The organism is Streptomyces boninensis, assembly GCF_048572725.1.
GTDB classification, from domain to species: Bacteria; Actinomycetota; Actinomycetes; order Streptomycetales; family Streptomycetaceae; genus Streptomyces; species Streptomyces boninensis.
In genome coordinates this window covers 4,105,919-4,332,569 of sequence record NZ_CP183837.1, presented here as the reverse complement: position 1 = coordinate 4,332,569, position 226,651 = coordinate 4,105,919, and the positions used below count along the sequence as shown (strand labels likewise).

Here is a 226,651-nt window from a genome sequence, read left to right as displayed (position 1 = left end):
GCGGTGACGGGCGCGCAGCGCTGGTGCGGCTTGCTGCTGGGGCCAGTGCTGCTGGCCGACGGGTGGGGATTCGTATGGAGGAGCGGGCTTACAAGCCGCATCTCACTCTCGCCCGGCAAGGGCGCGACGGGCGGGTTTCGCTGCGGCCGTACGCCGACCTGCTGGGCGGCTTTCGCGGCACGCCCTGGGAGGTCGGCGAGCTTCGCCTCGTGCGCAGCCACCTGCCGCGCGCAGCGCACGAGCAGCCTCGTTACGAGACGGTCGGCGCCTGGCCGCTCAGGCCGCCGCGTTAGGCTCGGGGGCGTGAACGCCAAGACTCGCATGCGCGTCGTGAGCGCTGCTCTCGTGCTGATCTTCGTCATCGTGGCCGTGGCAGCCGCGCTGGGGGCCTGAACCCCAGCTCGGCCGCCACGGCCCGCGAATCCCTGGTCGCAGGGCTACCAGGCAAACGCCTCCGGCGAAGCCCCCGGCCCCGGGAAGATCTCCTCCAGCGACGCCAGCAGCTCCTCCGACAGCTCCACGTCCACCGCCCGCAGCGCGGAGTCGAGCTGTTCCTGCGTGCGCGGGCCCACGATCGGGCCGGTCACGCCGGGGCGCGTGAGCAGCCACGCCAGACCCGCGTCGCCCGGGGCGACCCCGTGCTTCTCCAGCAGGTCCTCGTACGCCTGCACCTTCTCCCGCATCGCGGAGTTCTTCAGCGCATCCGCCGTACGACCGGACGCCGAGCGCGCGCCGCCGCCCTCGCGCTCCTTGCGGATCGCGCCGCCGAGGAGGCCGCCGTGGAGCGGTGACCAGGGGATCACGCCGAGGCCGTACGCCTCCGCCGCCGGGATCACCTCCATCTCCGCGCGCCGCTCGGCGAGGTTGTACAGGCACTGCTCGCTGACCAGGCCGAGCGAGCCGCGGCGCGCGGCCGCCTCGTTCGCCTGGGCGATGTGCCAGCCGGCGTGGTTCGACGAACCCGCGTACAGGATCTTGCCCTGCTGGACGAGGACGTCGATCGCCTGCCAGATCTCGTCCCACGGGGTGCGGCGGTCCACGTGGTGGAACTGGTACAGGTCGATGTAGTCCGTCTGCAGGCGCTTGAGCGACGCCTCGACCGCGCGGCGGATGTTCAGCGCCGACAGGCGGTCCGTGTTCGGCCACGGGGTCGCGCCGTCCGGGGACATGTTCCCGTAGACCTTCGTGGCCAGCACCGTCTTCTCGCGGCGGTCACCGCCCTTCGCGAACCAGGTGCCGAGGATCCGCTCCGTGTTGCCCTTGTTCTCGCCCCAGCCGTAGACATTGGCCGTGTCGAAGAAGTTGACGCCGGCGTCGAGCGCCGAGTCCATGATCGAGTGGCTGGTGGCCTCATCCGTCTGCGGGCCGAAGTTCATCGTGCCGAGGACCAGGCGGCTGACTTTGAGTCCGGTGCGTCCGAGCTGCGTGTACTTCATGACTGCCAGCCAAGTCCTTCGAGCGCGCTCTAGGCAAGAGCGCCAGGGCATGACATGAAAGGCTGGGCCGCATGCGCCTGCTGGTCACCGTCCTCGCCGCCTGCCTCGCCGCCGTGCTGTTCCCGGCCCCGGGGGCGTACGCCGACCCAGGTGGCTCCTTCACCTTCCAGGACAGCCGCATCTCCGAGTCCAGCGGGCTCGCCGCCAGCAGGCAGCACGAGGGCGTTTACTGGACGGTCAATGACAGCGGGGACGGGCCGTATGTCTATGCCGTGGACGGTGCGAGCGGGAAGACCGTCGCCCGGATCGCGATGCGCGGGGTGGGGCAGCCGCGGGACGTCGAGGCGATCTCGATCGGGCCCGGGAATCAGATCTACGTCGGCGACATCGGGGACAACCAGGGTGGTACATGGGACCACGTCTGGATCTATCGCTTCCCCGAGCCCAAGCAGCTGCGCGACGCGACCGTCAATGCCACCCAGTTCGACGTCGTCTACGACGGCGGGGCGCGGGACGCCGAGGCGCTGATGATCCATCCGAAGACCGGGCGCGCCTACATCGCCTCCAAGAAGAAGGACGGCGGCGCCGCCATGTACGAGGGCCCGGCGAAGCTGACCGCCGGGGTCCGTAACACCTTCCGCCGCATCGCCCCCATCAATCTGTGGGTGACCGACGGCGCCTTCTCCCCCGACGGCAAGCACCTCGTGCTGCGCAGCTATTTCGGCGGCCGGATGTACGACTGGACCGACGGCCGGCCGAAGGAGGCGGAGAGCGTCAGCCCGCCGCTGCAGCGGCAGGGCGAGGCGGTCACCTTCACCGCGGACGGCGGCGCCCTGATGTACGGCACGGAGGGCGCCCGCACCGAGGTCACCCGGGCGGACCTGCCGGAGAGCGCGCGGCCGAGCGGGTCGGCCGATGACGGGGGCGGGGGCGCGGGGTCGGAGAGTGAGGACGGGAAGAACCGTAATCTCGCCGTCGGGGTGCTCACCTTCGCCGCGGCGATGGCGCTGGTGCTAGGGCTGAAGCGGATGTTCCGGCGGCGGTAGCCGAGCGGGCTGCGGTTGCGAGCCCAATTGGTGCAAGATTCACTTTTCGGGATGGATGACGCACCCCGCCCCGCCTGGGCTCGCAAGGCCGAGCGCATCAACCTCGTCGTGCTCGCGGCCGCCGCCGTCGCCTTCGCCGTCTGCCTCGTCTTATATCTGCGGGACACCTCCCAGCCGCTCAGGGGCTGGCCGCCGCTCGCCGTGTCCATCGCGGTGCTGCTGACCTGCGCCGTCTTCGCGCTGGTACGGCCCTTCCTGCTCACTGCTCGCCGCACCGTCGCCGCTTCCGCGCTGGTCAGTCTGGTGCTGGCGGGCGGCATCGTGACGACGTGGCTGCAGGTCAGCGGAGACGAGTCGGAGAAGCTGTCCCAGGGGCGAGTGGTCCGTACGACTGCCGAGGCCGACGCCTTGCTGGACAAGGAGCTGGGTGCCGGACAGACCCGGGTGCCGACCGGGATGCTGCTGCAGCAGGTGGACTTCGACGGCCCGTCGCTGGTGAAGGCCAATGGTTACGTGTGGCAACGGCTGCCCAAGGACGTGCCGGAGAAGTCGGAGGGCGTCGTCTTCCCCAACGCGGAGGACTCGCACTCGAGCACCGAGGTCTTCCGCAAACAGCACGCGGACGGCACGCGCACGGTCGGCTGGTACTTCCAGGTCACCCTGCACCAGAAGCCCGACTACCGGCGCTATCCCCTGGACCGGCAGAACGTCGATCTGGAAATGTGGTCGAACCGGTTCACCGAGGACAGCCTGGTGCTGGTCCCGGACTTCTCCTCGTACCCGCCGTGGGCCAATGACGCGATGCTCGGGGTGGACCCCGATCTCGACATCCCGGGCTGGAACCCCACGTTCACCACGTGGAGCTACCTGGACCTCGACTACCGGACCAGCATGGGCGCCTCCACCGGCGACTACCGGGCGTCAGAAGGCCGGCCGAACCTCTACTTCAACGTCGGCATGGCCCGGAAGTGGCACAACCCGCTCCTCGACAGCCTCATCCGGTCCGCGATCGTATCGCTGATGATCTTTCTGTCGCTGTTCATCTATACCCGGGTGGACGACGACCGGCGCTCGCATTTCGGGTTCTCCACCTGGGGCGCCGTGACCTTCGGGGTCTCGATGCTGCTGGTGATCGTGGTGGATCAATCGTCGGTGCGGGAGGTGACCGGCAGCAGGGGGATGGCCTATCTGGAGTACTTCGCCTTCGCGCAGTACGTGGTGATCCTCTGGGTTGCCATCGACGCCGTACTGCTGGGGCGCCGAAGAAGCGCCGGCCTGGAGTGGGGCGACAACCGGCTGGCCAAGCTGCTCTACTGGCCGCTGCTGCTCACGCTGATCTTCGCCGCGACGCTGTGGGTGTTCAGGCCTCGCTGGTAGTGGTGGCGCCGCCCTCCATCAGCGGCGCGAGCCCGTCCAGCAGCACCCGCAGCGCGAACTCCAGCTGCTCCGTCCCCTTGGCGGAGAACGAGTCCGCGTCCAGCGCGAAGACCTCCGGATAGCAGCCGCTGGCCATCGCCGCGTCCAGCGCCGGGGTCTGCGCCTCCCAGAACTCCTCGTCGCTGACGCCCGTACGCGCCTCGGCCTGCGTGGAATTCACGTGCGTACGGACGATGCCGCTGACCACGGCGTCCACCGCGGTGATCGCCAGGACCTTCTGCTTGCCGGACAGCGGGGTGTCCTTCAGGCCGGAGAGCGCGAGTTCGAAACTGGTCATGGAGTTGGGGCCGAGGATCGGGCGGGCCTGGTCGACCTGGAGCAGCCAGGGGTGCGCCAGATAGTGCTCCCAGGTGCCGCGTGCCATGCCCTCGATGACCTCCCGCCACCCGTGCTTCCCGGCCCAGGCCGCCGCCCGCTTCTCCGGGTCGATCTCGCTGACCCGGTCGAGCATCAGGTCGAGCAGCTCGCCCTTGCCGGGGACGTGCCGGTACAGCGACATGGTGCTGACGCCGAGCTCGGTCGCGACCCGGCGCATGGACACCGCCTCGAGTCCTTCCGCGTCCGCGACCTCGATGGCGGTGGCGACGATGCGGGCGAGCGTCAGCCCCGGCTTGGGGCCGCGGGTGCCGCGGTCCTGTACGTCCCAGAGCAGCGCCATCGACTTGTTCAGGTCGCCGCTTCCGCTGTGTTCAGTGGTCATCGCACCGCCCATCCTAGCGCTCCAGGAATAATCTGTGTACACCGTAAGCTTCTTGTGTACGCTGTACACAGATAGCGGAGGAGAGAGCCTTGGATGACGTGGAGACGGCGGTCCTCGCGGAGGGACTGCAGAAGCGCTACGGCGAGAAGCGCGCCCTGGACGGCTTCGACCTGGCCGTCCCGTACGGGACCGTCTACGGCCTGCTCGGCCCGAACGGCGCCGGCAAGACCACGGCGGTGCGGATCCTGTCGACGCTGGTCCGGCTGGACGGCGGCCGCGCCACGGTCGGCGGCTTCGACGTGGCGAGCCGGCCCGGGGACGTACGCCGGAAGATCGGGCTCGCCGGGCAGTACGCGGCGGTGGACGAGATTCTCACCGGGCGGCAGAACCTGGAGATGTTCGGCCGCCTCTTCCACCTCGGCGCCAAGCGGGCGCGGCAGCGGGCGACCGAGCTGCTGGAGCAGTTCGAGCTGACCGAGGCCGCCGACAAGGGCGCGAAGACCTACAGCGGCGGCATGCGGCGGCGGCTCGACCTGGCGTCGTCGATGATCCTGGCGCCGGATGTGCTGTTCATGGACGAGCCGACGACGGGGCTCGACCCGCGCGGTCGCGGCGAGGTGTGGGACGCGGTACGGGGACTGGTCGCGCAGGGGACGACGGTGCTGCTCACGACGCAGTACCTGGACGAGGCCGACAAGCTCGCCGACCGGATTGCGGTCATCGAGCACGGCCGCACGATCGCCGACGATACCCCGGCCGGGCTGAAGGACCGGGTCGGCGGGGACCGTATCGAGGTGGTCGTCGCGGATGCGGAGCAGGTGCCGGACGCGGTGAAGGCGGTGGGCCGGGTCGCGGATGTGGAGCCGGACATCGATCTGGAGGAGCTGCGGGTGCAGGCGCCCGTCAACGACCGGGTGGCCGCGCTGACGGAGGTGGCGCGGACGCTGCAGGAGGACGGGGTCGGGGTCGAGGACATCGCACTGCGGCGGCCGACGCTTGATGACGTATTCCTGCGGCTCACCGGCCGCAAGGCGGAGGAAGCGGAAGAAGAGGGGGTCGCGGCATGAGCGGCACTGCGTACTGGGCGGTCGCGGACACCTGGACCGTCGTGCGGCGGGGGCTGCTGCACTATCGCCGGCAGCCGTCGAACATCGCCTGGCAGCTGGGCTTTCCGGTGGTCTCGGTGCTGCTGTTCGTCTACGTCTTCGGCAGCGGCATGGCCATGGAGGACTACAAGTCGTATGCGATGCCGGGCATGTTCGCGATGACGATGGCCTTCGGATTCATGAACACGGCGATGCTCATGACCATGGACAAGGACAAGGGCATCACGGACCGCTTCCGCTCGATGCCGATGTCGCCAATGGCGGTGGTCGGCGGGCGCGGGGTCTCCGACCTCATCGGGGCGGCCCTCGACCTGGCGGTGATGGCGGCGATCGCGCTGGCGATCGGCTGGCGGTCGAACGGCGGCTTCGCGGCCACCCTCGCCGCCTTCGGCCTGCTGCTCCTGCTGCGCTTCGCGCTGATCTGGGTCGGGGTGGTGCTCGGCCTGCTGGTGCCGAACCAGGAGGCGGCGGGGAATCTGTTCGCGGTGGCCTTCCCGTTCGGCATGGTGTCCAGCGTCTTCACGCCGCCGGAGCTGATGCCGGGCTGGCTCGGCGCCATCGCCCAGTGGAATCCGGTGTCCTCGACGGCCAATGCGGTACGGGATCTGTTCGGCAATCCCGTACCGCAGGACGGACCGTGGATTCAGGAGAACGCGACGATGATGGCGGTGGTCTGGCCCATCGTGATCACGCTCGTGTTCCTGCCGCTGGCGGTGCGGAAATACCAGCGGTTGAGCAAGTGATTACAGCTGGTCGATGACGTAGTCGATGCAGTCCGTCAGCGCCTTCACGTCCTCCGGGGCAATGGCCGGGTACATCGCCACCCGCAGCTGGTTGCGGCCCAGCTTGCGGTACGGCTCGGTGTCCACGATGCCGTTGGCCCGGAGGACCTTGGCGATCGCGGCGGCGTCGATGCCCTCGTAGAAGTCGATGGTGCCGACGACCGCCGAGCGCTGCGCCGGGTCGGCGACGAACGGGGTGGCGTGCTTGGAGTCCTCGGCCCAGCCGTAGAGGTTACGGGCCGAGGTGGCCGTGCGCCGGACCGCGAAGTCCAGGCCGCCCTGGCCGTTCAGCCAGTCCAGCTGCTCGGCGAGCAGGAAGAGGGTGGCCAGCGCGGGGGTGTTGTACGTCTGGTTCTTGCGGGAGTTGTCGATCGCCGTGGGGAGGCTGAAGAACTCCGGGACGTGGCGGCCGGACGCGTGGATGCGCTGGGCGCGCTCGATCGCGGCCGGGGAGAAGATGCCGATCCACAGGCCGCCGTCGGAGGCGAAGGACTTCTGCGGGGCGAAGTAGTAGACGTCCGTGTCGGCGATGTCGACCGGCAGGCCGCCGGCGCCGGAGGTGGCGTCGACCAGGACCAGGGAGCCCTCGTCCGCGCCCGCGACCCGCTTGATCGGGAGGGCGACGCCGGTGGAGGTCTCGTTGTGGGTGAGGGCGTAGACGTCCACGCCTTCCTCGCCGTACGGCACCGGGTGGGTGCCGGGCTGGGACGTGACGACGGTCGGCTCGGCCAGCCAGGGGGCGAGCTTCGCGGCCTTGGCGAACTTCGAGGAGAACTCGCCGAAGGTGAGGTGCTGCGACTTGTTCTCGATCAGGCCGTGGGTGGCGATGTCCCAGAAGGCGGTGGAGCCGCCATTGCCGAGGACGACCTCGTAGCCCTCGGGGAGGGAGAAGAGGTCCTTGACGCCCTCGCGCACCCGGCCGACCAGGTCCTTGACCGGGGCCTGGCGGTGGGAGGTGCCGAGGATCGACGTACCGGTCGCGGCCAGGGCGGTGACCGCCTCCGGCCGCACCTTGGAGGGGCCCGAGCCGAAGCGTCCGTCGGCGGGCTTGATGTCAGCGGGAATCTGGATGTTCGTCTCAGCCACGTGTGCAGCCTACGGCTGCTGGGCTTCGGATCGGGGCTGATGTCCGACGGGTGAGATGGATTGTTCTGCTGGGTGGGTGGTTGCGTTTTTTGGATGTGCCCACCCGCCCGCCCGTTGCTGTCTGAGGCCGGGGTGGGTGGGCGGGTGGGGCGGCAACCTCCTGACGGGCGGTGGCGACTCCCGGGTGCCTACGTTCCCCTAGCGGATAGCGAGCCGTCCCCCATGAAGCGTTCCCCCCACCGCCGCGCGCTGCGTAAGCGCTACGCCCTCCCCACCGCCGCGGCCGGGCTGGCCGCCGCCGCGGCCTTTGTCCTCGTGCCCGGCAGCGCCCAGGCCGCCTATCCGGGGCCCGGTGTCGTCACCGGGGACGTGGTCGTCCACGATCCGTCGATGGTGAAGACGGCCGCGGGGAAGTACCTGCTGTACTCCACGCACGGGCTGGTCGAGGGGCGGTCCTCCAGTGACCGTACGGCCTTCAAGCGGACCGCCGACGCCTTCCCCTCCGCGCCGTCGTGGTGGAAGCAGTACTCGCCGGAGAACGATCCGTGGGCGCCCGACATCAGCAAGGTGGGTAACACGTACTACCTCTACTACTCGCTCTCCACCTTCGGCAGCAACAAGTCCGCGATCGGCTTCGCCTCCTCCAGCACCGGGGAGCCGGGCAGCTGGAAGGATCACGGCCTCGTCGTCTCGTCCAAGACCGGGGACGACTACAACGCCATCGACCCGAGCCTGATGGTCGACGGCGGCAAGTGGTATCTCGCGTACGGGTCCTTCTGGTCCGGGATCCGGCAGGTCGAGCTGGACCCGGCGACGGGCAAGCCGAAGGCGGGGGCGCAGACGCACTCGCTCGCCTCGCGGCCGAAGGCGGGCGGGGCCGTGGAGGGGCCCGCGGTCGTCAAGCACGGCAGCTACTACTACCTCTTTGCCTCGTACGACAAGTGCTGCTCCGGCACCGACTCCACGTACAAGATCAAGGTCGGCCGGGCGAGCAGCCCCAATGGCCCGTACAAGGACAAGAACGGCGTCGACATGCGCCAGGACGGTGGCACGCCCGTGCTGGAGTCGCACGGCGACATCGTCGGGCCGGGCGGCCAGGACGTGATCTCGGACGTGGACGGCGACCTGCTCGTCTACCACTACTACGACCGCAAGGCCAACGGCACCCCGAAGCTCGGCCTCAACCTGATCGACTGGAGCAGCGGCTGGCCGGTGGCGCACTGACCCTCGGACCCCTCACTCGGGGTCGGTCGCGAACAGCTCCAGGTGCCCGCACTTGGTGCAGCGATAGGCCGCCGTCCGCCGCTTCGGCCGGCCCATCACCCTGGCGCCGCCGAAGATGCCCTTCTCCAGGGCCCCGGCGACCCAGCGCGCATAGCCCTTCGCCCCCTGGCCCGCGTCGAGTATGAAGCCGGGCTCCAGACTCGGATTGCCGCACAGCGTGCATCGCATGTCAGTCATCCGCGCGAGTCTAGTTCGGTGCAGAGTGGAGGCATGGGTCGTACGGAACTTGAGGCCGCACTCCGTCGCGAGGTCGCCGGGGAGGTGGGCTTCGGCGCGCAGGAGCGGGCGCTGCTGACCATGGACGCGTCCAACTACCGGCGGGTGCCGCTCGGTTACGTCGCACCGCGGGACGCGGACGACGTGGCCGCGGCGCTCGCCGTCTGCCGCGAGCACGGGGTGCCGGTGGTGCCGCGCGGCGGCGGCACCTCGATCGCCGGGCAGGCGACCGGGGAGGGTGTCGTCCTCGACTTCACCCGGCATATGGACCGGCTGGTCGAGCTCGATCCCGAGGCCCGTACGGCCGTCGTCCAGCCAGGGCTCGTACTCGACCGGCTGCGCGAGCGCGCGGGCGCGCACGGGCTGACCTTCGGGCCCGATCCGTCCACGCACAGCCGGTGCACGCTCGGCGGGATGATCGGGAACAACTCGTGCGGCTCGCACTCCGTGGCCTGGGGGACGACGGCGGACAATGTCCGCGACCTGGACGTCATCACGTATCGCGGGCGGCGGCTGCGGGTCGGGCGCGGGCTCGACACGCTGCCGGGCGTGGACGAGCTGGCCGCCCGCCATCTCGCCCTCTTTCGTACGGGATTCCCCGACCTGCCGCGCCGCATCTCCGGCTACGCGCTCGACGAGCTCCTCCCCGAGAACGGCCCCGACCTCGCCCGCGCCCTCACCGGCAGCGAAGGCACACTCGCCGTGCTGACGCAGGCCACCGTCCGGCTGGTCGAGGCACCGAAGGCGCGGGCGCTGGCCGTGCTCGGGTACGCCGACGAGTCCGCGGCCGCCGAGGCCGCCGCCGGGCTGCTGCCGTACGGGCCGCTCACCGTCGAGGGCATGGCCGCCGACCTGGTCCCGGACGCGGGGGCGCTGCCGCGGGGCGGGGCGTGGCTGTTCGTGGAGACCGGCGGGGAGACGGCGGCGGAGGCCGCCTCCCGCGCCGAGGAGCTGGCCCGGGAGGCGGAGACGGGCCACACCGTGGTCTCGGACCCGGCGGCGCAGCGCGCCCTGTGGCGCATCCGCGAGGACGCCTCCGGCACGGCCACGCGGATGCCGGACGGGAGCGAGGCCTGGCCCGGGTGGGAGGACTGCGCGGTGCCGCCGCCGCGGCTGGGCGCGTATCTGCGGGACTTCCGGGCGCTGTTGGGCGAGCACGGGCTGCGCGGGCTGCCGTACGGGCACTTCGGGGACGGGTGCATTCACGTACGCATCGACTTCGACCTGCTGAGCGAGGAGGGGGTCGCGCGCTTCCGGCGCTTCTCCGAGGAGCTGGCGGATGTCGTGGTCGCGCACGGCGGCTCGCTGTCGGGGGAGCACGGGGACGGGCAGGCGCGGGCGGAGCTGCTGCCGAAGATGTACGGGGCGGAGCTGACCGAGCGGTTCCATGAGTTCAAGGACCTGTGGGATCCGGATGGCGGGCTCAATCCGGGGATTCTGGCGCGGCCGTACCGGCTGGACGAGAACCTGCGCTTCGCGCCGCTGCCGAAGGGCCCGGTGGATGTCGCCTTCGGGTATCCGCACGACGGCGGGGACTTCTCGGCGGCGGTGCGGAGGTGTGTGGGGGTGGCCAAGTGCCGTAATCCCTCCGGCAGCTCTGGTGTGATGTGCCCGTCCTTCCGCGCCACGGGCGAGGAGAAGCACTCCACCCGGGGCCGGGCGCGGCTGCTGCACGAGATGCTCGCGGGCGAGGTGGTCACGGACAGCTGGCGCTCGGAGGAGGTGCGGGACGCGCTCGACCTGTGCCTGTCCTGCAAGGGGTGCAGGTCGGACTGCCCGGTCGGGGTGGACATGGCCACGTACAAGGCGGAGTTCCTGCACCACCACTACGAGGGCCGGCGGCGGCCGATGGCGCACTACTCGATGGGGCGGCTGCCGCAATGGCTGCGGCTGGCGGCGCGATTGCGGGTGGCGCGGCTCGCGAACGGGCTGGCGCGGGTGCGGCCGCTGGCCGCCGTCGCCAAGCGGCTCGGCGGGATCGCGCCGGAGCGGGAGATTCCGCCGGTGGCCGCGGAGCCCTTCACCGGGTGGTGGCGCAAGCGCGAGCGGTCGCAGCTGCGGGCGGCGGCCACGCTCGCACGGGCCGGGACGGTCGAGCCTCCGGCGGGACCGGCCGCGCCGCGCGGCGGGGTGCTGCTGTGGCCGGACACCTTCACCAACTACCTGTCCCCGGAGGCGGGCACCGCCGCGGTGCGGGTGCTGGAGGCGGCAGGCTTCCTGGTGATGCTGCCGCCGGGGCAGGTGTGCTGCGGTCTCACCTACGTCTCCACCGGCCAGCTCGACCAGGCCCGCAAGGTCATGCGCGCCACCCTGGACGCGCTGGAGCCGGTGCTCGACGACCCCGACGTCCCCATCGTGGTGCTGGAACCCCCCTGCGCCGCCGCCCTGAAGACCGACCTCGTCGAGCTGCTGCCCGGCGACCGGCGCGCCGAGCGCGTCGCCGCCCGCGTACGCACCTTCGCGCAGGTCCTGGAGGAGCGGGCGCCCGACTGGCAGCCCCCGCGCATCGACGCCCCGGCCGCCGGGCAGACCCACTGCCACCAGCACGCCGTCCTCGGCGACGGGCCCGAGCGGCGGCTGATGGAGCGGGCGGGGCTGGCTGGGTCGCTGTCGGGCGGCTGCTGCGGGCTGGCCGGGAACTTCGGCTTCGAGCGCGGGCATTACGACGTGTCCGCGGCGTGTGCGGAGGAGCAGGTGCTGCCGGCCGTACGGGGTGCCGCGCCCGGCACGGAGCTGATCGCCGACGGCTATTCGTGCCGTACGCAGATCGAGCAGCTCGGCGGCGGGCGGAAGGCGCGGCATCTGGCGGAGGTGCTGGCGGACGGGCTGGGGGACGCGGGGACGGGAGACGTCAGCCCCGCGCCGTAACGTCCAGGCGGGTGCGGACTCGGTCCACCCGGCCCGGCATCTCCAGCCGCCGCGCCGCGATGATCCGGTCCGCTATCCGCTGCAGTACGGGACTGGCCTCCGGGTCCTGGCCCTGGCTGGGCGGTGCCTGGACGACGTCCGGGAAGGCGGCGAGGACCGGGTCGTCCGCCGTGAGGACGTCGCGGCGCCGGCCGGGCTTGCGGAAGACCGCGTACTCGACGGGCGCCGGGTTGGGCTTCTCCAGCAGCACGGTGGTGTCCTCGGTGCGGCCGAGTGAGGTGATCGCGTCGAGCTCCTGGAGCAGGCCGGTGGTCTTCTCGTTCGCCCAGACCACGATGTGTTCGGCGAGGCGGACGAGGAGGCGGACGGTGTCGAGCCAGGTGTCGTCCGGGAGGTAGAGCCGCTTGTGCAGTTGCGGGGACATGCCGAGCAGCGATGAGCTCTGCTTGCCGATCTCGAGCTCGCCGGCCTTGGTGCTGGCGACGTGCACGACGGGGGTGAATTCGGAGAGCCGGTTCATGAGCGGCAGGCCGTCGCGGAAGCGGAAGATCTGGCCGTACGACTCCTGCTCCCCCTCCGCGGCGAAGAGGTGGGGACGGTCGCTCACCACGGACGATTCCAGCAGGTCGAAGTTGCGGAGGAGGAGGACGAACGGGTCGCCCGAGCAGGCGGACCGGCGGATCAGATTGGCTGTGGCGTGATGGATGCGGGCCGCCAGGTCGAGGTACGCCTCGAAGTCACCGCCCTGCTTTCGCTGCTGCGCCTCCAGGTACGCGGTCCTGAACACCGGCTCGGGGAACGTCACTTCGCCGAGCACGCGCAGCGCGTGCCGGGCGATGGCGAGGCGCTCGCCCAGGTCCGTACCGGCGGCGGGGGTCTCGTCGGCGAAGACGTCGAGGAGGTGGGCGTACTCCTCGGCGGCCGTGTCCTCCTCGCCGATCTCCAGATTGCTGATCGCTTTTTGCAGCATGGCGTCGGACAGGAGGACGCGCTGCCTGGGGTCCTGGCCCGCCCGGCAGCGCCTGATGACCTCGTCGCAGACGGCGATCGCGGCCCGGGTTCTGACGGTGTTGTTCTCGGGGGTCCGCCCGGCGCCGTGGATGGCGCAGAGGATGCCCAGGGCCGCGCAGACCGACAGCTCGGTCTCGATTCCGGCGTCACGGGGAGCGAGGTCGATCAGGCGGCGCAGGAGGACGGTCGCGCGCTCGCCCGCCGGGGCGGGGGCCAGCACCGCGATCCGGTGGCAGAAGCCGGGGTACCAGCCGGCGAGGGTCCGGTAGTGCTCGGGGTCCGCCGTCCGGTGCGCGCTGTCCAGGACATCGCTGAGGAACCATTCGGCGAGCATCAGCGCGTCGTCGTAGCGCTCCAGCGCGCCGCACCGCTCGATGGTGGTGATCACCGTCGCCCCGTCCGCGCCGTTCTGCTCCAGCCAGAGCGTGAGCGCGGTGTCCGCGACGGACCGGCGGGCGGCGCTCTCGCGCAGGTGCTCCCAGTACGCGAGCACACCGTCCACGGCCCGGTCGATCGCCACTTCCGTACCGTCGTGCACCGCCACCACCCCGATCGATTGGTGACGACACGGTACTTGGCGCGCTCATGTCGATACGGTCAGCCGCCGGATGTTCATCGGCTCGCTCACCGCAGCGCGGGCAGCACCTCGGCCGCGATCCGCGCCGCCTGCTCCCGCGCCGGGCCCGGGCCTCCGGGCATCAGATTCAGCGCCGTGAAGCCCAGCTGTCCGTAACCGGCCAGCTCCTCCGCCACCTTGGCCGCGGGCCCCGCCACGGTCCCCGCCCCCGCCTGCGCGGGCGGCCCGTCGAGCCACACCTGCACGTTGTAGGCGCAGGTGATCGCCTCCGGGTCGCGCCCCGCCGCCGCGGCGGCCGTGCGGATGCGGGCGCGCATCGCCGTGACCTCCGCCGGCCCGGCAAAGCCGAGCGAGGGAATCCAGCCGTCGGCGAGCCGCCCGGTGACATCCAGGGCCCGCGGCCCGTACGTGCCCAGCCAGACGGGAATCGGCGCGACCGGCTTCGGCTCGACATCGGCGTCCACGACCGCGTACCGCGGCCCGGCATAGCTGAACGACTTCTCCGCCCACAGCCCGCGCATGATGGCGACGGCATCGGCCATCCCGTCCACCTTCTCCCGCGGCGTCGGCACGCCGAGCCCGAAGGCGCGGAACTCGTGGTCGGAGTAGCCCCCGCCCAGCCCGAGGATCAGCCGCCCCCCGGAGAAGCGCTGCAGCGTCTCGGCCATCTTCGCGACCATCGCGGGCGGCCGGTAGGGCAGCCCGAGCACGCGCGAGGCGATGCGGATACGGGAGGTGGCGGCGGCCATCCAGGTCAGCAGCGTCCAGGTCTCGTAGGTGGGGTCGGTGCCGCAGGGGTGGTCGGAGACGGACACGAAGTCGAAGCCGAGCTCTTCGGCGGCGCGGGCGTCGCCCGCCGGGTCGGAACCGGGTGCGGCGGAGGGGGAGATGCCGAGGCCGACTAGGGAGATGGGCATGAGAGACGCCTCCAGGTTGTTTACGTGTAACCAAAACGCTAGCGGCGAGGTTGGTTACACGTCAACAAAGCCGGCTAGGCTCACGGCCATGACCAACGCCGACCCCCGCTGGCTGACCGACCCGGAGATGCGCGCCTGGATGGGCTACCGCAGGCTCCGCCTGCTCCTCGACGCCCAGATCGCCCGCGACCTGCAGCACGATTCCGGGCTCTCGGCCGCCGACTACGACGTCCTCACGGCCCTCTCCGCCGCCCCCGGCCACCGCCGCCGCCTGACCCAGCTGGCCGACCGCATGCTGTGGGCGAAGAGCCGCCTCTCCCGCCACATCGCCCGCATGGAAACCCGCGGCCTGGTGGCCCGCACCGACGTAGCAGGCGACGCCCGCGGCTCCGCCGTAACCCTCACGGAAACCGGCCTGCACACCCTGGAGCAGGCCGCCCCGGCCCATGTCGCCTCGGTCCGCCGCCACTTCATCGACCTGCTGACCGAGGACGAGCTCCGCGTCTTCGCCGAGATCACCGAGCGGGCGCTGGCGCGGCTTTGAGGTGAAAATTCAAGCACTCTTGCTTGTTTTTGCGATCGCTGGCACGCTGACGTTCAGTCAGCAGCCGCCCGTGGAGGGATCCGGATCGTGGCAGACCCCGGCGTCGTACTCGATGACCTGCGCGCTGAGAGCGCGGAGTTGGACGGGCTCGTGGCTCGGCTCGGGGACGAGGCGTGGGGTGCGCCTACGCCCGCCGAGGGGTGGTCCGTCGCGCATCAGATCGCGCATCTTCTCTGGACCGATGAGCGGTCACTCCTCGCCGCCACCGAGCCGGAGGCCTTCGTGCGGGAGTTCACCGAGGCGGTCGAGGCCAGCGGCGGTGATCTGCAGGGATTTGTGGATCAGGGGGCCGAGGAGTGGGCAGGCGCCGAGCCTGCTGTGCTGCTTGCCAGGTGGCGGGAGGCGCGCGAGGCGCTGCAGCGGGTGCTGCGGGAGCGGCCTGCCGACGCCGGGAAGATTCCCTGGTACGCGACGCCCATGAGCGTCGCCTCCATGGCCACCGCCCGGCTGATGGAGACCTGGGCGCACGGGCAGGATGTCGCCGATGCGCTCGGCGTCGAGCGGAAGCCGACCGAGCGGATCAGGCACGTCGCATGGATCGGCGTGCGGACGCGGGACTTCGCCTTCCTGAGTCACGGAATCCAGCCGCCCGAGGGCGAGTTCCGCATCGAGCTCACCCCGCCCGACGGCGCCGGCGTCTGGGCGTACGGGCCCGAGGACGCCGAGCAGCGCATCAGCGGACCGGCCCTCGACTTCTGCCTCCTCGTCTGCCAGCGCATCCATCGCGACGACACCGCCCTCCGGGCCACCGGCGCCGACGCCGAGCGGTGGCTGGGCATCGCGCAAGCCTTCGCCGGGCCGTCCGGCGGTGGGCGGGAGGCGCGCGGGTGAGCACGCTTCGTATCGGAAATGCCTCCGGCTTCTACGGCGACCGCTTCGACGCCGTCCGCGAGATGCTCACCGGTGGTGAGCTGGACGTCCTCACCGGCGACTATCTCGCCGAGCTCACCATGCTCATCCTCGGCCGCGACCGCCTGAAGGACCCCGCCCTCGGCTACGCCAAGACCTACCTGCGCCAGCTGGAAGACGGCCTCGGCCTCGCGTACGAGCGCGGCGTGAAGCTCGTCGCCAATGCCGGCGGGCTCAATCCGGCCGGGCTGGCCGCGGCGATCCGCGAGCTCGCGCTGCGCCTCGACATCCCCGTGAAGGTCGCCCATGTCGAGGGCGATGACGTGACCGCCACGGGGAGTTGGGGCGAGGGCGTCCTCGCCGCCAATGCCTATCTCGGCGGCCGCGGCATCGCCGACTGCCTGCGGGCCGGCGCGGATGTCGTCGTCACCGGCCGGGTCACCGACGCCGCGCTGGTCACCGGGCCTGCCGCCGCCCACTTCGGCTGGGGCGAGGAGGCGTACGACGAGCTGGCGGGGGCTGTTGTCGCCGGGCACGTACTCGAGTGCGGCACGCAGGCGACCGGCGGCAATTACTCCTTCTTCGGCGAGCACGACGTCGTGCGGCCGGGCTTCCCGATCGCCGAGATCGCGGCGGACGGCAGCGCCGTCATCACCAAGCACGCCGGTACGGGCGGGGCGGTGACGGTCGAGACGGTCACCGCCCAGCTGTTGTACGAGACGGCGGGCCCCCGCTATCCGGGCCCCGACGTCACCGCCCACCTCGACACCGTCCGGCTCAGCGCCGACGGCCCCGACCGGGTCCGGATCGAGGGCGCGCGCGGCGAGGCGCCGCCGCCCGATCTCAAGGTCGGCCTCAGCCGGCTCGGCGGCTTCCGTAACGAGGTCGTCTTCGTCCTCACCGGCCTGGACATCGACGCGAAGGCCGGGCTGGTGCGGGAGCAGCTGGCGCCCGCGCTGCGCGGGCTGAAGGACGTCCGCTGGACGCTCGCCCGTACGGATCATGAGGATGCCGCGGCTGAGGAGGAGGCGAGCGCGCTGCTGCGGCTCGTCGTGCGGGACGCCGATGCCGGTGCCGTCGGGAAGGCGGTCAGCGGGGCGGCGATCGAGCTGGCGCTGGCCAGCTACCCCGGCTTTCACGTCACCGCGCCGCCAGGGAAGGGCGCCCCCTACGGAGTCTTCGAGGCGGCGTACGTGCCGGTGGCCGACGTCGAACACCGGGCCGTGCTGCACACCGGCAAGCAACTGATCGTGCCGCCGCCCACGTACACCCGCCCGCTACAGCAGATCCCGGAGCCCGCCCCGCCCGAGCCGCTGCCCGCCGGGCCGGTGCGCCGCGCCCCCCTCGGCACCGTCGTCGGCGCCCGCAGCGGCGACAAGGGCGGCAGCGCGAACCTCGGCGTGTGGGCCCGTACCGAAGCGGGCTGGCGGTGGCTGGCGCACGCGCTGACCACGGACCGGCTGCGGGAACTGCTCCCGGAGACCGCCGGCCTGCCGGTGACCCGGCACGTACTGCCGAACCTCCGCTCCCTCAACTTCGTCATCGACGGCCTCCTCGGCGAGGGCGTCGCGTCCCAGGCCCGCTTCGACCCGCAGGCGAAGGCGCTCGGGGAGTGGCTGCGGGCCCGTTACCTCGACATACCTGAGGAGTTGCTGCCGTGACCGTGCTGGCGTCCGCGCTCGACCCGACGGACCCCGACTACGCCGCCAACCGCGAGGCCATGCTCGGCAAGCTCGATGAGCTGCAGCAGGAGCATGCGAAGGCGTTGGCGGGAGGTGGCGAGAAATACGTCGACCGGCATCGCAAGCGCGGCAAGCTGCTGGCGCGGGAGCGGATCGAGCTGCTCCTCGATCCCGATACGCCCTTCCTGGAGCTGTCGCCGCTGGCGGCCTGGGGCAGCGACTATCCGGTCGGCGCCTCGATGGTCACCGGCATCGGGGTCGTCGAGGGCGTCGAGTGCCTGATCACCGCCAATGACCCGACCGTACGCGGCGGCGCCTCCAACCCCTGGACCCTGAAGAAGGCCTTCCGCGCCCACGAGATCGGCTCCGCCAACCGGCTCCCCTCCATCCACCTCGTGGAGTCGGGCGGCGCGGACCTGCCGTCGCAGAAAGAGATCTTCATCCCGGGCGGCGCCCTCTTCAAGCACCTCACCCAGTCGAGCGCGGCCGGAATACCGACGATCGCCGTCGTCTTCGGCAACTCGACCGCGGGCGGCGCGTACGTCCCCGGCATGTGCGACCACGTGATCATGGTGAAGGAGCGCGCCAAGGTTTTCCTGGGCGGGCCGCCGCTGGTCAAGATGGCTACGGGTGAGGAGAGCGACGACGAGTCGCTGGGCGGGGCGGAGATGCATGCCCGGACGTCCGGGCTCGCCGACTACTTCGCCGTAGACGAGCCGGACGCGCTGCGGCAGGCGCGGGGTGTGGTGCGGCGGCTCAACTGGCGGAAGGCGTATGCGGATCCGGTCGGGCCGGTGGCCCCGCCGAAATACGACGAGGACGAGCTCCTCGGCATCGTGCCCGGCGATCTGAAGATCCCCTTCGATCCGCGCGAGGTGATCGCGCGGGTGGTGGACGGCTCGGATTTTGATGAGTTCAAGCCGCTGTACGGGGCGTCGCTGGCGACGGGGTGGGCCGAGCTGCACGGCTGGCCGGTCGGGGTGCTGGCGAATGCGCAGGGCGTGCTCTTCAGCGAGGAGTCGCAGAAGGCGGCCCAGTTCATCCAGCTGGCGAATCAGCGGGACATCCCGCTGCTCTTCCTGCACAACACCACCGGCTACATGGTCGGCAAGGAATACGAGCAGGGCGGCATCATCAAGCACGGCGCGATGATGATCAATGCCGTCTCGAATTCGAAGGTGCCGCACCTGAGTGTGCTGATGGGCGCGTCGTACGGGGCCGGGCACTACGGCATGTGCGGCCGGGCGTACGACCCGCGGTTCCTGTTCGCCTGGCCGAGCGCCAAGTCCGCGGTCATGGGACCACAGCAGCTGGCCGGCGTGCTCTCGATCGTCGCGCGGGCGTCGGCACAGGCCAAGGGCCAGCCGTACGACGAGGAGGCGGACGCCGGGCTGCGGGCGATGGTCGAGCAGCAGATCGAGGCGGAGTCGCTGCCGGCCTTCCTGAGCGGCCGGCTGTACGACGACGGCGTCATCGACCCGCGCGACACCAGGACCGTGCTCGGCCTGTGCCTTTCGGTGATCCACAACGCGCCGTACGCGGGTGTGCGCGACGGCTTCGGCGTCTTCAGGATGTGAGACCTCAGTGATTCAGAATCTTCTGGTCGCGAACCGGGGCGAGATCGCCTGCCGCGTCTTCCGCACCTGCCGCGAGCTGGGCATCGCGACGGTGGCGGTGCACTCCGACGCGGATGCGTCGGCGCTGCACGTACGGGAGGCGGACGCGGCGGTGCGGCTGCCGGGGAACGCGCCCGCGGACACGTACCTCCGCGGTGATCTGGTGGTGAAGGCGGCGCTGGCGGCGGGCGCGGATGCCGTGCACCCCGGCTATGGCTTCCTGTCGGAGAACGCGGACTTCGCGCGGGCGGTGAAGGATGCCGGGCTGACGTGGATCGGGCCGCCGCCGGAGGCGATCGAGGCGATGGCCTCGAAGACGCGGGCGAAGGCGCTGCTCGGAATCTCGCCGCTGGATCCGGCGGCGGTGACGGACGCCGATCTGCCGGTGCTGGTGAAGGCGGCGGCGGGGGGCGGCGGGCGCGGGATGCGCGTCGTACGCGAACTGGCATCGCTGCGAGCCGAGATGACGGCCGCCTCCGCCGAGGCCGCCTCCGCGTTCGGTGATGGCGAGGTCTTCGTGGAGCCGTACGTCGAGGACGGGCGGCATGTGGAAGTGCAGATCCTCGCCGACACTCACGACGCGGTGTGGGCGCTGGGCACGCGGGACTGCTCGCTGCAGCGGCGGCACCAGAAGGTGATCGAGGAGGCCCCGGCGCCCGGTCCGCTGCCGGACGGGCTGGAGGAGACGGCGGTACGGGCGGCGCGGGCGGTCGGATATGTCGGGGCGGGGACGGTCGAGTTCCTCGTCGGGCCGGACGGCCGGGCGCAGTTCCTGGAGATGAATACGCGGCTGCAGGTGGAGCATCCGGTGACGGAGCTCGTGTACGGGGTGGATCTGGTGGCGCACCAGATCCGTATCGCGGAGGGGGCATCGCTGGCGGCGGAGCCGCCGGTGGCCGGCGGGCATGCGATTGAGGCGCGGCTGTATGCGGAGGACCCGGGGGGGGATTTCGCGCCGCAGGTGGGGGAGGTGCGGGCGCTATTCATAGCCCGTCCGGCGTTTGAGGACGAGGCGCGAAGCGCCGATACGGGGTCCGGGGCGGAGCCCCGGGAAGGCGGGCGCGGGGCACCCCCCGCAGATTCGGGTAGGGGCGGGCTCGGGGACATCACCCTCCGCCTCGACACCGGCTACGCCGCAGGCGACACCGTCACCCCCCACTACGACCCGCTCCTAGCCAAGTTCATCGTCCACGCCCCCACCCGGCCGGAGGCCCTCCGCAAGCTCGCCCGCGCGCTGGACACAGCCCGCGTCCACGGGCCCGTAACCAACCGCGACCTCCTCACCCGCTCCCTCCGCCACCCGGAATTCGCGGCAGCCCGCATGACCACCGGCTTCTACGACCGCCACCTCGCGGACCTGACCACCCCCACCCCCGGCGGCGACCTCGCCGCCCTCGCGGCGGCCATCGCCGACGCCACCACCCCCAAGGGCCAGGGCGCCTGGCGCAATCTCCCCTCCCAGCCGCAGCTGAAGACGTACAGCGACGCACACGGCACCCGCCACGAGATCCGCTACCACCGCACCCGCACCGGCTACCAGCCAGTCGACTTCCCGGGCGTCACCGTCGTGAAAGCAACCCCCACCCACGTGACCCTCGAGTCCGACGGCGTCCGCCGCACGTACGAGATCACCGCATACGACGACGACACCGTCCACGTGAACAACCACGCCCTCCGCCAGGAGCCCCGCTTCCCGGAGGCGGCATCCCACACCGCCCCCGGCTCGCTCCTCGCCCCCATGCCCGGCACGGTCGTCCGCATCGCCGACGGCCTCGCGCAGGGCGTAAGCGTCACCCAAGGCCAGCCGCTCCTCTGGCTGGAGGCCATGAAGATGGAGCACAAGATCACCGCTCCCGCCTCCGGCACCCTCACCGCGCTCCACGCCGAACCCGGCCGCCAGGTCGAGGTCGGCGCCCTGCTCGCCGTCGTCCAGGAATCGCAGGAGGAAGAGACCCCATGACCAGCCCCACCCTCGAATCCGAGGAGCACAAGGCCCTCCGCGCCGCGGTCTCCGCGCTCGGCAACCGCTACGGCCGCGACTACTTCGCACAGGTCGTACGCGACGGAAAGCACACCGACGAGCTGTGGGCGGAGGCCGGGAAGCTCGGCTATCTCGGGGTGAATCTGCCCGAGGCGTACGGCGGCGGAGGCGGCGGCATCGCCGAGCTCGCCATCGTCCTGGAGGAGCTGGGCGCCGCCGGCAGCCCACTCCTCATGCTCGTCGTCTCGCCCGCCATCTGTGGCACCGTCATCGCCCGCTTCGGCACCGAGGCCCAGAAGCAGCAGTGGCTCCCGGGCCTCGCCGACGGCTCCCTGAAGATGGCCTTCGGGATTACGGAACCGGACGCCGGCTCCAACTCCCACCGCATCACGACCACCGCGCGGCGCGACAAGGAGACGGGCGACTGGCTGCTGACCGGCCGCAAGGTCTTCATCTCCGGCGTCGACATAGCCGACGCCACCCTCATCGTCGGCCGCACCGAGGACGCGAAGACCGGCAAGCTCAAGCCCTGCCTCTTCATCGTCCCCCGCGACACCCCGGGCTTCTCCCGCTCGCAGATCTCCATGGAACTCTTCGCCCCGGAGAAGCAGTTCGAGCTGGTCCTCGACGACGTCCGGCTCCCCGCCGACGCCCTCGTCGGCGACGAGGACGCGGGCCTGCTCCAGCTCTTCGCGGGCCTCAACCCCGAGCGCATCATGACCGCCGCCTTCGCCATCGGCATGGGCCGGCACGCGCTCGGCCGCGCGCTGGACTACGCCCGTACCCGGCAGGTCTGGAAGGGCGGCCCGATCGGCGTCCACCAGGCACTGGCCCACCCCCTCGCGCAGGCGCACATCGAGATCGAGCTGGCCCGCCTCATGACCCAGAAGGCCGCCGCCCTCTACGACCTCGGCGACGACACCGGCGCCGGCGAGGCCGCGAACATGGCGAAGTATGCTGCCGCGGAGGCCGCCGTGAAGGCCGTCGACCAGGCCGTTCACACCCTCGGCGGCAATGGCCTGACCACGGAGTACGGCCTCGCCCAGATGATCCAGGCGGCCCGCGTCGCCCGGATCGCGCCGGTCAGCCGGGAGATGATCCTCAACTACGTCTCCCACCAGTCCCTGGGCCTGCCCAAGTCGTACTGAGGGAAGGGGAGACATGGAACCGCTGGTAAAGAGCAAGACCAAAGACGGCATCACCACCCTCACCCTCGACTCCCCGCACAACCGCAACGCCCTCTCCGCCCAGCTCCTGCGCGAACTGCACGAGGCGCTGTCCGCGGCCGAGCACGACGACGCGGTACGGGCGGTGGTGCTCACTCACGCCGCGGAGACCTTCTGCTCGGGCGCGGACCTGTCGGAGGCCGGCTCCGCGGACGCCATCGAGGGCCCGCGCGCGCTCGCCGCGCTGCTGCGCACGATCGTCGAGCTGCCGAAGCCGGTGATCGCCCGCGTCAGCGGCGCTGCCCGGGCGGGCGGGATCGGCCTCCTCGGCGCCTGCGACATCGTGGTGGCGGGGACGGGCGCGTCCTTCGCCTTCACCGAGGCGCGGCTGGCGCTCGCGCCCGCCGTCATCTCCATCCCGCTGCTGTGCCGCATCGACACCCGCGCCGCGGCCCGCTACTTCCTCACCGGGGAGCATTTCGACGGCGTCGAGGCGGCCCGTATCGGCCTGGTCACCATCTCCGCCATGAGCGCGAAGATGGCCCTCAGCCCGATCCTCGACGGCATCCGCCGCGCCTCCCCGCAGGGGCTGGCGGAGTCGAAGAAGCTGGTGACGGCCGACATTCTGCGCGCCTTCGACCGCGATACGGAGGACCTGGCCGCGCTCTCGGCCCGCCTCTTCACCTCGGCCGAGGCGCGCGAGGGCATGATGGCGTTCCTGGAGAAGCGGGACCCCGCATGGCGGTGACCCGCCCCCGCGGCCGCGCGCCACGTCAGGACCGCAGCCGGGCCACCCGGCAGCGGCTCCTGGAGGCGGCCGTCGACTGCCTCGCGGAACACGGCTGGAGCGGGTCCACCGTGACGGTGGTGGCGGAGCGGGCCGGTGTGTCGCGGGGTGCGGCGCAGCATCACTTTCCCACCAGGGAGGACCTGTTCACGGCCGCCGTGCAGCACGTCGCCGTGCAGCGGTCGGAGGCGCTGCGCGAGCTCGTCGCCGAGCAGGACGGGGCGGACCGGGCGACGGTGGCGCGGGCGCTGGTCGAGCTGTACGCGGGCCCGCTCTTCCGCGCCGCGCTCCAGCTGTGGGTCGCGGCGGCGAACGAGGAGGGCCTCCGCCCCCGCGTCACCGCCCTGGAGGCCCGCGTCGGCCGCGAGGCCCACCGCATGGCGGTGGAACTCCTCGGCGCGGACGAGTCGATCCCCGGCGTCCGCGAAACCATCCAGGGCTTCCTGGACATGGCCCGCGGCCTCGGCCTCGCCAACGTACTGACGGACGACACAGCCCGCCGCGAGCGCGTGGCCGCGCACTGGGCGGAGCTGCTCGACCGGGCCCTGGCGGGCTGAGCCCTCGCGCTAGCGCAGCGGCGCCTGTACCGCGTCGTAGCCCTCGATCTCGCGCGGGCTGCGGGACTTCGGGCCTACGTACCGGGCCGACGGGCGCACCAGGCGGCCCGTGCGCTTCTGCTCCAGGACGTGGGCCGACCAGCCGGCCGTGCGGGCGCAGGTGAACATCGATGTGAACATGTGCGCCGGCACCTCCGCGAAGTCCAGGACGATCGCCGCCCAGAACTCCACATTCGTCGCCAGCACCCGGTCGGGCCGCCGCGCGTGCAGCTCGGCCAGCGCCGCCTTCTCCAGCGCCTCCGCGACTTCGAAGCGCGGCGCGCCCAGCTCCTTCGCCGTCCGCCGCAGCACCCGCGCCCGCGGGTCCTCGGCGCGGTACACCCGGTGCCCGAAGCCCATCAGCCGGTCGCCCTTGTCCAGGGCCTGCTTCACGTACGCGTCCGCGTCGCCGGTCCGCTCGATCTCCTCGATCATCCCGAGTACGCGCGACGGCGCACCACCGTGCAGCGGCCCGGACATCGCGCCGACCGCGCCGCTCAGCGAGGCCGCGACATCGGCGCCGGTCGAGGCGATCACCCGGGCAGTGAAGGTGGAGGCATTCATGCCGTGCTCGGCGGCCGACGTCCAGTACGCGTCCACGGCGGCGACATGCTTCGGGTCCGGCTCGCCCCGCCACCGGATCATGAACCGCTCGACGACCGTCTTCGCCTTGTCGATCTCCTTCTGCGGCACCATCGGCAGCCCCTGCCCGCGCGCCGACTGCGCCACGTACGACAGCGCCATCACAGCCGCCCGCGCCAGGTCCTCGCGGGCCCGCGCCTCATCGATGTCGAGCAGCGGTTTCAGGCCCCATACGGGAGCCAGCATCGCCAGCGCGGACTGCACATCCACCCGGATATCACCGCTGTGCACCGGGATCGGGAACGGCTCGGCCGGCGGCAGGCCCGGCTTGAAGGCGCCGTCGACGAGAAGTCCCCAGACATTCTCGAAGGAGACATGCCCGACAAGGTCCTCGATGTCGACGCCGCGATAGCGGAGCGCGCCGCCTTCCTTGTCGGGCTCGGCGATCTCCGTCTCGAACGCGACTACTCCTTCGAGTCCGGGTACGAAGTCGGACATCAGGCGGCTCCCTCGTGATGGTCTCAGCGATGCTGGAACAACGAATCGGTTCCGCGGCTTGTGAGCTCGCGTTCCGTAACGCCGTTTCCCGGGTTTTGCCCCGCCGCGGGCGGCCTCACCCACCCGCAAGCCCGGCCACGATATCCCGCGACCGGAGGAGGTCTACAGTGCTCCGCTGCCTGATTCTGTCGGGTCACGCACATGCGTGGCACCGTGACATGGTCCACACTGACCGATCCGCGGCCAGGAGGATTACGCCGGTGGTCCGGTGGGCAAACTGTTCGGGCTTCCGGCGGCTTGGCTGACAAGATGAACGCGTGCGACACGATTCCGCTGATGCTGCATATGACCCCGCCGCCATGCGCGCCTCGTACCGATCCGCCGGACTGGCGGAGGAGGAGCTGGCGCCCGGCCCGTACGAGCAATTCGACCGCTGGTTCAAGCAGGCGGCCGAGAGCGGGCTCTACGAGCCGAACGCCATGGTCGTCGCCACCGCGGACGCCGACGGGCGCCCCAGCACGCGCACGGTGCTGCTGAAGCACTACGACGACCGCGGCTTCGTCTTCTACACGAACTACGGCTCCCGGAAAGGGCGGGAACTGGCGGCCAATCCGCGGGTCTCGCTGCTCTTCCCGTGGCATCCGCTCGCCCGGCAGGTGATGGTCTGCGGGACGGCGGAGCGGACCGGGCGGGACGAGACGGCGGCGTATTTCCGGACCCGGCCGCACGGGTCGCAGCTGGGGGCGTGGGCGAGCGAGCAGTCGTCGGTGGTCGGGTCGCGGGCGGAACTCGACCGCCGCTATGCGGACTTGGCGGAACGCTATCCGGAGGGCGAGCAGGTGCCGGCGCCGGCGGAGTGGGGCGGCTTCCGGGTGGTGGCTCAGACGGTGGAATTCTGGCAGGGGCGGGAGAATCGCTTGCACGACCGGCTGCGCTATGTCCTGGCGGACGGCGGGTGGACGGTGGAGCGGCTGTGTCCGTAGGTCCGTAGCGCCACCTGGAACGCAGTCGACCCGCGACTCTGGTCCCCTCTGGAGGGGGCCGGCCGGACGTACCGGCGAGCCGCGGGTCGGGTAACTGCTTGAGATTGGGCCGGCTGGGTGCACCGCTCGCACCCTGGTCCGGCATGGCGCCATAGAGGCGCGACGCGGACCGCTAGCCCGCAGTCACCTCACGCGTCCGGTAATCAATCATCTGCCGAACCACCTCCCTTCTCGTGTGCCCCACAGACTAGGCACGGCCGGATCCGCTCTCAACCGAATAAAGAATTGGGCGAAGTGGGTGTGGGCTGCGTCACGTTCGAGGTTGAATGATCGCAGCAGCCACGGGTCAACCAGGGGGTGCCGGGATGAGCGCTACGCGCGACACTAAGCGGCCGGGTCCGGCCTCAGACGCGCCTGCGCCGCCCCCATCCGGCCGCCCCGACCTGCTGACCGCGCTCCTCGACGGCATGGACGCGGCTCTCTGCGCCTTCGACGCCGACGGCCAGGTCACCCACTGGAACCGCGAGGCGGAGCATCTCCTGGGCTGGACCACGGAGGAGGCCGTCGGCCGCGACGGCTTCGCCGGCTGGGCGGTGCGCGACGAGGACGCAGAGGAGGTCCAGAGCCGGCTGCTGTCGGCGATGGGTGCGCCCGGGCGGCAGGTGCACGAGTTCGCGCTGCTGACGAAGGACGGGCGGCGGGTGCTGGTGCGGACGCAGTCCGCGGGGGTCCGCACGGCGGACGGTGAACCGGCCGGCGTGTACTGCGCGTTCAGCGAGGTGCATGCGCAGATCGACCTGGAGCGGTCGATCGCGCTGAGCGAGGCGCTCTTCGAGGACGCGGCGTGGGGTGTGGTGCTCGTAGACGCCGATCTCCGCCCTGCGGTGGCGAACGGGCAGGCGGCGCGGGCGCTGCGCACCGGGCGGTCCGCGCTGCTCGGGCGGCCGCTCGGGGAGCTGCTTGAGCAGGGCGTCGAGGAGCTCGAGAGCGCGCTGCAGCACGTGATGGCGCAGGGTGCGCCCTCCGCCCCCGCCGACGTGTGGGTGGCGGTGCGCGGCGAGGCCGGCGAGCCGGTACGGCGCCGGTGCTGGCGCAGCGCCTTCGTACGCCTGGCGTCACCGCTGGCGGAGGAGCCGGTGCCGCTGGGCGTGGGCTGGCTCTTCCAGGACATCACGGAGGCAAAGCTCGCCGAGCAGGAAGCCTCGGTGGTGCGCTTCCGCGACCATCAGCTGCACCGGGCGGGGCGGGCGGCGGCGGAGTGCGAGGAGCCGATGGAGGCGGCGACGGTCTATCTGGACTTTGCGCTGGCCGGTTTCGCGGATGATGCGCTGATTGATGTGCGGCGGGGGGATGGGGGGCGGGCGGCCGCCGGGGCAGCGTCTTCTGCGTCTATCTCTGCTTCTGCCGTGGTGCAGCTGGTACGGGTCGCCGCGACGCCGGCGGCGGGCCCCGGGCCGTGCTTGCCGACGGGGCCTTCCGGGTTTCCGGTGCGCTATCCGGCGGGGCACCCCGCGCTGCAGGCCGTTGAGCGGGGCGGATCCGTGCGGTCGAGCTGCGGCGGGGCTGACGCGGAGGTCGCGCAGGGCTGGGCGGCAGCGCGAAAGTGGCCGGAGGGGAGCGTCCATGCGCTGTGCGCCGTCCTGCGGAGCAGGGGGCGGACGCTGGGGGTGGTGACGTTCCTGCGGCGGTCGTCGCGGAAGGCGTTCACGCGGGCTGACGCGCAGTATGCGGAGGATGTTGCGATCCGGGTGGCGTCGGCGTTGGACCTGGCGGAGCTGCTCGGGTAGCGCTGGGGTTGCGCCTGCGGTGCGTAGGGCGAGAGCCGCCTAGCCACCTCTTCGAGTGACTTGGATGACGAGGAGTTCCGGGCGGCGGAGCGGTTTGCCGACCGGCTGGCGAAGGATGCGGGAGACCGATCAGGTCATGCGAGCTCAGAGAGCGCGTAAGACGTGCGAGGCAGAGCATCCGCCGGCGGCGGGGCGGCGGATGGACTTTGCGCAGGCCGTATTTGAGCGTCGGAGCGCGCTCGGTTGGAGTGCTGCCGAGCTTGCCGGGCGGGCCGGGATGGCCGAGGAGGAGATCGAGCGGATCGAGGAGAGCGGCGTCGATCCGACGCTCGAGCTCATCGAGCAACTCGCAGCCGCGCTCGAGTCCGGTGCCCGCATCACGCCCGGTGCTACGCCGGAGTTCGCCTTTGAGGCGCGGGCGGCCTGACGGCTACTCCTGTTTTCTCCGCGGGCAGGTAGGGCAGGGGAGATCGACTCGAGTGGGTCGGGCGGATGCCAACCCATCCGGATTCGGTGCCAACCCACCCGAACCGATGTCAACCCACCACCCAGGTCCCAACGCTCAGTCAGCTCCCGCAGAACTCGGTCTCGACGGCCGCGTCCTCCAGTCGCTGTTCGCCCCAGTCGCCGTTGCGGTTCATGGTCATGACGCGGCGGCCGTCCGCCGAGGCGACCGTCCGGGTCGCGGACCCCGGGATCATGCCGCCGTGGCCCCACACCCAGCAGCCCTCCTTGAGCTTGAAGTGCCGTATGCCGAGGCCGTAGCGGTCCTGCGGACCGCCGTGTCCCTTGTCGCCGTCGACATGGACCGCGTCGAGGAGCTGCCGCTGCTGGGCGGGCGGCAGCAGCTTGCCGGCCAGCAGCTCGGACAGGAAGGTGTTGACGTCTCCGACGGTCGAGATGATCTGGCCGGCGGAGAAGGCGACGGTGGGGCTGAACTCGGTGACGTCGCGTACTTTCGCTTCCGGCGGGTCCTCGAACAGCGTGGAGTAGTGCCGCGCGTGCGGTGCGGGCAGGTGGGGTGAGGTGCCCGGCACGCTCGTGCCGCGCAGGCCGAGCGGCCGGATGATGAGACGCTTGACCGCCTGGGCGTAAGTGTCGCCGGTGGCCTTCTCGATGATCATGCCGGCGAGGATGTAGTTGGTGTCGGAATAGTCCCACCTGCCTGGCCTGCCGGGCCTGCTGCCCTGCTCCGGCTGGAAGTTGGGCGGGTGGGTGAGCGCGATGTTCACCAGTTCCTCCGGAGACCACCTGGTGTAGCGGTTCCGGTCGAACTTGTCCCCCGCGTACTTGGCGCGGAAGCCCTCGTCCATGTTGTAGTCGAAGACGCCGCTGGTGTGGTTGAGCAGGTGCCGCACGGTGATGTTCTCCGGCCGGTAGCCCTTGCCGCGCACCACCCCGGGCAGCCAGTCCGCCACGCTGTCGTCCAGCGAAATCCTGCCCTTGGCTTCGAGCTTGAGCAGCACCGCGGCGGTGAAGATCTTAGTGACGCTGGCGATTCGGAACTTCTCGCCCGTATGCCTCGGCCGCTCGGTGGCCAGGTCACCGACACCGGCCCGGCCGTTCCACACACCGCGCGCGTCCCGTACCCGGGCGATGACGCCGGGGGTGCCCTGCGCGACGATCTCATCCAGCACGGCCTGGGTCTTCGCGTGCGCGGCCTGGGTGTTCGGCGGTAAGGGGGACGGTGCGTGGTGGGGTGGCCCGGCCGATGCGGTGGTGGTGGCGGTGAGCGTGGCCAGGGCGACGACTGCGACGGCAAGGGCGATGCGGGGTCCACGGGAGGCCTGTTGACGGCTCATGAGAACAGCCCACCAAGTGCCCGTACCCGACAGCATCGGGAAGATCCCGGAAAGGGGTCCGGGATACGACCTAGGGGCGCTGCCGGCTCGGGGCCGGGTAAGTGGCTAGGCCGCGTGCAACGCCACCGTGGGCGACACCCGGGCCGCCCGCACCGCCGGATACAACCCCGCGACCGACCCGATCACCAGCGTCGCCCCGAAGCCCTCCGCCATCGCCCACGGCGGCACCACCCACGGGATCCCGGACACCGACGCGTACGCGAAGGTGGCGCCCGCGCCCAGGACGACCCCCGCCAGCCCGCCCAAGCCGCTCAACAGCAGTGACTCCGTCACGAATTGCAGCCGGACCTGCCCCTTCGTCGCCCCCATCGACCGCCGCAGCCCAATCTCATGCCGCCGCTCGAGCACCGAAATGATCATGGTGTTGGCGACCCCGACACCTCCCACCAGCAGCGCCACTCCACCCAGCCCGAGCAGCAGATTCGTGAACGCCCCCTCGGACGCGGCCTTGGCCGCCAGCGCATCAGAAGGATTCGACACCTCGACCTCCTCCGGCGCCTCCGGATTGACGCTCCGCGGCAGCAGCCCGCGCACCGCATCGACGCGATCCTCCGCAGAGCGCTCATAGATCGACGTCGGGCTGCCGTCGAACCCGAGCAACTGCTCGGCCGCATCCCACCCCACCAGCGCCGACCGCTCCAGATCCGTGGCGAGCGGCAGCTCCCCGAGGATCCCGATCACGGTGAAGTACCGTTCGCCGATCCATACTTGCTGCCCCGGTTTCGTAATGCCGAGCCGCTCCGCCGCCGCACTGCCGAGCACCGCCGCCGGGTACTTTCCCGTGGCCTTGTTCAGCCACGTGCCCTTCACGGCCTTGCCCTGAAGCGTCCGCAGCAGGTTCTCCGACGCCGCGTTCACCGTCAGCCCTCCGCTCAGCTCCTCCGGGACGTGCTGGGAGCGGTACACGCTGTGGTCCATGGCGCCGATCGCGCCGACGTTCTCGACCCCGTCGATACGGCCCACCATCTCCGGCGCCGCCCGCGGCAGCTTCGCCTCCTCACCCGTAAGAAAGGACTGGCCGGGCTCGACGACCAGCATGTTCGTCCCCAGCTTGTCGAGCTGCCGGAGCAGATCCGCCTTCGACGACTCCGAGATCCCGACCACCGAGATCATCGTCGCGATGCCGATCGCAATCCCCAGCGCCGACAGCAACACCCGCACCGGCCGCCCCCGCAGCCCCGCCGACCCGACCTGCCATACGTCACGCCCGGCCAGTCGCGCCGGACGCAGCCCCGACCGCCGTCGCGGACTCATACCGCACCCCCCGCCACCGCGGCCGCCGGCGCGGCACGCCGGCGATCCTCCGTGATCAGCCCATCCCGCAGCCGCACCTGTCGCGGCAAGGCGCCGGCGATCTCGCGGTCATGCGTGATGACCGCGATCGTGCTGCCTTGGTCATTGAGCTCGCGGAGCAACGTCAGCACCGCCTCCCCGGACGCGCTGTCCAGCGCGCCCGTCGGCTCGTCCGCCAGCAGCAGGTCCGGCTCGCCGACCACCGCACGGGCGATGGCCACGCGCTGCTTCTGGCCGCCGGACAGCTCGCGCGGACGATGCGTCGTACGGTCGCCGAGCCCCACGCGGTCCAGGGCCTCCACTGCCTGGCGCCTGCGGCGGGAGTGGGAGAGGCCCGAGTAGCGCAGGCCCTCCATGACATTGGCGAGGGCGGTGGCGTCCGGGACCAGGTGGAAGGCCTGGAAGACGAAGCCGATATGGGCCGCGCGCAGCGCCGACAACTCGCGGTCCGACAGCGCCCCGACATCGTGCCCCGCGATACCGACCGTCCCGGCCGTGGGACGGTCCAGCGTGCCCGCGATGTGCAGCAGCGTGGACTTCCCCGAGCCCGACGGCCCGACAATGGCGAGCAGTTCACCGCGCCCCACCGCCAGATCCACCCCGGCCAGCGCGGCCACGCCGCCCGGGTACTCCTTCGTCACGCCGCGCAGATCCATGACCGGGGCGGTCACGCCATTCAGATCGTCGTCCGTCATGTCTTGGGCACCCCGACCTTCATGCCCGCCTTGAGGCCACCGCCGGTGACCTCGACGCGTCCGTTCGCGAAGAGCCCCAGCTCCACCTTTACGTCCCGCGCCTTGCCGCCCTCGACCACCTGCACGGCGAAGCCGCCGGACGGGTCCGCGAGCAGGGACTCCACCGGCACGTGCAGGGCGTTCTTGGCCGACTCGCCCTTCAGATGCACGGTGACCGGGGCCTTGTCGACGCCCTCGACCTTGTCCGCGTCGTCCAGGTCGACCGCGACCTTCACCTTCGGTTCGTCCTCGCCAGAGCCGCCCGGCTCGCCCCCGCCCCCGCCGGACGCCGTCTTACCGACCGAAGTGATCTCACCCGAGGCCCTCGAACCATCCGGCAGATCCACCGAGACCTCATCCCCCGGCTTCGTACCGGCCGCATCCTCGACCTTCAGGTCAAAGGTGACCTGCCGCTCCGCACCGGTCGCCGTCAGCACCGGCCGGCCCGGCGACAGGAGCTCCCCCACCGAAGCCTCCGCCGACTGCAGTCGTACGGCTCCGGGCGCGAAGGCGATCTGCGACGGGCCGACGCGGCCGGTCTGCTTCAGGCCGTGGGCCTTCTGCCAGGCCTTGACGCCCTTGGCCGTACCCGCCGTGAACTCGTCGTCGGCCGTGAGGCCCGAGCCGTGGCCGAGGGCGATCAGGTTCTGCTTCAGCTGGCGGACGTCCTCGCCCTCCGAGCCCTGCTTCAGCTCGCGGTACATGGGGCGGGAGCCGTACAGCAGATGGACCGGGCCGCCGTTGAGCTCGTACAGGCGGCCGTCCCGCTTGATGTCGGTGCCGGTCTTCGGGCGCCAGGTGAGTACGCCCTGGCCACCCGCGTTGATCTTGCGTTCCGAGGAGTAGCCGAGGGTGCCCTTGGCGGTCGACGTACTGGTGAGCGTGGACTGCTCGACGGCGGCGGTGGCCTGCGGCAGGTCGCTCTCCCGGGCCGGGGGCGGCGAATCGTCGCCCGTGAGCGCGCTGGCCGCGACGGCGCCGCCGCCCGCGAGGAGGGCGGCGGTCACCGCGGCGATGAGGGTCTTCTTGCTGCGCATGGCGGCGTCAGCCCTCGTAGACCTTCGCGGAGCACTTCTTGCTGGCGGCCTGGAACTTCGCCTCGTCGCCCTCGGGCATCGGCTGCGCCTTCGTCGAGCCCTTGTCGAACTTGGGGTCCTTGAAGTCCAGCCCCTCGCCGCGCATGCACTTCGCGAAGGCCAGCGCCTTGTCCTTGTCGGCCTGGCTCATCTCCTTGCCGCCGCCGGGGCCGCCCGCGTCCAGGCCGCAGGCCTTCATGGCGGCCGCCATTTCCTTCTGGGAGAGGTCGCCGGCGCCGATGCCCAGCATGTCGCTGTTGTTCTTCGGTTCCTTGATGTCCACGCCCTTTTTGCGCAGGCAGTCGTACTGCTTCGCCTTGTCGGCGGCGGCATCGCGCTTCTTGTCGGCGGCGCTGTCGCCGTTGCTGTCTCCCCCTGAGGAACAGGCGGCAGTGAAGAGGGCCAGGGCTGATATTGCGGCGGCCGCGGACATGCGGATCATGTGCTTCGTCTGCGTCATGCCGCGCAGGCTGGCAGCGGGCGGTGTTTCCTTTCCTTAACGCGGCGCTCTTTACAGCGACGAAAGGCCCCTTTCGGATAGAGAGGGGACATGCGCGTACTGGTCGTGGAGGACGAGGCTTTCCTCGCGGAGATGATCGCCGAGGGGCTGCGCCGCGACGCCCTCGCCGTGGATGTGGCCGCCGACGGGCGGGAGGCGCTGCGCAAGCTGCAGTTCGGGGCGTACGACGTGATGGTCCTGGACCGCGATCTGCCCGGCGTGCACGGCGACGACGTGTGCCGGCGGGTCGTCGGCGAGGGGCTGCTCACGCGGATTCTCATGCTCACCGCCTCCGGGACCGTGCACGATCGCGTCGAGGGGCTCGGGCTCGGCGCCGACGACTATCTGGGGAAGCCCTTCGCGTACGAGGAGCTGCTCGCCCGGGTGATCGCGCTCGGGCGGCGGACCACGCCCGCGCTGCCGCCGGTGCTGCGTCGCGGCGACATCGCCCTGGACACCGCCGCCCGGTCGGCGACCCGGGGCGGGCGGGTGCTGGCGCTGTCGCGCAAGGAGTTCGCGGTGCTGGAGGCGCTGCTGCGCGCCGACGGAGCCGTACTCAGCGCCGAGGACCTGATCGAGCAGGTCTGGCACGAGGACATCAGCTACCGCAGCAATGCGGTGCGGGTCACGGTCAGCAAGCTGCGCACCAAGCTCGGCGACCCGCCCGTGATCGATACGGTGCCGGGGTCCGGCTATCGCATCTCGGCGGTGGCCGCGTGATGCGCCGCCTCGCCCTCGGCCTGTCGCTGGGCAGCGAGCGCGCCCGCCTGACCGCCCTGTACAGCGCGCTGCTGCTGCTCGCCGGGGGCGGGCTGATCGCGCTGGTGTACTTCCTGCTGCGGCAGGGGATCTACGGGACCATCGCGGGCGCGGTGGAGACGGCGCCGCTGGACGACGACCCGGGCTCCCGGCGGGCCTCGCCGTCCCCCGTCGCCTCGGTCCCGGCGGAGCGGGCGGAGCCGCCCACCGAGGGCCTGGCCGTCACCAGGGTCGCCAACACCGTCGGCAGCGCCACCCTCAGCGACCTCCTCACCGTCTCCCTCATCGCCCTCGGCGTCTTCGCCGTCGTCTCGATCCTGCTCGCCTGGTGGATGTCCGGGCGGGTGCTGCGGCCGGTCTCGGTGATCACGGACACCGCCCGGCAGCTGAACGCCGAGAATCTCCACGAGCGGATCGCGCTGACCGCCCCGCCGGGTGAGCTGAAGCAGCTCGCCGACACCTTCGACGGGATGCTCGACCGGATCGAGCGGCTGGTCGGGGCGCAGCAGCGGTTCGCCGCGAATGCCGCGCACGAGCTGCGCACGCCGCTCGCGCTGCAGCGGGCCGCCGCCGAGATCGGGCTCGCGGGGGAGCCGGATGCGGAGCGGGTGGCGCAGATCCGTACGAAGCTGATCGAGATCTCCGACGACAGCGAGCGGATGATCGAGGGGCTGCTGCTGCTTGCGGCCTCCGAGCAGGGGCTGGAGCGGCGCGAGGAGGTGTCGCTCGACGACCTCGCCTCCACGGCGACGCTCGGGGCGGGGCCGGAGGCCGCCGAGGCCGGGGTGGAGCTGGTGCTGACGGCCGGGGAGGCGAAGGTGGAGGGGGACCCGGTGCTCCTTGACCGGCTGGTGCACAACCTGGTCGCGAACGCTGTTCGCTACAACCATCGCGGGGGGACGGTGGAGATTCGTACGGGCGGGACGGAGCTCACCGTCGTGAATACCGGGTCCGTGGTGGATCCGGAGGCGGTGCCGCTGCTCTTCGAGCCGTTCCGGCGGGCCGAGGCGCGGCGCCACCAGCTGGGGGAGGGGGTCGGGCTCGGGCTGTCGATCGTCTCGGCGATCGCGCGGGCTCACGGGGCCGAGGTGGGCGCGGAGGCCAATGACGGCGGGGGGCTCACGGTGCGCGTGGAGTTCCCGCGCGCCCCGTAAATCAAGGGCTTCGCGCATGCAAGACCCGGTTGTCAGTGCGGTGCGTCAGAATAGAGGGCAGGGCCACCGCACGAAGACATCTAGGGGCACGCATGTCCGGACTGATTGACACCACGGAGATGTATCTCCGCACCATCCTCGAGCTGGAGGAGGAGGGCGTCGTCCCCATGCGCGCGCGAATCGCGGAGCGGCTCGACCAGAGCGGTCCCACGGTCAGCCAGACCGTCGCGCGCATGGAGCGGGACGGCCTGGTCACCGTCGCCGGTGACCGCCATCTCGAGCTCACCGACGAGGGCCGCAAGCTGGCCACCCGCGTGATGCGCAAGCACCGCCTGGCCGAGTGTCTCCTGGTCGACGTGATCGGCCTGGAGTGGGAGCAGGTCCATGCCGAGGCCTGCCGCTGGGAGCATGTGATGAGCGAGGCGGTCGAGCGGCGGGTGCTGGAGCTGCTGCGGCATCCGACCGAGTCGCCGTACGGAAATCCCATCCCGGGCCTGGAGGAGCTGGGCGACAAGCAGGAGGTCGACCCGTTCCTGGAGGACGGCATGGTCAGCCTCTCCGACCTGGGCGCCGGCGGAGACGGCAAGACGGTCGTCGTGCGCCGCATCGGCGAGCCCATCCAGGCCGACGCCCAGCTGATGTACACCTTGCGGCGGGCCGGCGTGCAGCCCGGTGCCGTCGTGAGCGTGACGGACTCGGCGGGTGGCGTGCTGATCGGCAGCAGCGGCGAGGCGGCGGAGCTGGACTCCGACGTGGCCTCGCATGTCTTCGTCGCAAAGGGCTGAGAAGGGCGGAGTGGGACGAGACGCGGCAGCGCGCACCAACCGAATCGCGCATCTGTCACAAATACTGTCCGGCGGAAGGGCAGCGGGATACGGCCGCGCGTGCGACGCTGTCGCTGACGCCCGCGGGCGGAGCCCGCTATGGACACGGCCGGCTGTGGCGAACCCTCGCCGGTCACAGGGGAGGGGGCAGATGTGCTGACCCCGCGCATGACCCGCATGACGAAGGCCCCGGCGCCTGGCGTCGCCGGGGCCCCGCCTCCCCTTGCCGACCCGGAGCCCCGAGCTCTCAGGGTCGCCCCCCGCCGCGCGGCGGCCTCCCCAACGGCCCGCCGCACGGTCTCAGTCCTCCCCACGGGGGCGGCCGTCAACCCTTGCCGATGGTCACCCGATCGTGGGGTGTTGCCGGCGAGGACGGCTTACTCGAATGGATTTTCGATAGTGTGAGACCTGCTCAAGGGCTGTATTGATTACAGAAGTGGGGGTGCCGGCTTTTATGGTGCGTCGCATCGATGTGACAGGCGCGGGCGGGGTCAAGCTCGCCGCCTGGGAGTATGCGGATCCGCCCAAGGGCCTGCCCGAGGGCGGGACGGCCGATCGCCATGCGGCGGCGGCGGACCGGCCCAGCGTCCTGTTATTGCACGGCCTGATGGGCCGGGCCTCGCATTGGGCGGCCACCGCCCGCTGGCTCGCCGAGCGGCATCGGGCCATCGCCGTCGACCAGCGCGGCCACGGCCGCAGCGGCAAGCCGGCCGCGGGCCCGTACGACCGGGATGCCTACGTCGCCGACGCCGAGGCCGTCATCGAGCAGCTCGGCCTCGCGCCCGTCACCCTCATCGGCCATTCCATGGGCGCGCTCACCGCCTGGCAGCTCGCCGCCCGCCGGCCCGACCTCGTCCGCGCGCTGGTGATCTGCGATATGCGGGCCTCGGCGCTGGGCGCGCAGTCGCAGCGGGAGTGGGCGGAGTGGTTCACGACCTGGCCGGTGCCCTTTGCCACCCTCGCCGATGTGCGGAAGTGGTTCGGCGAGGACGATCCGTGGCTGGAGCGGCCGCGGCGGGAGCGCGGCGAGTTCTATGCCGAGGTGATGACCGAGAGCGCCGACGGCTGGCGGCCGGTCTTCAGCACCGAGCAGATGCTCCAGGCCCGCGCGACCTGGGTCCACGACGCGCATTGGGAAGAGCTCGCCCAGGTCCAGTGCCCCACGCTGGTGGTGCGCGGCCTCGACGGCGAGCTGGGGCGGGCGGAGGCGCAGGAGATGGTCCGCGTGCTGCCCCAGGGGCGGTATGCGGAGATCCCCGACGCCGGTCATCTTGTGCACTATGACTCGCCGGAGGGGTGGCGGCGGGCGCTGGAGCCGTTCTTGGAGGAGGTCGCCGACTGAGGCGGGGGTCTGGGGGCCGAAGCCCCCAGAGAACCACTTCAGTTCGGTCCCGCCAGCGACAGCGCATAGCGGCCGGCCGCGTCCGTCCACCAGTGGCGCAGCGCGAGGCCTGCCCGCTCCAGCTCGGCCCGTATCCCCTCGCGGCGGAACTTCGCCGACACCTCCGTGCGCAGCTCCTCGCCCCGCTCGAAGGACACCGCCAGGTCCAGGCCGCGGACCTTGACGGTCTGGTCCTCGCGGGCCCGCAGCCGCATCTCGATCCACTCCCGCTCGGCATCCCAGACGGCGACATGGCTGAACGCGTCCGGGTCGAAGGCGGCGTCCAGCTCGCGGTTGAGGACGGTCAGGACGTTCTTGTTGAACTCGGCGGTGACGCCCGCCGCGTCGTCGTACGCGGCGATGTGGATCTCCGGGTCCTTGACGAGATCCGTGCCGAGGAGGAGCGCGTCCTCGGGGCGCAGCGCGGCGGCCACCCGGCGGAAGAAGACGGCGCGGTCGGCGGGCTCCAGATTGCCGATGGTGCCGCCGAGGAAGGCCAGCAGCCGGGGTCCTTCGACGTCGTCGCCGAGGCCCAGGTGCTCCTGGAAGTCGGCTATTTGCGCGTGCACCGCCAGCCGCGGAAAGTCCTCCCGCAGGCTCGCGGCGGCCTGGGTGAGGGCGGACTCGCTGACGTCCACGGGCACGTAACCGGCGAGGGCGCCCGCCCCGGCCAGCGCGTCCAGCAGCAGCCGCGTCTTCTCCGAGGAGCCGGAGCCGAGCTCGACCAGGGTGCGGGCGCGGGTGGCTTCCGCGATGTCGGGCGAGCGGGTCTTGAGGATCTCCCGCTCGGCGCGGGTCGGGTAGTACTCCTTCAGCCGCGTGATCTCCTCGAAGAGCTCGCTGCCCCGGGCGTCGTAAAACCAGCGCGGCGGCAGCGACTTGGGGGCGGAGGTCAGCCCGGCCCGGGCGTCGGCGCGCAGGGCGGCGTCGAAGTACCCGTCCGGGAGCAGGTGGTCGACGGTGAACGGGGCGGCGGTGGTGGTGGCGGGACGGGAGGTCATGCGGCACGGGCCCTTTCGTCTTCGTCGGTGGGTGTGGCTGTGGGGGTCGCGGTGGTGTCGGCGTCGGCCGGGGTGATGGGCGTGGTGTGGACGCCGGTGGCGAGGGTGGCGGTGAGGAGGGTGCGGTCGGGGAGGTCATGCCAGGTGGCGGGGGAATCGTCGGAGGCGGCGGTGGCGCGGTCGGTGACGCGGTCGGGGCCGTCGTCGGGCTCGGAGGCGATACGGATGCCGTCCTCCGGATCGATCCGGTACGAGAGCGTGTCGCCCCAGGTCGTGGCGGCGATGGCGGTGCCGTCGGTGAGCAGCAGGTTCAGCCGGGCGGCGGGCCGTACGGCCGCGACTTGGGCGACGACGTCGGCGAGGGCGGCGCCCAAGGCCGCGGCGGTGGCAGCGCCCAAGGCCGCGGCGGTGGCAGCGCCCGGGACTGCGGGGGCCGCGCCCGGGACTGCGGGGGCAGCGCCCGGGACTGCGGGGGCAGCGCCCGGGACTGCGGGGGCAGCGCCCGGGACTGCGGGGGCAGCGCCAGGCGCCGCTCCGGACGCGCCCGCATCCATCCCGACGCCCAGCCGCGCCTGCACCAGCGCCCACAGCAGCGCGGTGTCCGAGCGGGCCTCAAGGCCGAGCAGCGCGGAGGGCGACAGCCCGCCGCTCTCCCCCAACTCCTCCGGCAGCCGACGCCAGTCCGGCACCGCCCCGTTGTGGCTGAACAGCCAACGGCCCGCCCGGAACGGCGCCGCCGCCGACTCCTCCTGCCCGGTCCCGGCGGTCGCGTCCCGTACCGCCGCGAGCACCGCGCCGGAGCGCAGCGCGCGGGCGAGGTCCGGGACATTGCCGTCCGCCCAGATCGGCACGGCCCGCCGGTAACGGGCGGGCTCCGGCGACCCGCCCGGCTCGTACCAGCCGAAGCCGAAGCCATCCGCATTCACCGTGCCGTGCCGCTGCCGCCGCGGCTCCCAGGACTGCCGGAAGAGGCTGTGCGACGGGTCGAGGATCACCTCGGCGAGCGGCCGCTCCGGGCCCAGCCACGCCAGATGCCGGCACATCAGCCCACCTCCGCGGGCGAGGCATCCCGCGCGGTGCGGAAGCCGGCGAATATCTGCCGCCGGATCGGCCAGTCCCAGTTCCGGAAGGTGCCGCGCACCGCGACCTGATCCGCCCCGAAGGAACCGCCGCGCAGCACCTTGTAGTCGGGCCCGAAGAACACCTCCGAATACTCCCGGTACGGAAAGGCGGCAAAGCCGGGATACGGCGTGAAGTCCGAGGACGTCCACTCCCATACGTCCCCGAGCAGCTGCCGCGCCCCGCTCGGCGCCGCCCCCGCCGGATAAGCCCCGGCCGGGGCGGGCTGGAGGTGCCGCTGCCCGAGGTTGGCGCGGGTCTCGTCCGGGGCGGCGTCGCCCCACGGGTGCCGCAGGCTGCGGCCGGCCGCCGGGTCGTGCCGCGCCGCCTTCTCCCACTCGGACTCGGTCGGCAGCCGCCGCCCGGCCCAGCGGGCGTACGCATCCGCCTCGTACCAGCACACGTGCAGCACCGGCTGATCGGCCGGTATGGGCTCGACGACCCCGAACCGGCGCCGCGCCCACCCGCCTTGACTGCTCTCCCGGCGCCAGAAGAGCGGCGCCTCCAGCCCGGCCTTCTCCTTGTACGCCCAGCCCTCCTGGCTCCACCACCGCGGCTCGCGATAGCCGCCGTCCTCGATGAATTCGAGATACGCGCCGCAGGTCACCGGCACCGTGTCCAGCCAGAAGCCGGGGACATGCACCCGATGCGCCGGGCGCTCATTGTCGAGCGCCCACGGGTCGGCGGAGGTGCCCATGGTGAACTCGCCGCCCGGGACCAGCACTTCCCGCGGGAGCCCGGCCGCGTCAGCGGGCGCGGCCGGTGGCTCGGGTGCATGCAGCACCGGTTCGCCGCGGCGCAGCTGGTGGGTGGCGAGCATGGTCTCGTCGTGCTGCTGCTCGTGCTGCGCGACCATGCCGAAGACGAAGCCGCCGGTCAGCAGGGGCGCCGGGTCCGCCGGGTCGGCGCCGTCGAGGACCTCCAGGGCCTGCTCGCGCACCTGGGCCACGTACCGCCGGGCCGCATCGGGGCCCAGCAGCGGCAGCGCGGGCCGGTCGGCGCGGGGCGTGACGAACGCGTCGTAGATCTGGTCGAGATCGGGCCGCAGCCCGGGCCGGCCGCCGGCTTCCCGTACGAGCCACAGCTCCTCTTGGTTGCCGATGTGGGCGAGGTCCCAGCCCAGCGGGGACATCAGCTTCGAGTGCTGCGCCATCAGCTGCTCGTCGTCGAGGCAGTCGGTCAGCGCCAGCGTGCGGCGCCGGGCCCGCTCCAGGGCGGCGCGGACGAGGCGGAGGTCGGCGGCTGCAACGGTGGTCTGGCTGTTCATCGAGCTGCTCCTTCCGGAACGGGCTGCAGCCGCTTCCCGGCGGCCCAGCGCTCCAGCTGGTCATCGGCGGGACATCGCCCGCGGTCGGGATACGTCTGCCGGAACTCGGCCACGGCGCCGCGCAGTTCGGCGGGTGCGCCGGACCGGTCGAGGGCGTCGCTCACGGCCTCGAAGCAAGCCCGCACCGCCGCTCCCGTACGCCGGTCCGCGGGCCCCGATCTGGCGGCGCGCAGCCAGGCGCCCCACGGGGGCGTGCGGCGGCCGGCGGTCAGCGGCTCGGTGGCCCGCCACGCGGCCGCGGCCGCCTGCGGGTCGTCCATCAAGGTGGCCGCCACGACCAGCGGCACCACCCAGCCGTCGCCAGGCTGCGCGTCGATCATGCGCAACTCCAGCCATCCGCGCGGCCGCACGGGCGGGAAGAGGGTGGTCAGGTGATAGTCGAGATCGTCGAGCTCCGGCGCCCGCTCGCCGTCGACGCCGTCACGCCCCCATTTCCGCAGGGAGAGGCCGGGCGGAGCGCTCCAGGAGGCACCGGGCCCGGGGCGGCGGACGCACATGACGTCGGCGTCCAGGGCATAGCGCGCCCAGACGGCGCGAGGGTCGTCGTGGTGCGCCCCCGGCTGCGGCGCCGGGTCTTCCGGTGCGAGTTCGTCGCCATCCGCACGGGGGCGGAAGCCCCCGGCCGCGCCCGGCGGCAGCGTCCGGCCCGGGTCCATGCGGGACCACACCAGCTGCCGGTTGGACTTCCACCCGTTGGGCCGCTGCGGGCCGCCGCCCGCGCTCGGCGGGAACGGCGAGTTGGCGAAGGCCGCTATGAGTACGGGCCCGAGCCGATGCGCCAGCTCCCACCGGAACCGGAACCCGTCGACCCCTTCCCCCTCATCCCCGGCATCCACGCTGACCTGCACCGCCGCCGTGGCGTTCATCATCGCCCGGCCCCACGGCCCGCCCCGGTCGAAATGGGCCTCCATGGCCGCATATCTGGGGTGCTCCAGCACCCTCCGCGGTGCCCGATGCGCATCGAGCCCGCTCCCCTCCAGCTCGAGCCCCGCCCGCGCCAGCGCCGCGCGCATTAACCCGAGATCCCCCGCCGCCCCCGCCACACAAGCGCCCGGACTTCCGGCCGCCGCCGAGCTCAGCTCCACCTGCCCGCCCGGCTCCAGAGTGATCCGCCCGCCGCCCGGCAGCTCCGCGCCATCACCCCCCAGGGGCTCCAGCGCCCGCGCCAGCCGCTCCGGCGCCACCGCCGCCCCCGGATCCCCGCGCTCCCGGACCAGCCACTCCAGCTCGACCCCGGTCCACCGCGGCGGCCCGGTCTTGAAGCAGATGCCCGACACATGCGAGACAGCCTGCTCTTCCCATACCCCATGCATCGCTGACCCCTCCCTCCACGCCAACGCCTACCCAGTCAGTGTGCAACGCGCCACTGACAACGCGGAGTGGCCGATGGGCGAACTCTTCGGAATAGCGAAGGTGTCAAGGCCGGTCCGTGCTGGTCCAGCTCATTTCCGGAAACTCTCAGAACGGAAATTCGCCGCTGCGACAGCCCGCGTGACCGCAGCGCAGGCACGTACCTCAAGGCCACCCAAGTGACCCCCGTCTCATTCAGTGAAGCCGTCGAACAGTTGTGACGCTCCTGTTCCATAGCGCGGCTTGAGGGGGGTTTGACGCGCTGCTACGGTGCGATGACTTGACAGTCCGCCTTGCGAAGTTCCCGGTGGGCCAAAGTAGGGCGAAATTCACACACCAGTGGTGAGTGAGTCGCCCGCGACTAGAGATAACGGCGAGTTACGGGGTGGTTTGGTGAAGACCAAGGAGCGTTCGGCAGCTGGCGGTAGCAGGGTCCCCGCGCCCGCACCGCACGCCGGTGAGCGTTTGCCCGTTGCCCCGCGCGAACGCAAACCAGCGCTCGCCGCCCTCGCCGTCCTGCTGATCCTCGTCGGCGCCCTCGGCGCCACGGTGCTCGTGCTGCGCGCAGGGGACAAGGTCGCGGCCATCCAGATCACCGAGGACGTCGCCTCCGGGTCCACCATCCCGTCCGGCTCCGTCAAGCAGGTCATGGTCCCCAAGGACACCGAGATCTCGTACGTGCCCTGGGAGCAGCGCACCCTGCTCGGCAAGTACCGGGCCAACGGCGACCTCGTCAAGGGCAGCCTGCTCGTCGGCCAGAACCTGTCCAAGGGCTCCGGCATCGGCGCCGGCGAGGTGCTCGCCACCCTCTCCCTCAAGCCGGGCCAGTACCCGGTGGGGCTGCAGAGCGGCAATTACGTCGCCGTCTACCGCATCGAGGACAACGCCGCGGGCGCGAGCGACGACAAGGGCGCCGGCGCCGGGAGCGGCGCGGCCCTTGGCGACGAGCCCATCGCCCCCAAGGCCAAGGTGCAGGACGTCGAGAAGAGCGACGGCGGCTCCTTCGGCGGCGGCGGCTTCACCGTCACGCTCCGCGTCAAGAAGGAAGAGGCCGCCGCCGTCGCCTCGGCCTCCTTCAGTAACAAGGCCGCCGTGGTGCAGGTGAGCGGTGGCTCCTCCTGACGCCCACCGCACCACCGCAGCACGACGTCCGCGCACCGGACAACGCCGTCCGGCAGGCACGGGCGCCGTCCGGCCGGTGCCGGCCGGCGGACGCCGTCCACCTCGTAGGGACAGGGAAGAAGTAACACCATGGCGCTGATCGCAATCGCCGCGGACAAGGGCTCGCCCGGCGTCACCACGACCGCCGTCGCCCTCTCCGCCGTCTGGCCGCGGCGCACGCTGCTCGCCGAGGCCGACCCGGCCGGCGGCGATCTCATCTACCGCAGCGCCGCCGCCAACGGCGGTCCGCTCGACCCCAACACCGGCATGGTCTCCCTCGCCGCCACCGCGCGCCGCGGGATCGCCGCCGAGCAGCTCTGGGATCACGCCCAGGGCATGGCCGGCGGCCTCGACGTCCTTGTCGGACTGCGCAATTCGGACCAATCGGCCGGTCTCGCCGGGGTCTGGCCGACCCTCGGCCGCGCCTTCTCCGCGCTCGCCGCCTCGCCCTCGGGCGCCGCCGACGTGATCGCCGACTGCGGCCGCATCGCCATAGACTCCGGCGGCGTCGAGCTGCTCTCGCACGCCTCGCTGCTGCTGCTCGTCTCCCGTACGGAGCCGGAGCACCTGGCCCGCGTACGGGACCGGGCCGCCGCCCTCTCCACCCGGCTGCACGGCTCGCAGCGCGGCGCCGCGCAGCTCGGCACGCCGGTCATCGGCGTCGTGCTCATCGCGGAGCCGTCCGGCTCGGCGAAGATGGCGAACCAGGTCAACGAGATGCTCAGCGCCTCCCAGTCCGGCGCCCGCGTCTTCGGCGTGCTCGCCGACGACCAGGCGGGCGCCGAGCAGCTCGCCGGACGGCGGCGCGGGCGCGTCGACAAGTCGATGCTCGTACGCTCGGCGCGGAAGATCGCGTCGGACCTGTACGGGACCTTCGGCGCCTCGCTGCTTGCCCCGGAGACGGCACCGGCCGCGGCGGGACAGTCGCGCGAGCTGCCGCCGCAGGGGCAGCAGCAGGGCGGTCAGGGGCAGTACGGGCAGGCGCAGCAGCAGGGTCAGTACGGACAGCAGCAGCCGCAGCAGGGGCAGTACGCACAGCCCCAGCAGGGCCAGTACGCGCAGCAGCGGCAGCAGCACGCCCAGCCTCAGCACGCCCAGCCTCAGCAGCCTGCCCAGCCCCAGCCCCAGCCCGGGCAGCCTTACGGTCAGCCGCAGCCGGCCCAGCAGCAGCCGCCCGCCCAGCAGCCGCAGCGCCCCCAGCCGCAGCAGCCCCAGCAGCCCCGCCACGCGCAGCCGCCGCGCCCCCAGCAGGCCGTGCAGCAGCCCCAGCGCCCCCAGCCGGCCCGCCCCCAGCAGGCCGAGGCGACCCAGCAAATCCGCCTCCAGCAGGGCCAGAACGGCCAAGCGGCGCAAGCCGGTCAAACCGCACAGTCGGCGCAACAAGCTCAACCGGCCCAACCGTCCCAACCCGGACACCCGGACCCCGCGGCGGCTCCCCAGCCCCGTAACGGCCACTCCGACCCCGACCGGACCCCCGGCCCCGCCCCCCGCCACGGAGCCGCCTGATGACCACCGCAGCCAATGTCGACCACTCCCTGGTCAAGCGCTTCCGCCAGGAGGCCGGCGACCGCATCGCGACGCAGCGGCACCAGGACCAGATCGACAATGTCGCGCCCATGTCCTCCGAGGACGAGCGGCACTTCGCGCGCGCGGTCATCGCCCAGATCCTCGAGTCGTACGCGCGTGACGAGATCAACGCGGGGCGTACCCCCTTCGACGCGGAGACCGAGGAGGGCTACGCGGCCGCCGTGCACGCCGCGCTCTTCGGCGTCGGCCGGCTGCAGCCGCTGCTGGACGACCCCGAGGTCGAGAACATCGACATCAACGGCTTTGACCAGGTCTTCGTCGGATACGCCGACGGCCGCGAGGTCAAGGCCAACCCCGTCGCCGAGTCCGACGAAGAGCTCGTCGAGCTGATCCAGGTGCTCGGCGCGTACTCGGGCCTCTCCTCCCGGCCCTTCGACTCCGCCAACCCGCAGCTCGACCTGCGGCTGCCGGACGGCTCCCGGCTCTCGGCGGTCATGGACGTCACCCGCCGCCCCGCGCTCTCCATCCGCCGCGCGCGCCTCGGCAAGGTCTTCATGTCCGACCTGGTCGGCAATGCCACGCTCACGCCGGAGCTCGGTTCCTTCCTCGCGTGTGCGGTACGGGCCCGTAAGAACGTCATGATCGCGGGCGCGACGAACGCCGGAAAGACGACGCTGCTGCGGGCCCTCGCCAACGAGATCCCGCCCGCCGAGCGCCTCATCACCGTCGAGCGCGCCCTGGAGCTCGGCCTCGACCAGTTCCCCGAACTGCATCCCAACGTGGTGGCGTTCGAGGAGCGGCTGCCCAACTCCGAGGGCCTGGGCGCGATCGAGATGTCCGATCTGGTCCGCCGGTCGCTCCGCATGAACCCCTCCCGCGTCATCGTCGGTGAGGTGCTCGGCGACGAGATCGTCACCATGCTGAACGCGATGTCGCAGGGCAACGACGGCTCGCTGTCCACGATCCACGCCAACAGCTCCAGCGAGGTCTTCAACCGCATCTCGACCTACGCCCTGCAGTCGCGCGAGCGGCTGCCGGTGGAGGCGAGCCAGATGCTCGTCGCCGGCGCCATCGACTTCGTGGTCTTCGTCGAGCGGCGCAACCAGTTCGCGACGGGCGGCCGGCTGCGCCGGTCCGTCACGTCCGTACGCGAGGTGAACGGCGTCGACGGCCGCGTGATGTCGTCCGAGGTCTTCAAGGAGGGGCCGGACGGGATGTGCCGGCCGCACGCGCCGATCGCCTGCCTCGACGAGCTTGTCGTGCACGGCTATCAGCCGACCGGGGACTGGAGGTAGCGGGGACATGGACTCGATCTTCTCCATCACCGCGCTGTACGCGCTGCTGGCCGGGACCGGTGTCGGCGGCGGGCTCGCGCTGCTCATCGTGGCGATCCGCGGGGTGCCCGCGAAGCCCGAGGCCGAGAAGGCGGAGCAGGGCAAACGGGCCGCGGAGGCCGCCAGGTTCGCGAGCAAGCGCGGCTCCATCGCCGCCGCCGCGGGCCTCGTCGTGCTGCTGGTCACGCGCTGGCCGGTGGCCGGCATCGCGGCCGGCATCCTCGTCTTCTTCTGGGACAAGCTGTTCGGCGGCGCCTCCGAGGAGCGTGCCGCGATGAAGCAGGTGGAGGCGCTCGCCTCCTGGACGGAGTCGCTGCGCGACACCATCGCGGGCGCGGTCGGCCTGGAGCAGGCCATCCCGGCCTCCGCGCGGGCCGCGGCCCCGGCGCTGCGCCCGCACCTGGAGACGCTGGTGGACCGGCTGCGGGCCCGTACCACCCTCCCGGACGCGCTGCAGCAGCTCGCGGACGAGATCGATGACGCGTCCGCCGACATCATCGTCGCCGCGCTGATCCTCAACTCCAAGCTGCGCGGCCCCGGTCTGCGCGAGGTGCTCGGCGCGCTGGCCAAGTCGGCGCGCGAGGAGGTCGACATGCGGCAGCGCGTGATGGCCCAGCGGGCCTCGACGCGCCGGTCCGTACAGATCGTCGTCGGCGTCTCCATCGCCTTCGTCCTCGGCCTGGCCGTCTTCAACCGGGACTTCGTCAAGCCGTACGGAACCCCGATCGGCCAGCTCATGCTGCTGGTGGTCTGCGGTCTCTTCGCGGCCGGATTCTGGTGGCTGCGGCGGCTGTCGACCATCGAGACCCCGGACCGCTTCCTCGTCCGGCCGCCGCAGCAGGAGCTGTACCGGCCGCGCGAGGAGATGCCGTCGGAGCCGCAGGCGCAGGTCGTCCGGACGGAGGTGCGGTGATGGAGTTCGAGTTCAACGACACCCTGACCTGGGCGGTCGTCTCCGGCGCCGCCGCGGGACTCGGGATCTACGTGCTCATCCGGGCCCTGATGCCGCGGCGGCACGGCGCCGTGTCACGGGTCGCCCAGATCGACGCGATGCGGGCGCGCGCCGCGGACGTGGTCGGCAGCGCGCGGGCCGGGGCGGCCGAGGCAGGCGGCCGTCTCGACACGGTGCGCGGCCGGGTCGGACAGCGGGTCGCCGAGTTCTACATGCAACAGGGGTGGGAGCAGCGGTCGCTGCGCTCCGACCTCGCGGTGATCGAGCGCAGCTGGGAAGGGTTCCTGGCGACGAAGGTGCTGCTGTCGGCGGTCGGCCTGTTCTTCGGGCCGCTGCTGTACGCGGTCGGCTGGTTCATCGGCTTCGGTACGAGCCCGGTGATCCCGGTGTGGCTGGCGCTGGCGTTCGCCCTGCTCTTCTTCTTCCTGCCGGACCTCGAAGTCCGGCGCGACGCCGGCGACAAGCGCGCCGACCTGCGCCGGGTGGTGGGCGCGTACCTCGACCTGGTGGCCATGAACCTGGCCGGCGGCCGCGGCCTGCCGGAGGCGCTGATGGCGGCCGCGGAGGTCAGCGACGGCTGGGCGCTGCGCCGGATCCGTAACGCACTCGCCGACGCCCGCATCACCGGCACCAGCCAGTGGGCGGCGCTCGGCAAGCTCGGCGAAGAGCTCGACATCGAGGAGCTCAAGGACCTGTCGGCCGCGCTCGGCCTGGTGGCGGACGACGGCGCGAAGGTACGTGAGTCGCTGGCGTCGCGGGCGGAGACGATGCGCCACCGCGAGCTGGCCGAGATCGAGGGAGCGGCGGGTGAGAAATCCCAGTCGATGCTGGTCGCGCAGCTGTTGCTGTGCGCGGGCTTCCTGGTCTTTCTGATCTTCCCGGCCGCGATGCGCGTCATGGATATTTAGCTGGCTCCGCCTGAAAACGAACCCCCACAATTGATTGCTCAGTCGCTCGAGAGGACCAAAACCATGAACCGGAACTTCAGCACCGGTATCCCGGCGGTGGACTTCGTCTTCACCTTTCTGCAGGGCCGCGTCCAGCGCGCCCGCTCCGGAGAACTCGACCGCGGCGCCTCGGCCGTGGAGTGGGTGATCATCTCGGCGGTCGTCGTCGCCATCGTCGGCGTCGTCGCCGGCATCCTGAGCCAGGCCCTGGACAACGGCGCGACCAAGGTCGGCAACTGCGTCGAGAACGCCGACGCTGACGGCGGCTGCTAGGAGCGGGCGGAGGCGCTGCCGCTACGGGGGCGAGAAGCCGAAGAATGAAGAGACATCTGACAAAGCTGGTACGGAGCCGCCTCGACGCATGCCGCGGGGAGCGCGCCGACCGCGGTGTGACGGCGATCGAGTTCGTCTTCCTGACGCCGCTGCTGTTCTTCATGATCTTCGCTACGGTCCAGTTCGGCCTGTACTTCTTCGCCGACCACGTGGCCCAGGCCGCCGCCCAGGCGGGCGCGCGCAAGGCCCGCCAAACGGCAGACGCCAACCCCGGCGGCTGGCAGGGCCTGGCCCGCGACAAGGCCAACACCTACATCCAGCAGCTGGGCCCGCAGCTGCTGGACAACCCGGCGGTGGAGACCCTCCCCGGCAACGGGGAGACGGTGGGCGTCCGGGTACGGGCTGATGTGCCGAGCGTCTTTCCGGGGATGACCTTCTCGGTGGAGTCGGTGTCGCAGGGCCCGGTGGAGCGATTCGTGGAGGACGACGGGGGATGAGTCCGGTGACGCTGGTGAGGTGGATCCGGGACCGGCATAACGTGCTCCGGGACGGGCACAACGCGCCCCGGGACCACGGCATTTCCACGATCGAGGTCGTGATCCTGGCCCCGGTGATGATGATGTTCATCCTGGTGCTGGTCGGCTTCGGCCAGCTGGTCGAGGGCCGCGGCGCGGTCGACGGCGCTGCGCGGGACGCGGCGCGGGCGGGCTCGATCCAGCACGTCCGCGGCACGGCGGTGGCGCAGGCGGAGGAGGCCGCGAAGGCCGATCTGGAGGGCGTGTGCACGGGGCCGGTGCAGGTGACGGCCGGGGGCGACTGGGAGCCCGGCGGGGTCTTCACGATCGAGGTGAGCTGCGAGATCAGGGCGCTGTCGATGATCGGCCTGGACATCCCGACGAGCTTGACCGGCAAGGGCGCTTCGCCGATCGATCCGTATAAGCGGGTGGAGGGATGAGCGGGGTGTCTGCACCGCACTGGCCGTCACTGCCCGGCCGTATCCGATCACGCCTGACGGCGGCCGCCCGCACCCGCACATCCGCGCTGCGCGAGGCCGGCGACCGCGGCTCGGGCGCGGGCGCGGTCATCCTCTTCACCCTCGTCTTCCTCTCCCTGACCGCCTTCGTGGTCGACGGCGGACTGGCCATCTCCCAGCGCGAGCGGGCGGCGGATATCGCGGAGGAGGCGGCCCGTTACGCGGCGCAGGACCTGGATGAGGAGGCGCTGCGCGATGGGGAGTCGGAGTACGAGGCTCCGATCAACTACCAGAACTGCGGCGCGCGGGTGGCGAAATTCGCCGCCGAATCGGGCCTGTCGGGCGGCGACCTGGCGGCCTCGGGTTGCACCGGAGCAACCGCCGAATACGTAGAGGTGGAAATCCAGCTCACGTATTCCCCCATCTTCAGCAGTATCGGTGGCGGCGCAGTCACGGTACACGGCGAGGCCCGTGCGGAGCCGCGGGTGGAGGCGGGGAATCCGTAGACCTATGCGCAAGCGACTGAAACCCCACTAGTCTCCCGACTGCGTCATCGTTAGCACCCGTACCTGTCCCGCACTTTCGTTTCACTCAGGAGTTGAATGTGAGCCGCTCGACCATCCCCGGTGCGATTGCCGCCGTGGCAGCCGCGAGCCTGTTGCTTAGCGCCTGCGGGGGCAGCGATGGCGGCGGCTCGAAGGACGACAAGATCGACGGAGCCGACAGCTCCCCGTCGAAGTCGGCGTCGGCTACGCCCGGCAAGGATGACGGGCGGCCGAAGGTCAGCCTGCCTGCCTACGCGCAGACCAAGTTCGAGGGGCTGTCCACGGGCGACGCGGAGAACGACGAGATCCTCGCAGACACCTCGCGGAGCATCACGGCAACGTACGCCGCGATCCTTGGTGGCGAGACAAGCTCCCCGGCGGTCAGCTACTACAACCGTGGCAAGGCGTTGGCAGGTGCTCACAGCTTCATCAAGGGATGGGTCGACAAGAAGGACAAGTGGGCGGGGGTGATCAGCTATTACGACTGGAAGGTCACCCCGCTGAGCAAGGGAAAAGTGTCGGTCATCTACTGCTCCGACGAAAGCAAGGCGTGGATCACCAAGAATCCGGAGAAGAAGCGCGAGAGTCTGCCGCCCGCCAGTGATGACAGCCTGGTTCTCTACAATGAGCGTGTGGTGAAGGGCGAGCAGGGTGCTTGGGTGGCCGAAGGCCGTTTGGCCAAGCGGGGGGCAAAGGAGTGCCGGCGATGAAGGTGAGCCACAAGCTCGCCGTAGCTGTGGTTGCTATCGCCAGTATCGCTTTGTCGAGCCCTGCCGGCGCAGGTCCACCCGGCGGGGGCGGCCTTGGCGGCAACGGTGACTACGAACAGGACGCCGAGCCCGGCGGCGAAACTGACGGCGACAACGCCATTGCCAAGATCCGCTGGAATATGCGGCAGAACGGCACGGACGATCAGGCCGGAACACCCCCGGCGCCGGTAGGCGACTGGAAGCCGCCGGCGTGCTGGTACGCCCCCAAGTACACGCCGGAGGAGTTCCAGGAGTACGGCCAGCGCTTTATGTACACCGCCAGGCACGACCCCGACGGCCAACAGGTCGCGTCCGATTTCCACGAGAAGTACGTTGCGGGCGAGCCCTACAAGCTCTACAACATGGCGAAGCAGGGCGAGGGCTACTGGTGGGATTCGTTCTATGACGAGGACCAGGTGGACGACCCGTACTCCGCAGGGTGCGACAAGCCCTGGTTCTGGATCGACAAGGGCGATCCGCCCCCGCCGGTGAAGAACGCCCTCAATCCGGAGATCCTTGCCGGCCTGGCCTACGACAAGGTCCGTATCCCCAAGGGCAAGGTCTCCATGTCCCCGCAGGGAAAGCAGACCGTGAATCTGCCGACCTGGATCTGGCTGGACAAGGACACCTTCCACCCGGTCTCCGTCTCCGCAGACGTCGACCTCCTCAACCTGCACGTAACCACCACCGCAAAGCCCGTCAGCATGACGCTCGACCCGGGCACCGACGACGCCCAGGTCCACCCCGCAGGCGGCACGTGCACCTTCAACAAGGACGGCTCCCTCGGCACCCCCTACACCAAGGGCCGCGCCAAGGAGACCCCACCTTGTGGCGTGACGTACAACCGCTCGACGGAGAACACCGGCCCGTACACCCTCAAGGCCACCATCACGTGGGAAATGAGCTGGACGGGTACGGGCAACCCGGACCCGGTCGACCTCCCGGACGCCACCTTCGAGACCACGACGGACGTCGAGGTACGGGAAGTCCAGACGGTCACCCGCTGACGCTGCAGCGCGCCCCGGGAAGGTCAGGCGGCTCTGCCCGAGGCCTCTGATGCGTCTTGCTCTCGGCACTCCCGGCAGCGTCCCGGTTCTCGCGCCCGGAACGGGCTGTCGCAGCCAGGGCATTCCTGTAGCCGGAGCGGTGGGGTGACCGTCGCAGATGGAGGAACGGGTTCGGGCGGCAGGTGCGCCGCGAGGCGGTGGGCGATGATGCGGGCTGGGCGGCTGCGCAGGTGCTGGGGCAGGTCGTCCGTGAGGGCCTGGATGATGGTGCGCGGCTCGGTGTCGCGCTTGAGCCATTCAGTTACGGCGTGGGCGAGAAGCGGGGTTTCCGCTTCGGAGAAGTGCAGCCGTGGATCCCGTTCGCGCAGGCCGGCGAGGATGGCGAGGGAACGGGGATCCGGCGGCTGGGTTGAGATGGCTAGCGGCGCTGGTTGGGCGGGTTTGTGCTGTGCTGGGGCCTGGGGTTGCTCCTCCGCAGCCGCAGCCGCAGCCGCGGGCGGCAGTGCCGGTGCGCGCGTAGCAACCGGTACGCCACTGGGAGCGGCGTTGTCAGGCCGCCCAGGAAGCTCTCGGATCTCCGGAACCGCCGTGTCCTGTACGACCGTTGCCCCAGCCTGGGTATAGGCGAGTGTCCGGGTGACGACGCGGCCGCGATCCGCGCGCTCTAAGCGGCGCTCGATCCAGCCGGCGTCCTGCAACTCACGCAGGGCACGAGCGATACGGATCTCACCTTCGCGAAACTTCTTGCACAGCGCCTTGATGCTGATGGGCGCCCCTTCGGGCAGCGACAGGATGTACGCGCCGATGCCGAGGGTCAGCGCGCTTTCGGTGCGCTGCAGCAGGTCGTTGGACAGGACGGTGAAGTTCTTCGTCAGCGGCACTCGCACGTGGTGCAGGCCGCCCTGCGGGAACTCTGCGGAGGCACCCTTGGGCGCGTTAGACTTGGCATCAGCCATCGGGAAGAGGCTACTTCCTGGAAGGTCAGGCCCTCGCCTGGGATCGCTAGTCCCTGCGGGGGCCGAGTTATTTTCGGGTTGTCGCGGCGAGCATAACCCCACCCGAACCCCACTCCCGCACCAAGTCACCCCATCGGGTGAGCAGTTGGCGACGGAGGACGGGCGGGGGAGTTCTTTCCCAGGATTCTTTAGGAGGCTCGTGAACCACCGGGCAGTGGATACCCCGGCCCCGGTCGCAAGCCACCGCCTCGCGGTTCCCCACGACCCGGCGCGACCTGCACACCACCACCCGCCCAGGTACGCAAGAGGTCCCGAAGCCGTTAGAGGAGCGGCCCGCGGAGGGCGGGCAGCGACGCGCTATTCGGTCAGTCGTTCCTGGCTGAACTCGAGAAGCTCCGCGAGCCCGATACCGCGAGGCTCGCCGGACTGGGTGGTCCAGTCGGCGAGGTGCCAGCCGTCGTACCACATCACGCGCCAGACCCTCCCGTGCCGGTTCTCGAACTCCACGATGCTCTCTCGACCGCCTTCGATGTCCCGAAGCTCCTGGTACAACCGCTCCGGTTCGGCGAAGCCGCGGTCCGACCCCACACTGCGCCCGCGCGTCTTGGTGTTGATGTAGCGCATCTTCAGGAACGGGTGCGGCCCTCGGGCCAAGTTATTCGGACGGATCATGTCGAATCGGGTGTACGCCTCCTCGGGCGACTCTGTCCCGGAGAACTCACAGGAGAAGGCCGGGAAGATGACGCGCACGTGGGGGGTGAGCTCCGGCATCTGGTAGGCGTAGAAGTTGTGCACTTCTGGTGAGGTGGCCGCGACAGTGTCGAAAGCGAAGCCAGGTGGAGGCGTAAACCCACCCATGAAACCGAGGTGCGGGTTCTCGCGGAACATCACGCCCTCGTGCTCCCGCCCGAACCGCAGCACGGCAAGGGCCAGTTCCTCGCCGTACGTATCGCGGGCGCTCATCTGGAGCAGCCGCCGACCGTCAGCAGAAAGCCCCCCTGCGAAGTCAATTCCGGGTGCGGGGGACCAATACCACGCATCCTCAAGCCCGACGAGAGAAGCCGCGTTACGGAACCCGGTCACGGTGTCGCGGAGGCTCAGCATGCCGGACCACCACTCCCAGTGACCCGAGCGTTGGGCCTGTGCACCCACCCGTTCCCAGAGTCCCGCTCGTTGACTGCCTTCTGCGCTGGACGCACCGGCGCCGCACTCCGGCTCACGGGATATGACCCGGCTTCGTGGGATCCACCTCCACCGAAACGATGACGTCCGCATCCACCCGGATCCACACCCAGTAATCCTTGTGGCAGCACTGACACTCCGCGTATCCTTCGTCGGCATAGGTGCCGTTCGGCGGCCGGCCGTTGGGGTTGCGCAAGCCTTTGGTCCCCCACTCTACGCGGCTGCCCAGGGAGTATTCGCGGAAGTCGAGCAACCCGAAAGCGAATTGGATGTCGACCGTGCATTGCTCTCCGCAGCGTGGGCACCTCAGCTCGGCGGTCAGGCTGTTGTACACGCCCAACAGATTACCCTTCGAATCGCGTCCGGTACCTGCATGGTATGGATCACGAAGTTGGACAATCCCTTCTGTGAACCTCTTTCATCCTGTGTCGCAGGGATGAAATGGCCTGGTCAGCGGTGGTCCGTGACGTGGCAGAGCCCCTCGTCGTTCAGGTGGTGATCTCACTCAGCACCGGGCGACCAAAGGGGCTCTGTTGGTTGCGTATCCTGCCACGCTCGACGTCCCGCATGAGCTCGTCGAGCACGTGTCGTGGCTCATCTACGCCCGAAGGCATGAACGCGGCACGCGTTGGCGGAAGTTGGGCTGCTTCAAGCAGGCCCTGCTGGCCCTGGCTCACCTGCGCAAAAACGAGCCGCTCGCCCAGGTGGGCGCCGGGTTCGGGGTCTCGGAGGCGACCGCCTGGCGGTATGTGGACGAGACCATCGAGGTCCTGGCCGCCTGGGCACCGGGCCTGCGCGAAGCCCTGGTCGGCCTCGGCGAGGGCGACTTCGTCATCATCGACGGCACCCTGATCCCTATCGACCGCGTCGCCGCGGACGAGCCGTACTACTCGATGAAACACCGAAAACACGGCATGAACGTGCAGGTCGTCGCGGCCCCGGACGGCACTCCGCTGTGGTTCTCCCGCGCCACCCCGGGACGGACGCATGACCTGACCGCCGCCCGCGCCCACGGGATCATCGAAGCCTGTCTGACCCGGCAGATCCTGATCCTGGCGGATCGCGCCTACCAAGGTGCCGGCGCCACCGTGCGCACCCCGTACAAAAACCACCACGAACAGCCCGAGCACTACCAGCAATTCGACCGCGACCACGCTCGGCTCCGCGCACCCGGCGAGCGCGCCTTCGCCCGGCTCAAGTCCTGGGGGATCTTGCGACGAGCCCGCTGCAGCACCCGCCGCATCGGACCCATCGTCGCCGCCGTCCATACCCTGCTGACCTGCGACTATTCAGGATGAAAGAGGTTCTGTGACAGCCTCGTAGCAATCGCTTTGGCGAAGGCCACCAGTGCGGCGTCGCCACGGGCATGCCCGACTTCATCACCTTCGCGAACATCTCTCGGAATTCTGGAGTCGACGACAGTCTGCGAGCATCTGTGGCATTGAGCGGATCTGATCGCGGCCGGTGGGGGTGAACGGGGCGGCAGCTGGTCGCCCCGTGCCCGTGACGCGGCAAAGCTCCTCGCGGTTACCGGGAGTGCCAACTTCCAACCAGCGCATGGAGCTTCGTGGTCACTTATCGTGCCACCCTCGACGTCCCCTCCGACTTGGTTTCCTGGCACCTGGCGAGCCTGACCCCCCTGGGACCAGGCCATCATGTTCCTGGTCCTCCTCGCCAAGTGTGACACATTCGCCCAGTTCGGCGCCCACTTCGGCGTCGCCACCGACACCGCCTGGCGGTACGTCAACGAAGCCATCGACGCCCTGACCGGGCTGGCCCCCACCCTGGTCACCGAGGACAACGACGATCCGCCCTACAACGCCAAGCACCGCGACCACGGCATGAACCTCCGGGGCATCACCACCGCAGGTGAGCTGGTGTTGTTCGGCGAGGCACGGCCCGGCTCGCCGCCGACCGCCACGACGACATCATCGAGACGGTGACCGACGCCGACGTCGAAACCACCGCTGACTCCGGCTACCAGGGCGCCGGCCGAACGCGCCTTCGCCGAGCTCAAGCGCTGGCGGGTACTGCAGCGAATACGGATCAGCTCGAACCGGATCACCAGGGTCGTCCACGCGACCTTCGTCATCCACCGCGTACAGCGGTCACTCACCCGAGCGTAGATCGGAAATGCTCAGTGCTGCTGGGGCATCGTGCTTCATTGCCAGTAGCCTAATCGCTTCGGACTTCCGAGTAGTTCTCCCGAAGGAATATCGACGACAGATCCACTCCCATCTTCGCGAGCTGTCGGTGTCGGTTCTTGAACGCGCCTGCTCGGTGGACCGAGGCGTTGTCCAGGGCGAGTGCATGTGTACGCCCCCCCCATTACCTTCTTCGTAGTCCTGCAACGGGACTACCGGCCTTCGGAGTTGGCATGACTACCTCCCCTTGTCGAGTGCATGGCCCGGGGGGTGGTGTCACCAGCTCCGAAGGCACTGACAGACCGCTGATTAGGGGCATGACCACCGGCCTTTCCCCAGGTCGGGAGGTTCTTCGTAATGTGGATGTGGCGATCAGTGCCGTGGCGAGGCCGGGTGAACAGCACCGAAGGAACCACGACGTGATCGACACCAGCGACATCGACGTCTTCCTCGGCCTGGACGTCGGCAAAGGCGAACACCACGCCACCGCCGTCACCGCGGCCGGCAAGAAAGCCTTCGACCGACGCCTGCCCAACAGCGAACCCAAACTCCACGAGGTCTTCGCGAAACTGCAGGCCAAACACGGAACCGTGCTGGTCGTCGTCGACCAGCCGGCTTCCATCGGAGCCCTGCCGCTGGCCGTCGCCCGCAACATGGGATGCCCGGTCGCCTATCTGCCGGGCCTGACGATGCGGCGGATCGCCGATCTCTATCCGGGTGAGGCCAAAACCGACGCCCGCGACGCGTTCATCATCGCCGACGCGGCCCGCTCGATGCCTCACACCCTCCGCTCCATCGACCTGGACGACGAGACCGTCGCCGAGCTGGAGATGCTCGTCGGCTTCGACGACGACCTGGTCGCCGAGGCAAACCGGCTCTCCAACCGGCTTCGCGGCCTGTTCACGCAGGTCCACCCGCACCTGGAACGAGTGCTCGGCCCGCGCATGCAGCACCCAGCCGTCCTGGCCCTGCTGGAGAGGTTCGGCTCGCCCGCCCAGATCCGCCAGGCCGGACGCCGCCAGGTCACCAATCTGATGCGTCCCAAAGCCCCGCGGATGGCCATCCGCTTGGCCGGGGACATCTTCACCGCGCTCGACGAACAGACCGTCGTCGTCCCGGGCACCGAAGCAGCCGCACTGATCGTCCCGAGTCTGGCCCGGTCCCTGACCGCCGTGCTCGACCAGCGTCGGCTGCTGGAGAAGCGGCTCGAAGAACTGCTGGAGGCCCACCCTCTTGCCGCCGTCCTGACGTCGATGCCGGGCGTCGGCGTCAGGACCGCGGCCCGCCTCCTCATCGACGTCGGCGACGGCACCAGGTTTCCCTCGGCCGCCCACCTCGCCGCCTATGCGGGACTCGCTCCGACGACCCGCAGTTCCGGCTCCTCCATCCGCGGCGAACAACAATCCAGGAGAGGAAACAAGCAGCTCAAGCGGGCCTTCTTCCTCTCCGCATTCGCCGCCCTGTCCGATCCCGCCTCCCGCACCTACTACGACAAAAAGATCAAGGAGGGCAAGCACCACACCCAGGCCATCCTCTGCCTCGCCCGCCGCCGAGCCGACGTGCTCTTCGCGATGCTCCGCGACGGCACCTTCTACCAACCGTCAACCCCATGACCAGCTCAGGAGTTCAACCCGCCCAATCATTCTCCGCCCGAAGCCGCTGACGAGCCGCCTCAAGCCGCCGGCCATAGTCCGCCGCGAACAACTCAGGAAGCGTCTTGTCCAACGTTCCGGCAATGCGATGGATCGGTGACCACACGGCCGGATCGTCGATGACACGACTCAGGTCCGTCATCTGCAGCTTCTCCAACCAGTCCGACAACACCAATGCCTGATCGCTCGTGAGCTCGATCGTGATCCGGCTCTCGCTCATGCGCCCCCCACCCCCTAGGCACTCACCTTCGACCACACGAACCTACTGACCCTCGCCCCTTGACCGAACACATAGGGGCACCCCCCCCCCACTACCGGCGCCGGTCTACCCGGTCAGCTGGGCACGGCTGAACTCGAGTAGTTCATCGAGGCCGATCGCGCGGAAGCCTCCGGACTGGGAGGTCCGGTCTGCGACGCTAGCCGACCGCTCAGTGAGATTTGGGGAAGTCTGCGATCGGCTCGAAGGTGTGCGCAGTAGCCGGATGGCGGCTGGAGAGGAGATTGGATCGCACTGCCCCGCTCAGTGAGCCCTTTCCAACCTGACGGCGTGGCCTGGCGGTTGGCGGGCTGTACGAACCGGCGAAGCTCCTGGTAGACGGGTTCACGACCAAGATCACCCGTGCCGACCAGGAGCTTCGTGTGCTTGTCTATCCATCGGCGATCGATCTGTCCAGTGCCCACCTGCGCCGCCTCGCGGGGCATCTCACGGTTCGCCGCCGCGAGATCGGCACCCGGTGGCGCCGTGTCACGCCGGGCCGTCAGGCTCTGCTGGTCCTGGCCCATCTGCGGTGCGGCGACACCTATGCCCAGCTCGCCGCCGGGTTCGGCATCGGGATCGCGACGGTCTACCGCTACGTCCGCGAGGCGATAGAGGTCCTGGCCGCGCTGGCTCCCAGCCTGGCCGAGGCGATGCGGACCGCGAGCCGCCTGGCCTTCGTGATCCTCGACGGGACGCTGCTGCCGATCGACCGGATCGCCGCCGACACCCCGTACTACTCCGGCAAACACAAGCGGCACGGCATGAACGTCCAGGTCCTCACCGATCCCTTCGGGCGGCTGCTGTGGGCCTCGCCCGCGCTGCCCGGCTCAACCCATGACCTGACCGCCGCCCGCACCCACGGCATCGTCGACGCGCTCGCCGAAGCCGGCCTCAAGTGCTGGGCCGACAAGGCGTACCAGGGCGCCGGCGGACCCGTCCGGGTGCCGTTTCGTGGCCGTCGCCTCAAGCGGTGGCAGCGTCAGCACAACAGCACACACGCCAAGATCCGCTGCCTCGGCGAGCAGGCCATGGCCACCCTCAAGGGCTGGCGCCTCCTGCGGAAGCTCCGGTGCAGCACGAACCGCATCACCAACTTCGTGAAGGCCATCCTCGTCCTTCACCACGCGTCAGTGTGAGGTTGGAAAAGGCTCAGTGTCGACACGATGAATTCGAGGCAGCCCATGTCATGGTGCTCCCATTCATCTCCTCTGGCCTCGTTCACCATCACGGTCCATTCATCGGGTGACTTCCCCGACCGGGCTAGCCAGTAGACGAACTCGCCGTTATCGGTGGATGCCCAGGGGATGAGGCGGTTATCCGGGTCTGTCAGTTCTTCGGGTTTCGGCTCGCCGGACTTCCAGAGCATCTCCAGGGACTCCGCACGCTCCTCCGCTGCCAGGATAAGGTCGTAGCTGGGCTTTTCGCAGCCAGGAGCAAGGATCCAGAGGTACTCATCGAAGCGTCCGGCTCCGTAACGGTCGATGGTGTGGACGTAGTCGGACGGCAGTTCGTGCCCCAGCGCGGCGAATGCCTCGTCCCAGTTCGGCCGTGAGATCTCTGCGGCCCCGGGTGGTGCCACGCGGACCAGGTCGGACAAATCTGCTGGCATCATCTACTCCTGTTCAGAATGGTGACGATGTTGGTGCCGGAATCGGCGCCCTCCCGGCGCAACTGGGTCACCAACTTGCCGAAGGCACGCGGGTTCAGCCCGGTGAACGGCTCTATCCAGGACGGCGTAGACGCCGTGATCACACCAGCCGCGGGCAAGATCATCTCATTCACGAACTGCGGCGTCCGCACGGAACTGGTCGACGTCCGGGCACGCGATCGGCGGCATTTCGTAGCCTCGGCATCATGAAGCTGGTGCGTAACGTGATCGTGTTCGATGCAGCCGACCTGACCGCCGAAAGCGCCTTCTGGGCCCGGATCTTCTGCGGCCACGTCTTTGAGGATGAGGCATGGCACAGCGTTGTCGACGCCGACGGGGAGTGGCGGGTCGGCGTGCAGCTGGCACCGAACCACGTTCCTCCCGAGTGGCCACACGGGGTCCCTCAGCAAGTGCATCTCGACCTCCACGTCGAAGACCCACGAGCCGCTCACGAACAGGCAATCTCCCTCGGCGCCCGGCTGCTCCAGCCAGCTCATGACCTGGACAGCGACGAAGGCCATCAGGTGTACGCCGACCCAGCCGGACACCCGTTCTGTATCGGCTGGGGACACCCGTCCCAAGAGGCGCTCGCCGCGTTCGTCGCCGACCGGCTCGCGTGAAGCAACCACTCCCTCAGCCAGGCGACGACGGTTCCGGCAACGGCACCCCTGGAGGGCATCTTCTGCGTCGCTGCAGCCACGCGATCAGCGGTTACGGGACAAGTCTAGGCGCCGTGCCACGGAATAGCGTTGACACTCATCCGGCCTCCGCAGGAGCGGCATGGCTGATCAACCCCTGCCCAACACGTCGCTTACCGCTTCGAAGTCACCGTGAGACACTTTCAGGAGGAGGTCAACTACTGTATCCCAACTCCCAAGAGTGACCTGTCGAGGCTCAATGTCGGGATCTTCGACGTTCTCCCACAACACCGTCTTGTCCCCGTAAACACTCAGCGTCCACCCAGACTCATGCCCCAGCGAAACATCCGGGTGCTCCTCATCCGCATTTTGAAGCCGGGACAGGATGTTTCGAATTTGCACCTCGGTCGGCTCGTCGACCGCAGCCCCCATGACATCGTTCATGTAGTAGGACATTTGCCACCTCCTGCTGTTCGGTGGGGCGCCGCACGGTTCCATCCGGCAAGTCCGAATGCACTCATGCGGCCAACACTTCCTCAGGCTGATGTCGGGTGCGGTCTCTTCGGCGAGGTCGAAGGCACCTTCAGAGCGCGTCACCTGGCCTACGGTCTCTTGCATTCGCCATGATTTCTGAGGCATTATTTGTTCCGCCAGGGGTTCGGGAATGCAGGTCCCCAATTGCCCTGCTCGTAAGAGAAGTGCACTCAGTTTCGGATCGTGGTCCTGCCCACTCGCCCGTGATTCTATTCTTGAATGTGCTACTTGATTCCCTGGATGATCTTCTCCAGCGCCCGGTCGCCGTCTTCTGCTAGGAGGAGAACGTCGTCTCTTCCGATATAGACTGCACCGGTTGGCGTCATCCCCAGGTACCAGTTGCGGCGGTCCGTCATTCCGAGTGGGTAAAGTTCGACACCTGCCAGTTCACGAAGCGCATCGTAGATCTCCCGGTCCCACCGGGCCAGAGCGGGGTTGAGGTCGATCTCTGCCCGCCCCATGGTGATGCCAGCACCTCGGTCCGGGATGTACAGCCCTCCGAACTCTGCTAGGAAACGTTGGGCGGCAGGGTGGATCTCGAACTCGTCATGCTCCTGCAGCGCTCGTTCCCACTCTGCCGTGGGGACGTAGCGTCCTGGGTGCCAGCCGGCCTCCCGCAATACCTGATCGGTATCCGCCGACCATCGTTGCCCGGAGCCACTCTGTTGCATCTCCAGGTCACCGCCGTAATTCCGAGCTGGTCAAGTGCATGTTGGCATGAGTCGCGAAGGGGGCTCGACGCAATAGCCCCAAGCTATGGCGAACTCACCTTCCTGCAATCACCTAGAGATACGGAGCGCCGCAAACGCGTCGTCGACCGCCGCTCCGACGGTAGTCACGCTTCCCCTCCGAAAATCTTCTCCACTGCTTCGTCACCGGTCTCGGCGAGGAGGAACGCGTCGTCCATTCCGTAGTAGACGGCCCCAGTTGTTGTCATGCCGAGGTATGCGTTGCGGTTGTTCTTCATGCCGATGGAGTAGGGTTCGGCGCCTGCTCCCTCGCTGAGGTCTTCAAAGATTTCCTGGTCCCACTTGGCCAGTGTGGGGTCGAAGAAAGTCTCTGCAGACACCGGAGCGATGCTGCCTTCGAATACACGCGTCAAGGTTAGCCCGCCGAATTCGGCCAGGAATTGTTGCGCAGCAGGATGGATCGCGAAGTGGCCCTGTTCCCGCAACACATGCTCCCAGTCCGCGGTGGACAATGAACGCCCCGGATGCCAGCCAACTTCCCTTAGACGCCGCTCTGCTTCCGGCGGCCATCGCTGCTCAGGTCCGTTCTGCATATCTAGTTCACCGCCAAAATTCAGAGGTTCTCATCACAGCTGCCGCGTGCGGTGAATTGAGGCAACCGCTAGTCGTGCGCGGAGAGGGCACCGGCCTTGACATGCTTGGGGACCGATACGCATTGCCGTGTGTCATTCTATCGCCTCGATCAGGAGGCAGGTTCAGCTCACTGGAGGACGATCTGGTGCTCGTGTCGTGGGTCGGCGGCGCACGCGAAGACGTTCAACGACCCGTCCCTGCCCACGTGGATCTCCGTTGGATGCTTGTTGTCCGCAGGGTTAGGAGTCTCGCGGTCCTCGACCGGCGTCCAGCTGGACACACCGCCCTCCCATTCGTAGGTGGCGATGGTGAGGAGGAGCTTCATCTGGCTGCCGCACGAGCAAGTAACCTCGCCCGGGCCGCTCACATTCCACTTCGCGAAGCCGCCGACCTTCCAACCTGGTGCGATGGACAGGTCGCTCTCGTAGCTGAGGAACTCCTCGTCGTCCTCCTCAGCCTCTTCCTCAAGTCCCATCTCCCATTCCTCGATGCGCTCTTGTAGGTCGCTGTCGAGTAGTTCGACGTACTCGTACTCCGCGACCTGTTCGGCGGCAATGACGCAGGGCTCGGGGACGTAGCCGTCGAATCCGACGACCTCCGGAAGCGGGGGCGTCGTCAGCACTTCCCCGCACCGCGACGAGTCACGCCACTCCACGTGAACAGAGACAGTCCCCTGCCGGCCATGCCCATCAAAGGGGCACCACAGCACCTGAACGAGATCGGCGCCTGGCGGTGCCTCCAGCCCGGGGATGTCCTTGGTGAAGAACTGAGCGACCGGCAGCATCGGGACCGGCGCCGTCTCGTCGAGATCGGGCACCTGGTGCTCTTCGCGGAGGGTGGCAAGCAGTGCCCGGTCTTCCTCCGTGGGGCTGAAGCCGGCATCACGACTCTCGGCCTCGCGCTGCATTGCCCGCTCACGGTGCACATCGGGTACTCGACGGCCTCGGTTGCGCGGATGCGCTTGGCGGCAGGTGGGCCATGGTTCGTCCGTCGGCCACAACAGCGGCCCGCCGATGGAGCTGTCGTGAATCTTAGGCACTCCAGGCCGGGGATGGAGCCGGGTACTGACGGCGCGGTGCGCTGCCAGCTCGGGGAAGATCTGCTCGATCTCAAGAGGACGGGGTGGGGTGGTCCGAGTCATCGTCATCCTTTCCCCAAAAGGGTTCTATCAGGTGACGGCCGTCCGCACACCTGCAGCGGGATTATCCAGTACATCTGTCAGCTGAAATCCTCGATCACCGAATGCGGATATTTCGAGCTGGATCGGTATGGGGTTGGTTCCTTCGTAAATAGGCTTCACCGAGTATTGGACGTTCTGTCCAGGAATGCCGTTCGCGGTATCGCCCTTTACCGCATTGTAAACCCTGGCTTCGATAGCCTTCATGACTGGGGTGTTGGTCGGGTTCTGGGTGAGGGTCACAAGGTTGTGTCGCGCGAGGGGCCCCTTCCCTGGGCCGCCGAGGCGGTTGGCCAACAGGTGGCCGCGTGCCTCATTGAAGTCAGTGCCGTTGCCTCGCCAGCCCGGTGTCCGGGTCGACCCTGCTTCTGTTCCCTTGTCGAGCATTTCTCTGCGCAAGGACGCCCACACGCCTGTGGGCCTGCCGAGGTCGTCCAACTTACCGAACCGGACACTGCCGTCCCACTTGTACTTGTCCTGCAGGCAGGACTTCGGAACCAGGCCGAGCGGGTCGCTCCAAGTCTGTGGGTTAGTCGTGTAGGCGACGGGGTTGGGCGCCGGTGCGAGACCGAAGGGGTCAGGGGAGGTGTAGCGGGCGGTTTCGGGGTCATAGTGGCGGAGGAAGTTATAGTGCAGGCCGGTCTCGAGGTCGGCGTATTGGCCGGGGAAGCGCAGAGGTGTGTAGGCCGAAGCGTCTCGATTCCAGGCAGTGGTGCCCCACATGGTAGTGCGGGTGCGCCAGGCTACCTCGCCGCTTTCACCGACAAGTTCGGTAGGTGCCCCGACCAGGTCGGTGATGATTGCGAAGAAGCGGCGGTCGACCTCATTCTGGCTCAATTCACCGTTTCGCGAGCGGCATTCGAGCTGGGCCAGGGGATGCTCGTCGTCGTCATACTCCCATGTGGTGACGACGTTGGTGGCCGTGTCGACTTGCTCCGCGAGATTTGTGCCGTCCCAGGTGAAGTAGATGGTCTGCTCAATGGTTTCGCCGTCGGAACCAATGCGGTGTTTGGCGCTGCGTCGGCCCAGCGGGTCGTAGCTGTATCGCCACAGCGTGCCGTCGGGGGTGACGCAGGCCACGAGTTGGTCCTCAGCGTCGTACTCATAGCGCCAGGTGTCGGGTTTGCGGGAGAGCCGCGTTTTCTGCCGCAGTATGGTGCGGCCAGCTCTATCGTGTTCATAGCGGACGGCACCAGCGCTGCGTATTCGGGTTCCGCTGTAGCTGCGCTCACCGCGGGACTCTGGATGCGGTGCCGCATCGGGCCAATGGGCTGCCGTCTGGTTACCGGCCGCGTCATAGGCATAGGACTCGGTCCAGCCGTCAGCCGAGACCTGAAGTGGGCGGCCGACTGAGTCAAGCTCCATACTCCGCTGTTGACCGGTGACCTGATCGACAGTCTCGACCAGATTATCATCGGCCCGATAGCCGTAGCTGCGGGAGTGCAACGTGCGTCCGGGGATATCCAGCTGTTGCCTGACCCGCCGACCACGGGCATCCCAGGTGGTGCTGAGGCTCAGGGGGGCGCTGGACACGCCGAAAGTACGCGTTGTTTCGCGGCCCAGTGCATCGCGGTCGAAGTCGAGGCGATGGCCGCCCAGACTCATGGTCGTGGGGCGGCCAACGGCGTCGATAGCCATTTCGGTATGGACGCCGCTCGGGGTGGTGCGATGGGTGCGCCGTCCTATGGCGTCGAAGCCGAATCGGGTAGTCCGGCCGTCGACGGTTTCGGACAGGACACGGCCTGCGCTGTCGTAGCTCAGCTCCAGGGCGGAGGTAGGCGCAGCGGCCCGGGTCAGGTATCCGGCGGAGTTGTAGGCGTACGTGGTGCGCTTGCCGTCGACATCCTTCGCCAGAATGCGGCCGGCCGGGTCAAGGTCATGCTTGATGAGCTGCCCGAGCGGGGTTGTCCGAGAGACGAAGCGGTCCGCGGCGTCGTAGGAATAGGTGAGGGTGCGGTCGTCGAAGTCCGTTTCGGAGATCAGACGACCTGCTGCGTCATATGTGTAGCGCCACGTCAAACCTTGGGGGTTGGTGACTCGCGTCAGGCGCAGCTCGGTGTCGTGCGCGAAGGTGAAGCGGGCGCCATCGGGCGTGGTGCGGCCTGTGATGGAATCGAAACCACGGGATTCGTAACGGGTGACACCACCGGAGGGGTCCGTGTGTGTGGTGCAGTTGCCTTCCGCATCATAGGACCAGGACTCGTTCGTTCCGTCCGGGTAAGTGCGGCAGCTGAGTTGGCCTTCGGTGGTCCACTCCAGTCGCGTGGTGTTGCCCAACGGATCCGTAACTGTCGACTGGCGGCCCATCGCGTTGTAGTCGTAGCGCGTGACCGCACCCAGCGAGTCTATGACCTCGACTGGCAGACCGGCCTGGTTATAGCGGAATTCGGTGGTCTGACCGAGAGCATCGGTCACCGAGTCGAGCAGCCCGTTGGCCGTATAGGTGAATCGGGCGGTGGCCCCGGTGGGATCGGTTACGGCGGTGCGGTTGCCGTATCCGTCGAACTCTTGGTGCCACGCAGCACCGTCCGTACCGGCAATCACTATCGGCCGACCGGCGTCGTCGTACGCGGAAGCACTCTCCAGACCATCCGGGCCGATGATGGACGTCATCAAGCCAGCTGCGTCGTACTGGACGCGGGTGGTGCTGCCAAGCGCGTCAGTGGTGGCGACGAGACGTCCGTCGTCGTCCCATTCCTGGAAGCGTGTGTGACCGAGTGCGTCAGTCTCTCGGATCAGCCGGTAGGCATCGTTGTACTCGAACGTAGTGGTGTGGCCCAAGGAGTCCGTGTACCGGGTGATCCTCTGGTCTGTGTCATAGCTGATGGAGCAGCCGAGGATGCCGCCAACGCCTTCGCCACGTATGCAACGGTCTTCGTCGTCATAGCTGAACCGGTACCAGGCATCGTTGCGATCGGTCCATGACGTGATACGCGCGTTGTCGTCATAGGCCAGTTGGAACGGCATGCCGGAAGAGTTGTAAATCTCGGATACATTGCCGTCGTCGTTGTAGCTGTAGCGAACAATGTGCGCGCTGTCGGGCAGTTCGTCCGAGCTCAGAAGGCGCAGGCCGATGATGCGGTCGTCGGCGGTATCGACGGCGATGTGGTAGCCGCCGGTGTGCCGCACCGCCATCGGCATGCCGGCGGCGTCGTACTCGAAGGTGATCTCGTTGCCGTTCCGGTCGGTGATCGACTGGGGAAGCAGAATCAGGCGCTCGGGGGCATCGGCGCGGTCGCCTTCCTCGCGACTTGACCCGGGCGTGGCGAATTTGCGGGTGATGCCGGAGCGGGGGTCAAAGATGCTGACAGGGCTGTCGGGTTCTCCGTCCCATTCCAGCGGCCAGCGCGGCCCGGCGAGCGGCGTGACCGGTTGTCCTGCAGCGGGGACGGGATAGGCCAAGACCATTCCGTCCTCGGTGGCGAAGATGGCGCCTTCGCCATCGAGTTCCACGCGCTGGTCAAGAGTGGAGGCCCAGGACTCGCCGAAGTACCGTCCCCAGCGGTAGGTCGACAGGTGAGTGCGCTCGAGAACAAGCGGAAGCTCACCCGGCAGCACCAGGTCGGTGGCCTCCATGAGCATTTCGCCGGAGACCATGTCGATCGGGTCGCCACCCTTGCATCGGCCCGCCGCCGGCTTCGCCTTCTTCAGCAGATCCTTGCCCGAGCGTAGGGCGCCGCGGAGCCCACCAGCGCGTAGGGCTTTGGCTGCGCCTTTGAGGCCTTTGGCGGCGCCGGCGAGGGTGGTGAGGCCTTTGAGGCCGGGGATGCAGTCGAGGGCGGCGAGGCCGACGTCCCAGAGGGTGGCTTGTCCGTTGGCGTATTTGGTGAGGGTGTCGGCGAGGACGATGATGGCGGCGACGACGACGATGGCGGCGAGGATGGGGCCGCCGACGATCATGGCGATGATGCCGACAACGGCGACGATGACTTTGCAGACGGTGACGATGGCGTCCCAGTTGTCGGAGACGAAGTCCAGGCCTTCTTCCCACCAGGAGCGGTTTTGGATGCCGGCGTCGGAGGCGTCCTCGAGTTTGTCCTTGCAGATCCTCGCTGCTTCCTCGCGGATCTCTTTGGCCTCTTGGGCCATGGCCTTGGCGGCGTCGAGGGCGTTTTGTGCGGTGTCGACGGCGCCTTGGGCGTTGTTGCGGGCGGTGGTGGCGTCGTGGGCCTTGCGGGTGGCGGCCCGCACCTGGGCCTCGTCGGGTTTGTCGGCGCCCTTGGCGGTGTCGTATTCCTTGGTCTTGGCGGTGGCGGTCTTCACCCAGTCCTGGGCGGTATCGAGGCGGCCCTGGGCGGCGGTCAGGTCCTGGCGGGCCTCGCGGCCCTTGGCCAGGGCGCGGTTGGACAGGGTCTGGGCGCGTTCGAGTTTCGGCCAGTACGCGGCGATGGCGTCGCCGGCCAGGTCGTAGGAGGTGCGCAGCTTTTTCAGGTTGCCGGGGACGCCGTCGAACTGTTCCTTGAACTTCTTCGCCGACTTCCCCGACCACTTTTGCACCGCGTCCTCGGACGCCATGTTCTTGATCTGGCGCAGTGCGGTGCCGACGTCCTCTGCGAAGTCGTGCAGTTCCCGGGCGAGTTTCTTCACCCGCTCCGGATCCCCCGGCACCGGGTCCTTGTCGAGATCCAGCACATGCCAGTCCGTCGGCCGATGGCCCGCCACGTCAACCCCCCGTTACATCCTCGACGCCCGTCACCCTCAAGCCCAGCGGCAACAGTAGCGGCCATCACCCACACGAGTGAAGGGAGGCGAGACGACGCCATGAATACGGAGCCCGGTTGACCCGCTCCACCTGCGCTGTGAAGATCCCATGCCCATGAGTGCTCTAGAGATGGCAGGGATCCTTGCGAAGGCGGCATTCGGCCCCTCCGCGGCCAAGCGCTATCCCAATCCGCTGACTGCCCACCAGCGTTGGATGGTCGCCCTGCCCGCGATCCTCACGGAGCGCTACCACGGCCCTTCACACACCACGCTGTATCCCCTGAAGCGCATCGATGCCACGGTCCAGCGGCTTCGCCTCGAGGAAAGCTGGGGTGTGACCGATGCGCAGACGCTTCATTCGACGCTGGACTGGCTTGCGACCGAGGGGCATCGCGGCGGCATGGTCCAGGTCCTCGGCCATTCGCCCGTAGCCTGGGACTTCGTCCGGTACGCCGATGTCGTACGGTCGGGGTTCGGCGCGGGCTATGTGGACGAGGGGCAGGCGTGGCACCTGCTCGGCCGGACGATCGCACCCGTATCTCAGGCTTACGAGTCCTGGGCCGACTTCGCCGCTGATTACCTGGCAGGCCGCCGGATATGGATGCAGGGCGTCGACCCGGACTTCGGCAGCGCTCATCAGGATCACACAGAGAAAACGGCCACCCGCCTCCTCGACTGGACGAACAGCGCCAGCCCTTGGCGCCAGGTGCCATGGCAGGCGATCAGGCACCCCGATCACTGGCTTGAGCCGAGGAACTGAAGATTTCTAGGTGAAGCGGAACGTCGACGTGATCGCGTCGAACATGTCGAAGAAGGAATCCGCCAGATCCAGCACCTGGCTGCTCCCCGACACGAGTGCCACCATCGAGTCCTGCTCCGGCACCGGAATGAACGTCTGCGTCAGCACGGCCCGTACCGTCCGCTCATCCCCTGGGATGGAGACGTCCTCGACCCCGTATGTCCGCGCCGCCGTCCCCACCTCCGGGATCTCGACCGTCGTGACCTTCCGCCAGGGGTCGCCCTCGCGGTCGGCCTCCCGTGGGCTGATCTGCTGTGCGATCAGCTGCGGGTTCGTGGGCAGGATCTCGCCATCGGCCGTGCGGGCCCCGATCACCGACACCGTCACCGAGCCGGTGACCGGCGCCTCCCCGCCGAAGGACTCCGCCATGCAGCCGCAGTACAGCGCGCCGGACTGCCAGGCGTCGCGGGCGGCCTTCTGCAGGAAGTCGGTGAAGGCGTCGCGGTGGTCGGCGAGCTCGGGGCGCTGCCTGATGCGTTCGTTTACGAGCTGCCGGATGTTGTCATTGCGGGTGGCGGGCCGGATGTCGAACTCCCACCAGGACTTCGGCACCTTGATGCGGAATCCGTTGCGGTCGATGGTCTGCGCTTCGCTTCTGCTGCTCACCCGTCTGTTCCCCTCCCATGGCCCCAATCCCATGGCTCGTATCCCACGGCCCGATCTTCTCCCCGGGATGGCCCACCTTACGGCCCCGGAGCGATGAAGGTGGTGCGGCTGTCGGTGCCTGCGCCTACCCTGGGTGTTCGCGTGACCGTCTGATGACTCTGCTGCGGGGGAGGTTCCTGGTGGGCGACGAAGAGCGGCTGGCGATTCCGCTCAGCGAACTCGAAGGATTTGGTGGCCGATTGCGGTCCATCAAGACGCGGATGAATCGCACCAAGAAGATGTTTGAGTCTTACGAGGACGATATGGGCGATGGCGGCGTCGTGGACAAAATGAACGACTTCGAGAGCAACTGGGAGGACGGTCGCGAAGACATCGACCAGCAGTTGTCCGGATTGGCGGATATGGCGGACACGGTGTACCGCGAAGCGGAGAAGGTCGACCTGGATCTCAAGAATGAGCTTGAGAAGGGGGCCAAGTAATCCAAGTAGCGGCATCCGCCGGCCTTGGCGAGAACTTTCCCGACGCCATCCGCAGGGATTAAGCTCGCCGGGTTGTCTATGTATGAGTTGGGGGGTGGCTGCTGATGCAGCCGCTGTTGCCTGAGGACCCGGAGGCCATAGGGCCGTATCGCCTCATTGCCCGCCTGGGGGCCGGTGGGATGGGGCGCGTATACCTCGCCCGGTCGGCGGGCGGTCGTACGGTCGCCGTGAAGGTGGTGCGTCCCGAACTCGCCGAGGACGGCGACTTCAGGGAGCGTTTCCGCCGCGAGGTGGAGGCGGCGCGTGCGGTCGCCGGAGAGTTCACGGCGCCGGTCGTGGATGCGGGCACCGATGCCGCGATCCCGTGGCTGGCCACCTCCTACGTCCTCGGCCCTTCGCTCAGCGACGTCATCGAGCAGCACGGCGCACTCCCGCCCGTCACCGTCCAGGCGCTCGGCGCCGGGCTCGCCGAGGCACTGTCCGTGATCCATGGCGTCGGCCTCATTCACCGGGACCTCAAGCCTTCCAACGTGCTCCTGGCCGCCGATGGCCCCCGAGTGATCGACTTCGGCATCGCCCGTGCCGCCGACGGCGACCACCTCACCAGCACCGGTGTCGTGGTCGGCTCGCCCGGGTTCATCCCGCCCGAGCAGGCGACGGGGCAGATGCCCGGCGCGCAGGGGGATGTGTTCTCCCTCGGCGTGGTGCTCGCTTACGCAGCGCTCGGCCGTCAGCCCTTCGGTGAGGGCACGGCGGCGGCGCTGCTCTACCAGGTCGTACACGAGGAGCCCGACCTCGGCGGGGTGGATCCGCAACTGCGCGGTCTGATCACGGCATTGCTGGCGAAGGACCCCGGGCAGCGGCCCCTGCCGGCGGCGATCTCCGCTCACCTGGCACCCCAGGGCCTGCCGAGCCTGCTGGCGTCATGGCTGCCGGGGCCGGTCGCCTCGACCATCGCACGGCATGCGGGGACAATCCTGGACACGGATGCGCCGCTGCGGCAGGGCGGGGCGCCGACCGGAACCGGCGCCGGTGCCGGTCCTGAAGCCACCATGACCACGGGCGGCGGGGCCTATACGCCCACCCAGGTCACGGCTCCCACGCCGGCGGCACCGCCCGCCGCCTCCCCCTCACCCTCCCGCCGCCGATTCCTGCTCATGGGTGCCGGGGCCGGTGTCCTTGCCGTCGGAGGTGGGGCGGCATGGGCCCTGTCCGGCGGTGGCGAGGAGGACAAGCCCGATCCGAAGAGCACGGATCAGGCGCCTGACCCGGCTGCGTTCAAGACGCCACCCGCAGGCACGGCACCGAAAATGCTGTGGCGTACCCCCGTTGGCAAGGTCAGCCCGAATTACTCCGTATCTCCGCAGATGATCGGCGGCCTGCTCGTCGTCATGGGCGAGCGGGTTTCGGCGTACGACCCGGTGACCGGGGACCGGACATGGCTCGCGAAGGACGAAGCCTCGCCGGATGCCCGGCTGGTGGCCAGTGGCGGCCTCATCTTTCTGAAGAGCACGGCGTACGACGGTGACTTCGTCGGCTTGGGCGCGAAAGGCGGCAAGGAGGCCTGGCGCAGCCGACTCGGCGCCAAGTACGCCAACCCCAGCCCCATCGCGGCAGACGACCGGCACGTCTATTTGCTGGCGGACGCGACCGGCTCCGGCGCTCCCCGCACCGGAGTCGCCGCCGTCGACATCAAATCCCGCCGGGTGCTGTGGCACGAGCCGCGGGACAAGGGCACCGGCCTCACCACTCTGGACGCGGTCGCCAACAGCCGCTATCTCGCGTACGCGGATGCCCCCGGCCCGGGCGATATGTACGACCTCACGGTCCGCTCGGCCACGTCGGGCCGCCAGGTGTGGACAAAGAAGGTGGACCGGAACGCCGGAGTGCCGGCCCTCGCCGGCGACACGCTCATCATCGGCGGCGACACGCTGCGCTGCTTCGCGCTGAAGTCCGGCAGAAAGCTCTGGGAAGTCCGCAGCAAGCAGGGAAACCCCTTCAACTCCCCGGTGACCGTGATCGACGGCGTCGTATACGCATCGGTGGCAAAGGAAGGCGTCTGGGCGGTGGACGCCCGCGGCGGCGACGTCCTGTGGCACAGCGACGAGACCGTCCAGAAGGTGACCCCGTCCCGCTTCGTCAAGGCGGGCGGCAATCTCTACGGAGCCACGCACTTCGACAACGGCGGCGTACACGCGCTCGACCCCAAGACGGGCCGCCTGCGCTGGACGTAGAACGACGGCGTACGCGACGACGGGGAGTGGTGGCTCGCGGCGGCGGGGCGGCGGGTCTTCGCTGCGCATACGGACAACGTGTACGGGCTGCCGGCGGTGTGACGGACCGCGGCCTCACCGGATCCAGCGCAGCGACCCGGCAATCGCACGGTAGAGCCGGGACAGTTCCGGCAGCGGTCCGGCCGCGGAGTCGAAGGTGAGGACCAGGCATCCGCCTACGCCATCGGGCATCGGCACGTAGACGTCGAGCCCGTCGGCCGACTCCACCGCCACCGCCGGGCCCGCGTCGAGCTGGACCGGCGCGGCCCGCTCGCCGTGCCGGGTGGCGAGGTCCGCGAGGAGCGCGTCGCGGGCCACCGCTTCCACGGGCGGCGGCAGGACGCTGACGATCAGCGAGGCGGCTACGGGAGCCTCGGGACCGAGGCCGGGCAGCAGATAGAACTCCAGCCCACCGCGCGCCACTCCGGCCTCGGCGGCGGCGCACAGGCTGCGCCACAGTCGCTGCCGTCGCTCGGCGTCGAGCCCGGACGTGTGGTGGTCGGTGAAGGTCTTGAGCTGCGGCCGCCAGCCGTCCCGTACCAGGTCGACGCGGAACCATTCGCGGGGGACGAGCAGCCCGTAGTCGGAGGGCGGGGCGGCGGGCTCAGGCATGCGCGGCAGGCGTGAGGTCCGCCATCCACACGGGTGCGCCGGATTCGTCGAAGACCCGGATGCTGCGGACCGTATCGGCGAATGACCGGGAGAAGGCCTCCCAGCCGGCCTCGGTCGGGGTGGACATCTCCATCATCAGCACGGAGTGGTTGGGCAGCGGCACGTGGACCTGGATGAAGGAGACGCCGATCGGGTCGCTCGCCGCGCCGTCGGTCAGGGCGTCGGGCTGCCTCGCTGCGCGGGAGCCGATATAGGCGACTGCCGGGCCGAAGGGGATGTCGATCTCGCGTATGTCGCCGTTGCCCAGCAGGCGGAGTGAGGCGGCGATGTCGCGCTGCGTGGGCGGGGCGTCATCATCGCCGTCCGGCGGGATCTCGGTGGCGTAGACGGTGGCGGCGGCCGGGGCGCCGTCGGCGTTGACCACGCACATGCCCGCGTAGCGGGCGCCGGCGGCCTCCAGGTCGTCGATGCTGAGTGCGCAGGCGACGGCTATGCGAACGCCCTCGTCGCCCTGGGCGTCCGGAAGCACTTCACGGGCCAGCTTCTCGAGGAGATCGAGCGACTCGTCTTCCGGGAGGCCGACCGGTATGTCGTGGAAGGCCTCGGGCATGACCCAGCGGACGTGAAGGTCCTGGGCGGCGAGGCCGATTGCGTCACTCATAGCTGCGGCCGGCCTCCGGCTTGCCCGGGGCTTCGGGGGCATCGGGATGGAAGGTGCGGGACGTGGCGTACAGGCCGTAATAGGGGTACATCCTGGGAATGTCGGCGCCGCCCTTCCGGGCAACCGCAACGATCTTTCGGTACGCGCGGGCACGGACGCGCGCGTTCACCCGCGTCCTGTCCTTGACTTCGCGCCGCATCGCCCAGACGAGGATGACCAGGCCGAGCACGGCGAGCACCGCGGGACCGGCGATAGCGGCGATCTGAAAGGACTTCGGCTTTTCCGCGGCCACCAGATCCCAGAACGCCCATCCGCCGATGCCCGCCACCGAAATGAGGAGACCGCTCAGGCAGCCCGCCGCATTGGAGCCCGCGTTCTGCTGATCGGCCTGGCGCTGTTCGAGCATCCACAACACGGAAGCGTCGTCGAGGAAGTTGAGCCGCAGCGCCCGGCTCGCCTCTTCGGCCTCCGCTCGTGCCGCGGGGACGGCGGCGATGACGGACGAGGGCACCAGGTCGTGTGACGAGCCCTCCTGGCCGAAGAAGGTATGGCTGGAGGTGGGGGGATTCTCGTTCATGAGGTTCCTCGGAACGGTCTACAGGGCGGATATGAAGGGGCCGGCGGCCGGCACATTGGGGGTGACCGACCGGATGATGTCCCGGGGGAGATTTCTGGGGTCGGGCCAGTCCTTGTTCTTGACGTCCTCGACGGCGTCCCCCACCTTCTCGGGTACGTCCCATCGGTCGCCCATCTTGTACGCGGCGCCCGCGAAGCCGGCTCCCTTGATGTAGCGCGTGATGATCTCGGGGTGGAATCCGGCCGCCGGGATGCGGGCCACCCCCAGCTTGTTGATCAGCTTGGCACCGAGGTTCACACCCTTGGTGGCCATGCCGTTTGTGAACATCCCCCAGGCGCCCTTGCCGGCGGCGGCGAAACGGGCCCCTTTGGCGGCGGCGGTCAGCCCTTTGAGCGCGCCAAAGCCGGGAATGATGCCGAGCACGTCCATGCCGAGCTTCAGCGCGTCGAACTTCGCGCCCCGGGCGAACATGTCGTACGAGTGGCCGGCCAGCGCGGTGGCGCTGGCGACCGCCGCGAGGACCACGAGCGCGCCGGCGAGAGCCCCACCGGTCAGGACCACAGCCGCCACCAGCGCCGCCACGGCCAGCGTGGCTCCGATCGCGGAGAACACATCCGCATGATCGGCGATCCAGTCCATGAAGCCGCCCGGATCCTTCACCTCATCGTGGTGCACGATGTTCTTGATGTGCCGGGATGCCTTCCGCCCGGCGTCATCGCGTATCTCCATCGCTTCCCGCAGCTTCTCGCGCGCGTCGTACATCGCCTGCGTCGCGTTCTGCTGCTTGCTGACCAGCTGGCCGCGCTCCGTCCGCTCCTTCTCCTTGAGCGGCCCCTCCTTGTCCTGGAAGGGCTCCAGCCCACGCGAGGCGGCCTTGTGCTCGGATTCGGCGGTACGGAAGTCCTCCAGCGCCTTGTCGGCCATCTTCTGCGCCCGGCTGAGCTCGCTGGCGTACGCATTGGAGGGGTCGGGGTCGGCGGTGGTGCCCAATGCCTTCGAGGCCTCGTCGTAACGGTCGTAGGCCTTGCGGAGGCGGCCGGCCGTCCCGTCGGCGATCTCGTGGAACTTGCGGCCGGCGTCGCTGTCCCATCCCTCCACCGAGGAGAGCGCCTTGATGTTCCGGGACTGATCGTCGATGGCCTCGGCCATCTTGCGCAGCTTGCGGCCGAGTTCGGCGACGTCCTCCGGGTCTCCGGGCACCGGGTCACCGTCGTGCAGGGGCTCCCAGTTCTGCGGGCGGCGGGGCACTGCTAGCCCTCCTTGGCTGCTTTGCGCAGCGCGTTGGCGAGTTTGGTGTCGACCCGGTCGTAGCCGTCAGCCGCCTTCTCGGTGAACTTGGCCAGCTCCTCCAGCTCGTCGACCAGCTTCCCGCGGGTCTTCTTCCACGTGTCATTGAAGTCATCGAAGGCGTCGCGGAGACCTTCGTATCCGAGGTCGCTCATGTACCCGTCGGCCGGGTTGCCGTGGTCCTTGAACTGGCGGTGGATCCGGTACAGGGCACGGGAGCAGGCCCGTATGACTTTGAGATCAGCCTTGATCCCGTCGCCCATGGTTCCCCTTCAGGCAGGTTGTGGTGCGAGGTTGACGTTGCGCAACCGACGTTAGTTGCAGTCCCACTGGTTCCTCCAGCCCCTCCCGTCGCCTCCACACTGCTCACACACGCCGCTCTCCATGCCGGGTATCCAGCCAGTGCACAGGCGCGTATCCGACGGTGAGCAGGAACTGGCAGGTGAGCTGCACAGTTCCGCGAGGGGGCGGCGGAGGTCAGGAGGGCGTAGCGGGCCAGGGCCCGCTGTCCGTCAGCGTCCGCCCCGCGGTGGCCACTGCACGCCCGCCTCCGCAAGCCGCGCGGCGTGTGTCGTGGCCCGGCGGCGGCTGATGGTGAGGCCGAGCAGGTACAGGGCAAAGAAGACGAGCCAGATGGCGCCGGCGATCAGCGTTCCCGTGGCCGGGAAACCGGCGATCGCGAGGATCACGACCGCCGCGACGAGGAGCAGCACGATGTTCGGCAGCACCCGCCGGTTGTACCGGGCGCAGCCGTCGAGAACCATCTGCGAGTAGAAGAGGCCGACCTCGGCCCGGACCTCCGGAAGGGGGTCGAGGCCGCCGCCCTGCCGCATGCCGGGAAGCGGGCCACCGTGCAGGATCCCTGGATACTCCGCCATCGCCGCCGCCGCCCGCTCAGGTGCGTCCGCGGTACGGCGGAAGGTGAAGTACGGATTGTTGGTGGCGCCGGTGCCTGGGGTGTGGCCCGCGTAGCGGTAGCCGAGCTGATCGGCTACGTACGCGAAGGAGGCGAACTTCCGGCGGGAGAGGGCGTACGGCCGCACCGTGTACTCGGCCATCCCCTGGCGGCCGGCCTCCATGAGCCCGTTCAGCATGCGGCCCAGGTCCACTGCGCGTCCCCCCCTGTCGCCCTTGTCCCCCGTGTCATCCCGGCGCGACACCGGTAGCCCGCTGCGGTCCGTCCTCACTTCTGTAACGGTTCCGCACGCCACCTTCGTCCGCACATGTGATCGGTAGAGTGCAGACATCTGATGGCAGAGCACGATACGGCCGATTCGCGGCGGCTGTCGGGGAGGCGCGAAGTGGGATACGAATCAGGTTTTCCTCACCTTGGCTTCAACCCGGCTCCCGGTGATCTTACGGAGCTCCAGGCGCTGGTGGCCGCGGTCGGCAAGGTGACGGGCGAAGGGCAGTCCGCGCACACGGAAGTGACGAAGATCGGCCAGTCCGACGGCATCTGGGTAGGCAAGGCGGCGAACAAGTTCAGCGAGTCCGTCGTCGAGATCCCGCCCTACCTCAAGAAGGCTCTGGGATCGCTCGACCAGGCGCACCGTGCCCTGTCCTCGTGGCAGACCAGCCTGGCTGACTTCCAGCGCCGGGCGCGACGGCTTGAGGAGGAGGCGGCCCAGGCGGCGAGCAAGGTCAGCAGCGCCCAGGGTGCCGTGGACGGGCTGCCCACCAAGACCACGGACATGTCGGACAAGGAAAAGGACGACCACGAGAAGGACAAGAAGGCGAAGAACGCCGCGCTGACATCGGCCAACGGTGAGCTTGAGGGAGTGCGCAGCCGGGCGCACAGCCTGCACGGCGAGTTCAATACCGAGGCGAACGATGCCGCCCGCCGCATCAAGGAGGCCAGCGATGACGCGCCGCCCAAGCCCAACTGGTTCGAGTCGGCGCTCAACGATCTCGGAAAGATACTTGAGAACGCATTCAAGTCCATAACTGACCCCGAATTTTGGAAAGCTATCGGCGATTTCCTCGCGGACGCGGCGATGGTCATCGGTATCCTCGCAATGCTGGGTGTGCCCGGTCTGGGATGGATCGGTCTCGCGGTGGCGGCGGGCGCGTTGCTGGCGCATACCGGGGCCATGCTGGGGGGTGCGGAGGGGGTTACCTGGCAGACGCTAGCCTGGGATGCCGCCGGGCTCTTCGCCGGCGCCCGTGCCCTGAAGGGCATGCGCCTCGCGGGTAAGGGTAAGGGCGTGCTCGGTGCAGGAAATTACGTCAAATCGCTCGGGCAGGCCAACGTCAAAGCGGGCCGAATGCTGCAGAGCACAAGGGGTTTCAAGGCGCAATTGTCGGCTTTCTCGAAGAACCCGCTCAAATGGAAGCAGAGCTTCAAGAATCTCGGTGCGGGCGCGCGCAATTCACTCGACGCTTTCAAGGAAATGCGCACGGGATACCGGCAGATTGCGCGGGGAGACCGCTTGATCAATCAGGGAAACAACATGATCTCGCGCGGCACCCTGGCCGACAAGCGCTGGACGCGAGGAGGCGTGGCCCTGGCCGGCGGTTCGAACCTCAACTCCGGGCGGTGGCTGAACACCGACTTCAGCGTGGCCGAGGACGCACCCTTCGTCAGCAGCGGCAACAAGATCTGGGACTTCGTGGATCCCGACCGCGACTTCAGCAAGCCGGTCGCCTCTTCGGGCAGCACCTTCAATGGCGGACTGCAGGCACCCGCAAGCGGAGCCACGGCATGACCGCGGACCCGGTGGCGCAGCAGCCCGGCGAGCGACTCGAGGATGTGGCGTACGCGTTCCGCTACAGCCTCCCCGAGGAGTTCCTGGCCATCCCCGACCCGACGAGGGAGGCGGACTGGACGAGTGCGGCGGCTGAGCTCATGCCGGAGGCGAGTGCGGAGGAACACGAGCGCTATGCCCGGCAGATGATCGCCGCTCTCCCGACGCTGTTCGACCTGGAGGAGACGCTGACCGATGTCGCGTTGTGCCTCGGGTACGAGGACGGGGACGACGGTTACCAGATCTCCATGGGACTCCTCGTCGTGGCCGCCCGCCGCAGCGAGCACACCGACCCGCTGATTGCGGCCGAGGGCGTGTATCGGGCCAAGGAGAAGACCTTCTTCGCCGACGACCCCAGGATGGAGACCATCGACTTCGAGCGGGCCAAGGGCCGCCAGGGCACGCGGGACACCCTGCTCGCCGCCAAGCTGCCCTGCGGTCCCGGCGTCATGTCGGCGTCGGTGCGTACGATCAGCAGGACGGACCTGGAGGCGATCGCGGCGGGCGCGGGGGACGACATGGCGGGCAGCCCCGCGATGGTGCCGGAGCAGGTCCCCATGGCCACGCTGCAGTTGATCATCCCGGCGCCGCGTGACTACTTCGTGTACGTGACGATCACGACGCCCACCGTTGCCCTTCTCGACTCGTACACGGGCCGGCTGTCGTACATCGCCAGGACGTTCTCCTTCGACGTGCCGGAGGCCGACGCCGCGGAGTAGGCGGTGCTGGGGCTGGTCGCCGGGGAATGGTCAGCGCGCCCCGGGCCTGTCGATATCGGCCGGAGGCGGCCACTCGATGCCCTCGCGCTCCAGCAGGCGCCGGTACGAGGCGTGCCGCAGCCGCATGAACGCCTTCGAGCAGGCCATCAGGGCGGTCAGCACGAGTGCGATGCCACCGCCGATGAGCAGGCCGGTGGTGTGGAATTCGCCGTTCACCAGGATCATGACGAGGATCACGGCCGGGATGACGAACAGCCAGCCCCGCATCCGCTCCCATCCCAGCACGCCGAAGTAGTCCACCTTGATGCGGGCGTGCAACAGTCGTACCTCCCGCCGGGCATGCGGCTTGGTGATTAGCGGTGCCCGCCAGGGGAACATGCCCGGCAGCCGGCCGCCGCTGTGGGCGCGCGGAAACGCGCGCTCCGTCCGCGCAGTGCGCTCCGCCGCATCGGGCAGGCGATAGAAAACGTGCTGCGGCGGCTGGTGGTCCCGCGGATAGTCGGGGTCGAGACCGCCGTAGCGATACCCGTATTGCTCTGCGATATAGGCCAGCTTGGCGAACAGCCAGATCGATGGCCAGGGGAGCTGAGTGCTGTACCTGCCCTGTTGTTCGCCTTCCGCGAGCAGCTTCCACAGCTGTCGCCTGAGCCTCATAACGCCTCCGGGGTCACCAGCACAATCAACTGGTCAACCCTACTTCTTGCTGGACTTCTCGAGTTCGTCGCGCAGCTTCTGATCCAGCTTGTCGAACTCCTCCGCGGCCTTCTTGGAGAACTTCGAAACGCCCTTGGTCATTTTTGACAGCTGCCCGAACCCGTAGTCCCAGGAGCCCGCGAAGTCGTCGCAGGCGGAACGCAGACCATCGTGTCCGATTTGACCGGCCTCTGCGCGTGCCAGCCCTTTCGAGGCGTTCTTCATCCTGCCGCCGCTGGTCTCAAGCGTCCGAGACATCTCGCTGACCTCGTCGAACGCGAATCTCAGGAAGGACATGCAGGTAAATGTAGCGCCTGGGGCGCGGGGTGGAGAAGGGGCAGCAGCCAAGGGCCCAGGACGGCGCCGAGTCGATAGCGGCCGGCTGCCCTGGGCCCTACAGTGCATGCGATTACTTGCCGAGCTCCTGGTCCAGTTGCTCGAACGAGTCCGCAGCGGTCTCCAGGTACTTGGCCAGACCGTCGAGGCCCTCATTGGTCTTGGACATGCCCTGCTTGAACTCGGTGAAGTCCTCGCCGAACTTCTTCGAGGCCTTGCGGGTGACGAAGCCCTTCTCGAGAAGGCCGTCGATGTAGGTCTTCAGATCGTTGAGCTTGTCTTCGATCTTCTCCTTCTCGCGGTTCATCTTCTTCGCCGCGGCCCGCATGTCCTCATATGTCACATCGAGGTCTTTTGACACGGTTCACTTCCCTCCGTTAAGGCCGCGAGGTCTCCCCCTCCCGGCAACCGGGCTGCACTGACCCCTCCTGGCCCGCGCAGCACATCACACTAGTCACTCAGTTTCACGGCTGTGCATCAGTTCAGCCACACCGGGTGTTACTGCCCCCAGCTGCCCCGGATGCTCGTAATCAGCCTCACCTGCCCCATGTCGCCCCCGGACGATATCGTCACACCGCAGTGAGGTAATCCGAGGAGGATGTCCGTGCGTTTGAACCTGACCGTCGTCGATCCCTACGCGGGCACCAGCACCGACCTCGTTCTCGATGCCGACGCCGAGTCGCGCATCGATGACGTGGCCAGGGAGTTGGCGGGCCGCGCCGGTGGCGGCATGGGTGGCCAGGTGATCTCCCTTCCCGGACAAAACAGTCGAAACGGGCAAGGCGCCCAGGGCGGCAATGCGGGCCCAGCGCTCTATGTGGACGGCTATTACGTCGACCCGGCCCACACCGTCACCACCTCCCCGCTGCGCGACGGCGCCGTGGTGAGCCTGCACGATCCGGCCGGCTCGCTGCCCGGCGAGCTCTCCGGCCTCGCCGAGGTGCGCGTCGCCGGCGGGCCCGGCGCGGGTGCGGTGCACCGGCTCGGCATCGGGCGTTACGACATCGGCAGCGGCGCCGCCTGCCAGCTCCGTATCGACGACCCCGAGCTCCCGGACCGCGCCGCGACCCTGACGGTCAACGCCGACGGCACCTGCAAGGTGGTCGTGCACGGCGGCGAGCAGACCAAGAAGACCGCGCGCATCGACGGCATGCTTCTCGAAAGCGACGAACTGCCCATCGGCGCCCAGCTCGCCATCGGCAACACCCTGATCGAAGTGACGCGCTACACACCCCCGGACGCGGCGCTGAAGTGGTCCGACGACGGTGCCGGTCTCGACTACAACCGCCCGCCGCGGCTGCGTCCGCCGGAGCGGCAGACGAAGTTCCGGCTGCCGCAGCCGCCGAAGGAGTACGAGGCCCGGCCGCTGCCCTGGCTGATGGCGCTGTCGCCGCTGGTGATGGCGATCACGATGGCCATGGTGATGGGGCGCTGGTACTACCTGATCATGGCCATCTTCAGCCCCATCATGCTGATCGGCAACTACTACTGGGACAAGAAGCACGGCCGCAAGTCCCACGCGAAACAGGTCAAGGAGTACAACGAGCACAAGGCCCGGATCGAGCGGGATGCAGAGCAGGCGCTCGTCCTGGAGCGCCTCGACGCCCGCCACAGCCACCCCGACCCCGGCACCGTCCTCGCCGTCGGCACGGGCCCGCGCACCCGTCTGTGGGAGCGCCGCCGCAGCGACGCCGACCACCTGCTGCTGCGTCTCGGCACCGGCCGCCTGCCGTCCGCCGTCGTGCTCGACGACCCCGAGATGGACGAGCACCGCCGCCAGGTCGCCTGGCACATCGCGGACACCCCGGTCGCGCTGAACCTGGCCAAGCTCGGAATCATGGGCATCGCCGGCCCCGGCGACAGCCCGCGCAGCGTCGCCCGCTGGGCGGTGGCTCAGGCAGCCACCCTGCACAGCCCGCTGGACGTGCAGTTCTACGTACTCACCGAAGCCACCGGCGAAGCCAGCTGGCAGTGGGTCCGCTGGCTGCCGCACTCCCGGCCCTCGGGGGCGCACGACACCAACGTCCTCATCGGCAACGACGCCGAGACTGTCGGCGCCCGCGTCGGCGAGCTCACCCAGATCCTCGACGCCCGCCAGCAGGCGGCGAAGGAGAACCGCGGCGTCGAGGGCTTCTCCGACCCCGACATCGTCGTCGTCTGGGACGGCTCGCGGCGGCTGCGCTCCATGCCGGGCGTGGTGCGTCTGCTCCAGGAGGGCCCTGCCGTGTCCATGTACGCGCTGTGCCTGGACGCCGAGGAGCGGTTCCTGCCCGGTGAGTGCAAGGGCATCGTGATCGCGGAGCCCCGTAACTCCGAACATGCCGCGCACGAGATGGACCCGTCCGACACGGGCAAGCCGGACTGGACCCCGCCGGACAGCGACGAGGACACCTCCCGGCGCGGCCGCAAGCGTCGGCAGCGTGAGGCGGCTGCCGCGGCTGCCGCGCAGGCCGCCGCCGCCCCGGCCCCGGCTGCGCGAACGTCCGCCGGAGTGCTGCCGTCGCTCGGCGGCTGGGGTGCCCCGGCCGGCGGCCCGATGGCCGCGCACCAGGTCGTCGACGAGTCCGCGCTACGGCTTCGGGTGCAGCAGGAGGACCAGGCGAAGATCATGGGCGTACGCCCCGACTTCGTCTCGCCCGCCTGGTGCGCCCGCGTCGCCCGCTCCCTGTCTCCGCTGCGCGACATCAGCGGCGAGGCCGAGGACAGCGCCCTGCCCGGCGCCAGCCGGCTGCTCGACGTCATCGACATGGAGCCGCCGACCGCCGGCGCCATCGCCGCCCGCTGGCAGGTCGGCGGCCAGTCCACGGTCGCGGTGATCGGTGAGTCGTACGACGGGCCCTTCGGCATCGACATCCGCAAGGACGGACCGCACGGCCTCATCGCGGGTACCACCGGCTCCGGTAAGTCCGAGCTCCTGCAGACGATCGTCGCCGCACTCGCGGCGGCGAACACGCCGGAGAACATGACGTTCGTCCTCGTCGACTACAAGGGCGGCTCGGCCTTCAAGGACTGTGTCCACCTGCCCCACACCGTCGGCATGGTCACCGACCTCGATGCGCACCTGGTGGAGCGCGCGCTCGAGTCCCTCGGCGCCGAGCTGCACCGCCGCGAGCACATCCTGGCCGCCGCCGACGCCAAGGACATCGAGGACTACCAGGACCTGGTTCGCCGTAACCCGGCGGAGCACCAGCCGGTTCCGCGCCTGCTGCTGGTGATCGACGAGTTCGCGTCCATGGTGCGCGACCTGCCCGACTTCGTTACGGGCCTGGTCAACATCGCGCAGCGAGGCCGTTCGCTGGGCATCCACCTGATGCTGGCGACACAGCGCCCGAGTGGTGTGGTGTCGCCGGAGATCCGCGCGAACACCAACCTGCGGATCGCGCTCCGCGTGACGGACGGCGGCGAATCGAGCGACGTCATCGACTCGCCCGAGGCCGGCAACATCTCCAAGAACACCCCCGGTCGCGCGTATGTCCGCACCGGCGCCTCGTCCCTGATCCCCTTCCAGTCCGGCCGCGTCGGCGGCCGCCGCCCAGGCACCGCGGACCCGGCGACCGCCGCCCCGTGGACCGGCGTCCTCGACTGGGCGGACCTCGGCCGCGCGGCACTGGTCCGCCCGAAGGGCGAGGCGCAGGAGGAAGAGGAGATCACCGACCTGAAGGTTTTCGTCGACGCGGTCCGCGAGGCGAACGGCCGGCTGGGCATCCCGCAGCAGCACAGCCCGTGGCTGCCGGCGCTGGCGGAGCAGGTGCTGCTGGACGAGGTCCAGGCCGAGATCGGCGCGGCGCAGGGCTCGCTGCCCCTCGCCCCGTACGGCATCGAGGACCTGCCCGCCCAGCAGGCCCGCCGCCCCGCGGCGATCGACTTCGCCACCTTCGGTCACCTCCTCATCGCCGGCGCGCCGCGCAGCGGCCGCTCGCAGGTGCTGCGCACGATCGCGGGCTCGCTGGCCCGTACGCACTCGTCGGCCGATGTGCACCTCTACGGCATCGACTGCGGCAACGGCGCGCTGAACGCTCTGACGAAGCTGCCGCACTGCGGCGCGGTGGTGGGCCGCAACCAGACCGAGCGCGCCGTCCGCCTGATCAGCCGCCTGTCGGCGGAGACCACCCGCCGCCAGGAGCTGCTGGCGGAGGACGGCTACGCGGACATCGGCGAGCAGCGTGCAGTTGCCACCGAGGACCAGCGGCTGCCGCACATCGTGGTGCTGCTCGACCGCTGGGAGGGCTGGATGCCCACCCTGGGCGAGATCGACCACGGCGAGCTGACCGATCAGCTGCTCACGCTGATGCGCGAGGGCGCGAGCGTCGGCATCCACATGGTGATCACGGGCGACCGGCAGCTGCTGACGGGCCGCATCAGCTCGCTTACGGAGGACAAGTTCGCCCTGCGGCTCTCGGACCGTACGGACTTCTCGATGATCGGGCTGAACGCCCGCAAGGTCCCGGAGGAGATCCCGGCCGGCCGGGCCTTCCGTAACGAGACAGGCCGGGAGACGCAGTTCGCGCTGCTGAGCGAGGACGCGACGGGCCAGGGCCAGAACGCCGCGCTGGTGGCGATCGGTGAGGCGGCGGCCGCGCGGGACGCGGCGGTGCCGCGGACGCGCCGCCCCTTCCGGGTGGACTCGCTGCCGAGCCGCATCGCCTTCGGCCAGGCGTGGGAGCACCGCGACCCGGAGACCTCGGCGTCTGCGCTGTGGGGCCTGGTCGGCGTCGGCGGCGACGAACTGACCGCCTTCGGCCCGGACTTGGCTCAGGGCGTCCCGGGCTTCGTGGTGGCGGGCCCGGCGAAGTCCGGCCGTTCCACCGTACTGATGAACCTGGCCCGCTCGTATCTCGGCCGCGGCGTCCGCCTGGTGATCGCCGCCCCGCGCATGTCCCCCCTCCGAGACCTGGAGGGCCAGGACGGCGTGCTCCAGGTCTTCACCGGCAGCGACATCGAGGAAGACGAATTGACGGAGGCGGTGGAGTCGTCTTCGCTGACGGAGCCCATCGTCATCCTGATCGACGACGGCGAAATGCTCGAAGACTGCGAAGCAGAAGACGAATTCAAAAAGATCATGCAAACCGGCGCCGAACGCGGCCTCGCCATCGTCATCGCCGGCGACGAGGACGACGTCTGCTCCGGCTTCAGCGGCTGGCAGGTAGACATCAAAAAGTCCAAGCGCGGCATCCTCCTCTCCCCCCAAGACACCTCCGCGGGTGAACTGATCGGCGTCCGCTTGTCCCGCGGCTCGGTGGGTGGTTCGGTAACCCCGGGCAAGGGCCTCCTGCACCTGGGAAGCGGGGAGGCGTTTACTGTGACGGTGCCGGTGGGGTAGTAAGGGCTGCCCCGGCAAGAAGGCAGAACAAAACGTAGCGGCAAGAGGTGACGCATGGGGGACAAGGAGCGGCTTCGGGCCGACTACGAACTGCTTGGGACCTCGAAGTCCAATCTCAATGACATCAAGAAGGTCCTTGAGGGGATGGAGAAGCACCGCGACGACATCGACAATATTTGGGGTGCCGACAGTATCGCGGGTAAAATGAGTGAATTCGTGAACAACTGGGACAATTACCGACGTGAGTTGCTGGAGAATGTGAACGACCTCGGAGGCAGGGTCGAGAGTGCCTTGAAAGGCTTTCAGAAAGTAGATCTCGACCTCAAGAACAAGTCCGAGGGGAAGTGACCTGATGGCAGCCGGAAAGGGCCGCAAGCGCCCCGTTGACTGGCATCCTCTCGCCGAGAAGGACCCCGTCCCAGGGGATCCGGAAGACATCCGGACCGAGGTCGGCAAGATGAAGGACATGGCCAAGAACCTTCGCGACCAGGCCGCCATCCTCAGGAAGGTCGCGAACGGCGAGGCGCTGGAGGGCAAGTACGCGGACAAGATCCGCGAGAAGTCCGACGACCTGGAGAAACACTTCCGCGAGACGGCTGCCCGCTACGAGCGGGTAGTGGGTGACCTCGGCAAGTGGGCAAACGAACTAGAGGACATTCAGGAGGATGCCGACGGGATCCTCAAGGCAGCGAAGAAGGCCGACGAGGAACACACGGCCAAAGAGGCCAAAAAAGGCGTGTCACTGGCCCCCTACTATCATCCGCCCTACGCGCCGGACGATCATTTGGCGTCATACCGCAAGCGCCTGTACGGCGTCGTCTCCCACCGAGACACAAGAGCACAACACTATGCCGACAACATCGGTGATGACATCAGCGATATCATCAAGGACAGTGGGTGGGAGAACTTCAAGGACTGGGTGCATGAGAACGCGGACTGGATCAAAACCGTCGTTGAGGTTCTGAGTTGGGCAGCGACGATCGTCGGGATTCTCGCCCTCATTTTTACGCCGGTCGGTTGGCTGGCTACTGCCATGGCGGTGTTCGCCATTACTGCCACGGCGCTGGTTGGGGTCGGGCACACCATGCTGGCTCTCTCCGGCGACGGGAACTGGACGGATGTCGCCATGGACGTCTTCGCGCTGGCGACGTTTGGGCTCGGCAAAATTGCTATGCAGGGCGTCAAGACCGCGCATGCGTCGCTGAAGCTGGTCAGCAGGGCAGGCCGGTTCGAGCGGTATACGAATCTGCGCAAGCTGATCAACAGAAACATCATGCGCTACGGGGCCGCTTCGGATCGCGGTCAGAAAGCCCTGCGAGCGCAACAATCGCTGCGTCGGCTCGGTTCAGGGGAAGTTCGACCTGTCGCGTCCCGACTGGAGCGCGTTCTTGGCGGTGACGGCGAAGTAGCCAGTGCGAGCAAGTTCGCCAAACGGATGCGGGCAGAGTTCAGCGGGAATGCTGATGTGGTGAGGGCGGCCGACGAGTCACTGAAGAAGGTAGCCAAGTTCCGGGTGAACTATGGGGCGGCGACCGGGGTCGACGCGTTGGACAAGTTCGGAGAAAAGATGGTCGGAGAGCCTTATGGGGACGTCAAGGATGTTCTAACCCGTGAAGTCGGGAGTCGCTGGTGACGACCCGCATATTCATCATTTACAAGGTCAGTGCCGTGGATTCTAGCCGAGAAGGTAGGGAGTGAGGGATTGTGGGCTTCTATTTGGGGAGTAATGTCGACGAAGCCAGGGCCGTGAAGTATCTTTCCGTGTTTGCTGTCGCGCCGATCCTCATCCTCGCCTTTCAGGATCTAGGTAGTAAGTACGGAAATATGGACTGGCTTACGCGCGGTTACGCGGCATGGCCGACTATGATTGCACCACTCGGCATGCTGGTCGTTTTCATTGTGCATCGAGAGCTAATTCGTAGACGAAGGGGTGACCACTTCGCTCAGACCCTTAAGATGTGTGCCATCGGGTACGCTTTGTTTAACCTAATTACCATCGCCTATAGCTGGCTGGCGGCGATCTCTGTTATTGCCTGTGCAGCGATCCTCGTGGCCTGCCAGCGCATGCAGAAACAGAGCTCCGCATGATTGAATCCGAGCTCGAGCAGGAACTAGCGCCTGCTGGCGGTCCAGCTCCGCACGGCTATGAACTCATCCTGCCTCCCGGCTGGGTCCGCATCCCCCTGCGCGCCGGCACAAAGGAGGCGCTCGAGAAGATCCTCTTCTCCCACATGGACCAGGTCCCGGACGGCATCCCCAGGGACGATGCGATGCGCTTCCGGTTGGACGTGCGCCGCCAGATCGAGAAGCAGACCCGTGCGGCCAGGCGCAATGGCGGCCTTGACCTCTATCTCCCGGTGCGCCCGCGTGGCGGGATCTTCCTCATGGCCTCTTTCATTGTCGCTGAGTTGCCGGTCGGTCAGGTCGTGGACCGCCCCGCTCCTCCGGAGGCAGTAATCGCGGAACTGGCCAACGAGGACGTCCCTGAGGGAACAGCGGCGAAGGTCGAAGTGGCTGGGAAATCTGCACTCCGGCGCTCCTATAAGACCGCTTCTATCCCGGATAAGCTGCATTCAGCACCGGAGTCCGTACAGCAAACCGCTCTGCCTGCCCGTCGAGTCGAGTACGTGATCCCTGTAGTTGACGATCCCAGTCGCTGGATCAGTATCAACTTTTCCACGCCTGGGAATGGCGATCTCGAGAGCGAGTTCACCGACGTACTGGTTGAGTTGTTCGACGCCGTGGTCGGAACGTTCAAATGGAGTTATGAATGAGCTGGCTCAACGTCAAGCACGCCATGCGTCTGTCCCCCTGGATCCGAATCCCACTCATGTGGCCCGAACCAGGCCTTGAAGACGTTGCGGAAGCGCAAACACCAGAGGCATGGGCACGCTACTTTGCTGCAGGTATCTGGGAGGATTTCAAGTCGGAGAAGCCGCAACCTGGAGAAGTCGACTTGCTCACCGACATGCTGGTGATGTATGCCAATAGAGCACCTTCCGCCTTTCCGGGTTTTGAGGTCTTTCTGCACATCCAGCACCCGCGGGAGATTCCACTGCCCGCGTACGTCGACTTGGTCGAAATCGAGGAGGGCGAGGACCGGGAGACGGCTCTTCGCGCTCTAACCCACGCGAACGCGGAGTATGCCATCGAGCCCCCCATCGTGGAGGAATTCCAGTCCCCGCACCTGGGATCCGGCTTGCGGGTGCTGCGTTACTACCAGGACCCGGACGAGGGCAGCAACGAGGTACACGTAGGGCTCCGTTATGCCTGGCGCTACGAGAAGGGCACGGAAGCCGCAGATGTCCTGGTAATTCTGGCAGACCCCGACGCCAGCCGAATCCTTCGCGCTCTCGATGACATCGACGAGTTCGCCCGGACGATCCGCATCAGTCCGGACTCGGAGTTGGATGGGTGACGCGCGGATATGTAGTCCGCGGCAGCGTCCAAGGCGGCTGCTTCCTCCTTGTCCGAAGGCATCTGCCAGACGAAGACCGTCTGGCTTGGTCCTCGCGCCGTCGATCTTCTTGCCTTTGGTGCCGACGTCGTCGCTGTCGCCTACGCCGCAGATTCAGATCGTGACTGGGATGTGAAACTGACCCGCCTGTACCTGGCGTTAGGCGGATTCTGGGTCTCCTGCTCCTTCTGGGTGGATTGACTCTGCAGCAACTGCTGTCGCTGAAACGGGTGGTAGTCGGCCTGGGGGTTGTTGCTGCGTGGCTTGGCTTGGCCTGCGATGTTCAGCCCTGTCGGCATATTCGGATGGCCGGCTCGGTATCCGCGTAATCGGGAAGTGCGAATCTGACCGTCGAGTGAACGATTCGCCTACCGGGGAACTGGCTGAAGAGCAGCCTGGTTGGCGTCGCGAGATCCGCGTGGGCGTGGTGCGGGGAGGGGCGTCGCGGCGGGTCCGGGATTCCCTGGCCTGCCTACGCGGCTGGGTCCGAGACGGACCGCCTACCGCTGAGTCCGGAGCGGTTCGGCGGCCCCTCTGCCGCCAGGCTCGCCGCGCTCGGAGGCCGGGTGCCGAGCGAGACCGCCTTCCAGTCCAGCGGCGCGCTCGCCCCCGTTACACTCCTCACACCCCCCTGTGACCTACCCGTACCGCCCCGTCACCTGGCTGACCTCGACCCTCACCGTCCCTTTAGGTAACGTCAGTGGTTGCTTGTTACGGGGTGCGGGGAAAGGGTCTGAGGAAGCGGTATGGCGCGTTCAGCGGCGAACAGGACTCCGGTGCCGGTCAGGATTCGGCGGCGGACTTTTGGGGACTTTGTGCGGGCGTTTTTCGCCTTTGTCGCGCTTGTCCTCCTTGTGGTCGGGGTGCCCGGCGCGCTCGCCTATTTTGTTGGGTGGCCGCTGCCGCATGAAGTGCCCTCCCTCGACCTGCTGACTCAAGACGTGACCAGCGATGTTTTCGTCAATGTGCTGGCTGTCGTCGTCTGGTTTGCGTGGGCGCAGTTCGCTGCCTGTGTGCTTGTTGAGGCGAAGGCTGCCGCTTCCGGGGTCGGTATGCCCGGGCGGGTGCCCGGGGCCGGGGCCAGTCAGGCGCTTGCTCGGCAGCTTGTTGCCGCTGTGCTGCTTCTCACCGCCACTGCCGCCAGCTTCGCGCCCGGGCTCAGCCAGCTCGGGCAGCAGCTCGAGCAGAATCAGCGGCAGCCCGCCGCCACCGCCCAGCAGACGCCCGGTGGGGCCCATGAGGCGCGGCCTGCCGTGGATATCACCACTCCCGATGGCGATCAGTCCGGGCCGCAGGTCAAGGAGCCGGGGCAGAAGGAGCAGGGGCAGCGGGATACGAAGTTCTATCGGATTCAGCCGCCCGAAGGGCGTCATCACGACTCGCTCTGGGAGATTGCCGAGCGGCATCTTGATGATGGCCGTCGGTACAAGGAGATCTACCAGCTCAATAAGGAGCGCATCCAGCCTGATGGCTCCAAGCTCAGTCAGGCCAGCCTCATCCGGCCCGGCTGGATCATGGAGATGCCCGCCGACGCGCACGGCGGTGAGCTCGTCCAGCTGCCCGACGAGAAGGTCGAGGTGCCGGAGCGGATCGTCGAGCAGCTCCAGAAGTACGACGAAAGCAGCCCGAATCACGATGAGCACGCCACCTCCGGCGAAGGGCAGCGCCTCGCGCCGCCCGGGGATGAAAAGACCGGTCCTGCCGTCGACCGCGGCGGCTCCAAGGGCATCGATGCCCAGCAGGTCCCGAACGCCGACCGCGCCGATCGCTCCGAAGCCGAAGCCGAAACAGAAGCCGAAGCGTCCGAGTCCGGCGACAACGCCATCGGCCTCCCCGAAGCCCTCATCGGCGCCCCCCTCCTCGCCGCCGGGCTCCTCGCCCTGCTCGGGAAGCGCCGGCGGCAGGCGCTGCTGCAGACCGTCTTCGGCCGCCGCGGTACGAGCCCCGAGCCCAACGGCTCCGCCGCGCTCGCCCGCGACGCGTTGCTCGTCGGCGCCGACCGGGGCGGCGTGCGCTTCCTCGATCGTGCGCTGCGCGGGCTCTCCAAGTCGCTCAGCGAGGCGTCTCGCCCTCTGCCGGTGATCTACGCCGCGTGGTTCACCGAGCGGCAGCTCTTCCTGCAGCTCGCCGGGGCCGCCGGCGAGCCGCCGGCCCCGTGGCGTACCGACCAGGACGACACCTTCTGGTGCATCGACCGGGCCGACGCCGAGGCGTACGACATCGGCGAGGGCGATGATGCGCCTGCGGCCCCCTACCCCGGCCTCGTCTCGCTCGGCACCCGCGAGGACGCGCGGCTGCTGCTGAATCTCGAGTCCGTGCCCGGCATCGGCTCCCTCAAGGGCACGGAAGAGGACCGCGTCGCCGTGCTCTCCGCCATCGCCGCGGAGCTCGGCACCAGCGGGTGGTCGGACCGCATGACCGTGACGCTGGTGGGCTTCGGCGAGCGGCTCGTGTCGCTCGCGCCGGACCGGATGCGGCACCTCGACGGCATCCCGGCGCTCGTCGAGACCATGGAGACCGAGACCCGGGCCCGTACCGGAGCGCTCGGCGCCGCCGGGCACGACAGCGTGCTCACCGGCCGCGCCGGGCGGGCCGGCGACTCGCAGTGGGCGCCGCACCTGGTGCTGCTCGCTGACGAGCCCAGCAGCGAGGACGCCGAGAAGCTCGCCCAGCTGGCCTCCGGCGCCACCCGGCTCGGCATCGGCTATCTCATCGGTACGGGGCAGGGCGACCTGCGCGGCGCCTCGTGGGAGTTCGAGATCAGTGCGGACGGGACGCTGTCTGCCCCGCTGCTCGGGCTCGAGCTCAAGGCGCAGCAGATTCCGGCGGCCCAGCACGACGCGCTGGTGCAGCTCTTCGCCGGCGTGGACGCGAGCGCCGAGGGGGAGGGCGCCGAGGCCACCCCCGACCCCGGCTTCCTCGTCGACCTCTCCGAGAGCGGGCGGCCCGCCGTGTTCGCGCGGCTCATGGGCACGTACGAGATCAGCGGGCTCCCGGAGCCGGATGCCGAGCGCGGGCCGATCATGTGCGAGGCGCTCGCCGTGCTGCTGCTGCACCGGGAGGGTGTGCACCCACAGGTGCTCGCTGCGGCGCTGTGGCCGCGCGGGGTCACCGAGGACGTACGGGATGCGCTCATCGAGCGGCTCGAGACCTGGCTCGGCAGCGACCCGAGCGGCAGTAAGCGGCTGCGGCGCGACCAGGAAGGGCGGCTGCGCCTCGCCGAGTCGGTGGTCTGCGACTTCGATGTGCTGCGGACGCTGCACCACCAGGCGCTGGAGTCCGGGCGCGCCAACAGCCCGGCGGTCAAGGAGCGGCTGCTCGCCGACGCGCTCGCGCTGGTCGAGGGGCCGATGCTGCCGACGCGGACGCAGGGGCGGTACGGGTGGCTGTCGAACGAGATCGTCGAGGCGCAGCTGCCGCTGCTCACCGCCGACATCGGGATGGCGCTGTCCGAGCTGCGGCGCGAGGGCGGACGCCCGGCCGACGCCGCCGCCGCGGTGCAGGCCGCGCTGGTGACCGCGCCCGCGGACGAGCGGCTGTGGCTGGAACTGCTGCGCGCGGTGCACGCCACCGGCGACGAGGAGCGGCTGCGGGCGACCGCGGCGGAGCTCCTCGACCGGTCCGCCGCGCTGCACGGCGCGCGCGGGCTGCCGTCGCGTACGGAGGCGCTGCTCGACGAGCTGCTGCCGACTTGGCGGGCGGGCGCGCGGGCCGTAGCGAACTAGTCGCGAACCAGCCGCGGCAGCCAGCCGCCACCCGCCACCCCTGCCGCCGGATGCATGACATGTGCTGTGCCGATCGAGGGAACTAACGCGATCTCAGGCAGCACACATCCGGTCATTAAGGAAGATAGTCATACGAAACGGACGAGGTGACGTGCCTCGCCGTCGGATACGACTGTCAAGGGGCAAGCAGTGCTGAAGAGAACAAAGACGACGGCAGCCGTGGCCGCCGGCGCGATCGCGTTCGGCGCCCTCGCCGTCTCGCCCGCCATGGCCGCTTCCAGCGTCGCGCCGCAGGGGATGAAGACCTGGAACGATGAGGCGCGGGGCGTGGTGACCGGCTACAACGGCATCGCCGTGCGTGCCAGGCCGACCATGAACTCGGAGAAGATCGGGCGCTACGGGCGCAGCCACATCGCCAACATCGTCTGCAAGTGCGCCGGCCAGGACGTCGCGGGCAACGGCATCTGGTTCAAGGTCAGGAAGCACGACGACCCGAGCCGGCACGGCTGGATCTCGGCCCGTTACGTGAAGAACGTCGACTACGTGCCCTGGTGCGACGACCACCGCGGGGGCGGGGACGGCACCTGGGGCTACTGATCCGCAAAGCCCCCCACGCGTCGCGGCCGCGCCCTGTCAGGGGCGCGGCCTGGCGTCACCCCTTGCTCACCGCCGTGAGCAATCACCCCTTGCTCACCGCCGTGAGCACCTCCGGCAGCCGCCGCACCATCATCGGCGCCGCCACCCGCAGCCCGGCCTCCGCGATCGCCGCGCCATAGGCCGCGCCCAGCGGCAGCAGCACCCAGCGCCAGGCCGCAGCCGAGCCGTCGGACAGCTGCAGCCAGATCAGCGCGGCCAGCGCGGGCGCGCACAGCACGGCGCCGACGATCAGCCCCACCAGCATGCTGATCCAGGCAAGGCCCGACTGGCCCGGGGCGACGTTCTTGAAGCCGCTGTCCTGCGGGATGGAGTACGGGAAGCGCACCGACGTCACCGCGCCGGTCGCGATCAGGGCGCCGAGCAGCGCGAGGGAGATCCCCAGCGCCTGCGGCAGCTTGCTCCAGCCGGAGAAGAGGGCGGCGGAGAACAGCGCCGCCACGATCACGTACGGCACCGCCACCAGCGCCACCGCGAGGGAGCGGCCGCGCAGTTCGCGGTGCGCGTCGCCGCGGTCGGCGACGGTGGCCGCCACCATCCAGAAGGCCGAGGAGTCCTGGCCGAACTGGTTGTACATCTGGAAGCCGAGCATCCCCGCCGCCGCGCACGCCAGATAGACGCTGCCGCCGCCCTGCGCCAGCACGATCAGCGGGATGAGCAGGCCGACGCCGATCGAGGACGCCCAGGCCGCCTTGGTCTTCGGGTCCCGCCAGGCATAGCGCAGCGAGCGCTGCGCGACCGTGCCCACGCGGCCTGCGGGGAGCAGGCCGCCGCGCTCGCGGTTACGGACAGAGCGCCGCCGCTCCACGGACTGCACCGTCGAGGCGTCCGGCGAAGTCATCAGCCGGGTCAGCGTGCGCTGCCACCACCACAGCAGCGCCGCCAGCGCCGCCGCGGTCAGCGCGAGCCCCACGACGGCCCGTACCGCATCCCCTTCGGAAGCGGCCCGTACCGCGTCGACGGCCGAGGCGGGCGGCAGCCAGCGCAGCACGTCGGCGGCCGGCTCCAGGTCGGCCAGGCCGCGGCCGTCGCCGGCGAGGCGGCGGGCGCCGAGGTTCACCAGCTGCACGCCGATCGCCACCACCAGGCCGCTGAGCAGCGCCAGGTCGCGGCCTTTACGGCTGGTGAGCAGGCGGATGTTGGCGGTGGCCACGGCGCGGGCGAGGGCCACGCAGGTCAGCACCAGCAGCGCCGCGGCGGGGACGGCGACGAGTGCGGCGGCCGGGCCCGTACCAGCGGAGATCACCGAGCCTGCCGCCAGCGTGAGCGTGAAGAGCGGGCCCGTACCGACGAGGGAGGCCGCCAGCAGCGCCACCACCAGCGGGCGGGGGCGCAGCGGCAGCATCGCGAGGCGGGTCGGGTCCAGGGTCTCGTCGCCGCCGGGGAAGAAGAGCGGGAAGAACGCCCAGCCCACCGCCAGCACCGCGGCCAGCAGCACGGCAAGCGCGCCGGCGTGGTCGTGGCCGCGGAGGAGTACGAGGCCGAGCAGCTGCAGCGCGGCGAAGAGGAGCGCCAGGACGGCAGAGGCGATGAAGGCGGCCCGGCGGCCGGTGGACTGGCGGAGGCCGTTGCGGAGCAGGGCCAGCTTCAGGCGGACGAAGAGGGCGGTGAGGGCGGGGGTGCGCAAAGGGGAGGTGTGCAATGCGGAGGTGTGCGGAGCGGAGGTGTCCATAGGGGCGGCGTCCGTCATCGCGCCTGCCCGCCCAGCCAGTCGAGGTCGGCGGCCGCGTCCCGCTCGCCCGCCCCGACCAGCTCCAGGAAGGAGGCCTGCAGGCTCGGTGCCTCCCCCCGCACCTCCGCCAGCGGCCCGTGCGCGCGGATCCGCCCCGCGGCCATCACCGCCACCCAGTCGCACAGCGACTCCACCAGCTCCATCACATGGCTGGAGAAGACGACGGTGGCGCCGGATCCCGTATAGCGCTCCAGGACGCCGCGGATGGTCTGCGCCGAGACCGGGTCGACGCCCTCGAAGGGCTCGTCGAGGAAGAGGACTTCGGGGTTGTGCAGCAGCGCGGCGGCCAGGCCGATCTTCTTGCGCATGCCCGTCGAGTAGTCGATGACCAGCTTGTGCTGTGCCCCGGAGAGGTCGAGTACGTCCAGGAGCTGGGCGGCTCGCTGGTCGACCTCGTCGCCGGGGAGGCCGCGCAGCCGGCCGGTGTAGCCGAGGAGTTCGCGGCCGGTGAGCCGCTCGAAGAGGCGCAGGCCCTCCGGCAGCACGCCGATCCGCGGCTTCACCGCGACCGGGTCGCGCCACACGTCCGCGCCGCCGATCTCCACCCGGCCCTGGTCGGGCCTGAGCAGGCCGGTGACCATCGACAGCGTCGTGGTCTTGCCCGCGCCGTTGGGCCCGACGAGGCCGATGAAACGGCCGGCGGGCAGTTCGAGGTCGATGCCGCCCACCGCGACCTGCTCGCCGAAACGCTTCCACAGCCCCTCGATCCGCACCGCGGTGGCGCCGGGGGCCGGTTCTGACAAAGATGCAGCGTTGAGATCCCGCATCCGGCCACCCTAAGCGGCCGGGCGGGATACGGGTCTCAGGGCCTCAAGGCCTCAGCGCATCCGCCGCTCGCGCCCGCACGCGTACGCCAGTGGGGAGATGACCGCTTCCAGGTCCGGCAGCCAGGAGTTCGCCACCGTGGGCCGGCGGGCCCACTGCACGCTGCCCAGGCCGCCGAGGCGGGTCGGCGGGGCCGGGATATAGGAGCCCTCGCCGTGCACCGCCAGGTCGAGGGCGGACGGGGCGTAACCCTGCTTCCGTACGAGATCGACCATCTTTCCGGCCGCGCCCGGCAGGACGAAGAAGAGCATCCGGCGCTGCGGGGTGGCCGCGACCGGGCCGAGCGGGACGTCGGAGCGCTCCAGGCGGGCCAGCGCCAGGCAGCCGGCGGTCTCGGGGACATCGACGACATCAAAGCTCTTGCCGGTGGGCAGAATCACCGAGGCGAGCGGGTGCTCGCGCCACCACTCGCGCATCTTGTCGGGACGGGGGGTGGGGGCGGACTTCCAGTTGCGGCGCGCCGGGTGGGCGCCCGGCGTGGGGCAGTCGTCGGTGGCGCAGGAGCAGCGCCGGGCGCCGTCCTCCGCAGTCTCCAGCCAGGTGCCGAGGGACACCTGCCAGTGCCACTCCTCTGCGTAGAACAGCGCTGCGGCGGACAGCTCGCCCGCGGGGTCCGCGGGGCGGGACTGACTGGGGACATGGGCGGCGGCGTTGGTGGCGGGGGTGACTCCCAAGGTGTCGTTCACGTCCAGCTCAACTGAGGCCATGAGCAGGGGTTACGGCACCGGCCTCAGCAGCCGCCCGACCTGCGGGGCGCACGGGTGCACCTGAGGGGGCACGGCGTTTCCTGCTCCCGGTCCTGGAAATGGATCAAGAGCGGCGGAACGCAGCACGACCACCCGCTGGACCAGCGCACAGGGGGCAGTACATGGCCGGCCGGCCGATTGTCACGCGTCAGCCCAACGAACGCCTCCAGTCCCTGATACAGGAGGCGGCCTGCTCAAACGCGGGCCTCGCGCGTCGCGTCAACATGTGCGGCGCGGAGCACGGCGTCGACCTCCGGTACGACAAGACCTCCGTCGCCCGCTGGCTCCGCGGCCAGCAGCCGCGCGGGCAGGCCCCGCAGATGATCGCCGAGGCGCTGGGCCGCAAGCTCGGCCGCACCGTCAGCCTCGAAGAGATCGGGATGTCGGACGGCCGGCACCAGTCGTCCGCGGTGGGACTGACGTACGCCCCGACCATCGGCGAGACCCTCGACCAGGTCATCGAGCTGTGGCGCAGCGATGTGGCGCGGCGGGAGTTCCTCACCGATGCCGCGCCGGTGGCCGCGGCGCTGGTGGAGCCCAGCAGGGACTGGCTGATCAGCGGCTTCGGCGGGGCGGGCGGCACCGTCACCGAGATCCCGCAGCGCACCGGGCCGCGGGTCGGGCGGATGGACGCGACGGCGGTCGCGGCGGCCGCGGAGTCGCTGATCCGGCTCGACCACCGCTTCGGCGCCGGGCATCTGCGGCCGGTGGTGGTGCACTACCTCAACAGCGTGGTGGCCGGGCTGCTGGACGGCTCGTACACCGAAGAGGTCGGGCGCGTGCTCATCGAGGCCACCGCCCGGCTGTGCGAGCTGGCCGGGTACATGGCCGCCGACACCGGGCGGCCCGGGCTGGCGCAGCGCTACTACATCCAGGCGCTGCGGCTCGCGGAGGCGGCGGGGGCGCGCGGCTTCGGCGGGTACGTACTCGCCGCCGGGATGAGCCATCTCGCGGGCTCGCTCGGCTCGCCGCGGGAGGCGGTGCAGCTGGCGCGGGCCGCGCAGGAGGGGACGCGGGGGAAGGTGCCGTCGCGGGCGGTGGCGCTGTTCGCGGCCGCGGAGGCGCGGGCGGCGGCGGCGCTCGGGGACGGGCCCGCGTGCCGGGAGGCGGCCGCGCGGGCGCTGTCCGCGATGGAGCGGGCGGCGGGCGGCGGGGCGCGCGCCGGGGGCGGCGATCCGCCGTGGGTGGCGCGCTTCGACCGGGCGTACCTGGCCGGCGAACTGGCGCACTGCCACCTCGACTTGGGGCAGCCCGCGGCGGCGGAGAAGCGGGCCGCGGAGGCGCTTGCGGCGCATCCGGAGAGCCGGGTCAGGCGGCGCGGGTTCACGCTTGCGCTGCTGGCCAGGGCGCAGGCGGAGCAGCGGGACGTGGACCGGGCCTGCCGGACCGGGACGCGGGCGGCGGAGCTGATCGAGCAGGTGCGCTCTGCGCGCGGGGCGCAGTATGTGGCGGACCTCACGCAGGCGCTGCTGCCGTACGGGCAAGAGCCCGCTGTGCAGGAATTCCTCGCCAGGAACGGGGGCACGGGGCCGTCGCCCGCGCCCGCGCGTGGGCTGTAGCGTATGCCGACTGATGCTGTTGTAGGCGATGCGAGGAGTTCCGGTGACGCACAGCGGACAGGGCGGCGAGCCGCGCGTCCACGAGGGCGTGGTGCTGCCGGCCAGCGGTGAGCCCTGGGGCGAGGCCGAGGAGCAGCAGCCGGCCGTGCAGTGGCCTGCGGCGCAGCAGGGGTCGGGGCCGGAGCAGGGATACGAGCAGATGCCGGTGCCGGAGTCGGATGCGGAGGCTACGCAGATGCTGCCGCCGGTCCAGGCGCCGCCGGCGGGGGGCGGGCTCGGGCAGCCGGAGGGCGGGCTCGGGCAGGCGTCCGGCGGGCTCGGGCAGGCGCCGGTCCAGCCGCTGATGGAGCCCGCGCAGCCGCCGGTCGAGCCGGGGCTGCCGCCCGTTGAGCCGGGGCTGCCGCCGCAGAGCCCGCATCCGCATCTGCAGGCGGAGCCGCAGGTCCCGCACCCGCACATGCCGGCGGAGCCGCAGTCGCCGCACCCGCACCTGCAGGCCGAGCCGCCGACGCCGCATCCGCACCTGGCACCGCCGCCGCAGCAGATGCCGCAGCAGCCGATGCCGCCCGCACAGGAGATGCCGCGGCCAACGCAGCAGCCGATGCCCCCACCCCCGGCAGCCCCCGGCCTCCCCCCGCTCCCCCCGGAGCCCGATTCCGAGGCCACGCAGTACATCGCCCCGGTCGCGGGCTCGGAAGAGACCCAGTACATCCCGCCGGTCCCCGGCTCCGAGGCGACCCAGTACATACCGCCGGTCGCGTCGTACGACCCGCCGCCGGCGCCCGCCGCCCCCGAGGCCCGCGGCGCCCACGCCGCCCCCGCGCCCCCCGACGCCTTCGAGGCCCTCTACCGCGACGCGGCCCCCGCCCCCCAGGACACGGGCGCCACCCAGCAGATGCCGCGCATCCCCGGCGGCCAGGCGCCGCAGGGCCCGCCGCCCCCGTACGGCCCGGGCCCCGCGCAGCCCGCCCACCACGGCAACGGCGGCTACGACGACTACGACCCGTACGACTACGACGACGGCCCGGCCCGCTCCGGCATCCCCCGCTGGGCGCTGGTCGCGCTCGTCACCGCCGTCTGCGTGGTGGTCGGGCTCACCGCCGGCTGGCTGCTGAGCAGCGGCGGCGGTGACTCCGAGGCGAACGCAAGCGACAAGAAGAGCTCCGCGCCCGCCGCCGACGACGACGAGCCCGCCAAGAAGGCGGCCGACCCGGCCAAGACGCAGGCCGCCGCGCTCGACAAGCTCCTCGCGGCGAGCAACGACAGCCGCGCCGCGGTGATCCGTTCCGTCGCCAACATCCGCGCCTGCAAGGCCCTCGGCAAGGCCGCCACCGACCTGCGCGCCGCCGCCAAGCAGCGCAACGACCTGGTCACCCGCCTCGCCGAGACCAAGACGGACAAGATCCCGGACAACGTGGCGCTGGTCGCCGCCCTCAACAAGGGCTGGAAGGCCTCCGCCTCGGCCGACAACCACTACGCGCTGTGGGCCGGCCAGATGTCCAAGGGCAAGGCGTGCAAGCACGGCGGGCAGGCGCGCGCGACGAACCAGCTGCGCGCGGGCAACACCGCGAGCGGTCAGGCCACCACCGCGAAACGACAGGCCGCGGACCTGTGGAAGCCGACGGCCGCCAAGTACGGCCTGCCCCCACGAGCACCGGAGCAGCTGTGAGCGGACGGACTTCCGAAAGCCCTTCACGTAACGGCCGTCGCTCGGCCACGATGGGCGGCATGCCCATCCAAGACATGCCGTGGTGGCGCTGGCGCACGCATGTGCGCTCCGCGCTGCACATGCTCTCCGACCCGGCCTTCCACCAGGAGTACTGGGCGGCCGGCGTCCCCGGCTACGGCGACGTGACCGATGCCGTCTACCGCCTGGTCGAGGACACCTGGCTCGACAATTGGTCCGCCGAGAAGTACGTCGGGACCATCTTCCGCGACTCGAACGAGGCGGCGCTGATCGACGTCGCCGTGCTGCGGGTGCTGCGGATCATGCACCAGGTCGGCGCCGACGCCCCGGTCACCGCGTACTTCGAGCACCACGCCTGGCCGGAGGCCGTCCGCGCGGCCCGCGAGGCACACGTCCGCCTCGCCGAGAACGACGGCGAGGATCCGGACACCGCGCCCCGCTCGCTCGAGGTGCTGGCCATCATGACGGGCTCGGCTGCCTGAACGCCCTAAGCTGTCCCGCATGAGCGAGTACGTACTGACCCTGTCCTGCCCCGACAAAAAGGGCATTGTGCACGCCGTCTCGAGCTATCTGTTCATGACGGACTGCAATATCGAGGACAGCCAGCAGTACGGCGACCCGACGACCGGGCTGTTCTTCATGCGGGTGCACTTCTCCGCGGAGAAGGCCACCGTCGAGCAGCTGCGGGCGAGCTTCGCCGCGGTGGCGGAGTCGTGGGCGATGGACTGGCAGCTCCACGAGCAGGGCACGAAGATGCGCATCCTGCTGATGGTCAGCAAGTTCGGCCACTGCCTCAATGACCTGCTCTTCCGCACCCGGATCGGCGCGCTGCCGGTGGAGATCGCCGGGGTGGTGTCCAACCACACCGAGTTCGAGGAGCTGGCCGGCTCGTACGGCATTCCCTTCCACCACATCCCGGTCACGCCCGACACGAAGGCGGAGGCCGAGCAGCAGGTCCTCGATCTGGTGAAGAAGGAAAAGATCGAGCTGGTCGTCCTCGCCCGGTACATGCAGGTGCTCGGCGACGACATGTGCAAGCAGCTGTCCGGCCGGATCATCAACATCCACCACAGCTTCCTGCCGTCCTTCAAGGGCGCGAAGCCGTACCACCAGGCGCACGCGCGCGGGGTGAAGCTGATCGGCGCCACCGCGCACTATGTGACCGCGGACCTCGACGAGGGGCCGATCATCGAGCAGGAGGTCGAGCGGGTCGGCCATGAGGTCACCCCGCAGCAGCTGGTCGCCATCGGGCGCGATGTGGAGTGCCAGGCCCTCGCCCGCGCGGTGAAGTGGCACAGCGAGCATCGGGTGCTGCTGAACGGGTCGCGGACCGTCGTGTTCGCGTAGGCCTCACAGCCGCGACAGCGACGCCGTCGCGTACAGGAAGTCCCGGATCTCCTCCCGCTCCCCGTCATGCCCGGCGGCGGCCTCCTCCGGCGATACGTGCCCGGCCGCCAGCCGGCAGAACTCCAGGCCCTCCAGCGCCACATGCGCCACCGTCTCGTCCGGCGAGGCCGCCGCGGCCGGGGAGTCCAGGGGTATGTACCAGTCGCCGCCGCCCTCTCCCTCGACCTCCAGGTGCAGCGTCCGGCCCGGCTTCCCGGCCGCGACCAGGCGGCGGGGCGGGGCCGCGCGCCCGGTGCGGCGGCGCTCGGCTATGACGCCGGGGAGCAGCCGGGCGGCCAGGTCCATGAGCTGGTGCAGGTGGGCGGGGTCGGGCACGCCGTAGGGATAGTCGATGGCCCTGGCGACGTCCCAGGCGTGCATCCAGCACTCGAAGGCGCGGTCGAGGAAGGCGTCGCGCAGCGGGAGCGAGACCCCGGTGCCGTACGGCACGCCGAGGTCGGCGACGCCGCCGCCGGCGAAGGAGGCGGTGCGGATCAGCGAGTAGTTCTGGTCCCGCCAGACGCCGCGGACCGTGCCGGCGTGGCTGCGGCGCAGCTCGGGGGTGAGCCGCTGCTGCTGGTCGTACGCCGAGCCGGCCTCCTTCCAGAAGGTCTCGGTGCGCTCGGCGGGGCAGGTCAGCACCGGGCGCGCGGGGCCCTCGCCCTCAGGGGGCGTGCCCATGTGCAGCGGGTCGGACAGCCCCAGGGACAGCGCCACCAGGCCGTCGACCGCCATCAGGTGCCCGATGACGCCGGCGACGGAGGTCTCGCGGGCGGCGGGGGCGTCCTCCTCGTACCAGCTGAGCCGGACCGGCGCTCCCCACTCGGCCTCGCCCATGTCGTGCAGCAGCGCGTCGAGCCGGGCGCTCTCGGCGTCGTACGGCTCCGCCCACTGCGGTACGGGGATGCGCGGGCGGCGGCGGTCCAGGGCGGTGGCGAGGACCTTCGAGCGCAGCCCCGGGTCGAGGTCGAGGCTGTCCTGCGGGTGCAGCAGGGCGACGGCCTCGCGCAGCCGCCTGGCCTCGTCGGCGCAGGTGCCGCAGTCGGTCAGATGGTCCTCGACGGCCGCGGACTCCTCGGCGGAGCAAGCGGCGAGCGCCCAGGCCCCGAGCAGGGACTTGAGCAGCTGGTGGTCGTATCCCCCGGGGGATATCTGCTGCCGACCGGTCATGCGGGCCGCCCGTCGGGGGCCGGCGGATGGTAGGCGGTGGACAGCAGCTGCAGGCCGAGGCGGAGGCGGCGGCGGGCCTCGGCCTCGGAGACGTTGAGGTCGGCGGCGGCCCTGCGGTAGTCGTGCCGCTTGAAGTAGGCGAGCTCCAGGGCGGTGCGCAGGCCCGCGGGCATGGCGGTGACGATGTAGTCGGCGCGGGCGGCGGCGGAGACGTCCCGTATGCGGGCCTCGGTGTCCTCGCTGTCCTCGGCCGGGTCGCGGGCGCCCTGCTCGGCGTTGGCCTGGATGGCGGACCAGCGGAGGCGGCGGACGGCGTGCTTGTGGGACATGGTGGCGAGCCAGGAGCGGAGCGGGCCGCGCTTGGGTTCGTACGCGTCCGGGTGCTGCCACAGGTAGGAGAAGACCTCGGTCAGGACGGAGTCCGCGGCCTCCTCGTCGTCGAGCACGCGGAGGGCGAGACCGTAGACGAGCGGCGCGTACTGGTCGTAGAGCTCGCCAAGAGCCGCCGCCTCGCCGCGCGCGAGGCGCTGCTGGGTTTTGCGGTCGTTGGTCATGGCGCCCCCTCCTACTCTCCGAATGTAGTGCGTGATCTCTCAACCTAGGGTTGGAGTTTCAGGTCTTCTTCGGTGGGAAGGCGGCGGAGAGCGGTGGAGGTCCGGGCGGAGGCCCCAGAAAAACGCAGCAGGAGGGTGCTGAAAGCGTGTCATTGCGGGTAGTCGAGGACAATACGGACGCGTGGGTGGTCCTGCGCGTCTCGGGCGAGCTCGATATGGCCACGACCCCGCAGGTGCGGCAGCACGTACACGACGCGGTGGCGGATGGCCGCCGTAGCGTCGTGCTGGACCTGTCGGAGGTCCGCTTCTGCGACTCCAGCGGGGTGGGTGTGCTGATCGCCACCCGGCGGCTGCTGCGGTCGTGCGGGGGCCGGCTGCGGCTGATCCTGCCGGATCAGGGGGCGGCGGACGGATCGCATGTGAACCGGGTGCTGGCGGCGCTGGGCGTGCGGCGGCTCTTCGAGGTGTACGCCGGTGTCGCTGACGCGACGGATGAGACGGCCGCGCCGCTGAGCGCGTAGCGGGCGCGCGGTGCCCGTCGCGTCGGCTATCCGGAGAACTGTTCCCGCAGCTGGTACTTGAGCACCTTGCGGAGCGTCTCATTGCGCGGCAGCGCGTCGACGAGCTCCAGCTGTTCCGGGAGCTTGTGCACCGACAGGCCGCGGCCCCGCAGGTACGACACCGCCTCGGTCAGCGTCAGCGGTATGGCGTCGGCGGGCTGTTCCACGACCGCGCAGACGCGCTCGCCGCGCTCGGGGTCCGGCAGGCCGATCACCGCGCAGTCGCCGACCGCCGGGTGCTCGTACAGGAGCTGCTCGATCTCCTTCGCCGAGATGTTCTCGCCCTTGCGGATGATGATGTCCTTCGCGCGGCCGGTGAGCACCAGGTGGCCCTCGTCCGTGACATGGCCCAGGTCGCCGGTGATGAGGAAGCCGTCCTCGTCGAACGCCGCGGCCGAGGCCTCCTTGTCGAGGTAGCCCTTGCACACCGCCTCACCGCGCAGCCGGACTTCGCCGTCGACGATGCGGACCTCCATGCCGGCGGGCGGGCGGCCCTCGGTGGTGGCGAGGTTCTCCGGGGTGTCGTCCGGGTCGCCCATGGTGATCATGGGGACCTCGGTCATGCCGTAGCCGTGGGTGAGCTGGATGCCCATCTCGCGGACCACCTCGTGGTAGAGCTCGGGCGGCTTGGGGGCGCCGCCGCCGGCGAGGAGGCGGAGGGTGGGGATGAGCTTGCTGTCCGGGGTCTTGCGCTGCTCGTTCAGGAACATCGAGTAGAAGGCCGTCGAGCCGCCGGCGACGGTGGCGCCGTGGCGGCGGTAGCCGTCGAGGGCCGCGGGCATCGCGAAGTGCTCGAAGAGGACGGCGGGGCAGCCGTAGAGCAGCAGCATGACGGTGTAGTCGGGGCCGGCTACGTGCGCGTACGGAAAGGCCATGGAGCCGACGTCGGCGGGCGAGAGGTGCAGGGCGTGCGCGAGGCAGGCGCCGGCGGCGATGAGGCTGCGGTCGGTGTGGAGGACGCCCTTGGGGTTGGAGGTGGTGCCCGACGTCCAGTAGATCCAGCGGACTTCGGTGCCGTCGGAGGGGGGTGCGGGGAGGGTGGCGGGGTCGCCTTCGGGGAGGTTGTCGTAGGCGATGGCTACCCTTGGGCGGGCGTGCGGGGAGGCGTCGGTGGTGAGGTCCGCGGTGACCCGCTCCGCCAGCGCCGCGTAGTCGTATCCGCGCCATTCGCGCCCCGGTATCGCCAGCCACTCCGCGCCGGTCTCGCGCAGCGCGTAACCCACCTCCCGGTCGCGGTACATGGGCATCACCGGGCTCTGCACCGCCCCTAGGCGCGCCAGCGCGAAGGTGAGGACCGCCGTCTCGATGCGGGTGGGCAGCTGCCATACGAAGCGGGTGCCGGCCCGTACGCCCTGCTCGTACAGGCCCGCCGCCGTCCGCTCGGCCGCGTCCCGCAGCTCCCCGAAGGTCCGCGTCCGGTCGTCCTCGGCCTGGATCAGCACCGGGGCGTCCGGGGTGAGGTCCGCGCGACGGGCGAGCAGCGACCACAGCGTGGGCGACTGCTGCAGGCCTTCGGCGAGTTCACGGGCGGCGTTCGGCATGGTCGCTCCTCGGCCGGGTAGCTGACGGGACGTCAGATTACGGCCGAAGCGTAAGGCTGCGCGCCTTGTGGGTCCAGGGGGTGCGGTCTAGCCTCGGACCAGACATCGAATCTGACGGTGCGTCAGAAGCACTGCAGAATGTGATCGAGGAGGGCACTGTGGAGCTGCCGAGGATCATCAGCGTCGACGACCATGTGATCGAGCCCGCGCACCTCTTCGAGCGCTGGCTGCCGAAGAAGTACCAGGACCGGGGCCCGAAGCCGCTCACGGCCGGGATCGGGGAGCTGGCGTACGTCGGCGGGAAATACCAGATCACCATGGATCCGGACGGCCCGCCGACCGACTGGTGGATCTACGAGGACCTGAAGTTCCCGTACAAGCGGAACATCGCCGCCGTCGGCTTCGACCGCGACGACATGACGCTTGAGGGCATCACCCGCGCGGAGATGCGCCCCGGCTGCCACGACCCGGTCGAGCGCCTCAAGGACATGGACATCAACCATGTCGAGGCCTCCCTCTGCTTCCCCACCTTCCCGCGCTTCTGCGGGCAGACCTTCGCCGAAGCCCACGACAAGGAGGTCGCACTCGCCTGCGTGCGCGCGTACAACGACTTCATGGTCGAGGAGTGGTGCGGCGACAGCGGCGGGCGGCTGATCCCGCTGTGCATCATCCCGCTGTGGGATGTGGACCTCGCCGTCGCGGAGATCAAGCGGAATGCGGCGCGGGGGGTGCGGGCGGTCACCTTCTCCGAGATCCCGACGCATCTCGGGCTGCCGTCGATCCACAGCGGGTACTGGGATCCGTTCTTCGCCGCCTGCGAGGAGACCGGTACCGGGGTGCACATGCACATCGGCTCCAGCTCGCAGATGCCCGCCGCCTCGCCGGACGCGCCGCCGGCCGTCCAGGCGACGCTGAGCTTCAACAACGCCATGGCGTCGATGATGGACTTCCTGTTCAGCGGGGTGCTGGTGAAGTTCCCCCGGCTGAAGCTCGCCTATAGCGAGGGGCAGATGGGCTGGATCCCGTACGCCCTGGAGCGCGCCGACGACGTCTGGCGCGAGCACCGCGCCTGGGGCGGCGTGCGCGACCTGGTGCCCGAGCCGCCGTCCACGTACTACTACCGGCAGATCTGGGCCTGCTTCTTCCGCGACAAGCACGGCGTCACGGAGAGCGCCCTGAACGTGGTCGGGCGCGACAACGCCTGCTTCGAGACCGACTACCCGCACGTCGACTCCACCTTCCCGGAGACCAAGCAGGTCGCCCTGGACCACATGAAGGGCATCGACGACGAGACCGTCTACAAGCTGATGCGCGGCAACGCCATCCGCCTCCTGGAGCTGGACTTCGACAAGGACCGCGTCCCGGACAGCGGCCGCTGATGGAGCTCACGGACACGCCGCAGGAGGCGGCGTTCAGAGCCGAGTTGCGGGCGTGGCTCGCCGACGTGCTGCCGAAGCTGCCGCCCAAGCCGGACCCCAATGACTGGCCCGGGCGGCGGGCGTACGACTGCGGCTGGCAGCGGACGCTGTACGACGCCGGCTACGCCGGGCTGCAGTGGCCCGAGGACGCCGGCGGCCGGGGCGCGACGCCGATCGAGCACCTGATCTACCTGGAGGAGACGGAGGCGGCAGGCGCCCCGTACGTCGGCGCCGGCTTCGTCGGGCTGCTGCACGCCGGGCCGACCATCGCCGCGGAGGGCACGGCGGAGCAGCGGCGCCGCTGGCTGCATCCGATCCTGCGCGGCGACGAGGTGTGGTGCCAGGGCTTCAGCGAGCCGGACGCGGGGTCCGATCTGGCCGCCTTGCGGACGAAGGCGGTACGGGACGGGGACGAGTACGTCATCACCGGCTCGAAGATCTGGACCTCGCACGCCGAGGCCGCCGACTGGTGTGAGCTGCTGGTCCGCACCGATCCCGAGGCGCGCAAGCATCGCGGGATCACGTGGCTGGCGATGCCGATGGACGCGCCCGGCGTGACCGTACGGCCGCTGCGGACGCTCGCCGGGTCGACGGAGTTCGCGGAGGTCTTCCTCGACGAGGTGCGGGTGCCGGTCGCGAACCGGGTCGGCGAGGAGAACGACGGCTGGCGGGTCTCCATGGTGACCCTGTCCTTCGAGCGCGGCACCGCCTTCGCGGGCGAGGTCGTGGCCTGCCGCCGTACGCTCCGCGAACTGGCCGCCGCGGCCCGCGCCAACGGCCGCTGGGACGATCCGGTGCTGCGGCGGCGGCTCGGGCGGCTGTCGGGGGAGTTCGGCGCGCTGTGGCGGCTGGTGCAGTGGAATGTGAGCCAGGGCGCCCCCGGGCCCGGCGGCTCGGTCTTCAAGCTGCGGTATTCGCAGGCGCGGCAGGAGCTGTACGAGGCGGCGGCCGCCGTCCTCGGCCCGGAGGCGCTGGACTGGGACCAGCCGTGGGCGCAGGACCGGCTGTCGTCGCTGTCGTACACGATCGCCGCGGGCACCACCCAGATCCAGCTCGGGATCATCGCCGAGCGCATACTCGGGCTGCCGAAGGGGCGGTGAGGGGCGTGGACTTCCGGCTTACGGCCGATCAGCGGGCGCTGCGGGAGGGGACGAGGGAGCTGCTGGCGGGGCGGTTCGGGCGGGAGGGGCTGCGGGGGGCGGTGTCGGCTGCAACGGCGGCTGTGGATAACTCCGGCCTGGATCGTGAGGTGTGGGAGGCTCTCGGTGCAGCGGGCTTCTTCACCCTGCGTGTGCCGGAGGCGGACGGCGGCGTCGGGCTGGGGATGCCGGAGGCGGTGCTGGTGTTCGAGGAGGCGGGGCGGGCGCTGGTGCCCGGGCCGCTGGTGGCGACGCATCTCGCGGCGCCGCTGGTCTCGGAGCCCGGCGCGGTGGTGACCGCGGTGTGGGAACCGGGCGGCCTTGTCGACCACTTGGCGGACGCCGACTACGTGCTCAGCGGCGCCGAGCTGCTCCCGGCCGCCGAGGTGCGCGCGGTGGCGTCGGCCGTACGGTCCGTGGACCCGCTCACGCCGCTGCACCGGGCGGCGGGCGTGCCCGGGCCCCGGCTCGTACCCGAAGCCGCGCTGCTCACCGCCGCGCTGCAGCTCGGCACGGCCGGGTGGGCGGTGGACGCGGCGGTGGCGTATGCGAAGGAGCGGGAGCAGTTCGGGCGGCCGATCGGCTCCTTCCAGGCGGTGCAGCATCTGTGCGCGCAGCTGCTGGTACGGGCCGAGCCGGCGCGGGCCGCCGTGTATGCGGCGGCGGTGACCGGGGATCCCGGCGAGATCGCGGCGGCCAAGCTGCTCGCCGATGAAGCGGCGGTGGCGGGGATGCGGGACTGTCTGCAGGTGTATGGAGGGATGGGATTTACCTGGGAGGCTGATGTGCATCTGCAGCTGAAGCGGGCGTGGCTGCGGGCCGAGCAGTGGCAGCGGGCTGGGGCGACCGAGGAGGCGCTGGCGGCTGCGCTGTAGGTGATTTTGTGTGTTCAAGAGAGCGTTCTGGCGTTCGCTCATTCATCACACAGAGTCGATATCGAGGCGCGCTTGGCACTAGTCGGCCGTCACTCACCGCAGCCGCCGTCGCTCTCCGCTAGGCTCCGTGCCGTGCGAGTGGTCTGCGGCTCGGAACGGGTGGTCACCGGGGATGTCCCCGGCCCCCGGGCTGGGCACGGCCACATGGAGCGTGAGGTTCGGGGCGGGCGCCGCACAGTATGCAACACGCTCGCACTGTGGCGCTGGAATATGCCCGAAGCGCTTGTAGTAGTGACGCTACGTCAATCATGCTGTATCTCACTGGGGTCACGGAGCGTGACTCCCCGTATCAACCGATGCCAGGCGACGCCGGTCCGGGTGGTGTGAGCGGTGCAGGAGCTACAGGTCCAGCTCGTGGTGCGTCCCGACCCTGTGGAGGTGGGGCGCGCCAGGAGATGGGCGCGCGCCCGGCTGGCCTGGGGTGGGCTCGCCGATGACGAGCCGTGCGCGGAGGTGCTGATCCTCATCATCTCCGAGCTGGTCACCAATGCGGTGGTGCACACCGGCCGCGCGGCCGAGCTGCGGCTGCACCTGCCGGAGTTGCCGGGACCTCAGGGGGCCGGGACGGGCACGGTGCGGGTCGAGGTGGTGGACACCAGCGGCCGCGCCCCGCAGCCGCGGCAGCATGCGGCCGGCATGGAGACGCATGGCCGCGGACTCGACCTCGTCGATGGCCTTGCGGACCGGTGGGGCTGGCAGCGGGAGGGCGCGGGCAAGCGGATCTGGTGCGAGGTGGACTGCTCCGGGGAGGCCGCGGGGCCGCCGGTGCTCGCGGGCGCGCATGAACATACGCGCGCCGTGTCGACGGGTACGTGATCCGGAAGCTGCGCGCCGGGCGTAAGCCGGGTGTTGACTGGAGATGCCCGGGTTGATCACTCTTGTCCTCAGCGATTCCGTGGTGAGGGGACGCTGAGGGTCCACGGCGGCACGTTGGCCGTTCGGGCGCTTGGCGAGTGCGGGTCGTGTCGGGTGGCGGCGGCGCGGTGCCGCGCTCGGGGTGAGCATGCGCGCACCGCCACCCGGCCTCCCTGGGTTTACAGAACCGCCACCGGCGCCACCGGTGCGCCCGTGCCGCCCGCGAAGGGCTCCGGGGTGGCGGTGAGGAAGAAGGCATAGCGGCCCTCGTCGGCGCAGGCCTCGGCGAGGCCCTCCAGATTCCAGTTCTGGCCCTGCAGCAGGCCCATCTCGACCAGGTGCAGGGCGTGTACGGGCAGCCAGAGGCTGTCGACCTCGGGCGGCAGCACCTCGAGGCCCAGGGTGTCGGTGGCGACGGCGGCGGCGTCGCGGGCGTGGAAGAACTCCGGGGTGCGCAGGGAGAGGCCGGGCGCCGGCATGTTGCCGTACGCGCCGCGGTCGCCGGCCAGGTAGTGCTGGATCCAGCCCGTACGGACGAGGACGATGTCGCCGGCCTGGACCCGTACGCCCTGCTGCTCCTCGGCCCGCTCGAGGTCCTCGGGGGTGATGGCGTGGCCGTCCGGGAGCCGGTCCGTGCCGTGGGCGCGGGCGATGTCGAGGAGGACGCCGCGGCTGACCAGGGGACCGACGCGGTCGATGCCGCCGTGGGCGGCGCGGGTGTGCGGGGTGATGGAGGCGGCGGGGCGGCCGTTGTAGAGGGTGCCGGAGTGCGAGACGTGGGCGAGGGCGTCCCAGTGGGTGGCGGCCTGCAGGCCCATGGTGACGGCGTCGTCGCTGGTGGCGACCGTGTCTGGGCCGAACATCTCCAGGTTGATGAAGGTCATGGTGTGCAGGGGGTTCACCCGGCCGGGGATGGTGCCGGTCTGCACGCCGTCCTGCTTGAGGGGGAGGGCGAGGGGGACGCGGCGGCCGGTCCGGATGGTGGCGGCGGCGGTGCGTACCACCTCGTCGGTGATGAGGTTGAGGGTGCCGGCCTCGTCGGCTTCTCCCCAGCGGCCCCAGTTGTTCACGCGCTTGGCAATGTCGTGGAACTCCGGTGGCAATGGCATCCGGTTGTCTCCCGTCTTCCCGTCCCGGCTCTGGTCCTCCCGGTGCGTCATCCCTAGAATCTAACGGTCCGTCAGATTCTGGAAAGGGGCCCGGCATGGGGGACTTCCTGAGCGGCAAGGTCATCGCGGTCACCGGCGCGGGGCGGGGGATCGGGCGCGCGGTCGCGCTCGCCTGCGCCGCAGAGGGGGCCAAGGTGGTCGTCGCCGACTACGGGGTCTCGGTGGATGGCAGCGAACCGAGCAGCGAGGTCGCGGATCAAGTGGTCAAGGAGATCGAGGCCTTGGGCGGCGAGGGCGTCGCGGTCGGCGAGGACGTCTCGACGATGGCGGGCGGCCAGCGGGTCGTGGATGCCGCGGTCGAGGGCTTCGGGCGGATCGACGGCGTGGTGTGCGTGGCCGGGATTCTGCGGGAGCGGATGCTCTTCAACATGTCCGAGGAGGAGTGGGACCCGGTCCTCGCCACGCATCTGAAAGGAACCTTTACTGTCTTTCGCGCCGCGTCCGCGGTGATGCGCAAGCAGAAGTCGGGCACCCTGATCGGCTTCACCAGCGGCAACCACCAGGGCAGCGTCTCCCAGCCCAACTACTCGGCCGCCAAGGGCGGCGTGATCTCCCTGACCCGGAGCGCGGCGCTGGGCCTCAACAAGTACGGGGTGACGGCGAACTGCGTCGCCCCTGTGGCCCGTACCCGCATGTCGGCCGGGGTGCCGATGGAGCTGAAGGAGATCGGCGAGCCGGAGGACGTGGCGCCGCTGGTCGTCTACCTGCTGTCGGAGCGGGCCCGGCAGGTCACCGGGCAGGTGTACACCGTGGCCGGGCCGAAGATCGCCGTGTGGGCGCAGCCGCGGGAGCTGCGGGCGGCGTACGCCACCGCCGAAGGCTGGACGCCCGAGTCCATAGCCGACTTCCTGCCCGGGACGGTGGGCACGGACGAGATGCCGATGCTGGCCACGCTGCAGGAGATGGCGCGCGCCGCCGCCTCCGGCGACCGGCCGAACAAGTAGGGCGGGCGGCGCCGTGGACTTCAGCTTCGGACCCGAGGACGACGCCTTCCGGGCGGAAGCACGGGAGTGGCTGGCCGGCGAGCTGCGTGCGGGCACGCCTGACCGGCCGGCGTGGGAGCGCCGGCTGGGCGCGGCCGGGTGGATCGGCCTGGGGTGGAAGGCCGGCGGCTACGGCAACCGGACCGCCACCCTCACCCAGCAGGTCGCCTGGGCCGAGGAATACGCCCACTCGGCCGCCCCCGGCCGCATGGGCCACATCGGCGAGAACCTCCTCGCCCCCACCCTCATCGCCCACGGCACCGACGAGCAGAAGCAGCGCTTCCTGCCGCCAGTGGCCCGGGGCGAGGAGCTGTGGTGCCAGGGGTACAGCGAGCCGGACGCCGGCTCCGACCTGGCGGGGATCCGTACCAGCGCGGCACACGAGGGCGACGGCAGCTGGCGCATCACCGGCCAGAAGATCTGGACCTCCCTCGCCCACGAGGCCGACTGGTGCTTCGTCCTGGCGCGCACGGAGCCCGGCTCCGAGCGCCACCGCGGTCTCTCCTTCCTGCTCGTGCCCATGGACCAGCCCGGCCGGATCGAGGTCCGCCCGATCCGCCAGCTCACCGGCGGGGCCGACTTCAACGAGGTCTTCTTCGACGGCGCGCACGCCGACGCGGGCCACGTCGTCGGCGGCGAGGGCAACGGCTGGCGCGTGGCCATGACCCTCCTCGCCCAGGAGCGCGGCGTCTCGACACTCGCCCAGCAGATCGGCTTCGCCCAGGAGCTCGACGAGGTCATCGCCGCCGCCCGCACCACCGGCGCCGCCGACGACCCGCTGACCCGCGACCGGCTCATACGGGCCTGGGCCGAGCTCAAGGCCATGCGCTGGAACGCGCTGCGCACCCTCGGCGCCCCCGAAGACGCCGCCATCCCCGGCGCCCCCAGCGTCGCCAAGCTGCTGTGGGCCGGCTGGCACCAGCGCCTCGGCGAGCTCGCCATGGCGGTGCGCGGCGCCGACGCCGCGACCGGCCCCGGCGACTGGTCCGCGGACGCACCGTACGAACTCGACCCGGCACAGCGGGCGTTCCTCTTCTCCCGCGCCGACACCATCTACGGCGGCTCGAACGAGGTGCAGCGCGGCATCATCGCCCAGCGCGTCCTCGGCCTGCCGAAGGGAGCCTGACCCCATGCCCAAGGAATACGGCCACTGGATCAACGGCGGCTGGCGGCAGCCCGAACAGGGCCACTACCAGGTCGTCAACCCGGCCACCGAGGACATCGTCGGCCTCGCTCCCGAGGGCACCGCCGCCGAGGTGGGAGCCGCGGCCGAGGCCGCCCGTACCGCCTTCGACGACTGGTCCCGCACCGACCCCCGCGAGCGCGCCCAGGTCCTGGAGCGCATCGCGGACATCATCACGGAACGCACCGCCGCGCTCGTGCCGCTGGTGCAGGCCGAGACCGGCGCGACGATGCGCGTCGCGCAGTCCATGCAGGTGCCCACCGCGGCCGACCGCTTCCGCCGCTACGCCCGCGGCGCGCTGGAGCCCGCCACACTGCCGCTCGCTCCGCACCCCGTCGCCGCCAGCCCGCTCGCGGCGGGCGGGCTGATCGGCGCCGCGGCCGTGCGCCGCCCTCTGGGCGTCGTCGCATGCATCACCTCCTACAACTTCCCGATCGTCAACCTCGCGGGAAAGGTGGCCCCGGCCCTCGCCATGGGCAACACCGTCGTGGCCAAGCCCGCCCCGCAGGACCCGCTCGGCTGCCTGGAGCTGGGCCCGATCATGAAGGAAGCCGGCCTGCCGGACGGCGTCTACAACGTCGTCACGGGCTCATCGGCGGTCACGGGCGAGGCGCTTGTCGCCCATCACGACACCGACATGGTCAGCTTCACCGGATCCACCGCCGTGGGAAAGAAGATCGCCGAATCCGCGGGTCGGCAGATGAAGCGCACCCTGATGGAGCTCGGCGGCAAGGGCGCGGCCATCGTGCTCAAGGACGCCGACGAGAAGGCCTTCAAGTCGGCGGTCATGGCGGTCGGTTCGACCTTCTCCTTCCACAGCGGTCAGATCTGCACGGCGCCGACGCGCATGCTCGTACACCGATCGCAGTACGAGCAGGCCGTCGCCGCACTCACACATTACGCACAGTCACTGACAGTCGGCAGCCCTGTGGATAACTCCACGATCGTCGGCCCGCTCATCTCCGCCGCCCAGCGCGACCGCGTCGAGGCCTACGTCGAAGGCGCCAGGCAGCAGGGCGCCCGCGTCGCCGCCGGCGGCGAACGCCCCGAACTCAAGCCCGGGTTCTACGCCGCCCCCACCGTCCTCGCCGACGTCACCCCCGGCATGACCGTCGCGCAGGAGGAGATCTTCGGCCCGGTGGTCGTCGTCATCCCCTTCGATGACGAGGACGAGGCGGTACGGATCGCCACCGGCACCCCGTACGGCCTCTACGACTACGTCTTCTCCGGCGACGCCGGCCGCGCCTGGACCTTCGCCGCGCGGCTGCGCACCGGCAACGTCGGCATCAACACCGCCCAGCGGCACCCCGAGACGCCCTTCGGAGGCTTCAAGGAATCCGGCGTGGGCCGCGACGGCGGCTCGTTCGGGCTGCACGCCTACAGCGAGCTCCAGTCCGTCGTCTGGCCGTCCTGACCCACGAGACCGAGTCCGAGAGGAAACGAATCCATGCGAGGCGTCATCTTCGACGGCAAGCAGCCGCACATCGTCGACGACCTCGAGGTCCGCGACCCTGGCCCCGGCGAGGTCCTCGTCGGCATCAAGGCGGCCGGCCTCTGCCACAGCGACCTGTCCGTGATCGACGGCACGATCCCCTTCCCGCCGCCGGTCGTCCTCGGCCACGAGGGCGCAGGGGTCGTCGAGGCCGTCGGCGACGGCGTCACCCATGTCGCTCCCGGCGACCACGTGGCCCTGTCCACCATCGCCAATTGCGGCACCTGCGCCGAGTGCCACCGTGGCCGCCCCACCATGTGCCGCCGCTCCTTCGGCAACCTGGAGCAGCCCTTCAGCCGCGGCGGAGAGAAGCTGTGGAACTTCGCCGCCAACTCCGCCTTCGCCGAGCGCACCGTCGTCAAGGCCCCCCAGGCCGTGAAGATCGACGCGAGCATCCCGCTGCCCTCCGCCGCCCTCATCGGCTGCGCCGTCCTCACCGGCGCAGGGGCCGTGCTCAACCGCGCCGACGTCCAGCGCGGCGACACCGTCGTCGTGATCGGTGCGGGCGGCATCGGCCTCAATGTGCTGCAGGGCGCCCGGATCGCCGCCGCGTCCACCGTCGTCGCCGTGGACGCGAACCCGGCGAAGGAGGCGGTGGCCCGGCAGTTCGGCGCCACGCACTTCGTGGACGCCTCCGCGGTCGAGGACACCGCCGCGGCCGTGCGGGAGGTGCTCCCTGCCGGCGCGGACCATGTCTTCGAGTGCGTGGGGATACCCAAGCTCTTCCAGCTCGCCATCGAGCTGCTCGACTGGCATGGGCAGGCGGTGCTGCTCGGGGTGCCGCCGGCGGGTGCGGAGGCGACGTTCCCCGCGGCGTCCCTCTTCCTCGACAAGTCGATTCTGGGCTGCCGTTACGGGTCCTCCAGGCCGCAGCGCGACATCCCGCTCTATGCGGAGCTCTATCGCAGCGGGCGGCTGCTGCTGGACGAGCTGGTCACCGAGACCTATCCCATCGAGGACTTCTCGAAGGCCGCCGAGGCGGCGGAAAGCGGCCGGGTCGCCCGGGCGGTGCTGACTTTCTAGGCCGCCACCCCGGTCCTGAAGGTCCGCCGGTACGCGCTCGGCGACACCCCCAGCGCCGCCTGCAGATGCTGCCGCATCGACGCCGCCGTCCCGAAGCCCGCGTCCCGCGCCACCTGGTCCACCGACAGGTCGGTGTCCTCCAGGAGGTGCCGGGCGTGCTCGACGCGCTGCTGGGTCAGCCACTGCCCGGGGCTCATCCCGACCTCCTCCCGGAAGCGGCGGGTGAAGGTCCGTACGGACATGGCCTCCTGCGCGGCCATGTCGCGCAGCGACAGCGGCTCGTGCAGCCGCGCCAGCGCCCACGCACGCGCGCGCGTGGTGGACGCCACCTGCGGCTCCGGGACCGGGCGGCGGATGAACTGCGCCTGGCCGCCGTCCCGGTGCGGCGGCACGACCGTGCGGCGGGCCACGTCATTGGCGACCGCGGCGCCATGGTCGCGGCGGACCAGGTGCAGGCACAGGTCCGTACCGGAGGCGACGCCGGCCGAGGTGAGGATGCGGCCGTCGTCCACGTACAGCACCTCGGGGTCGAGGCGCACCGCGGGGAACATCCGCTGGAAGGTCTCCGCATAGCGCCAGTGCGTCGTCGCGCGCCGCCCGTCCAGCAGCCCGGCGGCCGCGAGCACGGACGCGCCGGTGCAGATCGACGCGATCCGGGCATCGGGGCGGACGCGGGCCAGGGCGGCCGCAAGGTCGGCCGGCAGGCGTCCGTCCGTGAAGGCCTCGTCGGACTCGTGCGAGGCGGGGATGATCACGGTGTCTGCCTCGGCGAGCGCCTCTGTGCCGTGGTCGACGTTAATGGTGAAGTCCGCGTCCGTACGCACCTGTCCCGGCTGCGTGCTGCAGGTCACCACCTCGTACAGGGGCTCGCCCGTGACCGATCGGGAGCGGCCCAGGATGCGGTGCACGATGCCCAGCTCCATGGGCAGGAGCCCGTGCCGTACGAGGACGGCGACGCGGTGGCGGCCGTCGGGGGTGAAAACAGCCATGGCCCGATCCTTGCACATGTTGGCCTCCGGGTCACTCGATCCATCGAGGGCCAGCGGCGAGGCTCATGTCCATGACGCAGACCGAGCAGTTCAGTCCCCAAGATGCGCCCCTGCGCCAGAAGCGGCCCGCGCGCGTGCACCGCGCCTGGTTTGTCGCCGCCGTCACCTTTGTAACGATCATCGGCGCCGCCGCCTTCGCCTCCCTGCCCGGGCTGCTCATCAACCCGCTGCACGACGAATTCCACTGGTCACGCGGCACCATCGGCCTCGCCGTCTCCGTCAACCTCGCCCTCTATGGGCTCACCGCGCCCTTTGCCGCCGCCCTCATGGACCGCTTCGGCATCCGCCGGGTCGTCGCGCTCGCGCTGACGATGATCGCGGCCGGGGCGCTGTTGTCCGTATGGATGACAGCAAGCTGGCAACTGATGCTCTACTGGGGCATCCTCGTCGGCCTCGGCAGTGGCTCCATGGCGCTCGCCTTCTCCGCGACCGTCACCAATAGGTGGTTCGTCAAGCGGCGCGGCCTCGTCACCGGAGTGCTCACCGCGGCCATGGCGTCAGGGCAGCTGGTCTTTCTGCCCACGCTCTCCTGGATGACCGAGGAGCACGGCTGGCGGCCCGCTTCGGTCACGGTCGCGCTGTCCGCGCTCGCCGTCGTCCCCTTCGTGTGGCTGCTGCTGCGCGACCACCCAGCGGACGTCGGACTCGCGCCCTATGGCGGCGAATTCGTGCCCAAGCCGGCTCCGGTCACCGGCGCCGGACGGCGGGCGATCACCGCCCTCGTACGCGCCGCCAAGACCGGCCCCTTCTGGCTGCTCGCCGGCACCTTCGCCATCTGCGGCGCCTCCACCAACGGGATCATCCGCACCCACTTCGTGCCCTCGGCGCACGACCACGGCATCCCGCCCACTGCCGCCGCGTCGCTGCTGGCCGTCGTCGGCGTCTTCGACATCGTCGGCACGATCTTCTCCGGCTGGCTCACCGACCGCTTCGACTCCCGTCGCCTGCTCGCCGTCTATTACGCGCTGCGCGGCCTGTCGCTGATGTTCCTGCCGATGCTGCTGATCAACAGCGGCGGCGAGGTCCGCCCTCCGATGATCTTCTTCATCGTCTTCTACGGCCTCGACTGGGTCGCCACCGTCCCGCCCACCCTCGCCCTCTGCCGCGAGCACTACGGCGACGACGCGGCGATCGTCTTCGGGTGGGTGCTCGGCGCGCACCAGGTGGGCGCGGGCCTGGTCGCGTACATCGGCGGCGTCGTACGGGACGTCACCGGCTCGTACGACACGGTGTGGCTGGCGTCGGGCGCCCTGTGCGCGCTCGCGGCGCTGATGTCGCTGGTCATCCGGCGTGGGCGGCAGGAGCCGGCGGTGGCGTGAGGTTATCCACAGCTGGGTCGAGTATCTGGCTGCCCAGGTGCAAGATATGCCTGGACAAAGGGGGGCCGCATGGCGCAGGCGATGCAGGCATGGCAGTTGGGGCAGGGGCAGGGGCAGGGGCGGCCGCAGCCGCAGCCGGGAGGCGGCGCCTTCGCGGCGTGGCTGGCCGGGGCGCTGGCGCTCGCCGCCGAGGCGGCCAGTGCGGCGACGGCCGGCTTGCTCTGGAGCCTGCAGGACGAGTTCTTCGTGGCGGGTGGCGCTCCGGCGTTCGTCGGCTATCTGGTGATGCTCGTCGCCGCGGTGATCGCTACGGCCCTCGTCGCCGGCGCCGGATCCATAGCCGTCGTCCTCCCGCTGCACCTGCTCTCCCGCTGGGCGGTGCGGCGCATGGGCAGGGAGGACCGCTGGTGGTGGTGCCTGGCGACGACCGCCGCGGCGGCGGCCGCGGTTGCCCTCGTCGCCGCCCTGACGGCCCTGGTGACCGGCGGCCCGGCCCTCCTGGGCCCGCTGCTCTGGCTCATCCTGGTCGCGGTCCTGGGCCCGGCCACGCTCGTCGCGCGAGCCGCGGCGACCCGCGGCGGCACCGCCTCACGCTGGGGCGTCGTCGGCCTCACCGTCGCCGGTGGCGCGGCGCTGTGGGTGGCCGTGCTCGGCAGCGGGATCGTCGCGTACGCCACGGGCTTGCTCAAGGGGTACGAGGCGCCCCGGCTCGGCGCCGCAGAGCTGGCGGGCACCTGGACGGACGGCGACGGCGGCACCCTGCGCCTGACTGCCGACGGCACCGCGACGGCGCACATCAAGGGCGGCCAAGCCGTCGGCTATGACAAGGAAGAGACCAAGGAGTGCATAGGCACCGGCCGCTGGACCGGGTCCCTCCAGGGCGACGGGATCGACCTGACTATCGTCCCCTGCGACCTGTCAGGCCTGACCTTCGGCGGTACGCACGACAAGCCCACGCTCTACGACTGGATCGGCGACCCGGACTCGGGAAACCGCCAAATCCTCACCCGGCAGGGCTGAAGCCCCCGAAGCCGCCCCGGTGGAAGAGCAGCGGCGGTGCCTCGTCGTCGCGGGCGTCCAGGGCCTCGACCCGGCCGACCACGATCAGGTGGTCGCCGCCCGTATGGACGGCGTGGATGCGGCAGTCCACCCAGGCGGCCGCGCCCGCCAGGCGCGGGGAGCCGGTGACGGAGGTGGCGTCGTAGGAGATCCCGGCGAACTTGTCGCCGCCGCTGACGGCGAAGCCGCTGCAGAGTGCGCCCTGGTCCGCGCTGAGGACGTTCACGCAGAAGGTGCCCGTGCGGGCGATCCGCGGCCATGTGGTGGACGTACGGCCGACCATGAAGACGACCAGGGGCGGTTCGAGGGAGAGCGAGGCCACCGACTGGCAGGCGAAGCCTGCGGGGCCTTCCTCGTCCTCGGTGGTGATGACGGCGACGCCGGTGGCGAAGTGGCCCATGACCCGGCGCATTTCGGCGGCCGGCACCGGCGCGCGCTCATCGTCGCGCACGGCCCGCAGCTCCGGACGAGGAGTGGCTACGACGGCCGAGGCCGTACGCAAGTGGCGTACGGCCTCGGCCGCCATGCCCGCGTGTCCCATCATGGATCCAGTGAATCTGATGGATCGTCAGATTGGAAGGGCTTTTGAGCGGTGGTTACGGCGTCCTCGTGCGGCGACCGGTTACAGCGTCGCCGTGTCGATGACGAAGCGGTAGCGGACGTCGCTGGCGAGCACCCGCTCGTACGCCTCGTTGATCTGCTCCCCGCGGATCGTCTCGATCTCCGCGCCAATGCCGTGCGCGGCGCAGAAGTCGAGCATCTCCTGGGTCTCCGCGATGCCGCCGATCTGCGAGCCTGCGAGGACCTTATTGCCGAGGATCAGGGAGAAGAGGCCGAGCTCGACCGGCTCGGCCGGGGCGCCCACATTCGCCAGGACGCCGCGCGGCTTCAGCAGGCTCAGGTACGCGGCGAAGTCCAGCGGCGCGGAGACGGTGGACACGATCAGGTCGAAGGTGCCCGCCAGCTCCTCGAAGGTCTGCGGGTCCGAGGTGGCGTAGAAGTGGTTCGCGCCAAGACGCAGGCCGTCCTCCTGCTTGCGCAGGGACTGCGACAGCACGGTCACCTCGGCGCCCATGGCGTGCGCGATCTTCACGCCCATGTGGCCGAGGCCGCCCATGCCGACAATGGCGACCTTCTTGCCGGTGCCGGCCTTCCAGTAGGCGAGCGGCGAGTAGAGGGTGATGCCGGCGCACAGCAGCGGCGCCGCCTCGTCCAGGGCGATGCCCTCGGGGATGCGCAGCGCGTAGTTCTCGTCCACGACGACGTGGGTCGAGTAGCCGCCATAGGTGGGCTCGCCGTCCCGGCCGGTGTCGTTGTACGTGGCGGTGCCGTTCTGGCAGAACTGCTCCAGGCCCGCCCGGCAGCTCTCGCACTCGCCGCAGGAGTCCACGAAGCAGCCGACGCCGACGCGGTCGCCGACTGTGTACTTCGTCACACCCGAGCCGACCTGGGTCACCACACCGGCGATCTCGTGGCCCGGGACCATCGGGTAGCTCCCGGGGCCCCACTCGTCGCGGGCCTGGTGGATGTCGGAGTGGCAGATGCCGGCGTACTTGATCTCGATCAGGACGTCATGCTCGCCGACCGGGCGGCGCGGCACGGTGGTGCGCTCCAGCGGGGCCTTCGGGGCCAGGGCGGCGTAAGCGGTGACGGAGGTGACGGGGGTGGCGTCGGTGACGGAGGTGAGGGTCGTATCGGTCATGGAATCGATCCTGCGGGAACATCCGCGCAGGTGGGAGAGCCGCCCTGTGCCTGGGCACGCGGTGACCAGGCAGGCTCGGTCCCGGTCCGGTGATACTGGAATGCATGGGAATGAGGCGAAGCGACACCCTGGGAGAGTTTCTGCGCTCCCGGCGCGCCCGCGTGCAGCCGGCCGAGGCCGGTCTCGGTGAGTACGGCGGCATGCGCCGGGTCCCAGGGCTGCGGCGCGAGGAGCTGGCCATGCTGGCGGGTGTCAGTGTGGATCATTACATCCGGCTTGAGCAGGGCCGTAACGTGCACTTCTCCGAGGCGGTGCTGGACGCGGTCGCCCGGGTCCTGAAGCTGGACGACGCGGAGCGGCAGCACCTGTACAACCTGGCCAGGCCCGCCGAGGGCGAAGGGCCGGGCGGCGGCGACTGCTGCGCGGAGGGCACCGCGCCCGAGCGGCAGACCGTACGGCCGGGGCTGCAGCGGCTGCTCGACGCGGTCGGGGACGTTCCGGCGTACGTGATCGGCCGCCGCCTCGACGTGCTCGCCTGGAACGACGCCGCGGCCGCCGTCTTCACCGACTTCGGCTCGCTCCCGGTGGCCGAGCGCAACTGGGCTCGGATGGTCTTCCTGGACGAGGGCATGCGCGACCTGTACGACGACTGGGGGCGCAAGGCCGCGGACGTGGTCGGCTTCCTGCGCATGGAGGCCGGCGCGCATCCGCACGACCCTGCGGGCTGCCGCCTGGTGGGCGAGCTGGCGCGGCGCAGCCCGGAGTTCGCCGAGCTGTGGGCGGCGCATGACGTACGCGAGAAGACGCACGGCGTGAAGGCCCTGCACCACCCGCTGGTCGGGCCGATCGAGCTGTCCTACGAGACGCTGCGGCTGCCCGACGACCCGGACCAGGCGCTGGTGACGTACACCGCGGAGGCCGGGTCGCCGTCGGCGGACGCGCTGCGGCTGCTGGTGGCGGCCAGCGACCGGGGTACTGCAGTGCGCTAGCGACCGCGGTACTGCGGTTCGCGGCGGTTGACGAAGGCCGCGACGCCCTCCTGGGCGTCCTGGGTGGTCATGTTGATCTCTTGAGCGGCGGCCTCGCTTGCGAAGGCCTGCGGGCGGCCCACGTCGAGAGACTCGTTGACCAGCTGCTTGGTGAGGGCAAGGGCGCGGGTCGGGCCCTGGGCGAGCCGCTCGGCCCACTCGCGGACGGTCTTGCCGAGGTCCTCGGCGGGTACGACGCGGTTGACCAGGCCGAGGCGCTCGGCGTCGGCGGCCGGGAGCGAGTCGCCGAAGAACATCAGCTCCTTCGCCCGCTGCGGGCCGATCAGGCGGGGCAGCAGATACGCGCCGCCGGCGTCGGGGACGAGGCCGCGGCGTACGAACACCTCGATGAACTTGGCCTCTTCCGCGGCGATGACCAGGTCGCAGGCGAAGGCGAGGTGCGCGCCGAGGCCCGCCGCGGTGCCGTTGACGGCGGCGATGACGGGCTTCTCGCAGTCGAGTACGGCGGCGATGAGGCGCTGGGCGCCTTCCCTGATCATGCGCGCTACGTCGCCGGGGACGCGCTCGGCGGGAGCCGCGGGGGCTTTCGCGCCGCTGCGGAGATCGGCGCCGGCGCAGAAACCGCGCCCGGTCCCGGTGAGGACGACCGCCCTCACGTCCGGGTCCGCGGAGGCTTCCGCGAGCCGTCGGATCAGGTATTCGCGCTGAGCGGGCGTGATGGCGTTCATCGCGTCCGGGCGGTTGAGGGTGAGCGCGAGCACGCCGTTGTCAGTGGCGTCGAGTATGAATGAAGCCACGGGATCGACGGGGGAGTTCACATGCTCATTCAATTGCACACCGCCAGTGCGTCGAGGGCGACCGCGCCCTGCCCGCGGGGCAGGACGACCAGGGGATTGATGTCGAGTTCGGCGAGCGAGTCGCCGAGCTCCAGAGCCATGCGCTGCACGCGCAGGACCACTTCGACCAGCGCCTCCGTATCCGCGGGCGGCGCGCCGCGGACGCCGTCGAGGAGGGTGTGGCCGCGGAGCGAGTCGAGCATTCTGCGGGCCTGGGTCTCGCCGAAGGGCGGAATGCCGACGGCCGCGTCATCCAGCACCTCGACGAGTACGCCCCCGAGCCCGACCGTGACCGTCGGCCCGAAGAGCTCGTCGCGGGAGACGCCGACCACCATCTCCACGCCGCGCTCCACCATCTGGCAGACCAGCACGCCATCGAGCGACACGTTCTCGAAGCGCGCGATATCCGTCAGCTCCCGGTAGGCCTCGCGGACCTGGCTGGCCGAGGTGAGGCCGACCTTGACCAGGCCGAGTTCCGACTTGTGCGCCAGCTGCGGCGCCGAGGCCTTCATCACCACGGGATAGCCCACCTGCGCCGCGGCCCGTACGGAAGCGGCCGCGCTGGTGACGAGTTGCTCGCGCGGCACCCGGATGCCGTACGCCCGCAGCAGCTGCTTCGCCGCGTGCTCGCTGAGCTGCTGCCCGGGCTTGAGCAGCGCCCGCGCCTTGCGGGCGGAGGGGGAGGGGGTGCGCGGTGCCTCGTCGAAGGGAGACACATAGCGGGAGGTGAAGCGGTGGTGGTCGCGCCAGGCCCGGACGGCCGTGATGCAGTTGCCGAAGGTACGGAAGGTGGCGAGGCGGGAAGAGCCCAGCAGCGTACGGCGATAGGCGTCCTCGGTGCCGACCGGGGACCCCCAGACCACGCAGATCAGCTTGTCGGTCGTCTCCGCGGCCGCGGCGAGGTCGGCGGCGAGCCGGTCGCTCATCGGCGGGAAGGGGCCGGTGATCGGCACGATCAGGCAGTCCACGGCCGGGTCGGCCAGGATCGCGTCGATGATCTTCCGGCCGCGCTCGTCGCCTACGGGGTGGCCACCGCAGTCGACGGGATTGGAGACATCGAGGTAGTCCGGTATCCACTGATGCAGCTCCGCCTGCTTCTCGGCGGAGAGAGAGGGGAGTTCAAGGCCGGCCGCGGTGGCCAGGTCGGAGAAGTGGGCGCCGGTGCCGCCCGAGATCGAATACACCACGACGCCGGCAGTGCTGGATGAGGAGGTGCCGGAGGCGGTCTGCGGCGGCTTGGCGCGGGCCAGCAGCGCCGAGGTGTCCTGCAGTTCGTCGAGGCCGTCCACGCGGATCACGCCGTACTGCTTCATGGCCGCGTCCATCACGTCATCCGCGCCGGTGAGTTTGCCGGTGTGGGAGGCGACAGAGCGGGCGCCCGCCTCGGTGCGGCCGACCTTGACCGCGACCACGGGCACCTTGCGGCGGGCGGCGGCGTCCGCGGCGAGCAGGAAGCTGCGGCCGTCGCGGAAGCCCTCGGCGTACAGCGCGATGGAGCCGACCTCCGGCTGCCTCGAGAAGTACTCGATGAAGTCGGCGGTTTCCAGGTCGGCCTCGTTGCCGGTGGGCGCCCAGTGGGAGAGGCGGATGCCGAGCTCCTGCAGGGTGAAGACGGGCCTGCCCTGGTGGCCTGACTGGGTGATCAGCGCGATCGCCGGCCCGTCCAGGTCGTCGCGGAAGGCCTCGAAGGCGTTGAGGTTGGTGTTCGGGCCCAGCAGCCGCAGGCCGTGCCGGCCGCCCGGCCCGTCGCCGGAGGCGCCGCGTACGGCATCGGCCAGCCGGGCCTGGGCCGCCGCGCCCTCCTCGCCGGTCTCGGCGAAGCCGGAGGCGAAGGCGACGGCGAACTTCACCTTGGCCGCGGCCAGTTCCTCGACCACCGGCAGCGGGTCGGCCACCAGCAGCACGGCCAGGTCGACCGGCTCCGGCAGGTCGGCGACCGACTTTACGCACGGCAGCCCGAAGACCGTCTCCCGCTTCGGGTGCACGGGGTGCAGCCGCGCGCCGACGCGCTCGGACCAGGCCATGAGCTGCCGGGTGATGCCGGTGTTCGGCCGGCCCTCGGCGTCCGAGGCCCCGATGACGGCCACCGATTCCGGCCGGAAGAAGCGGTCGAGGTCCACCTCGGCTGCCTGCAGCGGCCGCCCGCTGACGTCGCCCTCGATGTCCGCAGCCTCGCCCGGTCTCGGCTGGTCCTCGGCGGCGCAGTAGGCCGCCACCCGGTTGTGGGTGGTGAGGGTGCCATGGGTGGATCCCAGCATCGTCCGCCACTCCTGCCGCTCGACGTCGGTGTCTCGCCAGTAATCTGACGCATAGTCAGATTACTGGCGAGACAACTAGTCAGGAAGTGGGCGTACGCAGCTGTGTTACGGAAACCGCTCCGGACGGAAGTCCGCGAGCAGCTCAGCGCGCGTCCCGCTGAGGATTTCCGCGGCCAGCAGCCGGCCGAGGACAGGACCGAGCGTGATGCCGCTGTGGGAGACGGCCTCGTAGTAGCCCGGCACCGACGGCACCGCCCCCACCGAGGGAAATCCGTCGGCCGGGATGGGCCGGTTGATCACCCGGGCCCCGGTGACGCGGGAGGCGTCATCGAGCCCGGGAAGCACGCGCCGTGCCGACTCGTGCAGCAGACGGGCGAGTTCCGCTGCCGCCTCGCCGGAGTCGATGAGCGCGTCGATCTCGCGGCTGTGCGCTGCCAGCGAGGCGTCGCCGTCGGGACGGATCTCGATGTGCGGGGCGTGCATGGCCCGGTGCACTGGGAGCTCAGCGCAGTCGATCCGGGCGACGATGCCGGGCTCCCGGCACATCGGCAGCCGCCGCCCCACGAGTTCGGCTACGACGGCGGCGCCGGGGCCCGCCGCGTTCACGACGGCGTCGACATCGAGCGAGCTCCCGTCCGCCAAGGCGACCGTCCTGATCCGCCCGTCGGCACCGGCCCCGAGGGCGCGGACCGCGACGCCGGTCCGCAGCTCGGCGCCGCCCGATGCCACGGCCTCATCGACCAGCCGACCGACGAGATGCCGCCCGTGCACCCACGCCTCGTCCGGGTAGAACAGCACAGCAGCGTCGTCAGGCATCGCCAGACCGGGCTCAAGCCGACGGCGCACCTCCGCTCCCGTCCACACCTCGACCCGGTAACCCCACCCGGCCAACAACTCGCCCGTAGCCAAGAACTCCGCCTGCCGCGCCGCCTCATCAGCCCAGCGCAGATGCCCGCCGGGATGCCACCAGGGCTCTCCCCCGATGGCCCCGGCGAGCTCCCGGTGCGCTGCCATACCCGCGACGTTGAGGTCGAAGTACGACCTGGTCACCGTCTTGTTGCTGGCGTTGACCCACGAGAAGGACCAGTTCGTGACGCCCTCGCCCGGCCGGGCGCCCGCCTCGATGAAGACCACGTCCGCGCCGAGCCGGGACAGATTCCAGCCCACGCAGGCGCCGACGATGCCAGCACCGATGACAGCCACCCGGACCCGACTCACAGAACGGCCAGCACCTCCTTCGCGACCCGCTCGCCCGAGCGCACCGCGCCATCCATATACCCGATCCAGTACCCGGACGTCTCCGTCCCCGCCCAGTGAATGCGGCCCACCGGCTTCCGCAGCGCCTCCCCGTACGACGTCAGCACGCCGGGCGGCGCGATGCCCGTCGGGCCACCGCGCGAGTAGCGCTCATTGTCCCAGCGCTGCAGCACGAAGCCGGTCGGCTTGGCCGCCTGGTCGCCGAAGTACGTCACGTAGTCCTTCAGCACCGCCGCCTTCACCACCGACGCCGGCTTCGTGTCGTACTCGCGCATGATGTCGGCCTCGATAAAGCCCATCAGGGCGCCGTACGACGCGTCCGGCGGCGAGTTGTCGAAGGTCGAGCGGACCACGCCCGCGTCGGACAGCACCTGCCCGTTGAGCCCCGCGTCGCGCCAGAAAGGCTTGCCGTACACCGCGATCGCCTTGCCGACGTGACCCATCGGCATCTTGCCGTCCAGCGTGTCGCGGTCCGCGGGCAGCGCGGGTGCGTACCCGAGCCGCCCCGCCAGCGCCGGCGGCAGCGCGACGACGACCTGCTTCGCGGTCACCGCGAAGGAGTTGCCGTAGACGACCGCGCCCTTCGACGTCTGCTTGATGCCGGCGACGGGCCGGCGCAGCAGCACCCGGCTGCCGAGCTTCTGCGCCAGCTTGACCGGCACCAGCTGCGAGCCGCCGACGAAGCGGGTGGCCTGGGCGCCGTTGCCGGTGTCGATGAGGCGGCCGAAGGAGCCGGGGGTGGTCTCGTTGCCTGCCGCGGCGATGTAGAAGAGGACGAAGAGGAAGGACAGTTCGCGCGGCTCGGCGGAGAAGACCGAGGCGGTGGCCACCTCGGTCAGGAAGCGCGCCGAGGGCGTCGTGACCTTGTCCTTCAGCCACTCCTCGAAGGTGATCGCGTCCAGCTGAGCGGCGTCCGGCGCGGTCCAGGGGGCGTCGACCGGGATGGACTTGGCCATCTCGTCCAGCGTCCCGATCATGGTGGCCAGCTCCGTGAGACCGGCCTCATCGATGGGCGGCAGCGGCCCGAGCGGCCCGCCGGTCTCGTACGGGGTGGCGGTGCCGTCCATGTACAGGAGGTTCTTCGCCCCGGCGTTGTACGTCGGGAAGGTCTCGACGCCGAGCGAGTCCGCCAGCGCCTTGATCCGGTCCTGGGTCGGGCCGATGAACTCGCCGCCCGCCTCGGTCACGCCACCGTTCGGCAGCGGCGCGTTGTACACCCGCCCGCCGACCCGGTCGCGGGCCTCCAGCACGACGACGCTCTTGCCCGCCGCGACGAGGTCCCGGGCCGCGGTCAGGCCGGCGAGACCGGCGCCGATCACGGCCACGTCGACGCTGCGGGATTCGACGGCACGGGCGGGGCTGGCGGTGGCCAGGCCGAGCCCGGCGGCAGCGGCGGCGGCACCGCTCAGCACGCCCCGCCGGGAGAATCTTCTGGGTATGTCAGACGTGTCGTTGGGCACGTATCTCCTTAGGTTTTCAGCTCTCAGGCGACGGCCTTCGCCGCCGCCCGCGCGATCTTCTCCGCATCCAGGGCGATCTCGCGGAGCATGCCGCTGATCGGGTTCGTATAGCCGGTGAAATACAGCCCCGGCGCCTGCGGCGGCGTCACCGGCCCATGGACCTGCGGCCGCCCGCGTTCATCGAGTACGTCCAGGTGCCCGACGAGGTCCTCCAGCCCCGTCCGGTAGCCGGTGGCGGCGATCACCGCGTCCGGCTCCAGCTCGGTGCCGTCCATCAGCACCACCCGGCCCTTCTCGAAGCCGTGCACGGCCGGCACCACCAGCACCTGCCGCTGCTGCACGGCCTTGATGAAGCCGACGTCCTGCACCGGAATCGACCCGTCGAGCACCCGCGAGTACAGCCCGCTCGCCGGATACGGCAGCCCGTATTCGCCCAGGTCGGGCACGCTCCACCGGGTCGTCTTCGCCGCCATCCGGTCCACCAGCTTCACCGGCAGCCGCCGCACCAGCACGCCCGTGCGCTGCGCCGGCCACCCCGCCGTCGTCCGCCGCAGGATGTGCGGCAGCGACCGCACCGCGATCCGCACCCGCGACGCCCCGCCCTCGGCGAGGTCGACGGCTATCTCGGTGCCGGTGTTGCCGGTGCCGACGACCAGGACGTCCTTGCCGTGGTACGGGCCGGAGTTGCGGTAGTGCGCGGCGTGCTGCAGCTCGCCGTCGTACGACTCCCGGCCCGGCCAGTCCGGCAGGTGCGGGGTGTGGTTGTACCCGGTCGCGACGATCACGGCCCTGCCGGTGAGTTCGCGCCCGCCGGTGGCGTGCAGCCGCCAGTGGTCGTCGTGCCGCTCGACGCGGTTCACCTCGACCCCGGTGATGATCTCCAGTTGATGGTGCTCGGTGTACGCCTCCAGGTACCGCACCACGTCATCGCGCGCCACCCACCGCCCGTACTTGCGCGGAATCGGCAGGCCAGGCAGACCGGACAGCGCCCTGGTGGTGTGCAGCCGCAGCCGGTCGTAGTGCCCGCGCCAAGAGGCGCCCACGGAAGCGGACTTCTCCAGCACCACGGGCCGTACGCCGCGGGCCTTGAGCGCGGCCGCGGTGGCGAGACCTCCTGGTCCGGCGCCGATGACGTAGGCCGGAGGGACGTGCGTGAGATCACCCGTCATGGACATGCAGGCGAGACTAGAGCAAGGCTCACCTCTTGCGGAGATCAAGCGGAAGGCTGTCCTCAACCCGTTAACTGACGTACCGTCAGACCCCATGGCGAGCACAACGCGATACGACGTTCCGGAGCCCGACGCCTTCACCCGCCCCTGGTGGGACGCCGCCGCCGACGAGCTGCTGCTGCTCCGCCGCTGCCGGGCGGACGCCTGCGGCAGGGCGCACCACTACCCGCGCGAGTTCTGCCCGCACTGCTGGAGCGAGGACGTGACGTGGGAGGAGGCGAGCGGCGCGGCGGAGCTGTACACGTGGTCCGTAGTGCACATGAACGACCTGCCGCCCTTCGGCGAGCGCGTTCCGTATGTCGCGGCCGTCGTGGAACTCGCCGAGGGCCCGCGGATGATGACCGAGGTCGTGGACTGTGCCGAGGCGGACCTGCGGGTCGGGATGCCGCTGCGGCTGGCCTTCCGCAAGGGCGACGAGCAGCGCCCGGTGCCGGTCTTCCGCCCGGCGTGAGCTGAGCCGGCGCGCGCCTCCCGATACGCCAGCTGCCGCATTTGCCCCACCGCATATGACGCATTGACCCCATAAATGCCAACGCGGTTGCATGCATGGAGTCCTCCGGCAGAGGCCGGGGGCCTTCTTCTACGTGGGGGGAACCATGCGGGGGAACACGAATCGCGGTACGGCCAGGCGTGTCCGGACCGCCCTGAGCGTGGCGGCCGCGGCCTGCGCGGTCACGGCAGCGCTGCCCGGAGCGGCCGCGGCCGACAGCGGAGCCGGCGTGGAGAGAATCAGTGTGGGGATCGACGGCGCCCAGGCCGACGGCGACTCCGCCCATGCCTCGATCGCCACCGACGGCAGCCGCATCGCCTTCTCGTCGAAGGCGACGAGCCTCGGCTCCGGCATCGCGAGCACGGACGACAAGGTGTACGTCCGCGACCAGCGGGCGCGGCTGACCCGGCACATGGGCTCCATCGGCGCCTATCTCCAGCCGCCGGTGATCAGCGGCGACGGTCAGTACGCCGCCTTCGCGGGGCTGATCCAGCGGGACACGACGAACTTCCTGTCCCGGGCAGGCATCGGAGACACGATCGGCATCGTGCACTCGGGCCACAGCGCCGACCAGCCGTCGCTGAGCGCGGACGGCAGCTACATCGCCCAGGTCGGCAAGTTCACCCGGCCGCTGGGGGTGAACAGGCAGGTCATCGAGGTCGTCGACTGGCACACCAACACCAAGGAGACCGTCGCCGAGTTCGAGCATCGCCTTGAGGCCCGGCCGTCCATCAGCGGCGACGGGGAGTACGTGGCGTACCAGGACGCCCAGGCGCATGACGTCTGGCTGTGGAACCGGACCGACGGCACCACCTCCGACCCCATCGAGGGCCAGGGCAAGGAGGCGTCTCTCGTCCAGCTCAGCGACGACGGCCGCAAGGTCGTCTACGTCTCGGGCTCCGACACCCATGTCTACGACGTCGCCGCGGACACCGAGCAAGTGGTGCCGAACGTACGGGGACTGGCCATCGACCCCACCGGCCGCTACCTCCTGCACGCCCCGGCCGGCACGACTGGACCCGCGCCGCTCGCGCTGCGCGACCTGCGGTCGGGCACGGACGAGGTCGTGTCGAGCGGGCCCGCCACGGCCGTGGTCGACTCGGTCAGCGCCGGCGGGCGCGATGTGGCATTCGCGTCCGCGGCCGACGACATCGTGCCGGGCGACACCAACGGCAAGGCGGACATCTTCGTCCGGCGCTTCTTCTGATCCCCGGGGCCTGGGGCGGGCTCACCCCCGCCCCAGCACCACCGTCCCCGACGAGCAGAACCACCCACCCGTCCCCGACGCCACCGCCAGCTCCGGCAGCCGCCCGCCGTCCTTGCGCACCTGCCGCTCCCCCGCCTCGCCGCGCAGCTGCCGTACGGCCTCCACCAGCAGGAACAGCCCCCGCATCCCGGGATGACAGGCGGAGAGCCCGCCCCCGTCCGTATTCACCGGCAGCTCGCCGCCGAGCCCGATCCGGCCCTTCTCGACGTACGCCCCGCCCTCGCCCTTCGCGCAGAAGCCGAGGTCTTCGAGCGTCACCAGGGTCATGTACGTAAAGGCGTCATACAGCTCGGCGACGTCGATGTCCGCCGGCCGCACCCCGGCGCGCTCGAAGGCCAGCCGCCCGGAGACGGCCGCGGGGGAGACGGTGAAGTCCTCCCACTCGGACATGGCGGCGTGCGAGGTGTGCTCGCCCGTGCCCAGCACCCAGACCGGTGCCTTCGCCGCGTCCTGCAGATACTCCTCCGCGACCAGCAGCACGGCCGCGCCGCCGTCCGACCGGATGCAGCAGTGCAGCTTCGTGAACGGGTCCGCGATGATCCGCCCGGACAGCACATCGTCGACGGTGACCGGATCGCGGTACATCGCATCGGGGTTGTACGCGGCATTCGCCCGCGCCTGCACCGCTACCTCGGCCAGCTGCTCCAGCGTGGTCCCGTACTCGTGCATGTGGCGGCGGGCCGCCATCGCGTACTTGGCGACGAGGGTGTGCCCGTACGGCACCTCGAACTGCAGCGGGCCGCCCGCCCCGAAGGAGAGATTGGCCGTACGCCGCCCGGCCTTCAGGTCGGCCCGCGCCGTGGATCCGTACACGAGCAGCACCGCGTTCGCATGCCCCGCCGCAATCGCGTCGGCGGCGTGCGCCGCCATGACCTCCCAGGTCGAGCCGCCGACCGCGGTCGAGTCGACCCAGGTCGGCTTCAGGCCCAGATACTCGGCCACCTCCACCGGGGCCAGCGTCCCCGTCCCCGCGGAGGCGACGCCGTCGATGACCGAGCGGTCGAGGCCGGAGTCGGCGAGGGCGCGGCGGGCGGCCTGGGCGTGCAGCTGGAGGGCGGTCTTGTCGTCGACGCGGCCGCAGTCGGACAGGGCGACGCCGGCGACGGCGACGCGGCGTTGGCCGGTGGCAGATATCGCAGCGGACATGGATCTGACGGTATATCAGATTCGGCAAAGTCGCTCTACGATGCGCAGCGTCGGCCACCGCACGGCACCGGAGGGAGCCCGATGGACACCGCGTTCACCGAGGAGCAGGACGGCATCCGCCGCACCCTGCGCGAGCTGCTGCGCAAACAGTCGGCGCCGGACGACGTCAAGGCGGCGGTCCGTACGCCGCTCGGCTACGACACCGAGCTGTGGAACCGGCTGGCGGGCGAGCTCGGCCTGCCGGGGCTTGCGCTGCCCGCCGCGTACGGCGGCATCGGCTGCGGCCCCGTCGAACTCGCCCTTGCCTGCGAAGAGTCGGGCCGTGCCGTCCTCCCGTCACCCCTGGTCCCCACCGCGGTCCTGGCCGCGCCCCTGATCGCCGCGCTGGGTACGGAGCCGCAGCGCGAGCGGCTGCTCGGGTCGGTGGCCACGCGCGGGGTGACCGCCGCGTTCGCCGCGTCCGGGGGGCTGCCGGAGGTGCTGGGGCTGACCGGCGGCGACGGCTCCTGGTCCGGAGGCGGCCGGGCGGGCGGGGTGCAGGCCCGTAAGCACGCGGAGGCCGACGCCGACACCGACACCGATACCGACGGCTGGCGCCTCTACGGCGAATGCGCCCAGGTCCTCGGCGGACACGCGGCCGACCTGCTGCTGGTCGCCGCCCACACCGGCGGCTACGCCGCCACCGGCACCCACCTCTACGCAGTCTGGGCCGACGCCCCCGGACTCCTGCGCCACCGCCGCACCACCCTCGACGAGACCCGCCCCCTCGCCCGCATCGAGCTCCGCGACACCCCCGCCGAACTGCTCGGGGAGCTCGGCGCCGACATCCCCGGCGCACTCGCCGCCACCGGCCTGACCGCCGCGGCCGCGCTCGCCGCCGAGGCGGTCGGAGTGGCGGCCGAGGCTCTCGCCCGTACCGTGGCGTACGTGAAGGAACGGCACCAGTTCGGCAGGCCCATCGGCTCCTTCCAGGCCGTGCAGCACCGGCTCGCCGACCTGCACGTGGAGGTGGAGTCGGCCCGCTCGGCCGCGTACTACGCGGCCTGGGCCGTCACCGACCCCGCCGCCGGGGAGGAGGACCGTACGACCGCCGCCCCCCTCGCCCTCGCCCAGGCCCTGGAGACCCAGCACTCCGTCACCGGCCAGGCGATCCAGCTGCACGGCGGCATCGGCTTCACCTGGGAGCACGAAGCCCACCTCTACTTCAAGCGCGCCGCCGGCGACCTGGCCCTCTTCGGCCCGCCGCACCGCCTGCGCGCGCACGCCGCCAAGACCGCGGGGGTGATCGCATGAAACCCGGCCTGAAGACCATCCAGCGCGTCTCCTCGACCCGCACCTTCGCGCGGATCGCCCCGCACGTCATCCCGGCCCTGGACCGCGGCGTGCACCGGCTCACCCGCGGCAAGGTGATGCTCAGCGCCCAGATGCTCCCCAGCGTCATCCTCACCGCGAAGGGCGCCAAGTCGGGCCTGCCCCGCAGGACTCCGCTGGCCTGCATGCCGGAGGAGAAGGACAGGACCTGGATCCTGATCGGCAGCAACTTCGGCCGTCCAGGGCATCCGGCCTGGACCGGGAACCTGATCGCCCACCCGGAGGCGGAGATCTCCTGGAAGGGCCGGGACATTTCCGTACGCGCGCAGCTCCTCGAAGGCGAGGAGCGGGAGCGCATGTGGCAGGAGGTGCTGCGCTTCTGGCCGCCGTACGCGACGTATCAGGCGCGCGTGGAACGGCAGATCAGGCTCTTCAGGGTCACCGCCGCTGCTACCTCGGCGGCTTCCGCCCCGTAACCCCGAGGTGCACCAGCATCGCCAGATTCGGCTTCAGCTCCGCCTGCTTCACGCCCCAGGTCTGGAAGCCCTTCTGGTGCGCGGCGACCGCCGCCAGCATCGCCACCAGCGAGCCCGCCATGGCCGCGGGGGAGACCGACGCGTCGACCTTGCCCTTGTCCTGGAGGTCCTTGATGGAGTCCGTAAGGGAGTTGGTGACGGCGTTCAGGATCTTCATGCGGATCTTGTAGAAGCGTTTGTCGCCCTCGGCCGCGCCGAGGTCGACGACGCGCAGGATCGCGTCGTTCTTGCGCCAGAAGGACAGGAAGCCCTCGACCAGTTCCTCCGCGGCCTGCGCGCCGGAGCGGCCGGCCCAGGCGCGGCCCGCGACCAGATCGGTCAGCTGCGCGCCCTCCTTGGCCATCTCGTTGGCGAGTTCGAGCACCGCGCCTTCGACGTCCGGGAAGTACTGGTAGAAGGTGGCCGGCGAGGTGCCCGCCTTGCGGGCGACGTCGATGACCTTGACGTCCCGGTACGGCGAGGAACTGAGCATCTCGCCCAGGCACTCCAGCAGTTTGGTGCGGGTCGCCTGGCCGCGACGGCCGGCCACGCGACCGTCGACCGTGCGCACTTGTCCTGTCATGCCGTCAGCTTACCGAGGGGTGATCGGCGCGCGATCTGACTGGGGCAAATGAGCACGCGAACAAAATTGACCATGTGTTCGAATTATTGGCGAGACGGGCCCGGGGGTCCGCGGCTAGCGTGTCCGTATCGCCAGACCCCCCGGCAGGCAACGGCCCCGCCGCCGGGTGCGGGCACGGCTGCCGGGCCCCGGGCGGCGGGGCCCGGCAGCCGGTGCGACCGGTCAACGCGGTGGTCAGTGATCGGTCAGCGATCGTTCAACGTGATCTAAGACACTCCCCTTTATCTCCTCGGGTTCGCAACGAAGGCGATTGCCAGGGAGAATCAGCGGGCGTACCCCCGGGACTGACGGAGTTGCGCGCGCAGTGAGAGGCTGCACGGGGGTCGTTGTAGGCGATCCCTTAACGGGGAGGTGGCAAGGGAAGTGGTCGAGCAGCTGACGCAGCACGACCCGAGACGGATCGGACCCTTCGAGGTGCTCGGCAGGCTGGGCGCCGGCGGCATGGGGCTGGTCTATCTCGCGCGTTCGGCGTCCGGCCGCAGAGTGGCCATCAAGACGGTGCGAACGGAGCTGGCCGAGGATCAGCTCTTCCGCGTCCGGTTCACGCGCGAGGTGGAGGCTGCCCGCGCCGTCAGCGGCTTCTATACCGCCGCGGTGGTAGACGCCGATCCGCGGGCTGCGGTTCCGTGGCTCGCCACGGCGTACGTACCCGCGCCCTCGCTCGAGGAAATAGTGACCGAGTGCGGTCCGCTGCCCGTCCAGGCGGTGCGCTGGCTGGCGGCCGGCGTCGCCGAGGCGCTGCAGTCCATCCACGGGGCCGGCCTGGTGCACCGCGACCTGAAGCCGTCCAATGTCCTCGTCGTCGAGGACGGCCCGCGCGTCATCGACTTCGGCATCGCCTCCGGCGTCTCCAACACCCGCCTGACGATGACCAATGTCGCCGTCGGCACCCCCGCCTACATGTCCCCGGAGCAGGCCCGCGACTCCCGCTCCGTCACCGGCGCGAGTGATGTCTTCTCCCTCGGGTCGACGCTGGTGTTCGCCGGTACGGGTCATGCTCCCTTCCACGGCGCGAACCCCGTCGAGACCGTCTTCATGCTGCTGCGCGAGGGCCCGAACCTGGAGGGCCTGCCGGACGAGCTGCGGCCGCTGATCGAGTCCGTCATGCGGATGAACGCCGAGGAGCGCCCCACCCCCAGCGAAATGCAGGCCGACCTGGCCCCGCATCTCTTCAGCGCGGGCCAGGACGACAGCGGCACCGCCTCGGCCTGGCTGCCCGCGGGCGCCGTCGAGCTGATCGAGGCGCGCCGCGGCGGCGGCCGTACGACCGCGGGCGCCGGCGGCGGCGCGGTGAACGGCGCCCCGGCCGCCAACGGCAGCAAGAGCTCCGTACGCCAGAAGCCGCCGCCCATGCCGTCGTACGAGCCGGGCGAGCCGGTCCCGCCCAGCCTCCCGCCCGAGCCGGAGCCCGCGGTCGCCGAGGCGGCCCCGCCGTCCGGCTCCGCGTCGACGCCGCGCGGCGCGGTGCGGCTGGCGCAGTCGCCGGTGCCGATCGGCCCCGGCCCGCGGGTGGCGGATGTGCGGGCCGCGGCGCAGCGGATGGCCGCGGAGCGGGACGCGGGCAGTAACCAGGTGACCGGCTGGCTGCGGCCGCCGAACGGCGCCGTACCCGGGCAGAAGCCGGGCAAGGCTCGGCCGAAGAGCGCGGCCGCCCCCGCCAAGCCACCGCCCCCGGCGCCGCGGCAGCCGGACTGGCGGCCCTGGCGCTTCCGGATGTCCAACGACGTCTGGGGCACCCCCGCCGTCGTCGGCAATCTGCTGTACGTCACCTCCTTCGAGGTGCACGCCCTCGATGTGGGCAGCGGCAGGCGGCAGTTCAAGACCCGCGAGGTCGCCTGGTCGATGGCGGTCGGCGACGGCCTCATCCACGCCTCCGACGGGCCCAGCCTGTACGCCCTGGACTCCGCGCAGGGGCAGGAGCGCTGGCGGGTGGCCACGGACGGCTGGGTGTACGCGCTGAAGACCGACGCACCCGCCGCCCGTACCGCGGGCCGCTCCGGCACGGTCGTCACCGGCACCCGCGGCGGCGGCGTGCAGGCGCGCGATGCCGCGACGGGCGAGCCGCTGTGGGAGCTGTCCGGCGCGCAGTCCGACTTCGAGACGCAGGAGGCGGGCCCGGTCGTCCACGACGGCACGGTCTACCTGTGGGCGAACGACCGCCTGTCCGCGCTGGACGCCAGGACCGGCGCCGAGCGCTGGTCGTATCCGATCGGCGACGCGGCCGCGTGCGGCGGCGTGCCGGTGCGGCTGACGCCGACCGACGACGGCGTGCTGTACGTCGCGGCGGGCAAGCGGGTGCTGGCCCTGGACGCCGCCTTCGGCGGGGTCCGATGGACCTTCGAGACCCCCGCGGTGCTGCTCAGCCCGCCCGCGTACGCCCCCGGGGCCGCGGTCACGGGCGGCGGGGTCTACCTCGCCGACTACCTGGGCACGGTCTACGCCCTCGACGCGACGGACGGCCGCGAGCGCTGGCGCATCGCCACGGAGGCCCGCCAGTCGATCGAGCCGGTGACGGTCGTCGACGGCTCGGTGCACGTGGGCGCGGGCAGCGCCCTGTACACCCTCGACGCGGTGGCGGGCACCCCGAAGTGGCGCTTCCCGGTCCGCGGCGAGCTGATCGGCGCCCCGGTCGCAGCCGACGGCCGCGTCCACTTCGGCTCCGCCGACCACTGCATCTACGCGGTGGCGGCGGGCGACGGCCGCCTGCTCTGGAAGCTCAAGACGGACGGCGAGATCACAGGCTCGCCCGTGGTCGCGAGCGGCGTGGTGTACGCGTGCAGCAAGGACCGGTGCGTGTACGCCCTGGATGCGGCGGAGGGGACGCGGACGTCGGGCGGTTAGCTCACGCCGCGCGGTCGTCCGGGAAGCGGGGCGGCCTGCCGTCCGCTGTCTGCTCCTGGTCGACGCCCGGCGGCGGGGCCGCCTCGCGGCGGCGCATCGCGTCCGGGAGCGGGTGCACGTTGTCCGGGAGGGGTTCCGGCGCGTACGTGGAGCTCGGTGCGGGAGTGACGATCGTGTCGCCCTTGCGGCGCCTGCCCTTGGCCTTCTTCGGGTTGCCCATGACGGCCATGCCGAGGAACATCGCCACCGCCGCGAACCAGGCGTTCGCGACGCCGAGGTCCATGCCCGTGCCGTCCGCCTGCACCGACAGGCCGTCGCTCACCTGGCCCTGCCGGATCATCCACAGCACCACCGTCGCGAGGACGACAAGGCCCCCGATCGCAATCGCGATCCGCGAGCGGATCAGCACCCCGATCACCGCGAGGATCGCCGCCGCGATCATCGGCAGCATGATCGACTCCATGATCGGCGACCGGTTTCCGCTGATGCCGTCGAAGAGCTGGCCCACGCCGTAATCGCGGCCGGGGCGGCCGTCGTACCAGGGACGGAAGGGGCTCCATACGGCGGCCGCCGCTCCTAGCAGGACGAGCGCGGAACCGATCAGGTATCGCACCTTGGATGCAGCATTCTCGAGCATTGTCTGGCACGCCTTCCCACATCGTTCCAGCGGGCTTCGTCCGTGTTTCGACGTTACGCCGGAAATGTCAAGGCGGCGAGCCGGTGATCTTTAACGCAGGTGAAAGCCCTGGTCACGCCCGGTGAACAGCTTCGCCTGCTCCTCCGCCGACAGGTTCCCCAGCGCGATCAGCGCCGGCGCCTGCGCAAAGGCCTGATCCCGCGCCGCCTGCCGCCCTGCCCACAGCGCCCGCACGGTCCCCTGCACCGCCGCCGGCGGATACGACGCGAGCGTCCGCGCCGCCCGCAGCGCGGCCTCGACCGCCTCGCCCGCCGGCGCCACCTCCGACACCAGCCCCGTCTCGTACGCCCGCCGCGCCGACACCCGCTCCGCCGTCCCCATCAGCGCCAGCCGCGCGGCCTCCCCGTACGGCAGCCGCTGCGCGAGGATCATCGCCTCGTACGCGCTCACCATCCCGTACGTCGTATGCGGATCGAAGAAGCTCGCCTCCTCGTCCGCCACGATGAAGTCGCACTCCCCGAGCAGATAGAAGGCTCCGCCGCAGGCCATCCCGTTCACCGCGCCGATCACCGGCAGCCACAGGTCCTGCGCCTTCGGCCCGATGTCGAGGAGCGGGTCGTCGATGGCGTACGGGGAAAGCGGCTGCGGGGCCTCGACGGACCGGTCGATGCCCGTCGTGAAGGCCCGGTCGCCTGCGCCCGTGAGCACCACCGCGCGCACGTCGTCCCGGCCGCGGAAGTCCTGCCAGGCCGCGCGCAGCGCGTCCGCGGTCGGCAGGTCGATGGCGTTGAGCCGCTCGGGCCTGTCGATCGTGACGACCGCGACGCCGTCGTCGAGCTTCGTCTCGACCGTCGTCATGGCCGCTCCAGCCGCCAGTGCGGCACCGGCAGCCCGTCCGGATGCTCCCGGAAGTCCGCCGTCACCGCGGCGCCGATGCGCGGGCTGGGCGCCGAACCGTTCCCGACCAGATTCCCGACGAGCCGGATCTGCGGGGCCTCGGCCAGCTCCACCAGCACCACGTCGTACGGGGCCAGCGCGGCATACGCGGGCAGCAGCGGCGGGTGCGCGGTCACGTACGACCAGATCCGGCCACGGCCGCTCAGCAGCCGCCACTCGCTGTCGAAGCTCTGGCAGCGCGGGCAGCAGGGGCGCGGCGGGAAGCGCAGCTCGCCGCAGTCCGCGGCGGCGCAGGCCTGGATGCGCAGCTCGCCGCGGGCTGCGTACTCCCAGAAGGGGGCGCCGTCGTCGTCGAGGACGGGTTGCAGTAGCTCGGACACGATCGTCAGCTCCTCAGCAGCAGCGCGGACGTCGGGACGCCCTCGCCCGCCGTGACCAGGCAGGTCGAGGCGTTCGGGACCTGGGCGGTGGAGGCGCCGCGCAGCTGGCGGACGCCCTCGTTGATGAGATTGAAGCCGTGGACGTACGCCTCCGACAGGCCGCCGCCGGAGGTGTTGACCGGCAGCCGGCCGCCGGTCTCCAGCGCGCCGCCCTCGGTGAAAGCGGCGCCCTCGCCCCGCCCGCAGAAGCCGTAGCCCTCCAGGGACAGCGGGATCAGTGGCGTAAAAGCATCGTAGATCTGGGCGACATCGACATCATCGGGGCCGAAGTCGGCGGACTTCCACAGGTGCCGGGCGGCGGTCCAGCTGGGGCCGCTCAGGGGGTCGTCGTTCCAGTAGTTGACCATGCCGTGGTGCTGGGCGGGCAGGCCCTGGGCGGCGGAGTGCACGTAGACCGGCTTCTGCCGGAGGTCCCGGGCCCGTTCCGCCGAGACGATCACGCAGGCCAGCGCCCCGTCCGTCTCCAGGCAGTTGTCGAAGAGGCACAGCGGCTCGCTGATCCAGCGCGAGGACATGTACGACTCGCGGGTCATCGGCCGCTCGTACATGATCGCGGCCGGGTTCTGATTCGCGCGGTTCCGGCAGGCGAGCGCGACGTTGAAGAGGTGGTCGCGGGTGGCGCCGTACTCGTGCATGTACCGCCGCGTGAGCATCGCGATCTCGTCGGCCGGCCTGAGCAGCCCGTACGGCCGGGTCCACTGTGCCGGAGTGGGCAGCTGCACGGCGGTGTTGGTCCACGGCCGCGGCCCGCTGCCGCGCTTGCGGGACCGCCAGGCGACGCCGACCGTCGCCTGCCCGGTGGCGATGGCCGCGGCGAGATGCGCGACCGTGGCGCAGGAACCGCCGCCGCCGTAACCGGTCTTGGCGAAGAAGGTCACGTCCCCGGCGCCGATCGCCTTGGCGACCTCGACCTCGTCGGTGTTCTCCATCGTGTACGAGGCGAAACCGTCGACCTCGGCGGGCTCGATCCCGGCGTCGTCGAGGGCGGCGAGGATGGCGCGACAGGCCAGGGCCTTCTCGGATTCCGGGAGTTGTTTCGCGAACGGCGTCTGCCCTATGCCGGCTATCGCGGTCACGTCCTTGAGGTTGGAAACCCCCATCGCCACCTCCCGGTGTCGCTGTTCTCGCTGCTGACAGCCGGGAAGGCTACCGCTAATCTGACGGATAGTCAGCTACCGGGAGGGGACATGGCAGTGGAGAGCGCACCCGGTCCGGCGTGGGAGACCATCCCCGCGCTCGTACGCCACGCGGCGACCGCGCACGCCGACCGCGAGGCGGTCGTCAGCGGTCGCACCCGCATCAGCTACGCCGACCTCGGCACCCGCATCGACCGCGCCGCGGCCGCCTGCATCGCCTCCGGCGTGCGGCGCGGCGACCGGGTGGCGATCTGGGCGCCGAACACCGTGGAGTGGATCGTCGCCGCCCTCGGCGCGGTGACCGCGGGCGCGGTGCTCGTCCCCATCAACACCCGCTTCAAAGGCAGCGAGGCCGCCTACGTCCTGGAGCGCTCCCGCGCCCGCACGCTCTTCGTCACGGGCACCTTCCTCGGCACGTCGTACGTCTCCTCCCTCCGCCGCGCCGCGGCCGAGGGCCCGGGCGACGGCCCGCTGCCCGGACTGCCGCACCTTCAGGATGTGGTGCTGCTCGCCGACGACGCCCCCGAGGACTTCCGCACCTGGAACGCCTTCCTGGCGGCGGGCTCAGGGACCACCGCGGAGCAAGTCGACTCACGCGCGGCCGAGATCGGCCCCACCGACCCCTCGGACATCATCTACACCTCCGGCACCACCGGTCACCCCAAGGGCGCGGTGATCACCCACGCCCAGACCCTGCGCGGCTACGACACCTGGGCGGAGCTCGCGGGCCTGGAGGAAGGCGACCGCTACCTGATCATCAACCCGTTCTTCCACACCTTCGGCTACAAGGCGGGCGTCATCGCCTGCCTCACCCGCGGCGCCACGATGATCCCGCAGCCGGTCTTCAACGTGGACACCGCACTGGCCAACATCTCCGCGGAACGCATCAGCGTCCTCCCCGGCCCGCCCACCATCCACCAGCAGCTCCTCGACCACCCGGCCCGCGACTCCCACGACCTCTCGGCGCTGCGCCTGGTGGTCACGGGCGCGGCGGTGATCCCGCTGCGGCTGGTGGAGCGGCTGCGCGACGAGCTCAAGATCGGCACGGTGATCACGGCGTACGGCCTGACGGAGGCGTCCGGCATCGCGACGATGTGCCGCCGCGGCGACCCGGCGGAGGTGATCGCGGCGACCAGCGGCCGGGCGATCCCCGGCACGGAGGTGAAGGTGGTCGACGCATCGGGTGCGACGCTGCCGGCTGGCGAGCCGGGCGAGGTCATGGTCCGCGGCTACAACGTCATGCAGGGCTACTTCGAGGCCCCGGAGGAGACCGCGAAGGCCATCACCGAGGACGGCTGGCTGCGCACCGGGGACGTGGGCGTACTGGACGAGGGCGGGAATCTGCGGATCACGGACCGCATCAAGGACATGTTCATAGCCGGCGGCTTCAACGCCTACCCGGCCGAGATCGAGCAGACCCTGGGCCTGCACCCGGCGGTGGCGGACGTGGCCGTGATCGGCATCCCGGACGCGCGGCTGGGCGAGGTCGGCAAGGCTTTCGTCGTACGCCGCCCGGGCACGTCGCTCGACGAGGCCGAGCTGATCGCGTGGTCGCGCCGCGAGATGGCGAATTACAAGGTCCCGCGGCAGGTCACCTTCGTAACGGAACTCCCGCGCAACGCCAGCGGCAAGGTGGTGAAGACTCGCCTGCGGGAATAGTGGGCCAGGCGATCACGCTGCGGTAGGCATAGCTCTGCACACCCGTACGCCCCACTTACGAGGAGCCCTGAGCAATATGGCGCTGCCGCAGTCAGAACGCGAAGCCTTCCTCGCCGAACCTCACATCGGCGCCCTCTCCATCACCCGCTCCGACGCGGACCGGGCGCCGTTGAACGTCCCGGTCTGGTACGTCTACGAGCCCGGCGGCGACCTGTGGATCCTCACGGGCGCCACCTCGGCAAAGGCAAAGGCAGCCGCGGCGGCGGGCCGCGCCTCCCTGATGGCCCAGCGGCTGGAGCCCACGGTCCGCTACGTAACGGCAGAGGGCCCGCTGACCATCGAACCGGGCACGCCCGAGCAACTGCGCGAGGTCACGGAGCGCTACCTGCCGCCGGACGCGGTGGAGGAGTACCTCAAATTCTCGGAGGCCAACCTCGAGGCGAACGTGATCCTCCGCCTCAAGCCGGAGAAGTGGCTGTCGGCGGATATGGGGAGCTTCTAGCGCTCAGGCGTTTGCGTAGGAGAGGACGACCACGCCGTTGCCGCGTTCGGTGACGGAGGCCAGGTGCAGGTCCGTGCGCTTGCCGGGGCGGAACAGCGTCGTCCCGGCGCCCGCCATGACCGGGTTGATGACGAAGTTCAGCTTGTCGACCAGGCCGTTCTCCAGCAGGGTCTGGGCGAGCCGGCTGTAGCCGTAGATCATCAGGTGCCCGTCGCCTTGCTCCTTGAGTTCCCGCACGGCGGGGGCCGGGTCGCCGGAGATGATCGTCGTGTTGTTCCAGTCCGCTGTGGTCAGCGTGGAGGAGAAGACGTACTTGGGCATGTCGTTGATCCGCTCCAGGTAGGGCCCGGAGGGCGACGACCAGGCGGGGGCGAAGTAGTTGTACGTGTTTCTACCCATCAGCATGGCGTCGCTTTCGAGCAGTACGGCGAGCGATTCCTCCGCGGCCTGCTGGTCGAAGTAGTCCCCGACCCAGGACTGCGGGTCGGCGTGGACACCGTCGAGTGAGACCAGGCTGCTCACGATCAGGTTGCGCATATTGCCTCCTGTCATAGTCCTCATCACGTGAAACACCGGCCGGCGCGTCGATTCACCGACGCGGGCGGCGATGAGTCCAGGCGCCCACCGGTGTTGTATTTCCAGAACCCCTATCCCAGGAGTCAGCCACCCGGATGAGATGAAGGGACAGGTCTCACCATGACCGAAGCCACCCTCGCCCTTGCCCAGGCCGGGGACGGTGAGGCCTTCCGCGAACTCATCGATCCCCACCGCCGCGAGCTGGAGGCGCACTGCTACCGGATTCTCGGCTCTGTGCAGGACGCCGAGGACGTACTGCAGGAAGCCCTGCTGGCGGCTTGGCGCTCGATCGGCCGGTTCGACGGCAGGTCGCTGCGGGCGTGGCTGTACCGGATCGCCACCAACCGCTGCCTCAACTACCTGCGCGGCGAGTCCCGCCGCCCGCAACCGGCGCAGGCCGGGGCGGCCGCCGACCCGTGGTGGCTCGAGCCCTACCCCGGTGATCCGGACGACCTGGCCCTCGGCCCCGAAGCCCGTTACGACGCACGGGAGTCGATCGCCCTGTCGTTCGTGGCGGGCCTGCAGCACCTGCCGCCTCAGCAGCGTGCGGTCCTGGTGCTCCGGGACGTACTCGGCTACCCCGCAGCTGAAGCCGCCGAGATCCTCGGCACCACACCGGCCGCCGTCAACAGCGCGCTCATCCGGGCCCGGGCCGGCCTGCCGTCCGACCGCCACCCGCACGATGTGCCGGTCCCCAGGTCACCGGCGGAGGCCGCCGTCGTCGACCGGTTCGTCAGCGCGTTCCAGCGCTTCGACCTGGAGGAACTGGTGGCCCTGCTCACCGACGACGCCAGGCTGACGATGCCGCCCCAGCCCGCCGAGTACCGGGGCCCCGGGCCGATCGCCCGCTTCCTGACGTCTCATCAGCGCCAAGAGCTGAAATTCCTCCCCACCCGGGCCAACGGCCAGCCCGCCCTGGCGCTCTATCTCCCCGACCCCAGCGCACCGCTCTGGCGGGCCAGCGGCCTCACCGTCCTCACTCTCCGAGGAGACCGGATCCACGCACTCACCCGCTTCGGCGACCAGAGCCTCTTCGCCCGCTTCGGCTACCCCCGCACGTTGCCGGCCTGAGTACGCGACGAAGCCCGACCGCGACGGCTCCCCACTCGGACGGAGTAACCGCCGACGCGCGGCATCGTTGGGTAGCGCGACCGGTGGTGTACGCGACGGTGAGGGGGACGTACCGTGAAGACCATGGAGCAAATCGGCATCCAGGAGCTGATCCAGCATGTGAGCCGGTATGTGGAACGGGTGCGGCGCGGCGAGGTCATCGAGATCACAGACGATGGGGCCACGGTCGCCCGGATCACGCCTGTGTCCCATGACGAAACCACGCTGGACGTACTCATCGCTCAGGGGCTCGTGGTACCCCCGAGCGGAAGCTTCGACGAACTGCTGGAGTCGCCAGGGGCGAGCGGGCGGCCGGGCGCACCGCCCACGGATGTCATCCTCAGCGAGCTGCGCGAGGACCGGTCTTGATCTACCTTGACCCGTCGGCGCTGCTCAAGCTGGTCTTCGAGGAAGCGGAATCGCCCGCACTCCGGCAATGGCTCAAGGACCGCATCCACCTAATCCCTATGGGAGACCGTGTCGCCACCAAGGCGCTAGACATCGGGGACCCGCTGCTGCGCAGCCTGGACGCCATCCACCTCGCCTCAGCCGCGATGCTCCTCCCACGCTTGTCCGCCTTCGTCGTCTACGACAAGCGGCTCTGTGCGGCGGCCGAGGCGGAGGGCATGTCTGCCCGCCACCCCGGCGTTTGACGGCTGCTGCCGGTCAGTGCGCGGTCTGCACCGTCCGCGTGTCCCGCCCCGACCTGAGCACCTTGCCCGGGATCGCGCCGGTGACCTCGTCGTCCTTGATGGTGCGGATCCCGTTGACCCACACCCCCGTGATCCCGACCGCCTCCGAGTCCAGCCGCGGGCTGTCGCCCGGGAGGTCGTGGACCAGCTTTGCCTGGCCTGCGTCTATGCGGTTCGGGTCGAAGAGGACCAAGTCCGCGTGGTAGCCCTCCGCGATACGGCCGCGCTCCCGCAGGCCGAAGAGCTGGGCCGGGTCGTCCGTCAGCATCTTCACCGCCTGTTCCAGCGAGACCAGCTTCCGCCCCCGCAGGCAGTCGCCCAGGAAGCGGGTGGTGTACGGCGCTCCGCACATGCGGTCCAGGTGGGCGCCGGCGTCGGAGCCGCCGAGCATGACGTCCTCGTGCTGCCAGGTCTCCCGGCGCAGATCCCAGCTTGCCGGGTCGTTGTCGGTGGGCATTGGCCACAGGACCGTACGCAGGTCGTCGTTGGCGCAGATCTCCACCAGCGTTTCGAAGGCGTCCTGCCCGCGCTCCTCGGCGATGTCCCGGACGACCCGGCCCTGCAGGCCCTCGTTCGCCTGCGAATACGTGTCGCCGATGACGTACCGGCCGAAGTTGGCCAGCCGCCGGAAGACCCCGGCCTCCTTGCTGTTGGCGCGCTTCAGCATCTCCTCCCGTACGGACGCGTCGCGCAGCTTCGCGATTCGCTCCGGGACCGGCAGGCCGAGGATGTCCCCCCAGCCCGGGATCAGGTTCAGGGCGCAGAAAGTGCCCAGCGACATGTTCATCGGCACCAGGATCGGCATCGTCAGCGCGACGATCCTGCCCCCCGCCTTGCGCGCCCGCTCACTCGCCTCCAGCTGCCGCGGCACCCGTTCCGGGACGGCCGCGTCGATCGTGAGGACGTTCCAGTTCAGCGGCCGCCCCGCCGCCGCCGTCATCTCCACGAAGAGGTCGATCTCCTCGTCCGCGAACTGGTCGAGGCAGCCCGCCACGATCGCCTCCAGCTGCGTCCCCTCATGCTCGGAGACGGCCTTCGACAGCGCGATCAGCTCCGCCGGCTTGGCGTGCCGGGAGGCGACCGGCTTGCCGTCGCCGTCGGAGTGGCTGCTCGACTGCGTGGTCGACAGGCCCCACGCGCCCGCGTCCATCGCCTCGTGGAAGAGCCGGAGCATCTCCTCCATCTGCTGCTCCGTCGGCTGGCCGCCGACCGCGTCCGGGCCCATGACATGCCGGCGCAGCGCGCAGTGCCCCGCCATGAAGCCCGCGTTGACCGCGATCCGGCCCTCCAGCGCGTCGAGGTAGTCGCCGAAGCTGTTCCAGTTCCAGGGCGCGCCCTCCTCCAGCGCGACGAGGGACATGCCCTCGACCCTGGACATCATCCGGCGGGTGTAGTCGGCGTCGCCGGGGCGGGCGGGGTTCAGCGGGGCCAGGGTGAAGCCGCAGTTGCCGCCCGCGACCGTCGTCACGCCGTGGTTCATGGACGGGGTCGCGTACGGGTCCCAGAACAGCTGGGCGTCGTAGTGGGTGTGCGGGTCGACGAAGCCGGGGGCCAGGACCTGGCCGCCGGCCTCGATGGTGGTCCGGGCCGGCTCGTCGACCGACCCGATGGCGACGATCCGCCCGTCGCGTATCCCGACGTCCGCGACCCTGGCCTGCGCCCCGGTCCCGTCGACGACGGTGGCTCCCTTGATGAGCTGGTCGAGCATATTGCTGACTCCCTCCTCCTGTGCTCCCTCAGCCCTGGCCCGCCGCCTGGCGGAAGCGGGTGGTCCGGTGCACCGGGTCGGTGTCGATCTTGGGGATGACGTGCTCGCCGACCAGCTTGATGGTGTTGATGGTGTCCTCGTACGGGACGCCGATCGGCAGCCCGAACGACAGCTGGTCCGCGCCCGCCTGCTCCCACCGCTTGCACGCCTTGAGCACCTCGTCCGGATCGCCGCAGATCATCAGCTCCTGCTCGATCAGGTACTCCACCAGCTCCTCGGTGTACTCCGGGATCAACTCCGGCCACTCGGGGATGCCCTCCGGGCGCGGGAAGGTGTCGTGGTAGCGGAAGAGCAGCGACTGCAGGTAGTTCAGGCCGCCGTTCAGGGCTATCTGCACGGCCTTCTCGTGCGTCTCCGCGCAGATCGCGGTGGACGTCACCATGACGTTGTCGTTGACGAAGTCGCCGACCGGCTCGGCGTCCTTGATGGCGCCCTTGTACGACTCCAGCACCCACTCCATGTCGGAGACCTTCTGCACGCTGAAGCCCAGCACGCCGAGGCCCTTCTTGGCCGCCATCGCGTACGAGGGCGGGGACCCGGCCGCGTACCACATGCCGGGGTGCGAGCCGCCGTACGGCTTCGGCAGCACCTTGCGCGGCGGCAGCGACCAGTGCTTGCCCTTGAAGCCCTCGTACTCGTCCTGCAGCCACATCTTGGGGAACTCGGCGATCGTCTCTTCCCAGTGTTCCTTGGTGTGGTTCATGTCCGTGATGCCGGGGAAGAAGCCGAGGATTTCGTGGCTGCCGGCCCCGCGCCCGCTGCCGAACTCGAAGCGGCCCTCGGAGAGGTGGTCGAGCATGGCGACCTTCTCGGCCACCTTCACCGGGTGGTTGACGGGGGCGAGGGGGTTGAAGATCCCGGAGCCCAGGTGGATGCGCTCGGTGGCGTGTGCCAGGTAGCCCAGGAAGACGTCGTTGGCCGACAGGTGCGAGTACTCCTCCAGGAAGTGATGCTCGGAGGCCCAGGCGTACTTGAAGCCCGACTTGTCCGCCTGGATGACGTACTCCGTCTCCTCCATCAGCGCGTGGTGCTCGGCCTCCGGGTCGGCCTTGGCGCGCTTGGCGGGCACGTATCCCTGCACGAAGAGCCCGAATTCCACGGCTGCTCACTCCCTCTCCGAGGTTCTCCGGAGCGTTTCTGACGCTCCGTCAGATTCGTTCTGACTCTCGCACCGTGCCGCGACACGGTCAAGACCTGATGGGCCGTCAGTCCAGGCTGATCCCGGCCAGCCAGCCGCCGTCGATGACGAAGGGCTGCCCGGTGACGTACGCCGAGTCGTCCGAGGAGAGGAAGAGCGCCATCCTGGCCACCTCCTCCGGCTGCCCGACCCGGCCGAGCGGCACGGCCTTGGCGTAGAACTCGTCGAGGCCTTCGGCCTGGTCCGGGTTGGACATGGGGGTGTCCACCGCCCCGGGGCAGATGGCATTCACCCGGATCTGCTTGCGCGCCAGCTCCATCGCGGCGACCCGGGTCATGCCGAGGATCGCGGCCTTGGTGGCGGCGTACGAGGTGAGCCCAGCCATGCCGGCGAGGCCCGCGTACGAGGCGGTGTTGACGATCGTGCCGCGGCCGGTCGCGGCGATGGCGGGGGCGGCGTGCTTCATGCCGAGGAAGACGCCGACCTGATTGACCGCGACCACCTGCTGGTACTCCTCCAGCGGCGTGTTCACCAGCGCGTTGAAGCGCAGGATGCCCGCGTTGTTGACCAGGCCGTCGAGCTTGCCGAAGGCGTCGGTGGCGGCGGCGACGGCCGCGACCCACGCGTCTTCCTTGCTCACGTCCAGGTGGACGTAGCGGGCCCGGTCCGCCCCGAGCTCCTTGGCCACCGCCTGCCCCTCCGCGTCGAGCACGTCCCCCAGGACGACCCGCGCACCCTCCTCCGCGAAGAGCCGCGCCTCCTGCTCGCCCTGGCCGCGGGCGGCACCGGTGATGAGGACGACCCGTCCATCGAGCTTGCCCATGCTGAAAGCCCTCCTAGAGATGCGGCGCTACGTCGGCGGCGAAGGCCGCCATCTGGTCGGTCAGTTCGCTGCGGCTGCGGCAGCGGAAGCGGATCTGGATCTGGTGCACGCCGATGGCCCTGAACTCGCGCAGCGACTCGGCGATCGCCTCCGGCTTGCCGGTGCGGGTGCGGTGGCCGGTGTCCCAGCCCGGCTCGCCCACGTACAGCGCCTCGGTGATCGCGCCGATCTCGATCGGCTCCGTCACCCCGGCCTCGGCGCGCAGCCGCTCGATGCGGGCGATCTGGGCCGGGAGCTTGTCGCGCGGGTCGCCCTGCGGCAGCCAGCCGTCGCCGCGCACGGCCGCGCGGCGGGTGGCCGCCGGGGATGAGCCGCCCACCCAGAGGGGCGGCCGGGGCGTCTGCGCCGGGCGGGGCCGCTGCCCGAGCCCGGAGAAGGAGAAGCGCTCGCCGCTGTGCGCGGGGAATTCGTCCGGCCCGAGCGCCGCCTTCAGCGCGTCCATGGTCTCGTCGAGTACCGCCCCGCGCCGCTCGAAGTCGACGCCCAGCGCCTCGAACTCCTCCTGTACGTGCCCGGCCCCCACCCCCAGGATCAGCCGCCCGCCGGAGAGATGGTCGAGGGTGGCGTACTGCTTCGCGCTCAGCAGTGGATGCCGCAGCCCCGGCACCGACACGTGGGTCAGCAGCCGGACCCGCTCGGTGATGGCCGCGAGGTACGAGAGCGTGGCCACGGGGTCGTACCAGATGGTCGACATCGCGCCGGCGAGGCGCTCCGGGATGGCGACGTGGTCGCAGCTCGCGACGTACGCGAAGCCGGCGCGGTCCGCGGTGCGCACCACCTCGGCGAGGTCCTCGACGGTGGCGGAGGCCTCCCAGGGCTCGGCGTAGATGGTCGACTGTGACTGGATGGGCAGCTGCATGCCGTACGACAAGCGGCCCTCGGGGAGTATGCGCACGGGTGATCCTCCGGCTGGTCCGAGCGATGTCCTAGGCGCGGCGTGCGGGGGCATCGTCCTATCTGACGGTCCATCAGACAAGAGGCGTACGGCCGACCGGCTCAAGACCGCCGCGGAACTCCGCTTGGGCCGCCGCACGTCTTCTGGGCATGACAACTCCCACGGGCAGACACGCAGGACACCGCGGCACCGGCCCCGGCGCCATGACCCCGGACGGCTGCGCGGTCGACGTCTACGAGCGGCTCAAGGCAGGCCGCGAACCGGACGTCGTCACCGCCGCGCTCCAGCCCGGCGCCACCCTCCTCGAACTCGGCTGCGGCGCGGGCCGGGTCACCCAGCCGCTCGCCGAGCGCGGCTTCCGCATCACCGCCGTCGACGAGTCCGCCGAGATGCTGGAGCGCGTACGCACCCGCGCCCCCGCCGCGCGCACGGTGCACGCCGCCGCCGAGGACCTCGCCCTGGACGAGCGCTTCGACGCGGTGATGCTCGCCTCCTTCCTGGTGCACACGGCCGACGACCGGCAGCGCACGGCCCTCCTCGCCGCCTGCCGCCGGCACGTCCGCGCGGACGGCTGCGTGCTCATCGAGCGCGAGGGCCTCGACTGGTACGACCGGCCGCTGCCGAGCGAGCGCCACGACGAGGTGAACGGCTGCGTCACGCGGATGGTGTCGGCGGAGCTGACGGCGGACGGGCGGCGGCGGGTGCGGATCGAGTACGAGTGGCCGGATGCGACCTGGGCGCACGAGTTCGTCAACCGCCCGCTCACCAGGGAGGCCTTCGAGGCGCACCTGGCCGCGGCCGGACTGGCCGTGGACCGCTACCTGACGGACGACGGGGTGTGGGTGCGGGCCGTACCTACTGCTTAGAACCCGCCCACAATCCCTCCGCCGTCAGCCCCAGCAGATCGATCGCATTGCCGCGCACGATCCGCTCGATGACGTCCGGCGCCAGGTGCCCCATCTGCGCCTCCGCCACCTCGCGGGACTTGGGCCAGGTGGAGTCGGAGTGCGGGTAGTCCGTCTCGTAAAGGACATTCGCGACGCCGATCGAGTCCAGGTTCTTCAGGCCGAAGGCGTCGTCGAAGAAGCACCCGAAGATCCGGTTCTTGAAGGTCTCGGAAGGCGGCACCGTCACCTTGTCGGCGACGCCGCCCCAGCCCCGGTTCTCCTCCCAGACGACGTCGGCGCGCTCCAGGATGTACGGGATCCAGCCGATCTGCCCCTCCGCGTACATGATCTTCAGGTCCGGGAAGCGCTCCAGCTTGCCGCTCATCAGCCAGTCGACCATGGAGTAGCAGCAGTTGGCGAAGGTGATGGTGGAGCCGACCGCGGGCGGGGCGTCCGCCGAGGTCGACGGCATCTTGGACGACGACCCGATGTGCATGGCGATGACGGTCCGCGTCTCCTCGCAGGCGCGCAGGAAGGGGTCCCAGTCGTCGGAGTGGATCGACGGCAGCCCGAGGAAGGGCGGGATCTCGGAGAAGCACACGGCGCGCACGCCGCGCGCGGCGTTGCGGCGGACTTCCTGAGCGGCCAGTTCAGGATCCCAGAGCGGGATGATCGGCAGCGGTATCAGCCGCCCCTGCGCGTCCTGGCCGCACCACTCCTCCACCATCCAGTCGTTGTACGCCTTGACGCAGAGCAGCCCGAGCTCGTGGTCCTTGGCCTCGGTGAAGGTCTGCCCGCAGAAGCGCGGGAAGGTGGGGAAGCAGAGGGCGGACTGGACGTGGTTGACGTCCATGTCCGCCAGGCGCTCCTTGATCGAGAAGGAGCCGGGCCGCATCTGCTCGTACGTGATGACCTCGAGCTTGATCTCGTCCCTGTCGTAGCCGACGGCGGTGTCGAGGCGGGTCAGCGGGCGGTGCAGGTCCTCGTACACCCACCAGTCGCCGATCGGGCCGTCATCGCCCGGCTGCCCCATCTTCGGCGCGAACTTGCCGCCGAGGAAGGTCATCTCCTTCAGCGGGGCGCGCACGATACGGGGGCCGACCTCGGCGTATTTGGCCGGGAGGCGGTCCTGCCAGACGTTCGGGGGTTCGACGGTGTGGTCGTCCACGGAGATGATCCGGGGAATGGCGTTCTGTGCTGGAGTCTCCATGGCGACCACCGTAGCGCCGATCTGACGGTCCGTCAGCTACGTGTACCGGGCGGATCCACGGGGAGGCTACGGCCGGTTTCGGTATCGGAACGTCCGTATCCGCAGCTGTCGGATCCCGCTGGCGCAAGGCAGACTTGGCCGGGGATGATGTGCATATGACCACGGGGAGGGGGACGGCCATGAGCGAGGACGCGCTTCGGGGGACGGCGGCGGCAGCCGAGCAGTTGGCAGCGGGAGAGCTGCGGTTCGCGGTGCTCGGGCCGGTCCGCGCGTGGCGGGGACCGGAGCCGCTGGCAATCGGCTCGCCCCAGCAACGCGCCATGCTCGCCGCGCTGCTGCTTCGCGGCGGCCGCACGGCGACCGCACAGGAACTGGTGGACGCCCTGTGGGGCGAGGAGCCACCACCGCGCGCGCTCGCCGCGCTGCGCACGTACGCCTCCCGGCTGCGCAAGGTGCTGGGCGCGGAGGCGCTGGTCAGCGAGGCGGGCGGCTATGCGATGCGCGCGGTCGCCCACCTGGACGCCGACCGCGCCGCCGACCGGGCGGCGGCGGCAGAGGACGCGGTCGCCGTCGGCGATCTGGCGGACGCCCGCGACCTGTACGGCGAGGCGCTCGCCGCCTGGGACGGCGAGCCGCTGGCCGGCCTGCCGGGCCCGTACGCGGACCTGGAGCGCACCCGCCTGGAGGAGTGGCACCTCTCCCTCCAGGAGGCCCGCCTCCAGGTGGATCTCGACTCCGGCCACCACGCCGACGCGGTCTCCGAACTCACCGCCCTGACCGCCGCCCACCCGCTCCGCGAGCGGCTGCGCGAGCTGCTGATGCTGGCGCTGTACCGCAGCGGCCGGCAGGCCGAGGCGCTCGCCGTGTACGCGGATACGCGGCGGCTGCTGGCGGATGAGCTCGGGGTGGACCCGCGGGCGGAGCTGTCGGAGCTGCAGGAGCGGATCCTGCGGGCGGATGAGGGACTGTCGGCGCCGCACGCCCCGGGCGACGAGGCGGCGGAGGTCCCTGCGGTCCGGCCCGCTCAACTCCCTGCGCGTGTCCCGGACTTCACCGGCCGCGCGGATTTCGTCAAGGAGCTCGGCGAGCTGCTGGCCACGGCTGACGGCAACGTCATGGCGGTATCGGCGGTCGCCGGCATCGGCGGCGTCGGAAAGACGACGCTCGCGGTGCACGTGGCGCACGCGGCGCGCGAGCTCTTCCCGGACGGCCAGCTGTACGTGGACCTGCAGGGCTCGGGCACGCCCGCCGAGCCGGAGGCGGTGCTGGGATCCTTCCTGCGCGCGCTGGGCACCAAGGACTCGGACATCCCGAGCGGCGTGGAGGAGCGGTCGGCGCTGTACCGCTCGCTGCTGTCGGGCCGCCGGATCCTCGCCCTGCTCGACAACGCCCGAGACGCGGCACAGATCCGCCCGCTGCTCCCGGGCGCGGAGGGCTGCGCGGCGCTGATCACCAGCCGGCACCGGATGGTCGACCTCCCCGGCGCGCACCTGGTCGACCTGGACGTGATGGCCCCGGACGAGGCGCTGTCGCTGTTCACAAAGATCGTCGGCGAGGAGCGGGTACGGGCCGAGCGCGAAGCGTCGATGGACGTGGTCGCCGCCTGCGGCTTCCTGCCCCTGGCGATCCGTATCGCGGCATCCAGGCTGGCCGCGCGCCGCACGTGGACGGTCTCAGTGCTGGCCTCGAAGCTCTCGGACGAACGCCGCCGCCTGGACGAACTCCAGGCCGGCGACCAGGCGGTCAAGGCCACCTTCGAACTCGGCTACGGCCAGCTGACCCCACCACAGGCCCGCGCCTTCCGGCTGCTGGGCCTGGCCGACGGCCCGGACATCTCCCTCGCGGCCGCCGCCGCGATGCTCGACCGCACGGACGAGGAGACAGAAGACCTGCTGGAGTCCCTGGTGGACGCCTCCCTCCTGGAGTCGGCGGCGCCGGGCCGCTATCGCTTCCACGACCTGGTGCGGCTGTACGCACGGGCGTGCGCGGAGCGGGACGAGTACCCGCCGGAGGAGTGCGGGGCGGCGCTGTCGCGGCTGCTGGACTTTTATCTGGCGACGGCGGCTCGGGTTTATGAGCTGCGGCGGCCCGGCGAGCGGCTGCCGCGGCACCTGGCCCCGACCAAGCAGCCGGGCCTCGACTTCGCCTCGCAAGCGGCGGCGAACGACTGGCTGTTCGCGGAGGCGGGCTGCATGCTCGCGACCGTACGGCAGCAGGCCGTCGGCGACACCCTGCAGCGGGCGGCCGACCTGCTGCTGGTGAACCAGGAGGACCTGGCCGAGTCCGGCGTCTTCGCGCTGCAGTACGCACAGGCCTCGCGGCTCGTACGGGACGCCGCGCAGGCTGCGAACGACCCCCTGGCCGAAGGCCGGGCGCGGCTGAACATCTCGGCGGAACTCAGCATGGCCGGGCGGCTCACCGAGGCGGACGCGGAGGCGCAGCACGCGTATCTGCTGGGGCAGGCCGCGGACGACATCGTGGTGTGCAGCCACGTGCTCAACGACCGGGCCATCATCGCCACCCTGCAGAACCGCCCGGACGACGCGGAGGCGTACCTCAACCTGGCTCTGGAGGCCTTCCGGGGCGGCCGGGACCCGGACGAGGCGAGCGAGGCAAGCGCGCTCTGCAACCTCTCCCGGGTGCACGTCAACACCGGCCGTACCGCCTCCGGCGTGCAGCTGGCCGAGCAGTCGCTCGCCATCCTGCTGCGCCAGGGCGCCGCGGTGCGCCAGGCCAATGCGCGCTACACGCTCGGCATCGCGCTCGCGGCGCAGGGCCGGCTGGACGACGCCGAGTCCGAGTACCGCCAGGCCCTGCGGATCTTCGAGGAGAACCGGCAGCAGTTCTGGGAGGGCATGACGCTCTTCCGGCTCGCCGAACTCCATCTGGACGCCCGCCGCCCGGCGCAGTCCGCCGCGCACGCGGAGCAGGCCCTCGCCCGGCTCCGCGACCTCGGCGGGCCACAGCGGCGGGCGACCACGCTGAGCGTGCTGGGCAAGGCCCTGGAAGCGCTCGGGCAGCATGTACGGGCCCGCGCCTGCTGGACCGAGGCGCTGGCCATCTTCGAGGAGCTGGAGGCCCCGGAGGCGGCAGAGCTGCGCGGTCTGCTCAGCACGGCGGTGGCCGCCTGAGGGCTGCCGAGGACTGCAGCAGACTGCCAACGAACCGTTCATCGAACGTTTATCGCCGCCCGCCAAGCTCTACTTCAGCGACCTGCGCAGCGGGGGGCCGCCGGGTCGCCAGGGCTCACTCAGCAGTATGGTGAGCGGCCCTGATACGCCTGTCCGGCAGTACTCGGGGGAGCTGCCGGGCAGGCCCCAAAGCCCACCAACTCCATGACGTAGTCCCGCTCAAAAGGAGTTCACACCATGACCAGTCCTACGCCCAAGGACGACGGCACCGAAAAGCCGGACGGCCGCTTCACGCCCGTAGCACCCGAGGGCGGCGAGGAAGAGACCGCACCCGAAGAGGGCAAGGCCGAGAAGAAGCCCGCCAAGGGCGAAGGCACGGTCAAGCCGACCGGCCGCTTCACGCCCTGACCCACCACAGACCTTCTCGGCGGGGGAAGACAAAGCCCGACCACGACGGCACAGAGGGGGAGCCGTCGCGGTCGGGCTTCGTCGCGTGCGCCTCGCCGCTCAGCGGCGACCGCGCAGCCACACCGGATTCGTCATCGCCACCATCGCGCCGGGCAGGCCCGACGCCCCGCCGTCCGCGGGCTGTTTGCGCACCTCGGCGCGGACGTAGCCGGAGTAGGACGGCGTCGTACGCCACTCCGCCGTCCCCGCGCCCTCCGCCAGCTCTGTCGCGTACAACTGCCCCTCGTCCGTCATGAAGCGGACCTGGGCGCGCTCCGGGCCGCCGGTCAGCTTCAGGCGGACGGTGACGGTCGCGTCCTCCGCCACCCGCAGCCTGCCGCCGATGCCTGCCTGCTCGCCCTTCGGCCCGTACGCGCCGAACTCCAGCCCCACCCCCGCCGATTCCGCCAGCCAGCTCCGGCCCGCCTTGATACCCGCCAGCAGCGCCTGCCGCGACAGGTCGTCCGCGTGCACGACCGTCTGCGGCAGACCGACGACCTGCGGCTCGCGGTGGGCGTCGCTGTTGCCCATCGCCGGGATCCAGTCGTCGTCGGCGACCAGGAGGTTGTCCCAGGCCGCCACCGCCAGCTCGTCGTCCGCCGTCCACGGGCCGTTCCAGACCTCGATCGCGTCCGCGCCCTCGTAGCCGAACTTCCACTGGCAGCCGACGAAGGGGCAGTTGGGGTGGGCAGGGACCACCAGGCCGCCTGCCCGGTGGATGCGGCGGACATAGCGCTCGTACGCGTCGTCCAGGGCCCGGTAGCGCCAGTCCACGAAGGTCCCGGGGTCGGTGCCGAGCGCCAGGTAGTGGCCGTTGCGCGTCGTGATCTCCTCACCGCACAGGATCAGCAGATCGTCGCCCCACAGCCCATCCCACGCAGCATGCCCCGACGTCGTGTTGTGCTCGGTCGTCGTGATGAAGTCCAGCTTCGCGGCGCGTGCTGCCGCAGCCGCCTCCGCCGGCGTGCGCTTGCCGTCGGAGTGGACGGTGTGCAGGTGGCAGTCGCCGCGGTACCAGGCGCGGCCGCGCCCCTTCGCCCGCTCGGGCGGGAACTTCGGCTTCGGGGTCGTGCCCTGCTCGCCCGTGCGCAGGGTGATGGTGACCTCGTAGTTCAGCCCCTGCGGCGCGACCGTGTACGGGCCGAGCACGACATGCCAGGTCCCGGCCCGCACCGGCCCCGCTAGATAGGCGGGCGTGGCCTCCTCCGTGCTGATCGCGAACTCGGTCCTGAACCCGCCCGACCAGCCCCTGAAGCCCCTCCCGCCAAGCTCGGTCCCGCGCTCGTCGAAGATGCCGATGTCGAGCGCGTTGCCCTGCGTCCCGGCCGGGACCGTGGGCTTGTCGTAGGTATAGGAGACCGCGATCTCCCGGACGCCGGCCGGCACCTCAACGGGCAGATAGACGAAGTCCGCGACCCCGGGCTCCAGCTTCCCGGTGACCTTGCGGGTCTCGTCCCGCCCCTCGGCGGCCTGCGCGAAGCTCACGGGAGCGAGCGTAGCCGCGACCGCCCCGGCCGCCGAGAGCTTGAGTACGTCACGTCGTTGCACGAGTCCCCCTGGGGTGTAAGTGGCTGTGTGGTGTTTGGACTAGCGCAACGGTTGTACGCCGAAGTGACTCCCGGTGGAACGGGGCACGTCGCTCTGGCTGTTTTCGGCACCCGGCGCGACCATGTGCGCCATGCGCATCTCGGTCACCATCTTCCTCACCGACGAGACCGTCGGCCCCGCCCAGCTCGCCCGCGAGCTCGAGCAGCGCGGGTTCTACGGGCTGTACCTCCCCGAGCACACCCACATCCCCGTCAGCCGCGCGACCCCCGCCCCCATGGGCGAGCCGCTGCCGCGCGAATACGGGCGCACCCTCGACCCCTTCATCGCGCTCGGGCAGGCCGCCGCCGTCACCGAGCGGCTGCACGTCGCCACCGGCATCACGCTCATCGCCCAGCACGACCCCATCGATCTCGCGAAGCAGGCCGCCACCCTCGACCACCTCTCCGGCGGCCGCTTCACCCTCGGCCTCGGCTTCGGCTGGAACCGCGAGGAGGCCGCCGACCACGGCGTCGAGTGGGCCACCCGGCGCGAGCTCGGCCGCGACCGGATGGCGGCGATGCGCGCGCTGTGGGCGCCGGAGCCGACGGCGTACGAGGGGAAGTACGCCTCCGTGCAGCCCAGTCACGCCCACCCGAAGCCGCGGCGTGGCGAGCGCGGGCCGCGCACCCTGCTGGGCGGCGCCGCGGGGCCGAAGCTGTTCGCGCACATCGCCGAGTACGGCGACGGCTGGATGCCGATCGGCGGCCGCGGCCTCGCCGCGGCGCTGCCGGAGCTGCGCCGGGTGTGGGCGGACGCGGGCCGCGACCCGGCGGCCCTGGAGACGGTCCCGTACGCCACCCGCCCCACCCCCGGCAAGCTGGAGCACTTCGCCGGGCTCGGCGTGGAGGAGGTCGTCGCCCAGCTGCCCTCCGGCGGGCGGGACGAGGTGCTGCGCGCGCTCGATTCGTACGCGCGGTTCCTCTGAGCCGATGCGCCGATCCGAGGCTGCCTTCCCCCGCCGTCTGGTCGCCGCAGGTAGCTGCCCGTACGGTGGCAATCGGGACAAGTCCCGTGCCGAGCCCCGGGGAGGGCACCGTGTCGGAGCCGCCGGACAACCGCGAGAACCAGCCGCAGGACCCCTACAGCGGAACGAACCCGTACGCCAAGCAGCCCCCACCAGCCCAGCCGGGCCCGCAGGGGCTGCCGCAGTACCCCGGGCCGCAGAGCAGCCCGTACGGCGGCGGGCAGCAGAGCCCGTACGGTGGGCCGCAGCCCATGGCCGGTCCGCCGGGCCCGCCGATGCAGCCGCACAACGACTCCAAGACGCTGAGCGTCATCGCCATCGTGCTCGGCTGCATCTCGCTCTTCTTCTGCCCGCCCCTCTTCGGCGGCGCCGCACTCGTCTGCGCCATCATCGCCAAGGTGCAGAACCGCCCGCTGAGCACGCCCGCCCTGGTCGTCGCCATCGTCGGCCTCGTCGGCGGCATCGGCATCGGCATCCTGCTGTGGTCCGCGGGCTTCACATACGGGAGCTGATCAAAAAGCGCCCACCGCCCTCGGAAGTGTCGGCGCGCGCTCGTACCATCAACAAATGAACGCCTCCACGCCCCCCACCGCCAATGCCATGCGCCGCGCGCTCAAGCGTGCCCGCGATGGAGTCGCGCTGAATGTGGAGGAGGCGGCCGTCCTCCTCCAGGCCCGCGGCGCGGACCTCGACGCCCTCGCGGCCTCCGCCGCCGCGGTCCGGGACGCGGGGCTGCAGGCCGCCGGGCGGCCCGGCGTGATCACATACTCGAAGAGCGTCTTCATCCCGCTCACCAGACTGTGCCGGGACCGCTGTCACTACTGCACCTTCGTCACCGTGCCGGGCAAGCTGCGCCGGGACGGGCACGGGATGTTCATGTCGCCGGACGAGGTCCTCGACATCTGCCGCCGCGGCGCCGAAATGGGCTGCAAGGAGGCCCTGATCACCCTCGGCGACAAGCCGGAGGACCGGTGGCCGGAGGCGCGGGAGTGGCTGGACGCGCATGGTTACGACGACACGATCGCGTACGTCCGCGCCATCTCCATCCGCATCCTGGAGGAGACCGGCCTGCTGCCGCACCTCAACCCCGGGGTGATGTCGTGGACGGACTTCCAGCGGCTCAAGCCCGTGGCGCCGTCGATGGGCCTGATGCTGGAGACCTCCGCCACCCGCCTCTGGTCCGAGCCGGGCGGGCCGCATTACGGGTCCCCGGACAAGGACCCGGCCGTGCGGCTGCGGCACCTGGAGGACGGCGGCCGGTCGTCCGTGCCGCTGACCAGCGGTCTGCTGCTGGGGATCGGCGAGACCGTCGAGGAGCGCGCCGAGTCGTTGTTCGCGCTGCGCCGGATCGAGCGGTCGTACCACGGCATCCAGGAGCTGATCCTGCAGAACTTCCGCGCCAAGCCGGACACCGCGATGCGCGGCATGCCGGACGCGGAGCTGGACGACCTGGTGGCGACGGTCGCCGTGGCGCGGCACATCATGGGCCCGGCGGGCGCGCTGCAGGCGCCGCCGAACCTGGTCGCGGGGGAGTACGAGCGGCTGATCGGCGCCGGCATCGACGACTGGGGCGGGGTCTCGCCGCTCACGCCCGACCACGTCAACCCCGAGAAGCCCTGGCCGCAGATCGACGAGCTGGCCGAGCGCTCCGCCGCGGCGGGCTTCGAGCTGGCCGAGCGGCTGTGCGTGTACCCGGAGTTCATCCAGCGCGGCGAGCCGTGGCTGGACCCGCGGGTGCTGCCGCACGTGACGGCGCTCGCCGACCCGGAGACGGGCCTCGCGCGCCCGGACGCGCCCGTGGTGGGGCGGCCGTGGCAGGAGCCGGACGGCGGCTTCGAGTCCTTCACCGCCCAGGGCCGTACGGACCTGCACCACACCATCGACACCGACGGCCGCACGAGCGACCGGCGCGATGACTTCGACGTGGTGTACGGCGACTGGGACGCGCTGCGCGAGGCGGCGGCGCCCGGGATGGCCGCGGACCGTATCGACGCGGACGTACGGGACGCGCTGAAGCAGGCCGCGGACGACCCGACCCGGCTGACCGACGACCAGGCGCTCGCGCTGCTGCACGCGGACGGCCCCGCTCTCGACGCCCTCTGCCGCATCGCCGACGACCTCCGCCGCGACGTGGTCGGCGACGACGTCACGTACATCGTCACCCGCAACATCAACTTCACCAACGTCTGCTACACCGGCTGCCGCTTCTGCGCCTTCGCCCAGCGGAGGACCGACGCGGACGCGTACACGCTGTCGTTGTCTCAGGTCGCCGACCGGGCGGCGCAGGCCTGGGACGTCGGCGCGGTCGAGGTGTGCATGCAGGGCGGCATCCACCCGGACCTGCCCGGCAGCGCGTATTTCGACATCGCGCGGGCCGTGAAGGAGCGGGTGCCGGGCATGCATGTGCACGCCTTCTCGCCGATGGAGGTGGTCAATGGGGCGTCCCGTACGAACATGTCCATCCGCGACTGGCTGACGGCGGCCAAGGAGGCCGGCCTGGACTCGATCCCGGGCACGGCGGCCGAGATCTTGGACGACGAGGTCCGCTGGATCCTGACCAAGGGCAAGCTGCCGACGGCCGACTGGATCGAGGTGGTCACGACGGCCCACGAGCTGGGCCTGCGCTCCTCCTCCACGATGATGTACGGCCATGTGGACCAGCCCCGTCACTGGCTGGCCCACCTCCGCCTCCTGGCCGAACTGCAGCAGCGCACGGGCGGCTTCACCGAATTCGTGACGCTGCCCTTCATCCACACCAACGCCCCGGTGTACCTGGCGGGCATCGCCCGCCCAGGCCCGACGATGCGCGACAACCGCGCGGTGACGGCCATGGCCCGCCTCCTCCTCCACCCGCACATCACCAACATCCAGACGAGCTGGGTGAAGCTGGGCACGGACGGCGCGGCGGAGATGCTCCGCAGCGGCGCCAACGACCTCGGCGGCACGCTCATGGAGGAGACCATCTCCCGGATGGCGGGCTCGTCGTACGGCTCGTACCGCTCGGTGCAGGGCCTCAGGGACATCGCCGCCGCGGCGGGGCGGCCGGCCCGGCCGCGCACGACGGTGTACGGAGCGGTGTCCGAGGAGCGGCAGGCGGCCGCCGCCGCCTCGGACGGTCATCTCCCGGAACTGCTGCCGGTGCTGGGAGACTGACGCCATGACCGCAGCCGGGGGGCCGTCACTGCAGGATCTCTTACGCCGCCGCCACCGCTCGGGCTTCGTGGGGCGGCGCGCGGAACTCGCGCTCTTCCGCGACAACTTCGGCACGCCGCCCGAGCACGAGGCGCATCGCTTCCTCTTCCACATCGAGGGCGACGCCGGCATCGGGAAGACGTCGCTGCTGCAGCAGTTCCAGCAGATCGCCCGCGAGGAGAAGGCGCTCACCGCCCAGTTGGACGAGGCGGTGGGCAGCGTGCCCGAGGCGATGGCGGAGGTCAGCGCCCAACTGGCCCGCCAGGGCGTAGAGCTGAAGTCCTTCGACCGGCTCCTGAAGCGCTACCGCGAGCGCCGCCACGAAGCCGCCTCCGCGATCCTCCCGCCCCCGGCGGAGTCCCCGGAGGCGTCCCCCCTCGCGACCGCCACCGCGCAGGCCGGGCTCGCGGGCCTGGGCCTGGTGCCGGGCCTGGGCCCGGTGGCGGGCGCGCTGGACGCGCAGCACGTAGCGCAGGGCATGGAGCGCCTGCGCACCACGCTCTCCGCGCGCCTGCGCAGCCACGACGACGTCCAACTGGTGCTGGCACCACTGGAGGTGCTCACCCCGGCATTCGTCCGGGACCTGGGCGAGGCCGCCGCGTCGGCGCCCTGGCTGACCCTTTTCTTCGATACGTACGAGCGCACCGGCCCGCTGCTCGACACCTGGCTCCGCGACATGCTCTTCAGCGACCGCTACGGCCCCATGCCCGCGACCACGGTCGTGGTGCTGGCCGGGCAGCAGAAGCTCGACCCGGTGATCTGGGCGGACTATGCCGACTTCGTCGGGCGGCTGCGGCTGGAGCTGTTCACGGAGGACGAGGTCCGCGGGCTGCTGGCGGCGAAGGGCGTGACGGACGAGCGGGTGGTCGAGGTCGTACTGCAGCTGTCGGGGCGGCTGCCGGTGCTGACCACGATGCTGGCGGAGGGGCGGCCGACTGATCCGGCGGCCATTGGCGACCCGAGCGATACGGCGGTGGAGCGCTTCCTGAAGTGGATCGATGACCCGGGGCAGCGGGAGGCTGCGCTGGCGGCGGCGTTTCCCACGGGGCTGGACGAGGACGTCTTCCGGGCGGCGGTCGCGCCGGAGTCCGCCGGGTTGTACGGGTGGTTGCGGGGGCTGCCGTTCGTCGCTGACCGGGCCGGTCGCAGCCGGTATCACGACGTGGTGCGTACGGCGATGCTGCGGGTGCAGCGGGCGCGGTCGCCGCAGCGGTGGCGGGAGTCGCATGAGCGGCTTGCCGGCGTGTACACCGGGAGGCGGCAGGCGCTGGAGGTGGACGCGGATGAGCAGCGGCGCTGGGACAACGAGGACTGGGCGGCCGCTCGCCGGGAGGAGACGTATCACCTCCTGTGCGGCGACCCGCAGCGCGCGCTGCCGCAGGCGCTGGCAGACGCCGTGCACGCCATCGACAGCGGCGTGTCCGACGCCCGCCGCTGGGCCGGGCTGCTGGTGCGGGCGGGCCGGGACGCCGCGAGCGACGAGGTCGCCCGCTGGGGGGAGCGGCTGCTGGCGACGCTCGGCGACAGCGCGGAGGAGGAGACTGCCGGGGACCGGCGCGAGATCCGGTACTGCACGCTGCTGCTGACGGAGGCGCGGCTGGACCGGGCGGCCCGGTGCCAGGCGCTGTGCGTCCGCGGCCGGGAGCACCGTAACGCGGGCGAACACGAGGCCTCGCTGGCCGACTTCGGGCAGGTGCTGGAGCTTGATCCGGAATACGTCCGCGCCTACGGCGGGCGGGGCATAACGTACGGGATCACGGCGCGGTACGAGGAAGCGCTTGCCGACATGGACCGGGCGGTCGCGCTGCGCGGCGACTTCGACGACCTGGGCGACCGCGGCAACGTCTACCGCCTGCTGGGCCGCTACGACGAGGCGCTGGCCGACCTGGACCGGGCCATCGCGACCGGGGAGGGCGGCGCGTGGGAGTACGGGACGCGTGGTGAGATCCATCGGATGCTGGACCATCACGCGGCAGCCCTTGCCGATCTCGACATAGCCGTCGAGCTGGATCCGGAGAACGCGTTCGCCCGCGCCGCCCGCGCGCAGACCTACACCTCGCTCGGCCGCTACGACGTGGCGGTCGCGGAGTTCACCCGCGTCATCGAGCTCGCCCCCGAGCTTGCCTGGAACTTCGAGAAGCGTGCCGAGACCCGCCAGCTCGCGGGCGAGCACGAAGCGGCGGTGGCGGATTTCACCGCGGCGCTGGAGCTCGATCCCACCCGGCACTGGTCGCTCGGCCAGCGCGGCGAGTCTCTCGGCCAACTCGGCCGCGACGACGAGGCGCTGGCCGACCTGACGGCGGCCATCGAGCTCGAGCCCGAGTACCGCTGGGCTTACACGGAACGGGCAGCCATCCGCCACCGGCAGGGGCGTTCCGAGGAAGCCCTCGCGGATCTCACCCGCGCGCTCGAAGGTTCCGCATACGCGTACGCGCGGGTGGTGCGCGGAGTCATGCTGCGGGACCTGGGCCGGTCGGAGGAGGCGTTGGCCGACCTCGACGAGGCCGTGCGCGCCGACCCGGCGTACGCCCACGCGTTCCGTGAGCGCGGGGTGACCCATAAGGCGGCGGGGCGCTACGACGACGCCCTCGCCGACTTCGACCGAGTTCTGGAGCTGCAGCCCGGCAACGCGTGGGCCGCGATGCACAGGGTGCAGGTGCTTGCCGAATCCGGCCGGACAGGCGCGGCGCACGCCGGTCTGGACGCGCTGCTGGCCGCGGAGCCGGAGCATGCCGGCGCCCATCAGGAGCGGGGGCGGCTGTACCTGCTGGAGCGGCGGTACGAGGAGGCGGCGCAGCAGCTGGAGCGGGCGTTGGAGTTTGATCCCGACGACAGCCGGCCGTACCTGCTCCTCGCCGGCTGCGCCCTGCTCACCGGCGCCCATGAGCTGGCCGGTGCGCACCTGGCGTCCCTTGCGGCGGCGGAGAGCGATGAGGGCGAGGCGCTCGAAGCCCTGCTAAGCACCGTCGTGGACGGCGTAGCGGCGACCGCCGACCGGTGGACCGCCCTCCTCGATACGGCCACGGACGCCTGGGACCTGCTGCTCTGCCACTGCGGCCGCGGCGACTGGCCGGCCGCCGAACGGGCCCTCGCCGAGCTGCTCGACTCCGGTCCCGACTGGTCCGACCTGGTGGGCGAGGCACTCCTGCTCGACGTCCTTGCCGGCGCCCCAGGCGCCGACGCCCCACGCCTGCTGGCGTACCGCGACCGCCTCCAGGAGGCCGGAGACGCGCTGGCCGTCGCCGGTACCTCACTTACGGAAGCGCCTGGGCCTGCCCGAAGCGCGTCGCATACAGTGCAGAGTCAGGAAGGAACCGACGCGATCCGGACCGAATGAGGTATGGGCGTGAACGCAGGTGCAGGGGCCTGGGGCCGTGCCCAGCAGCAGGACTTCCGCAGCAGAGTGCGCGGGTGTCTGCTCGGCGGGGCGATAGGGGACGCCCTCGGGGCGGGCATCGAATTCGACTCGCTGGAGGAGATCCGGGGCAAGCACGGGCCTGACGGGGTCACCGGATACGTGCCGGCCTACGGCCGCCAAGCAGGGGCCATCACCGACGACACCCAGATGACCCTCTTCACCTGCGACGGCCTCATCCGCGCCCACGTCCGCCGCGACGCCGGCGGCTGGCACCCGCCGACCGACGTGCACGCCGCGTACCGCCGCTGGTACGCCACCCAGAAGGACTGGGGCCCCGACGAGCGCAAGGACAGCGACGGCTGGCTGGCCCGCGAGGAGTGGCTCTACAGCCGCCGTGCTCCCGGCAACGCCTGTCTCACCGGCCTCGCCGGCGGCCGCATGGGCACGATGGACAAGCCCAAGAACCCCGACTCCAAGGGCTGCGGCGCCGTGATGCGCTCGGCGCCCTTCGGCCTGCTGATCGGCTGGGAGCCGGCGCTGGTCTTCCAGCTCGCCGGGGAGTGCGCGGTGCACACCCACGGCCACCCCACCGGCCACCTGGCGGCGAGCGCCTTCGCGGTCATCGTGCACGGCCTGGTCCGCGGCGCGTCGCTGCCCACGGCCGTACAGACGGCGCTGCAGCTGCTCGGCGGCCGCCCGGGCCACGAGGAGACCACCGCCGCACTGCAGGCGGCGCTCGCGGCCGTACGGGCCGGGCTGCCGACGCCCGAGCGGCTCGAAGGTCTCGGCGAGGGCTGGACGGCCGAGGAGGCCCTGGGCATGGGGGTCTATGCCGCCCTCGCCGGCGAGGACATCAAGAGCGCCCTCCTCCTCGCCGTGAACCACGGCGGCGACTCCGACTCGACCGGGTCGATCTGCGGCAATCTCCTCGGCACCATGCACGGCGACACGGCCCTCCCCCCGGAATGGCTTCCGGAGCTGGAGGGCCGCGCCACCATGCTGGAGCTGGCAGACGACTTCGCCCTGGAGATGACCCACGGCCAGTCGCTGCACGCGACGGAGGGCTGGCTTACGCGCTACCCCCGGTGAGCTTCTTCGTGTCGGCGGGCTCCGCGGGCGCCGGCACGGCCGCCGCGGCTGCGGCGTCGTCATCGTCGCTGTCGTTGATACGGGCCAGGACCGCGTCCCGCTCCGGGGTGTCCTCCGGCTTGATGTAGCCGATCACGATGTACAGGATCAGCGACACGGCCAGCGGGATCGAGACCTGGTACTCCAGCGGCACACCCTCGCCGCCGTCCTCGCTCAGCGCCCAGTGGATCGGGTAGTTGACCAGCCAGAAGGCGACGAGGCCCAGGCCCCAGCTGGTCAGCGCGGCCGTCGGCCCGGACTTCCGGAAGTTCCTGAGCATGCCCAGCATGAACGGGATCGCGATCGGCCCCATCAGCCCGGCCACCCACTTGATGACGACCGTGATGATGTCCTTGAAGGTGGGCGAGTTGACCTGCGTCGCGATCGCCATCGACAGGCCGAGGAAGACGACCGTCGTCACCCGCGCCGCCAGCAGCCCGGCGCGGCTGTCCCACTCGCGCGCCTTCTTCGACAGCACCGGCGCCACATCGCGCGTGAAGACCGCCGCGATCGCGTTGGCGTCGGAGGAGCACATGGCCATCGTGTGCGAGAAGAACCCGACCACGACCAGGCCCAGCAGGCCGTGCGGCAGCAGCTGCTCGGTCAGCAGCCCGTACGAGTCGGAGCCGTCCGGGTTCTTGGCGTCCACCAGCAGCGGCGACATCCACATCGGGAAGAACAGCACGACCGGCCAGACCAGCCACAGAATCGCCGACAGCCGGGCCGAGCGCTCCGCCTCCTTCGCGGAGGCCGTCGCCATGTAGCGCTGCGCCTGGTTCCACATGCCGCCGTTGTATTCGAAGAGCTTGATGAACAGGAACGCCAGCAAGAAGATCGTCCCGTACGGCCCGACCAGCGGGTCGCCGTGCCCCTGCAGCTCCGGCTCGTCCCAGGCGCCGAAGAAGCCGCCGTGGTCGCCGAGTTCGGCGACGACCGCCACGAACATCGCGATGCCGGCCAGCAGCTGGATGATGAATTGCCCCAGCTCGGTGAGCGCGTCCGCCCACAGCCCGCCGACCGTGCAGTAGATCGCGGTGACGCCGCCGGTGATGATGATCCCCTGCGTCAGGGTCACACCCGTGAACACGCTCAACAGCGTGGCGATCGCCGCCCACTTGGCGCCGACGTCGACGATCTTCAGCAGCATGCCGGACCAGGCGAGCGCCTGCTGGGTCGGGATGTTGTAGCGGTTCTTCAGATACTCCAGCGGCGAGGCCACGTGCAGCCGCGAGCGCAGCCGGTTCAGCCGCGGCGCGAACAGCTTCGAGCCGATCGCGATGCCCAGCGCGATGGGAAAGGACCAGGTGACGAAGGACGTCACGCCGTACGTGTAGGCGATGCCGGCGTAACCGGTGAACATCACCGCGCTGTAGCCGGACATGTGATGCGAGATGCCGGACAGCCACCACGGCATCTTGCCGCCGGCGGTGAAGAAGTCGCTGACGTTGGACACCCGCTTGTGCGACCAGATGCCGATGGCCGTCATCACCGCGAAGTACGCGATGAGCACGGCCCAGTCGAGACCGTTCATGCCCCCTCCAGGGGTTGGGCGATGGATGAGGGTGCACTTCTTTGAATGTCACAGCGCGGGATGGAGGGATTGAACAGCCGTGCGGCGGCAGTGGTCAAGACCTACGGTGGTCATGTACGTGAACAGAGCTCAACTTGCTGAACGATTTTGCCTTTCCTTGACCATTGAACGGGTGTTCCCGGGCGTGACCGGGGCCACACCATGGGCAGCGCACTTCGCCAAACCCGAACGGACAGCAGAGCGCCGCCGGTTGCGGGACCGGCAGCGCTCGCGGAAGGGAGCCCGCGGCTACCTCATCAGCTCGCCCGCGTTCACCAGCAGCGACTGCCCGGTGATCGCGCGGGCCCGGTCCGAGGCCAGGAAGACGGCGGCGTCGGCCACGTCCCCGTCGGTCGCCAGCTCCGGCAGCGCCATCCGGGACGTCAGCCGGCCCAGCACCTCGTCCTCCGGCACCCCCTCGGACTGCGCGGCGAACTGCACGAAGCCCTGCACCGGCGGCCCCCACATCCACCCCGGCTGCACGGTGTTCACCCGGATACGGTGCGGGCCCAGCTCGCGGGCGAGGCTGTACATGGCGGAGACGAGGGCGCCCTTGGAGGCGGCGTACGCGGCCTGCCGCACCTCGCTCGGCGCCGCCACCGACGACTGGGTGCCGATGAGCACGACCGACCCGCCGCGCTCCTTCAGCGCCGGCAGGCAGGCGCGGACCATCCGCAGGCTGCCGAGCAGGTTCACGTCGACCACCCGCTGCCAGGTATCGAAGTCGGCGTCCTCAAGCCCGCCGAACTCGGTGTCCAGCGCGGCCACCTGAACGATCGCGTCGATCCCGCCGAACCGCTCGGCGGTCAGCGCGGCAAGGGCCTGGCACTGCGACTCATCGGCGATATCGGTGGCCTGCCAGGCGCTGCGCCCGCCCTCGGGGTCCAGCTCGGCGGCGGTCTTCTCCAGCCGCCCGGCGTTACGGGCCCCGAGCACCACATTCGCGCCGTCCCGCAGAGCGGTGGCCGCGCACTGCTTGCCGAGCCCGGGGCCCACGCCGGTGACGAGCACGGTCTTGCCTTCGAGCAGCGACATCGCAACGACCTCCGGCATGCATCTGGCGCCTCATCTGACGGTCCGTCAGAGTAGGGCAGGCCGAGCGAAGGAGGAACCGCCGTGACCGCTGAGATGTACGGAGAACTCGCCGCCACCGGCCCGTACGGAGTCCACCCGGGCCACGCCCTGATCACCATGGTCGAGCCGCACCCCGGCCACGAGTACGCGTACAACCGCTGGTACGAGGATGACCACTACATCGCCGGCGCGATGGCGATGCCCTGGATGTTCGCGGGCCGCCGCTGGGTCGCCACCCGCGAGCTGCAACTGCTGCGCTACCCGGACAAGTCGGCGGTCGCCGAGCCGGTCACCGCGGGCTGCTACATCTCGACGTACTGGATCACCGAGGGCCGCTACGACGAGCACATGCGCTGGACGGTCGGCATCAACAAGCGCCTCAACCGCGACGCCCGCGTCTACCGCGACCGCACCCACGTCTTCACGGCCTTCCAGGACCACGCCGCCACCGTCTACCGGGACGGCGCCGCGGGCCCGCGCGACTTCCACGCGCTGGACCATCCGTACCGCGGCCTGGTGGTACAGGTCATCGACGCTTCGGACGCCGAACAGCGCGAGGAACTCCTGGAATGGCTGCGCGCCAAGCACCTGCCGCGCCGCCTCGCCAAGACCCCGACCGCGATGGTCACGGCCTTCAAGCCGACGCCGCTGCCGGGCGACCGGATGTCGTATGTGAAGCAGGTCGAGGGCGTCGACAACCGCCTCACCCTGCTGTGGTTCCTGGAAGCCGACCCGCGCGAGGCATGGGAGGCGCACTACGCGGACCTCGACGCGGGCGTGACGGAAGCGGGCCTGGGCAGGACGGAGTTGGTGGCGCCCTTCATTCCTACGGTGCCGGGCACCGACCGCTACGTGGACGAACTGCGCTGACGAGCTGCGCCGACGGGTGAGTCGGCGGCGCATGGCCGAGCCCCCTCGGCCAGGACGGCGGACCAGTCGAGAGGGCTCTTCACTTACTGCCTATGCTGCCGGTGCTGCTCACACGGTGCCGAAGCCGCCGCGCCTCACCTCTCGTACGAAAGCCGTCCACGACTCCGGGTCGAAGCCGAGCGCGGGGCCCTCGGGGTCCTTCGAGTCACGGACCGCGACCTTCCCCGGCATCGGCGACTTGATCTCTACGCACGCGCCATTGCCGGCGGAGTAGGACGACTTCGTCCACTGCCCGGTGGCGCCTTCCTTAATGGCCATGTCTGCTCCGGTTCCTGCCTGTTGGCTGTTGCTCGATCGGATCGGTCACGCACCAACGAACCAGCGCCAATCAGATGCTGTGCCTATCTGTTCATTGCCGCGCGCGAACGACGCTACCGCCCAACATCATGCGGAGAAGATGACTTTCACCCGACCGGATGGCATATTCCAGCTGCCTCTTCCGCCGCTGCCGGGCGGAGGTGTACCGTGCCCGGCACTCGCGTACCCGCTGCTGGAACGATCATTCATCCCGACTGGCGCGCGTACTTCTTGGCCTGCTCGGAGATCATTTTCCGGGTCTCCTCGGCATTCAGCGCCTGGGCCCGCAGATGCTCGTACATCATGCTGTAACTCTGCACGTCATTGGGCTTCTCGAGATACAGGTCGCTGGTGACGCCCTCGAGATAGACCACCGAGGAATCCGTGGCCTCCGGGAATTCCAAGATCGCATATTGCCCGGTGACTCCGGGGTGCGCGCCCACGCCGAACGGCATGACCTGGACCGTGACATGCGGCAGCTGCGAGACCTCGATGAGATGGTCGAGCTGCTCGCGCATGATCGCGTCATTGCCCACCCGGCGGTGCAGCGCGGACTCGTCGATCACGGTCCACAGGCGCAGCGGCGGCTCCAGCTCGCTGCCCTGTATGCGCTCCTGCCGCCGCATCCGCACCTGCACCCGCTTGTCCACATCCGCCGTCGAAATCTCCGGCAGCGCACCGGCGATGACCGCCTCCGCGTAGTCGCGGGTCTGCAGGAGTCCGGGCACGATGAGGGATTCGTAGATGCGCAGGCTGGCGGCGTCCGTCTCCAGGCCGATGTAGACGCTGTACGGCATATCGCCGAAGGCATGCCACCAGCCCTGCTGGCGGGAGTCCTTGGCCATCTGCATCAGCGAGTCGACGACGCGGCGGTCCTCGACCTCGTACACGCCGCAGAGGTCGCGGACGTCGCGCTGGCTGATGGAGCGGCGGCCGTTCTCGAGGCGGCTGATCTTCGACTGCGAGACCAGCAGCCGCTCCGCCACTTCCTCCGCCGTCATCCCCTTGAGCTCGCGGAGACGGCGCAGCTCCTGACCCAGGCGGCGGCGCCTGACCGTGGGATTGACGTTGGACGGCAAGGGAGTTGCCTCCTCTGGCTACGGGTGAACTGATTCTTGTTCAGTAGCCTGCCACCAGCCGACTTCGGTCGCACCGTAAACGCCTTGATACCGCTCGTATTCAGCGATCAGAGTGGGTCTTGGGCTCAATCCCTGACTACTGCGGACATCCCGAACGGAGTTGGGTGCCCGGATTGCCCAAAAAAGAGCCCTGTCCAGTCAGAGGACTTGACTGGACAGGGCCCTGCGGCTCCCGAACGGTGTCCGAGCCTTACTTGGTGCAACTACTTTCTGTATTCCTGCGGTACCTCAGCGCGCCGCGGTCGCGCGGGCCATGCCCGGGCGTCGTGACTGCGCAGGCATCCCCGCCGGCTCCGCCACCGCCGACCTGAGGCCGGCCGGCTTGCGGCCCGCTCCTGCCGGGGCGCGGCGTGGCTGGGCGGCGACGCCGTTCTGGACGTCCATTACGGCGTGTGCCACCAAGCCGCCCATGGGGTCGTGCCTGATCAGATCCCGGAGCCGGGAGCGCGAGGAACGCCCCTCATTACCGGGATACAGGTGCTTGCCGAGCCCGATGGCATGCGCCAGGGCGGCGAGCGCCGCGGTCCGCGGGTCCGGCGGGACGCCGGTGCGGATCGCGCTGTCCAGCCGGGCTCTGATCTCCCGGCTTATGGCCGTCTCCGTCGCCTGGTAGCGCGTCGTCGGCAGCACCCCGCACATCTGGCCGGTGACGGCCGACACCATGCCGCACCGTTCGAGATGTGTGAGGTACGTCTGGCGCAGCCCCAGGCGGGGCCCGCCGATCCAGTGGACCGCCCGCACCGGACTGCCGCGGCGGCGCAGCAGCTCGAGCGCGTGATCCAGGGTCGGATCTCCTGTCGGCCGTGGTAGCACCACGGCGATACGATCCCCATCAGGGGCTATCCGTCCGGCAAGGGCCAGCTCTACTAGCTGCGCTCCAGCCAGACCAAGGTCAAGCGACTGCGGCTGCGCCGTGGTACCCGTGGCCGGGTCCAAAGCGAGCAGCAGAAGCTCCTCCGGAATGGTTCTGCGGCTCCTGCCCATCCATGCCTCCCCGCGTGGATGTACGACAGGGTGACCCCTCTCACATTCATCTGTCGAGGGTGCGTGTCGGGAATGGACGGGAACCTCTAGGTATGTCGTTGTCGTCCTAAGGGGCGAGCGGGGCTTTTCGGCCCCGCTTGCGCCCGCCCCGTATCGTGGGGCGTTCGGGGAGTCGGACGGACGACCGACTGGGCGACGCGGGCGAGACGTCTTACGAGGAGGGCATCGGTGGCGGGCGAGACCCCCGGCAAGTCTGGGCAGCGACGATCGTCGGGGGCGACGAGCGGTAAGGCGCGCGATCCGCGCCTCGATCTGACGGCTGAACGCGATGCGGCTGACGCCGCTGAGGGCGTGGACGCCGACGAGCGGGTGAATGGTTCCGCGTCGTCGGACGGCGCCGCGGACGCGCCTGCGGCGCGGCAGGACTCGAAGACGATGGTGCTGCCGGGCGCCCGCGATGCGGCTGACGCCGCGGGGGAGCCGGGTGCGGGGGCCGCCGTGGGCGGCGAAGCGACCGCGGCCGATGTGGCCGACGCTGACGTGGCCGACGTGGCCGAGGCCGATGCGGCCGACGCTGACGAGGCTTCGCCTGAGAGCGCTCCCCGCGAGGAGAAGACCGCCGCCTTCCGAGTGGCCGCACCCGAGCCGGACAACGAGCGGCTCCGCGCCGCGGTGGCGGCATGGGTGGCCCAGGCCGACGACAAGGACGACACCACCGACGCCCCCACCGCCGAGGACACACCAAACGGCGCCACCCCCGCACCCCCCACCCCACCCCGCCCGATAACGGCCCTCACCCGCGCCTTCAGGCCGCCCAACGCGGCAGAGCCGGAGGACGCGGAGCAGCCGGAGCAGCCGGAGCCGTCGAAGCCGACGACGTCAGACCAGCAGGACCAGCAGGACCAGCAGGACCAGCAGGACCAGCAGGACCAGCAGGGTGAGCAGGACCAGCAGGCGCAGCCGACCTCCGAGCCGACACCAGAGGCTGAGGCCGCGCCCAACGCTGAGGCGGCAGCCGAGGCCGCGCCTGAGGCCGCCGCCGCGCCCGCGTCCGAGCCCAGGGCTGCCTCTGAGGCTGAGCTCCAGGCTGAGGACGCGGCCCCGGTGGCCGATGCCAAGCCCGAGAGCGCTGCCGCAGCGGCTGCCACCGCTTCCGACGCCGACGCCGACGCCGACTCCGACGAGAAGCCGGAGCCGGCTGTGTCCGCCACCACGGACACCCCGACCGCCACCTTCCGCACCACGGGTGCCGCGAAGGGCGTACGCAAGGGCAGGCCCGCGGACGACTCCGAGCCGCAGGATGCCGCCGATACGGCCAAGAGCGCTGCCGCTGCCGCCGCGGATGCCCCTGCCGACGCGGCCGAGGCGGATGCCCCCGTCGACGCCAAGCCGGGCGCAGACAAGCCGGCAGAGCCGAAGGACGCCGCACCACCGGCCAAGTCCCCGGCGTCGTCGAAGAGCACCGCAGCACCGGCCACAGCCCCGAAGAAGCCCACCGAGGACCAGCCGACTGGTCCCTCGGCCGAGAAGCCCGCCGCTGACCAGCCCCCGGCCCAGAAGCCCGCCGTGGACGAGCCTGGCGCCAAGTCGGCGACCGGGAAGTTCTCCGCCAAGCCTGCGCCCGCCACGCCCGCTGCCGCGCCGCCCGCAGCCGAGCCAGCCCGTGCCGATGAGGCGAAGCCCGCCGCCAAGCCTGCGGCCGCCACGCCCGCTGCCGGCGATTCGAAGCCCGCGGCCGCCGCGCCGTCCGCTGCCGGTGAGGCGAAGCCCGCTGCTCCGCCGGCCCCGCCGGCATCCACGCCGCCGGCCCCGCCGGCATCCGCCCCGCCGCGGCCCGCTGCCGCGCCCACCGCCGGAGTCGCCCCCGCCCCGGGGACCGCGCCGGCAGGCGACAGCGCGCCGGCCGGTGACTCCGGGCTGCCCGCGTACGAGCAGACCAAGCAGCAGCCGCTGCCTCCGTACGAGGAGAAGCGGCCGCTCGATCTTCTGGCTCAGCTCACCAATACGCCGCCGCCTGCCGAGACCCCGGTGCGGACCATTGTGCGGCGGGTCAAGATCTGGACGCCGCTCGTGCTGCTGGTGATCATCGCGCTGGGTGTGGTGCAGATTGTGCGGCCGTTGCCGGAGCCGGGTCTGGTGCTGACGGCGAAGGAGAGTTACGGGTTCGAGGGCGGTGCGCCCGAGATGCCCTGGCCCGGGGAGGGGCAGGCGGTCGTCGAGGTCGAGGGGCTCGGGCGGATCGGGGAGTCCGGCGAGGAGAAGCCGGTGCCGATAGCGAGCGTTGCGAAGGTGATGACGGCTTACCTGATGCTCAAGGAGCATCCGGTCAAGGGCGATGACCCCGGCGTCGACATCCCCATGGACCAGCAGGCCGAGGACGACGCCGCGAAGGGCGCCGAGGGCGAGTCCGTCGTCGATGTCGACAAGGGCGACAAGCTCAGCCAGCGCGAGGCGCTCCAGGCCATCATGGTTGCTTCCGCGAACAACGTCGCCCGGCAGATCGCCCGCTGGGACGCCGGCTCGGAGAAGGCGTTCGTCAAGAAGATGAATGACACCGCCAAAGAGCTCGGCATGACCAACACCAAGTACACCGACCCCAGCGGGCTCAACGCCACCACCGTCTCCACCGCCGCCGACCAGGTGAAACTCGGCATGGAGGCGATGAAGGACCCGCTGTTCCGCGAGGTCGTGCTGCAGCCGTCGTACAAGGACAGCAAGGGCACCTCGCACCAGAACTACAACCGCCTCGTCCCGGTGAACGGCGTCCGCGGCATCAAGACCGGCACCACCACCAAGGCCGGCGGAAACTTCGTCTTCGCTGCCGAGAAGAAGGTCGGCGGGACGACGCAGCGCATCGTCGGGGCCGTCTTCGGGCAGCATGAGGCGCCGATCATCGACACCGTCATGGCGCGGGGGCAGGAGCTCATCACCGCCGCCCAGGGGATCCTCACCGACATGCGGGTCGTCAAGAAGGGCGATGTCGTCGGGTACGTCGATGACGGGCTCGGCGGTGAGACGCCCGTCGTCGCCGCCAAGGACGTCAATGCCGTCGGGTGGAGCGGGCTCAAGGTCAATCTGAAGATCGGCGACGGCGGGAAGACCATTCCGCACGCCGCCAAGGCCGGGGACAAGGTCGGCGAGCTGACCATGGGCGGAGGCAGGGGCGAGGTCTCCGTGCCGGTCACGCTGAAGGAAGACCTGAAGGAGCCGGGCACGGGTGCGAAGCTGACCCGGCTTGGGTAGGCGCCCGGGCGCGGGCAATTCCCTGAGGCGATGTGTCGGACGTGCGTGCTAGCGTCGCCTCTGCCGCGTCGGGGGACAGTGCATGACCGGTCCAGCCGCTGTGCTGGATTCAACCGCAGGTGCAAGACGGGGAGAGCCGCAGTGACCACCGTGCAGCCGGGGCGCCGCGCTGCCGCCGATCGACTCCGGGTACGGAAACGGACGACCGGCAATGTCCCCCTGCCCGCGCAGCGGGAGGCAGGACCGAGCGGCCCGGACCAGGACGGCCCCGACGGCGCAGCGCCAGGCGGATCCGCCGGATCCGGCGGATCCGGCCCGCCCCCGCCCCCGTGGCAGCGCAGGCTGCGCTGGTTCGGCAAGCGCCTGTCCCGCCCCGTCCCCGCCTCGCTGATCGTCTCCGGCGTGCTGCACCTCGTCTGGCTGTGGTTCTTCGCCAACTCCGGTGGCGACCTCGCAGCGCAGGACGCCTGGGCCGAGTTCGCCGGCCGGCACCCCGACTCGGCGTACAACCTCGCCTGGTACGGCGGCATGCACCCCGTCTCGTACAGCGTCATCTCGCCGTATCTGATGGCGGTCCTCGGCGTCCGTACGACCATGATCCTCGCCGGCACCCTCGCCGCCGGCGTGCTCGCGCTGATCATCGCCCGCTGCGGCTTCGTGAAGCGGCCGCTGCTGCCCTCGCTCTGGGGCGCCTTCGCGCTGGCCTGCAACGCCGGGTCCGGGCGGGTCACCTTCGCGCTCGGCATGCTTTTCGGGCTCTCCGCCATCGCCCTCGTCTACCTGCCGAACGGCGGCGCGGGCGAGCCGAAGCCGGGCAAGAACGGCGCCCGCGGCTGGCAGAACCGGCCCGTCCTGCGCGGCACCGGCGTCATCCTCTTCTCCGCCCTCGCCACCGCGGGCAGCCCGGTCGCCGGGCTCTTCATCGAGGTGGTCGCGGCCGCGCTCTTCCTGCAGAAGCGCCGCTCGCAGGCGTATTGCCTGGCCGTCGCGCCGCCCGTGATGGTGGCGCTGTCGGCGTGGCTGTTCCCCTTCCAGGGGGTGCAGCCGATGCCGTTCGTCTCCTGGGTGTTCCCGCTCGCCTGCACCGCCGCCGTGTACGTGCTGGTGCCGCCGGAGTGGAAGACGGTGCGGATCGGCTCCATCATCTACGGGCTCGGCACGGTCGCCACGCTGATCATCCCTTCGCAGGTCGGATCGAATGTCGAGCGGCTCCCGCTGATCTTCGGCGGCACCGTGCTGCTCGCCGCCATCGGCCACAACCGCGAGCGGGTGCTGCGCATCGGCAAGCGGACCCTCGCGGGGCTGGCCACGGTGTGGGTGGCCTTCGTCTGCACGGCCATATGGCAGCTCACCAAGCCCGTCGTCGACATCGCCCTGACCACCCCGACCGCCGCCTGGAACCGCGAGCTGGCGCCGCTGGTCGACCAGCTCGAGCGGCACGACACCGACGCGGGCCGCGTCGAGGTGGTCCCCGCGCGCAGCCACCGCGAGGCCTCCGCCCTCGCCCCGTACGTGAACCTCGCCCGCGGCTGGAACCGGCAGGCGGACACCGACCGGCATGCCCTCTTCTACGACGGCACCCTCGACCCGACCACGTATCACGCCTGGCTGAAGCGCTGGGCGGTGCGCTATGTGGTGCTGCCGGTCGAGGACCGCCCTGACACCTCCGCCACCGAGGAGGCGGAGATCGTGTCGGACGGGCAGCCGTACCTCTCGGAGGTGTGGTCGGACGCGAACTGGCGGCTGTACCGGGTCAAGGACCCGACGCCGCTCGCCGAGCCGCCGGCCACCGCCAGCCGCGCCGACGAGGGCACCCTCGTGGTGAAGGTGAAGAAGGCAGGACCGGTGCTGGTGCGGGTGCCGTTCTCGCCGTGGCTCGGCCTGGTCGACGCCGAAGGCAAGCCGGTCGAGAAGCCCAAGGAGCTGGACGACAGCGAGGACGCCGATCCCGCCGCGCCGGACGCCCGCCTCCCGCAGGAGGACGGCGCGACCGGCGAGTGGAGCGAGAGCGGCAAGCCGTTCCTGAACCGGAACGGCTGCCTGACGGAGGCCGGTGACTGGACGCGGCTGCATGCGCCGCACGCCGGCACGTACCACATCGCGGGCAAGTACCAGCTGCCGCGCGGGACGGCCTGCCCGGAGTAGCGGGCAGGCGCTCCCCGGGCCTCAGCGCACCAGGCAGGGGCGCTTCGCGTCGAACTCCCAGTCCTTGATCAGGTACTGCATGGCCGCCGCGTCGTCCCGTGCGGAGAGGTTCTTCTCCAGGTAGAGCGCGTGGGCCGCCTCCAGGCGGTCGCGGTCGAGGGTCACCCCGAGGCCCGGGGCGTCCGTCACCGCGACCTCGCCGCCCGAGATCACCGGCGGGGCCTCCGTCAGCCGCTCCAGGCCCTCCTGCCAGATCCAGTGCGTGTCGAGCGCGTTGTACGCCCCCGGCGCCGCCGCCCCGCAGTGGGCCATCATCGCCAGCGAGATGTCGAAGTGGTTGTTGGAGTGGCAGCCCCAGGTCAGGCCCATCGCATTGCAGAGCTGGGCGACCCGTACCGATCCCTGCATCGTCCAGAAGTGCGGGTCGGCAAGGGGGATCGACACCGACTGCAGGGCGATGGCGTGGGTGAGCTGGCGCCAGTCGGTGGCGATCATGTTGGTCGCGGTCGGCAGCCCGGTCGCGCGGCGGAATTCCGCGAGGATCTCGCGGCCCGAGTAGCCGCCCTCGGCGCCGCAGGGGTCCTCGGCGTACGCCAGGGTGCCGACCAGCGGCGCGCAGAGCTCGATCGCCTCGGCGAGGGACCAGGCGCCGTTCGGGTCGAGGGTGATGCGGGCGTCGGGGAAGCGGTCCTTCAGCGCCCGGATCGCCTTGACCTCCTCGGCGCCGGCCAGCACGCCGCCCTTGAGCTTGAAGTCCTTGAAGCCGTAGCGGTCGTACGTGGCCTCCGCCTGCCGGACGATCGCCTCCGGCGTGAGCGCCTCCTCGTGCCGGATCCGGTGCCAGTCCGCGGCGGCGTCGGGCTCGCGGACGTAATCGAGGCCGGTCTTGTCCGGGTCGCCGACGTAGAAGAGATAGCCGAGGACGCGGACCGAGTCGCGCTGCTTGCCGTCGCCGAGGAGCGCGGCGACCGGGACCTCCAGGTGCCGGCCGAGGAGGTCGAGCAGCGCCGACTCGATGGCGGTGACGGCGTGCACGGTGGTGCGCAGGTCGAAGGTCTGGCCGCCGCGGCCGCCGGAGTCGCGGTCGGCGAAGCGGGCGCCGACGGCCTGCAACACCCGCTTGTAGTCGCCGACTTTCGCGCCGGTGACCAGCGGCGCCGCGTCCCGCAGCGTCTGCGTGATCTTCTCGCCGCCGGGGACCTCGCCCAGGCCCGTACGGCCTTCGGAGTCGGTCAGGACGACGATGTTGCGGGTGAAGTACGGGCCGTGGGCGCCGGAGAGGTTGAGCTCCATGCAGTCGCGCCCGGCGACCGGAAAGACCTCGACGGAGGTGACGGTGGGCTGGGTCATGGCTTCTTCCTTACAGCTTCAGGAGGTCGAGGGCCCACTCCATGGCCAGGACGCCGCCCAGGCCGAGGATCGCGAGCACGGTGGTGTAGGACGTACGGGCCTTGATCGCGTCGATGACGGAGAGGTTGAAGTACTCCTTGAACATCCAGAAGCCCGGGTCGTTGACGTGGCTGAAGGCGATCGAGCCGCAGGAGACCGCGAGGACCATGATCTCCGGGTGCACGCCGCTGTCGGCGAGCAGCGGCAGGACGACGCCGGAGGCGGTGACGACGGCGACGGTGGCGCTTCCCAGCGCGATGCGCAGGATGACGGCGATCAGCCAGGCCAGGATGATCGGGGAGATCGACCAGCCGTGCGTGACGTCCTTGATGTAGTCGGAGATGCCGCCGTCGACCAGCACCTGCTTGAAGGCGCCGCCCGCGCCGATGACCAGCAGGATCATCGCCATCGCGGAGGCCGCGGACTTGCAGGAGGCGGAGACCTCGTCCAGGCTGCGGCCGACCCGCGGGCCGAAGGCCCAGACCGAGACGACCAGGGTGAGCAGCAGCGCGATCGGCGGGGCGCCGATGAACTCGACGGTGTGCAGCAGCCCGCTCTCCTCGGAGACCGCCATGTCGGCCACGGCGGCGCCGGCGATCAGCACCACCGGCAGCAGCGCGACACCGAGCGACCAGCCCATGCCCGGCATCTCGTCGTCCTCGAAGACCTTCTCGCTGACCAGGCCCTTGGGGATGGACGGGTTCATGGCCTTGATGAACGGCAGCCGCGGCCAGAGCAGCGCGATGAAGGCGCCGGCCGGGACGGCGATGAACAGGCCGTAGAAGAGGGTCAGTCCGGCCGAGGCGTCGAAGGTGGCGGCGACGGCGGTCGGGCCGGGGTGCGGCGGCAGGAAGCTGTGCATCGTCGACAGGGCGATGGACATCGGCAGGCCGACCCAGAGGAGGTTCGCGCGGGTGACGCGGACCAGGGTGAAGGCGATCGGCACGATGATGATGAAGGCGACCTCGTAGAACATCGTGACGCCGATGAGCATCGCCGTCAGCACCATCGCCACCTGCACCCAGCGCGGGCCGCAGAGGTCGAGCAGGCGGCTCGCGATGCGCTGCGCCGCGCCGGAGTCGCCCATCACGCGGCCGACCATGGCGCCGAGGCCGATGGTGAGCATCGTGTCGCCGATCTGGTCGCCGATGCCGGTGGCGAGCGTCTCGGAGATCTTTGCTACGGGTATGCCCTGGACGAGGCCGACTCCTACGGCCACGAGGAGGAGGGCGGCGAAGCCGTTCATGCGGAGCTTCGTCATGAGGAGGAGCAGGATCAGGACGCTGATCCCGACGACTACTAGGGGCATGTCTCAGTTCCTCTTTGAACCGTGCATGTGAGGGTGGGTGGTGCGGCTGAGGTGGGGTGGCTCAGCGAGTGGCCCCGGCCAGGGTGAGGCCGTGGTCGAGGAGCTTCTCCAGCTCCGTGAGGTCCGCGGGGTACGGGTCGGTGAGGGGGGCGCGGACCGGGCCGACGGGGAGGCCGCGCAGCCGGGCGGCGGCCTTGACCAGGGAGACGGCGTAGCCGGGCACCCGGTCGCGGAGTTCGACGAGGGGGACGTAGAAGCCGCGCAGCAGCTCGTCGGTGCGGGCCGTGTCGTCCGCCTGCAGCGCGGCGAAGAAGGCGCGGGCGATCTCGGGCGCGAAGGCGTGCACCGCCGAGGAGTACGCGGGGACGCCGATGGCGGCGTAGGCGCGGGCCTGGATTTCGGCGGTGGCGGCGCCGTTGAAGAAGAGGAAGTCGTCCGGGGCGGCGAGGATGGCGCGCTGCAGCCTGTCGAGGTCGCTGTGGCCGTCCTTGAGGCCGACCACGGTGGGGATCTCGGCGATGCGGCGGACGCTGTCCGCGGTGAAGGCGACCTGGTCGCGCTGGTAGGCGATGAGGGGCAGGCGGGTGCCCCCGGCTATGCGGCGCAGCTGCTCGACGAGGCCGTCCTGCGGGGCCTTGACGAGGTAGTGCGGGAGTACGAGCGCGGCGTCGGCCCCGGCCTCCTCGGCGATCCGGGCGAAGCGCAGCGCCTGCGCGTATCCGTAGCCGATGCCGGCGACGACGGGGGCACGGCCGCCCGCCAACTCGACGGCTGTGGTGATGACTTGCCGGTACTCATCCTCGTCCAGAGATGTGAACTCGCCGGTGCCGCAGGCGGGGAAGACGGCGCCCGGCTCGGCGGCGAGCTGCTGCTCCAGGTACGCGCGATAGCTCGGCAGGTCGAGGCTGCCGTCGGTGTTGAAGCTGGTCAGAGGGAAGGAGAGGACGCCCCGAGCCATTCCGTTGCGCAGGCGTTCCACTGTGTTGACCATGGTCCAGCTCCATCACGTTCTCGTTTATGTATGTGGATGGAGACTAGGTTTGTGAACGCGCTGGGTCAATGGGTATCCAGGAACGGACTCGGAACGGACTGTTCCGGGGCGCTCCGGACGGTACCTGGAGCCGCTAGTCGCCCAGCGCGAATGCCATCCCGGCGGCCATATCCGTATCGAGACCGGCCGCGAAGGCCGCCTCGTACGCCCGGTCGCCGGTGGTCGCCCGCGCCTGCCGCTCGCACTCCGCGCGGGCCGCGGCCAGCTCCGGCATGCCGAGCTGGGCCAGGCCGAAGGTGAGCCACACCCGCTGCCCGACCCCGAGCAGCCGCCCGGCCCGGGCGCCGTCGCCGGCCGCGGCGGCCGCGGAGGCGAGCAGGTCGAGGTTCATCGCGATGCCGAAGGTGTCGTGGAGCAGGCGGCGGGAGCGCAGCGACTCGCGGGCGTACTCCACGGCCGAGTCGATCAGGCCCCTGGCCAGGTCGGCGAGGGCCCGGACGTAGTCCGCGTACGCCCGGCACCAGCGGTCGCCCAGCACCATGCACTCGGTCCGCAGGGTGTCGGCGACCTCGGCGGCCTGGTCGAACTCGCCGCTGTTGACGTGCACAAAGCCCCGCGTCGCCTGCGCCAGCAGCCGGGACGCCTCGGCGCTGCCGGTCAGCCCCGGGACGTACGGGATCTGGTCGAGCGCCCGCGCCGCCGCCTCCTGCTTGCCCTGGACCGTGCGGCTGGCGGCGAGGCTGTGCCCGGCGCGGGCGATCGCCGCCGGGTCGCCGAGGTGGCGGGCGAGGTCGAGGCTCTCGTTGGCGTACTCCTCGGCGGCCGGGCCTTCGCCCTGGCTGAAGGTGACGAGGGCGCAGGCCCACAGCGCCTGGGCGCGCTCGGGGGTGGGGGCGGGGTCGCGGGCCAGGGCGCGTTCCAGATAGCTGCGGCCCTCGCTCGGGTAGCCGCAGGCGAACCAGAAGAACCACAGGCCGCCGGCCAGCTCCAGGGCGCTGTGGTCGGGCTCGGTGAGGCAGAAGTCGAGGGCGGCGCGGAGGTTGGCGTGGTCGGTGGTCATGCGCCCGTACCACTGGATCTGGGCGGCGGACGTCCACTCGTCCCCGGCGGTGACGGTGGCGGCGAGGAAGTGGTCGCGGTGGCGGCGCTGGAGCGTGTGGTACTCGTCGAGCTCGCGCAGCCAGCGGGTGCCGTACTCGCGGATCGTGTCGAGGAGGCGGTAGCGCGGGCCGCGTGGGCCTTCCTGGTCCGGCTGCACTACGGATTTGTCGACCAGGCCGCGTAGCACCGCCGGTATCTCCTTGTCCGCCAGCGGGCCGCCGGCGCACACCAGCTGGGCCGCCTCCTCGTCGAAGCCGCCCGCGAAGACCGAGAGCCGCGCCCACAGCAGCCGCTCCAGCGGGGTGCACAGCTCGTGGCTCCAGCCGATGGTGGTGCGCATGGTCTGGTGCCGGGGCAGCGCGGGGCGGGGGCGGCCGAGCGGGGTGAGGGTGTCGAAGCGGACGCGCAGCCGGTCGGTGAGCTGCTCCAGGGACATCGCGTGCAGCTGGCCGGCGGCCAGCTCGATGGCCAGCGGCAGGCCGTCGAGGTCGCGGCAGAGGGCGGTGACGGCGGCGACGGCCTGCCGGTCGCCGGCGGGGAGTACGAAGCCGGGCGAGGCGGCGGCGGCGCGGTCGGTGAAGAGGCGTACGGCCGCGGCGTCTTTCTCGGTGGGCAGCGGCGGTACGGCGAGCACCCGCTCGCCCGCGATGCCGAGCGGCTGCCGGCTGGTGGCGAGCACGCGCAGGCCGGGGGCGACGGAGAGGAGGGACTCGACGAGCCGGGTGCAGCCGTCGAGGAGGTGCTCGCACGTATCGAGGATCAGCAGCAGCGCCTTGTCCGCCAGCCACTCGCCGAGCACCTCCAGAGCCGGGCGGGCGGTCGCGTCGGAGAGCCGCAGCGCACCCGCGACGGTGTGTGCGAGCAGCGTGGAATCCTGCAGCGGCGAGAGTTCGACCAGCCACACACCATCTCTGAACGCCTCCTCGGCCTCGTCGGCCTGCGCTCGGGCGCCCGCGTGCAGGGCCAGGCGGGACTTACCCACCCCGCCGACGCCGGTGAGCGTGACCAGGCGGTAGCCGGTGAGCAGCCGCCCCAGTTCGGCGAGTTCGGCCGTGCGGCCGACGAAGCTGGTGGCCTCGGTCGGGAGGTTGCCCTGCCCGTGGGGCCTGCTGGTTCCCGCACTGCTTGCGTTGCCCGCACTGCTTGCGTCGCTCGCGTTGCCTGCGTTTCCCGGCACCTGGGCGCCCCTTGTCCTGTGTGGGTGAGTCTCCTGCGCAGAAGGCTTGCCCAGGCTTTTCTCCGGGAAACGGCGCTGGTCGGGCAGGTTGGTGGTATACGGCAGCAGCGGCACTGAGGACCAAACCTGTCCTCAAACTGCCCTAGGGTACGGCGATATGAGGCAGCTACGGATGATGACGTGGGAGCAGGTCAGCGCGCGGCGGCTGGCGCGGGCGGGATTGGCGGAGCCGGTGAAGGCGGCGGCGACGGGGGCGGCCACGGCGGCCGGTGCTGGTGGGGTGGCCGGCGTGGCCGCGGCGATGTGCGGGGCGCATGCGCAGGTGCTGTCGGCCGCCGAGCTGTCGGTGGCGATGCGGATCGAGGGGGCGACGCGGGAGGCCGTACGGGACGCGCTGTGGCGCGAACGCACCGTCGTCAAGACGTACGGGCCGCGCGGCACCGTACACCTGCTGCCCACGGCGGACCTGCCGCTGTGGACCGGCGCCCTGTCCGCGCTGCCGACCGGGTCCGGCAATGGCGGCGGCGGTGTGACGGGCGCGCTGCTCACCCCTGGCCAGGCGGAGGAGGTCGTGGCGGCGATCGCCGACGCGCTGGCGGACGCCGAGCTGACCGTCGACGAGCTGACGGAGGCGGTCGCCGAGCGGGCCGGGTCGTGGGCGGCGGACCCGGTGATGGAGGCCTTCCAGACGAAGTGGCCACGCTGGCGTGCGGCTACGGCGTTGGCCGCGCACCGGGGAGCGCTGTGCTTCGGCGCGAACCGCGGCCGCAAGGTCACGTACACCAATCCGCATCGCTGGCTGCCGGGCTTTGCGCCGCAGGCGGGGGCGGAGGCGGTGGCGGCGCTGGTGGACCGATACCTGCGGGCTTACGGCCCGGCCACACCGCAGCACTTCGCGAAGTGGCTGGCGGCGCCGGTGGGTTGGGCCGGCGCGCAGTTCGAGCGGCTGGCGGGGGAAGGGGCGATCGAGGAGGTGGTCGTGGAGGGGGCGCCCGGTTGGATCGTCGCCGGGGACACCGACGTGCCGGACGAGCCGCCGAGCGGGGTGCGGCTGCTGCCGTACTTCGATGCCTACGTCATCGCGGGGCAGCCGCGCGACCTGCTCTTTCCCGGCCGCGCGTACGAGCGGGCGCTGGCGGGCGGCCAGGCGGGCAACTACCCCGTGCTGCTCATCGACGGCACCGCCGCCGGCGTCTGGCACCAGCGCCGCTCCGGCCGCCGGCTGCACGTCACGGTGGAGCCGCTGCAGCGCCTCACTGCTTCCCGGCAGCGCGAGCTCGCGGCCCAGGTGGAGCGAGTGGGCGAGATCCTGGAGGCGCGCCCCGAGCTCACGGTCGGCGAGGTGACGGTGGGCGCGCATGCGTAGGCGCGAGTCGTAACAGCCTCGGGGCGGGTCAGGGCGCGGGCCGGCTGCCGCCGCTGGGTGCGTTGCTGAGGTCGACGACGCAGAAGATGTTGTCGTCCGGGTCGGCGAGTACGACGAAGTCGGGCTCGGGTGGATAGCGGTCCCAGTCGACCTTCCGCGCCCCGAGCCCGGTCAGCCGCTGGACCTCGGCCTCCTGCTCCTCGGCCGTATCGGTGAAGAGGTCCAGGTGGAGGCGGGGATACGGCTCCGGCGGCGACTCGCTGCGCTGCAGGCCGAGGGCGCGGCCGGAGCCGTCGGCGTGGTGCAGGGTGCGCCATTCCTCGCTCGCCCATTCCTCGGTGGCGACGAGGTCGAGGGCCTGGGTCCAGAAGGCCACGGCGCGGGGAAGGTCCGTAACTCCGATGACAGGAATCCCGATGCGCAGCATGCGGGCCAGCCTAGGGGGCGTCCTGGAGGCGGGCGTGTACGTGCATGTCGTGCCAGCCGTCGGCGTGGAGGGCCGAGCTGCGGCGGGTGCTCTCCAGGGGGTAGCCGCACTTTTCTGCTACGCGGCAGGAGGGGGCGTTGGCCGTGGAGTGGTGCAGGTCCAGGCGGTGGAAGCCGGTGGTGAGGGCCCAGGCGGTCATGGCGGTGAGGGCGCGTGGGGCGACGGCGGCGCCGCGGGCCGTGGGGGCGACCCAGTAGCCGATCTCGGCGACGCCCTCGTGCAGGTCCAACTGGCGCAGGGCCATGCGGCCGAGGCAGGCGTCGTCGGCGGTGCGGGCGATCGCCCACTGGGCGGCGGTCTCGGCGGCCCAGCCGTCGCGCCAGATCTTGATGATCGCGGCGGCCTCGTCCGCGGAGTCGAGGCGGCGGGCGTGCCAGCGGGTGATCGCCTCGTCCTGGTAGGCGGCGAGGACGGCGGCGGAGTCGGAGTCGCGCCAGGGGCGGAGGTGGAGACCCCCGTCGCCTGGGATGGGTATGACGGGCTGCGGGGTGGCGGTGAGGGTGCCGGGCGGTATCGCGGGCTGAGTCAGCTGCGGCATGCGGCATGATCAGCACGGGCGGGCATGCCTGGTCAACTGCTTTACGTCAAGGGCTACCGCCGCATTACGTCAAGGGCTGCCACCGCCCGAGGCCGAGTTATCCACAGGCCGGAGCGGGTGATCTTGGAGCTCTCCTAGAGTTGCCCGCATGACTTCTGAACTGATCCCGGAAACCACCGCGGCCGCCCCCGCACAGACGCCGAGCGAGGCGGCCGAGGTGCTGCAGCGTGTCTTCGGCTATGACGCGTTCCGGGGCGAGCAGCAGGAGATCATCGAGCATGTCGTCGGCGGCGGAGACGCCCTGGTGCTGATGCCCACCGGCGGCGGCAAGTCGCTGTGCTATCAGATCCCGGCGCTGGTCAGGCCGGGCACGGGCGTGGTCATCTCGCCGCTGATTGCGCTGATGCAGGACCAGGTGGACGCGCTGCGGGCAGCGGGCGTGCGGGCCGGATTCCTGAACTCCACGCAGGATCCGGACGAGCGCCGCCTGGTCGAGCAGGAATTTCTGCGGGGCGAGCTCGACCTGCTGTATCTGGCGCCGGAGCGGCTGCGCCTGCAGGGGACGGTCGAGCTGCTGGACCGCGGCAAGATCGCGCTCTTCGCGATCGACGAGGCGCACTGCGTGGCGCAGTGGGGCCATGATTTCCGCCCCGACTATCTGGCCCTGTCGGAGCTGCACGCCCGCTGGCCGGACGTCCCCCGCATCGCCCTGACCGCGACGGCCACGGAGACGACCCACGCCGAGATCGCCGGCCGCCTCGCCCTGGAGCCGGGCCCGGACGGCCGCGTGCGCCACTTCGTGGCGAGCTTCGACCGCCCCAACATCCAGTACCGGATCGTGCCCAAGGCCGACCCGAAGAAGCAGCTGCTGAAGCTCATCCGCGAGGAGCACGACGGGGATGCCGGGATTGTGTACTGCCTGTCCCGGGCCTCGGTGGAGAAGACGGCGGAATTCCTGGTCCGCAATGGCATCGAGGCGGTCCCGTATCACGCGGGTCTCGACGGCGGCATGCGCGCCGCGCACCAGTCGCGCTTCCTCCGGGAGGAGGGCCTGATCGTCGTAGCAACGATCGCCTTCGGCATGGGAATCGACAAGCCCGACGTCCGCTTCGTCGCCCACCTCGACCTCCCGAAGTCCGTAGAGGGCTACTACCAGGAGACCGGCCGCGCGGGGCGCGACGGCCTGCCGGCCACGGCCTGGCTGGCGTACGGGCTGCAGGACGTGGTGCAGCAGCGCAAAATGATCGACACCTCCGAGGGCAATGAGGAGCACCGCCGCCGCCTCGGCATGCACCTCGACGCGATGCTGGCGCTGTGCGAGACGGTGCAGTGCCGCCGGGTGCGGCTGCTGGACTATTTCGGCCAGCGCGGCTCGGCCCCCTGCGGCAATTGCGACACCTGCCTCGCCCCGCCCGCCACCTGGGACGGCACGATCGCGGCGCAGAAGCTGCTGTCCACGGTGGTGCGGCTGCAGCGGGAGCGGCGGCAGAAGTTCGGGGCGGGGCAGATCATCGACATCCTGCTCGGGAAGAAGACGGCGAAGGTGGTCCAGTTCGACCACGACGGGCTGAGCGTCTTCGGCATCGGCGCGGACCTGCGCGAGAGCGAATGGCGCGGGGTGGTACGGCAGTTGCTGGCGCAGAGCCTGCTCGCCGTCGAGGGTGACTACGGCACGCTGGTGCTCACCGACACCAGCGGCGAGGTGCTCGGCGGCCACCGCGAGGTCCCCATGCGCAAGGAGCCGGAAAAGCCGGCCCGGACGACTTCGTCGCGCAAGAGCGCAGGCGGCAAGGCAGCCGCGGCCGCCGAACTCCCCGAGACCGCCATCCCGCTCTTCGAAGCCCTCCGCGCCTGGCGCGGCGCCACAGCAAAGGCACAGGGCGTCCCGGCCTACGTCATCTTCCACGACGCCACCCTCCGCGAGATCGCCGCCGCACCCCCCACATCCATGGAAGAGCTCTCCGCGGTGAACGGCGTCGGCGAAAGCAAGCTGGCCAAGTACGGCCAGCAGATCCTGGACGCCCTGGGGGAGGTGGAGCACCCGATCGAAGCCCCATAACGTGGTCGTCGAAGGGCGTCCCAGGCGCCGGAAACGTGCTCGTGGCCCGCAGCATGGACTGGTACGAGGAAACCAGCACGGTCCTGACCGCACGCCCACGCGGGGACCCGCGAGAGCGCCCCCCGGCGATCCGAACGGCCGGAGCGAATCCTCGACCTGGTCAACGATCCCCACAGGGTGGGCAATGTGACGAACGACTTCGTAGGGCTTAGCAGCATGGCGGGGCGCCAGCGGTGAGGGCGCGCGCCCCCGCAGCAGCGTCACGAGGCACGCGACCAGGTGCAACCCCCCCAGCCCGACCCCACCCCGCCACCCAGTCACGATCCGCTACCCTGTCAGAGGCCGCCCGCAGTGGCGATCTCCGCCTCCGTAGCTCAGGGGATAGAGCACCGCTCTCCTAAAGCGGGTGTCGCAGGTTCGAATCCTGCCGGGGGCACCCTTCGCGGCGCGCTGACTGTGCAGGTCAGCGGGCCGCTTACTCTTCCCCGATGCTCTTGGGGTGCGTGTGGGAAGCAGCCCGGGAAGCGGTGCTTGTGCCGCGGGTGCGAGGAAGTCCAGGGCAGAGCTGTTCGGGCGGGTCAAAGCCGGGATTGCTTGTTGGCCGCAGGTTCGTGCCCTCCCTGGACCAGCTACGTCGATCAGGAATGGGCGCGGAGCGCACGAAATCAGTCTCGCCTAGGCGCCGTTGAGGCGCTTTGCTTGCGCCGCTGCTCGGCGATTCACGCCATCACCTCAAGCATCACCGCCGCCTGGCGGTGTGCCAGTGCTTGGCCTTCCTCGCCGCTGACGTGGCGAGGGGCTCGCGTCGACGTCGCTTCTCGTCATGGCCTTCCGGGGCGGCACGAGTGCGCGGGGCTAGTAGCCGCCTGGGCGGTACAGGTCACATGGGCCGTCGCACTCGGGGGCGTCAGGTCACGTCCCGCGGCCTGTACTCATACGTCGTGGGCGATGCCCACGCTGTCCCGAAGCAAGCCTTCCTTGGTTCGGGGCGCATCCGAGCAGCAAGGGCACCTGGCTGGCGCGCTCGGCACATGCAGAGTTAGGCTGACCAGTACTGATTTCGTGCAGGTTGATCTGAACAGTTTCGGAGTGGCTATGGGTGAACAGATCGCCAAGCCAGGGCGGCTCCTCGACCGCGATCACGAGTGGGCCCTGCTGACCGGCTTTCTCGCCGATCCGGCACCGGAGCTGCGCCTTGCCATCGTCTCGGGGCGGCGGCGCAACGGGAAGTCGTTCCTCCTGGAGGCGCTGACCGAAGCGGTGGGCGGGCTGTATCTGACCGCGGTGCAGGAGGAGGGCCGGGTGCCCGCACTGCGTCGGTTCACCGAGGCGATCGCCGCGCACGCGGGGGTGCGGCCCGGAGCGATGCGCCTGGACGACTGGCGGGACGTGCTGACCGCCGCGCTGGAGGTGGCGGGCCGGGCGCCGGGCGCACCGCTGATCGTCATCGATGAGCTGCCGTACCTTCTGCAGCACTCCCCGGAGATCCCCGGGTTCCTGCAGCTGCTGTACGACCAGTCCCAGTCGGGCAAGGCGCCCGGTGGCCGGATCGTGCTGTGCGGCTCAGCGATGAGCGTGATGTCCGAGCTCCTGTCCGGCACCAAGCCGCTGCGCGGCCGGGCCGTCCTCGACCTGCGCCTCCCGGCCTTCGACTACCGCACCGCCCGCGAGCACTGGGGGATCGCGGACCCGGCGGTCGCGCTGCAGGTCGACGCAGTGCTCGGTGGCGCTCCCGGCTACCGGCCGCTGGCCGCGGGGCCGGCGCCGCAGGGCGAGACGGAGTTCGGCCCGTGGGTGGAGCGAACCCTGCTGGACCCCGGGCGGGCGCTGTATTCGCGGGTGGAGGCGGAGTTCCTGCTGCGCGAGGACCCGCGGATCACCCACCGCACGCTGTACTACGACGTACTGTCCGCCGTGGCCAGGGGCGCCTCGACCCCGGCCAAGGTCGGCTCGGTGCTGGAACGGTCCCGCTCCGCCATGGTCGCTCCACTGGAGCTCCTGGAGTCCACCGGCTACGTCCGCAAGGAACAGGACCTGCTCAAGACGCGGCACCCGGCCATCAGCGTGGCGGACCCGGTGATCCGCTTCAACCAGCTGATCACCCTGCCCATGGCGGACCTGGCGGAACGGCGGCGCGGCGCCCAGGTGTGGCAGTCGTCCCGGCCGACGTACCACTCGAAGATCCTCGGCCCGCACTTCGAGGAGACCGCGCGCGAATGGGCCCGCTCGTTCGCCACCGACGAGACCGGGCTGTCACTCGGCTCCGTAGGCGCTGCGGAGATCGCCGACCCGGCCGCCCGGACCAAGCACGAGGTCGACCTGCTCGCCCTGGCCCCCGGCGAGCGCCCGCAAAGCCCCAGGTCGGCCATCACCCTGATCGGTGAGGCCAAGGCGACCATCCAGCCACGCGGGCTGAAGGACCTCCAGCGCCTCGAACGCATTCGCGCCCTCCTCGCCGACCAGGGGCACCGGCCCGAAGGTGCGGCCCTCGCCCTGTTCTCCCTGCACGGCTTCCACCCCGATGTCCTGGACGCCGCCAAGCGACGCCGCGACGTTCTCCTCGTCGATATCAGCGCGTTGTACGGCGACGGACCCATGCAAGGCCCGACATGACAAACGGGCAGGGGGAGGTCCGCCCTCAGTTGTGGTTCACGAGAGGGCGGACCTCGATGCCGCTGTGGTCGTGCGAGGCCTCCGCGAGGGCGCCGGCCAGGTCTGTCGCCTCCGTGAGACTGGCGGCCTCCAGCAGGTAGAAGCCGCCGACGACCTCCTTTGTCTCCAGGAATGGGCCGTCAGTGATCAACGGACGTTCGTCCGACCCTGCGCGAACGGTCGCGGCCTTGTCGGCCGTGTCCAGCTGCCCGGACGCGAGAATCGCCGCGCCCGCCTTCGCGACGAAGTCCCGGTGGCCCTCGTCGATCTGCTTGCTCTCCACGGCCGTCATGGTGTTCCACCGCTGCTGGTCGCCGTAGATCAGAACCAGGTACTTCGGCATCTCGGATCCTCCTGTCGTCCGGGCCAGGCTCGGCCCTCGGTTACCCACCCGACGAACGGGCGTGGCGCTAATCGACAGCCGTGTCGCCGATGGCCTGCTGCCGGGGGCACTTAGGTGAGCAGCTCCTGGAGGATGCGCTGCAGCTCGGTGCGGTCCTGGGGGGTGATCCTTGCCAGTCTGCGGTCGTACTCCGCCGCGAGGGCCGTGAGGGCGCGGGCTCGCGCCTCTGTGCCTTCGGTGGTCAGTACGAGACGGTGGCGTCGGAGGTCCGCGTCGTCGATCTCGCGGCGGATGAAGCCCTTGGCGACCAGGTTGCGGACGTAGACCGTCACGCTCGCTTTGGGCAGCAGCAGGGCTGCCGCGATCTCGGCCGGGTACGGCGAGGCTTCCACTTCGGCCAGGACGAAGAACTCCTTCGTCTCCAGCCCGAGATCGGCCAGCTCCACCGTGCAGGCATCCATCACGACGCTCAGCAGCCGCTGGTTCAGCGTCCACAGCTGTGCCCCGTCGACGGTCATGCGGGCCCCTTCCAGACGAGTGGTACGATTCTGTATTAGTTTAGAGATGTACTAGTAACGGTTTCGTACTGGGTGTCTACGGAACGGAACAATAGCCTCGCGAAGGGCGCCAGACATGATTCAGCACCTCGCGATCCCGCGCGGTCCCATCGAGCTTGCCGCCGACCTCTACCTGCCCGATAACGCCGACAGCGCCAACGCCATCGCGCCATTGCGCGCCGTAGTGCTCTCCACCCCCGGCAGCAGCGTGAAGGAGCAGATCGGCGCCAACTACGCCTCCCGCCTCGCCGCCCGCGGAATCGCGGCGCTCGTCTTCGACCCCGCCCACCAGGGGCAGAGCGGCGGCGAGCCCCGCGACCTCGAAGATCCTTACCGCCGCGGCGAGGACATCTCCTACGCCATCGACGCACTCGCCACGACCCCCGGCATCGACCCGCAGCGCATCGGCGTCCTCGGCATCTGCGCCGGCGGCGGCTACGCCGTGCACACCGCCCGCACCGACCACCGCATCAAGGCCGTCGGCACGGTCGTCCCCGGCAATATGGGCACCTCGTTCCGCAGCTTCCAGCCCGACGGCCCGGCCGCCGCACTCGATGCTCTCGCCGATACGCGTACCGCAGAGGCCCGCTCGGGCGGGATGACCCGGGTGAACTGGATGCCCGACACCCTGGAGGACGCCGCAGCAGCCGGTCTGACCGATATCGACACCACCCAGGCCATCACCTACTACCGCACCGAACGCGGCTACAACGATCGCTCCACCAACCGCCGCCTCTCGCGCAGCGATTCCCTCCTGCTGGGCTACGACGCGTTCCACCTGGTCGACCAGCTCATGACTCAGCCACTCCAGGTCATCCTCGCCGGACGCATCGGCAACACCGGCACCTACGACGCCGGAATGCGGCTGTGGAAGATGGCCCCCAACCCCGTCGACCTCATGGTGATCGACGGCGCCGGACACTACGAGATGTACGACGTGCCCGAGTACGTCGACGCCGCCGTCGACCGGCTCACCGGCTTCTACCTCGAAAACCTGTGAACAGTTCGGTCAGGCCTTCTTCAGGTCCTCGGCGAGCATGACGAGGATGCCGCTGGGTGGATGTACTCGAAGAGCTCCAGGCGGCCTTGGCCGTCCGGGGTCTGGAGCATCGCGATGTTGGCGTGGTTGCCGTCCAGGCCGACGGCCGTTTCGGTCCACTCGCCGCTGACCGTGTCGCGGCCGAGGACCGTGAGTCCGAGGTCGGTGAAGAAGGAGATCGCTGCTTCAAGGTCGCGAACGGTGATGCCGACGTTCTCGAGTTTGATGGGCATGCGCCGGATGCTAGCGAGCCGGCGGCGGCAGGCGGCGGCCGTCGGGTCAGCCCGGGGCGAGTCCCGTGAGGGCCAGGTGGAACAGTCGCTGCGCGCGGGTGGCGGGGTCGGGGGTTTGTTCCGTGGCCAGGGTGATGCCGACGATCAGGGTGATCAAGTCCGCGACCGTGATGCCTTCTGCCGCTGTGCCGTGCTGCTGGGCGCGGTGCAGGAGCGGGGCCGCCGCGTCTTCGAGGGCTGCTGAGCAGCTGTTCTCGTGTGCTGGGGTCGCGGCGGTGTCGTAGGCCAGGGCGGTTGCCAGGCCGCGGGCTGTGACGCAGTACGTGACGACCTCGTCCAGCCACTCGCGGAGGGCCTTGCCGCTGTCCGGCTCGGCGGTCAGGTCGCGGGCGCGGGTGCACAGGGCCTCGATGCGTTGCCGGGAGACGGCCTCCAGGAGCGCGTGGCGGGTGGGGAAATGGCGCCGTACGGTCGCCGAGCCGACGCCCGCCGTGCGGGCGATCTGTTCCAGGGACGCTTCGGCGCCGTGGGTGGCCACCTCCGACTCGGCCACCGCGAGGATGCGGGCGTAGTTGCGGCGGGCGTCCGCGCGCTGACGGTCGGGTGCGGGTGCGGGTGCGGGTTCTGGCATGGTCCGCCTCACCTCCAGGTTTGCTAAGCGGCGGGCCCCGCCATATCGTAACCGAAGGCTAAGTGGCGGGCCCCGCCGTTTAGCGTCTGCGAATGGAGAAGCATGTCCGAGCAAGCCGCACCCGCCCCCGCCCCCGTCCTGGTCACCGGCGCCACCGGCAAGCAAGGCGGCGCCACCGCCCGCGCCCTGCGCGCCGCCGGCACCCGCGTCCGCGCCCTCGTCCGCGACCCCGCCTCCGACCGGGCCAAGGCCATCGAGGCGCTCGGCGGTGTCGAGCTGGTCGTCGGCGATCTGCACGACCGCGACTCCGTGATCCGCGCCGCCGAGGGCGCCCGCGCCGTCTTCTCCGTGCAGATGCCCGACATGAGCGGGGACGCCCCCGACTTCGACGGGGAGGTGGCCCAGGGCGTCAATCTCATCGAGGGTGCGAAGGCCGCCGGCGTGCAGCACTTCGTGCACACCTCCGCATCCGGCGCCGGGCAGCACACCGAATCGCCCGGCTGGGCCGAAGGGCGCTGGGCGATGTTGGAGCCCTCCCTCAGCGCCAAGGCCGCACTTCAGGACCGGGTCCGCGAGGCCGGCTTCCGACGCTGGACGCTGCTCAAGCCGGGCTTCTTCATGGAGAACTTCCTCCCCGACTCCGCCTACCTCTTCCCCCGCGGCATCGAGGGCGGCCTCGTCACCGTCCTCCGCCCCGAGACCCGCCTCTCCCTCGTCGCGGCGGACGACATCGGCGCGGCCGCCGCGGCAGCCATCGCCGCACCGGAACGCTTCGACCGCGTCGAACTCGAGCTCGCCAGCGACTACTTGTCCATGCGCGAGATCGCCGGCGTCCTCTCGTACGAACTCGGCGCCGACCTCCCCGCGCCCGACATGACCGAAGCGGAAGCCTTCGCCGCCGGCATGCCCCCCATGGGCCTCTCGCACCACTGGCTGAACGCCGTCGGCCAGCCCGCCCGCCCGCAGTACGCCACCGACCTCGGCATCCCGCTCACCTCCTTCAAGGAGTGGGCGCGGCGCGCAGTCCTTGAAGGTGCGTACGGGCCGCGGCGCGCGTGAGCGAGCGGTCGAGGATCAGAGAGCTGCACCCCGGCTCGCGGCGGCCAGGCGCTTGCGGCGGGTGCGGTAGAGGCGGGTTCCGAGTGGGCGGCCGGCGTGCCAGACGGGGGCGGGGACGGCGGCGCGCAGGAGTTGGGCCTGCTCCTCGCTCGCTCCGTGCAGGGCCATGCCCAGCATCAGCAGGCGCCGCGCGAAGGTCACCTTGCTGAGGGACGCCTCGACGGTCGCCTTCCACTCGCGTTCGGTCAGGTGGCGATCTATGAGCGGCAGGATCTGCTCCTCCTCCAGCGTCAGATGCTCGTACAGCGATGGCAACAGACCTTTCGCAACGGTGGCGACGGCATCCCGGTTGGCGGCGTCGGGGGATTCCTGCCAACGCCGGCCGCCCGCGGCGAGCGCTTTCAACTCGTCGTCGATGAAGGCGTGCTGCCGGTCCATCGTCTCGATGAGCGGCCCGACGTCGTCGGGGCAACGCTTCCGCAGCCGGGGCCACACATGGTCGTCCTCGCTGGTGTGATGGGCGTGCAGGAAGTCGACCATCATCAGGACGTGCCCGGCGACTACGGCGGTGCCGTCCGCGTCACCCGCCGGCACGCCGGTGATCAGGGCGGGCAGAGCGGCGAACTCCCGCCGCAGGGCGTCGTGCGCGCCGATCATGTCGCGGCTGTCGGCCATCTTCTCGTTGCCCAGGGGAGCGGCTTCGAGCTTGTCGTTGTCCATGGGAGCAGCTTCGAGGCCGTACCTTTCAAACCGCATACAACACCGGTACGGCGCGGCCGCCGCGCCATTTGCCGCCGTCGGTGACTTGGGCTTACATGATGCGGTGCTGACGTTTGCGGTGCTGGGTCCGCTCGAGGTCCGTGCGGGCGATCAGCCGGTCGATGTCGGGGGCCGGCTGCCCCGCAGGCTACTGGCGATGCTGATCGCCGCGGAAGGACGGCCGGTCTCGGAGGACGTCCTGGCCGAAGGGCTGTGGGGGGAGCGCCCGCCACGCAATCCCGCGGGCGCCCTGCAGGTGTACGTATCCCGGCTGCGCCGGGTGCTGCCGGGCACGGCGTTGCAGCGCGCCGCCGGCGGCTATCGGCTCCTTGCCGCCGACACCGACACCGACACCGACGTCGAACGGTTTCGTGGCCACCTGGTCCGCGCCCGTGCGCTGGCAGCCGGCGACCGCAGCGCCGAGGCGCACGAAGCCTTCGACGCGGCGCTGCGGTTGTGGCGCGGGACCCCGTACGAGGAGCTGGCCGACGACGAATCGACGACCGCGGTCCGTGCCGCCCTGGTGGAACAGCGCGACAGCGCCCAGGAGGAGGGCGCCGCGGCGCTGCTGGCCACCGGCGACCACGCCGGTGCGGTGGCGATGCTGGAGTTGCTGGTGCACGCCGCGCCGTACCGCGAACGCCGTTGGCAGTTGCTGGCGCTGGCGCTCTACCGTTCGGGACGCCAGGCCGACGCCCTGAAGGCGGTGCGCCGGGTCCGGACCCTGCTTGCCGAGGAGTTGGGCGTCGACCCCGGACCGGAGCTGCGGCAGCTCGAAGCCCGGATCCTGGCGCAGGACCCGGCCCTGGCGGCCGGCGGCGGCGCGGCCGCGGCGCCCGGTGACCGGCCGCTGTCGTCGTTCATCGGCCGCGACGCCGATCTGGCCCTGCTGGACGGCCTCGTCGGCACGCATCGGCTCGTCACCGTCGTCGGGCCCGCCGGAGCGGGCAAGACCCGCTTGGCCGTGGAATGGGCCGGGCGGGACGCCGTCGTCCGGCTCGCCGACGTGGCCGACCCCGCCCCCCTGGTCTCGGCGGTCGCCGCGGCGGTCGGCGTCACCGGGTTCGCCGGGGACCCGTACGAGGCGCTCGTCAAGCGGCTGCGCCTGCGCGGGGAACCCTTGGTGCTCGACAACTGCGAGCACCTCGCCGACGAGGTGGCCCGGCTCGTCGTCGACCTGCTCGACCGGATTCCCGCGTTGCGGGTGGTGGCCACCAGCCGCAGCCCGCTCGGCGTCGACGGCGAGCACACGCTGCCGCTCGGGCCGCTGGCCGCCGACGACGCCGTGACGCTGCTGGCCGATCGCATCCGCGCGGGCCGGCCCGGCTGGTTCGCGCAGGACGCCGACCGCCGGGATCTGCGCCGCCTCGCCGACGCGCTGGACCGGCTGCCGCTGGCCCTGGAACTGGCGGCGGCGCGGGTGCGGACCTTCGGCGTACGGGGGCTGATCGAGCAACTGGACGACCGTTTCACCGTGCTGGGCCGGATCCCGTACGGCACGATGACCCCGCACGCGACGTTGCAGGAGGCCGTCGCCTGGAGCTTCGTTCTGCTCTCCGGCGACGAGCGTGACCTCGCGGTGCGGCTCTGGCCGTACGAGGGTGGCTTTCCCCTGGAGGCCGCGGCCGCCGCCGGGCGCGGCACGGTCGGCTCGCTCGTCTCGCTGGTCGACCAGTCCGTGGTCACCGCGGAGACCGGCGGCGGCACGGCGCGCTATCGGATGCTGGAGACGATCCGGGCGTACTGCCGGTCCGTGGACAAAGATCCGGCGGCGACCCGGGCCGCCCACGCCGTCTGGGTCCGCGAGCTGGCCGCCAGGGCCGTGGGCGATCTGCAGGGCGTACGGTCCGCGGCCACGATGGCGGCGCTGCGGCTGGAGCTGCCGAACCTGCGCGCGGGGCTCGCGCACGACCTGACGCAGGCCCCGGCCGAGGCATTGCGTACGGCCGCGCGGCTCATGTGGTTCTGGATCCGCAGCGGTCTGCTCGCCGAGGGCAACCGGATGCTGACCGCAGCCCTGGCCGCCGCGCCGGACGCCCCGCTCGACGACATCGTGCGGGCCAGGACCGCGTCGGCCGGCCTCTTGTACTTCACCGGCGACGTCACCACGGCACGGCGCATGCTGTCCGAAGCGGTCCTGGCGGTGGGCTCGGAGCCGGAACACCGCAGCCTGCTCGCCGAAGCCCGCTACTACCAGGCTCTGGTCCAGCTGCCGGGAGGCGACCCGGCGATCGCGCTGACCGCGGCGGCCGAGGCGCACGCCATCGCCACCGAGACGCAGACCGCCTGGCTGATTCCGGGCGCCACGATGGCGTGGGGCGCCGCCCTCGTCATGGCCGGCCGCATCGCCGAGGGCAGGCAGCGGCTGCGGGCCGCCGTGCGGCTCGCCGACGCCTGCGGGAAGGTCTGGACGGCCGCGCTCAGCGAGCTCATGCTGGCCCAGACCCTGGTCGACGCGGGAGACGGCGAAGCGCTGCCCCTGCTGCAGATCTCGCTGCGGCGCTTCATCGACGAAGGCGACCTGAGCAACCAGCTGGCCGTGCTGCACAACGGGGCCCTGGCCCTGGACGCGGCCGGCGATGCGGCCGACGCCGCGCTGCTCCGCGACGTGGTCCATTTCCACATGGTGCACAGCGACATCCGGCCGGCCGGGACCTACCTCCAGTCGATCATGCCGCACGGCTGGTACGAAGGCGCCCCTCCCGCTCAGCCGCCGACACTCGACGACGCCGTCGCCGTCCTGACCTCTCCGGCGCGCACTGTCTGACGGCTGACGGCCCGCGCAGCGTCGTCGGCGGCGTGCACACCGACGCGGAATCGCTGCGCGACGCGCCCCGGAACCGACGACCTCGACGAGATCGCCCGCCTGGCCGAGATCGTCCTCTGACCCGACGCACCTCCTCCTCACGGCTGACACGGGCGGGTCGGGGACCGGCCTAGGCTGACGGTATGGAGATCACGGGGGCGCCGCAGGTCGGACCGCCAGAAGGGGAGCCCGGCTGGCGTGGGGTGGAGGCCGGGTTGCTGGCCATGCGGCGGCTGGTCCTGCTGCTGGTGATGGTGCCGGTGACGGTGGCCGTCGGGTTGCTGCCGGGGCTGCTGGCCGGGTGGGGGTGGGCGGCCTTCGCGGCGCTGCCGGCGGCGGTGGTGCTGTGGGGGTGGTGGGCGCTGGCGCGTAACTGGGCGTCCTGGCGGTATGCCGAGCGCGGCGACGACCTGCTGCTCCAGCGTGGCGTCATGTGGCGCGAGGAGACCGTCGTGCCGTACGGGCGGATGCAGCTGGTCGAGGTCTCCTCGGGGCCGCTGGAGCGCAAGTACGGGCTGTGCTCGCTGGAGTTGCACACCGCCGCGGCCGCCACCGACGCCACCATCCCCGGGCTCTCCCCGGCGGAGGCGGAGCGGCTGCGCGACCGGCTCACCGAGCTGGGCGAGGCGAGGTCGGCGGGGCTGTGAAGGTCAGCGATCTGGAGAACGGCCGCCGCCTGCACTGGATAACCCCCTGGCGCCGCGCCTGGGCGCCGGTCGCGGCGCTGGCCGCCTTCGCGGTGCGCGACTTCGAGCAGGCCCGGACGTGGATCACCGAGCTGTCCGTGGGCTGGCTGGTGCTCGCCTTCGTCGTGCTGCTGCCGGTCGCCGTCGCGTACGGATTCCTGTCCTGGTGGTACACCGGCTTCGCGGTCACCGAGACCGAGCTGCGCGTCCGTACGGGCCTGCTCTTCCGCCGCACCGCGCATATCCGGCTCGACCGGATCCAGGCGATCGACGTGTCCCGGCCGCTGTTCGCGCGCCTGACCGGGGTGTCCAAGCTGAAGCTGGACGTCGTCGGCACGGAGAAGAAGGACGAGCTGGCCTTCCTCGGCGTGCAGGACGCCGCCGTGCTGCGCGCCGAACTCCTCGCCCGCAGCGCGGGCAACGCCCCCGGTAGCGCGCCGGATGCGCCGCAGGAGCCCGGGCTCCCCGGGAAGCCCGGGCCTGGCGCGGCTCCCGCCCGGCGGCTGTACGCCCTCGACCGCCGGACGCTCGTCCTCTCCGTCCTGCTGTCCGGCTCCTGCTGGAGCGCGCTGGCCGGTCTTGCCGTGGTGCCGGCGCTCCTGTGGATCTGGACCGGCAGCCCATGGGCCGTGATCGGCGCCGGGCTGCCGCTGACCGGCTGGGTGTGGTCGGCCAGCGGGAACCGGCTCCTGACCGAGTACGGCTGGACCATCGACGACTCCGCCGACGGGCTGCGCCTCGACCACGGCCTGCTCGACCGCGACCACGCCACCGTGCCGCTGGGCCGGGTCCAGGCGGTCACCATCGCCGAGCCGCTGCTGTGGCGCCGCCGCCGCTGGGTGCGGATCACCCTGGGCGTCGCGGGCCAGGACAAGGAGAAGGGCGGGCTGCTGCTGCCGGTGGGTTCGTACGAGGACGCCGAGCGCGTGCTCGCGCGGGTGCTGCCCGGCGTCGACCTGGCCGCCGCGCGCGCCTGTACGCGCGGGGTGCCGCGGGCCGCGCGCTGGTGCGCGCCGCTGTGGTGGCGCGGGTACGGGCACGGGGTCACCGAGTCGGTCTTCGTCGTACGCCGCGGGCTCCTCAGGCGGTCGATGACCCTGGTCCCGCACGCCAAGGTGCAGTCCGTCCGTCTCACCCAGGGCCCCTGGGAACGCCGGCTCGGCCTCGCCGACATCCACGTCGAGGACGGCGCCAACGCCACCACCGCGGCCCGCCTCCGCCCCGCCGCCGAAGCGACCGCCATCCTCTACGCCCAGGCCGACCGCTCCCGCACCCTCAGGCGGACTCGACGATCTCCTTGAGCCGCTCCAGATCGGCCGCGACGGTGGCGGCATCGCGCCGGAGGTCGTCGTCGCTCATCTCCGCCCGCCGGCGGATGGTGAAGACCACCTCGCTCGCGGCGTCGCCGTCGGCGAGCACCCGGACCGGGTTGTAGACGGTCTCCCCGGAGGGCAGCGTGACGTCGTGATCGAGCACGCCCAGGTCATTAGGGGCCGCAAACGCCACCACGACCCGCCCCATCGGCGACTGAGCCACCCACTGCCCGTCCACCTTCTCGATCGCCCCGCTCAGCCCGTGGGCCCACGCGGGCAGATTGCCCGGGTCGGACGCGTAGCCGTACACGGCGGCGACGGGCCGGTCGATGAAGACGCTGACGTGCCGGGATTCCCTGCTGACAGTGTTCATGGAGCCGACGCTAGCCCGCCACGACCTCCACGGTCTTGAACGAATCGGACCCCTGCAATCCCCCTACAATCCCCCAATGATCACCCTCACCGTCCTCGGCAGCGCCACCCCTTACGCCGCCGACGGCAACCCGTGCTCCGGCTATCTGGTCACCGCCGGCGACACCCGCGTCTGGGTGGACGCGGGCAGCGGCACGCTCGGGGCGCTGCAGCGGTATGCGCGGCTGGACGAGCTGGACGCCATCTGGATCTCGCACCTGCACGCCGACCACAGCGCGGACCTGCTGACCGCCTACTACGCGGCGCTCTACGCCGACGTGAAACTGCCCGCGCCGCTGCCGCTGTACGGGCCGCCGGGCATCGCGGACCGGCTCGCGCACTTCCTCACCAACGGCCCGGACCGCAGCCCGGTCGAAGCCGCCTTCGCGGTGACGGAGCTGCACGACGGCCATCGCGTACGGGTCGGCGCCCTCACGCTCACCACCGCGGCGGTGGCGCACGGGATGCCCGCCTTTGCCGTACGGGCCGAGGACGGCGAGGGCCGGTCGCTCGTGTACTCCGGCGATACGGCGCCGTGTGCCGGGCTGACGCGGCTGGCGCGGGGCTGCGATGTGCTGCTGTGCGAGGCGGACAGCGCGATAGCGGGTGCGGGTGCGGATGCGGATCCACCCGTGCACCACACCCCCGCCGAGGCCGGTGACACCGCGGCGGCGGCCGGGGCCGGGCGGCTGGTCGTGACGCATGTCGGGCGGTCGCTGACGCCGGAGGAGGCGGTGGCCGGGGCGGCGGCGCGGTTCGCCGGGCCCGTCGATTACGCGGCGCCCGGTGCCGTCTTCCCGGTGGGCCGATGACTTTCGGCGCGGGTGCCGGTCTGTCCAGTTGGCCGAACCCACCAGGAGGCAGCTCATGAAGAAGATCACTGCCAGTCTTTTCACCTCGCTCGACGGGGTCGTCGAGGCGCCCGACCAGTGGCACTTCCCGTACTTCAACGACGAGATGGGGGCCTCCGTCGACGCCCGCATCGGTGCCGCCGACACGATTCTCTTCGGCCGCAGGACGTACGACAGCTTCGCCGGCGCCTGGCCGGGGCGCGAGGCCGGGGGTGGGCCCGACGCGCACTTCGCGAAGAAGCTCGGGGACGCGCGGAAGATCGTCCTCTCCCGCTCCAAGCTCGACTTCCACTGGCGCAACTCCGAGCAGTTCGCCGGCGACTTCACCGAGACCGTCACCGCGCTGAAGAACGAGCCCGGCGACGGCATCATCGGCCTCAGCGGCTCGGTCTCCATCGTGCGGCAGCTGCTCGCCGCCGGCCTCCTCGACGAGCTGCACCTGCTCGTCCACCCCATCGCCGTCCGCAAGGGCCTCCGCCTCTTCGACGAGGCCGACACCCCGATCCCGCTCCGGCTCGTCTCGTCCGCCACCTTCTCGACCGGCGTGCTCGACCTGCTGTACGCACCCGCCGAGGCGCCCGCGGCCGCCGGATACGAGTCCGCGAAGACCCATCTGCCCGAGGAGGAGTAGTCCTGCAACCTCCAGGACGCCCCGCACGTCGAAGCGGCGACGGGCGGGCGAGTCCTGGGAGGACGGCATGGGTTGGACCGGCTGGTTCCAGGGGCGGCGGGCGGTGGCGCTCGCCAGTGCGGTGGTGCTCGCGGCGGGGGCCACCGGCGTCTACGCCCTGCTCGACGACGGTGACGACGGCCGCTATCACGGCTGCGACGACGCCGACGCGACCTACGACCCCGCCTACCAGCTCCCGGCCGAGAGCGCGCAGGACTGGGTGTCGTTCGGCGACCACGTCGCGATCTACCACGTCCGCAAGGGCAGCGAAAAACCCACGGAGGAGAAGGAGACGCGCACCGCCGAACTCGTCGTCGACAAGGTGCTGCACAGCCGCCCCGGCGCGAAGAAGCTGCCGCACTCCTTCCGCGCCCGGCTGTGGGAGGTGCCCTGCGAGCCCTGGATCACGACGGGGCACCGGTACCTGGGTCCCCTAGTCTTCGACAGCCCGCTCAAAGGCGACCCCGCGGCCTGGTGGCCGATGCACGGCGGCGGCGTCCTCCCGTACGACGGCAAGGCCATCGGCACCGGCGAGATCATGGGCAAGTCCGGGGAGACGCCGCCCGACGAGCGCTCCCCCTTCGGCCTCTCCAAGCAGATGCACGGCGAGCACGCCCTGTCGCTCCAGAGCCTCCTCCAGCAGACCGAGCCGTATTCGGAGGCGGCCCGCCATCCCGCGCTTCCGCCGGGCAAGCGGGCGGAACTGGTCAGCAAGTCGCTGGAGCGGCAGGGCGATTCCTGAGACCGAAGCGGCTCACCCCGCGTAAAGCGCCTCCACCTCGTCCCCGTAAGCCGCCATCACCGCATGCCGCTTGACCTTCAGCGACGGTGTCAGCATCCCGTTCTCCTCGGTGAAGCCGCCGTCGATGATGGTGAACTTGCGGATGGACTCCGCCTTCGACACCGCCTGGTTCGCGTAGTCGACCGCCTTCTGGACGTCCGCCAGCAGCTCCGGGTCCTCGCGCAGCTGTGACAGTGGGGTGTCCTTGGGGCGCTTGCGGACCGCGAGCCAGTGGTCCATCGCCTCTTCCTCCAGTGTGACCAGCGCGCCGATGAAGGGGCGCTTGTCGCCGACCACCATCACCTGGCCGACCGGGGGCTGGCTGCGCATCCGGTCCTCCAGGACGGCCGGTGCGACGTTCTTGCCGCCCGTCGTGATGAGGATGTCCTTCTTGCGGCCGGTGATCTTCAGATAGCCCTCGTCGTCCAGCGACCCCAGGTCACCCGTCGCGAACCACTCGTCCTGCTTCACCGCGCTCGTCGCGTTCGGGTTGTTCCAGTACGAGCCGAAGACGATCCCGCCCTTGATCAGCACCTCACCGTCGTCGGCGATCCGGACCGAGGTGCCGGGCACCGGCTGGCCGACCGTCCCCGGGCGTGGCTGCAGCGGCGGGATGATCGTGGCCGCCGCGGTCGTCTCGGTGAGGCCGTAGCCCTCGTAGATGACGACCCCGGCCGCGTAGAAGAAGAGGTTCAGGTCGCGGTCCAGCGGTGAGCCGCCGCTGATCGCGTAACTCAGCTTGCCGCCCAGCTCCTTGCGGATGCGGCGGTAGACCAGCAGGTCGTACAGGCCCCAGGCCGCGGTCAGGCCGAGCCCCGGGCCCTTGCCGGTCTCCAGGAACTTGTCCAGATACGCCTGGCCGAACTTCACCGCGATGTTGTGCGCCCGCTGGAAGGACGACCCGCGGCCCATCTTCTCGGCCATCGCCCGCCCGGTGTCGTGGATCTTCTCGAAGAGATACGGGACGCCGATGACGAAGGTCGGCTTGAAGGTCTTGAACTCCGGCCGCAGCTCGTCCGGCTTGATCGACGGCCAGTGGCCTATCTGGATCTTGGCGGAGAGACAGGCGATCTGGATCGTACGGCCGAGGATGTGGGCGAGGGGGAGGAAGAGCAGCGTCGACGCCTCCTGGCCCGTCACCTCGCGGAAGACCGGGTAGAGCAGCTCGATCGTGTTCGACGCCTCCGCGTGCAGGTTGCCGTGCGTCAGGACGCAGCCCTTCGGGCGGCCCGTCGTGCCCGACGTATAGACCAGCGTCGCGATCGTGTCCGGCGTAAGCGAAGCCCGGCGCTTGGTCACCTCCTCGTCCGTTACGTCCCGCCCCTGCGCCGCCAGCGACGCCATCGCGCCATCGTCCAGCTGCCACACCTGCGGCGCCTCCGGCAGCCCGGCCACCGCGTCCGCGACCGTCGCCGCGTTCTCCGGGGTCTCGCAGACCAGGTGCATCGCGCCCGAGTCCTGCAGGATCCAGGTGATCTGCTCGGCCGAGGAGGTCGCGTAGATCGGGACGGTCTGGCCGCCCGCCGCCCAGATCGCGAAGTCCAGCACGCACCACTCGTAGCGGGTACGGGACATCAGCGCGACCCGCCCGCCCGGCTGCAGCCCGGCCGCGATGAGGCCCTTCGCCGCCGCGGTCACCTCCCGCGCGAAGGTGTCCGCGGTGACCGGCCGCCAGCGGTCGCCCTCCTTGCGGCGGATGACGACCGCGGACGGGTCGTCGGCGGCGTTCGCGTACGGGATGTCCGCGACGCTGCCCGATGTGGCCGGGGCGACCAGGTGGGAGGCGCGCGCCTCCCGCACCACACCGTCCTCGCGGATCAGCTCCACGGTCACCCGGTCGGCCAGGTCGCCACGCTTCTTGGCGGTCTTGAGGTCTTGACGTACGCCCATCGTCTGCTCCTTCAGCTCCGCTGTGGTCGGTGGATCAGCGCTCCAGTACGGCCGTAACCCCAAGGCCGCCCGCCGCGCAGATGGAGATCAGGCCCCGTACCGGCTCGTCGGAGCCCTGCGAGCGCTCGTGCAGCAGCTTCGCCAGCGTCGCGACGATGCGGCCGCCGGTGGCGGCGAAGGGGTGGCCGGTGCCGAGGGACGAGCCGTTGACGTTCAGCCGGTCGCGGTCGACGGTGCCGAAGGCGCCGTCCAGGCCGAGGCGGTCCTTGCAGAAGGCAGCGTCCTCCCAGGCGGCGAGGGTGGCCAAGACCTGGGATGCGAAGGCCTCGTGAATCTCGTAGAGATCGAAGTCGGCGAGCTGCACACCGGCGGCCTCGACCAGCCGCGGCACGGTGTACACCGGCGCGGTCAGCAGCCCGTCCCGCCCCTCCACGAAGTCCACCGCTCCGGTACGGGCGAAGCTGACGTACGCCAGCACCGGCAGCCCGTGTGCCTCCGCCCACTCCTCGCTCGCCAGCAGCACCGTGGAGGCGCCGTCGGTGAGCGGGGTGGAGTTGCCCGCGGTCATGGTCGCGGCGTCGCCGAGGTCCTTGCCGAAGACCGGCTTCAGCCGGGCCAGCTTCTCCGGCGTCGAGTCCGGCCGCAGGTTCTCGTCCCGTTGCAGGCCCCGGAAGTGCGTGATCAGGTCGTCGAAGAAGCCGTTCTCGTACGCCGCCGCCAGCCGCTGGTGGCTGGCCGCCGCGAGCTCGTCCTGCGCCTGCCGCGCGATGCCCCACTCCTTGGCCGTACGGGCCGCGTGCTCGCCCATGGAAAGGCCGGTGCGCGGCTCTGCGTTCTGCGGCATGTCGGGCACGACGTGCTTCGGCCGGACGCCGGTGAGCGCGCCGATCCGCTTGCCGAGGGTCTTCTGCCGGCGGGCCTTGAGCAGCAGCTTGCGCAGGTCGTCGTTGACGCCGAGCGGCGCGTCGCTGGTCGTGTCCACGCCGCCCGCGACGCCGGCCTCGATCTGGCCGAGGGCGATCTTGTTGGCGACGAGGATGACCGCCTCCAGGCCGGTCCCGCAGGCCTGCTGCACGTCGTACGCCGGGGTGCGGTGGTCGAGCTTGCTGCCGAGCACCGTCTCCCGCGCAAGGTTGAAGTCGCGGGCGTGCTTGAGCACGGCACCGGCGACGAACTCGCCGAGCACCTCGCCCTGCAGGCCGTAGCGATCCACCAGGCCGTCGAGGGCCGCGGTGAGCATCTGCTGGTTCGAGGCGGTCGCGTACGCGCCGTCCGAGCGGGCGAACGGGATCCGGTTGCCGCCGATGACTGCTGCACGGCGCGGGCTGGAAGTCATGTGACAGCTACTCCTTGTGGCGCGGGCTCGCTAACTTTACTCTTCAGTAGACTTACTCAGCCGTAAGGAGGATTGCAATGGCCGATCGCTACCAGAAATTCACGGCCTCGGGTCCCGGAGGCTTTCTGGCCAAGCGACTTGGCCTGCCGCGCCCGGAGTCGCTGCGCCGTCACCAGGCCGGGGACCCGGTCGCCGCGGGCCCCGTCGCGGTGGGCGGGCCGGAGGGCGGGCGGCTCGGGAAACCCGTGCGCGAGCTGCTGGAATCCCTCGGCGTCGAGGTCGCGGGCGAGGGCGGCAGGCCGCATGCGCTGGTCTTCGACGCCACCGGCATCACCGCCAGCGAGCGGCTCGTGGAGCTGCACGCGTTCTTCCACTCCCGGATCCGGTCGCTCGCCCCCTGCGGGCGCCTTGTGGTGTTGGGCACACCCCCCGAGTCGATCACCGGCATCCGGGAGGCGACCGCCCAGCGCGCGCTGGAGGGCTTCGTCCGCTCGGCCGGCAAGGAGCTGCGCCGCGGCGCCACCGCGCACCTGCTGCACGTGGAGCCGGGTGCGGAGGGCGCGCTCGAAGCGGTGCTGCGGTTCGCGCTGTCGGCCCGTTCCGCGTACGTGTCCGGGCAGGCGCTGCGGATCGGCGCGGCGGGCACGGTCACCGCCCCCGCCGACTGGGAGCGGCCGCTGGACGGCAAGACCGCGCTGGTCACCGGGGCTTCGCGGGGCATCGGCGCGGTCGTCGCCGAGACCCTGGCCCGGGACGGGGCGCAGGTCGTATGCCTCGACATCCCGGCCCAGTCCGCGGACCTGAAGGCCGTCGCGGCCCGCATCGGCGGCACCGCGCTGGAGCTGGACATCACCGAGGCCGCCGCGGACAGCCGGCTCGCCGGGCACCTGAGCGCCAAGCACGGCGGCGTCGACATCGTCGTCCACAATGCCGGGATTACGCGGGACAAGACCCTCGGCCGCATGGACACCGCCCGCTGGGAGTCCGTGATCGGCGTCAACCTCGCGGCCGTGGAGCGCATCAACGCCCGCCTGCTGGACGGCGATGCCCCGGTGCTGCGCGACGGCGGCCGGATCATCTGCACCTCGTCGATCAGCGGCATCGCGGGCAACGTCGGCCAGACCAACTACGCGGCGAGCAAGGCGGGGCTGATCGGCCTCGTGCAGGCCCAGGCCCCCCTCGTACAAAGCCGTTCCATCACGGTCAACGCCATCGCGCCCGGCTTCATCGAGACCCAGATGACCGCCGCCGTCCCGCTCTTCATCCGCGAGGCAGGCCGCCGCATGAACAGCCTCAACCAGGGCGGCCGGCCGGTCGATGTCGCCGAGGCCGTCGCCTTCTTCGCCTCCCCGGGCAGCGGGGCCGTCAACGGCCAGGTGCTGCGCGTGTGCGGCCAGGCCCTCCTGGGAGCGTGAGCCGCGTGGCGATGCAACGACCCGACGCGATGGTGCAGACCCCGGCGCCCCGGCTGCCGGTGCTGTACGCGAAGGCGCTGCTGCCCAAGGGCCGCGGCGGCGCCGGCGGTGCGGTGCCGGTCAGGGGCCTGGTCCGTACCGGAATCGCCGCGGACAAGCGGCGGCTGCTGCGGTACGCCCAGGTGTGCGGGTTCAAGCCCGGCGAGCAGCTGCCGGTGACGTATCCGCACATCGTCGCCTTCCCCATGTCGATGCAGCTGATGACGGCGCGGGACTTCCCGTTCCCGATGCTGGGGCTGGTGCACATCCGCAACCGGATCGAGCAGCTGCGGCCGATCGCCGCGGACGAGCGGCTGCGCTACGAGGTGTGGGTGAACGAGCCGTACGAGCACCCCAAGGGCGCGGCGTTCGAGGTGGCGGCGCAGTGCACGACGACGGCGGGTGAAGTGGTGTGGCGGGAGGTGTCCACGTATCTCAGCCGCGGCGGCCGGGGCGGCGGGGCGAAGGGCCCGGCCCTGGCGGCGGCGCCGGAGCGGGACGACGGCTGGTCCACCTCGCAGTGGGAGATCCCGGGGAACACCGGCCGCTCATACGCGGCGGTCTCCGGCGACCGGAACCCCATCCACCTGAGCCCGCTGACGGCGAAGCTCTTCGGCTTCCCGAAGGCGATCGCCCACGGCATGTGGTCCAAGGCCCGCAGCCTCGCGGAGCTCGGCGACCGGCTGCCGGACGCGTACGCCGTGGACGTGTCCTTCAAGGCGCCGATCCTGCTGCCGGCCTCGGTCGCCTTCAGCTCGGGCCCGGTGCGCGACGGCGGCCTCGGCTTCCGGCTGGAGAGCCGCGGCCGCGAGCACCTGTGGGGGAGCGTGGGAGAGGTCTAGTGGCGGTCTAGTACGGGAGCGGCCGGCCGGACGGGGTGCGGAGGTCCGGCTGGGGCGTCGTGGTCTTCCGTACGGGGCGGCGGAGCTGCAGCTGTCTCATGGTCGGCACCTCGCTTACGCGGCCACTGGGACGCGGCGTTCGGCGGATGTGATGTGGGCGGGCACCAGTTCGCCGAGGTCGTCGAAGACGATGGTGCCGTTGCACAGGAGGCTCCAGCCCTGTTCAGGGTGGAAGGACACGGTGCGTGCGGACGCGTGGTCACGGTGGTCGGCGGGCGGGCACTGCGGTTGGTGAGTACACATGATGCACCTCTTGGATCCTCTTCTTCTTACGGTGTGGTTCGGAGCTAGTACTCGGGTAGACCGGTCCTGAACTTAAAACTCATCGCTCTTTTTTGTCTCTTCCAGAGTCGTACCCCAGCGGGGGACCCCACATCGGGAGACTGCCCCATCTCTGTAGGTACGGGGTCTTAGATCTGTAGTAGGTACGGCACAGCGCGGGCTAAGGCGCCTCAGTGCGCCCCGCCCGCCTGGCCGTTCAGCGCGCGCGACGTCGCAGCAGCACCGGGCGCAGCCGGCTGTAGCCCCGTACCGAGACAGGGCGCAGGGGGCGCAGGGTGAGCTCACTGGTGTCCGCGAGGCGCTCGGCGCACTCGGTGTCGCACAGGACCGTGCCCGGGCGGGCCACGGAGGTCAGCCGGGCGGCGGCGTTGACCACAGGGCCGTAGACGTCGCCGTAGCGGGAGAGCACCTGGCCGTAGGCCAGCCCTGTACGCAGCTGCGGGATGCCGTCGGGGAGTTGGGCGCCGCCGCGGGCGGTGAGGTCGAGCGCGATGGCGGCCGCCGCGGCCGGGTCCGCCGCGGTGAAGAGGACCTCGTCGCCGATGGTCTTCACGATCCGGCCGCCGTGGTCGGCGACCACGTCGCCGGCCGCGGATTCGAAGAGGTCGAGGATGTGGCTGAGCTGGTCCTCGGACAGGCCGCGGGTCATGCGGGTGTAGCCGACCATGTCGGTGAAGCCGACGGCGAGCCGGCTGGCGGCGGCGGGTTCGTCGGGGGCGGCGAGGGCGCGGCCCGCGTAGGCGGCGAGATGGCGGCGCCAGACGTGGTTCTGGAGGCGTTCCAGCTCGGGCAGCAGCAGCTCCACGAGCTTCGCGAACTCCTCGTCGTCCGCCTGGAGTCCGGGCTGCCGCTCCAGCCAGGACCAGATGGTCACCACCTGCCACTCGGCCAGCCGGGACAGGTGGTGGCCGAGCTGCCTGGCCATCATCATCTCGCTGTCCGCGGTGATCAGACCGGCGTCGATGAAGCGCTCGCCGGCCGCCAGCGCGGACACGTCGCCGTCGGTGAAGGCGACTTCGTCCTCGGGCGTTACGGGAAAGCCGAGCGCGCGCCAGATCGCCTGGGTGCGGTCGGCGGGGACGCCGGATTCGTCGGTGACGTCGGCGCGGGCGTAGCGGCGGCGGCCGCCGAGGAGGATGGACTCGATGCGCTCGCGCGCATCGTCCGTGCCGTCCTCCGGGGTCATGTCGTGTGGACGATCAGCACGTCGGTGCCGGAGCGCCGCGCCACATCCGCCGGTACGGACCCGAGGAGGCGCCCCGCCAGCGAGCGCAGGCCGCGGTTGCCGACCACGACGAGGTCGGCTGCGGCGTCCTGCCCGGCCCGTACCAGGGTCGGCACCGGCTCACCCTGGACGGCGATGGTCTGCAGGTCCACCGCGCCGTGCGCGAGGGCGCGGTCGCGGGCGGTCTGCAGGGTGTCCTCGGCCGGGGCCGAGCCGACGATCTGGTAGGCCTCGTCGCCGAGTTGGTCCTGGGCGCGGGCCATGTCGCGGCCGCGCATCGGGTAGTACGCGCAGACGATGACGAGCTTGGCTTGGCTGTCGGCTGCCAGTTCCGCCGCTTTGGCGACTGCCGCGAGGGACGACTGCGAGCCGTCCGTGCCGACGAGGATGGTTTGGTACGCACTCATTCTCATGGCCTCCTGAAGAAGCCCGCCGCCGCGGCCGCGGCGGGAAGTGCGGAGGGGTCCGGGGGCGGCAGCCCCCGGTCCCCCTTCCTTGGTGGAACGTGGCCGAGCGCTAGCGGATGTGCTTGCCGGAGATCGCCCGTGCGATCACCAGCCGCTGGATCTCACTCGTGCCCTCGAAGATGGTGTAGATCTTCGCGTCGCGGTACATCCGCTCGACGGGGTGCTCGCGGGAGTAGCCCGCGCCGCCGAGGATCTGGATGGCCTTCTCGCTTGCCGATACGGCCAGTTCGCCGGCCCGCAGCTTGGCCATCGAGCCCTGCCCGGCGTCGAAGACCTGGTCGTTACGGGCCATCCACGAGGCCTGCCAGATCAGCAGCCGGACGGCCTCGATCTCCGTACGCATGTCGGCGAGGGAGAACGCGATCGACTGGTTCTCGATGATCGGGCGGCCGAAGGCCACCCGCTCGCCCGCGTACTCCAGCGCGTACTCGTACGCCGCCCGCGCGATGCCCAGCGCCTGCGCGCCCACCGTCGGCCGGCTGACCTCGAAGGTGGCCATCGCCGCCTGGCCCTTGGCCTTGTCGCCGGAACGCGCCCGCGCGAGCCGCTCGTCGAGCTTCTCCTTGCCGCCGAGCAGGCAGCGGCCCGGGACCCGTACGTCGTCGAGGAAGACGTCCGCGGTGTGCGAGGCGCGCAGGCCCAGCTTCTTGATCTTGCGGTTGCCGACCAGGCCCGCCGTGCCCGGCGGGACGATGAAGGCGGCCTGGCCGCGGACGCCGAGCTCGGGGTCCACGGAGGCCACGACGACGTGCACATTGGCGATGCCGCCGTTGGTGATCCACGCCTTCTGGCCGCTGAGCACCCACTCGTCCTTGGCCTCGTCGTAACGGGCCCTGGTGCGCATCGCGGACACGTCCGAGCCGGCCTCCGGCTCGGAGACGCAGAACGCCGCCACCTTCGGGTCGTTCTCGTCGCCGAAGCACTCCGGCAGCCACTCGACCATCTGGTCCGGGGTGCCGGAGGAGAAGATGCCGGCGGCGGCGAGAGAGGTGCCGAAGAGGGCCATGCCGATGCCGGCGTCGCCCCAGAACAGCTCCTCGTTGGCTATCTGGAGGGACAGCCCGGTGTGGTCGGCGAAGAGCTCGGCCAGGGACTCGAAGCCGTAGAGGCCGATCTTCGCGGCCTCCTGGATCACCGGCCAGGGGGTCTCTTCGCGCTCGTCCCACTCGCTCGCGGCGGGCCGTACGACGTCCTTCGCGAAGCCGTGCACCCATTCGCGCAGGTCCCGCTGCTCCTCGGTGAGTTCGAGGGAGAAACCAGCCATGTCGTTCGTGCTCCCTGTCTTATCTGTACGGGGCCTCAGGCCTTGGGGATGTCGAAGAGGCTCGGCAGCTTGGCCGCGAGGCCGACGTCGCCCGCCACCTTCAGCTTGCGGGTCATGAACATCGACACCGGGCTGCCGTTGCCGGACACCAGCTTCAGGAACGCGGCGTCGCCGAGGACGAGGGTCACCCGCGGCTCGCCCTCGGTGCGGCCCTCGGTGATGGTGAGCTTTTTGTCGGCTATGGCCGTCTCGTAGACGATGTCGCTGTCGCCGGTGATCTTCCAGCGGATGACGGCCTTGAGCGGGCCCGCCGCGTCCGGGCGGAACTGGCTCTCCATGCGCTGGAAGATCTCGGCGGCGATGCGGCGGCGGAGCGCGTCGTCGCCGCTGAGCTCGTCGATCTCCTTGTTCGAGAACCCCTTGACGAGCTTCGCGAACTCCTCCGGCGAGACGCTGGCGAAGTCGAGGCTCTCCAGCTCGGCCTTGGTCTTGTCGGCCATCAGCAAACACCCTTCTCAGTGTTCTTACTCTGGAGTAAACTTACTCAGGAGTTAAGTTAGCCGTTGGACACGTAAGGTGGCAAGGGTGAGTGGCACACGCAGGAGACGACTTCCCCGGCAGGTCCGGGAGCAGCAGATCATCGACGCTGCGGTGCAGGTGTTCTCCAAGCGCGGGTACCACGCCGCGGTGGTCGATGAGATCGCGGACCTCGCAGGGATCTCGAAGCCGATGGTGTACCTGTACTTCGGCTCCAAGGAAGGCCTCTTCATCGCCTGCATCAAGCGTGAGGGCGAGCTGCTGACGCATGAGTTCCAGCAGGCGGCGGCCGTCGAGCAGGGGGCCGATCAGCAGTTGTGGGCGGGGCTTTCCGCGTTCTTCTCGCATGTGGCCGCCAACCGGGACGGCTGGATCGTCCTCTACCGGCAGGCCCCCGAGCAGGGCGGCGAGATCGCGGCCGAGGTTGAGCGGCAGCGTGCCGCCGTGATGACGGCGGTGACGGGCCTCGTGGGCGCTGGGATCCACGGCAGCGACAGCAGCGCGGGGCTGGGCGATCAGGACGCGGAGTTCGTGGCGCATGCTCTGGTCGGCGCGGCAGACTCGCTTACGGGATGGATGGCCGACCACCCGGACGAGGCCCCCGACCGGGTCACGCTGCGGCTGATGAACATGGTCTGGGTCGGCATGCGACAGGTGCTCGCGGGCGAGGTGTGGACGCCCCCGGAGGGGGCGGCGGAGCCGGTCGAGGGCTGACCTCACGCCCGCACCGACCTCACTCCCGCCCCGGCAGCGCCCTTAGGTGCGCCCGCGCCACCGAATCATCCGCGCGCGCCGGAGGTACGCGATAGCCACCGCGGCCCCGCAGTTGCAGGGCCCGTAGCACCAGCTCCAGGGAGAAGCGGGCGTCCGGGTCCGTCAGTTGGGCGCCGAAGGCCTTGTCGAGGTTGCGGAGACGGTAGCGGACCGTTTGCGGGTGGAGGTGCAGCAGCTCGGCCATTTGCACCGCGTTTCCGCGGGTGTCCAGCCACGCCCGCAGGGTGTCGATCAGGCGGTCGCGCTGGTTCGGGGTGAGGTCGTCGAGCGGGGACAGCCGGCGGCGGGAGAGCAGCTCCAGCAGCGCCGGGTCGGAGAAGAGCCAGAGCGTGACCAGGTGATCGTCGGCGTAGGTGTACGGGTGCTCCGGCAGCACGCCCGCCTCGACCAGCGCGAGGGTGCGGCGCGCCCACCGCAGCGACTCGGGCGCCGCGGCCAGCGGCACCGTCACCCCGATCGCGAAGCGGACGTGCGCGGGCGTCGCCCGCAGCAGCGCGCGGCGGTCGTCGTCCATCGGGCCGGGGATGAGCCCGTGCGGCTGCGGGTCGTCCAGGTCCAGCAGCACGTCGTCGGAGATCGCACCGCGGTCGGGCTTCTTCTCCGCGCTGTACGCGATCAGCGTGACCTCGTCGGGCAGCGGCCAGCGGGCCCGTTCGGCGAGCTCCGCCAGCGCCGCCCGCGGCGCTGCCGGGCCCTGCAGGATCATCGCGAGCAGCCGCTGCCGGTGGGTGTCCTGCCCGTTGTCGAGCTCGGCCCTGGCCTCCAGATAGCCCTCGCGGGCGACATCCACCAGCTCGTCCATGTACGCGAAGAGCGCGTCCGCGAAGGCCAGCATGAGCGTGGTGGAGTGCCCGTACCGGCGCGCGGTCCGCTTGGCGCGGCGCAGCGCCACCCGGGCGCCGATCCGGAAGGTCGCCTCCATGGTGTCGAGCTCCCGGCCCTCGTACGCCTCGAAGCGGCCGAACATCCGGCACACCTTGTCGCGCTGCGCCGTCGGGGTGTCGGGGGAGGCCACCTTCTCCACGAAGGTCGCGAGGTTCGCCTCGACGATCAGCGGCACCGCGCGGGCGTACGGGCCGTCCAGCACCTGCGCGTACTCGGGGATCGAGCGGCGGATCTCGGCGATCGTCTCCTGGATCAGGCTCGGCAGCTCGGGCCGCATGATCGCGGCGAACTCCGCGGGCAGCGACCCGAAGGTGCGGGTGAGATCAGCGCGTACGGGACGGGGGGTGCCGGGGGTGCCGGGGGTGCCCATGACAATCCACTCACCTTTCCGCGGCGCGGCTGCGCAACTGGAGGGCACGCAGCACCAGTTCGATGGTGAAGCGGCGGTCGGGGTCGGTCAGCTGGGTGCCGAAGGCCTTGTCGAGATTGCGGAGGCGGTAGCGGACGGTCTGCGGGTGCAGGTGCAGCAGCTCGGCCATCTGGACGGCGTTGCCCCGGGTGTCGAGCCAGGCCCGCAGGGTGTCGATCATGCGGTCGCGCTGGTTCGGGGTGAGGTCGTCGAGGAAGGTGAGCTGGCGCCGGGCGAGCGCGTCGGTGAGCTTCGGGTCGGCGAACAGCCAGAGCGTGACGAGGTGTTCCTCGCAGTGCGCGAAGGGCCCCGCGTCGATGATCCCGTGCTCCGCGAGCTGCAGCCCGCGCCGCGCCCACCGCAGCGACTCCGCCGCCTCTTCGAGCGGCACGGGCAGGCCGACGGCGGCGCGGACGGTGTCGGGCGAGGCGTCCATGAAGGCGCGGCGGGTGGCGTCGATGGGGGCCGGGCAGAGGGCGTACGGCTGCGCGTCCTCCAAGTTGACCAGCATGTCCGGGGTCATGGCCGCCCGGTCGGGCAGCCGGCCGGGCGCGTACGCGATCAGCGCCACCTGGTCCGGGATCTCCCAGCGGGCCCGCTCGGCCAGCTCGGCGAGGGCCGAACGCGGGGTGGCGGGCCCGGCGAGGATCAGCTCCAGCAGCCGCTGCCGCTGGCTGTCCTGGCCGCCCGCCATCTCGGCCTTGGCCTCCAGATAGCCCTCGCGGGCGACATCCACCAGCTCATCGACGTACGCGAACAGCTGGTCGGCGAAGACGATCATGAGGGTGGTGGAGATGTTGTAGCGCCGCGCGACCTTCTTGCCGCGGTGCAGCGCGAGCCGGGCGCCGATCCGGAACGCCGCCTCCATGGTGTCCAGGCCGCGGCCCTCGTACGCCTCGAAGCGCCCGAACCGCTGAAAGGTCTTGTCCCGCTGGATGGTTGACGAGCGCGGCTCGCCGACCCGCTCCACGAAGGTGCTCAGCGCCTGCTCCACGATGAGCTGGATCACCTTCCCGTACGGGCCGTCGTGCAGCACCGCGTACTCCGGGATGGTCCCGCGGATCTCCGCTCTCACCTCTTGGATGAGGCTGGGAAGCTCCGGGCGCATAATGGCCGCGAACTCCGGCGGCAGCTGCCCGGCAGGGTGGTTCGTCTCCGCCGCACGCATCGCGATCGTCATGGCAAATCCCCTCACTGCCGGCGATACGGTTGTCACCTGCCGGCCGGGCTGCGGCGGGGGCGCGCCCGGACATGACGACCGTTCTTGCCGGTCACTCAAGTGATCATTCGGACCTCTGAGCACCTAGCACCGTAGAGCAAGTGGGCGAAGAGCGCAGTACTCACTGCTCACATCTGACAGCACTGCGTTCACTGCCCTCCATAGGGCGCACCCGGCTGAGCCCTAACGTCAAGGGGCGGGGTGGCGATACGTGCGCGGAGTGATGACGTTCGGGGTGTTCTTGCGCGTCAGGTGATGAAGTATGCGAGGTGCGGTGAGCCGCGGGGCCGCGTTCCTGCGCACCCACTGAGCAAGCGCTCGGACGGCAGCTCGGCCGCATGGCGTGCTCACTTCCGTACGAGAAGAGCCCCGGGAATTGCTGCCGAGTGGATAAGGGAATTCACTCGTGGATTACCCTGCGGTCCTTTCTCATAGAGTCACTGCTGCCATGCCCGCAGCAGATCTTCCGGCCCGTATGCAGCTTGTAGGCCGGAGCACTTCACCCCGCTGCGGGACACCGCGACGAGCGGGACGGGATCGTCCGTGACCGCGGCGCGGTGCTTGTGCAGCGTGGCGAGATCGTGGCTGTCGAACGGGGACTTCTCCAGCCACTTGACGGAGCCGAGGAAGTGGAGCTGCTTGGCGACCGGAGCACGATCGGCCCCGACGATGTCGATCTCTACGTCGTTGCTGCGAGTCCAGTAGCCGCCGATGGCCGGAGCGGCGGGCAGCTCCCCGTCGGGGAGCAGCCGGGCGAGGGACTCGCGCACGAGCGGCTCCACGGCCCGGCCGCGCCAGCCGGGCCACTGCTCCTTCACGCGGGCGAGGGTGAGGTCGCCTCGCATGCGCTCGATCTCTGCCATGTGCGGCTCCAGGAAGGCCAGCCAGAAGCGCAGGTACGGATCAGCGATCCGGTAGCGGCGCTCCTTGGACGGCCGTAGGGATACGGGCAGTTCGGCGGCGACCACACGCTTGTCGGTGAGTACTTCCGTCGCTCTGGTCAGCGTGGTGTGGGCAATGCCGCCCGCTGCTCGGGCGATGTTGGTGAAGGTCCGCTCGCCGCTGCCGATCGCCTTGAGGACCTCCCGCCCCATCGCCTGCGGCGGGAACTCCGCCGCCAGCGAGCGCTCGGCCGAGACCAGCAGGGCGGAGATGGGATTGGCCAGCGACGACTTCAGGAAATCCCACACCGAGGCGCCGCGCGGCCACTCCCGGCAAATCAGTGGCAACCCGCCGGTGACGAGGGCGGCGTCGAGAGCCGCGGCGGCGTCCAGGTCGAGCATCTCTGCCAGATCGGCGGGATTCAGCGGGCCGAGGATCATTTCCTGACCGCGTTGGTGAAACGGGCGCTCGTAGCTGTTCAGCGCCTCCATCATCGACAGGTCCGAGCCAACGAGCAGAAGCAGTACCGGCTTGCGGCTCAGCAGCCGGTCCCAGGCGCGCTGCAGCATGCCTTCAAAGGCATCGATCCGCTCCATCAGGTACGGCACCTCATCGATGACGACCACGCTGGGCTCGTCGTCCGGAAGCAACTCCGCAAGGAGCCGGAAGGCCGCATTCCACTGTGTCGGGGCCTCCTCCGCGAACAGCGCCCGCTCCGGCAGCGTCGAAGCGGCCACGGCCTCACCCAGCTCCATCAGCTCCGTCTCGGTCGACCCTCCGCCCGCGGTGAAGAACAGACTGGGCACCTTGCTGCGCCGCAGGAATTCCTCGACGAGGCTGGACTTCCCCACTCGCCGGCGCCCGCGCATCAGGATGCACTGGCCGGGCTGCGCGGAGCCGGTCCCCTCTCGCAGCGACGCAAGAGCCGTGTCGAGAACCCGCAGCTCACGCTTGCGGCCGATGAAGCGTTGCATGGGCGTGGCCTCCGCATGTCACGTCGTATGGTAGCGCAAGGAATACTATCTCGATTGAGAGTATCTTGCATGCCGCTCCGGTCGACCTTCCGGCGGAGCGCGGTGTTGGGGTCGAGTCGGCCCGCCTCGGGACTGCCTACTCACTCCCGCGCGCTAAGCGACGGAATGCATGCTCCCTGGCTGACAAGAATCGTCGCGACCGCTGCCGATCGTTCCGGAATTCGAGATGCCCATTGCTCGAACTCGTGAATTCTCCATACGATTCGGACATGGCTGGGAGGTGGCGAAACCTCCTGCAAGTGCACTCTCTGGGGGAGAAGTGAAGCGAAGGTTCAAGGGGGCCAACCCGTGGGTAGTTAGACCTGACGGGGAGGCGAGGTTTGTCAATAGCTCGATTACTGTCACCGGGCTGAGCAGTAATCGCTCCCTGCATTGCTATTTCTCCATAGATGGAAGCCCGATGGCAGATTTTCGGGCGGCTTCACCTGGCGAAGGAGCACCCACTTGGTTCGTGGGCGATCAGTTCCCGCTCTATACTGGGCAACCACGAATTTGCCCGGATGTATTAGGTCTGAATATCATGATGACGGCATAGTTGGCAAATATACCAACTCGACTGGGCGTTTCAGCATCTTCTCGAGCAGCGGTATGACTGCCAGCAAAGGTACAGGTGAAACGATAGCCTGTCACGGGTATTTTCGGCAAGGTGAGCAGGTAGACATCACAGGATCGTTCCTTATCTCCCCTCGGCAGACCCGTAGCGGATAGCGGTGGTGAGCGCCTAGCGCCGGCTGACGTCTCTCGGCCGTTCGTGTGGGTTCAAAGATGCCATGCATGTTGATCATCTGGCGATGATGCGGGGCGACAGTATTGCGCCATTGGTGATAAGTGCTCAGATTGATCTCCTGTGCCGTCCGTGCTCACTCTTGTATGAATCTCGATCCTAAGTTGTTACCGTTCGGATGAGATATTGGCCGGAGCGCTATCTTTGCTGGGTTTCTTGCAATGAAGCATTGCGTCACCCGGTTACCCGTACGTAACGTCCCATTCGCAAGTTGCGGGGATTACCTGCCGTATCCCTCGGGCCCATTGCACCGGTCTCAGCCTCCCTGGTCCGGTCGGGGCCGCACCGCACGGGCCCCGTGGCCGACCCCCCTTGGCCGCGGGGTCCGTGACCGTAGTCCAGTCCCAACACCGTCCCCCGGGAGTTGAGCGATGAGAGGTGCCGTGAGTCGCCGGCACGGGCTGCGCCTGGCCGGCGTGGGCTGCCTGGCGCTGGTCGCGGGGCTGCTGTCCGGGTCGGGGTCCGCCGTGGGAGAGCAGAGCGCGCGGGTGGCGGCGGAGTACGAGTGCGCTGTCCTCGGCGGGGGCACGCAGGCAATCTCCGTCGACCTCGCTCAGGGCTATCCCGAGAGCGGGACCGCCGGGAAGGCCATCCAGCCGGGGGAGTTGACCGTACGGGTCACCGTCCCTGCGACGGGCGTGGCGAAGCTGCTGCCCGAGGACGCCGCCACGGTCGGCGGGACCGCGGCGCTCACCGCGACAGTGACGCAGGGATCCGAACGGGCCGAGGCGGGGTGGAGCGGGCTTGCCGCCAAGAGTGATGAGGTGCGGGTGCCCGCGGAGGGGGAGCTGGAGCTGGCCTTCGCGGGCAAGGTCGCGCCGGTGACGGTCGGCTCCGGAGGTGATGTCACCTTTACGGCGGGGCGGCTGGAGCTGACGCTGAAGAGCGCGCCGCCGGAGGGTGCGGCCAAGTCGACGCAACTGACCTGTGGGCCGGCGGACGGGGCGCGTACGAAGCTCGCGACCGTGCCGGTCGAGGAGGCCGAGGATGGCGGTGGCGGTTCGTCCGACACGCCGTCGGGCTCGGCTGGGCCCGAGGTGGACGGGAGCAGTGGCGGCTCCATCGACACCGGTGTGCAGCCGTTGGCGTCCGCGGGAAAGTGTCCGACGACACCGCCCAAGGGCAAGCTCAACAAGGAGTTCCTGCCCAAACCGCCACCGGGCGCGGATGTCGGCGAAGAGGGCGAAGGGACCCCGATGTGCGCCGTCCCCGCCGGCTTCGCCACCATGCGCAAGCAGAATCAGTCCGCGATCGTCAACGATCCGCGGGGGCGTGGCCGTACGGGTCTGATGCAGCTGGCCTTCCAGAAGCGCACCGTCACCGCCGAGGGTTACAACGAATTCGATTCGCTCGGGATCATGAAACTGGCCGACAGCCGGTCCACATTCCTGACCTTCGGCTTCCAGCCGACCACGGCGAGCGTGCGTTTCGAGCCTGAACCGGCCACCGTCGTTGCCATCACCGGCGGCGGCAGGAAGCCGCGGGTGACCGTCGGCTACTACCAGCACCTGCGGCTGCACAACGTCACGCTCAACGGCGCGCCGCTCGACGTCGGATCCCGCTGTCGCACGTCCAAGAAGATCCGCACGGTGCTCACCGGCAGCTACATCGTCGGATCCGGCGGCACGCTCGAAGGCTCCATCGACATCCCGAAGTTCAGTGGCTGCGGTGCCGGCGGTGAGGACCTCGATCCGCTCATCAACGCCTCGATCGCCGGCCCCGACAACCCGCTGAAGATCGAGCAGGGCAACGCCTGCGGCGGCGGCAGCACCACCTGCGAGGTGCCGCGGCTGCCGAAACTCTGACGAATCCGACTCATCTCCGGGAGGTGCAATGGGAATCGAAGTAGTCGTCGAGGGTCTGACCAAGACATTCGGCAAGCAGAACATCTGGCAGAACGTGACGCTCACCCTGCCTCCCGGCGAAGTGAGCGTCATGCTCGGGCCGTCCGGCACCGGCAAGACCGTCTTTCTCAAGTCGCTGGTGGGGCTGATCCGGCCGGAGCAGGGGCGGGTCATGATCGACGGCGTCGACATGGTCAACAGCCGGGAGCACGAGGTCTATGAGACCCGGAAGCTGTTCGGGCTGATGTTCCAGGACGGGGCGCTCTTCGGGTCGCTGCCGTTGTACGACAACATCGCCTTTCCGCTGCGCGAGCACACGCGCAAGAAGGAGTCGGAGATCCGCCGCATTGTGATGGAGCGGATCGACATGGTCGGGCTGCTCGGGTCGGAAGGCAAGCTGCCTGGCGAGATATCGGGTGGTATGCGCAAGCGTGCGGGGCTGGCGCGGGCGTTGGTGCTCGATCCGCAGATTCTGCTCGTCGATGAGCCTGACTCGGGCCTTGATCCGGTGCGTACGGCCTATATCTCGCAGCTGCTCATCGATCTGAATGCGCAGATCGACGCGACGATGCTGATCGTCACCCACAATCTGGATATCGCCGCCACCGTGCCCGACAACATGGGCATGCTCTACCGCCGTGGGCTTGTCATGTTCGGGCCGCGCGAGGTGCTGCTGACCAGCGAGGAGCCGGCGGTGGAGCAATTCCTCGCCGGGCGCCGGATGGGCCCCATCGGCATGTCCGAGGAGAAGGACCAGGCGACGCTCGCCCTGGAGCAGCTCAACGGCGTCGGCGAGAACATGCGCGGCCCGCGCGGCCTGGAACCGCAGCTGGAGCCGACACCGGGAATGCCGGTGCGCGGCGCGGTGCGGCGGCGGCGGGAGCGCGTACGCCACATGCTGCACGACCTGCCGCCGAAGGCGAGGCAGGCAATCGAGGACGACCTCGCCGCCGACTTCGAGGCGGCGACGCGCCCGCTGCCCGTACGCGACCCGGAGAAGCCGCGCTTCTCGCCTGGCGGCGGCATCGGCGGTACCGGCTCCGGCGGCATCGGCGGCGCGATGGGGCAGGGGCTGGCGGCCACGGAGCCGGCGATGCCCGCTGCCGGGCCGGAAGCGGGGGCCGGTGATTACGGGGCCGGGGAGCGGGCGCCCGGCGCGTACGGGACTGGAGGGCAGGAGCCCACTGCGTACGGGCCCGGGGAGCAGGAGCCTGGCGCGTACGGGCCCGGCGGCCAGCCCTTCGGCGCGGGCCAGGAGCGCGATGGCGGCCAGAAACCCGGTGCGTACGAGCCCGGCCTTCCCCAGCCCACCGGCGGGCAGGACGCGCCCGGCGCCCCCCAGCCCGACCCCGCCGCCCACCGCGGCTTCTTCACCCCCAAGGAGCGCCCGTGACCGCCCCGCCAGGGACCCCGCCCCCCGCCGCAGGCGACCCCGTCGGTGGCGAGCCGGCCATACACCGCGCCCACGGGCCGGAGGCCCAAGCGCCCCCGCCCCGCCCGATACGGCAGCCCCTTCCGGGGCTGGGCGTGCTGCGCGAGATCGGCAGCATGTTCGCGCTCGGGCTCTCCGTCACGCGGCTGATTTTCAAGCGGCCCTTCCAGACGCGGGAGTTCATCGAGCAGTTCTGGTTCATCGCCAGCGTGTCGATCCTCCCCGCCATGCTGGTCACGATCCCCTTCGGGGCCGTGATCGCGCTGCAAGTCGGGTCGCTGATCTCCCAATTCGGCGCGCAATCCTTCACCGGCGGCGCCAGCGTCCTGGTCCTCATCCAGCAGGCCAGCCCAATGATCGTCTGTCTGCTCATATCCGGCGTCGCCGGCTCCGCGATCTGCGCGGACCTCGCCGCCCGTACGATCCGCGAGGAGCTGGACGCGATGGAGGTCATGGGCATCTCGCCCGTGCAGCGCCTCGTCGTACCCCGCGTCCTCGCCGTCGTCATCGTCGCGCTGCTCCTCAACGGGCTGGTGTCCGTCGTCGGCACGCTCGGCGGCTACTTCTTCAACGTCATCATGCAGAACGGCACTCCAGGCGCATATCTCTCCTCTTTCTCCGCGCTCGCGCAGCTGCCCGACCTCTACATCAGCGAGATCAAGGCGGGCATCTTCGGCTTCATCGCCGGGATCGTCGCCGCCTACCGCGGCCTGAACCCCAAGGGCGGGCCCAAGGGCGTCGGCGATGTCGTGAACCAGTCCGTGGTCTTCACCTTCCTCCTTCTCTTCTTCGTCAATGTCGTGATCACCGGCATCTACCTGCAGCTCGTCCCCACCAAGGGGGTGGTCTGAAGCCATGGCCGTCATCGAGCAGCCGGGCCCGGCCGCCCAGGGGGAGCCTGAAGAGCCGCCGCAGAAGAAGGGCTTCATAAGGAACGGGCTGCCCGCTCACCGCCCCGCCACCGCCGAATGGTTCCGCTGGCTCGACCGCCCCGGCGACGAGCTGCTCTTCTACATCCGCGCCCTGCTGTGGATACCGCGGGCCGTGCGCCGCTACCCGAAGGAAGTGCAGCGGATCTTCTCCGAAGTCTCCTTCGGCTCCGGCGGCCTCGGCGTCATCGGCGGCACCGTCGGGGTGATGGTCGGCATCACCGTCTTCACCGGCACCGTCGTCGGCCTGCAGGGTTACGCGGCGCTGAGCCAGATCGGCACCGACGCCTTCACCGGGTTCGTGTCCGCGTACTTCAACACCCGCGAGATCGCGCCCCTCGTCGCCGCACTCTCCCTCTCCACCACCGTCGGCGCCGGCTTCACCGCCCAGCTCGGCGCGATGCGGATCAACGAGGAGGTCGACGCCCTGGAGTCGATGGGCGTGCACTCCATCCCGTATCTCGTCTCCACCCGCATCGTCGCGGGCGCGCTCGCGATCATTCCGCTGTACGGGATCGGGCTGCTCGGCTCGTATGTCGCCTCGCGCGCGGTGACGACGCTCTTCAACGACCAGTCCACCGGCACGTACGACCACTACTTCAACCTCTTCCTGGTGCCGACGGACGTCCTCCTCTCCTTCCTCAAGGTGCTGATCTTCAGCGTCCTGGTGATCCTCGCCCACTGCTATTACGGCTTCCGCGCCGCCGGCGGCCCGGCCGGCGTGGGCGTGGCCGTGGGCCGTTCCGTACGGACCGCGATCGTGCTGATCAGCATCACCGACTTCTTCCTCAGCCTGGCGCTCTGGGGCGCCACGACGACGGTGAAGGTGGCGGGCTGATGAGCGCCACGAGCAGCGCCACGACCAAGATGCGGCCGAACGAGCGCACCGTGCGCCGCCGCAGGCGCACCGCCGGTGTCGTCTATCTGCTCGCGCCCGCGCTGCTGATCTGGCTGTCGCTTGCCGTCTACGACAAGGAGTTCCGCGACTCGGACACGGTGATCGTGGAGACGGCGACCGTCGGCAGCGAGATGAATCCGCACGCGGATGTGAAGCTGCGGGGCGTCGTCATCGGCGAGGTCGCGAAGATCGACACCAACGGGGAGAAGTCCCGGCTCACCCTGGAGATGCAGCCCGGGAAGATGAGCCACATCCCCGCCGATGTCACCGCGCAGCTGCTGCCGACCACCCTCTTCGGCCAGCGGTACGTCTCCCTCGTGCCGCCGCGCGCCCAGGCCACCACGCAGACCCTCGCCGCCGGCGCCGTCATCCCGCAGAACCGCAGCCGCAACGCGGTCGAGCTGGAGGAAGCCCTCGACAATCTGCTCCCGCTGCTCACCGCCGTACAGCCGGAGAAGCTCTCGGCCACCCTCTCCGCGCTCTCCAGCGCCTTCTCGGGCCGCGGCGAAAAGATCGGCAAGGCGATGACGACGCTCGACGGCTACCTGAAGGAGTTCAACCCGAACCTCCCGGAGCTGAACAAGGACATCAAGCACCTGGTGAAGGTCTCCGACACATACGCCGACGCCGCGCCCGACATCGTCGACGCGCTGCACGACGCCACCACCACCAGCGCCACCCTCGCCGAGCAGCGCGCCGAGCTCTCGACGCTCTACGCGTCGGTGACGGCGAGCTCGCAGGACGTGGACACGTGGATGAAGCAGAACAGCGCCAACCTGATCCGCCTGGCCGGCACCGCCCGCCCGACGATGGAGATCCTCGGCCGGTACGCGCCCGCCTTCCCCTGCACGCTCGCGACGGTCGCCGACTTCGTGCCGCGGATGGATGCGGCGCTGGGGAAGGGGACGAATCAGCACGGGCTGCATGTGGATGTGAATGTGGTTCGCGATCGGGGTGAATACCTTCCCGGGCGGGACGCGCCGAGTTACGGGGCCGGGGGCGGGCCGCGGTGCTATCCGGCGGGCGGGGGCGTGGCGCGTAGCGCATCGGCGCCCGCGGACGGATCCGGATCCGGAAACGCTTCGGCCAACACCTTCACCGCCAGCGCCAACGACCTCGGCGTCGCCAACTCCCCCCAGGAGAACCAGCTGGTCAACGAGCTGGTCGCCGCCGAGACCAAGACCGGCCCCGACGAGCTCCCCGACTGGTCGAGCGTCCTCGCCGGACCCGCCTACCGCGGGGCGGAGGTGAACCTCAAGTGACCGCCCGCAAGTCCCTCACCGGACCGCTCGTCAAGTCCGCGATCTTCGTCCTGGTCACCGCGATCGCCACCACCGTCCTGGCCTTCTCGGTCGCCAACACCGGCGTCGGGTCGACCCGTTCGTACAAGGCCTGGTTCACCGACACCACCGGGCTCATCGTCGGCGACTCCGTGCGGGTCGCCGGGGTGCAGGTCGGGCAGGTCGCGTCGATCGAGGTCGTGCAGCGGCGGTACGCGCAGGTGACCTTCGAGGTGGAGCGGGACCGCTCCCTCCCGGCATCCACCACCGCGTCGATCAAGTACCTCAACATGGTCGGCCAGCGCTACGTGGACCTGCAGCGCGGCACCGGTCCGCTCAATCAGCAGCTCCCCGCCGGCGGCACCATCCCGCTCAAGCGCACCGAGCCCGCCCTCGACCTCACCGAGCTCTTCAACGGCTTCCAGCCGCTGATGCAGGGCCTGTCCCCCGAGGACACCAACAAGCTCGCCGCCTCCGTCGTGCAGGTGCTGCAGGGCGAGGGCACCACCGTCACCTCCCTCGTCGACACCGTCGGCTCGCTGACTACCACCCTCGCCAAGAAGGACAAGGTCATCGGGCAGGTCATCGACAACCTCACCAAGGTGCTGAAGACCGTGAACAAACGGCAGGCCGAATTCACAGGGCTCATCGGCACGCTGGAGGAGCTGGTACGCGGCTTCGCCGGCGACCGCAAGCCCATCGGCGCGGCCATCGGCGCCATGGGGAAGCTCGCCACCTCCACCTCAGGGCTCTTCAAGGACGGCCGCAAGCCGCTCAAGGACAACATCCGCGAGGTCGGCCGGCTGTCCGCAAACCTCAACAAGGACGCCCCGCTGCTGGAGAACGCGCTGAAAAAGACGCCGCGCAAGATGGCGGCCATCGGCCGCACCGCCTCGTACGGCTCCTGGATGAACCTCTACCTCTGCCAGGCCAAGGTCAGCGGCGCCGAGACCTACGGCGGCGGCAAGCCGCCCACCGGCCTCGGGCTCAAGGGCGGGAGGTGCCGGTCATGAGGCTGCTGCCGCGGCTGAAGCCGGTCAGGGAACGCAACCCCGTCGGCGTCGCCATCATCGGACTGCTCGTCATGACGCTCGTCGGGCTGCTCGCCTACAACGCGGCCTCGCTGCCCGTCGTCGGCGACAAGGGCACCCTCTACACGGCCGACTTCAAGGAGGCGGCCGGGCTGAAGGAGGGCGACAAGGTCCGCATCGCCGGTGTGCAGGTCGGCGAGGTGAAGTCGGTGGCGCTCGACGGGCCGAAGGTGAAGGTCGGCTTCCGCGTCGACGGCTGGGTCGGCGAGGACAGCCGCGTCGGCATCGGCATCGCCACCCTCCTCGGCTCCAAGTACCTCGCCGTGGAGCCGCTCGGCGCCCGCGCCCAGGACCCGGGCAAGCGGATCGGGATGAGCCGCACCACCTCCCCGTACGACGTCATCGAGGCCTTCAACGGGCTGAGCAGGACCGTCGGCGACCTCGACACCTCGAAGATCGAGGCCAGCTTCAAGGTGCTGGCCACCACCTTCAAGGACACCCCGCCTTCGGTACGGAAGGCCATGAGCGGTCTCTCCGGCCTGTCGCAGACCATCTCCACCCGCAATGACCAGCTCGGCGACCTGCTCAAGGGCAGCAAGTCGGTGGCGAAGACGCTCAACGACAACAGCGACGAGTTCGAGTCGCTGCTGAAGAACGGCAACCTGCTGCTCGGCGAGATCCGCTTCCGCCGCGACTCCATCCACGCGCTGCTCACCGGCGCCCGCGACCTCGGCCGCGAGCTCACCGGCATCGTCAAGGACAACAACACCCAGATAGGCCCGGCCCTTGATGCCCTCGGCCGGGTCACCGGCGTGCTGGAGCGCAACCAGAAGAGCCTCGACGCCGCGCTGAAGGCGGCAGGCCCGTACTACCGGATGGTCGGCAACGCGCTCGGCAGCGGCCGGTGGATGGACGCGTACGTCTGCGGCCTGGTCCCGAAGAACTACGTACCGGCAGGCACGCTCCCCGTCACCGGGTGCAAGCCGCCCAAGTCAGGAGGCCGCTGATGGCCGCGGAGATACGTGGCCCCTCGCTCGGCGACCGCTTCGCGGACGCCCTCGGCGACCTGTGGGGCCGCCGGCTGATGGTGATCATCGTGGTCCTCGCGCTGCTCGGCACGGGCGCGGCGTGGGGGGCCGGGAAGGTCTTCGGCAGCAGCGACAGCAAGAAGATCACCGCGTACTTCGACCGGGCCGTCAGCGTCCACGAGGGCTCCGACGTGCGGGTGCTGGGCGTGAAGGTCGGCACGGTCGACGACATCGAGCCGCGCGGCAAGCGGGTCAAGGTCGAGCTGAGCGTCGACCAGGGGGTGAAGGTGCCGCGGCGGGTGCAGGCCGTGGTGGTCGCGCCGAGCGTGGTCGCGGGCCGGTTCGTGCAGCTCAGCCCGCCGTTCATGGGCGGGCAGCAGTTCCCCGACGGCGGCGTCATCCCGGCCTCCGATACCGCGACGCCGGTGGAGGTCGACGAGCTGATGAAGTCCGTTACGGACCTGAGCGAGGCGCTCGGACCCAAGGGCGCCAACAAGAACGGCGCCCTGTCGGACCTGCTGAACACCGGCGCCGCCAACCTCAAGGGCAACGGCAAGGCCTTCGGCGAGACGATCAAGAATCTTGGCGGTGCGGCTTCCGTACTCAACGGGAACAGCGGCGACCTGGTGAAGACGGTCCAGGGCCTGCAGAAGTTCACGACCATGCTGAAGAAGAACGACAAGGGCGTGCAGACCGCGGCGAAGCAGCTCTCGGACGTCAGCAAGTTCCTCTCCGACGACAAGGAGAACCTCGCCGCCGCCCTGAAGGACCTGGGCACGGCGCTCGGCCAGGTGAAGGGCTTCATCCAGAACAACCGCGGCCGGCTGAAGTCCAACGTCGACAAGCTCGCCAAGCTCACCCAGTCCGTCGTCAACCAGCGCCGGTCGGTGGCCGAGGCGCTGGATGTGCTGCCGCTGGCCGCGCAGAACATCGACGCCGCGTACAACCCGCGGACCAACACCCTCGACGGGCGGGCGAACATCAACGAGCTGACGATGACCCGCGGTGGTGCGTCGCTGAAGTCCGGGACCCTGGAGGCCGTACCGGAAACGCGGCGCAGCTCGCTGCCCGCGCTGCCGCTGCCGACGGTGGGCGACGTGTACGGCACCCCGGCCAAGGCCTCGGCCAAGGGGGGTGACGGCCAGTGAGCCGCCGCGCCGCACGCATCGGCATGACCTTCTCGATCGGGGTCACCCTCGCGGGCCTCGCGATGATCCCGGGCGGGTGCAGCATGCCGGAGTTCAACGGCATCCAGGACATCCCGCTCCCCGGCGGGGCCGACCTGGGCAATTACCCGTACTCGGTGACCGCCGAATTCAAGAATGTCGTCTCCCTCGTCCCGCAGTCGTCGGTGAAGGTCAACGACGTCAACGTCGGCCGGGTCACCAAGATCACGGTCGGCGCCGACGGCTGGACCGCCAAGGTGCACATGCGGGTCAACGGCAAGGTGTGGCTGCCCGCCAACGCCTACGCGAACGTGGAGCAGTCGAGCCTCCTCGGCGAGAAGTACATCCAGCTGGTGGCGCCCGAGGACATGCGCAAACGGCCCGACAGCAACGACTCCGCCATCTCCACCGCCGCCGCCCCCGCCAACGACCGCGCCCAGCTCAAGAGCGGCGCGACCATCCCGATCACCCGCACCAATCGCAACCCGGAGGTCGAGGAGGTCTTCGGCGCCCTGTCGCTGCTCCTCAACGGCGGCGGCGTGCAGCAGATCTCGACGATCACGCATGAACTGAACAAGGCCCTCGGCGGCAATGAGCAGGAGGCCAAGTCCGTACTGACGCGGATCAACACGCTGTCGAAAGACCTGAACAAGAACAAGGGCAACATCACCAAGGCCCTCGACGGCGTCAACAAGCTCTCCTCCACCCTCGCCGCCCGCGACACCAAGATCGGCGACGTGCTGGACGACCTCAGCCCGGGTCTGAAGACGCTGAAGGACCAGCGCGGCTCGCTGGTCACGATGCTCCGGTCGCTGGACACGCTGTCGACGGTGGCCGTCGACACGATCGACCGGAGCAAGGAGGACCTGGTCGCCGACCTCCGGTCGCTGGCGCCGGTGCTGAAGAACCTCGCGGATTCGGGGCGGGACCTGCCGCAGTCGCTGC

The 226,651-nt window shown here is 70.5% G+C and carries 200 protein-coding genes, 1 tRNA gene and 4 pseudogenes (2 of these 205 cut by a window edge); 113 read left to right on the top strand and 92 right to left on the bottom strand.

The window, feature by feature from the left end:
- On the top strand, positions 1-293 hold the 3' portion of the coding sequence (gene thpR, locus ACNNMR_RS19595) for an RNA 2',3'-cyclic phosphodiesterase (protein ID WP_419995934.1). Its footprint begins 280 nt before the window's first position; 293 of the gene's 573 nt are visible here — the last part of the coding sequence; its start codon lies beyond the left edge, outside the window; it ends in the stop codon at positions 291-293.
- A gap of 144 nt (positions 294-437) precedes the next feature.
- Here thpR and ACNNMR_RS19590 read toward each other — a convergent pair whose 3' ends face one another.
- Complete coding sequence (locus tag ACNNMR_RS19590) at positions 438-1,436, bottom strand: aldo/keto reductase (RefSeq protein WP_419995933.1); 999 nt, start codon at positions 1,434-1,436, stop codon at positions 438-440.
- Between the two features lie 71 nt (positions 1,437-1,507).
- On the opposite strand from ACNNMR_RS19590, the gene ACNNMR_RS19585 reads away from it, so the two are divergent.
- A complete protein-coding gene (locus ACNNMR_RS19585; protein WP_419995932.1) occupies positions 1,508-2,482 on the top strand; it encodes a hypothetical protein in 975 nt (324 codons plus the stop codon).
- A 51-nt stretch (positions 2,483-2,533) separates the two neighbouring features.
- Positions 2,534-3,859, top strand: coding sequence for a hypothetical protein (locus tag ACNNMR_RS19580; RefSeq protein WP_419995931.1), 1,326 nt, complete (start codon positions 2,534-2,536; stop codon positions 3,857-3,859).
- Here ACNNMR_RS19580 and ACNNMR_RS19575 read toward each other — a convergent pair.
- A complete protein-coding gene (locus ACNNMR_RS19575) occupies positions 3,843-4,619 on the bottom strand; it encodes a TetR/AcrR family transcriptional regulator (RefSeq protein ID WP_419995930.1) in 777 nt (258 codons plus the stop codon). The genes ACNNMR_RS19580 and ACNNMR_RS19575 overlap by 17 nt on opposite strands.
- A gap of 89 nt (positions 4,620-4,708) precedes the next feature.
- On the opposite strand from ACNNMR_RS19575, the gene ACNNMR_RS19570 reads away from it, so the two are divergent.
- Both ACNNMR_RS19570 and ACNNMR_RS19565 read left to right on the top strand, forming a co-directional pair.
- Positions 4,709-5,686, top strand: coding sequence for an ATP-binding cassette domain-containing protein (locus tag ACNNMR_RS19570; protein WP_419995929.1), 978 nt, complete (start codon positions 4,709-4,711; stop codon positions 5,684-5,686).
- Entirely contained in the window at positions 5,683-6,468 is a 786-nt protein-coding gene (locus ACNNMR_RS19565; RefSeq protein WP_419995928.1) for an ABC transporter permease, read from the top strand. The genes ACNNMR_RS19570 and ACNNMR_RS19565 overlap by 4 nt, the downstream gene beginning before the upstream one ends.
- Here ACNNMR_RS19565 and serC read toward each other — a convergent pair whose 3' ends face one another.
- Complete coding sequence (gene serC, locus ACNNMR_RS19560; protein WP_419995927.1) at positions 6,469-7,593, bottom strand: phosphoserine transaminase; 1,125 nt, start codon at positions 7,591-7,593, stop codon at positions 6,469-6,471.
- Between the two features lie 222 nt (positions 7,594-7,815).
- Here serC and ACNNMR_RS19555 point away from each other — a divergent pair, with 222 nt between their 5' ends.
- Entirely contained in the window at positions 7,816-8,817 is a 1,002-nt protein-coding gene (locus tag ACNNMR_RS19555) for an arabinan endo-1,5-alpha-L-arabinosidase (protein WP_419995926.1), read from the top strand.
- A gap of 12 nt (positions 8,818-8,829) precedes the next feature.
- Here ACNNMR_RS19555 and ACNNMR_RS19550 read toward each other — a convergent pair whose 3' ends face one another.
- Positions 8,830-9,054: a hypothetical protein gene (locus tag ACNNMR_RS19550; RefSeq protein WP_419995925.1), complete on the bottom strand. Its 225-nt coding sequence runs from the start codon at positions 9,052-9,054 to the stop codon at positions 8,830-8,832.
- Between the two features lie 33 nt (positions 9,055-9,087).
- Here ACNNMR_RS19550 and ACNNMR_RS19545 point away from each other — a divergent pair, with 33 nt between their 5' ends.
- Positions 9,088-11,961, top strand: a complete 2,874-nt coding sequence (locus ACNNMR_RS19545) for an FAD-binding and (Fe-S)-binding domain-containing protein (protein ID WP_419995924.1) — start codon at positions 9,088-9,090, stop codon at positions 11,959-11,961.
- Here the strand turns inward: ACNNMR_RS19545 and ACNNMR_RS19540 are convergent.
- Positions 11,945-13,510 (bottom strand): hypothetical protein, encoded by a 1,566-nt coding sequence (locus ACNNMR_RS19540; protein ID WP_419995923.1) that lies wholly within the window; start codon positions 13,508-13,510, stop codon positions 11,945-11,947. The genes ACNNMR_RS19545 and ACNNMR_RS19540 overlap by 17 nt on opposite strands.
- Positions 13,511-13,596: 86 nt before the next feature.
- Positions 13,597-14,466, bottom strand: coding sequence for an LLM class flavin-dependent oxidoreductase (locus ACNNMR_RS19535; RefSeq protein ID WP_419995922.1), 870 nt, complete (start codon positions 14,464-14,466; stop codon positions 13,597-13,599).
- Between the two features lie 88 nt (positions 14,467-14,554).
- On the opposite strand from ACNNMR_RS19535, the gene ACNNMR_RS19530 reads away from it, so the two are divergent.
- From ACNNMR_RS19530 to ACNNMR_RS19495, 8 genes are all read left to right on the top strand, one after another.
- Positions 14,555-15,010 carry a MarR family winged helix-turn-helix transcriptional regulator gene (locus ACNNMR_RS19530; protein ID WP_419995921.1) on the top strand — a complete coding sequence of 152 codons (456 nt, stop codon included), beginning with the start codon at positions 14,555-14,557 and terminating at the stop codon, positions 15,008-15,010.
- Between the two features lie 87 nt (positions 15,011-15,097).
- Positions 15,098-15,901 carry a TIGR03084 family metal-binding protein gene (locus ACNNMR_RS19525; protein WP_419995920.1) on the top strand — a complete coding sequence of 268 codons (804 nt, stop codon included), beginning with the start codon at positions 15,098-15,100 and terminating at the stop codon, positions 15,899-15,901.
- Positions 15,898-17,580 carry an acyclic terpene utilization AtuA family protein gene (locus ACNNMR_RS19520; protein ID WP_419995919.1) on the top strand — a complete coding sequence of 561 codons (1,683 nt, stop codon included), beginning with the start codon at positions 15,898-15,900 and terminating at the stop codon, positions 17,578-17,580. Before ACNNMR_RS19525 ends, ACNNMR_RS19520 begins: the two co-directional genes overlap by 4 nt.
- A complete protein-coding gene (locus ACNNMR_RS19515) occupies positions 17,577-19,178 on the top strand; it encodes an acyl-CoA carboxylase subunit beta (RefSeq protein WP_419995918.1) in 1,602 nt (533 codons plus the stop codon). The genes ACNNMR_RS19520 and ACNNMR_RS19515 overlap by 4 nt, the downstream gene beginning before the upstream one ends.
- Before the next feature lie 7 nt (positions 19,179-19,185).
- Entirely contained in the window at positions 19,186-21,177 is a 1,992-nt protein-coding gene (locus ACNNMR_RS19510; RefSeq protein WP_419995917.1) for an acetyl/propionyl/methylcrotonyl-CoA carboxylase subunit alpha, read from the top strand.
- Positions 21,174-22,346: an acyl-CoA dehydrogenase family protein gene (locus ACNNMR_RS19505; RefSeq protein WP_419995916.1), complete on the top strand. Its 1,173-nt coding sequence runs from the start codon at positions 21,174-21,176 to the stop codon at positions 22,344-22,346. The genes ACNNMR_RS19510 and ACNNMR_RS19505 overlap by 4 nt, the downstream gene beginning before the upstream one ends.
- Positions 22,347-22,359: 13 nt before the next feature.
- Complete coding sequence (locus ACNNMR_RS19500) at positions 22,360-23,112, top strand: enoyl-CoA hydratase family protein (RefSeq protein WP_419995915.1); 753 nt, start codon at positions 22,360-22,362, stop codon at positions 23,110-23,112.
- Positions 23,103-23,708: a TetR/AcrR family transcriptional regulator gene (locus tag ACNNMR_RS19495; protein ID WP_419995914.1), complete on the top strand. Its 606-nt coding sequence runs from the start codon at positions 23,103-23,105 to the stop codon at positions 23,706-23,708. Before ACNNMR_RS19500 ends, ACNNMR_RS19495 begins: the two co-directional genes overlap by 10 nt.
- A 9-nt stretch (positions 23,709-23,717) precedes the next feature.
- Here ACNNMR_RS19495 and ACNNMR_RS19490 read toward each other — a convergent pair whose 3' ends face one another.
- Positions 23,718-24,827, bottom strand: coding sequence for a citrate synthase 2 (locus ACNNMR_RS19490; protein WP_419995913.1), 1,110 nt, complete (start codon positions 24,825-24,827; stop codon positions 23,718-23,720).
- 359 nt (positions 24,828-25,186) lie between these two features.
- Here ACNNMR_RS19490 and pdxH point away from each other — a divergent pair, with 359 nt between their 5' ends.
- The 3 genes from pdxH (at position 25,187) to ACNNMR_RS19475 (ending at position 28,024) form a co-directional block, all read left to right on the top strand.
- Complete coding sequence (gene pdxH / locus ACNNMR_RS19485) at positions 25,187-25,810, top strand: pyridoxamine 5'-phosphate oxidase (protein ID WP_420000412.1); 624 nt, start codon at positions 25,187-25,189, stop codon at positions 25,808-25,810.
- Positions 25,811-26,175: 365 nt separating this feature from the next.
- Positions 26,176-27,597, top strand: a complete 1,422-nt coding sequence (locus tag ACNNMR_RS19480; protein ID WP_419995912.1) for a PAS domain-containing protein — start codon at positions 26,176-26,178, stop codon at positions 27,595-27,597.
- Between the two features lie 199 nt (positions 27,598-27,796).
- A complete protein-coding gene (locus ACNNMR_RS19475) occupies positions 27,797-28,024 on the top strand; it encodes a helix-turn-helix domain-containing protein (RefSeq protein WP_419995911.1) in 228 nt (75 codons plus the stop codon).
- 139 nt (positions 28,025-28,163) lie between these two features.
- Here the strand turns inward: ACNNMR_RS19475 and ACNNMR_RS19470 are convergent, their stop codons facing one another.
- The 5 genes from ACNNMR_RS19470 to ACNNMR_RS19450 form a co-directional block, all read right to left on the bottom strand.
- The gene (locus ACNNMR_RS19470) at positions 28,164-29,399 is read right to left on the bottom strand and encodes a serine hydrolase domain-containing protein (RefSeq protein WP_419995910.1); all 1,236 of its coding nucleotides are present in this window, start codon (positions 29,397-29,399) and stop codon (positions 28,164-28,166) included.
- 105 nt (positions 29,400-29,504) lie between these two features.
- On the bottom strand, positions 29,505-30,713 hold the full coding sequence (locus ACNNMR_RS19465; protein WP_419995909.1) for an ABC transporter permease: 1,209 nt from the start codon (positions 30,711-30,713) through the stop codon (positions 29,505-29,507).
- Entirely contained in the window at positions 30,710-31,447 is a 738-nt protein-coding gene (locus ACNNMR_RS19460) for an ABC transporter ATP-binding protein (RefSeq protein WP_419995908.1), read from the bottom strand. The genes ACNNMR_RS19465 and ACNNMR_RS19460 overlap by 4 nt, the downstream gene beginning before the upstream one ends.
- A complete protein-coding gene (locus tag ACNNMR_RS19455) occupies positions 31,444-32,523 on the bottom strand; it encodes a peptidoglycan-binding protein (protein WP_419995907.1) in 1,080 nt (359 codons plus the stop codon). The genes ACNNMR_RS19460 and ACNNMR_RS19455 overlap by 4 nt, the downstream gene beginning before the upstream one ends.
- Before the next feature lie 7 nt (positions 32,524-32,530).
- Positions 32,531-33,022 carry a hypothetical protein gene (locus ACNNMR_RS19450; protein WP_419995906.1) on the bottom strand — a complete coding sequence of 164 codons (492 nt, stop codon included), beginning with the start codon at positions 33,020-33,022 and terminating at the stop codon, positions 32,531-32,533.
- Between the two features lie 90 nt (positions 33,023-33,112).
- Here ACNNMR_RS19450 and ACNNMR_RS19445 point away from each other — a divergent pair, with 90 nt between their 5' ends.
- The 4 genes from ACNNMR_RS19445 to ACNNMR_RS19430 all read left to right on the top strand — a co-directional run bounded on the left by ACNNMR_RS19445 (position 33,113) and on the right by ACNNMR_RS19430 (position 37,140).
- A complete protein-coding gene (locus ACNNMR_RS19445; protein ID WP_419995905.1) occupies positions 33,113-33,781 on the top strand; it encodes a response regulator transcription factor in 669 nt (222 codons plus the stop codon).
- Positions 33,781-34,974, top strand: coding sequence for an ATP-binding protein (locus ACNNMR_RS19440; protein WP_419995904.1), 1,194 nt, complete (start codon positions 33,781-33,783; stop codon positions 34,972-34,974). Before ACNNMR_RS19445 ends, ACNNMR_RS19440 begins: the two co-directional genes overlap by 1 nt.
- Positions 34,975-35,066: 92 nt before the next feature.
- Complete coding sequence (locus ACNNMR_RS19435; RefSeq protein WP_419995903.1) at positions 35,067-35,759, top strand: iron dependent repressor, metal binding and dimerization domain protein; 693 nt, start codon at positions 35,067-35,069, stop codon at positions 35,757-35,759.
- A 493-nt stretch (positions 35,760-36,252) separates the two neighbouring features.
- Entirely contained in the window at positions 36,253-37,140 is an 888-nt protein-coding gene (locus tag ACNNMR_RS19430; protein ID WP_419995902.1) for an alpha/beta fold hydrolase, read from the top strand.
- 38 nt (positions 37,141-37,178) lie between these two features.
- On the opposite strand, the gene egtD is transcribed toward ACNNMR_RS19430, so the two are convergent.
- Genes egtD through egtA form a run of 4 tightly spaced genes read right to left on the bottom strand, consistent with a single transcriptional unit; the run spans position 37,179 to position 41,939 of the window.
- Complete coding sequence (egtD, locus tag ACNNMR_RS19425) at positions 37,179-38,180, bottom strand: L-histidine N(alpha)-methyltransferase (RefSeq protein ID WP_419995901.1); 1,002 nt, start codon at positions 38,178-38,180, stop codon at positions 37,179-37,181.
- Positions 38,177-39,223, bottom strand: coding sequence for a class II glutamine amidotransferase (locus ACNNMR_RS19420; RefSeq protein ID WP_419995900.1), 1,047 nt, complete (start codon positions 39,221-39,223; stop codon positions 38,177-38,179). Before ACNNMR_RS19420 ends, egtD begins: the two co-directional genes overlap by 4 nt.
- A complete protein-coding gene (gene egtB, locus ACNNMR_RS19415; protein WP_419995899.1) occupies positions 39,223-40,566 on the bottom strand; it encodes an ergothioneine biosynthesis protein EgtB in 1,344 nt (447 codons plus the stop codon). The genes ACNNMR_RS19420 and egtB overlap by 1 nt, the downstream gene beginning before the upstream one ends.
- A complete protein-coding gene (gene egtA, locus ACNNMR_RS19410) occupies positions 40,563-41,939 on the bottom strand; it encodes an ergothioneine biosynthesis glutamate--cysteine ligase EgtA (protein ID WP_419995898.1) in 1,377 nt (458 codons plus the stop codon). Before egtA ends, egtB begins: the two co-directional genes overlap by 4 nt.
- 502 nt (positions 41,940-42,441) lie before the next feature.
- Between egtA and ACNNMR_RS19405 the strand changes: the two genes are divergently transcribed.
- The 11 genes from ACNNMR_RS19405 (at position 42,442) to ACNNMR_RS19355 (ending at position 51,444) form a co-directional block, all read left to right on the top strand.
- Positions 42,442-43,098, top strand: a complete 657-nt coding sequence (locus ACNNMR_RS19405) for a hypothetical protein (RefSeq protein ID WP_419995897.1) — start codon at positions 42,442-42,444, stop codon at positions 43,096-43,098.
- 129 nt (positions 43,099-43,227) lie between these two features.
- Complete coding sequence (locus ACNNMR_RS19400) at positions 43,228-44,643, top strand: hypothetical protein (RefSeq protein ID WP_419995896.1); 1,416 nt, start codon at positions 43,228-43,230, stop codon at positions 44,641-44,643.
- Positions 44,643-45,959 (top strand): CpaF family protein, encoded by a 1,317-nt coding sequence (locus ACNNMR_RS19395; RefSeq protein ID WP_419995895.1) that lies wholly within the window; start codon positions 44,643-44,645, stop codon positions 45,957-45,959. The genes ACNNMR_RS19400 and ACNNMR_RS19395 overlap by 1 nt, the downstream gene beginning before the upstream one ends.
- A gap of 7 nt (positions 45,960-45,966) precedes the next feature.
- On the top strand, positions 45,967-46,911 hold the full coding sequence (locus tag ACNNMR_RS19390) for a type II secretion system F family protein (protein WP_419995894.1): 945 nt from the start codon (positions 45,967-45,969) through the stop codon (positions 46,909-46,911).
- Positions 46,911-47,858: a type II secretion system F family protein gene (locus tag ACNNMR_RS19385; protein ID WP_419995893.1), complete on the top strand. Its 948-nt coding sequence runs from the start codon at positions 46,911-46,913 to the stop codon at positions 47,856-47,858. Before ACNNMR_RS19390 ends, ACNNMR_RS19385 begins: the two co-directional genes overlap by 1 nt.
- A 63-nt stretch (positions 47,859-47,921) precedes the next feature.
- Positions 47,922-48,170, top strand: a complete 249-nt coding sequence (locus ACNNMR_RS19380) for a hypothetical protein (protein WP_419995892.1) — start codon at positions 47,922-47,924, stop codon at positions 48,168-48,170.
- Between the two features lie 44 nt (positions 48,171-48,214).
- Positions 48,215-48,667, top strand: a complete 453-nt coding sequence (locus ACNNMR_RS19375) for a TadE family protein (RefSeq protein ID WP_419995891.1) — start codon at positions 48,215-48,217, stop codon at positions 48,665-48,667.
- Positions 48,664-49,125: a TadE/TadG family type IV pilus assembly protein gene (locus tag ACNNMR_RS19370; protein WP_419995890.1), complete on the top strand. Its 462-nt coding sequence runs from the start codon at positions 48,664-48,666 to the stop codon at positions 49,123-49,125. The genes ACNNMR_RS19375 and ACNNMR_RS19370 overlap by 4 nt, the downstream gene beginning before the upstream one ends.
- 53 nt (positions 49,126-49,178) lie before the next feature.
- Positions 49,179-49,649, top strand: coding sequence for a TadE/TadG family type IV pilus assembly protein (locus tag ACNNMR_RS19365; protein ID WP_420000411.1), 471 nt, complete (start codon positions 49,179-49,181; stop codon positions 49,647-49,649).
- A 98-nt stretch (positions 49,650-49,747) separates the two neighbouring features.
- The gene (locus ACNNMR_RS19360) at positions 49,748-50,398 is read left to right on the top strand and encodes a hypothetical protein (RefSeq protein ID WP_419995889.1); all 651 of its coding nucleotides are present in this window, start codon (positions 49,748-49,750) and stop codon (positions 50,396-50,398) included.
- Positions 50,395-51,444, top strand: a complete 1,050-nt coding sequence (locus tag ACNNMR_RS19355) for a hypothetical protein (protein ID WP_419995888.1) — start codon at positions 50,395-50,397, stop codon at positions 51,442-51,444. Before ACNNMR_RS19360 ends, ACNNMR_RS19355 begins: the two co-directional genes overlap by 4 nt.
- A 23-nt stretch (positions 51,445-51,467) precedes the next feature.
- Here the strand turns inward: ACNNMR_RS19355 and ACNNMR_RS19350 are convergent, their stop codons facing one another.
- From ACNNMR_RS19350 to ACNNMR_RS19340, 3 genes are all read right to left on the bottom strand, one after another.
- Positions 51,468-52,400: a hypothetical protein gene (locus tag ACNNMR_RS19350; RefSeq protein WP_419995887.1), complete on the bottom strand. Its 933-nt coding sequence runs from the start codon at positions 52,398-52,400 to the stop codon at positions 51,468-51,470.
- Between the two features lie 357 nt (positions 52,401-52,757).
- On the bottom strand, positions 52,758-53,504 hold the full coding sequence (locus ACNNMR_RS19345; RefSeq protein ID WP_419995886.1) for a hypothetical protein: 747 nt from the start codon (positions 53,502-53,504) through the stop codon (positions 52,758-52,760).
- Positions 53,505-53,616: 112 nt separating this feature from the next.
- Positions 53,617-53,916, bottom strand: a complete 300-nt coding sequence (locus ACNNMR_RS19340; RefSeq protein ID WP_419995885.1) for a hypothetical protein — start codon at positions 53,914-53,916, stop codon at positions 53,617-53,619.
- 199 nt (positions 53,917-54,115) lie between these two features.
- Here ACNNMR_RS19340 and ACNNMR_RS19335 point away from each other — a divergent pair, with 199 nt between their 5' ends.
- From ACNNMR_RS19335 to ACNNMR_RS19325, 3 genes are all read left to right on the top strand, one after another.
- Complete coding sequence (locus tag ACNNMR_RS19335; RefSeq protein ID WP_419995884.1) at positions 54,116-54,880, top strand: transposase family protein; 765 nt, start codon at positions 54,116-54,118, stop codon at positions 54,878-54,880.
- A 357-nt stretch (positions 54,881-55,237) separates the two neighbouring features.
- A complete protein-coding gene (locus tag ACNNMR_RS19330; protein ID WP_419995883.1) occupies positions 55,238-55,525 on the top strand; it encodes a hypothetical protein in 288 nt (95 codons plus the stop codon).
- Between the two features lie 620 nt (positions 55,526-56,145).
- Complete coding sequence (locus tag ACNNMR_RS19325) at positions 56,146-57,339, top strand: IS110 family transposase (RefSeq protein ID WP_419994043.1); 1,194 nt, start codon at positions 56,146-56,148, stop codon at positions 57,337-57,339.
- Between the two features lie 13 nt (positions 57,340-57,352).
- Here the strand turns inward: ACNNMR_RS19325 and ACNNMR_RS19320 are convergent, their stop codons facing one another.
- Positions 57,353-57,598, bottom strand: a complete 246-nt coding sequence (locus ACNNMR_RS19320; RefSeq protein WP_419994044.1) for a hypothetical protein — start codon at positions 57,596-57,598, stop codon at positions 57,353-57,355.
- Positions 57,599-58,017: 419 nt separating this feature from the next.
- Between ACNNMR_RS19320 and ACNNMR_RS19315 the strand changes: the two genes are divergently transcribed.
- Entirely contained in the window at positions 58,018-58,773 is a 756-nt protein-coding gene (locus ACNNMR_RS19315) for a transposase family protein (RefSeq protein ID WP_419995016.1), read from the top strand.
- On the opposite strand, the gene ACNNMR_RS19310 is transcribed toward ACNNMR_RS19315, so the two are convergent.
- Positions 58,755-59,246, bottom strand: coding sequence for an SMI1/KNR4 family protein (locus ACNNMR_RS19310; protein WP_419995882.1), 492 nt, complete (start codon positions 59,244-59,246; stop codon positions 58,755-58,757). The two genes, ACNNMR_RS19315 and ACNNMR_RS19310, sit on opposite strands and share 19 nt — an antisense overlap.
- A gap of 38 nt (positions 59,247-59,284) precedes the next feature.
- Positions 59,285-59,410, bottom strand: a pseudogene (locus ACNNMR_RS19305) (IS5/IS1182 family transposase); the annotation flags it as partial.
- A gap of 81 nt (positions 59,411-59,491) precedes the next feature.
- Here ACNNMR_RS19305 and ACNNMR_RS19300 point away from each other — a divergent pair.
- On the top strand, positions 59,492-59,905 hold the full coding sequence (locus ACNNMR_RS19300; RefSeq protein ID WP_419995881.1) for a VOC family protein: 414 nt from the start codon (positions 59,492-59,494) through the stop codon (positions 59,903-59,905).
- Between the two features lie 168 nt (positions 59,906-60,073).
- On the opposite strand, the gene ACNNMR_RS19295 is transcribed toward ACNNMR_RS19300, so the two are convergent.
- The 5 genes from ACNNMR_RS19295 to ACNNMR_RS19275 form a co-directional block, all read right to left on the bottom strand.
- A complete protein-coding gene (locus ACNNMR_RS19295) occupies positions 60,074-60,379 on the bottom strand; it encodes a hypothetical protein (RefSeq protein ID WP_419995880.1) in 306 nt (101 codons plus the stop codon).
- A gap of 302 nt (positions 60,380-60,681) precedes the next feature.
- On the bottom strand, positions 60,682-61,128 hold the full coding sequence (locus ACNNMR_RS19290; protein WP_419995879.1) for an SUKH-3 domain-containing protein: 447 nt from the start codon (positions 61,126-61,128) through the stop codon (positions 60,682-60,684).
- A 164-nt stretch (positions 61,129-61,292) separates the two neighbouring features.
- Entirely contained in the window at positions 61,293-61,739 is a 447-nt protein-coding gene (locus ACNNMR_RS19285) for an SUKH-3 domain-containing protein (protein WP_419995878.1), read from the bottom strand.
- Between the two features lie 167 nt (positions 61,740-61,906).
- Entirely contained in the window at positions 61,907-62,686 is a 780-nt protein-coding gene (locus ACNNMR_RS19280; protein WP_419995877.1) for a hypothetical protein, read from the bottom strand.
- Between the two features lie 261 nt (positions 62,687-62,947).
- Complete coding sequence (locus ACNNMR_RS19275) at positions 62,948-67,588, bottom strand: RHS repeat-associated core domain-containing protein (RefSeq protein ID WP_419995876.1); 4,641 nt, start codon at positions 67,586-67,588, stop codon at positions 62,948-62,950.
- 184 nt (positions 67,589-67,772) lie between these two features.
- Between ACNNMR_RS19275 and ACNNMR_RS19270 the strand changes: the two genes are divergently transcribed.
- Positions 67,773-68,417, top strand: coding sequence for a DUF1266 domain-containing protein (locus tag ACNNMR_RS19270; protein WP_419995875.1), 645 nt, complete (start codon positions 67,773-67,775; stop codon positions 68,415-68,417).
- 6 nt (positions 68,418-68,423) lie between these two features.
- Here the strand turns inward: ACNNMR_RS19270 and ACNNMR_RS19265 are convergent, their stop codons facing one another.
- Positions 68,424-69,062, bottom strand: coding sequence for a hypothetical protein (locus tag ACNNMR_RS19265; protein ID WP_419995874.1), 639 nt, complete (start codon positions 69,060-69,062; stop codon positions 68,424-68,426).
- Positions 69,063-69,241: 179 nt separating this feature from the next.
- Here ACNNMR_RS19265 and ACNNMR_RS19260 point away from each other — a divergent pair, with 179 nt between their 5' ends.
- Both ACNNMR_RS19260 and ACNNMR_RS19255 read left to right on the top strand, forming a co-directional pair.
- Positions 69,242-69,541 (top strand): hypothetical protein, encoded by a 300-nt coding sequence (locus ACNNMR_RS19260; RefSeq protein ID WP_419995873.1) that lies wholly within the window; start codon positions 69,242-69,244, stop codon positions 69,539-69,541.
- A 104-nt stretch (positions 69,542-69,645) separates the two neighbouring features.
- The gene (locus tag ACNNMR_RS19255; RefSeq protein WP_419995872.1) at positions 69,646-71,775 is read left to right on the top strand and encodes a serine/threonine-protein kinase; all 2,130 of its coding nucleotides are present in this window, start codon (positions 69,646-69,648) and stop codon (positions 71,773-71,775) included.
- 114 nt (positions 71,776-71,889) lie between these two features.
- Here the strand turns inward: ACNNMR_RS19255 and ACNNMR_RS19250 are convergent, their stop codons facing one another.
- From ACNNMR_RS19250 to ACNNMR_RS19225, 6 genes are all read right to left on the bottom strand, one after another.
- Entirely contained in the window at positions 71,890-72,426 is a 537-nt protein-coding gene (locus tag ACNNMR_RS19250) for a hypothetical protein (protein WP_419995871.1), read from the bottom strand.
- Complete coding sequence (locus ACNNMR_RS19245) at positions 72,419-73,087, bottom strand: hypothetical protein (protein WP_419995870.1); 669 nt, start codon at positions 73,085-73,087, stop codon at positions 72,419-72,421. The genes ACNNMR_RS19250 and ACNNMR_RS19245 overlap by 8 nt, the downstream gene beginning before the upstream one ends.
- Positions 73,080-73,664, bottom strand: a complete 585-nt coding sequence (locus ACNNMR_RS19240) for a hypothetical protein (protein WP_419995869.1) — start codon at positions 73,662-73,664, stop codon at positions 73,080-73,082. The genes ACNNMR_RS19245 and ACNNMR_RS19240 overlap by 8 nt, the downstream gene beginning before the upstream one ends.
- 18 nt (positions 73,665-73,682) lie before the next feature.
- Positions 73,683-74,912 (bottom strand): putative T7SS-secreted protein, encoded by a 1,230-nt coding sequence (locus tag ACNNMR_RS19235; RefSeq protein WP_419995868.1) that lies wholly within the window; start codon positions 74,910-74,912, stop codon positions 73,683-73,685.
- Positions 74,913-74,914: 2 nt separating this feature from the next.
- The gene (locus ACNNMR_RS19230; RefSeq protein WP_419995867.1) at positions 74,915-75,214 is read right to left on the bottom strand and encodes a WXG100 family type VII secretion target; all 300 of its coding nucleotides are present in this window, start codon (positions 75,212-75,214) and stop codon (positions 74,915-74,917) included.
- Positions 75,215-75,463: 249 nt separating this feature from the next.
- Positions 75,464-76,045, bottom strand: a complete 582-nt coding sequence (locus tag ACNNMR_RS19225; RefSeq protein WP_419995866.1) for a hypothetical protein — start codon at positions 76,043-76,045, stop codon at positions 75,464-75,466.
- Positions 76,046-76,201: 156 nt separating this feature from the next.
- Here ACNNMR_RS19225 and ACNNMR_RS19220 point away from each other — a divergent pair, with 156 nt between their 5' ends.
- Both ACNNMR_RS19220 and ACNNMR_RS19215 read left to right on the top strand, forming a co-directional pair.
- Positions 76,202-77,656, top strand: coding sequence for a hypothetical protein (locus ACNNMR_RS19220; protein ID WP_419995865.1), 1,455 nt, complete (start codon positions 76,202-76,204; stop codon positions 77,654-77,656).
- Complete coding sequence (locus tag ACNNMR_RS19215) at positions 77,653-78,414, top strand: hypothetical protein (protein WP_419995864.1); 762 nt, start codon at positions 77,653-77,655, stop codon at positions 78,412-78,414. Before ACNNMR_RS19220 ends, ACNNMR_RS19215 begins: the two co-directional genes overlap by 4 nt.
- A 30-nt stretch (positions 78,415-78,444) precedes the next feature.
- On the opposite strand, the gene ACNNMR_RS19210 is transcribed toward ACNNMR_RS19215, so the two are convergent.
- From ACNNMR_RS19210 to ACNNMR_RS19200, 3 genes are all read right to left on the bottom strand, one after another.
- A complete protein-coding gene (locus ACNNMR_RS19210) occupies positions 78,445-79,068 on the bottom strand; it encodes a hypothetical protein (RefSeq protein WP_419995863.1) in 624 nt (207 codons plus the stop codon).
- A 39-nt stretch (positions 79,069-79,107) separates the two neighbouring features.
- On the bottom strand, positions 79,108-79,404 hold the full coding sequence (locus ACNNMR_RS19205) for a hypothetical protein (protein WP_419995862.1): 297 nt from the start codon (positions 79,402-79,404) through the stop codon (positions 79,108-79,110).
- A 112-nt stretch (positions 79,405-79,516) separates the two neighbouring features.
- On the bottom strand, positions 79,517-79,804 hold the full coding sequence (locus tag ACNNMR_RS19200) for a WXG100 family type VII secretion target (RefSeq protein WP_419995861.1): 288 nt from the start codon (positions 79,802-79,804) through the stop codon (positions 79,517-79,519).
- Positions 79,805-80,047: 243 nt separating this feature from the next.
- On the opposite strand from ACNNMR_RS19200, the gene ACNNMR_RS19195 reads away from it, so the two are divergent.
- From ACNNMR_RS19195 to ACNNMR_RS19155, 9 genes are all read left to right on the top strand, one after another.
- Complete coding sequence (locus ACNNMR_RS19195) at positions 80,048-84,763, top strand: FtsK/SpoIIIE domain-containing protein (protein WP_419995860.1); 4,716 nt, start codon at positions 80,048-80,050, stop codon at positions 84,761-84,763.
- A gap of 54 nt (positions 84,764-84,817) precedes the next feature.
- Positions 84,818-85,111 carry a hypothetical protein gene (locus tag ACNNMR_RS19190; RefSeq protein WP_419995859.1) on the top strand — a complete coding sequence of 98 codons (294 nt, stop codon included), beginning with the start codon at positions 84,818-84,820 and terminating at the stop codon, positions 85,109-85,111.
- A 4-nt stretch (positions 85,112-85,115) separates the two neighbouring features.
- Positions 85,116-86,396, top strand: a complete 1,281-nt coding sequence (locus ACNNMR_RS19185; protein ID WP_419995858.1) for a putative T7SS-secreted protein — start codon at positions 85,116-85,118, stop codon at positions 86,394-86,396.
- 71 nt (positions 86,397-86,467) lie between these two features.
- Positions 86,468-86,851 carry a hypothetical protein gene (locus ACNNMR_RS19180; protein WP_419995857.1) on the top strand — a complete coding sequence of 128 codons (384 nt, stop codon included), beginning with the start codon at positions 86,468-86,470 and terminating at the stop codon, positions 86,849-86,851.
- Positions 86,848-87,537, top strand: coding sequence for a hypothetical protein (locus tag ACNNMR_RS19175; RefSeq protein ID WP_419995856.1), 690 nt, complete (start codon positions 86,848-86,850; stop codon positions 87,535-87,537). Before ACNNMR_RS19180 ends, ACNNMR_RS19175 begins: the two co-directional genes overlap by 4 nt.
- Positions 87,534-88,181 carry a hypothetical protein gene (locus tag ACNNMR_RS19170; protein WP_419995855.1) on the top strand — a complete coding sequence of 216 codons (648 nt, stop codon included), beginning with the start codon at positions 87,534-87,536 and terminating at the stop codon, positions 88,179-88,181. The genes ACNNMR_RS19175 and ACNNMR_RS19170 overlap by 4 nt, the downstream gene beginning before the upstream one ends.
- 48 nt (positions 88,182-88,229) lie before the next feature.
- Positions 88,230-88,421 (top strand): hypothetical protein, encoded by a 192-nt coding sequence (locus tag ACNNMR_RS19165; RefSeq protein ID WP_419995854.1) that lies wholly within the window; start codon positions 88,230-88,232, stop codon positions 88,419-88,421.
- Positions 88,422-88,966: 545 nt separating this feature from the next.
- Positions 88,967-91,945, top strand: a complete 2,979-nt coding sequence (locus tag ACNNMR_RS19160; protein WP_419995853.1) for a BTAD domain-containing putative transcriptional regulator — start codon at positions 88,967-88,969, stop codon at positions 91,943-91,945.
- 189 nt (positions 91,946-92,134) lie between these two features.
- Complete coding sequence (locus ACNNMR_RS19155) at positions 92,135-92,542, top strand: SH3 domain-containing protein (protein WP_419995852.1); 408 nt, start codon at positions 92,135-92,137, stop codon at positions 92,540-92,542.
- An 82-nt stretch (positions 92,543-92,624) separates the two neighbouring features.
- Here ACNNMR_RS19155 and ACNNMR_RS19150 read toward each other — a convergent pair whose 3' ends face one another.
- The 3 genes from ACNNMR_RS19150 to ACNNMR_RS19140 all read right to left on the bottom strand — a co-directional run bounded on the left by ACNNMR_RS19150 (position 92,625) and on the right by ACNNMR_RS19140 (position 95,863).
- Positions 92,625-94,289 (bottom strand): transporter, encoded by a 1,665-nt coding sequence (locus ACNNMR_RS19150; RefSeq protein ID WP_419995851.1) that lies wholly within the window; start codon positions 94,287-94,289, stop codon positions 92,625-92,627.
- Positions 94,286-95,074 carry an ABC transporter ATP-binding protein gene (locus ACNNMR_RS19145; RefSeq protein WP_419995850.1) on the bottom strand — a complete coding sequence of 263 codons (789 nt, stop codon included), beginning with the start codon at positions 95,072-95,074 and terminating at the stop codon, positions 94,286-94,288. Before ACNNMR_RS19145 ends, ACNNMR_RS19150 begins: the two co-directional genes overlap by 4 nt.
- A 75-nt stretch (positions 95,075-95,149) precedes the next feature.
- Positions 95,150-95,863 carry a bifunctional DNA primase/polymerase gene (locus ACNNMR_RS19140; RefSeq protein WP_419995849.1) on the bottom strand — a complete coding sequence of 238 codons (714 nt, stop codon included), beginning with the start codon at positions 95,861-95,863 and terminating at the stop codon, positions 95,150-95,152.
- A gap of 161 nt (positions 95,864-96,024) precedes the next feature.
- Between ACNNMR_RS19140 and ACNNMR_RS19135 the strand changes: the two genes are divergently transcribed.
- Genes ACNNMR_RS19135 through purU form a run of 4 tightly spaced genes read left to right on the top strand, consistent with a single transcriptional unit; the run spans position 96,025 to position 100,495 of the window.
- Positions 96,025-97,461 (top strand): transcriptional regulator, encoded by a 1,437-nt coding sequence (locus ACNNMR_RS19135; protein WP_419995848.1) that lies wholly within the window; start codon positions 96,025-96,027, stop codon positions 97,459-97,461.
- Positions 97,462-97,504: 43 nt separating this feature from the next.
- Positions 97,505-99,130 carry a hypothetical protein gene (locus tag ACNNMR_RS19130; RefSeq protein WP_419995847.1) on the top strand — a complete coding sequence of 542 codons (1,626 nt, stop codon included), beginning with the start codon at positions 97,505-97,507 and terminating at the stop codon, positions 99,128-99,130.
- A gap of 59 nt (positions 99,131-99,189) precedes the next feature.
- Positions 99,190-99,630: an SCO4402 family protein gene (locus ACNNMR_RS19125; protein WP_419995846.1), complete on the top strand. Its 441-nt coding sequence runs from the start codon at positions 99,190-99,192 to the stop codon at positions 99,628-99,630.
- A 19-nt stretch (positions 99,631-99,649) separates the two neighbouring features.
- Complete coding sequence (gene purU / locus ACNNMR_RS19120) at positions 99,650-100,495, top strand: formyltetrahydrofolate deformylase (RefSeq protein ID WP_419995845.1); 846 nt, start codon at positions 99,650-99,652, stop codon at positions 100,493-100,495.
- 3 nt (positions 100,496-100,498) lie between these two features.
- On the opposite strand, the gene ACNNMR_RS19115 is transcribed toward purU, so the two are convergent.
- Together ACNNMR_RS19115 and ACNNMR_RS19110 are read right to left on the bottom strand one after the other, a co-directional pair.
- A complete protein-coding gene (locus ACNNMR_RS19115; RefSeq protein ID WP_419995844.1) occupies positions 100,499-101,704 on the bottom strand; it encodes a hypothetical protein in 1,206 nt (401 codons plus the stop codon).
- Positions 101,701-102,258 carry an RNA polymerase sigma factor gene (locus ACNNMR_RS19110; RefSeq protein WP_419995843.1) on the bottom strand — a complete coding sequence of 186 codons (558 nt, stop codon included), beginning with the start codon at positions 102,256-102,258 and terminating at the stop codon, positions 101,701-101,703. Before ACNNMR_RS19110 ends, ACNNMR_RS19115 begins: the two co-directional genes overlap by 4 nt.
- Positions 102,259-102,404: 146 nt before the next feature.
- On the opposite strand from ACNNMR_RS19110, the gene ACNNMR_RS19105 reads away from it, so the two are divergent.
- Positions 102,405-102,779, top strand: coding sequence for an STAS domain-containing protein (locus ACNNMR_RS19105; protein WP_419995842.1), 375 nt, complete (start codon positions 102,405-102,407; stop codon positions 102,777-102,779).
- A 26-nt stretch (positions 102,780-102,805) separates the two neighbouring features.
- Here the strand turns inward: ACNNMR_RS19105 and ACNNMR_RS19100 are convergent, their stop codons facing one another.
- Positions 102,806-104,359 (bottom strand): class I adenylate-forming enzyme family protein, encoded by a 1,554-nt coding sequence (locus ACNNMR_RS19100; RefSeq protein ID WP_419995841.1) that lies wholly within the window; start codon positions 104,357-104,359, stop codon positions 102,806-102,808.
- A gap of 158 nt (positions 104,360-104,517) precedes the next feature.
- Between ACNNMR_RS19100 and ACNNMR_RS19095 the strand changes: the two genes are divergently transcribed.
- The 4 genes from ACNNMR_RS19095 to ACNNMR_RS19080 all read left to right on the top strand — a co-directional run bounded on the left by ACNNMR_RS19095 (position 104,518) and on the right by ACNNMR_RS19080 (position 108,667).
- Entirely contained in the window at positions 104,518-105,738 is a 1,221-nt protein-coding gene (locus ACNNMR_RS19095) for an amidohydrolase family protein (protein ID WP_419995840.1), read from the top strand.
- Positions 105,738-106,877: an acyl-CoA dehydrogenase family protein gene (locus ACNNMR_RS19090; protein WP_419995839.1), complete on the top strand. Its 1,140-nt coding sequence runs from the start codon at positions 105,738-105,740 to the stop codon at positions 106,875-106,877. Before ACNNMR_RS19095 ends, ACNNMR_RS19090 begins: the two co-directional genes overlap by 1 nt.
- Positions 106,878-106,882: 5 nt before the next feature.
- Positions 106,883-107,791, top strand: coding sequence for an acyl-CoA dehydrogenase family protein (locus ACNNMR_RS19085; protein ID WP_419995838.1), 909 nt, complete (start codon positions 106,883-106,885; stop codon positions 107,789-107,791).
- Between the two features lie 390 nt (positions 107,792-108,181).
- Positions 108,182-108,667 (top strand): ATP-binding protein, encoded by a 486-nt coding sequence (locus ACNNMR_RS19080; protein ID WP_419995837.1) that lies wholly within the window; start codon positions 108,182-108,184, stop codon positions 108,665-108,667.
- 218 nt (positions 108,668-108,885) lie between these two features.
- Here the strand turns inward: ACNNMR_RS19080 and ACNNMR_RS19075 are convergent, their stop codons facing one another.
- Positions 108,886-109,815: a cyclase family protein gene (locus ACNNMR_RS19075; protein WP_420000410.1), complete on the bottom strand. Its 930-nt coding sequence runs from the start codon at positions 109,813-109,815 to the stop codon at positions 108,886-108,888.
- A 95-nt stretch (positions 109,816-109,910) separates the two neighbouring features.
- Here ACNNMR_RS19075 and ACNNMR_RS19070 point away from each other — a divergent pair, with 95 nt between their 5' ends.
- The 4 genes from ACNNMR_RS19070 to ACNNMR_RS19055 are packed head-to-tail and all read left to right on the top strand — an operon-like array spanning position 109,911 to position 114,556.
- Complete coding sequence (locus ACNNMR_RS19070; protein ID WP_419995836.1) at positions 109,911-110,819, top strand: SDR family oxidoreductase; 909 nt, start codon at positions 109,911-109,913, stop codon at positions 110,817-110,819.
- A 13-nt stretch (positions 110,820-110,832) separates the two neighbouring features.
- Positions 110,833-111,984 (top strand): acyl-CoA dehydrogenase family protein, encoded by a 1,152-nt coding sequence (locus tag ACNNMR_RS19065; RefSeq protein WP_419995835.1) that lies wholly within the window; start codon positions 110,833-110,835, stop codon positions 111,982-111,984.
- Between the two features lie 4 nt (positions 111,985-111,988).
- Positions 111,989-113,455 carry an aldehyde dehydrogenase family protein gene (locus tag ACNNMR_RS19060; RefSeq protein WP_419995834.1) on the top strand — a complete coding sequence of 489 codons (1,467 nt, stop codon included), beginning with the start codon at positions 111,989-111,991 and terminating at the stop codon, positions 113,453-113,455.
- 33 nt (positions 113,456-113,488) lie between these two features.
- On the top strand, positions 113,489-114,556 hold the full coding sequence (locus ACNNMR_RS19055) for a Zn-dependent alcohol dehydrogenase (protein WP_419995833.1): 1,068 nt from the start codon (positions 113,489-113,491) through the stop codon (positions 114,554-114,556).
- Here ACNNMR_RS19055 and ACNNMR_RS19050 read toward each other — a convergent pair.
- Positions 114,553-115,545, bottom strand: coding sequence for a GlxA family transcriptional regulator (locus ACNNMR_RS19050; protein ID WP_419995832.1), 993 nt, complete (start codon positions 115,543-115,545; stop codon positions 114,553-114,555). The two genes, ACNNMR_RS19055 and ACNNMR_RS19050, sit on opposite strands and share 4 nt — an antisense overlap.
- Positions 115,546-115,616: 71 nt before the next feature.
- Here ACNNMR_RS19050 and ACNNMR_RS19045 point away from each other — a divergent pair, with 71 nt between their 5' ends.
- Together ACNNMR_RS19045 and ACNNMR_RS19040 are read left to right on the top strand one after the other, a co-directional pair.
- Positions 115,617-116,924, top strand: a complete 1,308-nt coding sequence (locus tag ACNNMR_RS19045; RefSeq protein WP_419995831.1) for an MFS transporter — start codon at positions 115,617-115,619, stop codon at positions 116,922-116,924.
- A 69-nt stretch (positions 116,925-116,993) separates the two neighbouring features.
- Positions 116,994-117,944 carry a hypothetical protein gene (locus ACNNMR_RS19040; protein ID WP_419995830.1) on the top strand — a complete coding sequence of 317 codons (951 nt, stop codon included), beginning with the start codon at positions 116,994-116,996 and terminating at the stop codon, positions 117,942-117,944.
- Here ACNNMR_RS19040 and ACNNMR_RS19035 read toward each other — a convergent pair.
- The gene (locus tag ACNNMR_RS19035) at positions 117,928-118,527 is read right to left on the bottom strand and encodes a flavin reductase family protein (protein WP_419995829.1); all 600 of its coding nucleotides are present in this window, start codon (positions 118,525-118,527) and stop codon (positions 117,928-117,930) included. The two genes, ACNNMR_RS19040 and ACNNMR_RS19035, sit on opposite strands and share 17 nt — an antisense overlap.
- 78 nt (positions 118,528-118,605) lie before the next feature.
- Positions 118,606-119,685 carry an NAD(P)-dependent alcohol dehydrogenase gene (locus ACNNMR_RS19030; protein ID WP_419995828.1) on the bottom strand — a complete coding sequence of 360 codons (1,080 nt, stop codon included), beginning with the start codon at positions 119,683-119,685 and terminating at the stop codon, positions 118,606-118,608.
- A 104-nt stretch (positions 119,686-119,789) separates the two neighbouring features.
- Here ACNNMR_RS19030 and ACNNMR_RS19025 point away from each other — a divergent pair, with 104 nt between their 5' ends.
- Positions 119,790-120,674 (top strand): helix-turn-helix transcriptional regulator, encoded by an 885-nt coding sequence (locus tag ACNNMR_RS19025; protein ID WP_419995827.1) that lies wholly within the window; start codon positions 119,790-119,792, stop codon positions 120,672-120,674.
- Here the strand turns inward: ACNNMR_RS19025 and ACNNMR_RS19020 are convergent.
- From ACNNMR_RS19020 to ACNNMR_RS19000, 5 genes are all read right to left on the bottom strand, one after another.
- On the bottom strand, positions 120,671-121,402 hold the full coding sequence (locus ACNNMR_RS19020; RefSeq protein ID WP_420000409.1) for an enoyl-CoA hydratase/isomerase family protein: 732 nt from the start codon (positions 121,400-121,402) through the stop codon (positions 120,671-120,673). The genes ACNNMR_RS19025 and ACNNMR_RS19020 overlap by 4 nt on opposite strands.
- Positions 121,403-121,500: 98 nt before the next feature.
- Entirely contained in the window at positions 121,501-123,768 is a 2,268-nt protein-coding gene (locus ACNNMR_RS19015) for an acetate--CoA ligase family protein (protein ID WP_419995826.1), read from the bottom strand.
- Between the two features lie 105 nt (positions 123,769-123,873).
- Positions 123,874-124,986, bottom strand: a complete 1,113-nt coding sequence (locus ACNNMR_RS19010) for an NAD(P)/FAD-dependent oxidoreductase (protein ID WP_419995825.1) — start codon at positions 124,984-124,986, stop codon at positions 123,874-123,876.
- On the bottom strand, positions 124,983-126,485 hold the full coding sequence (locus tag ACNNMR_RS19005) for a flavin monoamine oxidase family protein (RefSeq protein ID WP_419995824.1): 1,503 nt from the start codon (positions 126,483-126,485) through the stop codon (positions 124,983-124,985). The genes ACNNMR_RS19010 and ACNNMR_RS19005 overlap by 4 nt, the downstream gene beginning before the upstream one ends.
- A gap of 23 nt (positions 126,486-126,508) precedes the next feature.
- On the bottom strand, positions 126,509-127,660 hold the full coding sequence (locus ACNNMR_RS19000) for a flavin-containing monooxygenase (RefSeq protein WP_419995823.1): 1,152 nt from the start codon (positions 127,658-127,660) through the stop codon (positions 126,509-126,511).
- 88 nt (positions 127,661-127,748) lie between these two features.
- Here ACNNMR_RS19000 and ACNNMR_RS18995 point away from each other — a divergent pair, with 88 nt between their 5' ends.
- Both ACNNMR_RS18995 and ACNNMR_RS18990 read left to right on the top strand, forming a co-directional pair.
- Positions 127,749-128,165 (top strand): Zn-ribbon domain-containing OB-fold protein, encoded by a 417-nt coding sequence (locus ACNNMR_RS18995; protein ID WP_419995822.1) that lies wholly within the window; start codon positions 127,749-127,751, stop codon positions 128,163-128,165.
- A 268-nt stretch (positions 128,166-128,433) separates the two neighbouring features.
- On the top strand, positions 128,434-129,411 hold the full coding sequence (locus ACNNMR_RS18990; protein WP_419995821.1) for a hypothetical protein: 978 nt from the start codon (positions 128,434-128,436) through the stop codon (positions 129,409-129,411).
- 21 nt (positions 129,412-129,432) lie between these two features.
- Here the strand turns inward: ACNNMR_RS18990 and ACNNMR_RS18985 are convergent, their stop codons facing one another.
- Positions 129,433-130,617 carry an acetyl-CoA acetyltransferase gene (locus ACNNMR_RS18985; RefSeq protein WP_419995820.1) on the bottom strand — a complete coding sequence of 395 codons (1,185 nt, stop codon included), beginning with the start codon at positions 130,615-130,617 and terminating at the stop codon, positions 129,433-129,435.
- Between the two features lie 81 nt (positions 130,618-130,698).
- On the opposite strand from ACNNMR_RS18985, the gene ACNNMR_RS18980 reads away from it, so the two are divergent.
- Positions 130,699-131,910, top strand: a complete 1,212-nt coding sequence (locus tag ACNNMR_RS18980) for an acyl-CoA dehydrogenase family protein (protein ID WP_419995819.1) — start codon at positions 130,699-130,701, stop codon at positions 131,908-131,910.
- Complete coding sequence (locus tag ACNNMR_RS18975; protein ID WP_419995818.1) at positions 131,907-132,404, top strand: nitroreductase family deazaflavin-dependent oxidoreductase; 498 nt, start codon at positions 131,907-131,909, stop codon at positions 132,402-132,404. Before ACNNMR_RS18980 ends, ACNNMR_RS18975 begins: the two co-directional genes overlap by 4 nt.
- Here the strand turns inward: ACNNMR_RS18975 and ACNNMR_RS18970 are convergent.
- Positions 132,379-133,026: a TetR family transcriptional regulator gene (locus ACNNMR_RS18970; RefSeq protein WP_419995817.1), complete on the bottom strand. Its 648-nt coding sequence runs from the start codon at positions 133,024-133,026 to the stop codon at positions 132,379-132,381. The two genes, ACNNMR_RS18975 and ACNNMR_RS18970, sit on opposite strands and share 26 nt — an antisense overlap.
- Before the next feature lie 423 nt (positions 133,027-133,449).
- Here ACNNMR_RS18970 and ACNNMR_RS18965 point away from each other — a divergent pair, with 423 nt between their 5' ends.
- Entirely contained in the window at positions 133,450-135,927 is a 2,478-nt protein-coding gene (locus tag ACNNMR_RS18965) for a PQQ-binding-like beta-propeller repeat protein (protein WP_419995816.1), read from the top strand.
- Between the two features lies 1 nt (position 135,928).
- Here the strand turns inward: ACNNMR_RS18965 and ACNNMR_RS18960 are convergent, their stop codons facing one another.
- The 4 genes from ACNNMR_RS18960 to ACNNMR_RS18945 form a co-directional block, all read right to left on the bottom strand.
- A complete protein-coding gene (locus tag ACNNMR_RS18960; protein WP_419995815.1) occupies positions 135,929-136,540 on the bottom strand; it encodes a hypothetical protein in 612 nt (203 codons plus the stop codon).
- A gap of 114 nt (positions 136,541-136,654) precedes the next feature.
- Positions 136,655-137,422 carry an enoyl-CoA hydratase/isomerase family protein gene (locus tag ACNNMR_RS18955; protein ID WP_419995814.1) on the bottom strand — a complete coding sequence of 256 codons (768 nt, stop codon included), beginning with the start codon at positions 137,420-137,422 and terminating at the stop codon, positions 136,655-136,657.
- Positions 137,419-137,850, bottom strand: a complete 432-nt coding sequence (locus tag ACNNMR_RS18950; protein ID WP_420000408.1) for a Zn-ribbon domain-containing OB-fold protein — start codon at positions 137,848-137,850, stop codon at positions 137,419-137,421. Before ACNNMR_RS18950 ends, ACNNMR_RS18955 begins: the two co-directional genes overlap by 4 nt.
- Positions 137,847-139,001: a lipid-transfer protein gene (locus ACNNMR_RS18945; RefSeq protein ID WP_419995813.1), complete on the bottom strand. Its 1,155-nt coding sequence runs from the start codon at positions 138,999-139,001 to the stop codon at positions 137,847-137,849. The genes ACNNMR_RS18950 and ACNNMR_RS18945 overlap by 4 nt, the downstream gene beginning before the upstream one ends.
- An 87-nt stretch (positions 139,002-139,088) precedes the next feature.
- Here ACNNMR_RS18945 and ACNNMR_RS18940 point away from each other — a divergent pair, with 87 nt between their 5' ends.
- Both ACNNMR_RS18940 and ACNNMR_RS18935 read left to right on the top strand, forming a co-directional pair.
- Positions 139,089-140,696 carry a FadD3 family acyl-CoA ligase gene (locus ACNNMR_RS18940; RefSeq protein ID WP_419995812.1) on the top strand — a complete coding sequence of 536 codons (1,608 nt, stop codon included), beginning with the start codon at positions 139,089-139,091 and terminating at the stop codon, positions 140,694-140,696.
- Positions 140,697-140,772: 76 nt separating this feature from the next.
- Positions 140,773-141,198, top strand: coding sequence for a pyridoxamine 5'-phosphate oxidase family protein (locus ACNNMR_RS18935; RefSeq protein WP_419995811.1), 426 nt, complete (start codon positions 140,773-140,775; stop codon positions 141,196-141,198).
- Between the two features lie 3 nt (positions 141,199-141,201).
- Here the strand turns inward: ACNNMR_RS18935 and ACNNMR_RS18930 are convergent, their stop codons facing one another.
- Positions 141,202-141,735, bottom strand: a complete 534-nt coding sequence (locus tag ACNNMR_RS18930; protein WP_419995810.1) for a dihydrofolate reductase family protein — start codon at positions 141,733-141,735, stop codon at positions 141,202-141,204.
- A gap of 159 nt (positions 141,736-141,894) precedes the next feature.
- Here ACNNMR_RS18930 and ACNNMR_RS18925 point away from each other — a divergent pair, with 159 nt between their 5' ends.
- The 3 genes from ACNNMR_RS18925 (at position 141,895) to ACNNMR_RS18915 (ending at position 143,537) form a co-directional block, all read left to right on the top strand.
- Positions 141,895-142,845 (top strand): RNA polymerase subunit sigma-70, encoded by a 951-nt coding sequence (locus tag ACNNMR_RS18925; protein ID WP_419995809.1) that lies wholly within the window; start codon positions 141,895-141,897, stop codon positions 142,843-142,845.
- Between the two features lie 123 nt (positions 142,846-142,968).
- Entirely contained in the window at positions 142,969-143,253 is a 285-nt protein-coding gene (locus tag ACNNMR_RS18920) for a type II toxin-antitoxin system Phd/YefM family antitoxin (RefSeq protein ID WP_419995808.1), read from the top strand.
- Positions 143,250-143,537: a type II toxin-antitoxin system VapC family toxin gene (locus ACNNMR_RS18915; protein WP_419995807.1), complete on the top strand. Its 288-nt coding sequence runs from the start codon at positions 143,250-143,252 to the stop codon at positions 143,535-143,537. Before ACNNMR_RS18920 ends, ACNNMR_RS18915 begins: the two co-directional genes overlap by 4 nt.
- Positions 143,538-143,550: 13 nt before the next feature.
- On the opposite strand, the gene ACNNMR_RS18910 is transcribed toward ACNNMR_RS18915, so the two are convergent.
- The 4 genes and pseudogenes from ACNNMR_RS18910 to ACNNMR_RS18895 all read right to left on the bottom strand — a co-directional run bounded on the left by ACNNMR_RS18910 (position 143,551) and on the right by ACNNMR_RS18895 (position 148,260).
- Entirely contained in the window at positions 143,551-145,512 is a 1,962-nt protein-coding gene (locus ACNNMR_RS18910) for an N-acyl-D-amino-acid deacylase family protein (RefSeq protein ID WP_420000407.1), read from the bottom strand.
- Positions 145,469-146,413 (bottom strand): annotated as a pseudogene (locus ACNNMR_RS18905) (LLM class flavin-dependent oxidoreductase); the annotation flags it as partial. The gene ACNNMR_RS18910 and the pseudogene ACNNMR_RS18905, both read right to left, overlap by 44 nt.
- Before the next feature lie 136 nt (positions 146,414-146,549).
- On the bottom strand, positions 146,550-147,305 hold the full coding sequence (locus tag ACNNMR_RS18900; protein ID WP_419995806.1) for an SDR family NAD(P)-dependent oxidoreductase: 756 nt from the start codon (positions 147,303-147,305) through the stop codon (positions 146,550-146,552).
- 13 nt (positions 147,306-147,318) lie between these two features.
- Positions 147,319-148,260, bottom strand: coding sequence for an LLM class F420-dependent oxidoreductase (locus ACNNMR_RS18895; RefSeq protein ID WP_419995805.1), 942 nt, complete (start codon positions 148,258-148,260; stop codon positions 147,319-147,321).
- Between the two features lie 149 nt (positions 148,261-148,409).
- Here ACNNMR_RS18895 and ACNNMR_RS18890 point away from each other — a divergent pair, with 149 nt between their 5' ends.
- On the top strand, positions 148,410-149,126 hold the full coding sequence (locus tag ACNNMR_RS18890) for a class I SAM-dependent methyltransferase (protein WP_419995804.1): 717 nt from the start codon (positions 148,410-148,412) through the stop codon (positions 149,124-149,126).
- On the opposite strand, the gene ACNNMR_RS18885 is transcribed toward ACNNMR_RS18890, so the two are convergent.
- Positions 149,116-150,357, bottom strand: coding sequence for an amidohydrolase family protein (locus ACNNMR_RS18885; protein WP_419995803.1), 1,242 nt, complete (start codon positions 150,355-150,357; stop codon positions 149,116-149,118). The genes ACNNMR_RS18890 and ACNNMR_RS18885 overlap by 11 nt on opposite strands.
- Positions 150,358-150,536: 179 nt before the next feature.
- Between ACNNMR_RS18885 and ACNNMR_RS18880 the strand changes: the two genes are divergently transcribed.
- Both ACNNMR_RS18880 and ACNNMR_RS18875 read left to right on the top strand, forming a co-directional pair.
- A complete protein-coding gene (locus ACNNMR_RS18880) occupies positions 150,537-153,488 on the top strand; it encodes a BTAD domain-containing putative transcriptional regulator (protein ID WP_419995802.1) in 2,952 nt (983 codons plus the stop codon).
- 237 nt (positions 153,489-153,725) lie between these two features.
- Positions 153,726-153,896 carry a hypothetical protein gene (locus tag ACNNMR_RS18875; RefSeq protein ID WP_419995801.1) on the top strand — a complete coding sequence of 57 codons (171 nt, stop codon included), beginning with the start codon at positions 153,726-153,728 and terminating at the stop codon, positions 153,894-153,896.
- Between the two features lie 99 nt (positions 153,897-153,995).
- On the opposite strand, the gene ACNNMR_RS18870 is transcribed toward ACNNMR_RS18875, so the two are convergent.
- The gene (locus tag ACNNMR_RS18870) at positions 153,996-155,483 is read right to left on the bottom strand and encodes a CehA/McbA family metallohydrolase (protein ID WP_419995800.1); all 1,488 of its coding nucleotides are present in this window, start codon (positions 155,481-155,483) and stop codon (positions 153,996-153,998) included.
- A gap of 130 nt (positions 155,484-155,613) precedes the next feature.
- Between ACNNMR_RS18870 and ACNNMR_RS18865 the strand changes: the two genes are divergently transcribed.
- The 5 genes from ACNNMR_RS18865 (at position 155,614) to ACNNMR_RS18845 (ending at position 164,125) form a co-directional block, all read left to right on the top strand.
- Entirely contained in the window at positions 155,614-156,447 is an 834-nt protein-coding gene (locus tag ACNNMR_RS18865) for a TIGR03619 family F420-dependent LLM class oxidoreductase (protein ID WP_419995799.1), read from the top strand.
- 110 nt (positions 156,448-156,557) lie between these two features.
- Entirely contained in the window at positions 156,558-156,998 is a 441-nt protein-coding gene (locus ACNNMR_RS18860) for a hypothetical protein (RefSeq protein WP_419995798.1), read from the top strand.
- Between the two features lie 55 nt (positions 156,999-157,053).
- Entirely contained in the window at positions 157,054-159,639 is a 2,586-nt protein-coding gene (locus ACNNMR_RS18855) for a bifunctional FO biosynthesis protein CofGH (protein ID WP_419995797.1), read from the top strand.
- A 4-nt stretch (positions 159,640-159,643) separates the two neighbouring features.
- Positions 159,644-163,015: a tetratricopeptide repeat protein gene (locus tag ACNNMR_RS18850; protein ID WP_419995796.1), complete on the top strand. Its 3,372-nt coding sequence runs from the start codon at positions 159,644-159,646 to the stop codon at positions 163,013-163,015.
- A 3-nt stretch (positions 163,016-163,018) separates the two neighbouring features.
- Positions 163,019-164,125 carry an ADP-ribosylglycohydrolase family protein gene (locus tag ACNNMR_RS18845; protein ID WP_419995795.1) on the top strand — a complete coding sequence of 369 codons (1,107 nt, stop codon included), beginning with the start codon at positions 163,019-163,021 and terminating at the stop codon, positions 164,123-164,125.
- Here ACNNMR_RS18845 and ACNNMR_RS18840 read toward each other — a convergent pair.
- Together ACNNMR_RS18840 and ACNNMR_RS18835 are read right to left on the bottom strand one after the other, a co-directional pair.
- The gene (locus ACNNMR_RS18840; protein WP_419995794.1) at positions 164,106-165,695 is read right to left on the bottom strand and encodes a sodium:solute symporter family protein; all 1,590 of its coding nucleotides are present in this window, start codon (positions 165,693-165,695) and stop codon (positions 164,106-164,108) included. The genes ACNNMR_RS18845 and ACNNMR_RS18840 overlap by 20 nt on opposite strands.
- A gap of 288 nt (positions 165,696-165,983) precedes the next feature.
- Positions 165,984-166,769, bottom strand: coding sequence for an SDR family oxidoreductase (locus ACNNMR_RS18835; protein WP_420000406.1), 786 nt, complete (start codon positions 166,767-166,769; stop codon positions 165,984-165,986).
- A 93-nt stretch (positions 166,770-166,862) separates the two neighbouring features.
- On the opposite strand from ACNNMR_RS18835, the gene ACNNMR_RS18830 reads away from it, so the two are divergent.
- Positions 166,863-167,678 (top strand): hypothetical protein, encoded by an 816-nt coding sequence (locus tag ACNNMR_RS18830; RefSeq protein WP_420000405.1) that lies wholly within the window; start codon positions 166,863-166,865, stop codon positions 167,676-167,678.
- A gap of 108 nt (positions 167,679-167,786) precedes the next feature.
- On the opposite strand, the gene ACNNMR_RS18825 is transcribed toward ACNNMR_RS18830, so the two are convergent.
- From ACNNMR_RS18825 to ACNNMR_RS18815, 3 genes are all read right to left on the bottom strand, one after another.
- Positions 167,787-167,996 (bottom strand): DUF397 domain-containing protein, encoded by a 210-nt coding sequence (locus ACNNMR_RS18825; protein ID WP_419995793.1) that lies wholly within the window; start codon positions 167,994-167,996, stop codon positions 167,787-167,789.
- A 245-nt stretch (positions 167,997-168,241) separates the two neighbouring features.
- Positions 168,242-169,114 carry a helix-turn-helix domain-containing protein gene (locus ACNNMR_RS18820; protein ID WP_419995792.1) on the bottom strand — a complete coding sequence of 291 codons (873 nt, stop codon included), beginning with the start codon at positions 169,112-169,114 and terminating at the stop codon, positions 168,242-168,244.
- A 288-nt stretch (positions 169,115-169,402) separates the two neighbouring features.
- Positions 169,403-170,158, bottom strand: coding sequence for a GOLPH3/VPS74 family protein (locus ACNNMR_RS18815; protein ID WP_419995791.1), 756 nt, complete (start codon positions 170,156-170,158; stop codon positions 169,403-169,405).
- A 228-nt stretch (positions 170,159-170,386) separates the two neighbouring features.
- Here ACNNMR_RS18815 and ACNNMR_RS18810 point away from each other — a divergent pair, with 228 nt between their 5' ends.
- Positions 170,387-173,401 carry a D-alanyl-D-alanine carboxypeptidase gene (locus tag ACNNMR_RS18810; RefSeq protein WP_419995790.1) on the top strand — a complete coding sequence of 1,005 codons (3,015 nt, stop codon included), beginning with the start codon at positions 170,387-170,389 and terminating at the stop codon, positions 173,399-173,401.
- Between the two features lie 141 nt (positions 173,402-173,542).
- Positions 173,543-175,546: an MFS transporter gene (locus ACNNMR_RS18805; RefSeq protein WP_419995789.1), complete on the top strand. Its 2,004-nt coding sequence runs from the start codon at positions 173,543-173,545 to the stop codon at positions 175,544-175,546.
- A 21-nt stretch (positions 175,547-175,567) separates the two neighbouring features.
- Here ACNNMR_RS18805 and ACNNMR_RS18800 read toward each other — a convergent pair whose 3' ends face one another.
- From ACNNMR_RS18800 to ACNNMR_RS18785, 4 genes are all read right to left on the bottom strand, one after another.
- Complete coding sequence (locus ACNNMR_RS18800) at positions 175,568-176,896, bottom strand: enolase C-terminal domain-like protein (RefSeq protein WP_419995788.1); 1,329 nt, start codon at positions 176,894-176,896, stop codon at positions 175,568-175,570.
- Between the two features lie 10 nt (positions 176,897-176,906).
- Entirely contained in the window at positions 176,907-178,244 is a 1,338-nt protein-coding gene (locus tag ACNNMR_RS18795; RefSeq protein WP_419995787.1) for a gluconate:H+ symporter, read from the bottom strand.
- A 61-nt stretch (positions 178,245-178,305) separates the two neighbouring features.
- Positions 178,306-179,235, bottom strand: coding sequence for a 5-dehydro-4-deoxyglucarate dehydratase (locus ACNNMR_RS18790; protein ID WP_419995786.1), 930 nt, complete (start codon positions 179,233-179,235; stop codon positions 178,306-178,308).
- A 133-nt stretch (positions 179,236-179,368) separates the two neighbouring features.
- The gene (locus ACNNMR_RS18785) at positions 179,369-181,513 is read right to left on the bottom strand and encodes an ATP-binding protein (protein ID WP_419995785.1); all 2,145 of its coding nucleotides are present in this window, start codon (positions 181,511-181,513) and stop codon (positions 179,369-179,371) included.
- Positions 181,514-181,670: 157 nt separating this feature from the next.
- Here ACNNMR_RS18785 and ACNNMR_RS18780 point away from each other — a divergent pair, with 157 nt between their 5' ends.
- Entirely contained in the window at positions 181,671-182,879 is a 1,209-nt protein-coding gene (locus tag ACNNMR_RS18780; protein ID WP_419995784.1) for a winged helix DNA-binding domain-containing protein, read from the top strand.
- Positions 182,880-182,907: 28 nt separating this feature from the next.
- Here ACNNMR_RS18780 and ACNNMR_RS18775 read toward each other — a convergent pair whose 3' ends face one another.
- Both ACNNMR_RS18775 and ACNNMR_RS18770 read right to left on the bottom strand, forming a co-directional pair.
- Positions 182,908-183,306, bottom strand: a complete 399-nt coding sequence (locus tag ACNNMR_RS18775) for a VOC family protein (protein WP_419995783.1) — start codon at positions 183,304-183,306, stop codon at positions 182,908-182,910.
- 10 nt (positions 183,307-183,316) lie between these two features.
- A complete protein-coding gene (locus ACNNMR_RS18770) occupies positions 183,317-183,904 on the bottom strand; it encodes a GNAT family N-acetyltransferase (protein ID WP_419995782.1) in 588 nt (195 codons plus the stop codon).
- Between the two features lie 148 nt (positions 183,905-184,052).
- On the opposite strand from ACNNMR_RS18770, the gene recQ reads away from it, so the two are divergent.
- The 3 genes from recQ to ACNNMR_RS18755 all read left to right on the top strand — a co-directional run bounded on the left by recQ (position 184,053) and on the right by ACNNMR_RS18755 (position 188,576).
- Positions 184,053-185,963: a DNA helicase RecQ gene (gene recQ / locus ACNNMR_RS18765; RefSeq protein WP_419995781.1), complete on the top strand. Its 1,911-nt coding sequence runs from the start codon at positions 184,053-184,055 to the stop codon at positions 185,961-185,963.
- 363 nt (positions 185,964-186,326) lie between these two features.
- Positions 186,327-186,399, top strand: a tRNA-Arg gene (locus tag ACNNMR_RS18760).
- A gap of 659 nt (positions 186,400-187,058) precedes the next feature.
- Positions 187,059-188,576, top strand: coding sequence for an AAA family ATPase (locus tag ACNNMR_RS18755; protein WP_419995780.1), 1,518 nt, complete (start codon positions 187,059-187,061; stop codon positions 188,574-188,576).
- Between the two features lie 25 nt (positions 188,577-188,601).
- On the opposite strand, the gene ACNNMR_RS18750 is transcribed toward ACNNMR_RS18755, so the two are convergent.
- Together ACNNMR_RS18750 and ACNNMR_RS18745 are read right to left on the bottom strand one after the other, a co-directional pair.
- Entirely contained in the window at positions 188,602-188,958 is a 357-nt protein-coding gene (locus ACNNMR_RS18750; protein WP_419995779.1) for a YciI family protein, read from the bottom strand.
- Between the two features lie 110 nt (positions 188,959-189,068).
- A complete protein-coding gene (locus tag ACNNMR_RS18745) occupies positions 189,069-189,476 on the bottom strand; it encodes a MarR family winged helix-turn-helix transcriptional regulator (protein ID WP_419995778.1) in 408 nt (135 codons plus the stop codon).
- 115 nt (positions 189,477-189,591) lie between these two features.
- Here ACNNMR_RS18745 and ACNNMR_RS18740 point away from each other — a divergent pair, with 115 nt between their 5' ends.
- The gene (locus ACNNMR_RS18740) at positions 189,592-190,515 is read left to right on the top strand and encodes an alpha/beta hydrolase (RefSeq protein WP_419995777.1); all 924 of its coding nucleotides are present in this window, start codon (positions 189,592-189,594) and stop codon (positions 190,513-190,515) included.
- A 38-nt stretch (positions 190,516-190,553) separates the two neighbouring features.
- Here the strand turns inward: ACNNMR_RS18740 and ACNNMR_RS18735 are convergent.
- A pseudogene (locus ACNNMR_RS18735) lies at positions 190,554-190,787 on the bottom strand (VOC family protein); the annotation flags it as partial.
- A gap of 46 nt (positions 190,788-190,833) precedes the next feature.
- On the bottom strand, positions 190,834-191,418 hold the full coding sequence (locus ACNNMR_RS18730; RefSeq protein ID WP_419995776.1) for a TetR/AcrR family transcriptional regulator: 585 nt from the start codon (positions 191,416-191,418) through the stop codon (positions 190,834-190,836).
- A gap of 102 nt (positions 191,419-191,520) precedes the next feature.
- Between ACNNMR_RS18730 and ACNNMR_RS18725 the strand changes: the two genes are divergently transcribed.
- The gene (locus ACNNMR_RS18725) at positions 191,521-192,477 is read left to right on the top strand and encodes an NmrA family NAD(P)-binding protein (protein ID WP_419995775.1); all 957 of its coding nucleotides are present in this window, start codon (positions 191,521-191,523) and stop codon (positions 192,475-192,477) included.
- A 15-nt stretch (positions 192,478-192,492) separates the two neighbouring features.
- Here the strand turns inward: ACNNMR_RS18725 and ACNNMR_RS18720 are convergent, their stop codons facing one another.
- The gene (locus tag ACNNMR_RS18720; protein ID WP_419995774.1) at positions 192,493-193,197 is read right to left on the bottom strand and encodes a hemerythrin domain-containing protein; all 705 of its coding nucleotides are present in this window, start codon (positions 193,195-193,197) and stop codon (positions 192,493-192,495) included.
- A 103-nt stretch (positions 193,198-193,300) separates the two neighbouring features.
- Here ACNNMR_RS18720 and ACNNMR_RS18715 point away from each other — a divergent pair, with 103 nt between their 5' ends.
- The 3 genes from ACNNMR_RS18715 to ACNNMR_RS18705 all read left to right on the top strand — a co-directional run bounded on the left by ACNNMR_RS18715 (position 193,301) and on the right by ACNNMR_RS18705 (position 198,029).
- The gene (locus ACNNMR_RS18715) at positions 193,301-196,003 is read left to right on the top strand and encodes a BTAD domain-containing putative transcriptional regulator (RefSeq protein WP_419995773.1); all 2,703 of its coding nucleotides are present in this window, start codon (positions 193,301-193,303) and stop codon (positions 196,001-196,003) included.
- Between the two features lie 182 nt (positions 196,004-196,185).
- Positions 196,186-196,689 carry a PH domain-containing protein gene (locus tag ACNNMR_RS18710; RefSeq protein WP_419995772.1) on the top strand — a complete coding sequence of 168 codons (504 nt, stop codon included), beginning with the start codon at positions 196,186-196,188 and terminating at the stop codon, positions 196,687-196,689.
- A complete protein-coding gene (locus ACNNMR_RS18705; RefSeq protein WP_419995771.1) occupies positions 196,686-198,029 on the top strand; it encodes a PH domain-containing protein in 1,344 nt (447 codons plus the stop codon). Before ACNNMR_RS18710 ends, ACNNMR_RS18705 begins: the two co-directional genes overlap by 4 nt.
- On the opposite strand, the gene ACNNMR_RS18700 is transcribed toward ACNNMR_RS18705, so the two are convergent.
- Positions 198,004-198,414, bottom strand: a complete 411-nt coding sequence (locus tag ACNNMR_RS18700; RefSeq protein ID WP_419995770.1) for an SRPBCC family protein — start codon at positions 198,412-198,414, stop codon at positions 198,004-198,006. The two genes, ACNNMR_RS18705 and ACNNMR_RS18700, sit on opposite strands and share 26 nt — an antisense overlap.
- A gap of 76 nt (positions 198,415-198,490) precedes the next feature.
- Here ACNNMR_RS18700 and ACNNMR_RS18695 point away from each other — a divergent pair, with 76 nt between their 5' ends.
- From ACNNMR_RS18695 to ACNNMR_RS18685, 3 genes are all read left to right on the top strand, one after another.
- On the top strand, positions 198,491-199,264 hold the full coding sequence (locus tag ACNNMR_RS18695; RefSeq protein ID WP_419995769.1) for an MBL fold metallo-hydrolase: 774 nt from the start codon (positions 198,491-198,493) through the stop codon (positions 199,262-199,264).
- 55 nt (positions 199,265-199,319) lie between these two features.
- Entirely contained in the window at positions 199,320-199,934 is a 615-nt protein-coding gene (locus ACNNMR_RS18690) for a dihydrofolate reductase family protein (protein WP_419995768.1), read from the top strand.
- A gap of 67 nt (positions 199,935-200,001) precedes the next feature.
- Complete coding sequence (locus tag ACNNMR_RS18685; RefSeq protein ID WP_419995767.1) at positions 200,002-200,715, top strand: hypothetical protein; 714 nt, start codon at positions 200,002-200,004, stop codon at positions 200,713-200,715.
- Between the two features lie 12 nt (positions 200,716-200,727).
- Here ACNNMR_RS18685 and ACNNMR_RS18680 read toward each other — a convergent pair whose 3' ends face one another.
- On the bottom strand, positions 200,728-202,644 hold the full coding sequence (locus tag ACNNMR_RS18680) for an AMP-dependent synthetase/ligase (protein WP_419995766.1): 1,917 nt from the start codon (positions 202,642-202,644) through the stop codon (positions 200,728-200,730).
- Between the two features lie 34 nt (positions 202,645-202,678).
- Positions 202,679-203,980, bottom strand: a complete 1,302-nt coding sequence (locus ACNNMR_RS18675) for an acetyl-CoA C-acetyltransferase (protein ID WP_419995765.1) — start codon at positions 203,978-203,980, stop codon at positions 202,679-202,681.
- Between the two features lie 77 nt (positions 203,981-204,057).
- Here ACNNMR_RS18675 and ACNNMR_RS18670 point away from each other — a divergent pair, with 77 nt between their 5' ends.
- Positions 204,058-205,395 carry a 3-oxoacyl-ACP reductase gene (locus ACNNMR_RS18670; RefSeq protein WP_419995764.1) on the top strand — a complete coding sequence of 446 codons (1,338 nt, stop codon included), beginning with the start codon at positions 204,058-204,060 and terminating at the stop codon, positions 205,393-205,395.
- An 11-nt stretch (positions 205,396-205,406) separates the two neighbouring features.
- Positions 205,407-206,276: a MaoC family dehydratase gene (locus ACNNMR_RS18665; RefSeq protein WP_420000404.1), complete on the top strand. Its 870-nt coding sequence runs from the start codon at positions 205,407-205,409 to the stop codon at positions 206,274-206,276.
- A gap of 114 nt (positions 206,277-206,390) precedes the next feature.
- Here ACNNMR_RS18665 and ACNNMR_RS18660 read toward each other — a convergent pair whose 3' ends face one another.
- The 5 genes from ACNNMR_RS18660 to ACNNMR_RS18640 all read right to left on the bottom strand — a co-directional run bounded on the left by ACNNMR_RS18660 (position 206,391) and on the right by ACNNMR_RS18640 (position 210,074).
- Positions 206,391-206,579, bottom strand: coding sequence for a DUF5999 family protein (locus ACNNMR_RS18660; RefSeq protein ID WP_419995763.1), 189 nt, complete (start codon positions 206,577-206,579; stop codon positions 206,391-206,393).
- Between the two features lie 235 nt (positions 206,580-206,814).
- Entirely contained in the window at positions 206,815-207,804 is a 990-nt protein-coding gene (locus tag ACNNMR_RS18655; RefSeq protein WP_419995762.1) for an adenylate/guanylate cyclase domain-containing protein, read from the bottom strand.
- Positions 207,801-208,250 carry a universal stress protein gene (locus ACNNMR_RS18650; RefSeq protein WP_419995761.1) on the bottom strand — a complete coding sequence of 150 codons (450 nt, stop codon included), beginning with the start codon at positions 208,248-208,250 and terminating at the stop codon, positions 207,801-207,803. Before ACNNMR_RS18650 ends, ACNNMR_RS18655 begins: the two co-directional genes overlap by 4 nt.
- A 109-nt stretch (positions 208,251-208,359) precedes the next feature.
- Positions 208,360-209,574 (bottom strand): acyl-CoA dehydrogenase family protein, encoded by a 1,215-nt coding sequence (locus ACNNMR_RS18645; RefSeq protein ID WP_419995760.1) that lies wholly within the window; start codon positions 209,572-209,574, stop codon positions 208,360-208,362.
- A 35-nt stretch (positions 209,575-209,609) separates the two neighbouring features.
- Positions 209,610-210,074, bottom strand: a complete 465-nt coding sequence (locus ACNNMR_RS18640) for an SCP2 sterol-binding domain-containing protein (RefSeq protein ID WP_419995759.1) — start codon at positions 210,072-210,074, stop codon at positions 209,610-209,612.
- Positions 210,075-210,159: 85 nt separating this feature from the next.
- Here ACNNMR_RS18640 and ACNNMR_RS18635 point away from each other — a divergent pair, with 85 nt between their 5' ends.
- Complete coding sequence (locus ACNNMR_RS18635) at positions 210,160-210,825, top strand: TetR/AcrR family transcriptional regulator (RefSeq protein ID WP_419995758.1); 666 nt, start codon at positions 210,160-210,162, stop codon at positions 210,823-210,825.
- 19 nt (positions 210,826-210,844) lie between these two features.
- Here ACNNMR_RS18635 and ACNNMR_RS18630 read toward each other — a convergent pair whose 3' ends face one another.
- From ACNNMR_RS18630 to ACNNMR_RS18620, 3 genes are all read right to left on the bottom strand, one after another.
- Positions 210,845-212,140, bottom strand: a complete 1,296-nt coding sequence (locus ACNNMR_RS18630) for a PucR family transcriptional regulator (protein ID WP_419995757.1) — start codon at positions 212,138-212,140, stop codon at positions 210,845-210,847.
- Positions 212,141-212,150: 10 nt separating this feature from the next.
- Positions 212,151-213,359 carry a PucR family transcriptional regulator gene (locus ACNNMR_RS18625; protein WP_419995756.1) on the bottom strand — a complete coding sequence of 403 codons (1,209 nt, stop codon included), beginning with the start codon at positions 213,357-213,359 and terminating at the stop codon, positions 212,151-212,153.
- A 476-nt stretch (positions 213,360-213,835) separates the two neighbouring features.
- A complete protein-coding gene (locus ACNNMR_RS18620) occupies positions 213,836-215,254 on the bottom strand; it encodes an ATP-binding protein (RefSeq protein ID WP_419995755.1) in 1,419 nt (472 codons plus the stop codon).
- 1,227 nt (positions 215,255-216,481) lie between these two features.
- Between ACNNMR_RS18620 and ACNNMR_RS18615 the strand changes: the two genes are divergently transcribed.
- From ACNNMR_RS18615 to ACNNMR_RS18575, 9 genes and pseudogenes are all read left to right on the top strand, one after another.
- Positions 216,482-217,903, top strand: a complete 1,422-nt coding sequence (locus ACNNMR_RS18615) for a DUF6801 domain-containing protein (protein WP_419995754.1) — start codon at positions 216,482-216,484, stop codon at positions 217,901-217,903.
- A gap of 28 nt (positions 217,904-217,931) precedes the next feature.
- Positions 217,932-218,924 (top strand): annotated as a pseudogene (locus tag ACNNMR_RS18610) (ABC transporter ATP-binding protein); the annotation flags it as partial.
- A 407-nt stretch (positions 218,925-219,331) separates the two neighbouring features.
- Positions 219,332-220,225, top strand: a complete 894-nt coding sequence (locus ACNNMR_RS18605; protein WP_419995753.1) for an MlaE family ABC transporter permease — start codon at positions 219,332-219,334, stop codon at positions 220,223-220,225.
- A 4-nt stretch (positions 220,226-220,229) separates the two neighbouring features.
- Entirely contained in the window at positions 220,230-221,141 is a 912-nt protein-coding gene (locus ACNNMR_RS18600) for an MlaE family ABC transporter permease (protein WP_419995752.1), read from the top strand.
- Positions 221,141-222,463, top strand: a complete 1,323-nt coding sequence (locus ACNNMR_RS18595) for an MCE family protein (RefSeq protein WP_419995751.1) — start codon at positions 221,141-221,143, stop codon at positions 222,461-222,463. The genes ACNNMR_RS18600 and ACNNMR_RS18595 overlap by 1 nt, the downstream gene beginning before the upstream one ends.
- A complete protein-coding gene (locus ACNNMR_RS18590; protein WP_419995750.1) occupies positions 222,460-223,494 on the top strand; it encodes an MCE family protein in 1,035 nt (344 codons plus the stop codon). The genes ACNNMR_RS18595 and ACNNMR_RS18590 overlap by 4 nt, the downstream gene beginning before the upstream one ends.
- A complete protein-coding gene (locus ACNNMR_RS18585; RefSeq protein WP_419995749.1) occupies positions 223,491-224,519 on the top strand; it encodes an MCE family protein in 1,029 nt (342 codons plus the stop codon). Before ACNNMR_RS18590 ends, ACNNMR_RS18585 begins: the two co-directional genes overlap by 4 nt.
- Positions 224,519-225,688 carry an MCE family protein gene (locus ACNNMR_RS18580; RefSeq protein ID WP_419995748.1) on the top strand — a complete coding sequence of 390 codons (1,170 nt, stop codon included), beginning with the start codon at positions 224,519-224,521 and terminating at the stop codon, positions 225,686-225,688. Before ACNNMR_RS18585 ends, ACNNMR_RS18580 begins: the two co-directional genes overlap by 1 nt.
- Before the next feature lie 23 nt (positions 225,689-225,711).
- Positions 225,712-226,651: the 5' portion of an MlaD family protein gene (locus ACNNMR_RS18575; RefSeq protein ID WP_420000403.1), read on the top strand. 188 nt of this gene lie beyond the right edge of the window; the window shows 940 of its 1,128 coding nt (coding positions 1-940); its start codon is at positions 225,712-225,714; its stop codon lies beyond the right edge, outside the window.

Bases quoted from the DNA above. Each gene is read 5' to 3' on its own strand.
- ACNNMR_RS19590 (WP_419995933.1), bottom strand. From the start codon at position 1,436: ATGAAGTACACGCAGCTCGGACGCACCGGACTCAAAGTCAGCCGCCTG.
- ACNNMR_RS19585 (WP_419995932.1), top strand. From the start codon at position 1,508: ATGCGCCTGCTGGTCACCGTCCTCGCCGCCTGCCTCGCCGCCGTGCTG.
- ACNNMR_RS19580 (WP_419995931.1), top strand. From the start codon at position 2,534: ATGGATGACGCACCCCGCCCCGCCTGGGCTCGCAAGGCCGAGCGCATC.
- ACNNMR_RS19575 (WP_419995930.1), bottom strand. From the start codon at position 4,619: ATGACCACTGAACACAGCGGAAGCGGCGACCTGAACAAGTCGATGGCG.
- ACNNMR_RS19565 (WP_419995928.1), top strand. From the start codon at position 5,683: ATGAGCGGCACTGCGTACTGGGCGGTCGCGGACACCTGGACCGTCGTG.
- ACNNMR_RS19555 (WP_419995926.1), top strand. From the start codon at position 7,816: ATGAAGCGTTCCCCCCACCGCCGCGCGCTGCGTAAGCGCTACGCCCTC.
- ACNNMR_RS19550 (WP_419995925.1), bottom strand. From the start codon at position 9,054: ATGACTGACATGCGATGCACGCTGTGCGGCAATCCGAGTCTGGAGCCC.
- ACNNMR_RS19545 (WP_419995924.1), top strand. From the start codon at position 9,088: ATGGGTCGTACGGAACTTGAGGCCGCACTCCGTCGCGAGGTCGCCGGG.
- ACNNMR_RS19535 (WP_419995922.1), bottom strand. From the start codon at position 14,466: ATGCCCATCTCCCTAGTCGGCCTCGGCATCTCCCCCTCCGCCGCACCC.
- ACNNMR_RS19530 (WP_419995921.1), top strand. From the start codon at position 14,555: ATGACCAACGCCGACCCCCGCTGGCTGACCGACCCGGAGATGCGCGCC.
- ACNNMR_RS19505 (WP_419995916.1), top strand. From the start codon at position 21,174: ATGACCAGCCCCACCCTCGAATCCGAGGAGCACAAGGCCCTCCGCGCC.
- ACNNMR_RS19500 (WP_419995915.1), top strand. From the start codon at position 22,360: ATGGAACCGCTGGTAAAGAGCAAGACCAAAGACGGCATCACCACCCTC.
- ACNNMR_RS19495 (WP_419995914.1), top strand. From the start codon at position 23,103: ATGGCGGTGACCCGCCCCCGCGGCCGCGCGCCACGTCAGGACCGCAGC.
- ACNNMR_RS19490 (WP_419995913.1), bottom strand. From the start codon at position 24,827: ATGTCCGACTTCGTACCCGGACTCGAAGGAGTAGTCGCGTTCGAGACG.
- pdxH (WP_420000412.1), top strand. From the start codon at position 25,187: ATGCGCGCCTCGTACCGATCCGCCGGACTGGCGGAGGAGGAGCTGGCG.
- ACNNMR_RS19480 (WP_419995912.1), top strand. From the start codon at position 26,176: ATGAGCGCTACGCGCGACACTAAGCGGCCGGGTCCGGCCTCAGACGCG.
- ACNNMR_RS19475 (WP_419995911.1), top strand. From the start codon at position 27,797: ATGGACTTTGCGCAGGCCGTATTTGAGCGTCGGAGCGCGCTCGGTTGG.
- ACNNMR_RS19470 (WP_419995910.1), bottom strand. From the start codon at position 29,399: ATGAGCCGTCAACAGGCCTCCCGTGGACCCCGCATCGCCCTTGCCGTC.
- ACNNMR_RS19465 (WP_419995909.1), bottom strand. From the start codon at position 30,713: ATGAGTCCGCGACGGCGGTCGGGGCTGCGTCCGGCGCGACTGGCCGGG.
- ACNNMR_RS19460 (WP_419995908.1), bottom strand. From the start codon at position 31,447: ATGACGGACGACGATCTGAATGGCGTGACCGCCCCGGTCATGGATCTG.
- ACNNMR_RS19455 (WP_419995907.1), bottom strand. From the start codon at position 32,523: ATGCGCAGCAAGAAGACCCTCATCGCCGCGGTGACCGCCGCCCTCCTC.
- ACNNMR_RS19450 (WP_419995906.1), bottom strand. From the start codon at position 33,022: ATGACGCAGACGAAGCACATGATCCGCATGTCCGCGGCCGCCGCAATA.
- ACNNMR_RS19445 (WP_419995905.1), top strand. From the start codon at position 33,113: ATGCGCGTACTGGTCGTGGAGGACGAGGCTTTCCTCGCGGAGATGATC.
- ACNNMR_RS19440 (WP_419995904.1), top strand. From the start codon at position 33,781: ATGCGCCGCCTCGCCCTCGGCCTGTCGCTGGGCAGCGAGCGCGCCCGC.
- ACNNMR_RS19435 (WP_419995903.1), top strand. From the start codon at position 35,067: ATGTCCGGACTGATTGACACCACGGAGATGTATCTCCGCACCATCCTC.
- ACNNMR_RS19430 (WP_419995902.1), top strand. From the start codon at position 36,253: ATGGTGCGTCGCATCGATGTGACAGGCGCGGGCGGGGTCAAGCTCGCC.
- egtD (WP_419995901.1), bottom strand. From the start codon at position 38,180: ATGACCTCCCGTCCCGCCACCACCACCGCCGCCCCGTTCACCGTCGAC.
- ACNNMR_RS19420 (WP_419995900.1), bottom strand. From the start codon at position 39,223: ATGTGCCGGCATCTGGCGTGGCTGGGCCCGGAGCGGCCGCTCGCCGAG.
- egtB (WP_419995899.1), bottom strand. From the start codon at position 40,566: ATGAACAGCCAGACCACCGTTGCAGCCGCCGACCTCCGCCTCGTCCGC.
- egtA (WP_419995898.1), bottom strand. From the start codon at position 41,939: ATGCATGGGGTATGGGAAGAGCAGGCTGTCTCGCATGTGTCGGGCATC.
- ACNNMR_RS19400 (WP_419995896.1), top strand. From the start codon at position 43,228: ATGGCGCTGATCGCAATCGCCGCGGACAAGGGCTCGCCCGGCGTCACC.
- ACNNMR_RS19395 (WP_419995895.1), top strand. From the start codon at position 44,643: ATGACCACCGCAGCCAATGTCGACCACTCCCTGGTCAAGCGCTTCCGC.
- ACNNMR_RS19390 (WP_419995894.1), top strand. From the start codon at position 45,967: ATGGACTCGATCTTCTCCATCACCGCGCTGTACGCGCTGCTGGCCGGG.
- ACNNMR_RS19385 (WP_419995893.1), top strand. From the start codon at position 46,911: ATGGAGTTCGAGTTCAACGACACCCTGACCTGGGCGGTCGTCTCCGGC.
- ACNNMR_RS19380 (WP_419995892.1), top strand. From the start codon at position 47,922: ATGAACCGGAACTTCAGCACCGGTATCCCGGCGGTGGACTTCGTCTTC.
- ACNNMR_RS19375 (WP_419995891.1), top strand. From the start codon at position 48,215: ATGAAGAGACATCTGACAAAGCTGGTACGGAGCCGCCTCGACGCATGC.
- ACNNMR_RS19370 (WP_419995890.1), top strand. From the start codon at position 48,664: ATGAGTCCGGTGACGCTGGTGAGGTGGATCCGGGACCGGCATAACGTG.
- ACNNMR_RS19355 (WP_419995888.1), top strand. From the start codon at position 50,395: ATGAAGGTGAGCCACAAGCTCGCCGTAGCTGTGGTTGCTATCGCCAGT.
- ACNNMR_RS19350 (WP_419995887.1), bottom strand. From the start codon at position 52,400: ATGGCTGATGCCAAGTCTAACGCGCCCAAGGGTGCCTCCGCAGAGTTC.
- ACNNMR_RS19345 (WP_419995886.1), bottom strand. From the start codon at position 53,504: ATGCTGAGCCTCCGCGACACCGTGACCGGGTTCCGTAACGCGGCTTCT.
- ACNNMR_RS19330 (WP_419995883.1), top strand. From the start codon at position 55,238: ATGTTCCTGGTCCTCCTCGCCAAGTGTGACACATTCGCCCAGTTCGGC.
- ACNNMR_RS19320 (WP_419994044.1), bottom strand. From the start codon at position 57,598: ATGAGCGAGAGCCGGATCACGATCGAGCTCACGAGCGATCAGGCATTG.
- ACNNMR_RS19310 (WP_419995882.1), bottom strand. From the start codon at position 59,246: ATGCCAGCAGATTTGTCCGACCTGGTCCGCGTGGCACCACCCGGGGCC.
- ACNNMR_RS19300 (WP_419995881.1), top strand. From the start codon at position 59,492: ATGAAGCTGGTGCGTAACGTGATCGTGTTCGATGCAGCCGACCTGACC.
- ACNNMR_RS19295 (WP_419995880.1), bottom strand. From the start codon at position 60,379: ATGTCCTACTACATGAACGATGTCATGGGGGCTGCGGTCGACGAGCCG.
- ACNNMR_RS19290 (WP_419995879.1), bottom strand. From the start codon at position 61,128: ATGCAACAGAGTGGCTCCGGGCAACGATGGTCGGCGGATACCGATCAG.
- ACNNMR_RS19285 (WP_419995878.1), bottom strand. From the start codon at position 61,739: ATGCAGAACGGACCTGAGCAGCGATGGCCGCCGGAAGCAGAGCGGCGT.
- ACNNMR_RS19280 (WP_419995877.1), bottom strand. From the start codon at position 62,686: ATGCAGCGCGAGGCCGAGAGTCGTGATGCCGGCTTCAGCCCCACGGAG.
- ACNNMR_RS19270 (WP_419995875.1), top strand. From the start codon at position 67,773: ATGAGTGCTCTAGAGATGGCAGGGATCCTTGCGAAGGCGGCATTCGGC.
- ACNNMR_RS19255 (WP_419995872.1), top strand. From the start codon at position 69,646: ATGCAGCCGCTGTTGCCTGAGGACCCGGAGGCCATAGGGCCGTATCGC.
- ACNNMR_RS19250 (WP_419995871.1), bottom strand. From the start codon at position 72,426: ATGCCTGAGCCCGCCGCCCCGCCCTCCGACTACGGGCTGCTCGTCCCC.
- ACNNMR_RS19245 (WP_419995870.1), bottom strand. From the start codon at position 73,087: ATGAGTGACGCAATCGGCCTCGCCGCCCAGGACCTTCACGTCCGCTGG.
- ACNNMR_RS19240 (WP_419995869.1), bottom strand. From the start codon at position 73,664: ATGAACGAGAATCCCCCCACCTCCAGCCATACCTTCTTCGGCCAGGAG.
- ACNNMR_RS19230 (WP_419995867.1), bottom strand. From the start codon at position 75,214: ATGGGCGACGGGATCAAGGCTGATCTCAAAGTCATACGGGCCTGCTCC.
- ACNNMR_RS19225 (WP_419995866.1), bottom strand. From the start codon at position 76,045: ATGCTGAACGGGCTCATGGAGGCCGGCCGCCAGGGGATGGCCGAGTAC.
- ACNNMR_RS19220 (WP_419995865.1), top strand. From the start codon at position 76,202: ATGGCAGAGCACGATACGGCCGATTCGCGGCGGCTGTCGGGGAGGCGC.
- ACNNMR_RS19215 (WP_419995864.1), top strand. From the start codon at position 77,653: ATGACCGCGGACCCGGTGGCGCAGCAGCCCGGCGAGCGACTCGAGGAT.
- ACNNMR_RS19210 (WP_419995863.1), bottom strand. From the start codon at position 79,068: ATGAGGCTCAGGCGACAGCTGTGGAAGCTGCTCGCGGAAGGCGAACAA.
- ACNNMR_RS19205 (WP_419995862.1), bottom strand. From the start codon at position 79,404: ATGTCCTTCCTGAGATTCGCGTTCGACGAGGTCAGCGAGATGTCTCGG.
- ACNNMR_RS19190 (WP_419995859.1), top strand. From the start codon at position 84,818: ATGGGGGACAAGGAGCGGCTTCGGGCCGACTACGAACTGCTTGGGACC.
- ACNNMR_RS19185 (WP_419995858.1), top strand. From the start codon at position 85,116: ATGGCAGCCGGAAAGGGCCGCAAGCGCCCCGTTGACTGGCATCCTCTC.
- ACNNMR_RS19175 (WP_419995856.1), top strand. From the start codon at position 86,848: ATGATTGAATCCGAGCTCGAGCAGGAACTAGCGCCTGCTGGCGGTCCA.
- ACNNMR_RS19170 (WP_419995855.1), top strand. From the start codon at position 87,534: ATGAGCTGGCTCAACGTCAAGCACGCCATGCGTCTGTCCCCCTGGATC.
- ACNNMR_RS19160 (WP_419995853.1), top strand. From the start codon at position 88,967: ATGGCGCGTTCAGCGGCGAACAGGACTCCGGTGCCGGTCAGGATTCGG.
- ACNNMR_RS19150 (WP_419995851.1), bottom strand. From the start codon at position 94,289: ATGACGGACGCCGCCCCTATGGACACCTCCGCTCCGCACACCTCCGCA.
- ACNNMR_RS19140 (WP_419995849.1), bottom strand. From the start codon at position 95,863: ATGGCCTCAGTTGAGCTGGACGTGAACGACACCTTGGGAGTCACCCCC.
- ACNNMR_RS19135 (WP_419995848.1), top strand. From the start codon at position 96,025: ATGGCCGGCCGGCCGATTGTCACGCGTCAGCCCAACGAACGCCTCCAG.
- ACNNMR_RS19125 (WP_419995846.1), top strand. From the start codon at position 99,190: ATGCCCATCCAAGACATGCCGTGGTGGCGCTGGCGCACGCATGTGCGC.
- purU (WP_419995845.1), top strand. From the start codon at position 99,650: ATGAGCGAGTACGTACTGACCCTGTCCTGCCCCGACAAAAAGGGCATT.
- ACNNMR_RS19115 (WP_419995844.1), bottom strand. From the start codon at position 101,704: ATGACCGGTCGGCAGCAGATATCCCCCGGGGGATACGACCACCAGCTG.
- ACNNMR_RS19110 (WP_419995843.1), bottom strand. From the start codon at position 102,258: ATGACCAACGACCGCAAAACCCAGCAGCGCCTCGCGCGCGGCGAGGCG.
- ACNNMR_RS19100 (WP_419995841.1), bottom strand. From the start codon at position 104,359: ATGCCGAACGCCGCCCGTGAACTCGCCGAAGGCCTGCAGCAGTCGCCC.
- ACNNMR_RS19090 (WP_419995839.1), top strand. From the start codon at position 105,738: ATGGAGCTCACGGACACGCCGCAGGAGGCGGCGTTCAGAGCCGAGTTG.
- ACNNMR_RS19075 (WP_420000410.1), bottom strand. From the start codon at position 109,815: ATGCCATTGCCACCGGAGTTCCACGACATTGCCAAGCGCGTGAACAAC.
- ACNNMR_RS19070 (WP_419995836.1), top strand. From the start codon at position 109,911: ATGGGGGACTTCCTGAGCGGCAAGGTCATCGCGGTCACCGGCGCGGGG.
- ACNNMR_RS19060 (WP_419995834.1), top strand. From the start codon at position 111,989: ATGCCCAAGGAATACGGCCACTGGATCAACGGCGGCTGGCGGCAGCCC.
- ACNNMR_RS19055 (WP_419995833.1), top strand. From the start codon at position 113,489: ATGCGAGGCGTCATCTTCGACGGCAAGCAGCCGCACATCGTCGACGAC.
- ACNNMR_RS19050 (WP_419995832.1), bottom strand. From the start codon at position 115,545: ATGGCTGTTTTCACCCCCGACGGCCGCCACCGCGTCGCCGTCCTCGTA.
- ACNNMR_RS19045 (WP_419995831.1), top strand. From the start codon at position 115,617: ATGACGCAGACCGAGCAGTTCAGTCCCCAAGATGCGCCCCTGCGCCAG.
- ACNNMR_RS19040 (WP_419995830.1), top strand. From the start codon at position 116,994: ATGGCGCAGGCGATGCAGGCATGGCAGTTGGGGCAGGGGCAGGGGCAG.
- ACNNMR_RS19035 (WP_419995829.1), bottom strand. From the start codon at position 118,527: ATGATGGGACACGCGGGCATGGCGGCCGAGGCCGTACGCCACTTGCGT.
- ACNNMR_RS19030 (WP_419995828.1), bottom strand. From the start codon at position 119,685: ATGACCGATACGACCCTCACCTCCGTCACCGACGCCACCCCCGTCACC.
- ACNNMR_RS19025 (WP_419995827.1), top strand. From the start codon at position 119,790: ATGGGAATGAGGCGAAGCGACACCCTGGGAGAGTTTCTGCGCTCCCGG.
- ACNNMR_RS19020 (WP_420000409.1), bottom strand. From the start codon at position 121,402: ATGAACGCCATCACGCCCGCTCAGCGCGAATACCTGATCCGACGGCTC.
- ACNNMR_RS19015 (WP_419995826.1), bottom strand. From the start codon at position 123,768: ATGCTGGGATCCACCCATGGCACCCTCACCACCCACAACCGGGTGGCG.
- ACNNMR_RS19000 (WP_419995823.1), bottom strand. From the start codon at position 127,660: ATGTCCATGACGGGTGATCTCACGCACGTCCCTCCGGCCTACGTCATC.
- ACNNMR_RS18995 (WP_419995822.1), top strand. From the start codon at position 127,749: ATGGCGAGCACAACGCGATACGACGTTCCGGAGCCCGACGCCTTCACC.
- ACNNMR_RS18985 (WP_419995820.1), bottom strand. From the start codon at position 130,617: ATGTCCGCTGCGATATCTGCCACCGGCCAACGCCGCGTCGCCGTCGCC.
- ACNNMR_RS18980 (WP_419995819.1), top strand. From the start codon at position 130,699: ATGGACACCGCGTTCACCGAGGAGCAGGACGGCATCCGCCGCACCCTG.
- ACNNMR_RS18975 (WP_419995818.1), top strand. From the start codon at position 131,907: ATGAAACCCGGCCTGAAGACCATCCAGCGCGTCTCCTCGACCCGCACC.
- ACNNMR_RS18970 (WP_419995817.1), bottom strand. From the start codon at position 133,026: ATGACAGGACAAGTGCGCACGGTCGACGGTCGCGTGGCCGGCCGTCGC.
- ACNNMR_RS18955 (WP_419995814.1), bottom strand. From the start codon at position 137,422: ATGACGACGGTCGAGACGAAGCTCGACGACGGCGTCGCGGTCGTCACG.
- ACNNMR_RS18945 (WP_419995813.1), bottom strand. From the start codon at position 139,001: ATGGGGGTTTCCAACCTCAAGGACGTGACCGCGATAGCCGGCATAGGG.
- ACNNMR_RS18940 (WP_419995812.1), top strand. From the start codon at position 139,089: ATGGCAGTGGAGAGCGCACCCGGTCCGGCGTGGGAGACCATCCCCGCG.
- ACNNMR_RS18935 (WP_419995811.1), top strand. From the start codon at position 140,773: ATGGCGCTGCCGCAGTCAGAACGCGAAGCCTTCCTCGCCGAACCTCAC.
- ACNNMR_RS18930 (WP_419995810.1), bottom strand. From the start codon at position 141,735: ATGCGCAACCTGATCGTGAGCAGCCTGGTCTCACTCGACGGTGTCCAC.
- ACNNMR_RS18925 (WP_419995809.1), top strand. From the start codon at position 141,895: ATGACCGAAGCCACCCTCGCCCTTGCCCAGGCCGGGGACGGTGAGGCC.
- ACNNMR_RS18920 (WP_419995808.1), top strand. From the start codon at position 142,969: ATGGAGCAAATCGGCATCCAGGAGCTGATCCAGCATGTGAGCCGGTAT.
- ACNNMR_RS18900 (WP_419995806.1), bottom strand. From the start codon at position 147,305: ATGGGCAAGCTCGATGGACGGGTCGTCCTCATCACCGGTGCCGCCCGC.
- ACNNMR_RS18890 (WP_419995804.1), top strand. From the start codon at position 148,410: ATGACAACTCCCACGGGCAGACACGCAGGACACCGCGGCACCGGCCCC.
- ACNNMR_RS18885 (WP_419995803.1), bottom strand. From the start codon at position 150,357: ATGGAGACTCCAGCACAGAACGCCATTCCCCGGATCATCTCCGTGGAC.
- ACNNMR_RS18880 (WP_419995802.1), top strand. From the start codon at position 150,537: ATGAGCGAGGACGCGCTTCGGGGGACGGCGGCGGCAGCCGAGCAGTTG.
- ACNNMR_RS18875 (WP_419995801.1), top strand. From the start codon at position 153,726: ATGACCAGTCCTACGCCCAAGGACGACGGCACCGAAAAGCCGGACGGC.
- ACNNMR_RS18865 (WP_419995799.1), top strand. From the start codon at position 155,614: ATGCGCATCTCGGTCACCATCTTCCTCACCGACGAGACCGTCGGCCCC.
- ACNNMR_RS18855 (WP_419995797.1), top strand. From the start codon at position 157,054: ATGAACGCCTCCACGCCCCCCACCGCCAATGCCATGCGCCGCGCGCTC.
- ACNNMR_RS18850 (WP_419995796.1), top strand. From the start codon at position 159,644: ATGACCGCAGCCGGGGGGCCGTCACTGCAGGATCTCTTACGCCGCCGC.
- ACNNMR_RS18845 (WP_419995795.1), top strand. From the start codon at position 163,019: ATGGGCGTGAACGCAGGTGCAGGGGCCTGGGGCCGTGCCCAGCAGCAG.
- ACNNMR_RS18840 (WP_419995794.1), bottom strand. From the start codon at position 165,695: ATGAACGGTCTCGACTGGGCCGTGCTCATCGCGTACTTCGCGGTGATG.
- ACNNMR_RS18835 (WP_420000406.1), bottom strand. From the start codon at position 166,769: ATGTCGCTGCTCGAAGGCAAGACCGTGCTCGTCACCGGCGTGGGCCCC.
- ACNNMR_RS18830 (WP_420000405.1), top strand. From the start codon at position 166,863: ATGTACGGAGAACTCGCCGCCACCGGCCCGTACGGAGTCCACCCGGGC.
- ACNNMR_RS18825 (WP_419995793.1), bottom strand. From the start codon at position 167,996: ATGGCCATTAAGGAAGGCGCCACCGGGCAGTGGACGAAGTCGTCCTAC.
- ACNNMR_RS18815 (WP_419995791.1), bottom strand. From the start codon at position 170,158: ATGGGCAGGAGCCGCAGAACCATTCCGGAGGAGCTTCTGCTGCTCGCT.
- ACNNMR_RS18800 (WP_419995788.1), bottom strand. From the start codon at position 176,896: ATGACCCAGCCCACCGTCACCTCCGTCGAGGTCTTTCCGGTCGCCGGG.
- ACNNMR_RS18795 (WP_419995787.1), bottom strand. From the start codon at position 178,244: ATGCCCCTAGTAGTCGTCGGGATCAGCGTCCTGATCCTGCTCCTCCTC.
- ACNNMR_RS18790 (WP_419995786.1), bottom strand. From the start codon at position 179,235: ATGGTCAACACAGTGGAACGCCTGCGCAACGGAATGGCTCGGGGCGTC.
- ACNNMR_RS18780 (WP_419995784.1), top strand. From the start codon at position 181,671: ATGAGGCAGCTACGGATGATGACGTGGGAGCAGGTCAGCGCGCGGCGG.
- ACNNMR_RS18775 (WP_419995783.1), bottom strand. From the start codon at position 183,306: ATGCTGCGCATCGGGATTCCTGTCATCGGAGTTACGGACCTTCCCCGC.
- ACNNMR_RS18770 (WP_419995782.1), bottom strand. From the start codon at position 183,904: ATGCCGCAGCTGACTCAGCCCGCGATACCGCCCGGCACCCTCACCGCC.
- recQ (WP_419995781.1), top strand. From the start codon at position 184,053: ATGACTTCTGAACTGATCCCGGAAACCACCGCGGCCGCCCCCGCACAG.
- ACNNMR_RS18755 (WP_419995780.1), top strand. From the start codon at position 187,059: ATGGGTGAACAGATCGCCAAGCCAGGGCGGCTCCTCGACCGCGATCAC.
- ACNNMR_RS18750 (WP_419995779.1), bottom strand. From the start codon at position 188,958: ATGCCGAAGTACCTGGTTCTGATCTACGGCGACCAGCAGCGGTGGAAC.
- ACNNMR_RS18745 (WP_419995778.1), bottom strand. From the start codon at position 189,476: ATGACCGTCGACGGGGCACAGCTGTGGACGCTGAACCAGCGGCTGCTG.
- ACNNMR_RS18740 (WP_419995777.1), top strand. From the start codon at position 189,592: ATGATTCAGCACCTCGCGATCCCGCGCGGTCCCATCGAGCTTGCCGCC.
- ACNNMR_RS18730 (WP_419995776.1), bottom strand. From the start codon at position 191,418: ATGCCAGAACCCGCACCCGCACCCGCACCCGACCGTCAGCGCGCGGAC.
- ACNNMR_RS18725 (WP_419995775.1), top strand. From the start codon at position 191,521: ATGTCCGAGCAAGCCGCACCCGCCCCCGCCCCCGTCCTGGTCACCGGC.
- ACNNMR_RS18720 (WP_419995774.1), bottom strand. From the start codon at position 193,197: ATGGACAACGACAAGCTCGAAGCCGCTCCCCTGGGCAACGAGAAGATG.
- ACNNMR_RS18710 (WP_419995772.1), top strand. From the start codon at position 196,186: ATGGAGATCACGGGGGCGCCGCAGGTCGGACCGCCAGAAGGGGAGCCC.
- ACNNMR_RS18700 (WP_419995770.1), bottom strand. From the start codon at position 198,414: ATGAACACTGTCAGCAGGGAATCCCGGCACGTCAGCGTCTTCATCGAC.
- ACNNMR_RS18695 (WP_419995769.1), top strand. From the start codon at position 198,491: ATGATCACCCTCACCGTCCTCGGCAGCGCCACCCCTTACGCCGCCGAC.
- ACNNMR_RS18690 (WP_419995768.1), top strand. From the start codon at position 199,320: ATGAAGAAGATCACTGCCAGTCTTTTCACCTCGCTCGACGGGGTCGTC.
- ACNNMR_RS18685 (WP_419995767.1), top strand. From the start codon at position 200,002: ATGGGTTGGACCGGCTGGTTCCAGGGGCGGCGGGCGGTGGCGCTCGCC.
- ACNNMR_RS18680 (WP_419995766.1), bottom strand. From the start codon at position 202,644: ATGGGCGTACGTCAAGACCTCAAGACCGCCAAGAAGCGTGGCGACCTG.
- ACNNMR_RS18675 (WP_419995765.1), bottom strand. From the start codon at position 203,980: ATGACTTCCAGCCCGCGCCGTGCAGCAGTCATCGGCGGCAACCGGATC.
- ACNNMR_RS18670 (WP_419995764.1), top strand. From the start codon at position 204,058: ATGGCCGATCGCTACCAGAAATTCACGGCCTCGGGTCCCGGAGGCTTT.
- ACNNMR_RS18665 (WP_420000404.1), top strand. From the start codon at position 205,407: ATGCAACGACCCGACGCGATGGTGCAGACCCCGGCGCCCCGGCTGCCG.
- ACNNMR_RS18660 (WP_419995763.1), bottom strand. From the start codon at position 206,579: ATGTGTACTCACCAACCGCAGTGCCCGCCCGCCGACCACCGTGACCAC.
- ACNNMR_RS18655 (WP_419995762.1), bottom strand. From the start codon at position 207,804: ATGACCCCGGAGGACGGCACGGACGATGCGCGCGAGCGCATCGAGTCC.
- ACNNMR_RS18650 (WP_419995761.1), bottom strand. From the start codon at position 208,250: ATGAGTGCGTACCAAACCATCCTCGTCGGCACGGACGGCTCGCAGTCG.
- ACNNMR_RS18645 (WP_419995760.1), bottom strand. From the start codon at position 209,574: ATGGCTGGTTTCTCCCTCGAACTCACCGAGGAGCAGCGGGACCTGCGC.
- ACNNMR_RS18640 (WP_419995759.1), bottom strand. From the start codon at position 210,074: ATGGCCGACAAGACCAAGGCCGAGCTGGAGAGCCTCGACTTCGCCAGC.
- ACNNMR_RS18630 (WP_419995757.1), bottom strand. From the start codon at position 212,140: ATGGGCACCCCCGGCACCCCCGGCACCCCCCGTCCCGTACGCGCTGAT.
- ACNNMR_RS18625 (WP_419995756.1), bottom strand. From the start codon at position 213,359: ATGACGATCGCGATGCGTGCGGCGGAGACGAACCACCCTGCCGGGCAG.
- ACNNMR_RS18620 (WP_419995755.1), bottom strand. From the start codon at position 215,254: ATGCAACGCTTCATCGGCCGCAAGCGTGAGCTGCGGGTTCTCGACACG.
- ACNNMR_RS18600 (WP_419995752.1), top strand. From the start codon at position 220,230: ATGGCCGTCATCGAGCAGCCGGGCCCGGCCGCCCAGGGGGAGCCTGAA.
- ACNNMR_RS18595 (WP_419995751.1), top strand. From the start codon at position 221,141: ATGAGCGCCACGAGCAGCGCCACGACCAAGATGCGGCCGAACGAGCGC.
- ACNNMR_RS18585 (WP_419995749.1), top strand. From the start codon at position 223,491: ATGAGGCTGCTGCCGCGGCTGAAGCCGGTCAGGGAACGCAACCCCGTC.
- ACNNMR_RS18580 (WP_419995748.1), top strand. From the start codon at position 224,519: ATGGCCGCGGAGATACGTGGCCCCTCGCTCGGCGACCGCTTCGCGGAC.